The sequence below is a fragment of the Bradyrhizobium sp. USDA 4369 genome (assembly GCF_054056435.1).
This window is the reverse complement of sequence record NZ_JBSRYH010000001.1, coordinates 3514095-3742215: the sequence shown is the minus strand read 5'-3', so window position 1 is coordinate 3742215 and position 228121 is coordinate 3514095. Positions and strand designations below refer to the sequence as shown.

Sequence of the window (228121 nt, the reverse complement as noted above, 5' to 3'; positions counted from 1 at the left end):
GCGCCGTCGCCATGAACGCACAGACCCGCTCCGCCGCGACCGACGCCACAACCTGCGCCGTCAGTGCAAAGCCAGCACCCAGATCGTCCACCGACAGCGTCAGCGGATAGTTCGTCCGCTCCTCCGCGTGCAGGACCTCGATCCCCTCCCACTGAGCCTGCTCCGCTACGCCGCCCGCTGCACTGTGCCGGTAGTTCAGCAGCGACGAGAACAGCGGCGCCGGCGCCGCAACCCCGCTGCAGCGCTGCGCCAGCGCCAGCGGTGCATGCTCGTGACGCAGCAGCTCCGCAAGATGCCGCTGCACCTCGCGCACGCTCGCCGCCACGCCCTGCTCGCCGACCTCCACCCGCAGCGGCAGCGTGTTGATGAACAGGCCCAGCGCGCGCTCCGTCCCCTCGCTGCCCTGCAGCCGCCCGAACAGCACCGTCCCGAACACCACCTCGCTGCGCCCACAGCTGCGCGCAAGCAGCTGCGCAAACGCCACATGGAACAGGCTCGCCGCGCTCACGCCCAGCGCCCGCGCCTGCGACCGCAGCCGCTTCGCAAGCTCAGGCGCAAGCTCCAGATGCGCCTCCGCGATCTCGGACCCGTCGCCCTGCACGTCCAGCAGCCCGAACGGCGCCGTCGGCTCCGAGACCTTGCCCAGCATCCCGCGGAAGAACGCCTCGTGCTGCTCCCGGCTCATCCCCAGCCGCGCCTGCGCTACATAGGTCCGGAACGGCAGCGGCGCCGCAAGCCGCTCCGCCTCGCCCGCGAGATGCGACGCGATCTCCTCCAGCACGATCTCCAGCGTGGTATGGTCCATCACCAGATGATGGAACTGCAGCAGCAGCAGCCAGCCTCCGCTCCGCGGATCACGCGCGATCACGACCCGCAGCAGCGGCGCCCGCCGCACATCCAGCCGATCGTGCCGCGGATCGAACCGTGCACGCAGCTGCGCCGCCCCGTCGTCCCCACCGCCTGCCTCCAGCGCGACCTCTTCCACCGGCAGCGGTGCATGCCGCAACACCACCTGCACCGGCTCCGGCAGTTCCTCCCACAGCACCGCCGTCCGCAGGATGTCGTGACGGCCGATCACCGCATCGAACGCCGCCAGGAAGCCGTCCAGCCGCGCCCGGCTGTCAAATCCGAGCAAGCCGGACAACAGATAGACGTCCCCCTCTCCACCCATCAGATGATGGAACAGAATGCCCTCCTGCAGCGGCGCCAGCGGATAGATGTCCTGGATGTTGGCCCAGCCGCCCGGCACTACCGCAGCGATCTGATCGATCTCCTCCTGGCTCAACGCCACCAGCGGCAGCATCTCCGGCGTGATCCGCCCACATCCCGCAGGGATCAGGTTGGCCGGCACCGCAACCGTGGCCGCGCCACCACCGCCGGCCGCCGCCAGTGCGGCAAGGCTCGGCGTCGCGAACAGGGTGCGGATGTCAGCCGCCAGACCCTCCCGCCGCATCCGCTCCACCAAGGTCACCGCCAGCAGCGAGTGCCCGCCGAGTGCGAAGAAATTGTCGTGGCGCCCGACACGTTCAACGCCGAGCAGCTCCGACCAGATCCGGGCGATCGCCGCCTCGGTCTCGTCCTGCGGCGGCGCATAGGCCTGCACCGCAAACGCTGCGCCCTCCGGCACCGGCAGCGCCTTGCGGTCCAGCTTGCCGTTCGGCGTCAGCGGCAGCCGCTCCAGATGCACATAGGCCGCAGGCACCATGTAGTCCGGCAGCCGCGCCGCAAGATGGCTCCGCAGCTCGTCCGCCCCGATCGCCGCATCGCTCGCATAGTAAGCCACCAGACGCTTGTCGCCCGGAGCATCCTCACGCGCGATCACCGCGGCATCGCGTACACCCGCATGCTCCGACAGCCGCGCCTCGATCTCCCCGAGCTCGATCCGGAAGCCGCGGATCTTTACCTGGAAGTCGTTGCGACCGAGATACGCGATCGTTCCGTCTTCGCGCCAGCGCCCAAGATCCCCGGTCCGGTACAGCCGCGCTCCCGCCTCGCCCGAGAACCGGTCCTCCACGAACCGCTCCGCCGTCAGCTCGGGACGGTTCAGATAACCGCGCGCAACTCCCGCCCCGCCAATGTAGATCTCGCCCGCAACCCCGATCGGTGCGGGCTCGCCATGCTCATCCAGGATGTAGATCTGCGTGTTCGAGATCGGACGGCCGATATGCGCTGCAAACGGCTCGCCACGCGGCATAGAGACCCATGTCGAATAGGTCGTCGTCTCCGACGGCCCATAAAGATTGCATAACAGCTCTACCTGCGTCGTTCCGAACAACTGCTCTGCCAACGATCGTCTTAACGGTTCACCCGCAACATTGACGACTCGCACCGTCTCCGGAACACTCCCTCTCTTCAACAGCGCATCCAGTGCCGATGGAACGGTATTGATCAACGTCACGCGCGACTGTTTCGTCAGCTCAAGAACATTCTGCACCACGTCCACGGTCCCGCCGACTGTCAGCGGAACAAAACATTCGTAGATCGAGAGGTCGAAATTCAGCGAGGTCGACGACAAGGTCCGCGCCAGATCCTCACCGACAAAGGCCGATACGGCCCACGCGATGAAGTTGACCGCGTTGCCATGTTCAATGGCAACCCCCTTGGGCGTGCCGGTCGACCCGGAGGTGTAGATCACATAAGCGAGATGGCTCGCCGCGAGCCCGGCCTCGCTCCGCTCCGGATTGCGCGCAGGCGCCTCCGCCCATTGCGCCGCATCCGCGCCGATGTCCAGCACCGGTACGCCAACCTCGGCGAGCCCGGAAGCGGCGACGGCCAACGCCGCCAGCGCGCCGCCGCCCACCAGCAGCGCCACCGGCGCGCTGTCCTGAACCATGAACGCCAGCCGCTCCGGCGGATAGGCCGGATCCAGCGGCACATAGGCTCCGCCCGCCTTCAGGATCGCCAGCAGCCCAACGATCATCTCCGGGCTGCGCTCGAGGCAGATCGCAACACGGTCATCCGGCCTGACGCCGAGTCCGCGCAGATGATGCGCCAGCCGGTTCGCCTGCGCGTTCAGCTCCGCATAGCTGAGTTGCCGATCCTCATGCACCACCGCAACCGCAGCCGGCGTCCGCGCCGCCTGCGCCTCGAACAGCTCGTGCACGCAAACATCCTGCGGATAATCCGTAGCCGTGGCGTTCCACTCCACCACCACACGCCGCCGCTCCGCGTCCGGCAGCACGTCAATCAGCCGCAGCGGCCGCTCCGGTGTCCGCTCCAGCGCCGTGACCAGCCCTTCCAGCGCCGTCGCCATGAACGCACAGACCCGCTCCGCCGCGACCGACGCCACAACCTGCGCCGTCAGCGCAAAGCCAGCACCCAGATCGTCCACCGACAGCGTCAGCGGATAGTTCGTCCGCTCCTCCGCGTGCAGGACCTCGATCCCCTCCCACTGAGCCTGCTCCGCTACGCCGCCCGCTGCACTGTGCCGGTAGTTCAGCAGCGACGAGAACAGCGGCGCCGGCGCCGCAACCCCGCTGCAGCGCTGCGCCAGCGCCAGCGGTGCATGCTCGTGACGCAGCAGCTCCGCAAGATGCCGCTGCACCTCGCGCACGCTCGCCGCCACGCCCTGCTCGCCGACCTCCACCCGCAGCGGCAGCGTGTTGATGAACAGGCCCAGCGCGCGCTCCGTCCCCTCGCTGCCCTGCAGCCGCCCGAACAGCACCGTCCCGAACACCACCTCGCTGCGCCCACAGCTGCGCGCAAGCAGCTGCGCAAACGCCACATGGAACAGGCTCGCCGCGCTCACGCCCAGCGCCCGCGCCTGCGACCGCAGCCGCTTCGCAAGCTCAGGCGCAAGCTCCAGATGCGCCTCCGCGATCTCGGACCCGTCGCCCTGCACGTCCAGCAGCCCGAACGGCGCCGTCGGCTCCGAGACCTTGCCCAGCATCCCGCGGAAGAACGCCTCGTGCTGCTCCCGGCTCATCCCCAGCCGCGCCTGCGCTACATAGGTCCGGAACGGCAGCGGCGCCGCAAGCCGCTCCGCCTCGCCCGCGAGATGCGACGCGATCTCCTCCAGCACGATCTCCAGCGTGGTATGGTCCATCACCAGATGATGGAACTGCAGCAGCAGCAGCCAGCCTCCGCTCCGCGGATCACGCGCGATCACGACCCGCAGCAGCGGCGCCCGCCGCACATCCAGCCGATCGTGCCGCGGATCGAACCGTGCACGCAGCTGCGCCGCCCCGTCGTCCCCACCGCCTGCCTCCAGCGCGACCTCTTCCACCGGCAGCGGTGCATGCCGCAACACCACCTGCACCGGCTCCGGCAGGTCCTCCCACAGCACCGCCGTCCGCAGGATGTCGTGACGGCCGATCACCGCATCGAACGCCGCCAGGAAGCCGTCCAGCCGCGCCCGGCTGTCAAATCCGAGCAAGCCGGACAACAGATAGACGTCCCCCTCTCCACCCATCAGATGATGGAACAGAATGCCCTCCTGCAGCGGCGCCAGCGGATAGATGTCCTGGATGTTGGCCCAGCCGCCCGGCACTACCGCAGCGATCTGATCGATCTCCTCCTGGCTCAACGCCACCAGCGGCAGCATCTCCGGCGTGATCCGCCCACATCCCGCAGGGATCAGGTTGGCCGGCACCGCAACCGTGGCCGCGCCACCACCGCCGGCCGCCGCCAGCGCCGCAAGGCTCGGCGTCGCGAACAGGGTGCGGATGTCAGCCGCGATCCCCTCCCGCCGCATCCGCTCCACCAAGGTCACCGCCAGCAGCGAGTGCCCGCCGAGCGCGAAGAAGTTGTCGTGACGCCCGACACGTTCAACGCCGAGCAGCTCCGACCAGATCCGAGCCAGTCGCTCCTCGGTCTCGCCCTGCGGCGGCGCATAGGCCTGTACCGCAAACGCAGCGCCCTCCGGCGCCGGCAGTGCCTTGCGGTCCAGCTTGCCGTTCGGCGTCAGCGGCATCAGCTCCAGATGCACATAGGCCGACGGCACCATGTAGTCCGGCAGCCGCGCCGCAAGATGGCTCCGCAACTGCTCCGCCCCGATCGCCGCATCGGCCACGTAGTAGGCCACCAGACGCTTGTCGCCCGGAGCATCCTCCCGCGCGATCACCGCGGCATCGCGCACATCCGCATGCTCCGACAGCCGCGCCTCGATCTCCCCGAGCTCGATCCGGAAACCGCGGATCTTCACCTGGAAGTCATTGCGGCCGAGATACGCGATCGTTCCGTCGCCAAGCCAGCGCCCCAGATCCCCGGTCCGGTACAGCCGCGCTCCCGCCTCGCCCGAGAACCGGTCCTCCACGAACCGCTCCGCCGTCAGCTCGGGACGGTTCAGATAGCCCCGTCCCACCTGGACGCCACCGATATGGATCTCTCCGGCAACCCCGACCGGCACCGGCTCGCCATGCTCATCCAGAATATAGATCTGCGTGTTCGAGATCGGTCGGCCGATTGGAACGCTCGCATCCGACGCTTCCCTTTCACAGCGCCACGCCGTCACATCCACCGCAGCTTCGGTCGGACCGTAAAGGTTATGCAGCTCCGTTCCTTCAAACCGCTCCAGTAACCGCGCCGCCAAAACCGGGGGCAGCGCCTCGCCGCTGCACATCACCCGCTTCACGCTCGTGCAACTGCCGGCTTCTTCATGCTCCAGGAATATCTGCAGCATCGATGGCACGAAGTGCAGCGTCGTGATCCGCTCCCGCCGGATCACATCCACCAGATAGGCCGGATCCTTGTGGCCCCCCGGCCGCGCCATCACCAGGCGCGCTCCCGCGAGCAACGGCCAGAAGAACTCCCAGACCGACACGTCGAAGCTGAACGGCGTCTTCTGCAGCACCGCGTCGTCACCGTCGAGAGCGTAGGCGTCCTGCATCCACAGCAGACGGTTCACCACCGCGCGATGACCGTTCATCGCTCCCTTGGGCTGACCGGTCGACCCGGAGGTGTAGATCACGTAAGCGAGATGGTCCGCCGCGAGCCCGGCCTCGCTCCGCTCCGGATTGCGCGCGGGCGCCTCCGCCCATTGCGCCGCATCCGCGCCGATGTCGAGCACCGGCACGCCGCCCGCCGCAAGCTCGGCCTCCACCACCGCCAACGCCGCATGCGCCCCGCCGCCCACCAGCAGCGCCACCGGCGCGCTGTCCTGAAGCATGAACGCCAGCCGCTCCGGCGGATAGGCCGGATCCAGCGGCACATAGGCCCCGCCCGCCTTCAGGATCGCCAGCAGCCCAACGATCATCTCCGGGCTGCGCTCGAGGCAGATCGCAACACGGTCATCCGGCCTGACGCCGAGTCCGCGCAGATGATGCGCCAGCCGGTTCGCCTGCGCGTTCAGCTCCGCATAGCTCAGGTGCCGATCCTCATGCACCACCGCCACCGCATCCGGTGTCCGCTCGGCCTGCGCCTCGAACAGCTCGTGCACGCAAACATCCTGCGGATACTCCGCCGACGTCGCATTCCACTCTACCAACACACGATGACGCTCCGCGTCCGGCAGCACGTCGATCAGCCGCAGCGGCCGCTCCGGGGTCCGCTCCAGCGCCGTGACCAGCCCTTCCAGCGCCGTCGCCATGAACGCACAGACCCGCTCCGCCGCGACCGACGCCACAACCTGCGCCGTCAGTGCAAAGCCAGCACCCAGATCGTCCACCGACAGCGTCAGCGGATAGTTCGTCCGCTCCTCGCCATGCAGGACCTCGATGCCCTCCCACTGAGCCTGCTCCGCTACGCCGCCCGCTGCACTGTGCCGGTAGTTCAGCAGCGACGAGAACAGCGGCGCCGGCGCCGCAACCCCGCTGCAGCGCTGCGCCAGCGCCAGCGGTGCATGCTCGTGACGCAGCAGCTCCGCAAGATGCCGCTGCACCTCGCGCACGCTCGCCGCCACGCCCTGCTCGCCGACCTCCACCCGCAGCGGCAGCGTGTTGATGAACAGGCCCAGCGCGCGCTCCGTCCCCTCGCTGCCCTGCAGCCGCCCGAACAGCACCGTCCCGAACACCACCTCGCTGCGCCCACAGCTGCGCGCAAGCAGCTGCGCAAACGCCACATGGAACAGGCTCGCCGCGCTCACGCCCAGCGCCCGCGCCTGCGACCGCAGCCGCTTCGCAAGCTCAGGCGCAAGCTCCAGATGCGCCTCCGCGATCTCGGACCCGTCGCCCTGCACGTCCAGCAGCCCGAACGGCGCCGTCGGCTCCGAGACCTTGCCCAGCATCCCGCGGAAGAACGCCTCGTGCTGCTCCCGGCTCATCCCCAGCCGCGCCTGCGCTACATAGGTCCGGAACGGCAGCGGCGCCGCAAGCCGCTCCGCCTCGCCCGCGAGATGCGACGCGATCTCCTCCAGCACGATCTCCAGCGTGGTATGGTCCATCACCAGATGATGGAACTGCAGCAGCAGCAGCCAGCCTCCGCTCCGCGGATCACGCGCGATCACGACCCGCAGCAGCGGCGCCCGCCGCACATCCAGCCGATCGTGCCGCGGATCGAACCGTGCGCGCAGCTGCGCCGCCCCGTCGTCCCCACCGCCTGCCTCCAGCGCGACCTCTTCCACCGGCAGCGGTGCATGCCGCAACACCACCTGCACCGGCTCCGGCAGTTCCTCCCACAGCACCGCCGTCCGCAGGATGTCGTGACGGCCGATCACCGCATCGAACGCCGCCAGGAAGCGATCCAGCCGCGCCCGGCTGTCAAAGCCCAGCAACCCGGACAACAGATAGACGTCGCCCTCGCCACCCAGCAGATGGTGGAACAGGATGCCCTCCTGCAACGGCGCCAGCGGATAGATGTCCTGGATGTTGGCGCTGCCGCCCGGCACTACCGCCGCGATGCGATCGATCTCCGCCTGGCTCAGTGCGACCAGCGGCAGCATCTCCGGCGTGATCCGCCCGCAATCTGCAGGGATCAGGTTGGCTGGCACGGTCACCGTGGCTGCACCACCACCGCCGACTGCCGCCAGCGCCGCAAGGCTCGGCGTCGCGAACAAGGTGCGGATATCCGCCGCGATCCCCTCCCGCCGCATCCGCTCCACCAAGGTCACCGCCAGCAGCGAGTGCCCGCCGAGCGCGAAGAAGTTGTCGTGGCGCCCGACACGTTCAACGCCGAGCAGCTCCGACCAGATCCGAGCCAGTCGCTCCTCGGTCTCGCCCTGCGGCGGCGCATAGGCCTCCACCGCATAGGCTGCGCCGTCCGGCGCCGGCAGTGCCTTGCGGTCCAGCTTGCCGTTCGGCGTCAGCGGCAGCCGCTCCAGATGCACATAGGCCGACGGCACCATGTAGTCCGGCAGCCGCGCCGCAAGATGGCTCCGCAGCTCGTCCGCCCCGATCGCCGCATCGCTCGCATAGTAAGCCACCAGACGCTTGTCGCCCGGAGCATCCTCCCGCGCGATCACCGCGGCGTCGCGCACATCCGCATGCTCCGACAGCCGCGCCTCGATCTCTCCGAGCTCGATCCGGAAGCCGCGGATCTTCACCTGGAAGTCATTGCGGCCGAGATACGCGATCGTTCCGTCTTCAAGCCAGCGTCCGAGATCCCCGGTCCGGTACAGCCGCGCTCCCGCCTCGCCCGAGAACCGGTCCTCCACGAACCGCTCCGCCGTCAGCTCGGGACGGTTCAGATAGCCCCGCGCAACTCCGGCCCCGCCGATGTAGATCTCTCCGGCAACACCGATCGGTGCGGGCTCGCCATGCTCATCAAGAATGTAGATCTGCGTGTTCGAGATCGGTCGGCCGATGTGCAGCACCGCCTCGTCCGCCTCGAGCAAACCGGACGTGGCCACCACCGTCGTTTCCGTGGGACCGTAATTGTTGACCAGCGCGAATGGCAGCGCCTTGGGCAGCTTCCGCAAACGGTCGCCGCCCGTCAGCAGAACACGCAGGTGCCGGTTCACGAGCCCCTGCGACAGCACAAACTCCGCCATCGGGGTCGGCAGGAAGCTCACATCCAGCGGCTGGGTTTGCCACCAGGCCATCAGCGCTTCGGGATCCCGAGCCGTCTCAGGCCGCGGCACCACGAGCACGCCGCCGCAACACAGCGCCGGCCACACTTCCCAGCTGGAGGCGTCAAAGCTCAAACCTGCTACCAAGGAGCTGTGCGCTCCCGGATGCAGCGCGAAGGCCTCGCAATGCCAATGCACGAGGTTGGCGAGACCGCGATGCTCGACCATCACCCCTTTCGGCGTGCCGGTCGATCCGGAGGTGTAGATCACATAAGCGAGATGGTCCGCCGCGAGCCCGACCTCGCTCCGCTCCGGATCGTGCGCGGGCGCCTCGGCCCATTGCGACGCATCCGCGCCGATATCCAGCACGGGCACGCCGTTCTCGGCGAGCCCGGAAGCGGCGACGGCCAACGCCGCCTGCGCGCCGCCACCCACCAGCAGCGCCACCGGCGCGCTGTCCTGAAGCATGAACGCCAGCCGCTCCGGCGGATAGGCCGGATCCAGCGGCACATATGCCCCGCCCGCCTTCAGGATCGCCAGCAGCCCAACGATCATCTCCGGGCTGCGCTCGATGCAGATCGCAACACGATCATCCGGCTTCACGCCGAGCCCGCGCAGATGATGCGCCAGCCGGTTCGCCTGCGCATTCAGCTCCGCATAGCTGAGTTGCCGATCCTCATGCACCACCGCAACCGCAGCCGGCGTCCGCCCGGACTGCGCCTCGAACAGCTCGTGCACGCAAACATCCTGCGGATACTCCGCGGCCGTCGCGTTCCACTCCACCAAAACACGATGACGCTCCGCGTCCGACTGCAAGGGAAGCCGGACGATCTGACGTCGCCCGTCACTTACCATTTCCTGCAGAACATTCACCCAGTACTGCGACCATCGCTCGATCGTCGCCCGATCGAACATCTCTGATGCGTAATCAAAGAAGCAAGAGATCTCGTCATCGACCGGGACCGCCGTGACGAACAACTCGATCTTAGGCCCACGACCCGCCCCCATCGGCGTGCGCCCGAAACTACTCAGGCGCAATCCTCCCCACGGCACGGAAGCTGCGCCGCTTTCGCCGCCCATCACCTCTGCCAACCCATCCGCACCTCGCGAGTTGTGCATCACGAACAGGGTCTGACAGTAGGGCTGAAGCGAAGATGCTCTCGACGGATTGAGACGCTCGACCAATTCTGAGAACGGATAATCCTGATTGATCATCGACTGTCGGGCGGCCCGACGTACCTGCTGCAGGAGCGCCGCCACGTCCATATTTGCCGTGAGCACCGACCTTAATACGACCTGATTGACAAACGTGCCAACAACATCCGCCCACTTCCGACGCCCTCGGCCGGGCATGATGGTTCCGACTGCAACACGATCTTGGCCCGTGAGCCGGTGTAGGAAGGCGAAATATCCGGCCAACAGCACGACATACATCGATGAGCCGGTCACACGCGCAAGCTCATTCAGCCTAGAAGTCAGATCGCGGTCGATCGTGACTCGTACCATGCCTCTGTCGGACAAATCTACATTCGAAGCCGTTTCTTTCGGCAGATCGAGGGGGGGAAACTCTTCAGCGAGCGCCTCCCGCCAATAGTCGAGCTGGCGGCGCGATTCGCTGCTTTTTAACCAACGCTCCTGCCATTCGACATACTCAAAGTACGCCGGATTCTTGGCGATCAAGGCGCTTGATATCACCTCGATGCTCCCGGCATCCGCCTCGTACATCGGGCCGAGTTCAGCAATCAGACGCCACATCGACCACCCATCGAACACGAGGTGATCACAGATAATTTGAATGACGGCCTCTTCTTCGGCACAATCGTAGACGACGACCCGGACCAGCGGAGCCACTTCGAGATCGAAGGGCTTGCACCAATCGTCCCTCAGAATATCTTCAAGCGCGCTTGAATCGACTCCGCGCACGTTTCGCCGCGAAACCGCGATCTCAGCGCCCCAATCGATTGTCTGTTTCGGCTCACCGAACGCGTCGATGAACCGCGCGCATAGCATCGGATGCTTGAGCCGCAGGACGTTCAAAACCCGCTGCAAGCGCGCCAGATCCAGTTCGCCATAGATCCGCGCGCAGAAGCTTATATTGTGAGTTCCTCGTGCATGAGGATACAGCTCATACGAGAACCAGAGGGAACGCTGGATTCGAGACAGAGAACTCCATACCAGATCGCCGGAATTTCCTGCATGACGCCCCGGAACAAAGTTGCGATTCATCAACATCCCCTCAGCGTCAACGACCAGGGGGCGCCTCGGCAGTCGAACATGGTACGACAGCAACAGCCCACCCAAGTTGCGAAGAGCGCGCTCTCCTCCGCCATTCTAAGAAAAGCGACGGCTTCGACTTGGGATGATCCTAACTTAGTCTTCATATCCAGAAGCTGACAGAGCCAGGCCACGCGATACAACTTTAAATAGAAATCAATCAATTGATTGAGTGGAAATCTTGTCCTGCCAACAATGGCCGTAGCAACAGGGCTTCCGCAGACCGATAACGCCCAGCAGAAGCGCGATTGCCCGAAGCAAAATCACCTGAACGTGCGGCCGAAACTATTGTCCCGCGCCGGATGCTAAGCGGATCTTGTTAGCTACAAGAAGCACTGCGTCGACTTCATCCCATGAATTCACGCGCCCTAGACACACTCTCTCCAATCGCGGACGGCGGGCAACGTGGATGTGCGGCGCGCAGACCCCGTCACGACTGGCAGTCTGCTGAAGAACCGGCGCGTGGCGACGGATCTCGGTGATGTTGCGTTCCGGACGAGAGACCGCTGTCGGCGCGATGATCTCCGCCCCGGACGTGGCCTCATGCGCCAATCAGCTTGAGCATCCGGACGACGTTGGAGCCGATCAGCTTGAGGAGGACATCGCTAGGCACGGGGTCGCGACCCCTGTGCTTAGCGTGGTGCATGGTGCCGTGCTGCTTGATCATGGCCGGACATGTACGGGACATTCCGTGGCCAGCATGCCGAGTCGCTCACCCAGCTATGGCGCTATGCTGCCGTTTGGAATTACCGTTGTTGTATCGGGCGACATACGGTGTGACATTCATCTCGCAGCTTGGCGAGGTGCACGGCGGTGTCATGCGCCCTTGTGTTCTGCCACCGCCATGCGGCATCCAGACGTATTGGCGTTCGCCCTTAACGTGGCCTCCGGGTCGCGTGATGATTCCGATCAGATCGATCGTGCCGACCTCGTCAGCAGAAGCGCCGTCATCCGTCTCGGCTTGGAGATCATCGAGAAGGTTGCCGAGCTGCTGAACGTCGACCGGTCCAATTTCTTACGGCTTGATTTCTCACGGCTTGGAGTCGAGCGAACCGGAAGGAATGATGCGAGCCCTCACCAATTGAAAACCGGTTGAGCTTTGAGCCTCACACCGTCTCTGGCGCGGCCGGTGCCGGAAGCATCCACTTGCCGGAGTAACGGGCTATGGCCGCCAGGCCCAGCGGCCGAGCTGCCAACATCGATCTAAATCATTGATCTTATTGGTACAGTTGGGTGGGCTCGAACCACCGACCTCCTGTTCCACAGACAGATTTCCAGCTCCGCCGAGCCTACGAGAGGGTATCCAAAAATACGAAAACATCAACGATTTCAGAGATCATCTACGCCGCCTCCCACCTTTCCTACGCTCCAATTTCCGCTATGGTGGTTGCTAGGTGGTAGCTAGCAACCAAGGCCATCGATGGCGAATTTCGGCATTACGGTCCGAACGGTACAGTCGCTCGGTCCCGGTGAAACGATTTGGGATTCGGACCATAAGGAGGCCGTCCGGGGTTTTGGCGTGCGACGTCAGCGCGGTACGCCGGTCTATGTCCTCAAATTTCGCGCGAGCGGCCGACAGCGCTTCTTTACAATTGGCCCTCATGGATCCCCCTGGACGCCTGAGAGGGCCCGGAAGGAAGCAAAGCGCCTGCTCGGGCTGGTAGCGGAGGGAAAGGACCCGGCTGCCGAACGGGAACTTTTGACGTTACAGACGGCAGATACGTTCCGAAAGGTGGCCGGCGAGTATCTTAAGACCGCCGAGCAAAAGCAGCGCCCCCGCACTTACTCGGAGATCGAACGGTATCTGCTCTGCGTGTGGAAATCTCTTCATCCCCTCCCCGTATCGCAGATCAGCCGTCGCCATGTCGCGGCTCGCGTCAGCGAGATCGCGGCGAACAACGGAACGGTGACGGCAGCCCGAGCACGCTCGGCTTTGTCGGCCATGTTCAACTGGGCAATTCGAGAGGGCCTTGAGATCCCGTCGAACCCGGTGCTCGGAACCAACCGCCCGGCCGCTCCGAGATCGCGGGAGCGGGTCCTGACCGACGCGGAACTGGCGGAGATCTGGGCAGGCCTCGAGGACGACGACTACGGACGCATCGTCAAGCTGCTCATCTTGACTGGCCAGCGCAGAGACGAAGTCGGCGGAATGCGTTGGGCCGAAATCGACCGCTCAAGGTGTCTCTGGACCATCCCCGGCTCCCGAACGAAAAACCACCGCGAGCACCCGCTTCCGTTGGCGGAAGCGGCCATGACGCTGCTCCCCGCTCCCTCAGTCGACCGAGAGCATGTTTTCGGCGACGGGCCGCGACGGAAGGGCGATCAGCCGCGCGGCTTCTCCGGGTGGTCGAAATCCAAGGGCGCGCTCGATGAGCGGCTACTCGCCAGACGCAAAGAGAGGGCCGTAGCCGGAGAAACCGTCGCGCCCATACCCGAATGGTGGCTGCACGATCTTCGTCGCACCGCCGCTACGGTGATGGCCGATCGGCTAGGAGTGCTGCCCCATATCATCGAGGCAGTGCTCAACCACGTCAGTGGCCATCGGGCGGGAGTGGCCGGCGTTTACAACCTCGCCCGATACGAAGCCGAAATGCGCGCCGCTCTGACCGCATGGGCAAGCCATGTCGACCGAGTTGTTCGAGTTATTGAGGCAGTCGACGCGACAAGGAAGGATCTGGTGCGAGAGACCCCTCTTGGCTTCGACCTGTAAAGCCAAACTCGCGGAGGCGAGCGATTGAGCCGAAGTCAAGCAGGACTGACTCATCGGTGGTTGCGGGCGGCGCAACCACCGATACCGCCATCCGTTGCAGTAGCCATCTGAGCAACTGTGCTGTTGAGGTAGGCCGGCGATCGGCCGGCCTCAAGGCTGGCGCGAGACGCGCCTCCGCCTTCGGCGGCTGAAGGCCTTGACCCCGTCCGCTCGCCGTCCTGTTGGCTTGGCATGCGCTCGGTCGCGGACCGAGCGCGGCGTGGCGCTCGATCAGCTCACCGCAACGCGTGGCGGCTTGGGATTCCACTTCTCCCCGCGGGCGATCATCGTGTTGAGGATGATGATCAACTTGCGCATGCAGGCGATGAGCGCAACTTTCGGCTCCTTGCCCTTGGCGGTGAGGCGCTCATAGTAGGCCTTGAGCACCGGATTATGCTGGGTTGCTGCGCCGAGGCAGGGAAGAAACAGGCCGTTTCTCACCCAGCGCCGGCCACCCTTGATGTGGCGCTCGCCTCGGCGCTTGCCACTGTCATCGTCGTAAGGAGCGACCCCGATCAGGGCGGCGGCGATCTCGTCGCTCACCTTGCCGAGCTCCGGCGCTCCTGCAATGAGGATCGCGGAGGTCGTTCCGGCAAGCCCTGGAACACTTTCGATGATCTCGGCGCGCTCGGCAAACTCCGGTGTGGCCTTGACCTTGGCCGAGATCGCAGCCTCAAGCTTTGCAATCTGTGCCGCGAGCGTCTTCAACACCTGGGAATGGGCCTTCTGCGCCAATCCCGGCACGACATGTTCGTGCTGGTTCTGTAGACGGGTTTTCAGATCCATCAGGTTCTTGCGTGCTTTCACCAGTCCCGCCAGTTCCTCGCGGGCAGCGTCGTAGGTCTGGCTCGGTGCGTCGTTGAACGTCTCGGCGAACCAGGCGATCATCTCCGCATCGATCGTGTCGTTCTTCGCCAGTCGACCGGCCGATAGGGCAAAGTTGCGAACCCGCTTGGGATCGACGATCCGCACCTCCACGCCTGCCTGGCGCAACACCTTGGCCCATTCGCGCTCATAGCCGCCAGTGGCCTCCATGACGGCCTTGTTCACCTTGTGCTTGCGAAGCAAGGCCAACAGCTGGCGGTGCCCTTGCGGAGTGCTCGGGAACGTCTGCCGTAGTCCGAGACCGCGAATGCAGCCGTCCACCTTGTCCTTGGCCACATCGATGCCGGCGACACCGTTTGCGATCTGTGTCATCATCCACTCCCTTCCTTGCCTTGTATGGGCTCGAGGCCCTTGCAACTGTTCGGGTTGAGGAAGATCACCGGAGCTGTCCCTCGCTCTGAAACAGGCTCTGCCGCGTTTGGGGCGTTACGGGCTCAGATCCTGCGACGGGCGGTTTTGCGAGAACCGCCCGTTCGCACATTCTGACAGACTTTCTGAACACAAGGGGGCGCTCATGATGCCTATAGCGGCCGATCGGGAATGGCAGAGATCCTGGCGGAACATGCGTTAGTGACGGCTCCTGCGATCAGTTGCTCGATCCCCGGAGCGCAGCCGAGCACACCGCCGAACACGACATCGTCACGCGCCGACTCCGCGACTAGCTTTGGGGCGTCTCGCGCGCCATGCAGCCCTTCGCCGGAGAACAAGCCGATGACAACAACCGGACCGGACACTTGCTTCGCGACTTCGTCGAGATGCGGCCGCTCCTCCAGGAACGCGGAGAAAACCCCTGCGAATAGGGAGCTCCGTTCGACCTCCTTCGCTATCCGCTCGGTCGCGGCACGGGATTGAGATCTGCGTCGGGAGCCATGAGCCAGCAGGATGACGGCAGATTGCCTCGCACAAAAGCCGCTGCGCTCTGCTATGCGCAGCACGCATTGCGTGACGAACGCAGGCAGCCCCGGATCCAGGCCGAGCGGCGGCAGGCTAATGATCTCCCGCTGGCGATCGTCGTCGGCTTCGTCGAGCAGTTGGACCAGGCGGTCACGACTGAAATAGCCTGATGACATGAAGATCGGATAGACGGCAACCCGGCGGGCCCTCAGCTGGCGCAGCGCCGCATTGATGCCCGGCTTGCCCGAGATGAATCCGACACCAATCTCCGCGCAGAAACCCAGCGTGGACAGAGCCTGTGCGATCCGCCACACACCGAGATTGTCAGCTCCCTCCCGCCGCTCACCATGGGCAGCCAGCAGCAACGCGGTGTCTGCAAGCGGGAACTTAATGGCTCGTTCCATCGGAGAACGTGATCTTGTTCCAGACGTTGTACTTGCCGGAGGGACGCGACATCGGCAGTCGCTTCTGCTCCGTGAAAGTCCGCGCATCATACACCACGAGCGCGCCCTGATCCTCCCAGATCGACACCAGCGCATGCCGGCCGCTCTTGTCGAACTCGACATGGGCCGCCGTCTTGCCCGGCTCCGGCGTGATGCTGCGGACGACTTCGAGGCTGCGCTTGTCGATGATCGACAGCGTATCCTTCTTCGCGCCCATCATGCTGTCGGTCCAGGCATAGGGCGTGTTCTCGTGGCTGCGCATGAAGAAGCCGGGACCGGGCGTCTCGATCACCCTCACCTGCGACCAGTCCTGCATGTCGAGCACGCTGATCTTGCCCTCCTTCAACAGCGGCGTCGCCATCACCCGCCGGCCGTCCCAGGTCCAGGAGATGCCGGAGCCGAGATGCGGCAGGCCCGGCAGATCGAGCTGCTTGATGTCGCGGCCGACAGTGAGGTTGACGACGATCGCCCTGCCCTCGCGCGCCGAGCCGATCAGGTTGCGATAGGGCGGATCGAAGAAGAAGTCGTCGAGCGGTTCCGGCACCTCGATCCGGCGCAGCGCGAACAGGCCTTGCGAGGACGGCAGCGCCTCGATCATGCCCTTCTCATACGAATGGACCAGGCCGGGATAGACCGGCGGCGCGTTGGGATCGGTCGCGATCTCCCAGATCTCGCCGACATCCTTGAGCGCCGCAATGAAGCTGTCGCGCGGCGGAGCCTGGTAGACGGCCGAGACGCGCGAGGACTTGCCGTGCTTGTCCTTGACGTCGAAGATCTTCTCCACGGAGAGATCGTCGATCGACAGCATCACCAGCGTGTGCGGCAGATAGTTGGCGACCGCGATGTGCTTGCCGTCGCGCGAGATCGCGATGTTGCGCGCATTGATCCCGGCGCGCACCTCCGCCAACATGGTCAGCGTCCACAGATCGTATTTGCTGACCCAGCCATCGCGCGACATAAAGAACACGAAGCGGCCGTCGGGGGTGAATTTCGGCCCGCCATGCAGCGCGAAGCGGGTCTGGAACCGCGTCAACGGCTCGAAGCGGTCGCCATCGAGGATGGTGGCATGATGATCCCCGGCCTCGACCACGACGAACAGGTTCATCGGATCGGCATCGAAGCGCGGCTTGTCGAGCTTTTCCGCCTGTGCGTGCACGACGCGGCTCGCCTCGATCTCCTGCTGGCCCCAGACGGGAATCTCCGGCAGCGGCGTCGAGATATAGGCGGCGAGCGCGGCGATCTCGTCCTTGGCGAGCTTGCCGGCAAAACCCGGCATCTGCGTCGCGGTTCGGCCATCGGCGATGACGGAGCCGGCACGCGCCCCCATCATGCGGCCGAGATTTTCCGGCAGCAATGCCGGCCCGAGACGACCAAGCCGATCGGCGCCGTGACACTCCGCGCAATTGTCAGCGAACAACTTTGCCGCATCGGGTTCAGCGCGCGCCGCGCCCGTCAGCGCGACGACGACAATTAGCGCTTCAAGCAGACAGCGGCGCTTCATGATTCTTTCCACGATAGAGCGAGGTCCTGATGCGCTCGGCCGGCGCGGCGAGGCCAATCTCGGTATCGGTGAGATAGCAGCCGGGATCCTCGGCCCAGGCATCGCCGGTGATGCGTTGCGCGCGCACGCGCGTATTGCCGTTGCAGATGTCGAAATGGGCACAGGCACCGCAACGGCCGCCGACCACGCGCGGCTTGCGCTTCAAGCCCGCCATGATCGGGTCCGACAGATCGGTCCAGATCGCCGAGAACGGCCGCTGCTTGACGTTGCCGAGATCGTGGTGCCACCACATCGTGTCCGGATGCACGTTGCCGAGATTGTCGATGCTGGCGACGTTGACGCCGGAGGAATTGCCGCCCCAGCGCACCAGTTTGGCGCGCAACGAGTCGACGGCGGACGGCACGTTGCGCGCGACCCATTGCAGCAGATAGATCGCGTCGGCGTCGTTGTTGCCGGTGACGATCTCCATCTCGCTGCCGGCCTGCGCCCAGCGCCAGGCCCGCGCGATCACCATGTCCATGGCGTCGCGCGTCGTCTGCCACAGCGCATCGTCGCCGCGGTTCTTGTTGCCGCGCCCGGCATAGACCAGATGCGACAGGTAGAATTTCGGAAAGCCTTCGCGCTCGACCAGATCGAGCAGCAGCGGCAATTCCGCCGCGTTGTCCTCCGTCATCGTGAAGCGGACGCCGACCTTGATGCCGCGGTCGCGCAGGTGCCGCAGGCCGCCGAGCGCGTCCTCATAGGCGCCCTCCTTGCGACGGAAGCGGTCGTGGGTCGCGCCGATGCCGTCGAGCGAGATGCCGACATAGTCGTAGCCGATGTCACGGATGCGATCGGCCATCGCCGCGTCGACCAGCGTGCCGTTGCTGGACAGGCCGACATAGAAGCGCATTGCCTTGGCCCGCCCCGAAATCTCGAAGATGTCACGACGCATCAGGGGCTCGCCGCCGGACAGGATCAGCACGGGAACGCGGAACGCCTTGAGGTCGTCCATGACGTCGAAGACCTGGGCGGTCGACAGCTCACCAGGAAAATCGACATCGCCCGAGATCGAGTAGCAGTGCTTGCAGGCGAGATTGCAGCGGCGGATCAGGTTCCAGATCACCACCGGTCCCGGCGGCTGCCGCACCGGCCCGGTGGGCGGCGGCTCATGCAGGTCACGCAGATATTGGCTCAGGCGGAACATGACCCGCTCTCCTCAGGCAGCGATGCGAAGTCCGGTCTTCTTCAGGATCCGGGTCGAGAACAGCACCTCGTGCGCGCGCGCCGCAGGCCCGATCAGGCCAGCGATGCCGGCGACCTCAGCCCTCACCTCGCCGCGCGTGCGGCCGTGCACCATGGCAAACAGATTGTACGGCCACAGCGGCAGATGACGCGGGCGCTCGTAGCAATGGGTGACGGATTCGAGCGCGCCGACCATGGCGCCGATCTCGGCAACCTTGTCGTCGGCGACGTCCCAGACCGACATGCCATTCGCGGTGAAGCCGAGCGCATAGTGATTTGGGATCGCGCCGATCCGCCGGATCGCGCCGCGCGCCAGGAGACTCTGCAACCGTGCGATCACCTCCGCCTCATCGAGCCCGATCCGCTCCGCCAGCATGCGATAAGGCTCGCGCACCAGCGGCAGGCCGGCTTGCGTAGCGGCAATCAGCTTGCGATCGACGGCATCCAGCATGGCCTACACCTTCACCCGGAAGCCGACGAAGAATTCCCGCCGCTTCGGCATCGGGTGCACTTTCAAGCCGGTCTCACGTTCGATCTCGGCCAAGACGGCGTCGATCCGCGCCGGATGCTCGGAGGAGACGACGAACCACATGTTGAGCGCATGATCGCGCTGGTAGTTGTGCGCGACCTCAGGATGGGCGTTGACCTGCTCGGCAACCGCATCGAACCGGTCCGGCGGCACGGCGATCGCGGCGAGGCACACGGCGCCGCCGAGCTCCTCGGCGTTCCACAGCGGGCCGAACCGACTCAACCGCCCTGCCACGATCAGATCGCCGACGCCGGCGATCAATTCGTCCTCGGTGAGCCCGAGCGCGGCACCGGCGTCGCGGAATGGCCGCGACGTCAGCGGAAAGCCGCCCTGCAGGCCGTTGATGATGACGCGTCCGGTCGGGTCGACGACGCTCATCAGCTCGCCTCCTTCAGCTCGGCGAAAACAGCGCCGCGCTGCTTGAAGCAGCGGGTCGAGAACAGCACGTCGTGCGGCAGCAACCCGGTGTCGGCCTGCAGCGCGAGATCGTCGAGCACCGCATAGGCCTCATCGCGAGACTTCGCATGCACCATGCAGAACAGATTGTAGCGCCACAGCGGCAGCCGCCGCGGCCGCTGATAGCACAGGGTCACACGCGGATGACGCGCAAACACGTCGGCGACGGCATCGACCATGTCGTCCGGCACGTCCCACACCGCCATCGCATTGGCGCGGTAGCCGAGCTTGTCGTGACGCACGACGCAGCCGAACCGGGTGACGACGCCGGCCGCGATCAGATGCTCCAGCCGGCCGATCACACAGGCTTCGTCCAGGCCGAGTGCCTCGGCGACCGCCCGGTATGGCGTCTCGACCAGCGGCAAGCCGTCCTGGATCGCGGCGAGGATCCTGCTATCGACGGGAGCGGGAGCGTAACCGATCGCGCCGGACTTCGAACGCGATTGCGGCGCTTCGCGGCTCAGCGAAAAGCCGAGCCCGAGATGATAGGCGCGCAGCATCGGCAGGTCGAGCACGGCAATACCGGTCTGCTCGGCGATGCTGCGCATCGCAGAGCGAACCGCATCCGCATTGGCGCCGGCCAGCACGAACCACAGGTTCAGATCGTGCGTGCGCTCGTAATTGTGCGTAACCAGCGGCTGCCGGCTGACCAACGCGGCGACCTCCGCGAGCCGCTCCGCAGGCACCTGCATCGCCGCCAGCGTCGAGGCGCCGACCGTGTTCGGCCGCACCACGGCGCCGACCCGCGAGATCACCTCGCGCGCATGCATGGCGCGGAAGATGCCGATCGTCTCGGTCTGGTTCAACGCCGCAGAACGTCCGACGACTTCGAACGGCCGCTCGACCAGCGGAAAATTGTGCTGCCAGCGATCAATCAAGGCGAGCTCGGTCGGGTTCGGCATCATTGTCCAATCCTCGTTGCACGCACGGTGAAGAAGATTCCCGACGGCTTCCGCGCCGGGATCTCGGCCTTCTTGGCAAACGTCGTGGCGTCGTACACGTCGACCCGGTCGGCATCGCGCACGGAGACCCAGACCTCGTTGCCGCGTGGCGTGAATTCCATGTGCAGCACCGCCGGTCCCGGCGCGAAGCGATGCACGACCTGCAGCGACTGCGTGTCGACGATGTCGATGGTGTCATTGCGCGGATGAGCGAAGTTGACCCAGACGTAGCGGCCATCGGGCCGCGCCACTGCGAATACGGGCTGGCCATGCGTGGCGATGCGGCCAACTTCCTTGAAGTCGCGCAGATCCACCGCGATCAGATCGTGGTGGCCGACCGCCGGCAGCAGCAGCCGGTCGCCTACGGCCGCCCAGCCTTCGAGATGCGGCATCTTGTAGACCGGCAGCGGCTCCTCGCCTTTGCCATAGCCATTGAGGATGCGCTCAGCCTTAAGTGGCGTCTGCCAGGTATCGACGTGGACGACGCCGTCCTCGCCGAACAGGCCGGCGAGATAGTGCCGGCCATCCGGTGTGACGTTGCCGTCATAGGGCAGCTTGCCGATGCCGGTCAGCTTGGTGATCTGCGGCGCCTTGGCGTCGGTGAGATCGGCGATCCAGATCTCGCCGGCGTCGTACAGCGACCAAGCGAAGCGGCGCCCTGGCAGATCGACCAGACCGAGCGTCTTCGACGACTTGCCATCGGCGCCGGTGGCGGGAATGTCGATGACCGGATCGAGCGTCTTCGCGTCGAACACCCGTACGCCGCCCGGCTCGTAGTTCGAGACCGCGATCAGCACACCATCATCGGAGATGGCGCCGCCGATCGCATTTCCGGCCTGCACGATACGCCCCACGATCGAGACCGTCAGCAGGTCGACCTTCGTCAATCCACCGTCGCGGCCGAACACGAAGGCATAGCGCTGGTCCGGCGAGAATACGACCGAAGCATGCGAGAGATCGCCGAGTCCTTCGACACGGCCGATCGTCCCGCGCTGGCTGGTATCAACGACCAGCACCGAGCCGGTGGCGCGCTCGATGACGACGCCGAGATCGCCGGTGCCGCGCAACTCGGCCGCCAGCGCCAGCAGCGGCATCATGCAGAGCAGCGCAAGCCACAGCTTCATCCCGAACCTCATGGCAGATTGCCCTCCTGCAGCCGCGCGACGATCCAGCGTGCATCCGCCTCGCTGATCAGTGGGCGCCAAGGCGGCATCGGCGTGCCCGGCACGCCGTCGAGCACGATGCTGATGAGTTGCTCGCGGTTCCAGGCCCGCAGATGATCCGGTGTCAGCGGCTTGCCGAGCCCGCCCTTCAAGGTCAGCCCATGACAGGAGCCGCAGTCCTGCCGCACCAAATTGGCGAGCTTGGCAGGGTCGGGCGAAACCTCGCCCGCGCAAGCGACAGTCGTCGCCACGATCCACCCGCCGATGGCACTAGGCCACGACCGAGATGGCGCCGACATCGATCTCATGATTCTGCTCACTTCGCTGCAAGGCCATGCCGGCGACCCGGCCAATGATGAACAGCACGGGTCCGGTGAAGGCTGCCTCGCGCGTGACTGCCGCGAGCGCATCCAGGCGCGTGCACATTTGCCGCTCCTGCGCGGTCGTTCCTTGACACACCGCAAGAACCGGCAACGATCCCGGCAAACCGCGCGCCATCAGGTGCCGCGTGATCTCCTCGACATTGGCGAGACCCATGTAGACCACCAGCGTCGTCTCCGGATCGGCGAGGCTGTCCCAGTCGAGATCGAGAGGCTCATCGGCCTTGCGATGTCCCGTCACATAGCGGACGCCGGTGGCGAGCCCGCGATGGGTCAAGGGAATGCGCGCCGCGGCGGCGCAGCCCTGTGCCGCCGTGATGCCTGGAATCACTTCGTAGGGAATGCCGGCGGCCGCAAGTTCGGCGGCCTCTTCCGAACCGCGGCCGAAGATGAAGGGATCGCCGCCCTTCAGGCGGACCACGGTGCGCCCGGCACGGCCGAGCTTGACGAGAATGTCATTGATCTCGCCCTGCGGCACCGGATGCGAGCCGGCCTGCTTGCCGACATTGATGCGGGCGACGCCGTCGCCGATCGTGGCGAGAATGCCGTCGGGCACCAGACGGTCGTAGACCACGACATCGGCCGCGGCGATCGCGCGCACGGCCTTGACCGTCAGAAGCTCGGGATCACCAGGGCCCGCTCCGACCAGATAGACCTTTCCCATCGACATCGTGCGTGCTCCAACCATTTCCAAAGTCCTGCCGAGGTCGATGGCGCAGCGACGTCGTCGCCGCGCCATCGGGCTTCGCATCAACGATCAGTAGACGTCGTTTCGCGTGTTGAAGACGTTGAACTTTCCAGTTGGCGTGACCAGCCGCTTGTCACGGATCACCGTCTTCATCGTCAGCGTCTTGTCATCGACGACCACGATCGCCGATTCCTGCGCCTTGTTGTTCCACACCGAGAACCAGATCTCGCTGCCCTCCTTGTTGAACTCGCCCTGGACGACACGGCGCGCGCCTTCGGAGATGCCCGACCATTGACCGATCGGCAGCACCTTGTACTCGGGCTTCTCCTTGGAGAGGTCCTTGATCTTGAACACGGCGACCGAGGAGGAAATCTCGGCGTCGGTGTTCAGCGGCGTGTCGACGTAGATGTTCTCCGACTTCGGGTGCGTCTTGATGAACAGCGAGCCGCCGCCCTGACCGTCGACCGTCTGCACCACCTTCCAGGCGCTGTCCTTGTGCTTCTCGGGATCGGAGCCGATGAAGGAGATGGTCTCGTTGCCGAGATGGCTGGTTGCCCAGACCGGTCCGAACTTCGGATGCTCGAAATTCGCGCCCCGACCGGGATGCGGCGTCTGCCCGCCCGACTCCAGCACCTTGACCAGCTTATCCTCCTTGGTATCGATGATCGCGATCCGATGCCGCGCATTCGCCGCCACGAAGAAATAGCGCCCGGTCTTGTCGAAGCCGCCATCATGCAGGAAGCGCTCGGCCTCGATCGCGGTCACCTTCAGGTTCTTGATATCCTGGTAGTTGACCAGCAGGGTCTGCCCGGTCTCCTTGATGTTGACCACGAATTCCGGATTGTAGTGCGAGGCGACGATCGAGGCGACGCGCGGCTCCGGATGGAATTCCTGCGTGTCGTAGGTCATGCCGCGGGTCGAGACCACCTTGAGCGGCTCGAGCGTCGCGCCGTCCATCAGCACGTATTGCGGCGGCCAATAGGCCCCCGCGATGGCGTACTTGTCCTCATAGCCCTTGAACTTCGAGGTTTCGACCGAGCGAGCCTCGGTGCCGACCTTGAGCTCGGCGACGGTCTGCGGGGGATCCATCCACAGATCGACCAAATTGAGCTTGGAGTCGCGGCCGACCGTGTAGAGATAGCGGCCCGACGCCGACATGCGCGAGATGTGCACGGCATAGCCGGTCTGCAGGATCAACTCGATCTTCTTGGTCGTGCCATCGATCAGCGCGACCTCGCCGGCATCGCGCAGAGTCACCGCGAACAGGTTGTCGATGTCGAGCTTGTTCAGCTGCTTGGTCGGCCGCTGCGCGACCGGCACGATGACCTTCCAACTCTCCTTCATCTCCTTGAGGCCGAACTCGGGCGGCTGCGCCGGATCGTTGAGCAGATAGCGCGCCATCAGCGCCACATCGGTCTCCGAAAGCTGGCCCGACGAGCCCCAATTCGGCATGCCGCCCGGCGAGCCATAGGTGATGAAGTCGCGCAGATAGTCGAAGCCGAGCTTCTTGGTCAGGTCAGGCGTCAGCGCCTTGCCGGTCGCGCCCTTGCGCAGCACGCCATGGCAGCCGGCGCAGCGTTCGAAATAGATCCGGTTCGCCTGATCGAACTCCGCCTTGCTCAGCACCGGGTCGCCCGGCTTGGTGCCCGGCTGCTCGGTCGGCTTCGAGCCCAGCACGTCCAGGCTGGGCTGATACTGGCCGCCCGGCGACGTCTTGTGTTGTTGAGCATCCGCCGGCTTCGGCGGCGTCGGTTGAGCTTGCGCGTTGGCCGCGGTCACCCCCAGAAGTGCTCCACCAAGGACGGCTGCGCCGCCCGTCAGCATCGCAAGCAGAAAAGCGCGATAGCGCATTCGATCTTCTCCCAGCACATGGATCGGTCGTAGCCTTATGCCAGTTGCGCGATGCGGCGCCTTAACCGTCGTCAATCACATGCTTGACCTACCTCAATGCGCTCGCGCGCGATGCCGGCCTGATCCAGCGCATGACAAAACTCATCGGCGGTGCGGCCCGTTCTGCATTGCGGCATGTCCTGACCATCGTCGCCGTCGCGATCGGCGCAATGATGGGACCGGCTCGCGCTGCGGACCTTCAGATCGCGGCGCAGTTCTTCCCGGCGTCGCCGCCGGCGATCGTCGCCCCGGCACAGGGCACACCGCCGGCTGCAGACGTGAGAACATCGGACGGCCGCCTGCTGGGCTACGCGTTCTCGACTCTCGATGTCTCAGGCTCGGTCGGCTATGCCGGGCGGCCGCTCGACATCGTCGCGGCCGTGACCACCGACGGCATCGTGACGGGTGCACGGATCGTGGCGCATGAAGAGCCGATCCTGGTGATCGGAATTCCGAAGGATGCGCTGGCCGCCTATGTCGCCGGTTTTGCCGGCTTTGACGTGCGGCCGGGCGCCGCGCTGAAGCCGGCCGATGACCTCTCGCGCGGCCCGCATGCCGTCGCCGGCGCAACCATCACCTCGACGGTGATCCGCGACGCGATCCTGCGGTCGGCGCGCGCCGTGCTGCGCAGCCGTGCCGCAGCGCCCCACGATGCGCCGCGGCTCGACCGCGAGACGTTGCGGCGGCTGTCGTGGCAGGGCTTGCTCGCGGAAGGCGCCGTGCAGCGGCGGCTCGTGTCGCGCGGCGAGGCCGCGACGCTGCTCCACACCCAGGACGCCGAGCCAGACAAGCCGTTCATCGACCTGTGGCTCACGCTGGCGACGCCGCCGCCGATCGGCGAGAGCCTGCTCGGTCAGCGCGGCTATGAAAGCGAGATGGCCAGGATCGGCGCCGAAGATGACCTGATCCTGCTCGGTGCATCGGGCCTCTACTCCTTCAAGGGCACGGCATGGCGCCAGACTGGCACGTTCGAGCGGATCGAGCTGGTCCAGGGCAGCCGCACGTTCGCCCTAAAGGCCGCCGATCATTCCGCCGTGGAGTCGCTGCATGCGGCGGGTGCGCCCGAGCTGCGTGAGATTGCGGTGTTCCGGATCGCACACGGGAGCGGCTTCGATCCGATGCGGCCGTTCCGGCTCGATCTCGACCTCGGCGCGTCAGCATCGAGCGGCCCCGCCATCGTGTCGGTCGATTATCGCATCCCGGAGCGCTACCTGATCGCGCCGCCCGCTCCTCCTCCCGCTACGTCGGCGGCCCCGCCGGCGGCTCAGGCGTCGACAGCCGTGTGGCAGGACATCTGGTGGAGTCGCCGCTACGAGATCGGCGTCCTCAGCGGCATGTTGCTCGCGCTGGCCGCGCTGCTGGTCTTCCAGGATACGGTCACCGCTCACGGCCAATTCTACTATCGCCTGCGCGCCGGCTTTCTGCTGCTGACCTTCGTCTTCCTCGGCCTGATCGCCAACGCGCAGCTCTCGGTCGTGAACGTGCTCACCTTCCTTCACGCCCTGCTGTCCGGCTTCCGCTGGGAACTGTTCCTGCTCGATCCCCTGGTGTTCCTGCTGTGGAGCTTCGTCGCCATCAGCATGCTGTTCTGGGGACGCGGCGTGTTCTGCGGCTGGCTGTGCCCGTTCGGCTCGCTGCAGGAGCTGTCGAATCATCTCGCCCGCCGCATCGGCGTCAAGCAGATCGAGCTGCCGTTCGGACTGCACGAGCGGATGTGGATGATCAAATATATCGGCTTCGTCGCCATCCTCGCCATTTCCTTCCGGTCGATCCTGGCTGCGTTCACGGTCGCCGAGATCGAGCCGTTCAAGACCACGATCACGATGAAGCTGATGCGCGAATGGCCGTTCGTGGTCTATGCGCTCATCCTGCTCGGCGCCGGACTTTTCATCGAACGCTTCTACTGCCGCTATTTGTGCCCGCTCGGCGCGGCGCTGGCTATACCGGCGCGCATCCGGATGTTCGAATGGCTGAAGCGCTACCGCGAATGCGGCGGCGAATGCCATGTCTGCGCCAGGCGCTGCACCGTCCAGGCGATTCATCCGCTAGGGCAGATCAATCCCAACGAGTGCATCTACTGCCTCAAATGCCAGGCCAACTACTTCGATCAGGACATCTGCCTGCATCTGAAGAAGCGCGCGCAGCGCCGTCAGCCGCTGCCGACAAAGCCCGCGACAGCAGCGCAGCCGAATCACGGAGCGGCCTCGTGACCGAACCCCGACCCACGCGACGGCGCGCCATCAGGATCCTTGCAGGCGGGGCCTGCGCCGCGATCGCCGGCCCGGCCACGCGGCCCGCGCGGGCTAATTTCGCCTGGCACGGCATTGCCATGGGCGCCGACGCGACGATCCTGTTCAGCGACGTCGCCGAGAGCGAAGCGCGCAGCACTTGCCGTCTCGTCGAGTCCGAGATCGACCGGCTCGAAGGAGCCCTCAGCCTGTTTCGATCGGCTTCGGAGCTCAGCGTCCTCAACCGTGCCGGGGTTCTGGCTACGCCGAGCGGCGATCTGCGGCGCGCGATCGGACTGGCGCTGCAGGTCGCCGCGGCGACGCGCGGATTGTTCGATCCGACCGTGCAGCCGTTGTGGGAGGCCCATGTCGACTGGTTCACGCGTCATCCGGACGACGGTCTGCCTCCGGAGCCGATCATCGCTCAGGCCCGCAGCGCGGTGGACTGGAGGCGGGTTAGCCAGGACGACGGCACCATCCGGATTGGAGACGGTCAGCGCCTGACGTTGAACGGGCTCGGCCAGGGCTACGTCACCGACCGGATCGCCCAGCTGCTCATGGCGCGCGGCTTCGGCCATGTGCTCGTCGATCTCGGCGAGCAGCGCGCTTTGGGGCCGCAACGCGACGGATCGCCGTGGCTGGTGAGCCGCAGCCCGTCCGCACCGCTCGCGCTCGGCGGCGGCGCTCTGGCGACATCGGAGGGCATCGGCTGCGTGCTCGGCGCACACGGCGCCGCGCACCACCTGTTCGACCCGCGCACCGGCCGCAGCGCGGGGCATTGGCGACGCATGACCGTGCACCATCCCTCGGCCGCGATTGCCGACGCGCTCTCGACCGCGTTCTTCATCGCGGCGTCGCGTAAAGAGCTCGTGGCCGCCTCACAAGCGTTTCCAGACGCTTCGATTTGGGCGCTGGATGCCGCGGGCCAGGAACATCACTGGCCCCGTGCGACCGGCGGCGATACGGCGCCGCCGGTACGCATCTAGAAACACGGTATCCGGCAGGGCTGCGCTATTTCGTCTTGCCGTCCGCGTCGTACTGCTGGAGATAGGCCCACAGTGCCTTGGCCTCGACCTCGTTTTTGATGCCGGCGAAGGTCATCTTCGTGCCCGGGATCTTGGCCTTGGGGTCCTTGATGTAGTCGAGGAAGCTCTCCTCGTTCCAGGTCACACCGGACGCCTTGTTGGCGTCGGAATAATTATAGCCCGCCACGGTCCCCGATTTGCGGCCATCGAGGCCGTTGAGCACCGGACCGACCTTGTTCTTTCCGGTCGGCCCGACATCGTGGCAGGGCCCGCACTTCTTGAATGAGGTCGCGCCCGCCGCAAGATCCTGCGCATGCGCAGGGCCCGCGATGCTCGCGGCGCAGGCCAGGCCGATCATGATCACTCGCTTCATCATCTTTTCGTCTCCATGGTGAATGCAATCGAGAACGTCGTGTTCGGTGTCAATGCGGACCGAACGCGTGGTGAAGCCGCGCGTCGTGGGTCTCGAAATGGCGCGAGAACCAGGCATCGAGCCGCCTGGCCAGTTCGGCGGCGTCGAAGTGATTTTCGCCTTCGACATCGTCCATGATGTCCCTGATCTCGTCGAGCAGCCGCTCATGGTCGGCCTTGTGCTGCGCCAGATGATCGTAGTTGCGCTCGCGCATCAGCCGTTCCTCCAGCGCGAAATGGCTCGAGATCGCTTTGAACAAATCGCCGAAGAAGCCGACCATTGCCTGCCTGTCGCCCTGCGCGACTGCGGCCTCGTAGAGGCGATTGATCAGCGCGATCAGGTCCTGATGTTCATGGTCGACCGCGGCGATGCCGACGCTGTAGCGCGCTTCCCAGTGCAACAGGCTCATGGTCCCCTCCTCACCGGAACACGAAGCCGCCGGCCTCGGGCCGGTAGTCGACGACGAGCAGTTGTCCCGGGGCCATCGCGACGGTCTCGCGGCGCTCGTGATCGAAGCCCTCCGCCCGCGGCGTATCGCGCATGCGCACCGCGACGTCATGACTTCCCGCCGTCATGACGAAGCGCTGATAGACGCGAGAGGGACCGTCCCCGGCAATCCCGGTCGGGGCGAGCTCGGCCCGGTAGAGGGCGCGGCCGTCGACATCGAGTTCGACCTGAACCGGCCGGCGCCCGCGCGGGCAATCCTGCACCCGGCGCATGTTCGGCGGCAGCCTGGCGATCTCCTCCGCGGTCAGGCGCCGGCACTCGCCGCTTCGATCGGCGCCATGCACGAAGGTCAAGAGCAGCACGGCCGAACCGGCCGGCAGCGTTCGCCAGGCCGGCGCAGCGGACAGCCAGGCCGCCGCGGCCATCACGGCCAGCACCACCAGGAATTGGGCAACATGGCGCGCAGCCGAACTCATGTGCCGCTCCCGTGCACGACATCCTTCCGGGCCTCTGCGCGCGACGGCGCACTCACCGGCAACGGCGACCGTAGCGGCTTCGGCGGCAGCACCCGCAGCCGATCTGCGAAGGCCTCGAGGTCGGCCTCGACCTGCCCCGCCGAGGCCGACGAGGCCCAGATCGTCGCGATGCGCTCACGCGGAACGCGGGCGCGCAGATAGGGATCGCGCTGCGCGGCAAAGCGCTGCTCGGTCCATCTGACACCGAGACGGTTGTAACAGGCGCTCTCGGCGCAGCCCGCAACCAGCACGCCGTCGGCGAGATCCCGGCTCAGGATGAAATCGATCAGCGACGGAGGGGCCATCGCGACGCAGGGCAGGATGACGGCGCCATTACGATCGCCTGCACCGCCGTGCGCGCAGGCGAGAACCATGACGCGCGCGGGACCGTGAAGACTACGCGCGACATCGAGAACACGCTGGCGCAGCGCTTTCAGCGAATAGTCCGGCAGATCGATCCCGGTCACCAGCTCCTCGGAGCGGCGGAACGGCGTCGAGGATGGGCATGCGCCCATGCAGATCCCGCAGGCGACGCACAGCGAAGGATCGACCCGCGCCTCCGTCGGGAACGGCAGACCGTCGCTGCGGCCGACCATCCTGATCGCCTCATACGGGCAGTCTTCGGCACAGCGGGCGCAACCGTTGCAATGGGCGAGGTCGACCTGGGCCGCGCGCGCTCCCGGCGCAACGGCGGCAGCCAGGGCATCAGGGCGACCATGAGGGAGAACGCACCGAGCAGGGTCCAGACCGATCCGTAGCTCCAGACATTGCTAAATGGATAGAGCGGCAGGTACAGCCAGTCGATGCCGATTCCGTCCGGGACCCTGGCGAGATCGGCCTGCCCCTGCGACGTGGCCGGATTGGCGATGGCGACGATGAGGAGTGCCGCCAGCGACATCACGGCCAACGCTCGCGGCGGGTTCACCTTGGGTCGCGAGATGCGCAGGATGTGCACCCACATGATGAACAGCAGGAACAGCGGCACCGCCACGTGCATGAACACCATCAGCGAGAAGAAGCGGCTCGTCAGCGTCCCCGTCGACACGAAGTTGCGTGCGATCGGCTCGCCGAAGATCGGCAGCCAGTCCAGCAGCTCCGACGATACGATAGCGACATATTGCGCCAGCCGGTCCCACACCAGCCAGTAGCCGGTGATCCCCGACGCATACAGCAGCGCCAGATGATCGGCAGCCCGGTGAACCAGGAGAACCAGCGGACGCCGCGATAGCGGTCATAGGCAAACTCACGCAGCAGGTGCATGACCGCCGTCACCACCATGAGGTCGGACGCGTAGCGGTGAAAGCTGCGCATCACGCCAGCGTGCAGCCAATGCTCACGGGTGATGCTTTCGACCGACTGATAGGCGCGTTCGATGCCGGTGTCGAAGAAGATGAACAGATAGATGCCGCTGACCGCAACGATCCAGAAGAAGAAGTAGCCGAGCGCGCCGAGCTGCGCCAGCGGATTGAACGCTGCGCCGAACAGCCGCTCGAACGGCAATTCGATCGTCGCAAAGCATCGTTGAAGCATTCGACGGAGCAGACTGTTCACGACGCTCCTCGCGGTCCCTTTCCGGCGTCGCTCAGCCGCGCCGAGCGCAGCCATTCGCGCGCGATCAGTCCCGCCATTACAACGAGGGACAGCGCGCCCATCGTGCCGCCCAGCACGAGTCCGTAGTCAATGCGGTACCGCCGCAGACCGGGATCGTAGGCCGTGCAGATGAACCTGATCCGGTCGGCGATACCGGCAAACGAGAACGACGTCGCCGTGCCGAACACCACGTCCTTCATCGGCTCCATGAACATCTGCAGCGGAAACTCGTCGCCATAGACGTGGCGGTACACCCTGCCGTCCCGATCGACGATGGTGGTCTGCGCCGGATGATCGAAGCCGCCCGCGGCGGCGCGAAAGCTGAAGCCGAGATCGTCCAGCAATGCCGCAATCGTCGCGGCGCTGCCGGAGGCCAGCCGCCAGTTCGGCAGCTTGATACCCTGTGTCGCTGCGAATTGCGTCAGACGCGCCGGCGTGTCGTTGCGCGCATCGAAGCCGACCGTGAGGACGGCGAAGCGATCCGAACCGAACACCCGCCCTGCTTCGGTGACCGCATCGATCATGTGCTGCGTCGTCGCCGGACAGACCGAGCTGCAGGACGTATAGACGAGGCTGATCACCAGCGGCTTGCCGCGATAGTCGCGCAAGGCGAGCGGCTTGCCGGCGGCATCGATCAGAACATGGTCGCCGATCGTCCGGCCGATCGCCTGCCGGCCCTGCGCCATCACGCTGGCCGGGTCCAGCAGGTCACGCTCCGTCGCCGACGCTCGCACCACCATGAATGCCAGCGCGACCGCGAGCAGCGCTGACGTGCCGGACCATCGCCTCATGTCAGCATCCGGGCGGCGCTCGACAGCAGCGCTCCGCCGACGAGCAAGGACAGCTGGATCAGTGAAGCCAGGAAGTTCCGGATCGCGTTGGCCTTCGACGGCTCACGGTAGAGCCGGACGCTGCACCAGACGAAATAGCCGCCACCGGATGCGGCACCGGCGCTGTAGATGAGTCCAGCTCCGAACCACGCCGGAATCAGGGATGCCACCGCCAACAGGAGGGCGTAGCCCAGGATTGCCCGCGTCCACGCGCGGGCCGGAACCATGACCGGCAGCATCGGCACAGAGGCCCGTGCATAGTCGTCACCCTTGGCCGCAGCGAGGCTCCAGAAATGCGGCGGCGTCCACAGGAACAGCACCACCGCCAGCACCGTTGAGATCACCTGCGGCGCGGGATCAACGGCGGCAGCGCCCGCCAGCACCGCGAAGCTGCCGGCGAGTCCGCCGACGACAATGTTCCAGGTCGAGCGCCGCTTCAGCCACACCGTATAGACGATGCCGTAGGTGAACGCGCCGAGGAACAGGTAGCCGGCGGCGACATGGCCCGCCGACAAGGATGCCAGCGCAAGAGACACCGCGAGCAGCGCCAGGAATCCGGCCGGCCACCAGGGACTGGCCTTGAACAGGCCGCTTGCAAACGGCCGCCGGCAAGTCCGCTGCATCAGGCGGTCGAGATCGCGTTCATAGTAATGGTTGAACGCGCCGGCCGCGCCCGATGCGCCCAGGACGGCCACGATCAGGCCTGCGTTCTGCCACCCGCCAAGCGCAGGACCATGAGCAACGGCGGCGCCCGCGATCGCGCTCGCGGCGATCGCGACACCGATCCTCAACTTCAACAGCGAGATCGCCATGGTGACCGCGCGCATCGCGCTTCTCCTCCGCGTCGTGGCCGTCAGCGGAACAGCCAGAGCTCCGACAGATATTTCCAGTTGATGAAGTAGTAGAGGACAAACGAGACGAAGAAGATCGAGACCAGGATCACCGTGCCGGTCAGCTTCGGCGCGCGCTCGCTGCCGTAGTGCGAGGCCACCGCGCCGCCGCCGGCGAACAGCGGGAAGGTCAGCCGGTGGCCGCCGACGATCTTCTCCCCGAACAGCACCGTCCCGACGACGATGAGCACGAACAGGGCGCCGCCGAGCGCGGCGACGACCGCAAAGATGCCGTTGAGCCCCATCATCAGGAACGCGCCGGCGGAATAGGCGAACGACAGGTTGGCGTCGCTGAAGGTGATGTCCCAGTGCCGCCGCGCCACGCCGAGCGTGCCGGCGCCCATCATGAACAGCGAGATGCCGGCCGCACCGATGCCGAACAGATAGGGTTGCAGGCGGGCCAGCCTCGGCCAGATGATCTCGCGCTGGAAGACCAGCGGCAGCACCAGATAGGTCGCGGCCATGAAGGCGAGCGTGGTGCCGGCGACGACCGTGCCATGGAAATGGCCGGGAACGTAGATCGTATTGTGCATGAGCACGTTGAGCTGCTCGGTGCCGAGCACGACGCCGGATATGCCGCCGATGAAGCCGAAGAACACCAGCGACAGGAACATGCCGGAGAACCCCGGGTGGCCCCACGGCGCCTTGCGCAGCCACTCGAACGCGCCGTGATCATAGCCGTTGCGACGCTGCGCCGCCTCGATCGCGCCGGGCACGGTCAATCCGTGCACCATCGAGCCCATCACCGCCAGATACATCATGTAGCTGGTATTGACGATCTTCCAGCTCGCATCGAGGCCCGGCTCCGCCAGCAGATGGTGCGCCGAAGCAAGCTGCAGGAACAGGATGTACATCAGGAAGGCGGTGCGGCTGACCTTCTCACTCAGCGGCTTGGCGCCGACCAGCAGAGCCGCCGTCAGGTACCACAGCGAGACGTGGGCCGAGACGTTGATCTGCTGCGACGAGTGGCCCATCGCCCACCACACCACCTTGTACATCAGGGGATCGATGTCGGAGATCAGGCCGAGCGACCACAGCCAGGTCGGGATCAGGATGATCGCGCCGGAGGCGATGGTGAATACGGCGATGATCGCAGCCGTGAGTGCCCCGAAGGTCACCAGTGGGATGGAACCTTCGTAGGTGCGCTCCTCACGCGCGATCACGAGCGTCGCAAAGAAGATGCCGCAGCCGATCAGCGCGCCGATCGCGAACAGGATGATGCCGAGATAGAAGTGCGGCTTGGCCTGCATCGGCGGATAGGAGGTGAACATCACGCTTGAGTCGCCCTGCAGCACCGCGACGTTCGTCGCGAGCGCGCCGACCACCATCAGGACGAAGCCGAGCCAGGCGAGCTTCGGCGTCGCCAGCCGGCAATTCAGCAGGATCGCGGAAGCGAAATACAGGATGGCCATCTCGAAGAAGATGATCCAGAACAGCAGCACGTTGGCGCCGTGCCCGGTCAGGATCAGGTAGAACCAGTCGGCCGGCAGCAGGTGCACGGCTGGCCAGCGCGTCAGCGCCACCAGCAGGCCCATGATGCCCCCGATGGCCAGAAACACCACGGCCGCCACCGCGTTCGCCTTGATCAGCGCCTGTGCGGCGGTATCGACCTTCAACCCGGTATATTGGCAGGTGCGGAATTCGGCCCCGGCAGGCACCGCGCCGATGACGGTTTCAGCGGTCATGATTCATCTCTCCTGAGCCGGCCGCGATCCGACATCCTTGGATCCGGCTACCGCCTTCTTCTGATCGACGACGTAGATCTTGCCGGTCATGGTGTGGTGGCCGATGCCGCAGAATTCGTTACAGACGATGCCGAACTGGCCGCTGTCGGTCGGCGTCAGCGACAGTACGTGCTCGTAGCCGGGATGAACCTGGATGTTGATGTTGGTCGGCTGCAACGAGAAACCGTGCTGCCAGTCGAGCGACGACAGATGGATGCGATAGCTGACGCCGCGCTCCAGCTCGAGGACCGGCCACCATTGCCAGAGCCGCCCGAGCAGATAGACGTCGCCACCCGGCGGCGGCTTGACCACCGGAATGCCCTGCTCTTCGCGCACCTGGTACTTCCTGGCGAATGCCTCGACTTTCTCCTCGTAGGCCGACGGCGCGATGCGATAGGCCTCCTTGCTGAGGTTCTGCTGGCCGATGAAGTGCCAGGCGATCATGAATACGAACATGAACAGCCCCCACAGGAAGGCGACGACGATCCAGGCCAGCTCGACCTTTTCGATGGGCTCGTTCCACCAGATGCGTCGTTCGGGCGGTGTCACAGCCATGGCGGTTCTCCTTGCATGCGCGCGCCTGCCTCCGGCCGAGCCGGACGCATGTGGTTGCGTCATTTCGCGAGGGGGATCGAGGCGACTTCCATCACGCCCCAGATGACGTAGAGGACGACGGGCAGCGTCACGCCAAGGAACAACAACAAGAATGGATTGTCGAGAATGCGCTGCATCGCCGGCACGCGCTTGCCGTCATCGTCATGCTGCGCGCCGTCGCCGGTGCTTGTTGCCATTGGACGATTCCTTGTCGTGAACCTTTGGTAAAAATGCATCGTCGCTCAGCTCGCATCCTTGACCGCGGTTAAGGCAGTGCACCGCAACGAGCGAAATAATTGCGGGTATGACCACAGGCTCTTCAGGCGATGTGCCGGCGCGCGTGATGCAGCGCGCGGCGCTGCTGGTGTTGGCCGGCGCCGTGCTGTTCGGCTTAGTAACCATCTCACCGCGTCCGTCGACACCGCGGCAGCAGGTGATGCTGCTCTATGTCGGCGCCGACGACTGTGCCCCGTGCCGCGCCTGGCGCAGCGGCAAGGACGCCACCTCGATCAGCTCAGGGGCATTCAGGGGGCTCACATATCGGGAGGTGCGGTCTGCGCATCTCGCCGAGATTCTGAGCGACGACAACTGGTCAGCGGACCTGCGGCCCTATCGCGACCGGCTCAAGCGCAGCGACGGCGTGCCGCTGTGGCTCGTGATCGCCGATCGCCAGGTGCTCGCACAGGGCTTCGGCGACGCAGCGTGGCGCACCCGGATCATGCCGCTGCTGCGCGCCCTGCTCACACCCTGATCGACTTGCCGTTCGAACCGCCGACCGGTTTGGCTTCGAGGCTTTGCCGCAGCGTCGGTTCGTGCAATCGCGCCTCGCGGTCGCGCGGTCCGATGCGATCGCAGAGCACCAGCCGCCGCAGCCGTGCGATATCCTCGATCCGAACCTTCGACGCTTGCACGTCGACGCCGATACGGCGCAGTTTGGCGAACACCCGCGACAGCGACTCCGGCTTGAGCCCGAGATAGCCGGCGATCAGCGACTTGTCATAAGGCAGCGCGATGGTGCAGGCGCCGTTGACGCAGGGCGCAAGGGCGGCGAGGAAATCGGCGACACGCTGCGTCGCGCTGAACACCGTGAGCTGTTCGACGCGCTGCGAGAGGCTCTGCAGTTGCTGCGCCGACGCCGTCATCATCGCCACCGCCAATGCAGGCGTCTGGCGGACGCAGTGGACGACGTGGTCGGCCGGGATGAACAGGATGCGCGCCGCCGAAACCACACTGGCCGATGCCGCATGGATGCCGCCGGCGAAGGTCATGGCATCAGCCAAGCAGTCATCGTGTGTCAGCACGTTGAGCACCGCCTCGTCGCCGGTCGGCGTCACGCGGTACAGCTTCACCCAGCCGCTCAGGATCGCGAACACGGCGATGGCCGGCTCGCCCTGCCTGAACAGCGTCTTGCCGTGACGGAAATTCAGCACGCTCGCCTCCGCGAGCAGCGTCCGCAGCGTGCCCGGTGCGAGCGCGCGGAAGACCGGCATTTTCGCCACGATCTCCAGATCGGCCTGTGACGGCATAGTCATGCTACGTCCCCCCTCGCATCACGGCCGGCCCTTTTTGGCCTGCCGCATGTCTCGACGGCGATATTCACCTCGGAGCGTGGCCTTCACCGGCGGCATCCTTCAGCGCCGCCATGAACCGGCGGGGATCGACGCCGTGCTCGCGGCATGCATCCTCCACGCTGTGGAAACAGGCGATCGGACATCCCACGCAACGCATGTTGAAAGCCAGGAACACGCCGATCGTCTGCGGGTACGACCGCATCACCTCGTCCACCAAGTCCGCGAATTCGATCGCCATCGGAAGCCCGTCCTCAGTTGGGAACACGCTACCATCCCCTGACGTGCGCCTGTTTGTCGGAGCGCAACTTCGGCGCGCTTGTCGGACGATGAAGAACACCAGCCCGATCCTCGTCGAGGCCGCCGACCGCATGATCAAGCTGGTGGTCGCCGCTGGATTGCCGGAGCGCCGAGGAGCGCTGCCGCCCTGGCCCATCGCCGGCTTAAGCTCACATCGGGCGGCCGCCAATTGCGCGGCCCGGATACTGGCAGTCAAGCGGGGAGAGTTTCAGCGCTTGCTACGGGACGCGAGAGTCGACCGGATGAAGCGTTGGCGGAGCATCCGGTCTGCGTGATCGGCTGACGGCCAACGGCGATGATCCTCTGCGCAGACGTGACGGCTTATGGTTTCGGCCAGCGTGTTGACGACCTATTCTGGCATCCGGAGAAGGACGAGGTGCCCGACCACTTTAGTCGTTCTTGTCGTGTGTCGCAGACTCCGCCTCGAACGCTTGCTTCCCCTTTGCCACCCAAAGCGCTTGCGCCTGTTCGCGCTGATCGCCTTTGAGCTTGTCGGCGATCCAAAGCAATGCGCCGAAAATGGTGACGTGATCATCATTGGTCAGGTCCACAACACGAGCTTTGACGACAAGACCACCCAATTCGATGAGATGCCGCGTGCGCTTGCGGCGCTCGACTTGCCAAGAGCGCACGTCATGCCGGGCCCTTGCGGCCTGATCCCGGTTGAGCGCCGCTTGGTTGCGCCGGAGCGCCATCCATGTTGCGGTCAGTTGCTGGAGCATTTCGCCGCGACCGGCTTTGAAAAAACGCAGCCCCTCGCCAGCAGGATCAGCGCGCCGGCCAATTCATCGGCACTAAGAGCATCCGCTCCCGTAGCGATAACGAGCTCGCCGAGCTGCCGCACCTTGCGATTTTTCAGCCCGCGCGCCTTGTCTTCGAGTGCCTTCAGGTCCGCATCAAAGTCCCTTGGTTTGCGCATCGTCGTCTCCATGGGTGTTGATGGAGAAATGATAGCTGGGCACCCGGGACAATGCTGTAGGGTCATCAGGACGGGCTGAGACGGTGTAATCCCTCCCGAGATTTTTTCGAGGGAGGGCGCGCTTATACGTCGTTCCGACGTGCGCTTCGCTGTGCCAGTGATTGGGTCGCGATGGCGATCTATCATCTTCACGTCAAGGTCATTGGCCGGAAGGCCGGAAGCAGTGCGGTGGCTGCGGCGGCTTACCGTTCAGCCTCGCGGCTGCTCGACGAGCGGCTTGGCCGTGATCAGGATTTTTCCGGCAAGCGTGGAGTCGTTCATTCCGAGGTGATGCTACCGGAGAGTGCGCCGGAAGTCTGGAGCGACCGGGGGCGGCTTTGGAATGCTGTCGAAGCGGTCGAAGTCCGGAAAGATGCCCAGTTGGCTCGGGAGGTCGAGTTCGCGCTTCCGCGCGAAATGACTGAGGCGCAGGGCATCGAGCTCGCCCGGGACTTCGTTCGGAGTGAGTTTGTCGGTCTCGGCATGATCGCCGATCTCAACGTGCATTGGGACAGGGCCGAGGATGGCATGCCCAAGCCCCATGCCCATGTCATGCTGACCATGCGCTCGGTCGACGAGAACGGCTTTGGCCACAAGGTGCGAGACTGGAACCGCACCGAGATGGTCGAGCGCTGGCGCGAACGCTGGGCGGAGCTCGCCAATGAGCGGCTGGCCGCGCTCGATATCGACGCGCGGATCGACCATCGCAGTCTGGAAGCCCAGGGCATCCAGCTTGAGCCGCAAAGCCAGATTGGCGCGCCGGCGAAACGGATCGAAGTTCGGGGCGTCGCAGGCGAAGGGGTTGAGGCCGACCGGGCCGAGATGCACCGCGAGATCGCGCGGAACAATGGCGCGCGGATCATTGCCGATCCCTCCCTTGGACTGGAGGCAATCACCCAGCAGCAATCGACCTTCACGCGCCGCGACCTGGCGAAGTTCGCGCACCGTCACAGCGACGGGCTCGACCAGTTCAATCAGGTGCTGGGCGCAATGCAGGCATCGCCCGATCTGATCGAGCTGGGTAAGGATGCCCGCGGCGAGAACCGGTTCACCACCCGCGGAATGATCGAGGTGGAACAGCGTCTGCACCGGGCTGCTGAACGGATGGCGGACAGGGAGCACCATGAGGTCCGCGACGCGGCTCGCAGGGCCTCTTTGGCACGCGCGGAAGCGCGCGGCCTGGTGCTGTCGTCCGAGCAGGCCGAGGCGCTGGCGCATATCACTGACGGACACGGTCTCGGCGTCGTTGTCGGCCATGCCGGGACAGGAAAGAGCGCGATGCTGGGGGTGGCGCGGGAGGCCTGGGAAGCGGCCGGCTTCGAGGTCCGGGGCGTGGCGCTGTCCGGCATTGCCGCGGAAAATCTTCAAAGCGAATCGAGCATTGTGTCGCGCACGATCGCCAGCCTGGAGCATGGCTGGGAACAAGGTCGTGACCTGCTCAAATCGAGCGATGTGCTGGTGATCGACGAGGCCGGGATGGTCGGCACGCGTCAGCTTGAGCGCGTGCTGTCCCATGCGGCCGACGCGGGCGCAAAGGTGGTGCTGGTTGGCGATCCGCAACAGCTGCAGGCGATCGAAGCGGGTGCTGCCTTCCGATCGATCCATGAGCGTCACGGCGGGGCGGAAATCGGCGAGGTGCGCCGTCAGAGGCAGGACTGGCAGCGCGACGCCACGCGCGATCTGGCGGCCGGCAAAGTGGGTCACGCGCTCGGAGCTTACCGCGCCCGCGGCATGGTGCATGAGGCCGAGAGTCGCGATCAGGCTCGCGGCGATCTGATCGAGCGCTGGGACCGCGAGCGGCGGGCGTCGCGGGATCGCAGCCGGATCATCCTCACCCACACCAACGACGAGGTTCGGGCGCTGAACGAAACAGCGCGCGAGCGGATGCGGGCCGCCGGCGATCTCGGCGACGAGGTGCGTGTGACAGTCGAGCGCGGCGCGAGAAGCTTCGCGAGCGGAGACCGGGTCATGTTCCTGCAGAACGAGCGCGGCCTTGGCGTGAAGAACGGCACGCTCGGAACCATCGAGCAGGTCAGCGCGCAATCCATGGCCGTGCAGACCGACGATGGCCGGTCCGTGCGCTTCGACCTCAAGGATTACAACCGGATCGACCATGGCTATGCCGCGACGATCCACAAGGCGCAGGGCATGACGGTCGACCGCGTCCATGTATTCGCGACGCCCGGCTTGGACGCCCACAGCAGCTACGTCGCCCTATCGCGACATCGCGACGGCGTGGACCTGCACTATGGCCGGGACGATTTTGCCACTGCAGATCGTCTCACACACGCCCTGTCGCGCGATCGCGCCAAGGATATGGCCTCGGATTACGAGTTGGCCGATCCGGTCCAGAGCTACGCCGAGCGGCGCGGGATCACCTTCCGCGAGCGCGTGGCCGAGATCGTGCGTACGATCGTGCCGGAAAAGCTGCGGGACATAATCGACGGCCTTCGCGGCACTGTAGATGTGCCCGATCGGGATGGCGCACGAAGGCCTGAGTTGGCGCGTCCCGAAAGGGAAGGCAGCGGTACGGCAGCCGACCGCGGCGAAGCCGAATTGGCGGCGACGAACGTGGCGCAAGATCCGGAAGCCGAAGCGCGTCAGTTAAGGACCCGTGCTCTCGTGCGCCATGCCCGTGCGGTGGACGCGATCTTCAAGGCGCAGGAGACGGGCGACAGAGCGAGTCTCGAGCAGGTGAATGAGCTGCAGAAAGCCCGCCGAGCCTTCGAAGAGATGCGCCCCTTTGGCTCGCACGACGCCGAGGCCGCCTATAAGAAGACCCCGGAGCTCGCCCGCGAAGCGGCGGACGGCCGGGTCAATCGCGCAATCCGCGCGCTCCAGCTCGAGACCGCAGTCCGCAACGATCTGGGCCGTCGTGCCGACCACTTCGTTGAGCGATGGCGGAAGCTCGACCAGACCAGCCAGCGCCAGTATCAGGCCGGCGACATGTCCGGCTACAAGGCCACGCGCTCGGCGATGGGCGATATGGCGAAAAGCCTCGAGCGCGATCCGCAACTGGAATCCATCCTCGCCGGCCGCAAGAACGACCTCGGCATCGCGTTCGAATCAGGCCGCCGCCTCGGCCACGATCTGGCCTTTGTCCATGGCATCGATCTCGGCAGAGGCCGGGGCCTCGGAATTTAACCCATCCTATTTGCCGCCGGCTCTACGCCACACCCGGCAACGCACGAGGTCCTATTGTCCGCCCGCACCTGTTTGGCCTCTCTGGTCTCACAAGACGCCAGAAGCGACCAGCGAGGGGCATCACGGCCATGCGCGAGCCAGACCGTATCATCAGGTTGAAAACAGTCCTCGCCAGGACCGGGCTGTCCCGGTCCACCATCTACCGCAAGATCGCCGAGGGCACATTCCCTGCCCAGCTCAAGATCAGCAGCAACGGAACCGGCTGGCATGAATCTGAGGTCAGCCGCTGGATCGCAGATCCGGTCGGATGGCGACCAAGAGACCGATTCACCAACTCCGGCCAAGACCAGAGGCTCGAGTTTGTGGTGAACACGAAATAGCTGGGGCGATTGCAACCCGGAGACGTCACTGCCCGCCGTCGTGCCATCCCGCAATTGCGGTTTCGGAACTCATATGCCGCCGACCGCGCGGTGCTGCGAACCGCGGATCATGTCTCCGCAACTTTTTTCCGACAGACTTTGCAACGGCGACGCTTTGCTCGCCTGTGGTTGCTAGATGGTAGCTAGCCCGGACAATCAGTGAGCTGCCCTTGGCACAAGTCTCTGATTTCATTGGTACAGTTGGGTGGGCTCGAACCACCGACCTCCTGTTCCACAGACAGGCGCTCTAACCAACTGAGCTACAACTGCATCCGTCATGACGCCCCCCGCAAGGGGCGCCGAACGGGCCGGAAACTAGGTGCAACGCGCGAATTTGGCAAGGCCGAGAACGGATAAAGTCGCGCGCAATACCACCGTTTTGTTTCGCCCCATTGGACCAGCCCGAGACGGGTCCTCAAAAAATCGAGCTCGCAAACGGCAAATTTGCGAGCCCCAGAAGAGCAGAAATGGACGTTCCGGGAGCGCCCGGCCATGCCGCGCGCTCTGCGGACAAGGCGCCGACCTCAGGCTGCGGTCTTGAACAGCTTGGTGGCGCTTTCCTTGATCGGCTCCACGGTCTCGGTCGCGACCTTCTGGCCGAGCTCGGCGAGTTCCTTGGCCTGACCGGTGAACGTCTCGAACTGCTTGCGGACGAAACCGGTCCACAGCTCCAGCGCCTCGGACGGCGACTTCACGCCGAACAGCTCCTGAGCGAAGTCGAGCGAAGCGGTCGTATTCGCCTTGGTGAACTCCATGACCTTGGACGAATAGGTGCCAGCGCCCTTGCTTGCGTTGGCGAAAAACGCCTCGATGGCCGAATTGTGGGTCTCGGCCGCATCCTTGAATTTTGCATAGTTTTCGCGGGCCTGTGACACGCCTTTTTCGGCGAGCGCGCGAACCTGCTCGGGAACCTCGAACGGGATGATGGACGCTGAGAAAGGATCGGTGGCATTGGTCATGGCATGCATCCTTCGAACATTGACGTTGGACCGGCCCGGCAATCGGGCGTCACTTCGGATCACGCAGAGGAACCGCCCCTGGGAGGTAGCAACAACCTCGCGTAGAGCTATATCGTGTCGAATTTGTGCAACGCAATGAAAATTCCACAATCAGGAACTCCGCCGGATTCGGATTTTCAGTGTATGCTCGATCGATCGCCCTTTTCGGATGGCTTCAGCGCCTGCAACCCGCCGAACAGCGGGACGTGGCCACTGCCATCGGTCGGCCCATGCTCCACCCGCGTCGCCAATCTTGTAGCAGGGCAGCGGACGCCCCAGAGCAAACTGATGTCCCGACAATGGGCGCGGTGGGAACACATTAAGGTTATCCAAGCTTTAGCACGCCAGGATCTCGGCCCGGCCGTGGACCTCGAGCGGCAACATGCGCGATAGTAACGAATTCTTAACGCTGCCGTTGCGGCGCCGATCCACGTCATGAGAGCCCCCGCCGTCGTCGCGCCATGAACCACGCCGATTTCGAGTTGCAGGCCTTGAGCGACCCCCGGCTGGCCGTCCATGCCGCGGGCAGCCTGCCGGCATGGCTGTGGTCGGCGGACGGCAGTCGCGTATTGTGGGCCAATGCCATGGCTGCGCGGGCTCTCGGTGCAGCCAACAGCTGGGCCCTGGTCAACAAGAGGTTCGGACCAGCCGATCAGCACCGTCGTCAAGTGGCTCAGCTGGCGCGCCGGCTGCCGGAAAACGGCGCCCTCCGGCTCGAGCGCCTGCGCGGCTTCGGCGCGCCGCTCGGCGCGCTTGCGACGTGCGGTTGCGCGATGATCGACCTGCCGGACGGCAAGCGCGCCGTCCTGATCACCAGCACCGACAACAACGGACGCAGCTGGCCACTGACGGAACGCCTGAGGCGGCTTGTCGAGAACAGCAGTCTGGCGCTGATCGCCTTCACCGCTCAGGGCGAGTTCGCCGGCATCAGCACAGCCGGACGGAATCTGTTCGGCATCCGCGACCTCAGCGCGCCGCTGTTTGCGGATGTCCGCAACGAGGCGCTGACCGCCGGTTTCGCCGAGGTGCAGTTCGGCAACCAGCGCGCCGTGCTCCACCGGGTCGGCGCTGGCAGCCAAATCGGGGTGGTCGCAGTCCCCGCGCCCGCGCCCGCCGTCGAGCAACCGGCGCCGAACGCCGACGTGTCCGTTGACGCCGTCCCCGTTGCCGAGACGGCTGCAACACCTCCCCACCCCGCCAATCCTGCCCCCGAGGTCGCGGCCGAGTGTCCGCCTCCTCCCTCGATGGATGCAATGACTGAACGCCCGTTGGACGACGAGACATCAGCGCAATCGCGCGAAGCGGCTGCCGCATTCACTCCGCTCGACGAACCCGCCGTGCAGGCGCCGCCGGTCGTCGGCATCGACCGCCCGGAGCCAACGGCTTCCATCGCGGCCGAGACGGCTGACGCTGAGGCGACGGCTTTTGCGCAATGCGACCATGCGCCGGCCGCAGATGCGCCGCCACAGCAGGACAACATCACCGGGTCGACCCGTGACGCATCCATCGCGGCGAACGCGCCTCCCATCGACAACGGCGGGCTCGAAGCGGCCGGCAATGTCGTGCCTTTCCGCCCAGCCGGTGAAACCAGGCATCCGGCGCTGACGCCGGTGGAGAACAATGCCTTCCATGAGCTCGCGCGCCAGCTGTCGGCAAGGCTTGAAGGCGACAACCGCAATGCGCCGGCGGACGCGGCAGCGGCGACACATGAGCCGGCGGCGCAAGTGACCGGGCCATTCGACGCGCCGCATGTCCCCGCGTTATTGCTCGGCAGCGATGCGAGCGATCAGCCCACAGCCGGGCTGCAGACCGAGTGGCTCACGCCCGAGCAACCGCCCGCCCAAGGGGACAGCCAGCGTGACCGCATCCTGCTGGATCTGCTGCCGACGGGAATGCTGATCTATCGGCTCGACCGCCTGCTCTATGCCAATCCGGCGTTTTTCAAGCAGATGGGCTACACCGATCTCGCGGCTCTGGAGCAGGCCGGGGGCCTCGATGCGCTCTATGTCGAACCCGGCGCCCCCGCCGGGTCTGGCAAGTCCGAGGTCGGCACGCCGGTTACGATCTCGGCGGCCGACGGCTCCTCCAGCGAAGAGATCAAAGCCGAGGCGCGTCTGTTCACGATCACCTGGGACGGCGACAGCGCGCATGCGCTGATCTTCGCGCCCGCACCTGGCCCGGCGGCCACCGCCGTGCCCGCTCCGGCCGAGGCGGGACCGGCACCCGCTCCTGCACCGGCCGCACCGGCGCCGCTGGTCCTCGCGCCCCCGCCCGTCGCTGGTCATGCCGACGCGGAAGACCTCGCCGCCATCCTCGACGTCACCGCGGAGGGCATCCTGATGTTCGATGCCGGCGGCAATATCCACGCCTGCAATCGCAGTGCCGAGGCCCTGTTCGGCTATGACGGAACGGAGCTCGTCCGCCGCAACATCATCGAGTTGTTCGCGCCGGAAAGCGCAAGGCTGGTGCTGGATCATCTCGACTGTGTCCAGCAGGCGGGGACCGCCAATGTGCCGGAGCCGAGCCGCGAAGTCTTGGGCAAGGTCGCCCAGGGCGGCGCCATCCCGCTGTCGATGACGATCGGGCGGACCAGACAAGACGGTCCGAATTTCTTTGCCGTGTTCCGCGACCTGTCGCAGCTTCGTCGCGGTGAAAGCGAACTGCTGCAGGCGCGGCGCGTCGCCGATCGCGCCGCCAGCGCCAAGGCCGACATGCTCGCGCGGATCAGTCACGAGGTGCGGGCCCCGCTCAACGCCATCATCGGATTTGCCGAGGTGATGATCGGCGAGCGCTTTGGAACGCTCGGCAACACGCGCTACGCCGAGTACATGAAGGATATCCGCGCGTCCGGCGAGCGCGTGGTGTCGCTGATCGACGATCTGCTCGAACTGTCGCGCATCGAGACCGGCAGACTGGAGCTTGCCTTCACCAGCCAGAATCTGAATGAGCTCGTCGAGGGCTGTGTCGCGGTGATGCAGCCGCACGCCAACCGCGCCCGCATCATCATCCGCACCTCGCTGTCGCAGAGTCTTCCGCCGGTCATCGCCGATGCCAGGGCGCTGCGCCAGATCGCCATGAACCTGATCTCGACGTCGATCTCGCTCGCCAATGCCGGCGGCCAGGTCATCGTCTCCACGGCGACGTCGGATTTTGGTGAGGTGGTGCTGCGCGTGCGCGACACCGGCCACGGCCTCAACGATCAGGCGGTGGCCGCCGCGCTCGAACCGTTCCGCGCGACGGCGGAGCCCGAGCAAGGCAATGACGGCTCGGGTCTCAGCCTCTCTCTCACCAAGGCGCTGGTCGAGGCCAATCGCGCGCAGTTTCACATCAAGGCGGCGCCGAAATCCGGCACCTTGCTCGAGGTGGTGTTCTCGCGCGCGGTGGCGCGCAATCAGAGCACCGCCTGAGCCGCTCCCGATGCGCGGACGGCCAGTGCGCGCAGCTTGAGGCCGAGCAGCAGCGGTCCGAACGCCAGCGCATAGCCGGCAAAGGCCACGATCCAGGCGAACGCTGCCACGTGCAGCAGCCCCTCGGCATGGCTCGGCGCCAGGACCGCGCAGATCCGCGTCAAGGCGGCGATCAGGATGGCCAGATAGATCGCCTGCGTCGCGGCCGACGCCGTCAATGGCTGTCCGGTATGGCCAAGCGTGGCGCGAGTCATCACGGCGAGCGTCGTAACGCCGGCGGCGCCCGCCATCCAGGCATGCAGCCCGGCGCTCGGCAGCACCCATCCGAAGCTCGCCGCCGCACTCATCAGGAAGCCGAGTGGCACAAAGGCGTAGCCGATATGCAGGATCACCAGCAGCCGCTCGCGGAAGGTGCGATCACCGGCCCAGCGCCCGAGTCGCACCACATGCATCACGCCCGCCGCCGCCAGCACGTAGCCGGTTGCGACGCTCTCCGGCGCCACGACCCAGCCGGCCAGACTGAGCGCGCTGAACAGCACCACGGCCATATCGAAACGGCCGAACGGCACCGGCAGCCGCCCGGGATTGTGCTTCACCAGCCAGTTGCGCGTGAAGCTCGGCGTGATGCGACCACCGATCAAAGCCAGCAGCAGCACGACGACCGCGACGCCGATACGGATCGCATAGTCGGCCGAGCCGTGCAGATGGGCTTCGACGTGGAACGCGACGTTGCCGGCGCACAGCACGCCCACGATGGCCACGACCGGCAGATTGTGCCAATTCCGTCCCGCAGCGATCTCGCGCGCCGCAGCGAGCACGACCAGCAACAGAAAGCTCACATCGATCAGCAGCGCGGCCCACCAGGGGCCGAAGGCCGAGAGAGTGACGGCGATCCGCCCCGCCAGCCACAGGGTCACCAGCATCAGCAGAGGCATGCCGCGAATCGGCAGGCGTCCGGTCCAGTTCGGAATTGCAGTGAACAGAAATCCGGTCACGATGGCCGGCAGGTAGCCATAGAGCATTTCATGCACGTGCCAGTCGCGAGGGGCGAAGCCGGAGCTCAGCTTCAGCTCTCCGTAGAAGGCCGGAAGCCAGACCAGCATCGTCAGCGCGGCCTGAATTGCGCCGAGCAGGAAGAATGGCCGGAACCCGTTCGCGAGGAAAGTCCTGCCCTGATAGTTGCGTGGATTGGCCATTGGCGTGCTCGCTTGCTTGACGACGGGAACCGCGCCCCGATGGACGCCGCTTTCCAGAATATAATCGACGTTCGGCGATGAGGGGTTGTGCCAGCACAAACTTTCGATCGCGCGAGAAAACATGCTATGGGAGCGGCGCAATCTGGCGTGCATCGCCGCGGAGAACATCATGGCTGCCATCGACCGCTCGCTGGTCGCACATCTGCCGCTGTTTGCGGGCCTCTCTGCCGAGGACCTCACCGAGGTGCTGCGTGAGGCGCGCTCCATCCGGGTTCCCCGCAACGCCGCAGTGTTCGAACAGGGCGCGGATGCGACCTCGTTCCTTCTTCTGCTGCACGGCCATGTCCGCGCCAGCAAGACGACGCCGACCGGCGACCAGATCGTGGTGCGCTATGTCGTGCCCGGCGACACGTTCGGCGTCGCGCCGGCCATCGGCCTGCAGCATTATCCGGCGACGGCGACCGCCGTCGACGACAGCATCGTGCTGGCTTGGCCATCGGCCGCCTGGCCGCGGCTGGTCGCGCGGTTTCCGTCGTTGGCCGCGAATACGCTCCAGACCGTCGGCCAGCGGCTCCAGGAAACGCATGCCCGCGTGATCGAGATGTCGACACAGCAGGTCGAGCAACGCATCGCGCATGCGCTGCTGCGGCTCGCCAATCAGGCGGGCCGCAAGCTCGATCGCGGCGTGCAGATCGATTTTCCGATCAGCCGGCAGGACATCGCCCAGATGACCGGCACGACGTTGCACACGGTCAGCCGCATCCTGTCCGGCTGGGAGCAACTCGGGCTGGTCGAAAGCGGGCGTCAGAAGATCGTGCTGCGCGAACCGCACAAGATCGTGCTCCTCGCCGAGCAGAGCGCAGGCGACACGACGGCCTCCCGACCCTGATCACGTCGCGGCCGACAAGGCCGAGAGGAACAGGTCGGGATCGACGCCATGCTCGCGACAGGCATCGGCGACATTGTGAAAGCAGGCGATCGGGCAGCCGACGCAGCGCATCTGGAATGCGAGGAAGACGCGGATCGTTTCCGGCTTTCGCCGCATGACGTCGTCGACCAATTCGTTAAAGGAGATTGGCATGCGTGCCTCCATTCCGAGCAAATGGTAGCAGGCATGCCGATGGTGGTCTTTGTCGCGGCACAAGCACCGCGTCGTATCAAGATTAGACGGCGCGGCTGTGCAATTGCTTCGACGCGTCGAGATGAGCATCGAAGGCAGCGGCCACGCTTCGCACCAGGAACCGGGAATGTTCGGTCACCGCAAGCGAGCCGCCCCTGAGCTCGACCACGCCGTCGGAGATCAATGACTGCAGGCGCGGCGCCGATTCCAGCATCGCGTCGGCGGCCATGCCGTGGCGGGTGCAGATGACATCGAGGTCGACGCCATAATCGCACATGATGCGCTCGATGATGTCGGCTCGCAGCCGATCATCGTCGGTCAGGCCGTAGCCCTTGACCGTGGCGAGACTGCCGGAGGCGATCTTCTCCTCATAAGCACGCACCTGCGGCGCGTTCTGGATATAGCCTTGCGGCAGCTGGCCGATGGCCGATGCACCGAAACCGATCAGGAGGTCGTTGGCGTCGGTCGTGTAGCCCTGGAAATTCCGATGCAGCCTGCCCTCGCGGAAGGCGATGGTCATCGGATCGGCCGGCAGCGCGAAGTGATCAAGCCCGATCTGCACGTAGCCTGCATCCTTCAGCGTTTCGGCGATCACGCAGGCCTGATCATAGCGTTCCAGACTGTCGGGCAATGCGGCATCCTGGATCTTGCGCTGGTGCGTCTTGAATGACGGCACATGCGCATAGCCGAACACCGAGAGCCGGTCAGGACGCAGCTCGATGGAGCGCCGGACAGTGTCGAGACAAGACGCCACGTTCTGATGCGGCAACCCATAGATCAGGTCGAAATTGATCCCGGCGACGCCGGCCTCGCGCAAACCATGGGTGGCCGCCGCCGTCTGCTCGAAACTCTGTACCCGGTTGATGGCCTTCTGCACCAGCGGATCGAAGCTCTGCACGCCCAGGCTGGCGCGGTTGACTCCGCTGGCGCCGAGCGCGGCGATCATCGCCCGCGTCAGCGTGCGCGGATCGATCTCGATCGCGATCTCGGCGGACGGCAGCACGAAGAAGGAATGACGCAGCGAGCCGACCAGATCGACGAAGGACTCCGGCGCCATGATGGTGGGCGTGCCGCCGCCAAAATGGATATGCCCCACCTGGAGCCGCCGGCCGATCTGGCGCGACACCATGTCGATCTCGCAGCGCAGCGCGGATTCATAGACCGCGATCGGCTCGTCGCGCTTGGCGACCATGGTGTTGCAACCGCAATACCAGCACATCGATCGGCAGAACGGCACATGCAGGTACAACGATGCCGTGGCGGTCGTCGGGATCGCCCGAAGCCACTCCGCATAGGTTGACGGGCCGACCGCCGCCGAGAAATGGGGCGCCGTGGGATAGCTGGTGTAGCGCGGAAGGCGCTCCTGCCCGTAGCATGCCGCAAGATCTGGTCTCATGTCCTGCCTGTCCACCTGGTTGGGACGTCGTTGACTGTCATTGGCACGGGGCTGCCGCTGCCGCCTTGAGCCTGCTCAAAGCGGAGCCAGCCGGATCCCCTCAGACTTTCAGTAAATCGCCGGCTTTCATCCTCGACTTTGCGCTTCCTCAAAGTGACCCGGTTATTTCACGGCATCATCCGGTCGTTGCCGATTCGAGGGACCCGCAATGGATGCACTGGACTTGATGATCCGTATCTTCGCCGTCGTCTCCAACATCCGTGGTCATATCCCCCAATCCGACGGGTTCCATTCCTTCCGAGACGATCAGGCGCCGGTCGGGCTGCTCGGCAATCTCGCGATGTTTCTGACGACCGTCTTCTGCGTCGCGGCAGGACTGGCCTTCGTGACGCTGCTTGCGATCCGCTGGCTCGGCTAGTTCGACAGGACGACAGCGGCGAGACCTGAAAGCATCACGTGCGACTGACATGGCCGCGCAGACGGCCGCTTCGCTCTTCAGTCTGGCTTCGGATTTAGCAGCCGCGCTCCGGCTCTGGCCTGACACCGAACTCCTCAGGCTATCAGGCCGGACATCGCGCGGCGCCCCCTTCTTGTCATACTGCGAATGATATGCGGATGCGCGCAGATCCAACGGATCTCATCCGCATGACGCACGGCTCTTCTCGCGATTGCTAAGTTGCTTGTTGCAGCACAAACAAGTCCGGTTCCAACAGGCGCATGCTGATCGCGGCCCACAACAGATCCAACGAAGGAGCGATCCATGTTGACCCGCCGCACCGCCATGTTCAGTGCAGCCATCGCCGCGATGATGCTTGCGGCTCCCGCGATGGCCGAGGACCTCAAGCTGCCGCGCCAGAAGGTCGACCTGGTCGCCCCGCCGTTCGTGCATGCGCATGAACAGGCGACCAAGCAGGGCCCGAAGATCATGGAGTTCAAGCTCGTGGTCCAGGAAAAGAAGATGGTGATCGACGAGAAGGGCACCACCTTCCAAGCCATGACCTTCAACGGCTCGATGCCCGGACCGCTGATGGTCGTGCATGAGGGCGACTATGTCGAGCTGACCCTGGTCAACCCGGCCACCAACACGATGCCGCACAACATCGATTTCCATTCCGCAACGGGCGCGCTCGGTGGCGGTGCGCTGACGCTGATCAATCCGGGCGAGCAGGTCGTGTTGCGCTGGAAGGCGACGCGGACCGGCGTGTTCGTCTATCACTGCGCCCCGGGCGGACCGATGATCCCCTGGCATGTGGTCTCCGGCATGAATGGTGCCGTCATGGTGCTGCCGCGCGACGGCCTCAATGACGGCCGCGGCCACGCGCTGCGTTACGATCGCGTCTACTACATCGGCGAGCAGGATCTCTACGTTCCCCGCGACGAGAAGGGCAACTTCAAGTCCTACGATTCCCCCGGCGAAGCCTATACCGACACCGAGGAGGTCATGCGCAAGCTGACGCCGACCCATGTCGTGTTCAACGGCAAGGTCGGTGCGCTCACCGGCAAGAATGCGCTCACCGCCAATGTCGGCGAGAACGTGCTGATCGTGCATTCACAGGCGAACCGCGACAGCCGTCCGCATCTGATCGGCGGCCATGGCGACTATGTCTGGGAGACCGGCAAATTCTCCAATGCGCCGGAGACCGGGCTCGAAACCTGGTTCATCCGCGGCGGCTCCGCAGGCGCCGCGCTGTACAAATTCCTGCAGCCTGGCATCTACGCCTATGTGACCCACAATCTGATCGAGGCGGCCAATCTCGGCGCAACCGCGCATTTCAAGGTCGAAGGCAAGTGGAACGACGACCTGATGACGCAGGTGAAGGCTCCGGCGGACATCCCGGCCGGCTCAACCAACTGATCGGCTCAGGGGGCCGGCTTGGCTGGCCCCCTCTCGCTTCGATGTGCTGCCATGCTCCTCGCTTTCAAAATCAAGCTCACGCTCGCCTGCATCGTGGGCCTGGCCGGTCCGACGGCCATGGCGCCGATCATCACCGCGCTGCATAGCCCGGCCGCGAGCCTCGATGGTCCGGCCCTGACCGAGATCGCGCCCGGATCTTTCACCTATCGCGACGCGGGCGACCATGTTCGCAACGGCCGCCCGGCCGAGGCCCCCCTCTCCAGCGTCCGCTTCAAGCGCCCGCTGAGCATCATGACCAACCAGGTCAGCGCTAGCGACTATCAGAGCTGTGTGGACGCCCGCGCATGCCGCGCGCTGGATCGCGACGTTGCCATTGCCATCGATCGCCCGGCCGTCCAGGTCAGCTGGCATGACGCCGTCGCCTATGCCGAATGGCTGTCGCGCAAGACCGGTTACACCTATCGCCTGCCCACGGATGCGGAGTGGGCCTACGCCGCCGGCAGCCGCTTCAAGGACGATGGTGTGACGATCGATGCTGCCGATCCGTCGCGGCGCTGGCTCGCCCGTTACGAGCGCGAAGCTACGCTACCCGACGATCCCAAGACGCGGAGCTTCGGCGGCTTCGGCACCAACGAGCACGGCGTGGCCGACATGGCCGGCAATGTGTGGGAATGGACCTCGACCTGCTTCACGCGCAATGTGCAGGATCAGGCCGGACGCGTCGTCAAGACCGTCAGCAATTGTGGCGTCCGTCTGGCCGAAGGCGCGCACCGGGCCTACGTCACCGACTTCATCCGCGACGCCCGCGCCGGCGGCTGCGCGTCGGGCACGCCGCCGAGCAATCTCGGCTTCCGGCTCGTTCGCGAGCCACTGCCGTGGAGCCAGATGGTCAGACAACGCGCCAGATCGGCCCTCATGGTGTTGCGCTCCTGACGACGAGGCCTGCTGCTCTTTGTCCCGGTTTCGCGCTCGAGACTGGGACAAATGACAGTGGTTTTTATCAACTTTTGGTTGCGTGAATGGAGCTACAAACGTTACAAAATGTTTCGAGCAACGTCGCGTAAGGAGACCAGGAGGCGAGCGTGATTCCTCGACATCCCCCGGTCTTCTTCACGTCAGACCTGCACGGCTACGGGATCGGCAACACCAGCTGGTTCGATGATACGTCGCCTCGCGCACTCGCTGGTCGCTGCCTGCTGGATGCGCTGGAATATCTGCGCACGGCCCCCAAATTTGCCGCCAAGGATTGGCAGCTGATCAATGCCAACGCGGCGCGCATCGTCCACCAATGCCTGACCGATCACGCGCTCGCCCGCCACGACATTGTCGATCGTGTCGCGCCCGCCATTGAGGAGATCTGCGCGGGCATCGTGGCCAGCCGCCAATGTTGCATTCCATTCTACGGCGATGATTACTGGGATTGGGCCAGTGTCGTCGACGCACTGTGCGAGGTGCAGAGGGTCTCGCGAACGGCCGCCAAGGTTGCCCGGCGCGAGCTCGATCAGTTTCGCCGCACGATCCAGATCCGTGTACCGGGTGAGCTTTCGACCGGGGACACCGCACATGAGTGGTTTGGACCGGCCGTCGCCACGCGCGCCTATCGGTTGCTCGATAAGCGATCGCCGGGCTTCGACGCAGATCTGCGGCACGAGCTGCAGGCCCAGGCCCTGGAAAGGATCGAACGCGGCAGATATCGCGGGCGGCAGGTGACGCCCTGGCAGCTCGGCTGGCACTACGGCCAGGTCGTCGGTGAGTTCCAGCGCGCAGCCAGCGAACAAGCGGTCGAGCTGGCCGATTTTGCCTGGATGGCCATGCCGCTCGAGCCCGGCAAGCGGGCGCTGGTGCTCGCGCGCGTTCTGCAGGGCGCCTGCGCGGTCAAGGATCGCCGCACGGTGCTGCAGGCGCTGGAAGAGCTCTATCGTTGCGAGACCACCGCCCGTCCGTTTGGTCAGGGCATCATCGGCGCCAGCGTGGTGGCGTCGCTGGACGTGCTCGAAGCGCTGTGGCCGCAGCTCGACCAGCGCGAGAAAGCGAGCCTCAACGCAATGCTCGAGGCGCTGCGCTTTCTGCATGCGAAAGCCAACACGATCGGCTTCCTGGTCGAGCGGCCCGAGGACATCGAGGGCCTCATTCAGGCCATGGGCCAGGGCACCCTGATCGAGCAGCGCAATGCGGGACGCGCGATCATCCGGCATCCCTCCTTTCACGCGGTGATCTGCCTCGGACGCTCGATCACGGAGGCGGCGAGCGCGACAGCGCGGGCCGTCGAGGAGCATGGAGCGCGCTGGCTGATCATGCCGGGGCAAGCCCATGCGCTGGGCGAAGCCTTGCAGCATGTCAGCGGCGGCCCGCATTTCTCCGGGGCCGGTCCGGGCGCGCTCGTCATCGCGAGCTCGGTGGCGCCGTTCGGCATCAAATCCGAACTTCAGGATGCGTTGAGCGTCGCCGACGCGCCATTCAGCGATGGCCGCAGCGCGATCATACCGGCCGACCCGGCGCTTCATCGCCTCGCGCATGATGCGGCCGAAACCATGCTGGAGGAGATCGGCCAGTTCTTCGAGGGGCAGACGGTCACGCGCAAGGGGGACGGCAATGACGACGCCGTTCTGGCCGCGTTCCCCGGAGCGCTGGGTGCAGACGAATCCGCCTATGTAGCCGGACTGATCTGCCTCAGCCGTTCCGTGCCGTTTCTCTCGATCCGGATGCTCGCCGACCGCGCGGGCCACACACCAGCAGCGATGACGCGCAATGCCGCCTGCCGGCTCGCAGTGAAGATTGCGGAGACATTGGGCCGGCGCATGTAGCGCACGGAGCCCGTCGTGACGTGCAAGGCCAAACCAGCAAAAAGCGGAGAACGCGATCGCGTCTCCGCTTGGTGCCACGCATCAGCGCCAGCCTGCGTCAGGTATTTTTCAATGCGACGCGGAATTCGGCTTCGGTCTTGGCCTTGACCTCGTCGAGCGTCACGCCGTCGGCGAGCTCGATCAGGGCCATGCCCTCGTCGCCGTGCTTGTCGATAGTGAACACCGCAAGATCGGTGACGACCATGTCGACGACGCGCTCGCCGGTCAGCGGCAGCGTGCACGACTTCAGCAGCTTCGGACCGTCCTTGGCGCTGTGCTCCATCACCACGACGACGCGCTTGACGCCGGCGACGAGATCCATCGCGCCGCCCATCCCCTTGACCATCTTGCCAGGGATCATCCAGTTGGCCAGATCGCCGTTCTGCGCGACCTGCATCGCGCCGAGAATGGACAGATCGATATGGCCGCCACGGACCATCGCAAACGAATCGGCCGACGAGAAATAGCTGGTGATCGGCAGCTCGGTGACGGTCTGCTTGCCGGCGTTGATCAGGTCTGGGTCCTCTTCGCCCTCGTAAGGGAACGGACCCATGCCGAGCATGCCGTTCTCGCTCTGCAGCGCCACATCGACGCCGGGCGGGATGTAGTTGGACACCAGCGTCGGAATACCGATGCCGAGATTGACGTAGTAGCCGTCACGCAGTTCCTTGGCGGCGCGCGCCGCCATCTGCTCTCGCGTCCAGGCCATCAGACTTCCTCCCCGGCTGCAGCCGCGGCTTCACGCTTGCGCACGGTGCGCTGCTCGATGCGCTTGAGCGCGGTTCCCACGTGAACAATGCGCTTCACGAAGATCCCGGGCGTATGAATGTGGTCGGGATCGATCTGGCCGGCCGGCAGCAGATGTTCAACTTCGGCCACGGTCACCTTGGCCGCGGTGGCCATCATCGGATTGAAGTTCCGTGCGGTCTTCCGATAGACGAGATTACCGGCGGTATCGCCCTTCCATGCATGCACGATCGCGAGATCGGCAAACAGGCCGCGCTCCATCAGATATTTCTCGCCGTCGAATTCGCGCACCTCCTTGCCCTCCGCCACGAGCGTGCCCACGCCCGTCTTGGTGAAGAAGGCCGGGATTCCGGCACCGCCGGCGCGGATGCGCTCGGCCAACGTGCCCTGCGGGCAGAACTCGAGCTCCAGCTCGCCCGCCAGATATTGCTGTGCGAACAGCTTATTCTCGCCGACATAGGACGAGATCATCTTCCTGATCTGCCGCGTCTCCAGCAATCGGCTGAGGCCGATACCGTCGACGCCGGCATTGTTGGAGATGACGGTGAGATCCTTCACCCCGGAATCGCGGATGGCATCGGACAGGGTTTCGGCGATGCCACAGAGGCCAAACCCGCCGGACATGATCGTCATACCGTCCTTCAGGAGGCCCGAAAGGGCGGATTTGGCGTCCGGATAGACCTTGTTCATACGAGAATGACCTGATGGAATATGGAGGGCGCGCAGATATCGACCGGATTATTAGGCGAAATCTTCGCAATGCGTCAATGACGCCTTCCCAACGCATCCATCCTGCTCTAGCACTCGAATCGGTCGGCGGGTCCGCAGTGATACAGGATCCGGTTTGGGATGTCTGCGCCGCAATCCGGCCACATCAGCGGCGCGGCCTTGAAAGCGTCAAGAAAACGCATCAAGTTGTTGATGTTGGCAAGGGTTTTCGGCGCGCTTTGTCCGTCCACAGCAACCAGCGATCGGATGATCCCAGGACATGTCGGTGACTATGGCTCAAGGAATGAGGCGCCTCGGCACGCCGATTGCGGTGCTGCTCGGCGTCGCGTTTATCGGGCTTTTCGTCAGTTCATGGCTGGTCAACCGCGACGCGTTGCGGCGGGCGGTGGAGACGCAGATCCGCGCCGTGACCGGCCTCGAACTGGTCGTCAAGGGACACATCGATGTCTCGCTGTTTCCAGGCAGCTATGTGTCGTTTCATGACGTGGGCCTGAAGGGCGGCGGCACCGCAGATCCCGCATTGCGCGTCGATGTGCTCACGGCCAATCTCCAGCTGCTGCCGCTGCTGTTGCAGCGGTTCGAGATCGCCGATCTGATGCTGCTGCGGCCGCAGATCAATGTGATCCGCGAGGCCAATGGCAGCAGCAACTGGACGCCCTTCATCGCCACGATCGCACATACGATGCGGCCTGGGCCGGACAGTCAGATGTCGTTCTCGGAGATTCGGATCCAGGACGGCGTGCTGGTTTTCGACGACAACGGCACGCGCTCCCAGGAGCGGCTCGATGACATCGACCTGTCGCTGGCCTGGCCGTCGATTTCGCGCTCTTTCGCAGCCACCGGCCAGTTCGATTGGCGCGGCCAGCGCATCGAAGGCTCGATCAGCGTCAGCGACTTTCTCGCCGCGCTGTCGGGAGACCGCTCGGGATTGAAGATGCGGCTGGCCAGCCCGCCGCTGAAGGTCGCTTTCGACGGAACGGTCGCGAACCGCACCAGCGCGCTGATGGAGGGCACGCTGACGGTGGACAGCCCCTCGCTGCGCGAGGCGTTGCGCTGGACCGGACAGACGCCGCTCGGCAGCGGCGGCTTCGGCCGCTTCGCGCTGCGGGCGCGGGCCAATGTGGTCGGTGCCTCGATCGCGCTCACCAATGTGAATGTCGAGCTCGACGGCAACACCGCCGAGGGCGTGATGACCTACGCCAATAATGGGCGGCAGGCTCTGCAGGCGACGCTCGCCGCCGATGCGCTCGATTTCACACCCTATATTTCCACCGTGCGGCTGCTCGCCAACGGCGCCCGCGACTGGAACCGGCAGCTGTTCGACCTCAAGGCGTTGTCGACGACCGATCTCGACATGCGGCTATCCGCCGCAAAGGTCACCGTCGGCCCTTCGAAGCTCGGGCGGACCGCGTTCGGCGCCAATCTGCGCAACGGCGTGCTCGCGCTCTCGGTCGGTGAAGCGCAGATGTATGGCGGCATCGTGCGCGGCTCGGTCGGCATTGCCCGCGCCGACACCGTGGCCGACGTCAAGGCCGAGCTGCAATTCGCCGATGTCGACCTGCAGTCCTGCGCCAACGAGCTGTTCGGCGTCTCGTCGATCTCGGGACGCGGCAACCTGAATGTCTCGCTGACGGCGTCGGGATCGAGCCCGTTCGGACTGGCGCAATCGCTCGACGGCAGTGCGACATTGCAAGGCCGCGACGGTTCGATCTCCGGCTTCAATGTCGAGCAGCTGCTCAAGCGCCTGGAGCGCAGTCCGCTGTCGCGCGGCGGCAATTTCCGCTCCGGCTCGACGCCCTATGACTCGTTGACGGTCGCGGTGAGGTTTTCCGACGGCATCGCAACGGCCGAGGATATCCGGGTCGAGAGTCCGACCGCGCGGATCACCATGACCGGCACGGCCTCGGTTCCGACCCGCGAATATGACTTCAAGGGCGTCGCGAGCCTGTTGTCGTCGGGCAATGGCGGCAATGGCTTCGAGCTGCCCTTCGTCGTGCAGGGCCCCTGGGAGGATCCGCTCATCTTCCCCGATCCCGAGAGCCTGATCCGCCGCGCCCCCGCGGCCGCGCCGCTGCTCGACGCCGTCAAGGACCGCAAGACGCGAGATGCCATCAACTCGGTACTCAAGCGGTTCACCGGCGGCGGGCTGTCCCCTGGCCAGCAGGACGCCCCTCCGCCGCAGGCTGACGCGCCGGCAGGCAGTCCCGCCAAACAGAACTGATGATGCGTCGGCGCCTTTCACCAAGCTCTTAGGCCCGACCTATGTCTGATATATTACTTCTGGATCGCGTCCGTCCCGTGAGCTAGTCTCCACCGCAACCGATCAAGCAAGATCGGCGGATCAGGGAGAGACACGTGAAATCCAGGGGAATGGGTGCGCTTTCAATCGCAGTCGCAGCCGCCGGGCTTTTTTGCGCTGCAGCACCAGCCATCGCTCAGGACACTATCACCATCTGGTGGAGCAAGGGCTTCTACAAGTCCGAGGACGATGCGCTGCTCAACGTCGTCAAGAAATTCGAGGCCAAGACCGGCATCAAGGTCGAGCTGTCGCAATACGCGATCCAGGACATGATCCCGAAGACGGTCGCGGCGCTCGACTCGGGCACCGTGCCCGACGTGGCCTATGCCGACACCTACGACGTCCAGGCCCAGGGCAAATGGGCGTATGAAGGCAAGCTCGAGGACCTCACCGACATTCTGGAGCCGATGAAGTCGGCCTTCGCCCCGAACACGATCGAGACTGCCTATCTTTATAACAATGTCACCAAGAAGAAGGCCTATTACGGCTTTCCGCTGAAGCAGCAGAGCATGCATGTCCAGATCTGGGGTGACATGCTGGAGAAGGCCGGCTTCAAACAGAGCGACATTCCGACCAAGTGGGAGGATTACTGGACGTTCTGGTGCGACAAGGTGCAGCCGGGAATCCGCAAGGCCACCGGCCAGCGCATCTATGGTGTCGGCCAGCCGATGGGCGTGGAATCCACCGACTCGTTTCAGTCGTTCTACACCTTCATGGACGCCTACAACGTTAAGCTGGTCGATGACGACGGCAAGCTGCTGGTCGACGATCCCAAGGTCCGCGAGGGCCTCGTCAAGGCGCTGAAGGACTATACCGACACCTACATCAAGGGCTGCACGCCGCCCTCCTCCACGACCTGGAAGGATCCGGACAACAACGTCGCGTTCCACAACAAGACGATCGTGATGACCCACAATTTCACGATCTCGATCGCCGCCAAGTGGTTCGAGGACTCCACCAACCAGGCGCTGACGCCGGAGCAGCGCGCCGCCGGCAAGAAGGCCTATGAGGAGGACATCATCACCGCGTCCTTCCCCAACAAGCCGGATGGCACGCCGATCAAGTATCGCTCTGACGTCAAGACCGGCCTGATCTTCGCCAATGCGCCGCACAAGGCGCAGGCCAAGGAGTTCATCAAGTTCCTGATGCAGGAAGAGAATCTCGGCCCCTATGTCGAGGGCGCGCTGGGCCGCTGGTTCCCGGTGACGACCGCCGGCCAGAAGAGCCCGTTCTGGCAGGCTGACCGCCATCGCAAGGCCGTCTACACCCAGTTCACCGGCGGCACGACGCCATTCGACTTCACCAAGAACTACAAGTTCACGATTCTCAACAACGAGAACGTCTGGGCGAAGGCGATGAACCGCGTGGTCAGCGAGAAGGTGCCGGTCGAGAAGGCCGTCGACGAGCTGATCGCGCGTTTGAAGGAAGTCGCAGGCTAGTCTGTCGCGACGCGATGCACTAGCTTGAGATCCTGACAGCGACAATAGCGGCCGGCCGCAGCGTATGCGGCCGGTTTGGTGATAGGCGGGAACAGACGACCCGGGACAAAACGACCATGGCGATCACGCTCTCAGCTTCCGATTCCGCGCTCGCGGAGGCGCCGCGCCCGGTGCTGCTGACACCGTCACAGGTGTGGGGCATCGTGATGCTCGCGCCCTATTTGCTCATCTTCCTCGCCTTCGTCGTCTACCCCGTCGGCTACGGCCTGTGGCTGGCGCGCGATCCGGCCAGCTATGTCGCGCTGTTCAACGACCCGATCTTCGCGCGCGCCGCCATCAACACGCTGATCTTCCTCCTGGTCGGCATCAATCTGAAGATGGTGATCGCGCTGTTCCTGTCCGGCTTCTTCATTCAGCAGCGCGGCTGGATCAAATGGCTGTCGGTCATCTTCATCCTGCCCTGGGCGGTCCCCTCGATCCCGACCATCCTGTCGGTGCGCTTCATGCTCAATCCCGAATGGGGCATGGTCAACCATTTGATCTTCAACCTTACCGGCGATGACGGCCCGAACTGGCTGAACGACCCGACGATCGCGCTGTCGATGGCGATCGGCATGCACATCTGGAAGTCGCTGCCGTTCTGGACCCTGATCCTGATCACCGGGCGGCTGGCGATCTCGCAGGACCTGTTCGAGGCCGCCGAGGTCGACGGCGCCACCTGGTGGCAGAAGTTCCGCTACATCACCTGGCCGTCGATGCAGACGCTCTACATTACCTGCACGCTGCTCTCGATGATCTGGACGCTCGGCGACTTCAACAGTGTCTATCTCTTGACCGGCGGCGGCCCGGCCGATCTGACGCACGTGCTGTCGACGCTCGGCATCCGTTATCTCCGGCTCGATCAGCTCAGTCTCGCGATGGCCTCGATCGTCTGCGCGATGCCGCTGGTGCTACCCCTGGTCTATTTCATGATGAAGCGGTTGTCGCGATGAAGCTTCCCACCCTCCGCGAAGTCGGCACCGAGGCCCGGCTGCTGCTGATCGGCATTCCCGTCTTCATCTGGACGATGATCCCGATCTATCACATGTTCCTGTTCGCGATCTCGCCGAAGGAGGACGCGTTCTCGGGCAAGCTGTGGCCGGACCACCCGACCCTGCACAATTTCTCGATTGTGTTTCACCAGCAGCATTATTTCCTGCGCGACTTCTGGGTGCAGTTCGGCAACTCCGTCGTGATCGCCGTCGCGGTGGGCGCGCTGACCCTGATCATCGCCACCTGCGCAGCCTACGCCATCTCGCGCCTGCGCGTGCCCGGCAGCCGCGTGGTGATGAATCTCGCGCTATTCACCTATTTCATTCCGGCCGCATTCCTCGCCGTGCCGATGTATCGCACCATGGGTAAGTATGGCCTGCTCAACAATGACTGGTCGCTGATCCTGGCGATGGTCACGATTGCCTCGCCCTACGCGATCTGGGTGCTGAAGCAGGCCTCCGACAAGCTGCCGGTCGAGCTGGACGAGGCCGCCGTGATGGACGGCGCGAGCCCGCTGCAGATCTTCCGCCTGGTCTACGTGCCGCTGATGATGCCGTCGCTGGTGGCGATCGGCACCTATGCCGTTCTGCTGGCCTGGAACGAATATCTCTACGCCTTCCTGCTGCTCTCCAACGACAAGGCGATCACCCTGCCGGTGGCGCTCGGCAACTTCCTCGCCGCCGACGACTCGCCGTGGGAGCTGTTGATGACGACCGGCTTCATCTACGCGCTGCCGCCAGCTGCGGTCTATTATGCCTTCAAGCGCTACATGGTCGGCGGGCTGACCGCGGGCGCAGTGAAGTCGTGAGGGCGTGATGCGCGTCGGATTTCGCCAGGGCCGCATCGAGGATGTCTCGCGGCCGAACTGGGATGGCGACGGGCCGCGCCCGATCGACTGGTTCGCCTGGTATCCGGCCATGGACGAGGCGACCGAAGCAGCGCTTCCGGTCGCGCCATGGCCCGAGGGATGGTTCGAGGCGGGACCGGCGGCCATGGATGCGCCGCTCGCCGCAAGCGCAGGCCTCTGTCCGCTCGTCGTGTACTCGCATGGCACCGGCTGCAATGGTCTGCAGTTCGAATGGCTGGCGCGGGAGCTGGCGGCCCGCGGGTTCGTCGCGGTCGCGGTCAATCATCATGGCAACAGCAATGCCGCGCCGTACCGCGCGGAGGCCTTTCTCTGCTCATGGGAACGCCCGCGCGACATCTCGCGGCTGATCGACCACATCCTCGCACATCCCGCCTTCGCCGGCCGCATCGACGCAGATCAAGTTTTCGCGGTCGGCTATTCGCTCGGCGGCGTCACGGCGACCGCCCTGCTCGGCGCCATCATGATCCGCTCGCCGTTCGAGCCCGGCGCCAATCTCGGCCGCGGGCCGCGCGAATTTCCCGACCTCGTCGATCACCTGCCGCGCCTGATGGCGGAGAGCCAGATCTTCCGCGACTCCTGGGCGCGCATGTCGGCCTCCTGCCACGATCCGCGCATCAGGGCGGCGCTGCTGCTGGCGCCAGGACGCTCGGTGCAAGGCTTTTCCGAGGACAGCGTTGCCGCGATCGACGTGCCGACGCACATCATGGCCGGCGGTGCGGATGCGCTGCTGCCGGCCGCGCGCTGGCTGCATGACCGGCTGAAGACGAGCGTGCTGGACATCGTCGCCGACGGAGCCGGCCATTACGTGTTCCTGCCTGAAAGCACCGAACTCGGCCGCACCTCCGATCCCGCCTGCTGCGTCGATCCGCCGTCGGTCGATCGCGGTACGATCCACCGCACAGTCGTCGCCGCGGCGTTGAAGTTGTTCTCGGTGTGAACACTGGCGCAGCATTCTTGGTCATCGCGATCTGCGGTCGCGATGACCGAGCAAGGCGCCACAACCTCAGCTGTCATGCCCCGCGCAGGCGGACATCCAGTACGCCGCGGCCTCTCGGCGGACTCACGGGCTTCTCGGAGTACTGGATCGCCCTCGACCGGGCGATGACAGCTGTGATGGGGCAACCAGTTGAGCCACCTTCCTCAGTGCGATCGCTACAGCGGGGCCGCGCTCTCGCCGCGGTCGCTCGACAGTTTTGAAGCCAACGACGCCACAACGATCACCACCGCAATCACCCCGATCACCAGCGTGCAGATCGCGTTGATCTCCGGCTTCACGCCAAGCCGCACCTCGGAATAGATCCGGATCGGCAAGGTTGCCGAGCCGGGGCCGGTGGTGAAACTCGCGATCACGAGATCGTCGAGCGACAGCGTGAAGGCGAGCATCCAGCCCGCCACCACTGCCGGCGCGATCAGCGGCAGGGTCACCATCACGAACGCCCGCAGCGGATCGCAGCCGAGATCCATGGCGGCCTCTTCCAGGCTGCGGTCGAGCGAGACCAACCGAGACTGCACGACCACCGCGACGAAGCACATCGTCAAGGTGGTATGGGCGATGGTCACCGTCCAGAAGCCGCGCTCCGCCTCCAGCGCCACGAACAGCAACAGCAGTGACAGGCCGGTGATCACCTCCGGCATCACCAGCGGCGCATAGAGCATGCCGGAGAACAGCATGCGGCCGCGAAAGCCCTGGCCGCGCGACAGCGCGACAGCCGCGAGCGTGCCCAGCACTGTCGCCGCGGTCGCGGAGGTCGCGCCGACACGCAGGCTCATCCAAGCCGCATCGATCATCGCGCGGTCGTTGAAGAACTCGTGATACCAGCGCAACGACCAGCCGCCCCACACCGTGACCAGGCGCGAGGCGTTGAACGAATAGATCACCAGGATCAGGATCGGCAGATACAGGAAAGCGAGCCCGAGCGTCAGCGAGGCGACGTTGAAGCGCGACAGGCGGGACGGCCGTGCCGTGATCGCACTCATCTGCCCTCCTCCAGCTGCCGGCGCTGCAGCCGGTCGTAGAGCAGGAGCGGGATCAGCAGCACCGCCAGGAGCACGACGGCGATGCTCGACGCCACCGGCCAGTCCTTGTTGGTGAAGAACTCCAGCCACAGGGTCTGACCGATCAGCAGCGATCTGGATCCCGCGAGCAGGTCCGGAATGACGAACTCGCCGACGATCGGGATGAAGCATAGCAGGCTACCCGCGCCGACGCCTGGCAATGACATCGGAAACGTCACCAGCCAGAAGGTCTCGCGCGGCGAGGCGCCGAGGTCGGCGGCCGCCTCTTCCAGCGCCGGCTCCAGTTTGGTCAAGGTCGCAAACAGCGGCAGGATCATGAACGGCAGATAGGAATAGACGATGCCGACATACATCGCGCTGTCGGTCGACAGCCACACCACCGGCGCCGACACCAGCTGCAGCGCGAGCAGGATCTGGTTCAACAGTCCGTCATGCTGCAGGATGTTGACCCAGGCATAGATGCGGATCAGGAACGAGGTCCAGAACGGCACAATGACCAGCATCATCGCGATGCCCTGCCACCGCTTCGGCAGTCGCGCCATGCCATAGGCGATGGGATAGCCGATCAGGAGCAGGATCGCCGTCGAGGTCGCAGCGACAACGACGCTACGCAGATAGGACGCGAGATACAGATCGTCCGACAGCAGCAGGCGGAAATTGTCCAGCGACAGCCCTGCGAGAGCATCCGACAGCGCCGACAAGCCACCGGCCAGCGAGAACACCGGCGTATAAGGCGGCTGCGCGATGGCCGTCTGCGACAGGCTGATCTTCGCGACGAAGGCGAACGGCACCAGGAAGAACAGCACCATCCAGACATAGGGCACGATCGCGCCAAAGCGGGCCGGGCGGGAGAAGATGCGGCGCGCGCTCATCGCTCCAGCACCACGCAATCATCCGGCGTGAACCAGGCCACCACGCGCTGGTTCAACCCATAGCCGTCGGCGTCGAGCCGCGCGGTGTTGGCCTGCGCGGCGTGAAGCACGGCGCCACCGTCGAGCCTGATCTTGTACACGGTCTTGCCGCCGAGATAGCTCGCATCCGTAATGACGCCTTCGACCCGGTTGAGCGCGGCGGCCGCCGCCGCATCGGCGGCCGGTCCGCGGAGCGCCAGGCGGATCTTCTCCGGCCGGATGGCCACGGCGACCTTGGTCTCGGTGACCGGCGCGACCGGCTGCGCCACCACTAGTTCGCCCGCAGTTGAGGTCGCGACCCGGAGCCGGAGCGCCTCGCGCGCGGTCACCTCGCCCTCGAACAGATTGATGTCGCCGACGAACTCCGCGACCCAGCGCGAGGCGGGCTCCTCATAGAGGCGGCGTGGCACGGCGACCTGTTCGAGCTGGCCCGCCTTCATCACGCCGATCCGGCTCGCCACCGTCATCGCCTCCTCCTGATCGTGAGTGACGATGATGAAGGTCATTCCCAGCTTGCGCTGCAGCTCCATCAGCTCAAACTGCGTGCTCTCGCGCAGCTTCTTGTCCAGCGCCGCCATCGGCTCGTCGAGCAGCAGCACCTTCGGCCGGCGGGCCAATGAACGTGCCAGCGCGACGCGCTGCTTCTGACCGCCCGAGAGCTGGTCGGGCTTGCGCTTCTCGAGGCCCTCGAGCCGGACCAGCGCCACCATCTCCGCAACACGGCTGGCGATCTCGCCGCGCGGCATGCCGGCCCGCTTCAAGCCGAAGGCGATGTTATCGCGCACGTTGAGATGCGGAAACAACGCGTAGTTCTGGAACATCATGTTGACGGGACGCTGATGCGGCAGCACTGGCGCGATGTCCTCGCCCGACAGCAGGATGCGGCCCTCATCCGGCGCCTCGAAGCCGGCCAGCATGCGCAACAGCGTGGTCTTGCCGCAGCCGCTCGGACCGAGCAGCGCGAAGAACTCGCCCGCCCGGATGTCGAGCGAGACGCCGTCGACGGCCCGAAAGCTGCCGAAGGTCTTGACCACGTTCTCGATCCGCAGGATCGGCGGCTGGGGATCGGGGCGTGGTACCGGCGACGATGGTGGCGCCGGCTCGGCAGCAGGCTCGGAGGTCGCGATGTCGTCAGCCATGATCCGTTCAAATCACCCCTGCCGGCCTCGAACGGCACGGCGAGGGCAAGCTAGCCGCCGATTGCCTGCAGCTCAACCGCACGAGCCGGACTATCCCCGTCCACCTCACGCGGAGGGATCGTGTTCCGGTCTCCGGCTGCCGCGGCCATGAAGGCTGCAAGCGCCTCCCGTTCGGCGGCGCCGAGGGTCAGGCCGAGTTTGGTCCGCCGCCACAGCACGTCGTCGGGAAAGCGGGCCCATTCCTTGGTCATGAGATAGCGGACCTCGGCCTCCGTCAGCTGCGATCCGAACGCGCGGCCCAGGTCGGCCCTGCTGCTGGCGTCACCCAGGATGTCGGCGAGCCGCGTGCCGTAGGCACCTGCCAGGCGCCTTGCCTCGGCTTCGCTGAGGAACCGCCAGCGCTCGCGGACGTCGTCCACCACATCGTCGAACCGTTCCCAATCGAAATCACCGCCGGGCAAAGGCGCGCCAGCGGTCCAGCGCGGCGACATCGGATAGCAGGTCGCGAGCCGGTTGATCGCCTGCTCGGCGCGCCGCCGGGCGGTGGTGACATCGCCGCCGCACATCGTCAGCAGCGGCGCCTGGGTCCGGCTGGCCTCGAGGCTGACGACGGTCTCCAACCGCTCACCGCCGTCTGCGCGCAGCATCATGTTGGCTCCGGAGACGGTCCGCACCACGTCGACAGGCTGAATGTCGGAGCGGAAATAGCGGTTGGCGGCCCGGCAGAGATAGGTCACGTCAGGCGCCGGCATCGCCACTACCGCCGGATCGCCCTTGAACTCATGGGCGACCGTGCCGATCAGGGTGAAGTCCCGCTCATAGGGTTGGGCGAAGATCAGCCTGCCGTCATGGTTCTGGAAGACGTAGACCGCGCCGACATCGAACAGCCGGGGCACCACGATCTGACTGATCTGCCGCGCGGCGACCCGCGGCGGCGGCTGACGCAATACGGTCTCCGCCGTCGAGACACTCCACGCGCCGGTCGCGTTGGCAAGGGCCCGGGACGTGACGATCCGCCGATGGCCGCGGTCGATGATCGCCAGCCGCCAGATGCGATCGCGGTCGGCCCGCACGCAACGGGCACCGGTCCGGATCGCGGCGCCACGCTCGGCAGCATCCAGCGCCGTCAGCACCACCAATCGGGAATCGTCGACCACGCAATCGAAATAGGCGAACGCCGTTCCGATCGGGCGCTTCAGCGCGTCGCCGATCGGATGATGCGTCACGTCCAGCGTCGTCGCGGCGGGCAGCCACTTGCGGGCCGCGAGCCGGTCGTAGAGCCACAATCCGGTGCGCAGCTGCCAGGTCGGACGCCCCTCGGCATGGGCGGGGATGGCGAAGCGGATCGGGCGCACCAGATGCGGCGCGATCGTGAGCCAGACATCGCGTTCGGCAAGGGCGGCGCGCACGCGCAACACGCCGCGGCGCTCCAAGCTGGCGAGATCACCATGCACCAGCCGCGAGCTGGCGGAGGAGGCTGCGCAGCCGAGATCACCCTGCTCAACCAGAATGACGCGCAAGCCGCGGCCGGCCGCGTCGCGCGCCAGGCTGACGCCGTTCAGACCTCCGCCGATGATCGCAAGATCGTAGTCCGCCATACGCAACATCTTCGGGCGTGTCAGGACGTGCGATCTTAAGCCCGCAACGATGATTCTCGTAGCGGCGACGCGGAACACTCAGCGGATATATTCGTGCTGTTGCGCGATCGCCTCTGGCCGCAATCCTACGGTCATCCGGTCTTGCGAACCGCCGTGATGGCGTCGACATGCGCACGGCCGACGATGCCGTCATATTTGTCGATCGGCAATGGCTTGCCCAGCAGATAGCCTTGAACGGAATCGCAGCCCTGCTCGGCGAGGAAACCGAGTTGCTCCGGCGTCTCGACACCTTCGGCCACGATCGACATGTTCATGCCGTGACCAAGCCCGATGACCGCACGAATGATCGCCGCAGATTGCGGATTGCGGCCGAGATTCATGACAAACGCGCGATCGATCTTGATCTTGTCGAACGGGAAGGCCTGCAGGTAGCTCAGCGACGAGTAGCCGCTACCGAAATCGTCCATCGAGACGCGAACACCGAGCGCCTTCAACCGGCGCAGCAGCGCGACACCGCGATCGAAATCCTCGATCAGCACGCCCTCGGTGATCTCGAGCTCGAGACGGCCGGGCGACAGCCCCGTCTCCAGCAGGATGGAGTGGACCAGAGCGACAAGATCGCCATGGACGAACTGGGCGGGCGACAGGTTGACCGCGACCTGCAGCGGCTTTGGCCAGGACGCCGCCTCGCGGCAGGCCTCACGCAGGATCCACTCGCCCATCTCCACGATCATTCCGCTCTCTTCCGCAAGCGGGATGAAGTCGCTCGGCGGCACGAAGCCACGCACGGGGTGGTGCCAGCGGGCCAGCGCCTCGAAACCGATGATCTCGCTGCAATCCACGGTCCGGCCGGAGCTCGCCTGCGGCTGGAAGTACAGCGACAGCTCGCCGTTCTTGATCGCGACCGACAGCTCCTGATGCAGAACGCGGCGGTCGCGGATCTGCTGGTCCATCTCGGGTTCGTAGAAGGTGATGCTGCCACGCGACTTGGCCTTGGCGCGGAACAGGGCGGCACCGGCATTGGCGAGCAGCGATGCCGGATCCGGGCCGTTGTGCGGGAACACCGAGATGCCGGTCGTCAGCGCGGTGCGGATTGATTTGCCTTCGATCTGAAATTCGACGGCGATGGCTGCGGCCAATTGTTCAGCGAGCGCCCTGCCCGTCTCCGGCTGCTTGCCGTCGATGATCAAGCCGAACTCGTCGCCGGAGAGCCGTGCAACCACGCCGCCTCTTGCCACGGTATGCACGCGGCGAGCGACTTCGATCAGCAGCTTATCACCGATGGCGTGGCCGAACACGTCATTGACGTCCTTCAGCCCCTTGAGATCGACATTCAAGACGGCGAATTCCTCTCCGGTATCCGCGCAGGCTTCGATCATCTGGCTCAAGGCCTGGAGGAACGCCGCGCGGTTCGGCAGGTCGGTGAGGCCGTCATGATAGGCCATATGCGCCATCCGCGATTCGGTCTGGCGCCGGTCGGTCACGTCCTCGTAGGTCTTGATCAGATATTGCGGCTCGCCACCGTCGCCGAGCACGGTCGCCCGCCGGGTCAGGAACAGGCGCAGGCCGTCCTTGGTCGAGATCGGATGTTCTTCGGTCAAAACCCCGCGCTTCTTGATGGCGGCTTCGTCGCGCGCCATGATCAGCCTGGCCTCGCGCGGATTGAAGATGTCGGCCGTGGTCAGGCCGGTGGCATCCTCCCGCTTGCGGTTGAGGATGATCTCCGCGCTGCGGTTGGCGAGCAGATAGCGGCCATCGCCGGCGCTCTCGACGATCAGCGAGACCGGAATATTGTCGACGACGAGCTCCAGGAACTTCTTGGTGCTCTCCAGCTCCTGGCTGAGCGAGCGCCGCTCGGTCGCGTCGTCGAACAAGGCGATGAGGAACTGCGGTTCGTTCTTGTCATTGCGCGCGACGACCCGGTGGGATTCCAGGATTCGCTTCTCGTCGCCGCGCTGGACCACGAGCTCGCTGCGGTAGGTGGTGCCCGGCGCCAGCATCGCTGCGCGGTCGGCCAGGGTGATGTTGGCGGCGGTCTCCTCGCCGAACAGGTCGCTGGGGCGCTTTCCAATGATCCGGTCCCGCGACACCCGCGCGAACCGCTCGAAGGCGCGGTTGGCGAAAATATAGCGTCCGTCCTCGATGTTCTTGGCGACAACGCAGGCCGGGACCTGATCGACCACCGATTCGAGGAACTGCTTGGTCGAGGCGAGCTCGTCCTCCAGCCGGCGCTGCACCGTGCAGTCCTCGTGGATGCCGATCGATCCCCCGGTCGGCAGCCGGAAGATCTTCGCGCGGACCGCGCGTCCGTCGGGCAGGTCAGTCAGACACCCGTCCGGCTCGCGCGCCTTCCGGGCGTAGTCCTCGACCGATAGCGCGAGCAGGCCGCGCTGACGCCGAAGCTCGACAAGATCTCGCCCGGTACAGCCGGGCGGGATGTCCGCCCTGGACATGCCGTAGATCTCGAGAAACCGACGATTATAGAAGACGACGCGATTGGCGGAATCCGTCAGCATCAGACCCTGGCTGAGATTGTTCAGCGCGGAACTGACAAAGGCGTTACGGCGCAGCTGCGCACGCTTGGTTCGCCGCAAGCTCGAATGGATCCAGATCACCACCGAGGCGAGAAAGGCGCAGACCACGATTCCGGCGATCAGCACCTTCCAGAGCACGTCGGGTTCGACGACCCCCACAAAGCTGCTGGGTGAGAAATCGGCCGGAGCGGCCCAGGCACACGCCGGCGATGCAGCTTCCAACGCGGCCATAACGGCCGCAACGACACGCGCAGGAAACGCATTTCTGCTGCTCGCCTGCCAATTCTTGCCAGCCATCGATCACCCGCGGTATTCGGATGGCATAATCTGGCTTCACGTGTTGGGATCGGGTAAACGGCTTTGGCAAACTTCGAAAAAGGCGAAGCAAATTCGGTCAATGATCTCCCATGATGAACGGTTTGCTAACACGCGACATGCTTTGCAACGCGGCCCCACCTACTAAAAATTGTATGAGACCATAACTCCACGAATCGTTTCAGGAACGCGCATGGATAAAGTCGATTGCGTCGTCATCGGCGCTGGCGTCGTCGGGCTTGCCATCGCCCGCCACCTCGCCATTTCGGGACGTGAAGTGATCGTCCTCGAAGCCGCCGAGGACATCGGCACCATCACCTCATCCCGCAACAGCGAAGTGATCCATGCCGGCATCTACTACAAGGCCGGCAGCCTGATGGCCCGCTTCTGCGTGAGCGGCAAGCGGATGCTGTACCGGTATTGCGACGAGCACGGCGTTCCCTACCGCAATTGCGGCAAGCTGATCGTCGCAACCAATCCGACCGAGACCGAGAAGCTGCAAGGCATCCGCGCACACGCCGAGGCGAATGGCGTGGAGGGCATGCAGCTGCTGTCGGGCCCGCAGGCGCGCGCCATGGAACCCGCCCTTGCGTGCGAGGCGGCCCTGCTGTCGCCATCGACCGGCATTCTCGACAGCCACGCCTACATGCTGTCGCTGCGCGGCGAGATCGAGGACGCGGGTGGCGCGTTTGCCTTCAACACACCGCTGCTGCGAGCCAGGGCGACGGGCGATGTGATCGAGATCGATGCCGGCGGCGAGCAGCCGATGACGCTGGCCTCCCGGCTGCTGGTCAATGCCGCCGGCCTGAACGCGCCGGCCGTGGCGGGGCTGATCGAGGGCATGCCGCCAGCGCTGGTGCCCAAGGCCTATCTCGCCAAGGGCAATTACTTCAGCTGCAGCGCCAAGGCTCCGTTCTCGCGGCTGATTTATCCCGTGCCGGAGCCTGGCGGGCTCGGCGTCCACCTGACGCTCGACATGGCTGGCCAGGCGCGTTTCGGCCCGGACGTCGAATGGATCAATCACATCGACTACACGGTCGACCCGTCCCGCGCCGAACGCTTCTATCCAGCGATCCGCAAATACTGGCCGACACTGCCGGACGGTGCCTTGATGCCGAGCTATTCGGGCATCCGGCCGAAGATCGTACCGCCCGCGGTGGCCTCGCAGGACTTCGTCATTCAGGGTCCGCGCGATCACGGGGTGGCCGGGCTCATCAATCTGTTCGGAATCGAATCGCCCGGATTAACCTCGTCGCTTGCGATCGCCCAGCATGTTGGCGAGCTCGCCGCGAGTTGAGGAAGGGAGTTGGGCGCGGGGGAAATTTGCGCAATGTCGGATCAGGACGCCCAACATTTTTAGGCAGAGTTTCCAGTCCGGAAATCACCAGACGGAGACGTCCACATCGCAGACGTCCTCAGATAATAGGCTGGTAATAGGCTGGGAAAGGCACGAAGCGTGCCTTCCCAGCGCGAACGCGTCTTCGGCGTTAATCGTGATCCCGGCCGGGATCCGTGAGCTGTGATCTCAGGCGATCAAATCAGTGAATCGTCTCGCTCGTGACTTGTCTCAAGCGTTCGATCTCGTCCTTCACCATGAGTTTGCGGCGCTTCAACTCGGCAATACGCAAGTCGTCAGTCGATGGATGCAGGAGAGCTTCATGCAATTCGTTTTCAAGAACTTTATGCTTACGCTCGAGTTCAACGAGATGCGCCTGAAGGGCCATTCGAAACCTCCTCGATAGGTCAAGTTGAGATTCGACCAGGGTAAATAAGTGTACACAAGTGGTTTGACCTGTCGATGGGGCCAAAAGACCGCACATGCAAATTTGAAGGCCGTGTGTAATGAAGCGTGAGGAGATGTGGACGAATCTCGCGCTGACACCAACTTGAAATTCACGGGACAGAGGCGGTGATTCAGTCGTTCTCGACTTGCGCGAGAGGTTCGCAAGCGCAATATTTGCGACCTCCCGCCGCAAGCCTTTCCCCTTCTGTCCGCTTTTTTGCTATCATAGATCATGGCTGACCAAGACGAGCGCGAACTGCAGGCCGAACTCGCGCGCCTGCAGCAGGAGCACCGCGATCTCGACGCGGCGATTGACGCTTTGCATCAATCGCCAGCGCCGGATTTGTTGCGACTGCAACGACTGAAGAAGCGGAAGCTGTCGCTGCGCGACCGGATCGCCTTCATCGAAGACCAGATCACGCCCGACATCATCGCCTGACCACAAGCGTCAGCATTCCTGACGCATACCGTTCCTGACCAACAGGCTCAGCAGATCGCTGTGAGTTCACACTTATGCGGCAATTGACATTTTAGAACAAAACGAGAACAGTTGGATCAACTCTCACGCAGCTCGAGCAGACAGGATCGATCTGATGCCCGCCTCCTTCTCTCCGCAAGACCGACTCTACGAACAGGCCTGCGATCAGGCGATCGCGATGTGCGACGGAAATCTGCGCTCCACGATCAAGGCGCTGATCATCGCCAATGAATATCTTGAACTGGAGCTGCACGAGCTGCGGGCCGCGATTTCATGCGGCTGCATGCCGAACGCCCTTTCGGACGAAGCGAACAGTAGTGCCGCCTGAGCCGCCCTCTTCGATCCGCCCGCGGACGAGACCCGACGCCTGCCCGTACTCCCGACCGAGTTGGAGACGCGTGCGATGCCCGATGTCACCTACTACGTGGCCCTGCCGTTTCGACTCGACGAATCAGGCGCGCTGATCGCCGGAACGGCAGAGGAATGCCGGAGCGCGACGGCCGCGCTCCGCCGGGCAGAAGCAATGTCCCGCCTCGCGGACAATATCGGAGCCATCGCCTTCAGCCGCAGCGGCGATCCCTTGCTGGGCGAATTCAGCGACGCGCAGCTGCTGCACAAGTTCGGTGAGCTGCCGGACGATCTCGGCGAGCTGTGACGTCGTTATAGGACCACGCCCCTGGCGCCATGCACAGACGGAGGCCCCTATGACTTGCGGTCCTCACGCACGAACGTCGTGCCTGCGCTGGGCCTTTCGGACGTACATCGCACGGTCGGCTTCCTCCAACGCACGCACCGGATTGACGCGCTTGTCGAGAACGGCAACGCCTGCTGAGGCGCCGGCATGAACCGTCCGGCCGTCGAAGGTGAAGCTCAGACTGTCGATGGCGTGCTCCAGCTCTGCCGCCTTGGCGCGCGCATCGGCCTCGCTGAGGTGCCACAGGAGAACGCCGAACTCGTCACCGCCGAGCCGCCCGATCACGTCGGAGGACCGCACGACTTCGCTGAGCACACCGGCAACCGCCTTCAGGACCTCGTCGCCCGCGGCATGTCCAAACGTATCGTTGATCGGCTTGAGGTGATCGACGTCGAGCACGATCAGCGCGCCAGTTGCGTCATAGCGTTTGATGAAGGCGATGGAGCGGTGGAGCTCACGCGCAAATCCCCGCCGATTGAAGATGTCGAGCAGAACATCGCGCTCAGCCAGAGCCGTCAGTTCAGCGATCCGGGCTTGCGCCGCGGCGAGTTCCGCCTTGAGGCGGCGAACGACCTGGCGCACCCCCGGCGGGGCCGCCGCCGCACGCGTCCCGGCGCCGCGCGCGGGCTTCCGACGGTATTTTGTTCCGCGCGCTCCGGCATTCGCGGCCTTGATCATGCGCTTCTTTTTCATCGGAGACCTTGACGCGCGAGGTTTGGGCTTGCCGGGGTTTACCAAGACAGGATAGTCCATTCAGACCTCCATGCCATGGCTTGCCGCTGTCGGGACCGATCCTATACTCCGGCCCATGCTTCTGGATTCCCGAGAGAATTGAGTTCATGACCGCCGCGATCGCCATCATCATGGGAAGCCAGTCGGACTGGGATACCATGCGTCATGCCGCCGATACACTCGGCGCCCTCGGTGTGAGCTACGACGCCCGCATCGTCTCGGCGCATCGGACCCCGGATCGGCTCTACGCCTTTGCCAAAGGCGCCAAGGCGGCTGGCTACAAGGTCGTGATCGCCGGTGCAGGCGGCGCAGCGCATCTGCCGGGCATGACGGCGTCGCTGACAGAGCTGCCAGTATTCGGCGTCCCGGTCGAATCCAAGGCGCTATCGGGGCTCGATTCGCTCTATTCGATCGTTCAGATGCCGGCCGGCATTCCGGTCGGAACGCTGGCCATCGGCAAGTCCGGAGCCGTCAATGCGGCCCTGCTCGCGGCCAGCGTGCTGGCGCTCTCGGATGCCGCCCTTGCCGAGCGGCTTTCGGCCTGGCGGCAGCAGCAGACGAGTTCGATCGCCGAGCGTCCGGAGGGCGCGGCGTGAGCGGGTCCAATCGGGTGAAGCTGAAGCCCGGCGACACCATCGGCATTCTCGGCGGCGGCCAGCTCGGCCGCATGCTGGCGCTGGCGGCGGCGCGGCTCGGGTTGCGCTGCCAGGTGTTCTCGCCGGACCCGGATTCGCCGGCATTCGATGTCGTCCTGAACGCAACCTGCGCCGAATATGCCGACGTCGAAGCGCTCGAATTGTTCGCCAACGACGTCGATGTCGTGACCTATGAGTTCGAAAACGTGCCGTCGGCCGCTGCCATGGTGCTGGCTGCCAGACGTCCCGTGCTGCCGAGCCGCTCGGCGCTCGAAACCACGCAGGACCGGCTCACGGAAAAGGATTTCGTGACCTCGCTCGGCATCCGAACAGCCAATTACGCCGATGTCTCCTCGCCATCCACGCTGCGCGAAGCGATCCTGCGGATCGGCCTGCCGGCCGTGCTGAAAACAAGGCGCTTCGGCTATGACGGCAAGGGCCAGGTCAAGATCCGCCAGGGCGATGACCTGGAAAGGCTTTGGGCTGAGCTCGGCACCAAATCCGCAATTCTGGAAGCCTTCGTCCCGTTCGAGCGCGAGATCTCGGTGATCGCCGCGCGGGGGGCCGACGGACAGGTCGAGTGTTTCGACGTCACCGAAAATGAGCATCGCGATCACATTCTGAAAGTGTCGCAGGCGCCGGCCCGCATCCCGGACACGCTGGCCGACGAGGCCCGCGACATTGCCAGCCGGATCGCCACCGCGCTCGATTATATCGGCGTGCTGGCCGTCGAGATGTTCGTCGTGCCCGGCCCGTCCGGCCCCAGCGTGCTGGTCAACGAGATCGCCCCACGGGTGCATAATTCCGGCCACTGGACCTTGGATGGGGCGTCGATTTCGCAATTCGAGCAGCACATCCGGGCGATCGCGGGCTGGCCGCTCGGCAAGCCGCTGCGCCACGGGCAGGTCACAATGACCAATCTGATCGGCGACGAGATCAACAGCTACGAGCAATGGCTCACGGTTCCCGGCGCCACCGTGCACCTCTATGGTAAGGGGGCAGCCCGCCCGGGCCGCAAAATGGGGCATGTCACCCAGGTGTCCCCGCTGCCGCCAAGGGCGGGCCTGAAATAATACGCTTCTGGCGCGTTAAACTTTCCGTCCAGAGCCCGGCACCGGGTGGACAGGGATGGTGTTGTCTGATAAACGGGCGCCCTCAAGGTTAAGGGCGCGGCCTTTTGCCAGCCCTGGCTTTCACCAGATTTCAAACCGATAGACTGAGAAAGAGGATGCCGCGTGCAGGTTCTCGTTCGCGATAACAATGTCGATCAAGCTCTCAAGGCGCTCAAGAAGAAGATGCAGCGCGAGGGCATTTTCCGCGAGATGAAGCTCCGCGGCCATTACGAGAAGCCCTCTGAGAAGAAAGCACGCGAGAAGGCCGAAGCCGTGCGCCGCGCACGCAAGCTGGCCCGCAAGAAGCTGCAGCGCGAAGGCCTGCTGCCCATGAAGCCGAAGCCGGTGTTCGGCGCTGGCGCAGGTGGTGACCGCGGTGCTGGTCGCGGACCGGGCGCAGGCCCCCGTCCCGGCGCGCCGCGCTGATCTGTCCAAACAGATTTGACGACGTTCCAAGCGCGGGCCTGCAGCCCGCGCTTTTATTTTGCCCGCAATGAGCGGGGGCGCCGTCGCGCGGCAACGGCCGTGAGTGTCCCCGCGATCTTGGCATCGCGGACCGGCGATCTCGTCCCGACCATCGTTCGGAACGCCAGTCCCGCTCATCTCCCCATTCGTACCGACCAAAGCAAAAGCGGCGGACCCTCGGCCGCCGCTTTGAGATCACCGCAGGAACTGCGGCAAGTCCGCTATTTCGGCAGAACCGAATGGAACACGGACTTCGCAGCCGACATCATGTCCTGCGCAACGTTGGACATTTGATCCTTGATCGACGGATCGTTCTTATCCGCACGCAGATCAAGCGGGCTCAACTGGCGTGCCGGAATTTCGGCCGGCGGCGTCGGGCGCCCATCCGGCTGGAGCGACCCGGTATAGGGCGGGTTGGGGCCGGAGGCCGGGGCCATGCCGAAGCTTTGCTCCGCCGGCGGAGCCGAAACCGTGACGGGAGGCGGCAACGGCCGGACCGCAGAGACAGGGGGCGTCGCCGTGACGATACGCGGCGCTTCGCCGGCTCCACGGGCAGCATCTGCAGGCTTTTCGCCCGGCGCCTTGCCAGTGCTCTCGCTCGCACGCAGCCGTTCGATCGCCGCGCGCGCCAGATCGGCGGCATCGCGTCGCTCCTCCGGCTGAGCGGCCGGCGCCTCTGCGGGAGCGCCTCGGGCGATCAGCTTCTCGCGCGGCGAGGTCGCACGGCGCGGGGTCTCGGCCGGAAGGCTGGCCGTCTCGGTCGGCTTCACCTCGACAGCCTTCTCCGCAGCCTTTTCGGTCAGCGATTTCTCCGAGACGCCCTTCGCCTTGATGCCCGGCGCCGGCACGTTGGAGACCTCGGCCGAGGTCTCGGCGGGCTTGGCATCCACCTTGGCCGCGTCGGTGTGACTTGCAGACTTTGAAGCGTCGGTCTTGGACGCATCGCTCTTGGCGCCGGTGATCTTGGCGTAGGCCGCCGACGCAACGGACGCCACGGTCGAGGGCGGCGAGTCGGGCTTGGTATTGATGTAGTGGTTGACGATGTACGCGCCGATGATGGTCGCCACCACCGACGGGATGATCTCCATGGCGAACTTGGTGAGATATTTCAGCATGCTGACCACTCCCGCGGCGCGGTATTTGCGGGAACTTTGAGGCACAATTAAGGGACCATTCCCCACCTTCCGAAGCTCGCGCCTGCCAAACAGACCGTCGCGCCCTTCGCAAGATCGTTTCCTGAAAGCCGTTCAGACCGGAGCCATGCGGCCGCACTGGGCAGCGCCATAGCAAACCGGATCGCCAGCTCAAGATACCACAATCAGCGGCATGCCGGTAAACAATTGGTTACGGCTTCAATTCAACTTCCAGGAAAACGATCTCGGAACCCGTCTCGTTCAGCACATCGTGTTCAACACCCGCTTTGCGGAAGTAGGATTTCCCGACCGCGAGCTGCGCCTTCGAACGCTCCCCCGACGGCGCCACGATCGTCATCTCGCCGGCGGTGACGGGCACGATCACGTAGTCCATTTCATGGATATGGCGCCCTGTCGCACTCCCCGGCGCCAGCCGCCACTCCGTGACGCGCACCTCGGGCGTATCGACCTGGACGTCGGATTGAGCGCTGAGCATGCGGGTCTCTCTCAAAATCAGGGCACGAAGAGCAGGAAGAGAAATATCGCGAACACGACCATGTGCACCAGCCCGAACAGAATGTTCGTCCGTCCTGTGCCGAAGGTCAGCATGCTCAGCACGAAGGTCAGGACCAGCAGCACCATTCCCTGGGCGTCGAGCCCGAGCACGAGCTGCTTGTCGAGCGCATAGGCGGCGACCGCCACGGCCGGAATGGTCAGGCCGATGGTCGCGAGCGACGATCCCAGCGCCAGGTTGATGCTCTTTTGCAGATCGTTGGCGCGCGCCGCCGAGATCGCCGCCACGCTCTCCGGCAGCAGGATCAGCAGCGCCACCAGCACGCCCGCGACGGCGGGCGGCGCACCGGTCGCGGCCACGCCGGCATCGACAACCAGCGAGAACTTCTTGGCGAGCAGCACGACAGCGAGCAGCGCGACCAGCAGCAGCCCGACGCTGAGCATCAGCTTGCTGCGCGGCAGCCGGACATCATCATCGGCGAAGCCGGCCGAGCTGCCGACGAAATAGTCCCGGTGGCGGGTGGTCTGCGTATACAGAAACATCGCGTAGAGCAGGATCGTGACGATGCTGACGAAGGCGAGCTGCGCCGTCGAATAGACCGGACCGGGAGAGGTCAGCGTGTAGTTCGGCAGCACCAGCGTGATGGTCGCCATCGTGAACAGCACGCTGAGATAGAGATTGGCACCGGACACCAACACGTCCTGCTCGCGATAGCGCAGGCTGCCGATGAAGATGCAGATTCCGACCAGGCCATTGCATACGATCATGACGACGGCGAACACCGTGTCACGGGCCAGCGCCGGCGCGGCCTTGTCGCCGAGCATGATGGTGGCGATCAGTGCCACCTCGATGACCGTCACCGCCAGCGTCAACAGCAGCGTGCCGAACGGCTCGCCGATCTCATGCGCGATCACCTCGGCGTGATGCACGGCCGCGAACACCGTGCCGAACAGGACGACCAGCAGCACGGCCGCAAACACCAGTCCAACTGCTGACGGGGTGAAGTCGTAATGCAACGCCGTGACCCCCACGACCAGCGCGACGGCAAGGCCGGGGAAGATCACCGATGATGCCGGCGTGGCCCCCTTCACGCTCATGATTCGCGCTCCTCGATCGGTTCCCATCGACTATGCGCGATGGCGCGGCGATCGTCACGCGTCCGGACGGGACGCTTTTCGACCGGCACGGCCTCCGACGCCCGCATCGGATCAATGCGGATTGAGCAGCGGGTGGATCGGCAGCACCGTCAGCAGCACGAACAGCGGGATCAGGACGGCGGCCGCCCGGAGCATGTAGCCGAAGAAGCTAGGCATCCTGATGCCTCGCTCGTTGGCGATCGCTGCGACCATGAAGTTCGGCGCGTTGCCGATATAGGTCAGGGCGCCCATGTAGACCGCCCCCATCGAGATCGCGGCCAGCGTTCCCGACAGCTCGCCCATCAACACCTTGGGATCGCCGCCGGCGAGCTCGAAGAACAGCAGGTAGGTTGGCGCATTGTCGAGGAAGGCCGACATCAAGCCGGTGAACCAGAAATAGGCGACCTCGCGCGGCGCGCCGGACGGCGTCGTCACAGCGGTCAGGAGCCAGCCGAACGAGCCGCCATGGCCCGCATTCAGCATCGCGATGACCGGAACGATCGCGGTGAAGATCGCCGCGAACAGCTTGGCGACCTCCCGGATCGGCTCCCAATTGAACCCGTTGGCCTCGCGGTGCTCGTCCGGGGTGAGCCAGAGCGACAATCCGGCGATCACAACCAGGACGGCATCGCGAACCAGATTCTGCAGCTCGATATGCGTGCCGACGACGTCGAAGGAGATGCCCGGCTTCCAGGTCGCCGAGACCAGCATGTTGGCGACGATGGCGGCGATCAGGACGATGTTGACGAGCCCGCGGACTCGCACCGGCTCCGTCGGACCATCGACGGTCGCGGGCTTCTCGGCGCGGTACCGCCAGACATCGATCGCGGCGAAGACGACGAGCAGCAGGCCGGCGACGATCGCCGTCTGCAGCCAGATGTTGCGCGTGGTCCAGAAGAAGTCGACGCCACGCAGGAAGCCGACGAACAGCGGCGGGTCGCCCAGCGGACTCAACGCGCCGCCGACATTGGCAGCCAGGATGATGAAGAAGATCAGCACATGGACGTTGTGCGGCCGCGTCAGATTGGCGCGGATCAGCGGCCGCACCAGGATCATCGCCGCGCCCGTGGTGCCGACCACGCTCGCGATCAACGTGCCGAGCGCGAGGATCGATGTATTGGTCGCGGGCGTGCCGCGGATGTCGCCGGTCACCAGGACACCGCCGGCCACCGTGTAGAGCGCGAACAGGAGCAGGATGAAGCTGAGATATTCGGCGAGCAGCGCGTGAACGAACGATGCGAATGCAGCGCCGGGCCCGGCCTGCCAAGTGAGCGCCGCCAGTGTCAACAGCGCCCACGCCGCGGCGATCTTGCCATAGTGGTGATGCCAGAACTTGGCGAACAGCAGCGGCCCGAGCGCGATCGACAGCAGTAATCCGGCGAACGGCAGCGCGAACGGCCAAGTCATTGCGGCGCCGTCCAGCCCGGTGGCGGCATGCGCCGGCCCGGGCAGAGATGCGAAGACGAGGCCCCCGACGACCAACGCCGGCCACGTCTCGAGGCCACGGCTATGGGCCGTCGATGAAAGTCTTTGCAGTCTCGGTCGCACCAAACAAATCCAGATCATTATGTCCGCCGTCAGGAAACCGTACGAAGCGCTTGGGGTCATGCGCAAGCGCGAACAATCGTTCCCCGAAGCGGATCGGAATCCCCGGATCCCGGGCCCCATGCATGATCAGGAGCGGCACGTGGACCGCGGCGATGCGGCGGTCCGAATGGAAGCTGTCGCGCATCAACAGGCCGACCGGAACGACGCGGAGCATCTCGGAGGCGACATCGACAGTCGACGTGTAGGGCGCCTCGAGAATGAGCTTTGCAATCGGATGCTCTGCAGTGATTGCGGTCGCCACGCCGCTCCCGAGCGAAAAGCCCCAGACCACGATTCGGTCGGCCGCATAGCGCTCCCGCGTGAACGCATAGGCGGCTGCGGCATCCTGAAGCAGCCCCGACTCGCTGGGACTGCCGGTCGATCCGGCATAGCCGCGATAGGACAACGCCACGAGACCGGTGCCGTCGGAGGTCAGCGCCTTGAAGCGAGAAACGACGCCAGCAAGGAAATCGCCATTGCCGGGGAAGTAGAGCACGACCCTGTGCCCAGCCTTTGCCGGGACATGCCAGGCGATGACCTTCTCGCCGTCGGCGGAGGTCAGCACATGCTCTTCAGCTTGCGGAAAACCGGCGGCAGACGGCGCCGTGCGGCCGACCGGCGGGATCGGAAACAGCATCGCGCGCTGACGCACGAACAGCACCGCGAGCACAATGGCGTAGATCGCCACCAGGACGATCAGGAGCCATTTCAGGATCGTCATGGCTCCCGATGATCAGCTACATGCCCTTGACGATGTTCTCGGTCATCTTCTTGGCGTCGCCGAGCAGCATCATCGTGTTGTCGCGGTAAAACAGCGGATTGTCGATGCCGGCATAGCCCGAGGCGAGCGAGCGCTTGATGAACATCACGGTGCCGGCCTTCCAGACCTGCAGCACCGGCATGCCGTAGATCGGCGAGGTCTTGTCCTCCTCGGCCGCCGGGTTGGTGACGTCATTGGCGCCGATCACGAAGGCGACGTCAGCCTGCGCAAACTCCGAGTTGATGTCCTCGAGCTCGAACACCTCGTCATAGGGGACGTTGGCCTCGGCGAGCAGCACGTTCATGTGGCCGGGCATGCGGCCTGCGACCGGATGAATGGCGTACTTCACCTCGACGCCTTCCTTTTTCAGCGTGTCCGCCAGCTCGCGCAGCGCATGCTGGGCCTGGGCCACCGCCATGCCGTAGCCGGGAACGATGATGACCTTCGACGCGTTCTTCATGATGAAGGCGGCATCGTCGGCCGAACCGAGCTTGGCCGGCTTCTGCTCGCCAGTCGCACCGCCCGCAGCGGCTGTCTCGCCGCCGAAACCGCCGAGGATGACCGAGATGAAGGACCGGTTCATCGCATGACACATGATGTAGGACAGGATCGCGCCGGACGAGCCGACCAGCGCGCCGGTGATGATCAGCGCCGAATTGCCCAGCGTGAAGCCGATGCCCGCAGCGGCCCAGCCGGAATAGGAGTTCAGCATCGAGATCACGACCGGCATGTCGGCACCGCCAATCGGGATGATCATGAGCACGCCGAGCGCCAGCGCCAGGATCGTGACCATCAGGAAGTCGAAGCCGCCGCCGGTCAGCACGAGGCGCACGACGAAGAAGACGAGCGCGACGGCGAGCGCAATGTTGATCAGGTGGCGCGCCGGCAGGATGATCGGTGCGCCGCTCATCCGCGCCGACAGCTTGAGGAACGCGATCACCGAGCCGGTGAAGGTCAGCGCGCCGATGGCGACGCCGAGCGACATCTCGACCAGGCTCTGCGGATGGATGTTGCCGGGCGTGCCGATGTCGAAGGCTTCCGGCGCGAAGAAGGCACCTGCGGCGACCAGCACCGCGGCCATGCCGACCAGCGAGTGGAAGGCGGCAACGAGCTCGGGCATCGACGTCATCGGCACCCGGCGCGCAATCACCGCACCGATGCCGCCACCAATCGCGACTCCGAGGATGACCAGGATCCAGGCCACCGCATCCGCCGGCGGATGGCCGGCCAGTGTGGTGGCGACTGCGATCGCCATGCCGGCCATGCCGAAGAAATTACCCTGGCGGCTGGAGGCGGGGCTGGACAGCCCGCGGAGCGACAGGATGAACAGCACTCCTGCCACGAGATAAAGGAGTGCCGACAGATTGGCGTTCATTGCAGATGCCCCGTTATGCCTGTCATCCCGCGTCGTGCGGCGTTGTTGAGCGACGTTGTTATTTGGACTTCTTCTTGTACATCGCGAGCATGCGCTGGGTGACGAGGAAGCCTCCGAAGATGTTCACGCAGGCGAAGATCAGCGCGATGAAGCCGAACGCCCGCGCCAGACCGCTGCCGCTCGACAGCATGGGAACGCCGACCGCGAGCAGCGCGCCGACCACGATCACCGAGGAGATCGCGTTGGTCACCGACATCAGCGGCGTGTGCAGGGCTGGTGTCACCGACCACACGACGAAATAGCCAACGAAAACGGCGAGGACGAAAATCGACAGCCGGAAGACGAACGGATCGACGGCTTGGACGACATGCTCCATGGCTTTGCTCCTTGTGTCTTTCGACTATGCCTTGGGCTGAAAGTTCGGGTGGATGATGGCGCCGTCCTTTGTCAAAGCCGTGGCCTTGACCAGTTCGTCGTCCCAATTCACCGCCAGCGTCTTCTCCTTCTTGTCGATCATCGTGTCGATAAAGGAGAACAGGTTGCGGGCGTACAGGCCGGAGGCGGAGGCTGCGACCCGGCCAGCAAGATTGGGGTAGCCGATGATCTTGACGCCGTCGATCTCGACGGTCTCGCCGAGCTTGACGCCTTCGACATTGCCGCCGCGCTCGACCGCGAGGTCGACCAGCACCGAGCCCGGACGCATCGACTTCACCATCTCCATGGTGACGAGACGCGGCGCCGGACGGCCGGGGATCAGCGCCGTCGTGATGATGACGTCCTGCTTCTTGATGTGTTCCGCCGTCAGCGCCGCCTGCTTGGCCTGATACTCTTTCGACATTTCCTTGGCGTAGCCGCCGGCGGTCTGGGCGTTCTTGAACTCCTCATCCTCGACCGCGAGGAACTTGGCGCCGAGGCTTTCCACCTGCTCCTTGGTGGCTGGACGCACGTCGGTCGCCGACACCATGGCGCCGAGCCGCCGCGCGGTCGCAATCGCCTGCAGGCCGGCGACGCCAACGCCCATCACGAAGACCTTCGTCGCCGGCACGGTGCCGGCGGCGGTCATCATCATCGGGAAGGCGCGGCCGAAGGCCTCGGCGCCCTCGATCACGGCGCGGTAGCCGGCGAGGTTGGCCTGGCTCGACAGCACGTCCATCACCTGGGCGCGGGTGATGCGCGGCATCAGTTCCATCGCAAAGGACGCGATGCCGGCATCGGCCATCGCCTTCAGCGCAGCGTCATTGCCATAGGGGTCCATGATCGCGAACACCAGCGTGCCACGCCGGTAGTTGGCGAGCTCGGAGGCCTCCGGCCGCTTCACCTTGATGATGATGTCGGCGTCCTTCAGCGCGTCAGCGCTGACGGTTGCGCCCGCCGCCGTGAATTCCGAATCCGGCAGGCCAGACTTGATGCCGGCGCCGGGCTCGACAGCGATCTCGGCGCCCAACGCCTTGAACTTCTTCACCGTGTCGGGAGAGGCGGCGACCCGCGGCTCCAACGGGTCGATTTCCTTGGCGACGGCAATCTTCATGAGGCCTCCGGCGCGGATGCGCGCGCGAGCTTAAAAGGGCGGGACGGCGATGTGTCGTCAGCGGGCGCGGCATCCGCACTCAGCTGAAGGCCCGCCAGCGGGGTGCCGGCGGGCCGAAAGCGACATTAAGCGATGAAAATAGCCATCAAGATGACGATGAGGGCGACACCGATGGTGCCGTACTTCACCAGCGCGATGAATCCCTCATAGGTTGCTTCATGCGCCGCATAGTCGTTGCCGTCAGCCGTCGAGTAGGCGATCTCGCCATGGTTTGCCATCGGGGTCCCCCAGAGAAATATGCTTTGTTAAGGTCGCATACCTCAAAGCCGATGCAAGGGCAACGGCGGCCATGCCAGACAGTTTTATCGGCTTTCCCGATCGCCCGATTGGCTTGGCCAATTATCACGGATCCAGCGCGTCAGGCTGGCCTCGCTGACCTCGCCGGCGGCGAGGGCGAGGATCATCGCAGCGGCCTCCGCTTCCGGGACGTCGAAGTCGAAGCCATTGACGCCAAGGAATGTATAGAGCGCCAGCAGTGAGGTCCGCTTGTTGCCATCCACGAATGGATGATTGCGCGCGATGCCGTAGGCATAGGCCGCGGCCAGTTCCGGAAGCTCTGCGCCTTCGTAAGCCCATTTGTTTCTCGGGCGATCCAGCGCAGACTCGAGCATGCCCTCGTCGCGCAGGCCGCTCGCTCCACCATGAATTGCAAGCTGCTCATCATGGATCGCTACGATCATCTGACGTGTGAGCCAGAACGGCTCGTTCATTTCGCCAACTCGGAGAGCGCGTTGTGATACCGCTTCATGCCGCGCCGGGCGACTGTCATGGCCCGCTCGAAGTCCGGATCATGCGGCGTGAGCATGATGCCGCCACCCGGCTGCTCAACAGGGAACAGCTTGTCCCCCTCTTTCAGGTTCAGCCGGGACACCATCTCCTTAGGCAAGATAAGCCCGATAGAATTGCCGATCTTTCGGACCTGCAGCACGACGCTGCTGTCTGGCTTCAGTTCCTTGGGACTTTCATTCATGGCAGGCTCCTCTGTTGTACATTCGTATAACAGAGGAGCCTGCCTAGTTCAACAAATGTTGTACGCCTCTACCCCATCCGCTCCAGCTCGTCGATCATGCCGGCGATGACCGACAGGCCGCCGTCCCAGAATTTCGGGTCCTTGGCGTCCAGTCCGAACGGGGCGAGCAGCTCGGAATAATGCTTGGTGCCGCCGGCCGCGAGCATCGCCAGATAACGCTCGGCGAAGCCCTCGGCGGCATGCTCGTAGACCGCATAGAGCGAGTTCACGAGGCAGTCGCCGAACGCATAGGCGTAGACATAGAACGGCGAATGGATGAAGTGCGGGATGTACATCCAGAAGTTCTCATAGCCCGGCTTGATCTCGATCGCCTCGCCGAGGCTCTCGGTCTGCACCGAGAGCCAGATCTGGCCGAGCCGCTCGGCGGTGAGCTCGCCATTCTTGCGCTCGGTGTGGACGGCGCGCTCGAACGAATAGAACGCGATCTGCCGCACCACGGTGTTGATCATGTCCTCGACCTTGCCGGCGAGCAGCGCCTGGCGCTGCCTGGCGTCCTTGGTCTCCGAGAGCAGGCGCTTGAAGGTCAGCATCTCGCCGAACACGCTCGCGGTCTCGGCGAGCGTCAGCGGCGTCGGCGCCATCAGCGCGCCTTGCCTCGCCGCCAGCACCTGATGCACGCCATGGCCGAGTTCGTGCGCAAGCGTCATCACGTCGCGCGGCTTGCCCTGGTAGTTCATCAGCACATAGGGATGCGCCGATGGGGTGGTCGGATGCGAGAACGCGCCGGGCGCCTTGCCCGGCCGCACCGGCGCATCGATCCAGCTCTGGTCGAAGAAGCGCTGGGCGATGTCGGCCATGTCCGGCGAGAAGCCGCGATAGGCCGTCAGCACCATGTTCTTGGCGTCCGGCCAGGCGATCGTGGCGTTGGCGGCGAAGGGCAGCGGCGCGTTGCGGTCCCAATGCGCGAGCTTCTTCTTTTTGAACCAGCGCGCCTTCAATTGATAATAGCGATGCGACAGCTTCGGATAGGCCGCGCGCACCGAGGCCACCAGCGCATCGACCACTTCGCGCTCGACGCGGTTGTTGAGATGGCGGGAATCCGCGACATCCTGGAAGCCGCGCCAGCGGTCGGAGATGTCCTTGTCCTTGGCCAGCGTATTGGTGATCAGCGCGAAGGTGCGCTCATTGGCCTTGAAGGTCTTGGCCAGCGCCTCGGCGGCCGCCTTGCGCTTGGCACCGTCGCGATCTTGCAGAAAGTTGAGCGTCGGCTCGATCGCGAGCTCCTTGCCCCCGACCTGGAAGCGCAGACCGGCGATGGTCTGGTCGAACAGCCGGTTCCAGGCCGAATAGCCCGTCTGCGACTTCTCGTGGAACAGCTGCTCGACGCGATCCTCGAGCTGATACGGCTTGTCCTTGCGCAGATCCTCGATCCACGGCCGGTAATGGCCGAGCGCTGGCGTCTCCATCGCGCGCTCGATGACCGCGTCATCGATGCGGTTGAGCTCGAGCGGGAAGAACAGCAAATGCGTGGATGCGGCGGTCAGTCGCTCGGAGATGTCGCCATAGAATTTGGAGATCGCGGGATCGACACTGTCGCCGGCATGCGCGAGGCCCGCGAATGAACCAAGCCGGCCGGCAAGATCGTCGATCGCCTCGTAGCGCCGCACGGCCGCTGCGAGCCATTCGCCGCCATCGTCGCGCGCCACATGCTCGGCGAGCTTGCCCTTGTAATCCGTCTCAAACGCGACGCATTCGGCATCCATCTTCGCGAGATCGTGAGCGATCTCCGGTGCGTCGATGCCCATATAAAGGTCGCCGAGATTCCATTCGGGCAGCGTCCCGATTCCCGCCTTGGCCGCGACCACCTTCTTTGCGGGCTTGGCGGAAGATTTGGCCGCTGCACCACGCCCTGCTTTGACCGCCGGTTTCGACTTGGACGCCGGCTTATTGGACGTCGGCTTGGCGGCGGCCTTCTTGGCCTTGGCGGTTTTGGACGGAGGAGCGGACTTGGTCGGCTTGCGGAGGGCAGAAGAAGCGCGCGAGGTCATCGGATGGGTAACCTGTTGTTCGAACGTGTATCCCGATCAGCGAGGTTTAAGGTTGCGTTAATCGGCGTCGGCGAGAGTGCCCCGATTCGAGACAGATAGTCGTAGCGTGCAAGGAAAGCCATGGCTGCCAGCATTTTGATCGCCGATGATGATCCGGTCCAGCGCCGGCTGGTGGAGAACATGGTGCAGAAATGCGGCTACGAGGCGATTGTGGTCGACACCGGCGACGCCGTCATCGAGAAGCTGACCAATCCCGACGCCGGCCCGATCGACGCCATCGTGCTCGATCTGGTGATGCCCGGGCTCGACGGCATGGGCGTTCTGTCCAAGATGCGCGAAGCCGGGATTTCGATACCCGTGATCGTGCAGACGGCGCATGGCGGGATCGACAATGTCGTTTCGGCGATGCGCGCCGGCGCGCAGGACTTCGTGGTCAAGCCAGTCGGGATCGAGCGTCTGCAAGTCTCCTTGCGCAATGCTCTGAACACCTCCGCGCTGAAGGGAGAGCTGCAGCGCATCCGTCACAGCCGTGAGGGGCGGCTGACATTCGACGACATCATCACCCGCGCGGAGGCGATGGCGCCGATCCTACGCATCGCCGAGAAGGCTGCGGCATCCTCGATTCCGGTCTTGATCGAAGGCGAATCCGGCGTGGGCAAGGAGCTGTTCGCCCGCGCGATCCACGGCACCAGCGAGCGCAAGACAAAGCCGTTCGTGGCGGTCAATTGCGGCGCGATCCCCGACAACCTCGTGGAATCGATTCTTTTCGGCCACGAGAAGGGCGCATTCACCGGCGCGACCGAACGCCACATGGGCAAGTTCGTCGAAGCCCATGGCGGCACGCTGTTCCTCGACGAGGTCTCCGAGCTGCCGCTCACCGCCCAGGTCAAGCTGCTGCGCGCTTTGCAGGAAGGCGCGGTCGAGGCGGTCGGCGGCCGCAAGCCGGTCAAGGTCGATGTCCGCATCATCTCGGCGACCAATCGCAGGCTGCTCGAGCGCGTCAAGGAAGGCCATTTCCGCGAGGACCTGTTCTACCGGCTGCATGTGCTGCCGCTGACGATCCCGCCCCTGCGCGCGCGCCGCGAGGACATTCCGCATCTGCTGCGGCACTTCCTCGCGCGCTTCGCTGCCGAGGAGAATCGCGCCGTGACCGGCATCGCCGGCGACGCCGTCGCCTATCTGACCAAGCTCGACTGGCCCGGCAACATCCGCCAGCTTGAAAACGCGGTGTATCGCGCCGTCGTCATGAGCGAGAGCGATCTGCTCGGCGTGACGGATTTTCCGCTGATCCCGACCCATGCACCGCCGGTGGAGCCGGCGCCGGCGCTCACCGTCGAGCGGCCCATCCCGTCGCTGCCGGCGGTCGTGCCGGGTAGTGAAGTACCCATCGCCCCCCTGCCCTCGCACGGTGCTCTGCCGCTCTTGACCGCGAGCGGCGAGGTGCGCCCGCTCGAGGAGCTGGAGCACGAGATCATCCGCTTCGCCATCGCGCATTACCGTGGCCAGATGTCGGAGGTTGCGCGGCGTCTCAAAATCGGACGCTCGACGTTGTACCGCAAGCTCGACGAAGCCAATGGCGAGACGCCGGCGACGGAATCTCCGCCGCTGGGATGATCGGCTCATGTCCGAAAAACGCCGCAAGGCTCCGCAACAATGGAACATCTGAACCGTTGCCTTGCGGTGACAGACAAAGGAAAAAACGCATGGCACAAACGCACGATCGGTTTGGCCGGGGTTTCCCAAGAGTCAGTTTGTCGTGAGTTGTCCCGTGTGGCGCTGGCCGCAGAAATGGGGCTTGAGTATCGTTTGGTGAATCATTGCGTGCATGCGTGATCCATTCTCACAGGCGGGTGCTCGAGCCGGAGCCGGCGGGCAGAAGCGAGCGTGTGACCGACCCTGTTCCGGACGGAACGAATCATCCGAGGGATTGACGATGCGAGATTGTGTGACCACCCGTGGCGGATATGACCGCGTGCTGATGGCTGTCGCGGCAACCTTCCTCGCGGTGTCCGCGACCTCGGCTTTGGCCCAGGGTGACGCGCCTCGCAACAACGCTGCCGAGCTGGCCATCGATGCGGCGATCCCGCTGCCCGAGCCGGCCAATGTGCCGCCGCCGACCGCCAGCGATTTCAAGCTCGACACCACCGCGACGGTCTCGCCCGGGCCGGCCAAGACCCAGGATCTGGCCAAGCCCCCCGAGCAGGCCAAGGCGCCCGAGCCCACGAAGCCGCTCGACGCTGTCGCGGCCCCGGCCGCTGATCCGGCCAAGACAATGGCCAGCCCGCCAGCTGCACCTGCTGCCACAGCAACGGCGCCCGAATCGGCGAAGGATCCGGTGAAGGCGGCCAGCAACGTTCCTGCGGCCGATCAGCCGGTGGCCGATCGTTTGCGCGACCTGATCGCCACCAAGGGCGCGCGCTATTTCGATCGCAAGACCGAGCGCGCCGCGGTCGAGAAATTCTACACCGGCCGCGACTATGCGCCGATCTGGACGCAGTCCGGCAACCTGACCGCGACCGCCAAGGGCGTGATCGCTCGCCTGCGGGATGCCGCGGCGGACGGCCTCAATCCCGCCGATTATCCGATGCCCGATTTCAGCGCGGCGGCGGCCACGCCCGATGCGTTGGCGGAAGCCGATCTCAAGCTGACTGAAAGCATGCTCGACTATGCCCGGCAGGCGCAGAGCGGCCGCATGCACTGGTCGCAGGTGTCGGCGGACATTCAATATCCCGAACATCCGATCGACCCGAACGAGGTGCTGGCCAACGTCACCACCGCCAAGGACGCATCCGCGGCGCTTGAGAGCTACAACCCGCCGCACAAGCTCTACAAGCTGCTGAAGGCCAAGCTCGCCGAGCTGCGCGGCGGCAGCGATGGGGCGCCGATCATCATCGACGAAGGCCAGCCGCTGAAATACACCCCGGCCCGCGGCAAGAACGCGCCCGAGACCGAGGCGCAGATGTCCGATCCGCGCGTGCCGAAGCTGCGCGCCAAGCTCGGACTCACCGAGAATGCCGACGACATCCGCTATGATGCGAAGGTCGCCGCCGCCGTCCGCAAGTTCCAGGAGAGCGTCGATCTCAAGCCGACCGGCGTGCTCGACGATCGCACCGTGAAGGCGCTGAACACGCCCAAGCGCGACAAGCAGATCGATACCATCCTCGTCAACATGGAGCGCTGGCGCTGGTTGCCGCGCGACCTCGGCGCGCCCGCGCTCGGGGACGCCTATGTGATCCTCAACATTCCCGACTATACGCTGAAGGTCATGCAGCGCGGCGCCCAGGTCTGGACCACCCGCGTCGTGACCGGCAAGCCGGGCCAGCATGCGACCCCGCTGCTCAGCGAGACGATGAAGTTCATCACGGTCAATCCGACCTGGAACGTGCCGCCGTCGATCATCTACAACGAGTATCTGCCGGCGCTGCAGCAGGATCCGACGGTGCTCGATCGCATGGGGCTTCGCCTGGAGCGCGCCCGCGACGGCTCGATCCACATCTCGCAGCCGCCGGGCGAGGCCAACGCGCTCGGCCGCATCCGCTTCAACTTCCCGAACAAGTTCCTGGTCTATCAGCACGACACGCCGGATAAGCATCTGTTCGCGCGCGAGGACCGCGCCTTCAGTCACGGCTGCATGCGCGTGCAGTATCCCGACCAGTACGCATCCGTTCTGCTGAACATCGCCATGCCGGGCGAGCGCTACACGCCCGAGCGTATCCGCAGCATGTATGGTTCGAGCGAGATCGACCTGAAATTCCCGACGCCGATCCCGGTCAACATCACCTACCAGACCGCCTTCGTGGACGAAGCCGGCAAGCTGCAGTTCCGCAAGGACGTCTATGGCCGGGACGCGACCATGATCGCGATCCTGAAGAACGGCCGCGGCAAGGATCTCGAAAACGTCGTCGCCCACGCGCAGCCGAACTACGCGCGGCCGCGCGGACCGCTGCCGAGCGCGGTCAATGTCAGCGACAACAGCTTCTCGTCGGGGTCAGGCCCGAACTTCTTCGAGCGCCTGTTCGGCGGCGGTTCGCCGACCCCGCCGGCCCCGGTCGGGCGCCCGGTGCGGCGGGTGTTCACCCGCTGATCCGAGCAAGGTCCACGACTTGAAAATAACGACGTGATATCAAGAAGCCCGCTGAAGGTAACATCTTCGGCGGGCTTTTTTAATGTTGGTTAACCACAACGGTCAACCACGATTCGCTGGCCCTTTTTCGCCACACTCAAGAGTATATGTTAAGGGTAATTGGGGGGCGGGCCGGTGAGTATCCTTTAACCATCCCGCCTTAGGTAAGCGTTTCCTCTCTCTTCCGCCGGACGGGCCGCAAGAGGGTATCCGAGTAAACGCTCGTCGACGGGGTGGGCTGCATCTTGCTGTCTGTTTTCGCGCGCCAATCTGTTTCGCTCACGAGAGCGGGTTGGAAGGCTGGATGCCGATCTGGACTGGCGACGCTGCTGCTGCTGATCGGCGCAGGCTCGGTCCATGATGCGGCGGCCTTGAACGAAACACGTACGCTTGCCTTCCATCACACCCATTCCGGCGAGGACCTCACGGTCACCTTCAAGCGCGAGGGCCGCTATGACGAAGACGCGCTGAAGAAACTCAACCACTTCCTACGCGACTGGCGCACTCAGGACGAGACGGTCATGGACCGCCGCCTGTTCGACATCCTCTGGGAAGTCTATCGCGACGTCAACGCCAAGCAGCCGATCCAGATCATTTCGTCGTACCGCTCTCCAGCCACCAATTCGATGCTGCGCCGACGCTCGGCGCATTCCGGGGTGGCGCGGCACAGCCAGCACATGCTGGGCCATGCGATGGACTTCTACATTCCCAACGTGCCGCTGGAGCAGATCCGCTTCGCCGGCCTGCGCCTGCAGCGCGGCGGCGTCGGCTTCTATCCGACCTCCGGCTCGCCCTTCGTGCACTTGGACACCGGCAACATCCGGCACTGGCCGCGCATGACCGCCGATCAGCTGGCGCGCGTATTCCCTGACGGCAAGACCGTGCACGTCCCGAGCAATGGCGTGCCGCTGAAGGGCTATGAGCTGGCCAAGGCCGAGATCGAGAAGCGCGGCAATGGCGAGGACGCCTCGACCGTAAAGCCAGGCCTGCTCGCACGCCTGTTCCGGGGACGTCCGAGCGAGGATGACGAAGAGTCGTCGGAGGCCGATGTCAAGCCGGTCCAGACCGCGGCGGTCGCGGCCAAGCCGGCCGACAGCAAGTCCACGGCGCGCGGCAAGATCGCCAATGCGCTACAACTGGCGTCGGCCGACTCGCAGGGCGCTCAGCCGGTCGCCGCCAAGTCCGGCAACAAGCTCGAGTCCAGGCCCGAAAGCCAGCCGGAGGCGAAGCCCGAGACCACGAGCGCGATTGCCGCCAATGCGGCGCGGGACGGCGGCCCGCAGAGCGTCGCCGACATCATCAATTCACGCGGCTTCTGGGGTGACAATCCGGCGACACCGAAGCAGGCGACGCCCGAGCAGGTGGCCGCAATCACCGCGCGCCGGGCGCTGTCCACGATTGATCAGCCGCAGAACGCAAGCCTGATGCAAGCCATGGCCTTCGCTCCTCCGGCCTCCTCGCCGATCGATCGCGCCAATGGCAGCGGCACCGCGGCAGTGATCCCGGTGCGCAATTCCCGCCCCGCGACGCGCAGTGCGGCACCCGCTCCGGACGGCGCCGCGGCGGCCGGCAAGAACGCCCAGGGCCAGGATGCCGTGATCACGATGTCCACCCGGATTTCGGCCGCCAAGGGCACCGATTCGACCTGGATGCGGGCGATTCTGTTGACGCCGAGCGCCTCGTCCTCGATGTCCGTGACCAAAATGGGCGACCCTGATCTCACGGTCATGCGCAGCTATTTCGTCAAGCCGCAGATCGCGATCGCGATGAGCTTCGCCGCCGATCCGACACCGGGGCTGAGCTATGACCAGTTCTCCGGGCCTGCGATCATCAAGCTCGAAACCAAGAGCTTCACGATGCGTGCCGCAGCCTTGCGCTAAGATGCCCTGAGCCTGCTCTCGCCGTGTCTTCGGGCGTCATGGGGCCCCGTCGGACGGCCGACAAGCAAATGCCCGCGGATGCGAGCATCCGGGGCATTCGAACGTCGACGGATCAGGCGCTTTTGCCTCAGACCATTCCGAGCGCCTGCATGTAGGTCTCGAGGATGCTCTCCTCCTCCTGGCGCTCATTCGGGTCCTGCTTGCGCAGCCGGATGATGGTGCGCAGCGCCTTGACGTCGAAGCCGTTGCCTTTGCTTTCGGCATAGACGTCCTTGATGTCCTCGGAGATCGCCTTCTTCTCCTCCTCCAGCCGCTCGATGCGCTCGATGATCGACCTGAGCTGGTCTACGGCGAAGCGGGTCGCGGGCGAGTCGTCGTCCTTCGCGGCGGCGGAGGTGGCCATTTGATACTCCTGAATGGAACTGGTGTGTCCAATGAAGGCGCCCGTCAGGCGCATGTGCTCGCCGCGACCCTCAAATCTGGCGTGCCCTGCGTCAAGGCGACATCGTCCTCATCCACAGAGCGCCCACACTTTGTTGGTCCAGATGTCGGCAGGCGCGGGCCAGCGAACGACGCCGCTTGCGTTGCGCCCGCCATCCGGCGCAGCCCTCCGATTCGCTCACTCGCGCTATCCGCGCCTGCCCTCGCAAGGGCCGATAGCCAAGCCCGATATCAGTGGCCCGGGTGGACTTTCTTCATGGCGTCGAGCTGCTCGGCACTGGCCTCGCGCTGATACTTCGCCTTCCACTCGTCATATGGCATGCCGTAGACGGCCTCGCGGCTCTCATCCCTGGTCATCGCGGCGCCCTTGGCGTCGGCCGCGTCCTTCAGCCAGTTGGACAGGCAGTTGCGGCAGAACCCCGCCAGATTCATCAGGTCGATATTCTGAACGTCGGTTCTGGTCCGCAGATGCTCGACGAGCCTGCGGAAGGCGGCAGCTTCGAGCTCGGTCCGGGTGGTGCTGTCCATCGTCATCGCTTTCGTTCCCTGTTCCGCGTCGTGGCGGATGTCTGCTATAAGATGCGGCATCGTCGCAGGCTTGGCCATATCGCAGCACCTTAAGGGAGCAATGGGTTCGATCGAACCACCGTCGCCACGAATTGCCTTGCCGTTGACAGCCGCAGCCAAGTCACGCGACATCAATCAACGTTTGATATAGCGTCGCGCAATGATCCCCAAAACCTCCTCCATCCTGCATCGCATTCCCCGCCGCCCCGGTTTCGGACTGCTTTCGCTGCTTGGGCTGGCTACGCTCTGTCTCTCATCCACCCCGGCAGCAGCTGATTTCCGGCTCTGCAACAACACGTCGAGCCGGGTCGGCATCGCCCTTGGCTACAAGGACGCTGAGGGCTGGACCACCGAAGGCTGGTGGAACGTCTCATCTCGCAGCTGCGAGACGCTGCTGAAGGGCACCCTGGTGGCACGCTATTACTACATCTATGCGCTCGATTATGACCGCGGCGGCGAGTGGTCCGGCCAGGCCTTCATGTGTTCCCGCGACAAGGAATTCACGATCAAGGGAACCGAGAACTGCCTGGCCCGCGGCTTTGACCGCACCGGCTTCTTCGAGGTCGATACCGGGGACCAGCGCGCCTGGACGGTGCAGTTGACCGAAGCCAATGAGCAGCCCGCGCAGCAGCGCGTTCCCGGCATTCCCGGCACGTTGGGTCCTGGCGGCAATGTGCCGGGCCTCCCCAATGGACCGCAGGCCGCCCCGCCGGCTGCCACGCCTCCCGGGCAAGCGCCCAAGCCATGAGACGATTACGGCGCATCAAGATCCTCGCCACGCTCGGCCCCGCCTCCTCGGACAGCGCGATGATCCGCAAGCTGTTCGAGGCGGGCGCCGACATCTTCCGGATCAATATGAGCCACACCCCGCATGACAAGCTGCGGGAGCTGGTGGCGACCATCCGCAGTGTCGAAGCGAGCTATGGCCGTCCGATCGGCATTCTGGTCGATCTGCAGGGACCGAAGCTGCGGCTCGGTACCTTTGCCGACGGGCCGGTGCAGTTGAACAACGGTCAGAGCTTCGTGCTCGACGCCGACAAGACACCGGGCGATGCGACCCGGGTGCATCTTCCGCATCCGGAGATCCTGGCGGCGCTGCAGCCGGGCCATGCCCTGCTGCTCGATGACGGCAAGGTGCGGTTGATCGCCGAGGAGACCTCGCCGACCCGCGCGGTCACCCGCGTGGTGATCGGCGGCCGGATGTCCGACCGCAAGGGCGTGAGCCTGCCGGACACCGACCTGCCGGTGTCGGCGATGACGCCGAAGGACCGCGCCGATCTCGAGGCCGCCCTGAACATCGGCATCGATTGGATTGCACTGTCCTTCGTGCAGCGTGCCGACGACGTGCTCGAGGCCAAGAAGATCATTCGCGGCCGCGCTGCGGTCATGTCCAAGATCGAGAAGCCGCAGGCGATCGAACGTCTGAACGACATCATCGATGCATCGGACGCGCTGATGGTCGCCCGCGGCGATCTCGGCGTCGAGCTGCCGCTGGAGCGCGTTCCCGGTCTGCAGAAACTCATGACCCGGCTGGCCCGCCGCGCTGGCAAGCCGGTCGTCGTGGCGACGCAGATGCTGGAATCCATGATCCAGTCGCCGGTGCCGACCCGCGCCGAGGTCTCCGACGTCGCCACCGCGGTCTATGAAGGCGCCGACGCGATCATGCTGTCCGCGGAATCGGCCGCCGGGAAATACCCGGTCGAGGCGGTGTCGACGATGAACCGGATCGGCGAGGAGGTCGAGCGCGACGTGGTGTACCGCTCAGTGATCGCAGCACAGCGCCCGGAGCCGGAATCGACCGCCGGCGACGCGATCGCGGAAGCCGCTCGCCGCATCGCCGAGAATCTCGACCTGCCCACCATCATCTGCTGGACCTCGTCCGGCTCGACCGCGGTTCGCGTCGCCCGCGAACGCCCGAAGCCACCGGTCGTTGCGATCACGCCCAATCTCGCCACCGGCCGACGATTGTCGGTCGTCTGGGGCGTGCACTGCGTTGTCGCGGAGGATGCCCGCGACCAGGACGACATGGTCGAGCGCGCCGGCTCGATCGCATTCCGCGACGGCTTCGTGCGCGCCGGCCAGCGCGTGCTGGTCGTCGCTGGCGTTCCGCTGGGCACGCCCGGCACCACCAACATGGTGCGCATCGCCTATGTCGGGCCATCCAGCGAGGCCCTTCTCTGACACCGATCAGTCGGCGCTCGTGCTCGGCCGCAATCCTGCCGTCGGCGCCGCGCGCTTCGTAGCTGCGACGACCGGACAGGCCATGATGTCGGTGCCATCGGCGCCGGCGATGCGCTCGCAGCGCCGCGCCCCGTCGATCGTGAGATCGTAATCGCCGAGCGCGTCGAGCCGCGGCGGATTGTCGGCCGGGCTTTCCGAATAATACAGCGCCCAAACGCCGCCGGGCAGCGGATCGGCCAGGCCAGCGCGAACCCTGCGGTCCAGCACGCCGCCCGGCACGATCGGCACCACCAGCTCGGACAGCTGATAGACCCGCGAGCCGGCCGGCAGGAACGAGGTGACATAGCCGAGCGGCTTCTGCAGCAGCAGGAACGTCGCCGGCCGCTGCAGCGTCTCCGCAAGCTGCGGCCGGTACGGGTCCGCCCACGGCCGCCGCATCCAGTCGGTCGGCTGCGACGCCAGCGCGATGACGAGCGCGACGAAGACGATAACGGCCTGCGCAGCACGCGATGAGGCCGTTGGCGCCTCGCGCCAGGCCTCGATCAGCCGCAGCAACAGCAGCACGATCAGCGGCGCCGCGAGCAGCTCGAGCGGCATCAGATAGCGCTGGATCGAGAAGGCCAGCATCCACAGCACATAGCTGACCCAGAAGAAGGTGATCAGGCGCCGGTCGCGCAGCCGCAGCACCTCGCGCTTCTGCCACAGGCCGGTGATCACGAGCACGGCCAGCAGCACGATGACGACCGCGAAGCGCGGATCACGGAACGGCCATTCCGACGACGGATGTCTGCCGACCACCCAGTAGAATGGATAGGCCAGCGCATCGAGCAGACCCTCGGGCATGAAGCGCGTGTCGACGATCGACACCTGCGGCGCCTCGGGCGAACGAAAGATCGTGTTGTAGAACGGATAAAGCGGACTGCCGAAGTCACGCGCCATCTTCAGCGCCCACGGCCCTGCCGTCATGACGACACCGACAGCGCTCGCCAGGCCGAAGGCAAGGACGGCGCGCCATGGCCGGACCACGAGCAGCAGCGACACGCCCGCCGCGATCAGGAAGCTTGCATTGGTCAGCTTCAATCCGGTCGCGGCGCCGATCAGGGCGCCGGCGGCGAGCAGTTGCCGCATCGATGGCGCGTCGTCCTCGGCGCTGAACATCAGCGCGATGGCGGCGAGAATCGGCAAGGTCGTGAGAATATCCGCAAAGCTGGTGCCGACCTCGGACAGCGCCATTGGACTGAGCGCCGCAATGAGCAGCGCAGCCGCCAACGTCCAGATGTCGGCGGCGCGGCCCAGCAACACGCGTGTCACCCAATACACGACGGCAAGGTTGAGCCCATGCAGGGCACCGAGCGCGATGCCCCACCAGGGCGCGCCCAACCCGTGCCGGACCATGTAGGGCAGCAGATAGATCAGCGGATTGAGGAAGCTCTGAAAGCCGCCCGGCGCCACGTCGACATCGAACCGGCCATGCACCAGCGCGAAGCCGGCATAGTCGTGATAGTTCTGCCAGTCCCAGTTGATATCCTCGCCGGCCATAGAGGCATAGATGGCGCCAGCGGCGGCCGATCCGACGATCACGAGCAGCGTCACCGGATGTTTACGCGCGATGGACATCGATTGACGACAACGCCTGGGGTTTGCGAGCTGCGGCAGCCGTCGCGGCGCCGCGCCCGACCATGGCGGCGACCCATGAATCCTTGCTTAAACTAGGCGCCGACCAGGCTCTTGACCGGCAACACCGCCTGCACGACGAGGCCGCGGGCGCGCGCGTCCATCACGCCCACCGCACGCAATGCCAGCAGGGTGACGGCCTGAACCGTGTCGCGAAGCTTCGCCGGATCGTCGAGATGGTCGGGCGCGAGCGGCCCGACCAGCGCTTCGTGCAGCGCGCCGAGCAGCGCGGTGGCGGCGAGCTGGGTGTCCTGCGCCGGCAGATGTCCGGCGCGCACGGCAGCATCGATCCGCGAGGCGATCTCGCCGACGATGTCGCGGCGGCTCGCCAAGCGGGAGGCGGTGACGTCGACGTCGACCGGCTCGGCCAGGATGCCCCAGGCGAGCTTGCGCTGGGACAGCACATGGACGGCGACCGTGGACACCGCCGCCGCCAGCGCCGAGGACGGCCCGGGCGCGGCATCGGCCGCGCGGCGGACAGCCGCGAGCTCGTCGCGCGACACTTCGGCGATCAGCTCCGAGATCAGGTCGGCCTTGGAGGGGAAATAGCGGTAGACCGTCCCGGCCGCGACATTGGCGCGGACCGCGACGGGTGCGATCTGCACGGCGGACATGCCGCCCTCGGCGGCGGTTTCACGCGCGGCCGCCAGAATGGCGCTGCGGCGCGCGGCCAGCCGCTTCACGACCTGGTGGGTTCGCCGGTAAACCATGACGCTTCTCGTCCCCGACACGTGCCGTCCAGGCGATTCCTGGCGAACGCTGGTTCAGTGTTTTTGGAGGCTCAGCCTCGCAAATTTCAAGGAAGAACTGAACACCTGTTCAGAGCACAAGACAAGGGGCTTGTTGGCTCGATGATCGGCGGGAAGGACGTCAGGCTGCGGACAGCACCGCGCCGGAGGGAGCCGGCTGCCGGCGCCACCATGCGCCGGCGCGCGCCAGCGCCAGCCCACCGATAATCAGGTTGGCCGCCAGGCCGAGCGGGATGCCGGTCAGCATGAACGTGATCTGGAGCGCAGCGCTACAGCCGAGTGCCGGCAGCTCATAGCGCCGGAAACCATCATGCAGGCCCGTCCGCACCAGCCACGCCACGGCGATCGCCTGCACCATCATGTCGTACATGAACAGATAAGGGGTCGTGAGCAGTAGCCCGACCGCCAGGGCCGCGGCCTTGACCGCGTAGCGCACCGGGCTTCGCCACACCACGACCAGCACCATCGCGATCGCCGCGGTGAGCACCCATTGCAGGGCCCAGGCGAGCGCCTCGGAGCCGCCCAGATAGCGAACCAGCGAGAACAGGCTCTGCAGCTTCCACCAGGTCGCCTTGCCCTCGGTGAGGAAGGCCTGGGAAAAGGCCGGCATCCAGTGGATGAAGGCCTGCCAGCTTTCGAGGCCGAAAGCGAGGAAGGAGACCAGCGCCAGCACCATGGCGGTGGCGCAGGCCGAGACGAACGCGGTCCAACGCTGCGTGGCGATCAGCAGGATCGGAAACAGCAGGCCGTATTGCGGCTTGTAGGTCAGGAGGCCGAGGCAGATCCCGGCCAGCACCGGCCGCACCGGCAGCCAATACAGCGTGCCGCCGACGAGCGCGGCGGTGAGACATCCGTTCTGCCCGACCAGCGCGTTGGAGAACAGCGCTGGAAAGCCGGCCGCGAGCAACAGGCCGAAACCGCGGCCGACGATCGCCCGCATCGCCAGCGCATAGGGAATGAAGCTCGCATAGACCCAGCCGGCAAAGGCGAAGGTGTAAGGCATTTGCGCGAGCAAGGCCGCAACGAACAGGAAGGGCGGCGGATAGTGCCAGGCGAAATAACCGGGGAAGTCCTGCCGCAGCAGATCAAGCTCGATCTGACGCTGCACGTCCCAGTCCCAGGCCAGGGCCGGATGGCCCTGCAATGCAAGCTTGCCGGCAGCCCAGACGTTGACGAAATCGGTCGGGATGCCGAGCCCGTCCGCTCCCCAGATCCAGACACCGGAGAAGAGACCTGCGGGGAAGAACGCGGCATTGATGCAGGCAAGCGCGAAGCACGCTGCGAACAAGCTCACCGGAACGCCAGGACGCTGCGATGGGATCGCGGCGGCAACAGAATTGTCGGCCATCTGAACCTCACCCGCGCCAGCACGCGCGCACTCCTGATCAACGCATAGGCCGCGAGGCTTGAAGAAGGCTTAAGCGCGGGGGCGTCGGCTGAGCCGGCGTGGGACCGGCCGCACTGATTGTTTACGCGCGCTCTGTAGCACAGGGCTCCGATGCAACTGACCGGCGCCACGCAGGAGTCCCATGCCCATGATTCGAATGATCGTCGCCCTCGCGCTCTGCCTGATGTGGCCGGTGGCAGGCCACGCCCAGGACAAGGGCGTGGTGCACGTCACGTCCGACGTCTCCTACGAGTATCTGGCGCGCTGGGACACCGACCGGCTGAACAAGATCCTGACCGTCGACACGCCGAAATTCGCCGGCGTCACGGTCAGCTATACGCCGGCCGTCAACGCCGTCCGGCTTTATCGCATCACCTACGCGTCGGTCATCCCCGAGCGCGGCAACAAGCCGATCCGCGCCACGGGCCTGCTGGCCGTGCCCGAGATCACCGAGACCAGCCTGCCGATGGTGTCCTATCAGCACGGCACGGTGTACGGAAAACAGGAGGTGCCGTCATTCCCGGAGGAGTCCCCCGAGACGCAGCTGATGATCGCGCAGTTCGCCGGGCAAGGCCATCTGCTGATCGGCGCCGACTATTTCGGCATGGGGACCTCGACCGAGCCTGAAGGCTACATGGTCAAAGCGAGCCACCAGCAGGCCACCTACGACATGCTGATCGCCAGCCGGGCCGTGCTCAACGATATGCATGTCACGCCCACCAGACTGTCCATCGCCGGCTGGTCGCAGGGCGGCTTCGTCACCATGGCGTTCCTCGAAAAGCTCGAAAGCGCCGGCGTGCCTGTCGCAGCAGCTGCGACCGCAAGCGCCCCCGTCGACGTGTTCGTCGCGCTCAACGGCTTCCTGAATTTCCCCCGCAGCAACGACGCGTCCTGGGTCAACTCGCTGTTCATCCTGTCGGCGTTTGCGTTCGAGAACTATTATGCAGTGCCGGGCCTCGCCCGCTCGGTGATCGCCGACACCTATTACGATGTCGCCCGCAAGGCCTATGAGCGGCAGCCTTTCAACGTCGCCGACATACCGACCGATCTGCACAAGCTGCTGAAGCCGGGTTATTTCGACCCGCAATATTTCGCCGCCTCGAGCTATGGCCGCCTGGTCGCGCAGACCCAGGCCTATCGCTGGATCATCAAGTCGCCGGTGCGCAACTATTACGGCGAGAGCGACGAGGCGATCTCGGTCGGTCTCGGCCGGCTGGTCATGACCTATCAGCAGGCGATCGGCGCCGGCAACGGCAAGGTCGAGGCGGTGTCGACCGGACCGACCACGCATCGCGGCACGTTCGCCACCGCCGTTCCGCAATGGAAGTCCTGGTTCGACAAGCCGTGATCCGCGCGATGGCTGCGCGTTCGGTGCGGATGATCAGCAGTTGGGGACATGGCGACACCTCGGGCGCCATCATCGCCGGAGCAGCCGTCCGAGACTGACGACAAGCAGGCCCGAGCGCGATGCCGCTCGGGAGTCATCGGCTGACTCCACAAGCAGCGGTTGGACAGCAACAGGCCGCAAACAACGAAAAAGCCCGGCTGCAAAGCCGGGCTTGTCGTTTTTGTCTCGTTTAGGGGAAGCAATTCTGATCCCCCTTTGTCCGGATCAGGCCTGAGGCTGCGGCTCCAGGCCTGGATCGGGCCGCGGGCGGGGCTTGCCGGCCGGCGGCACGGCCGAGGCACGCGGCGTCGACGGCTCGATCGCGGATTCACGGTTCGGCTTCTTGCCCTTCAGCAAATCGAGGATCTCCTCGCCGGTCAGCGTCTCATATTCGAGCAGCGCCTGGGCAATCGCTTCCCAATCCTCACGCTTCTCGGTGATAATGCGGCGCGCCTCCTGCTCACCGGCCTCGATCAGGCCGCGAATCTCCGAGTCGATCAGGCGGGCGGTGTCGTCCGAGATGTTGGTCGAGCGCGCCACCGAATGACCCAGGAAGACCTCCTGCTCATTGCTCTGGTAGCGGACACGGCCGAGCTTGTCGGACATGCCCCATTCCATCACCATCGCGCGGGCGAGGTTGGTGGCCTGCTGGATGTCGCCGGTGGCGCCGTTGGTCACCTTCTCCGGACCGAACTTCTGCACCTCGGCCTCGCGGCCGCCGAACATCATCGCGAGCTTCGACACGCACCATTCGCGGGTGTGCGAGTGGCGGTCCGCCTCAGGCAGCGACTGCACCATGCCGAGCGCACGGCCGCGCGGGAATGATGGTGGCCTTGTGGATCGGGTCGTGGCTCGGAACGTTGAGACCAACGATCGCATGGCCCGCCTCGTGATAGGCGGTCAGCATCTTCTCTTCCTCGGTCATCACCATCGAGCGACGCTCGGCGCCCATCAGTACCTTGTCCTTCGCCTCTTCGAACTCGGCCTGCGTCACCATCCGCTTGTTGCGGCGGGCGGCGGTCAGCGCGGCCTCGTTGACGAGATTCATCAGGTCGGCGCCGGAGAAGCCGGGTGTGCCGCGGGCGATGGTCTTGAGGTTGACGTCCGGCGCCAGCGGCACCTTGCGGACATGGACCTTGAGGATCTGCTCGCGGCCGATGATGTCGGGGTTGGACACGACGACCTGACGGTCGAAGCGACCCGGACGCATCAGGGCCGGATCGAGCACGTCGGGACGGTTGGTGGCGGCGATCAGGATGACGCCCTCATTGGCCTCGAAGCCGTCCATCTCGACCAGCAGCTGGTTGAGGGTCTGCTCGCGCTCGTCATTGCCGCCGCCGAGGCCGGCGCCGCGATGGCGGCCGACGGCGTCGATTTCGTCGATGAAGATGATGCAGGGTGCGTTCTTCTTGGCCTGCTCGAACATGTCGCGGACGCGGCTCGCGCCGACGCCGACGAACATCTCGACGAAGTCCGAACCGGAGATGGTGAAGAACGGCACATTGGCTTCGCCGGCCACGGCGCGCGCGATCAGCGTCTTACCGGTGCCGGGAGGGCCGACCAGCAGCACGCCGCGCGGGATGCGGCCACCGAGCCGCTGGAACTTGCCGGGGTCGCGCAGAAACTCGACGATCTCCTGCAGGTCCTGCTTGGCCTCGTCGACGCCGGCGACGTCCTCGAAGGTGACGCGGCCATGCGCTTCCGTCAGCATCTTGGCCCGTGACTTGCCAAAGCCCATTGCCTTGCCGGCGCCGCCCTGCATCTGGCGCGACAGGAAAATCCAGACACCGATCAGCGCGATGAACGGCAGCCAGGACACCAGAAGCGACACGAACCACGGCACGTTGTCGCCCGGCGGCTTGGCCGTGATCGAGACCTTGGCGTCATATAGGCGCTTGACCAGGTTCGGATCGCTCGGCGCGTAGGTCTGGAACGAGGAGCCGTTCTTGAAGGTGCCGTGGATTTCCGGCCCCTGAATCACGACGTCACGCACATTGCCCTGGTCGACCTCGCTCAGCAGCTGCGAGAACGAGATGTCCTGGGACGACGCGCGTTGCCCTGGATTTTGGAAGAGTGTGAACAGCGCCAACAGCAACAGGACAATAATGACCCAAAGGGCGAAATTGCGCAGATTGGCGTTCATCGATTTTCCTTCGTGGTCGCGCGGATCGCGGCCGTTAGTCCTCGGACTCATCCCTGGGCAGCCACGAGGGAATCCCCCGGTCGACCGTCTCGTAATCTAGGTACCACTCGCAGCAATGCCAAGGGAACCAGACAGGACTATTTATCGCATCATAGCCTGATTCCCGCTCAAAAAATGGCGCCCGAAAGCGCCGCCGACGCAGGTGGTTAAGGGTCCGCGAAAGCGCCAGGCCGCATCATTCGCCGCGCCGTCGCCGAGGCGGCGCAGGCGAGATGCGGATGGCGTCCTTCGCCAGACTTACCAATGCACCGGCCAGGGTCTGTTTTAGCGTGCCGCGCTCGGCTGTACCACCATCTGTGATCCCCGCAAGAGTCCGGTCCAGCCGTTCCAGCAGCGCTTCGGCCTTGCCGAGTTCCACGGGGCCCTCGGTTCCAACCCGGTCAATGGCACGCATCAGCAGCCGCAGCCTGATTTCGGCTGGGAGTGCGGCAAAGGCGCGCGGGTCGAACATCTCCCCCTCACCGCCCCGGCGCTTTGACGACCGGCCGGCCGCCAGCAGCGCGAGGTACCGTTCCGCGCCGTCGGCCATCAGCTCGATGGCAGCATTGGCCCGCTGAGCCCGGTTGGCCAGCGTGGCGAGAGTGCGCGCGTCGCCCCCCTCCGCGGCCAGCGTCGGCATCAGCGCCCGCAGCCTTGGCCGGGTGAAGGCCGGGTCTCGATTGGTCGGATCATCCGCGAACGCAACGCCGGCGGAGCGCAGCGTGGCGATGAGCCTCGCCTTCGACACCGACAGCAGCGGACGCGCGAGCAGCAGGCCATCGCGCCGGCTGACGGGCGCCATCGCCGCCAGGCCGGCAATGCCGCTGCCGCGCAGCAGCCGCATCAGCACGGTCTCGGCCTGGTCGTCTCGGGTGTGGGCGGTCACGACATGACGCGCCCCGGCCTGCTCGGCCGCGCGCGCCAGAAGCCGGTACCTCGCGATGCGAGCCGCTTCGGGAATTCCGGCTGCCGGCTTCTCGCCGCTCCAGCGCAGGGTCCGGTGCGTCACGCCGAGCTGGCGCGCCAGCCGTTTGACCATCTGCGCTTCGCGCGGGGACTCCGGCCGCAAACCGTGATCGACGGTGACGGCGAGAAGACGCGGCCCCCCCGCGCGCGTTGCGCGCCAGCGCGCCGCCAGCCACATCAGCGCCATGGAATCCGGTCCGCCGGAAACGGCCAATGTGAGCGCGCCGCTGTCGGCAAACGGCGCGAACAGGCGCTCCGCTTCGGCCGCGGAGATCGGCAGATCGTCTTCGGACTGTCCAGTCGACATCGCGCGCGAGACTAGATCATGATGCGTTTCCACGGAAACGCATCATGATCGTTCCTCCTAGTCTGAGCATGATCTTTTGGGAAAGCCAGTTTCCACTTTTCAAGATCATGCTCTAACGGCCTCACCGATCCGGCGCGAGGCCCTGCACGCCCGGAACGATCAGCACTTCACCCGCTTCTGCTCACGATCGACTGTCGCCTTCACGCCGGCCGATGCGCGCGGATATTTGCGCGAGATCTCGCCGAAGGCGGCACAGGCAGCTTCCTTTTCCTTCAAGGCCGCCAGCGACTGGCCGAGGCGAAGCAGCGCGTCCGGCGCCTTCGACGATTTGTCGTGCTTCGTCGTCACCGCCAGAAAGACCTCGGCGGCATCGCGATATTGCTGCCGTTGGTAGAAGCTTTCGCCGAGCCAGTATTTGGCATCGCCGATCATCGGATCGTTCGGATATTTCTGCGTGAAGTTCCGCATCGTCTGCTCGGCGAGCGCATAATCGCGGCGCTGCATGTAGCCGATGCCGAGATCATATTCGTCACGCGGGGTCTGTGTCGGCGGGGCCGTATCGAGCCCACCCGGCGCGGCAGCCGCGGGTGGCGCCTGGTCGTAACGCCCAGTGCGGGGACTGGCGGCGTCGCCTCCGGCCCGGCCGGTCGGCTGACCGCCCGCCTGAACCGGCAATTGCCCGCCGCCAAGCGCTTGCGGGGCGCCCGGCGCACTGGGGTTTTGGCTCGGGTCGAACGCATCGCCGCGCCGCCGGACGCCGGCTCCCGGCGCCGGCTGGTCCTGCGCGATCGGCGCGGGCGCAGCTTGCGGCTGCGCATAATTGGGCTGCGGTTGCGGATAGGCCTGTTGCGGCGGCTGCGGCTGGCCATAAGCGGGCTGGGAGGGCTGGCCGTAAGCTGGCGCGATCTGGGTCGGAGCCGCCGCACTCGGCTGTACCGCCGGCGCCGTCGGCTGCGCGCCGCTCTGCAGCTGACGCACGCGCTCTTCCAGCTGGCGGTTGCGATATTGCAGTTCCTCGTTCTGACCGGTGAGCTGCCGGAGCTGATTTTCCAGCCGCTGAATCCGGATCTCCGGATCATCGTCGACCTGGGCGAAAGCTGGCGACGACAATGCCTGGAACGATACAATCACGAGCGCTGCGATGGCCGCAGCGGCGCTCCTTGGAAGAAACATGAACGACATGCTGTCCTGACGACGGAATCCGGGAGACGGTGGAAATAGCCCGAAGGGCGAGGCTGTACGTCAGAATTGAAATAGCGACAAATGACGATCAAGCGAAGACGAAAAGATGAAGCCGGCGTCGATGACCGACGCCGGCTTCATGAACGAGCTATCCGTTCAGCTTTATGAACTGGCGTTCAGCACCGTGACCGCACGGCGGTTCTGCGACCAGCAGGAAATGTCGTTACAAACCGCGACCGGCCGCTCCTTGCCATAGGAGATCGTGCGCATGCGACCCTGGTCGATGCCGCGTGAGGCCAGGAAGTTGCGAACTGATTGCGCACGCCGGGCGCCCAGCGCGATGTTGTACTCGCGCGTGCCACGCTCGTCGGCATGGCCCTCGATCGTGAAACTGTAACGCGGATAGGTCTGCAGCCACTGCGCCTGCTTCTCCAAGGTCGCGATCGCCTGGGGCGTCAGATCGGTCTGGTCGCTTTCGAAGAAGACGCGGTCGCCCACGTTCACGACGAAGTCCTGCTGGCTGCCCGGCGTTGCAGCGCTGGCCATCGCGCCATCGGCCCCGGTGAGATTCTTGTTGGCACACGCGCCCATCGACAGCGCGACCGCGAGCACGGCGGCCAACTTCAATCCCTGGAGGATACGCATCTGATATTTCATTCCCGGAGCCTCCACGCTCACGTTCTAGACTGCCATCCGGTCTACAGGGCGATGGTTAAGCGAACGTTCCGTCAACCTTGATGGGGTCTTGCCGAACCCGGTCAAATGCTAACGAAACCCGAAAAAGCGACCGCGATGGTTAATGGGTTGTAAATGTGGCGCCAGGGTGAAGGCAAGCGGGGACGCGCCCGCATCGGGGCGCTTTTTCGCTGATATCCGATAACATCTCCGAACAATCCGGTCCCGCCGGCAACCTCTGAGATCAGCGGGGTCGAGATCAACCGGCTTTGGCGACCGCCTGAATCCTGAACGAATCAGTGAATGCGTCGGGCGTCGCGCGATCGAACAGCATGCGCCGTTCGAACACGGTCGAGTGCAGGAACGGATAGCGCGCCAGAACCCTGTCACGCACGCTCGGCAGATGCGACGCCATCAGTCCGACCGGCTTCACGAGGCCCGGGAACAAGCGCGGCGGGCCCCACGTCTCATGCAGGAAGACGCGATGATAGAAGGCCTGGTGCTCGGGACGCACCATGGCGAGGCCGTAGTCGGCATCGAAATGCACGCCGGCCATCGACCCGAGGCGCACCGTCACGTAAGGCAGAGCCGTCCAGGACCTCGCTTTGTCGGGGTCCGCCACGAACCGCGTCGAGTCGACGAAGACCAGCCCCTCATCCAGCTTGGGATGGAGAACATCGCCGAACACGTCGACCGAGGGCGACTTGCGCCAGGCCGGCGTGGCGATGTGGATGCGGATCGAGCTGCACAATTGCCCGTCCACATAGACCCCGAAGATCCAGCAGTTCGGCAGATCGTCGTAATGATCGAAGACGCGCTCGTCTGGAGCGGGTGAGACGGCCCCTTCCCGCAGATAGGCCCTGTAACGCAGACGATAGATCTCGTCCTTCTCCTCCGCCGTCCGCGCCAGCCGATAATCGACACGGTCGAGCAGGTCCAAACCTCGCATGCTCGCTGCGCTATTCGCGTCCGCAGCCCCCATTACCAACCCCACTTCACACAACTTTTACGAGCTATCTCAACCTTAACAGCTCGTTAAAATCGGCGCAAAACATTCGCTGGTAGAGGGTTAACGCAACATCGAATCCGCTGTGCCGATCATGGTTTATTGGGAAAAGCGGCCCCGGACAGCGTTCGCTTTGAGCATCTGCCCAGCAAATCAGCGAGAAATCGCGCCTCATACGAAATACCGCCCCATGCCCCACCACCACGTGCAGTTGTGCCATCTTGGCACGGGTCCGCGTCAATGGGGGCGGCGGTCAGGCGATCGAACGGATTCCATTAAGGGGCGTCATCGCCTCGTCGGTCATTCGCCGGCCATGCGAGGCGTTCAGGAGCTGGCGGATGCGCACGGCAGGCACGGGGCGGCTGAACAGATAGCCTTGCGCCTCGGTCACGGTGCCATCGGCACTGACCAGCTCGAGCTGCTCGTTGGTCTCGATACCCTCGACCACGACCGACATGCCGAGGTCGGCAGACAGCCGGGCGACACCACGCAGCAAGGTCAACGGGCGGTCGGTATCGATGCCCTCGAGGAAGGAACGATCGATCTTCACCTTCTCGAGCGGAAAATTGTGCAGATAGCTGAGGCTCGAATAGCCGGTGCCGAAATCATCCAGCGAGATCCGGACGCCGAGCATGTGCAGTTGCGACAGCACATCATGGGTCAGTTGAGTGTTGCGCAACAGCGAGGATTCGGTGATCTCGATCTCGAGGCGATGCGGCGGGAGACCGGAGACTTCGAGGGCGTAGCGGACCTCGCTCAAGACGTCGCGCTGATGGAACTGCTGCGGGGAGAAGTTGACGGCGACGCTGACGGCGTCCGGCCACTTCATGCATTCGAGGCAGGCCTTGCGCAGGATCCACCGGCCGAGATCCACGATCAGGCCCATGTCTTCCGCGACGGGAATGATGTCGACCGGAGACACGGTGCCGCGCACCGGATGGTTCCAGCGCAGCAGCGCCTCGCAGGTCGAGATCTTGCCGGATTTCAGATTGACCAGCGGCTGATAGAACAGCTCGAATTCCTCGTTGGCCAGCGCCTTGCGCAGGTCGAGCTCGAGGATGCGGCGCGCCTCGACGGTCTGGGCAAGCTCGTCGCGAAAGAAGCAGAACGTGCCGCGTCCTTCGGCCTTGGCGCGATACAGCGCCATGTCGGCGTTCTTCAGCAGCGTATCGGCGCTGATCCCCGGCGCGGTCATGGCGATGCCGACGCTGGCGCCGATCTCGACCAGATGATTGTCGATCTTGTAGCGCTCGCTCAGCTGGTCGACGATGCGCCGCGCCAGCACCGCGGCGTCGTCATTGGAGCGGATGTTGCGCTGGAAGACGACGAACTCATCGCCGCCGAAGCGGGCGACAAAGTCCTCCGGCCGCAGCATGTCACGCAGCCGCTCGGACACGGCGCAGAGCAGCTGGTCGCCGCAGGGGTGGCCGAGCGTGTCGTTGACCTGTTTGAAGCGGTCGAGGTCGACGAACAGCAGCGCCGAGAGCTCACCCTGGCGTGGCGGGATTCTCAGAAGCCGCTCGATTTCGTCGCGGAAGCTGACGCGGTTGGGCAGCGTCGTGAGCTCGTCATAGCGGGCGAGATGCGAGATCCGCGCTTCCGCATGGCGGCGCTCCGTGATGTCTTCAAGCAGCACCACGGCGCCGCCATCCGCCATCGGCTGGAACGTCCAGGACAGCGACCGGTCACGCATGATGTCCGGATCGCTGGTGATGATATTGTGGGTTTTGGTGTTCTCGATCTCGGACAGGATCAGCCTGCCGCTGGCGGCCGAAATCGATCCGGAGAGCACGCAGGCATTGATGATGTCGGCCGCGGTGCCACCGGACTGCAGGATGTCCTCCGGCAGGCTCATCATCTCGCCGAACCGGTGATTCATGACAGCAAGACGCCCGTCCGGGCGGAACATGCAGAGGCCATGCGGCATGTTGTTCAGCGCAGTATCGAACTGGTTGGCCAGCGCCGCCTCGCGGTCGCGGGCGGTCAGCGCATCGACGAAGATCTTCTGCAGGTTCTTGGTGATCTCGCGCAGCGCAAACAGGAATCCGGCGGCGACGAACGACAGGCCGATATAATAGATCGTGCCGTGGAGGATCAGTGCGATCGACGTGATGCCGAAGGACAATGCGATCTGGAGATGGTAGATCCAGGGCCGTCCGAAGGTCCGGCCGACACCGCCCGCGATGTAGCCGACGGTGACGACGATCGAGATCATGTGGACGACAGTATCGGTCGTCGCGAGCAGGCCGACAGCGCACCACAGGCCGAGCGCAGCCGCGTAGAGAATGGCGCCGAACTGATAGCGCATCTCCCACTTCTGAGCCAAAGCGGGCGTTGAATGAAGCCGGCCGACGCGATAGCAGTACATGTCGAACGTGCGCCATCCGCCGCTGAGGACGAGCAGCCCGACGCAGCACCAGAGCGATGTCAGCCCTGTCTTGGTCGCGGTGAGCGCAGCGGCCATCGCGACGAGGGCCGCACCCGCGCCCAGCGACTGCGGATTCTGGAATAGCGAATCTACCAGGGCAGCATTGATTGACGACTGCAATCGCTGGTCGATTTCATCGCTCTGCTTGATGACCTGCATTCGTGGCACGCGTCCTGTTCGGTGCGTACTATTACCGTTTGCAGGTGAAGCCTTTCTGAGCGAACATCGTTAGCGAACCCTTGCCGCAGCCGCGAAGAGCCTGAATTCGCGTGGGAATTCAGCAAACTAGGCAAACCTTACCCGGGTCCTGCAACGATTGGTTCTATTTTCTCCCAGAACACGCGAAGCGCGACTCCTCGGATCCGATATACCAGGACGTGAGCAGGTCGCAATGACCAGCAGAATTTACGACAGAAGCGGCGACCATGCCGGGTCCGACGCGTAGCCGGGGCTCGGCACCTTCTGCTCGAAACGGCCTGAGACGTCGATCGTGTAGAGCGACGGGCCGGCAGTGCCGCCGGGATCGCGGAAGAACATCAGCACGCGGCCATTCGGCGAGAAGGTCGGCCCCTCATTGTGGAAGCCTGACGTGAGGATGCGCTCGCCCGAGCCGTCGGTCTTCATGATGCCGATCGCAAACTGGCCGCCGCCCTGCTTGGTGAAGGCGATATAGTCGCCGCGCGGCGACCACACCGGCGTCGAATAGCTGCCCTCGCCGAACGAGATGCGCTGCGCGCCGCCGCCATTGGCCGGCATCACATAGATCTGCGGCTTGCCGCCGCGATCGCTTTCGAAACAGATCTGATTGCCGTCCGGCGAGTAGCATGGCGAGGTGTCGATCGCTGGCGTGTCGGTGAGCCGCGTGGTCGTGCGCGAGCGCAGATCCATCACAAACAGATTGGAGTTGCCGCCCTGCTGCAGGCTCAGGATGATGCGCTGACCGTCGGGCGAGAAGCGCGGCGAGAACGACATGCCCGGGAAATTGCCGACGATCTCGCGCTGGCCGGTCTCGATATTCAACAGATAGACCTTCGGGTCACCCTGCCCGAACTCCATGTAGGTGATTTCCTGGCTCGACGGCGAGAAGCGCGGCGTCAGCACCAGATCGGCACCGCGGGTCAGATAGCGCACATTGGCGCCGTCCTGATCCATCAGCGCCAGCCGCTTGACGCGGCGATCCGACGGGCCGCTCTCGTCGACGAATACGACGCGGCTGTCGAAATAGCCCTTCTCGCCGGTCATCTGCGAATAGATCTGATCGGAGATGATGTGGGCGATGCGCCGCCAATATTCGGGGGCCGTCACATATTGCTGGCCGGTGAGCTGCTGGCCCGAATTCGGGTCCCACAGCCGGAACTCGGCCTTGAGTCGTCCATCTGGCTGTCGCGTCGCGCGGCCGGTCACGAGCCCCTGCAGAGAGAGCGGCCTCCAGCTGGCGAATTGCGGCGGGGCCTCGAAATTGGCGATGCGCTCGGGAAACGCAGCCGGATCGACGGGCGCAAACAATCCGCTGCGCTTGAGATTGTTGGTGATCACCTGCGCGATGCCGTTGCCGACATCGGCATCGCCGGCGCCGCCCGGCACGAAGGGCGGAATCGCGATCGGAATGGGCGCAAATTCGCCCGGCTGGATCGGTACCCGTTTTTGCGCCCAAGCAGAACGCATCGGACCCACCCCGGCCGCCCCCAACGCGACCGCCCCCGCGATCAGCTGGCGCCGGGTCGGCGAAACGAGTGCGCGGCGCAGTCCGGATGGATTATGCATATCGTGAATTTGCTTCATGAGGGCAACCATAGACCTCGTTATGTCCGCCGTGCGTCGTCGTTGAACACTGGCTGGAAATAGCTCCAATCGTCGTAGAGCTTGGGCGGCAGATTATAGGGCTGGCACGCAATGATCGCGCGCTGGGCACTGTCGCGATAGGCCCGCAGAAACGGCGTATCGGCGGCTCCGACAGGAACGGGCGGGCCGTCCAGAGTGCCGTCACGTCGCAGCCTGACATTGAAGGCGACGACGGGATTGGCATCGACCCCCGAATAAGGCGGCTTCCAGCATCGATTGACCTGCTGCTGGAACAACGCCACCCAGCTCGCCGAATTGTCCGCCGCGGCGCCGCGCACCGAGCCCAGCGCGGCATTCGCATTCAGCTCCGTCCCCGTCACCGCCTGCCTCGTCGGGTCCTTCTGATTGATCAGGCTCGCCATCTTCTCGGCGTCGAACTTGCGTTCGCTCTTGTGCTTCGGCGGTTCCGGCGTCGCCGCGGCCGCCTGCTGCGGCTTCGGCGGCTGCTTGGGCTTGTCCTTGTTCAGCACGCTCGCGATCTGATCCGGGTTGAACGGGTCCGGCTTCTTCTCCTCCGGCTTGGGTTTCTCGGCCGGCGCTGGTTTCGGCGGCTCGGGCTTCTTCTCAGCCACCGGCTTCGGCGTGTCCGGCTGCTTCTCGACCGGCTTCGGCGGATCGGGCTTCTTCTCGAGCGGCTTCTCGGGCTTGGGCTGCGGCGTCGGCGCGGCGTCGGTCTCGGTGACCGGCTTGGGATCGACCTTGCCGACGATGTCCTCGGTCGGCTTCTTCTCGCCGATCTTGTCGGCGAGGAGTTTTGCGGCCTCCTTCTTGCCGGTCAGCGCACCGGCCTTGGCCTTGGAGGTGTTGTCCTCCGAGATCACATCGACTGGAACCAGATCCTCCGGCGGCGCCACCATCGAGCGCGCGGAGAAGCTGAACAGACCCCAGCCCAGCACGAGCACATGCAAGGTCACGGACAGCACCGTGCCCTTGCGCGCGCGAACGAACCGGGTGAGGTCTGAGACCGTCATGAGCCCTGTTCCGGCAGCACGACGATGCTGGCCCGATAGCCGGCGTCGCGCGCCAGCCCCAGCACCTTCATCATATCGGAATAGCAGGCGTCGCGATCACCGCGGATCTTGACGACATTGTCGCCGCCACCGGCGCCGGCGTCCTTCATCGCCTTGATCTTCGGTCCGAGTTCGTTGATCCCGATCTGCGTCTCGCCGAGATAGACATCGACCTTGGAGGCGCAGCCGCCGCCGGTCTTCTTGACGGTCACCTCGAGCGGCGGCTTGGCGTCCGCGGTCGAAGCCGAGCCGCCTTGCGCCTGCGGCAGATCAACTTGAATATTCACGGTGAGCAGCGGGGCGGCGACCATGAAGATGATCAGCAGCACCAGCATGACGTCGACCATCGGCGTGACGTTGATCTCCGCCATCACCGGTGCCTTGCGCCGCCCGCGACGGCCACCGCCGCCGGACGCGCTTCCCATGCTCATGCCCATCGTCTGGTACTCACCATCCGGACGCCACTATACCTGCCCTCATCCCCGCTCGTCGATCTGACGGGACAGGATGGCGGAAAATTCATCTGCGAAGCCTTCCAGCCGCTGCGCCTGCCGGTTCACCTCAGAGGTGAACTTGTTGTAGAAAATCGTTGCCGGAATGGCCGCGATCAGGCCGATCGCCGTGGCAAACAGCGCTTCCGCGATGCCCGGCGCCACGACAGCGAGCGAGGTATTCTTCGACGCCGCGATCGACTGGAAGCTCGACATGATGCCCCAGACGGTGCCGAACAGGCCGACGAACGGGCCCGCGGAACCGACGGTGGCGAGCACCAGAAGCCGGCGTTCCAGCCGTTCCACCTCGCGCGCGATCGACACGTTCATCACCTTCTCGATGCGCATCTGCAGCCCGGCGAATGAGCGTGCATGACCTTCGAAGGAGCGCTTCCATTCGCGCATCGCCGCGACGAAGCACGCTGCCATCGATTGCGTCGGCTTGGCGGAGAGCGCCCGATACAGTTCCTCGATCGACTCGCCGGACCAGAAGGCCTGCTCGAACCGGTCCATCGAGCGGCGCGTGCGCGAATACAGAAACAGCTTGTCGATCGCGATCGCCCAGACCCAGACCGAGCATGTGATGAGACCGAGCATGACGCCCTTCACCACCCAATGCGCCTGCCAGAACAGCGCGATCAGGGAGACGTCGCCGGAAACGACCGGAAGGGCAGCCGGAGCCACGTCAGCCGGATTCATTGGCAATATCCTCTCAAACATCCCGGCGGTCCGGGACCCATGCAGCCGCCGTTGCACGGCGGACGCCGTCGCGGCGGAAGCGCCTGCGCGAGAAAGCCCGATCCTGATCGCTTTAAGAGGCCCGCCGAAGCCATCAGCGGCCTGCTTCCTCTGCCAACGTGTCAAAACAAGGGCTCTCGGCGCGCGTAAGCGCCCCTTAACCAAACCCCCATCGGGGTTAAGGCGGGGTTACCGCGGAGAATTGCGGAGGTCAAAGGCCCAGCCCAGCCAGCCAGATAGAGCCTTTGTGATCGGACCCCGGCCAATCGGGGCGCGGCCGGCCAGCGGCGACCTGCCGCAGGGAACGGTATCGGGAGACGCAAAAACGCCCGCCTGCGGGAACCGCGGCGGGCGTCTTGAGCCGATCTTGGGTCAGGGCTGGGGCTGAAGGCCCTGCGGATCAGCCGATCAGGTCTGCGGCGGCTGGTCGTTCGGCGGGGTCGGACGCGGCTTGTGCTGGGCCATGAAGGCGTCGAACTCCTCCTTGTCCTTGGCGTGGCGCAGCCGCGTCAGGAAGTCGCGGAACTCCTGCTGCTCCTCTTCCAGCCGGCGCAGCGTCTCCATGCGATATTCATCGAAGGCACGGTTGCCGCTCGAGGCCGGCTGCGAAAAGCCGAAGCCGAACCCGCGGCGCTCCATCTTGTCGCGCATGCGGTCCATCTTCCACTGCATCCGCTCCATTTTGTTCTGCCAGCGGTCACCGCCGTTCCAGCACGCCATCTTTCTGCTCCCGAGTGTAAAAAAGAGAAGGGCTAGTCCGATCGGCCACCAGATGATGAAGCCGAGCACGGTCACGGCGATCCAGCCGGGATGCCAGGGCGACTCCAGCATATGGGGCCGGTACCTCTGCTCCTCCTCCGAACCGCGCCATCGATTGACATCTGCGGTGTAGGCCATCTCCCTCTCCATTCGCGGCGCCATGCCGTGTGAATGTAAATAACATTTACATAGCTAGCTCAACCCGGGATTTTGTCAAGGCGGCCGCCTGACGCGGCGCTCGAATTAATTTCAGGCGGACCTTTGAACCTTATTTGGGCCGGCCCCACGGCCCGGCCGGCTTGTCGTCGTCCGGCAACGGCGGCGGCTCGGCCGCGGAGGCCGACCGGCGGTCGGTGGTGAAGCCGAGCCCACGCAGATAGATCAGCACCTCGGCTTCCAGCAGCTCTTCCGGCGACATCGGCAGCTTGCGGCGGGCCGCGTCACCGCGCGCAAACAGCGAGGCGATGCCATGCGACATCGACCAGATGTGCAGCGCCATCATCAGCGCCGGCGGCCGCGGCACATTTGGCGGCGCCAGCGCCGCAAGCCGCTCGGCGGCAGCGCGAATGACGCCGAATGCACGCTCGCCGGCCGCCAGCAGCCCGGCCGTCGAGTCCGCCGCGACGCCGGATTCGAACATCGCCGAGTAGAACGCGGGTTCGGTCCGGGCGAAGGCGAGATAGGCCTTGCCGACACGCTCGAACGCGGTGACCGTATCCGGCCGGCCATCGTCCCAGGCCGCCGCGAGCTGGGCTTCGAACTGCTCGAAGCCGCGCTGGGCGATGCTCGACAGCAGCTCGTCGCGGTCGCGGAAATGACGGTATGGCGCGGCCGGGCTGACGCCGGCCATGCGGGCGGCATCGGCGAAGGTGAAGCCGGCAGCGCCCTTTTGCGCAATCAGGTCAAGCGCCGCCTGCAGCAGCGCCTCCTTGAGGTTGCCGTGATGATAGCCGCGCTCGGCGCGGCGCTCTTCCTTGCGCCAGCTCATGTGAAGGGCTTTTACATGAACCGGGTCGGAGGAAGCCAGCAGCTTTTGGGCAAAGCCAACAGCGGACGGGCGGGACGCGAATGCGACCTTCCGTTAAGTCCCCCCGCAACAGGTGCCACCCTCCCCTGGAGGGGGAGGGTCGATCGACCGCGAAGCGGGCGAGCGGGGTGCGGTGAAGCCCAGCAATCGGTCAGCAAGGAACCCATCTCGGAAGCGCGACGCCCCCCTGCCACTGGGCGCCGCCGACGAGGACAGTCTGTCACTCCACCCCGGCTTCCATTCGCTGCGCTCATGGCAGCCGACCCTCCCCCTCCAGGGGAGGGTGAGCGCATATGATGATCCTAGCTTGAGTTCGGCTCCCTCCACACAGTCATGGCCGGGCTCCGTCCCGGCCATCCACGTCGTTCGGCATCCTGGGAAAGACGTGGATGCCCGGGACGGAGCCCGGGCATGACGATGTGGAGACAGCCTGACGAAAAACTCAGATGGGTGATATGCGATGGCCCTGCCCTTCAGAGAAGGGTGGCACCGGGGGCGCGGCGAGATCCGCGTGCTCCGGCACAAACGCAGGACAGCGCAGCAAGCACGATATTCAGCTCAGCCGAGAGGCTCTCAGCTCCCGCCCGGGATCGGCAGCACCGGCATGATCTCGACGCGCTCGCCGGGAAAGATCGTAAAGTGCGGATGGTTCACGAACATCTTCGCCGCATCCTCGTGCGAGGCAGCCCTCACCACCGTGAATGCGCCCATCTCGTTGGCGATGTCGTTGACGCCGCCCTTGTCGACCCGCTTGGTCTTGCCGAGCGGCCCGCCCATCGCGACAACAGCGTCTTTGTATTTGTCGGCCCAGGCGTGCCAGGCGGCCATGCCTTGCTGGCCCTTCGCATTGCGCTCCGACTCGGACATCGCCTCCCAGGCCTGCCAGGCAGGGCTGGTCCGGCTGCCGAGAAACACGGCGAGATAGGTGTTGCTGTTGTCGCTCATCGCACTTTCCTCCTGTTGTGAAAATGATGATCAAGCACGGCCAGCATGCGGCAACTCGGCAAAGCCGGCCGCCGCCTGCCGCACCTCGTCGGAGAAGTCCGTCATCTCCTGGACCTTGCGGATCTCGATGATCTCGTTGTCGGATGCCGGGCATTGTTTCGCCCAGGCGATCGCCTCCTCGCGCGAGGCGACCTCGATCATCCAGAACCCGCCGAGCACCTCCTTGGCCTCGGCAAACGGACCGTCGGTGACCATAGGCTGGCCACCTGCGAACGAGACCCGCGCGCCCATCGACGGCGGATGCAGGCCTTCCAGCGTGATCAGCACGCCGGCCTCCTTCAAAGCCTCATTGTAGCGCATCATCGCGGCGACCCGCTCGGGATCGAGCTGCACATCCGGCGGCGCGCTCTCCTAGCCGAGCGGAATCATCAGCATCATGAATCGCATCGCGTCCCTCCTCTCTTGGTCCAGTCTGCTTGGCTCAGCTGTTGGCGGCCTGCGCACGCAGGCGCTCGACCCGTTCGCGCAGCTCCGGCGTGAACGTCTCGCCGAAATCCTCGTCCGCATAGACCTGCCGAATCTCGATCTCGCCGCTCGGGAACGGCGCGCGCGTCATGTGCGCGATCATCTCGTCGAGCGAGCCGGCCTTGAGCATCCAGAAGCCGGCCGTGAGATCGCCGGTGAAATCGAACGGGCCGCGCGCGACGCGAGGCTTGCCATCCGAGAACGCGATGCGCGCGCCCCTGGCGGTCGGGTGCAGACCCTCGCCAGCCTCCATCAGGCCGGCCTTGACCAGTTCCTCGTTGAACCGGCCCATCGCGGCGAATTCCTCAGTGGTCGGCAGGACCCCGGCTTCCGTGTCCCTCGTCGCCTTCACGATCACCATGAACCGCATGGTCACTCTCCCTGAAGCTGCGGCAGGATTGTCCTGCCCTTCTCAGAAAGACGATCGGCTCCCGTGACCTCCGACACGGCTCTGCAATTAATTTCGCGCGGAGGTCGGCGCAGGCTCGCTCGGGAACATGTGGAAATAAGGCTCCGCCTCGGCGAGGACGCGCGCAACGGATCGCCGCGCCTTCAGCCGGTCGAGATAGGCAGGTACCGTCTTCAGCGCGTCACCGAAGGGTTCCACTTTCTCGGCGTAGAACAACGCCGGCAGGGCCGCGCAATCCGCCAGCGTGAAGCTCTCCCCCATCGCCCACCCCGCGGAGGGAAGCTCGGTTTCGAGCATCGCGTAGGATGTGCGCAGCCGTGCCCGCGCATCGGCGACGCCAAGCGGATCGCGCGCATCGCTCGGCCGCAGCCGGTCAAATACGATGGTCTGCGTCGGCATGTGCAGATAGAGATCGAGAAACCGATCGCGCAGCCTCGTTCGCAGCGCGAGGTCCGGGTCGCCGGGAATGAAGCGCGTCGCTCCGGCAAAGTGCCGATCGAGATATTCGATGATGATGCTCGACTCCGGGATCGTGCGCTGGCTTTGCTCGTCGCGCAGCACCGGGAATTTGCCGATCGGCCACAGCTTCAGAAACGCCGCGCGATCGTCGGCGTCGCCCAGATTGATCAGCCTTGGCGTGAACGAAATGTGGTTCTCATACAGCGCGATCAGAACCTTCCAGCAGAACGACGACAGCGGATGATAGTAGAGGGTGAGGGACATCGGTGCTCCTGACTGGTCAAGGAAGGCGACGTTTGGCTGAGCTCCCGCTCGCGCGACGCCGACAGCGCCTACGCCTCCCGCGCAGGCACATAGCGCACGATCACGACGCCGCTGGACAGCGGGCGGCTGTCGATCAACCGGAGCTTCATCGCCTGACCCGGCTTAAACAGCGGCGCTCCACCGCCGAGCACGCGCGGATTGATCGCGATGCGATACTCATCGATCACATCGTGCGCCATGAGCGTGGCGGCGAAATCCGCGCTGCCGAACAGGAACAGGTCCTTGGCGCTCGCCTTCTTGAGCCTGTCGACCTCGGCCGCGGGCTGATCGCCCAGCAGATGCGCATTCGACCATGCGAGAACGGACAGCTTGCGCGAGGCGACATATTTCGGAATGGCGTTCATGAAGTCGGCGATCACGCTGGTCTGCGACGGCCAATAGCCCGCCATCAGATCGTAGGTCACCCGCCCGAACAGCAATCCTCCGGCCTCGTTCAACTGCGCCTCGGAAAGCTGCTCGAGCTCCGGGCCCCAGACGTCCTCGTGCCAGGAAATGTCGCCCTCCGCGCCCGCGACCATGCCGTCGAGCGTCATCATGTTCCACATCACCAGCCTGGCCACGGACTCACCTCCCAAACTGCTTTCATTTTGCAAGCAGTTTGAGAATGCCGAGACCGATGCAATATTGCAAGCAGTTTTATTGGCGACCGCACCCAGAGATTTCCATGTCAGACCTTCAGCGCTCCGGCTGCCCGATCAACCTCACGCTCGAGGTCATCGGCGACAAATGGAGTCTCTTGATCATCCGTGACATGATGTTCGGAAATCGCCGCCACTATCGCGAGCTGCTCGGCGGATCCGAGGAGGGCATCTCCTCCAACATCCTGGCCGATCGGCTCAAGACCCTGCTCGCCGCCGGCATCATCAGCCGCGATGACGATCCGAGCCACAAGCAGAAGGGCATCTATTCCCTGACCGAGCAGGGCATCGAGCTGCTGCCGATCCTCGCGCAGATGGCAGGCTGGGGTTACAAATATCTGCCGGTGTCAGAGGAACTCGGCATCCGCGCCAAGCTGCTGATGGAGGGCGGCCCCAAAATGTGGGCCGAGTTCATGGACGAGTTGCGCGAGATCCATCTCGGCATCAAGCGACGCAAGAAGGCCGGTCCCAGCGTCGGTGAGCGACTGCAGGCAGCCTATCAAAGGGTGCTTGCCGAGCAGGCCGAGACGCGCCGCAGCTGAGGCTTCGATTGCAGACAGACCCGAGCCGCGCGCCCTGCCCGGCCGCGCGTCAGAACCGCGTATTGTCCGCCCTGTAGCGCGATGATTTGCGTGGCGCGCGTTCCGGCACCTGCTCCAGCTGCGCGATCGGACGACGATAGGTCTCGGCGCGGCGCAGCCAGCCCGCCTCCCAGATGCGGTTGGAGGGGAGATTGCGGACCCGCTGCTGCAGCACGATCTGGACGGCGTCGGAATATTCGGCGAGCACGGCTTTCGGCTCGGTGGTCGTGCCATTCATCTTGAGCAGCACCTGCTTGAGGCCCCAGCCCTGGCGCTGACCGGTTTCCTTGTCGACCGCGGTCTCCGACGGGTTGGTGCCCTCGCCCTTGAAGTTGATGTAGTCGATCAGCGGATAGAGATCCTCCGAGGCGCGCACGACACGGGAATATTGCGCGACGATGTGCTCGCGTTCGGCACTGTCGGGCGTATTCGCGAGGATCTTGTCCATCGCGCCTTGCGCACGCGCCACCAGAAACTGCGTCTGCTCCGCCATCGTATCCAGGAGGAACTGCCGCAATTGTCGCATCTGCGGCGAATTGAAATTCCGCTTGAAGTCGGCCCGGCTCGTCCACGGGCAGGCCGGAATCGGCGTCTTGTCGAGCCATGCCGGCAGCGGCGTCTTGCCCTTGCGGAGAAACGCGACCAGCCCGGGGAAACCTTCCTCATAGGGCGGCTTCGCGGTGACCGGGTACCAGATGAAATGTCCGATCCCGAGCGAGGCAAATTCTTCGCCCGCATTCCAGGACGTGATTGCATCGCGTCGGCCGCCGGCTTCGTTGAGCCAGATCTTGCGGCCGATCTTCTGCGCGACCTCGGCCGGCAGCACCCGCTGCGGGACGGAGAGGTTCTTGGTGTCCTTGGCATCGCGCGCCGCGCTGCGCGCATCGCTCTTCCGTTCGGCTGTTACCGGCTTCCCTACCTCGGTCGACGGCACCACGACCTTCGGACCTGTCGTCTGCACCTCCGCCGGCCGACCAACCGTCTCCGGCTCGGACTTTGATGTCGGGGATTGCGGCGGCACGGCCTGCTCGAGCGGAGCGGGCTTGGCCGCGACCGAATCGTCTGCCCGAGCTCCGCTGCTCGCAGCCAGACCAAGGACCACGCATGACCACAACAGCGCGCCACGCGCGCGCGCAAGACTGCCCGGCTCACGCAACAGCACCTGCTGCTCCGTGCTCCGGGTCACGATGGTGATTCGGTGGCTGAGGAATTGACGGTCCATGTCGATTCTACCGAGACTCTTATACTGTACGCTACCCGCTCAGGATTCGTCCAAACCGTGACCCGACGGCAGATCAGCCCGCGGTGTCGCGATCGCGGTGGCCGGGGAAACCCGGTCCGGGACGCTGCGGGTCGACCTCGCAGCGACTGCGCCACAGCGCTTTTTTCCTGAAGACTTTCAAGTCGCTCATCCGTGTCCAGTCCGCTCCGTAAATTTTTTCTTCTTTCGTCTTTTCAGAAACAATGCTCTTCTCGTCCCGTCCTGGTGCCGATCGAGAGCAACTGTGCTGTTGAGGTAGGCCGGCGATCGGCCGGCCTCAAGGCTGGCGCGAGACGCGCCTCCGCCTTCGGCGGCTGAAGGCCTTGACCCCGTCCGCTCGCCGTCCTGTTGGCTTGGCATGCGCTCGGTCGCGGACCGAGCGCGGCGTGGCGCTCGATCAGCTCACCGCAACGCGTGGCGGCTTGGGATTCCACTTCTCCCCGCGGGCGATCATCGTGTTGAGGATGATGATCAACTTGCGCATGCAGGCGATGAGCGCAACTTTCGGCTCCTTGCCCTTGGCGGTGAGGCGCTCATAGTAGGCCTTGAGCACCGGATTATGCTGGGTTGCTGCGCCGAGGCAGGGAAGAAACAGGCCGTTTCTCACCCAGCGCCGGCCACCCTTGATGTGGCGCTCGCCTCGGCGCTTGCCACTGTCATCGTCGTAAGGAGCGACCCCGATCAGGGCGGCGGCGATCTCGTCGCTCACCTTGCCGAGCTCCGGCGCTCCTGCAATGAGGATCGCGGAGGTCGTTCCGGCAAGCCCTGGAACACTTTCGATGATCTCGGCGCGCTCGGCAAACTCCGGTGTGGCCTTGACCTTGGCCGAGATCGCAGCCTCAAGCTTTGCAATCTGTGCCGCGAGCGTCTTCAACACCTGGGAATGGGCCTTCTGCGCCAATCCCGGCACGACATGTTCGTGCTGGTTCTGTAGACGGGTTTTCAGATCCATCAGGTTCTTGCGTGCTTTCACCAGTCCCGCCAGTTCCTCGCGGGCAGCGTCGTAGGTCTGGCTCGGTGCGTCGTTGAACGTCTCGGCGAACCAGGCGATCATCTCCGCATCGATCGTGTCGTTCTTCGCCAGTCGACCGGCCGATAGGGCAAAGTTGCGAACCCGCTTGGGATCGACGATCCGCACCTCCACGCCTGCCTGGCGCAACACCTTGGCCCATTCGCGCTCATAGCCGCCAGTGGCCTCCATGACGGCCTTGTTCACCTTGTGCTTGCGAAGCAAGGCCAACAGCTGGCGGTGCCCTTGCGGAGTGCTCGGGAACGTCTGCCGTAGTCCGAGACCGCGAATGCAGCCGTCCACCTTGTCCTTGGCCACATCGATGCCGGCGACACCGTTTGCGATCTGTGTCATCATCCACTCCCTTCCTTGCCTTGTATGGGCTCGAGGCCCTTGCAACTGTTCGGGTTGAGGAAGATCACCGGAGCTGTCCCTCGCTCTGAAACAGGCTCTGCCGCGTTTGGGGCGTTACGGGCTCAGATCCTGCGACGGGCGGTTTTGCGAGAACCGCCCGTTCGCACATTCTGACAGACTTTCTGAACACAAGGGACGTTTCGCGATCGTTACGAACGTTGGGAGCGGGACGCGGTGGACGCGTCGATGTTGCAGCGTGGAGCATGATTCGGAACCGGAGGTGATGACGCGCATTGCGCCATAGCTTTCCGACAAGATCATGCTCATATGAAGGACACGTGGACGAACAACGCGGCGCGTACGGCGAAATCGTGTGGTCCTGGCATCCCGATGCTGATGTCGTGTCCGATGCGCGTACGCATTGTGGCAAAAACGGGGGCAATCAAGCCGGTCCCCGGGGAGCGCGTATAAGCCGTAAGCCCATCGCGCGGGGAAGGCCGGGATGTCCCAGCCGAACCTGTGGTTCCTGCCCGTGCATTCTCTTACGCACGGGGCCATGCGGGCGGCGAGCTCCCGGCCTCCCCTGCTCCCTTTGATCAGCGAGAGACAATCGAGCAAGGCTCGGGCGCCTGCGCGCCGCGAGAACGCGAGCCGATGCCCCTCCTGCTACCCTTGGCTGTTTGACAAGGACAGCGAACTTGGCTGCCTTATGCAGCGATTCAAATTGAAAGCACACTCACAATTGTGACGGCCTTCACAGCCGGTCCGCGCCGCGCGTGTTAGCAATCACAACAGCCAAGAGCCGGGCCACCGGCCGAAGGAGCCGACGACCGTGACGGAAGCACCAATGGCGATACCGAACGACAAGGTCGCCTTGATCACCGGGGCGGCGCGCGGCATCGGGCTTGCGACTGCGAAGCGATTCCTGCACGAGGGCTGGCGCGTGGCCCTGCTCGACATCGAGCAACAACTGCTCGACCACGCCACATCCGCTCTCCGGTGCCCGGATCGAACCCTCGCGTTGCATTGCGATGTATCGGACGCGGCCATGGTGGCCGACGCGCTGGAGCGCATCACCCGGCGGTTCGGCCGGCTCGATGCGCTGGTCAACAATGCCGGCGTCGCACGCTTCGCCCCGATCATGGAGACGACCGAGACCGACTGGCAACGCATCCTCGACGTCAATCTGACCGGACCGTTTCTTTGCACGCGGGCCGCGGTGCCGCTGATGCGCGAGCATGGCGGGGCCATCGTCAACATCACCTCGATCTCGGCCGTGCGCGCATCCACGCTGCGCTCCGCCTACGGCACCAGCAAAGCGGCCCTGGCGCATCTGACCAAGCAGCTCGCGGTGGAACTCGCCTCCGCCGGCATCCGCGTCAATGCGGTCGCGCCGGGACCGGTGGAGACCGCGATGGCAAAGGCCGTCCATACGCCGGAGATTCGCGCCGACTATCACGACGCGATCCCGCTCAACCGCTACGGCCTTGAAGAGGAGCTGGCGGAGGCCATCTTCTTCCTCAGCTCGGAGCGATCGAGCTATATTACGGGCCAGGTGCTGGCGGTCGACGGCGGCTTCGACGCGGCCGGAATCGGGCTGCCGACCTTGCGCGGTGAACGCAGGAACGCATAGGACGCAGGAGCGCATGAGACCATGCCGAGCCGGATGCGCATCATCCTGACCTTGCTCCTCGCGGTGGTGCTGTGGGGGATCGCCACGATGCTGGCGCGCGCCGATATCCGCATCATCTCTTCGCCCGGCGGCGAGGTCGGGCCATTTCTCAGCCTGTTCGAGAAGGTCCGTGCCTCCGGCGAGCGCGTGGTGATCGACGGCCCATGCCTGTCGGCCTGTACGCTGGTGCTGTCCGTCTTGCCCGAAGACCGCATCTGCGCCGTGCTCGGTTTCCACGCGGCGCGCTCGGTCGATCGTCGGGGGCGGACTTATGCCGAGCCCGAGGCCTCGAAGCTGGTGCTGCAGACCTATCCAGCGCCGGTGCGCGGCTGGATCGCGCGCCGCGGCGGCCTGACGTCGCGGCTCCTGATGCTGCGCGGGCAAGAGCTGAAGGCGATGTACGCCTCCTGCCGCTGACGTCGGGATGCGGTCAAAAGCCCTCGGCTGGGCAGTTGATCATCCAGGGAATGCCGAAGCGATCGACACCCATGCCGAAGCCCTTGGACCAGAACGTCCTGCCGAATGGCATGGTGACGGTGCCACCGTCGATCAGCGCGTTGAACTTGCGCTCGGCGTCGGCGACATCGTCGATCTGCAGCGAGACGGAGATGCCCTGCGGCTTGCCCTGATAATATTCGGGCGGAGAATCGGACGCCATCAGGACATCGCCGCCGATCGAGAAGCGGACGTGCATGATCCTGTCCTTGTGCTCCGGCGCCGACGGCATCTCGGGCGGAGCCTCGCCATAGCGCATCATCATGTCGATCTTCGCGCCGAGCACAGTGCCATAGTGCTTCAGGGCCTGCTCGCAGTCGCCATTGAAGGTGAGATAGGGACAGATCATGTCATCCTCCTTGGTTGGAAAGCTGATGCGTCAGCGCAGCGGCAGCAGCGCGCGCAGGCGGCGGTCGCGCAGCCACAGGCCGCCCCACACCATCAGCCCGAGATAGAGGCCGAACAGCACGTGGCTGAACAGCGGACTGCCGATGCGGACATGCGCGGCGATGGCGCCGCCGAGATAGCCGGTGAGCAGGATCGCACCCAGCAGCGACATCGAGGGCAGTGCATAGAGCAATGTGCAGAGCAGCGTGATCAGCCCGAGCGCCCGGGCCATGGCGTCGCTGCCGCCATAGCCCATCTGATCCATGGTCTGGGTGACCACATCAAGCGGGATGAGCTTGATCGCGCCATCGAACGACAGGAACAGGATCACCAGCCCGCTCAGGATGCGGCCGCCCCACAGTTCAGCGCGCGAGACCGGCTGGTCCAGGGTGATCGTCGACATTTCAAGCTCCTTTCCGTGATGCTGCTCCCAGGACGATCGAGCCTTCGTGCCGCCGACAGATCCGACGAAATTGTTGCACGGATTCCCAAGCCGACGTCCCGCGATGTCCGATGCGGCTCATCGCCCCGGACGCGCCGTGGCGCTGTCACGCATCAGACGGTCGAGCTGCATGCGGATATGCGCGGCCTCGGCCGAGCTGTGTGCCAGCGCGATGGCGCGATCGAAGGCGGTGCGCGCCTCGTCATTGCGCCCGAGCTGCATCAGCAGCGCGCCACGCACACCGAAAAAGTAAAAATAGTTGGCGAGCCGGGTCTCGAGTGGCGCGATCAGATCGAGCGCCGCCTGGGCGCCGCGCACCTTCGACACCGCCACGGCGCGATTGAGCGTCACGACCGGCGACGGCTGCACCACTTCGAGCGCGCCATAGAGCAGGTCGATCTGCGTCCAGTCGGTGTCCTCCGGACTGATGGCACGTGCATGCAGCGCCGCGATCGCCGCCTGGATCTGGTAGGGGCCGCTGCGGCGATGCCGTATCGCCTTGTCGATCAGCGCCAGGCCTTCGGCGATCATCGGCTGATTCCACAGCGTGCGGTCCTGGTCCTCCAGAAGGATCGGCAAGCCCTCGGCATCGAAGCGGGCGGCGCTGCGTGCATGCTGCAACAGCAGCAGCGCCATGAGGCCCATGATCTCCGGCTCGCCCGGGAACAGCCGCAGCAGCAGCCGCGCCAGCCGGATCGCCTCCTCCGACAGCGGCTGGCGGAGCGCGGCGGCCTCGCCGCTGGCCGAATAGCCCTCGTTGAAAATGAGGTAGATCATGGCGGCGACCGCCACCAGCCGCTCCGCGCGCTCCACCGCGCCCGGCGTCTCGAACGGCACGTTCGCTTGCGCGACGCGCGCCTTGGCCCGGGTGATACGCTGCTCCATCGCGGCCTCGCTGACCAGGAAGGCACGGGCGATCTGCTTCACCGTCAGCCCGGACACGACGCGCAGCGCCAGGGCGATCTGCTGCGTTGCCGGCAGCTCCTTGTGGCAGCAGATGAACAGCAGCCGCAGGATGTCGTCGCGGTAGTGCGAGCCGTCGAGCCGGTCGGCGAGCGCGCTCTCGGCATCGTCGAGATCGGAGATCGCCTCATCATCCGGCAGCGGCTGCTCGCGGCGGACCCGCCGGACATCGTCGATCCCGGCATTGCGTCCGACCATGATCAGCCACGCCGCGGGATCGCGCGGCGGGCCGTTCTGCGGCCAGCTTTTCAGGGCGCGCAGGCAGGCGTTCTGGAACGCCTCCTCGGCGGCGTCGAGGTCACGGAAATAGCGCAGCAGCGCGCCGACGGCCTGGGGACGTGCTGATGTCAGCGTTGCATCGATCCAGGCCCCGTCGGTCATGTCAGCGCTCCGCCCGGCCTGAACGTCCCAACAGGACGGATTTCATACGACCCGCCGGGATTGGCCTCGCCGAGCTCGCGCGCAACTGCCAGCGCCTCGTCGAGATTGGCGCAGTCGACGATGTAGAAGCCGAGCAGCTGCTCCTTGGTCTCGGCATAGGGACCATCGAGCACGAGCGGCGGGTCCTCCTTGCGCAGGGTCGTCGCCGCCGTGGTCGGCAACAGCCGCGCCACCGGCCCGAGCCGTCCCTGCTTGGCGAGCTTCTCCTGGATGACCGCGAGCTTGGCCATGACCGCGGCATCCTGGTCCTTGCTCCAGGCGCAAACGACGTCCTCGTCGTGATAGCAAAGCAGCGCGTATAGCATCGGCAGGCATCTCCCTTCGTCTTCAAGACGGGGAAGTATGCCTGCAACCGACAACGCGACGAAGAATTTTCACGTGTTCCGCAGGCTGGAACAGCCAGTCTACCAGGATATGCCGTACTTGGCGGCAATGTTGCGCGCCCGCGTCTCCTGCGCGCTTTCGCGCGGCTGCTTGGCACGCCCCGCCTGCCGCTGCGACTGGCCCTGTCCCTGCCCTTGACCTGCGGCGCCCTGGCCCGCCTGGTTGCCGGCGCCCTGGGTCATGCCCGGCGCGGCCCCCTGCTGGCCGCCGCTGTTGCCGAGGGAGATGCCGTTGGCCGACAGAATCCCGCCGACGTCGATGGTCTGAGCCTGGACCGCGGCAGAGGCGAGAATGAAGGCGGTGGTGAGAAGCAATTTGCGCATGACGATGTCTCCGTGTTGACGTTCGGAGATTGGCCTGCCCGCGCGATCTGGTATGTGGGGCAGATCACTCAAGCTTCGAGGACCTTCCGATGAGCAAAGGCGCGTTGGCGCTCCTGATCCATGGCGGCACCGACAATTGGTCGCCGCAGCGCTGGAAGACACGTTTCGACGACGTCTGCGGCGACCGTCCGGTGGTGCTGCTGCCCAATGCCGGCCTCGACCTGGCCGAGGTGCACTACGCCGCGGTGTGGAAGCCGGTCCCCGGTGAGCTCGCCGGCTTTCCGAATCTGCGCGTGATCTTCAATCTCGGCGCCGGCGTCGATGCGCTGATGGCCGACAAGACCTTGCCGAGCGTGCCGCTGGTCCGCGTCGCGGTGGACGATCTCACGGCGCGCATGACCGAATATGTCGTTCTGCACGTGCTCATGCATCATCGTCAGGAGCTTTACCTGCGCGAGTCGCAGCGCGTGAAACGCTGGGCACCGAAATATCAATGGCCGGCAGCCGCGATCGGCGTCGGCATTCTCGGGCTGGGCACGCTCGGGATCGATGCGGCCGAGGTCCTCAGGCGCATCGGCTTCCAGGTCGCTGGCTGGAGCCGCAGCGAAAAGCAGGTTGCAGGCATCGAGACCTTCCATGGCGGGGCGCAGCTCGACGCGTTCCTGGAGCGGACCGACATTCTCGTGTCGCTGCTGCCGCTGACGGCAAATACCCTCGGCATTCTTGACCGCAAGATGTTCGCCAAGCTGCGGCGCTCGTCGCCGCTCGGTGCGCCGATCATGATCAATGCCGGCCGCGGCGGCCTGCAGAACGAGGCCGACATCCTCGCCTGCCTCGACGACGGCACACTCGGTGCCGTCTCGCTCGACGTGTTTGGACAGGAGCCGCTGCCCGCCGACAGTCCGTTCTGGACGCATCCGAAGGTCGTGCTGACGCCGCACAATGCGGCCGACACCGATGCCGACGCGATCTCGCGCTACGTCGCCGAGCAGATCGCGACCTTCGAGGCCGGCGGCGCGCTGCGCAACCTGGTCGATCGCGTCAGGGGCTACTGACGCGATCTGCCGCCCAGCATCAAGTCGATCGCGCCGGCGACGATCGCCTCCAGCTCCGGGCGCGGCACCCGCGCCCGGGCGCGGACCGCGATCGAATGGATCGTGGCCGAGGCGAGCTGCGCCAGTACCACCGGGTCGGCGCCCTCAGGCAGTTCGCCCTTCTCCTTGGCGCGGCGGAAGCAATGCGCGAACGCTCTGTCGAGCTCGGTCAGCGCGTTCTGCACCATGGCGCGGATATCGGGATCGGCCACGGCTTCCGACCCCGCCGTCATCACCGTGAAGCAGCCGCGCGGCCCCTCCTCGCCGGAGAGATAGATGTCCAGCGCAGCGGCGAAGATATGCTCCAGCTGTCGCCGCACCGGCCAGTCATGGCGGAAGATCTCGCCCATCGCGGCGCGGGCATTGTCGCGATAGCGCTGATAGCTCTTGATGTAGAGCTCGCGCTTGTCGCCGAACGCGCCATAGAGGCTCGGCCGATTCATGCCCGTTGCGGCACTGAGATCGTCGAGCGACGTCGCCGCGAAGCCCGTCGTCCGGAACAGATCGAGCGCCTTGCCCAGAGCGACATCCGGCTCATAGGCGCGCGGCCGCCCGCGCCGTTTCGGTTCGGGTCGCGCGGCCGCTTGCTCGGGGACGGAGCCTTCAGACGAAGGCCCCTTCTTTTTTTGTACCATTTCGCACTAAAATCCTTGACCGCCGATATATTATGCGAGACAGTATAAAAATCAATGAACGCTCCGGTCCGGAGCCCCAGGGAGACGTCCATGGACTTGTATTTCTCGCCGCTCGCCTGCTCGCTCGCCACCCGCGTCGCGCTCTATGAAGCGGGCGCACACGCAAACTACCTCGAGGTCGATCCAAAGACGAAAATCGTCCTCAACGACGGCTCGGATTTTCGTACTGTCAATCCGCTCGGCCTCGTGCCGACCCTCCGCACCGATGACGGCGACCTGCTGACCGAGAACGCGGCCATTCTGCAATATGTCGCCGACCGCTTTCCCGAGGCCAAACTCGGCACCAGTCCCGGCATGGATCGGAGCCGGCTGCATCAATGGCTCTGCTTCATCGGCACCGAGCTGCACAAGGGCCTGTTCATTCCGATTCTCGACAAGACCGCCCCCGACGACATGAAGATGCATGTTCTGAAGAAGAACCTGTCGCGCCTTGATCATCTCGAGACCCATCTGCGCAACCGAGATCATCTGCTCGACCATTTCAGCGTCGCGGACGCCTATCTTGTGACGGTGATCAACTGGACCATGGCAACGCCGCCGATCGAGCTCGCCAAATGGCCAGCGGTGAAGGCCTACTACGAGCGTCTGCGCCAGCGACCGGCGATCGCACGCGCCATCGCCGAGGAGTTCGAGCTCTACAAGACGGAACTGGCGCGCCACAGAGCGGCGGCATAGCCGGATGCGTGTCATCTTCGTCGCGCAGCGCTACAGCTGCGCAGCGGACCGAGTCGGCACGGTATCCAATACTTGACCGCAGAGACGTCGGGTTGCAATCCTCGAATCGCAGGAGGATTGCACGTGGCAGGAACATCCGTACGCGACAGATTGCTGGCGGACCGGCGCGCGCTGCTCGATTTGGGCACGCGCAATCGGCTCGTGCACATCCCGCTCAAGACCAAGAACATCCGGACCATCGAGATCGCCGACGCGCGCTCGGCGACGCTGTTCGAACTCCTCAAGGAAGGCAAGCGTTTCACCTTCCTGCCATCGAAGACGGAGACAGCACCGGAGGCCGAGGGCGCGGCGGCGACCGCAACGCCCGTCATCGCGACCACGGCGCCCGAGGCGGCGGCACGACAGAACGGGGAAGGTTCGGACGCGCAGGCCCGGCCGTCCGAAACGCGGCTGCAGACTCGGTTGTCATCCGAGGCGCTGCAGAAGCGGCTGCTGGATATCTGGTACGACGCCAGAACGCTGGAGGAGGAACAGGGCGTCAACATCCTCTACCTCGCCTTCGGACTGCTCAAATGGTTCGAGGATGAGAAATCCGAGGTCGAGCGGCTTGCTCCCCTGGTGCTGCTGCCGGTGCGCCTGGAACGCAGCAGCGCTGCCGAGCGCTTTCATCTCGTCTCCCGCGCCGAACCGCCCTCGCCCAACCTCTCGCTACAAGCCAAGCTCAACGAGGAGTTCGGGCTCAAGATCGAGGATTTTGGCGACGAGGACGACGTCGATATCGCGAGCTATCTGGCCGGGATCGCGGAGACGGTCGCGACCAAGAAGACGTGGGAGGTCAAGTCGGACGCGATCGTTCTCGGCTTCTTCTCATTCTCCAAGTTCCTGATGTATCGCGATCTCGATCCCGAGACCTGGCCCGCAGACGGCGCGCTGGATCGGCACCCGCTGATCACGGCGCTGCTCCAAAACGGCTTCGAAGCATCCGAGCCGATCGTGGCCGACGATGGCAAGATCGATCCGGTCATCCAGCCGATCGCGATGAACCATGTCGTCGACGCGGATTCATCGCAGGCTGTAGTGATCGAGGAGGTCGTGCGCGGGCGCGACCTCGTCGTCAAGGGGCCGCCGGGAACCGGCAAGTCGCAGACCATCACCAACATCATCGCCACGGCCGCCGCCGAGGGGAAGACGGTTCTGTTCGTCGCCGAAAAGATGGCGGCGTTGGACGTCGTGCACCGCCGGTTGAAGGCAGTTGGCCTCGGCTCCCTGGCCCTCGAGCTTCACTCCAACAAGGCGAACAAGCGCGCTCTGCTAGAGGAACTCAAGCGCTGCAAGACGGCCCGGGTGCCCGCACCACGCGGCGAGCCGACACTGGTGCAGCGTCTCACCGACAGTCGCGACAGTCTGAATCAGCACGCCGAGATGATGCACCGCCCGCACCAGCCGAGCAGGCTGACGCCGTTCCGGTTGCTCGGCCATCTCCTGCGCTGCGGAGAATCCTCCGCACAGCCGGCGCTGCCCTTGCAGGGCGCGCCCTCCTGGACTCCCTTGGAACTGGAACGGCGGCGCGAGCTGATCGCAGAGCTGGCCGAACGGATTGCATCCGATGGGCCACCTCATCTGCACCCCTGGCGCGGCGTCAACCGCGACGCGCTGGACCCCGCCGAGATGGCAGAGCTGCGAACGTCGCTGGGTGACATTGCGGAGGTTCTCGGCCGCGTCACCACGGCAGCGGGGCGCATCGGCTCACTGCTCGATCTGCCTGCGGCGGTCACATTGGCGGATGCCGCAGGCGTGCTGGCATGCGCAGAAGCCGTGGCAGCGATGCCGGAGTGCGACAAGGCTGCTTTCCGGGATCCGATATGGAGCCGGCCCCATGAGGTCGCCGACCTCGTCGACAAGGGTCTCCGCTATGCCAAATTGAAGACGGCGTTCGAATCCGCTTTCGTGGAGTCCGCCTGGGATGCATCGATGGCCGATTGCCGCAAGGTGATCGCGGAGAAAGGCAACTCCTGGCTTCGCCTCCTCAGCACGAACTATCGCGCGCAGATGGCGCTGCTGAGCTCGTATTTGAAAGTGCAGATGCCGAAAGCGCTCGATCAGCGCCTTCTGCTGATCGACGGCCTGATGGCGGCGCAGGCCGCGCGCCGGTCCTTCGAACAGGTCGAGAGCGCCGGCAGCGCTGCGTTTGGAACCGCGTGGCACAAGGAGCAGTCGGATTGGGATGCGCTTTCGAAACTCACAGCCTGGTGGAACGCATTCCCGAAATCACTCGCGAACGACGACGCGCGCCAATTGTTGACGCGGCTCACGCTGTCGGCCGACGAACGACAGGCGATCGATCAATTCAACAGCGATCTCGCCAGCCTGCGGTCGGGCCTGCAGCAGCTGATCGGTTTTCTGGATCTGGAGCCCGGCCGCATCCCGCTCGACGCCAGTGATCGCATCCGCTTTGACGAACTGTCCCAGACCCTGTCGGCGTGGCAGGGCTCCACCGAGCGCCTCACCCGCTGGATCGCTTTCATGGATCGCGTGCGCCGGGCGCGCACGGATGGGCTGGCGGCGCTCGTCGATGGGGCGCTCGATGGCTCCTTGCCGGGCGAGGAGCTGGAACGGGCTTTTGACAGATCCTATTACGATGCCATGCGCGGCGTGATCTTCGCTGAGCATCCCGAGCTGAAGCGCTTCGACGGCGAGTCGCACAGCCGGCTCGTCGACGGCTTTCGCAAGCTCGACCTCGAACGCATGCAACTGGCTCGCGATCAGATTGCCTCTGAGCACGCGGCGGCGCTGCCGCGCAATGCCGGCGGCATCGGTCCACTTGGCGTGCTGAATGGTGAGATTGCGAGACGGCGTAATCATCTTCCGATCCGGCAGTTGCTGGAGCGCGCCGGCCCTGTCATTCAGCAGATCAAGCCGATCTTCCTGATGAGTCCGCTGTCTGTCGCGCAATTCCTGAAGCCCGGCGCGATCGCCTTCGATCTGCTCGTGGTGGACGAGGCCTCGCAGATCGAGCCGGTCGATGCACTCGGCGCCGTCGCGCGCTGCCGGCAGATGGTCGTGGTCGGTGACGAGCGGCAGCTGCCGCCGACCCGCTTCTTCGCGAAGCTGACCGGCAATGATGACGACGACCGCGATGACGAGGACCAGCCGACCTTTCAGGTCAAGGACGCCGAAAGCATCCTCGACCTCTGTCTGGCCAAGGGTCTGTCGCATCGGATGCTGAACTGGCACTATCGCAGCAAGCATCAGTCGCTGATCGCGGTCTCCAACAAGCAGTTCTACGACAACCGGCTGTTCATCGTGCCCAGTCCCTACGACGCCGTCGCCGGCATGGGACTGAAGTTCAACTATGATCCCGATGCGCATTACGAGCGCGGCAGCAGCCGCACCAATCCCAAGGAGGCAAGGATTGTGGCCGAAGCCGTCATGCGCCACGCGCGGGAAACGCCGCAGAGAAGCCTCGGCGTCGCGACCTTCTCCGTGGCACAGCGCCAGGCCATTCAGGACCAGCTCGAGATGCTCCGCAAGGAGAGCCCGGAGACGGAAGACTTCTTCGCGTCCGGCACGAGCGAGCCGTTTTTCGTGAAGAACCTCGAGAACATCCAGGGCGATGAGCGCGACGTCATCTTCATCTCGATGGGCTACGGCAGGACGAAGGAAGGCTTCGTGTCGATGAGCTTCGGCCCGCTGAATTCGGATGGCGGCGAGCGGCGGCTGAACGTGCTGATCTCGCGCGCCAAGCTGCGCTGCGAGGTGTTCTCCTCGATCACCGGCGACGACATCGATCTGTCGCGCGCCAAAGGCCGCGGCATCGCCGCGCTGAAAACGTTCCTGACCTTCGCCCAGACCGGCCAGCTCGACATCGCGCAGGAGACCGGCCGTGATCCGGATTCGGTGTTCGAGGAGCAGGTCGCCGCCAGGCTGCGGGCGCTCGGGCATGACGTGAAGACACAGATCGGCACGGCCGGGTTCTTCATCGATCTCGCGATCGTCGATCCCGACAAGCCCGGCCGTTTCCTGCTCGGCATCGAGTGCGACGGGGCGCAATATCATGCGTCCCGCTCGGCGCGCGACCGCGATCGCCTGAGGCAGAACGTGCTGGAGGCGCATGGCTGGGTCCTGCACCGCATCTGGTCGACGGACTGGTTTCTCCGGCCCAAGGAGGAAACCGAGAAGGTCGTGCGTGCGATCGAGGCGGCCAAGGCGCATTGGCGGGAGGTCGACGAAGGCGCGGTCGCGGCGCAGCCGGTCCCTCCGTCACGCGTCGAGGCGCCTGCACCGGAACAGGCCGAGGATCGCGTTGCTCCGATGGTCGCACAGACGCCGGCTGTGGTCGCGTATGAGGAGGCGAAGCTTCGGGTGCGCCGGGAGGTCGAGCCGCACGAGACCTCGCTGAAGGATATGACGCGCCACGTCGCCGAGATTGTCGCCGTCGAAGGGCCGGTGCACGAATCGGAAATCATCGTACGGATCAGATCGGCCTGGGGCCTCGCCCGCGCGGGCAATCGCATCCGCGATGCGGTGAGAGCAGCCCTGAACGCGGCTGTCGCCAACGGGCAGATCGCCGGAGGTCCGTTCTACGCAGTACCGGGGCAGGCGGTCATCGTCCGAAACCGTGAGGATGTGCAATCGCAATCGATGCGCAAGCCCGAGATGCTGCCGCCGGACGAGATCAAGGCGGCGATCATCCAGGTCGTGCAGCAGAACTACGGCGCCGAGGACGACCAGTTGGTCCAGGCCGTTGCCCGGCTGTTCGGCTTCGGCTCGACCAGCGCCCAGTTGCGCGACGCGGTTCAGGGCAGCCTCCGCGAGCTGCTGGAGGCGGGACAGCTCCGCCGCGAGGGAGACATGGTGAGCAAGCCGCAGGACGCTTCGCCTGCTGCGCAGGGCTCTACCAGTTAGTAGGCGAGGTCCGCCTTCATCAGGTCGCGCAGCGCCCTTGGGATTGGCTGCGCCTTGCCTCCGCTGATGAAGGCGACGCGGACATCGGCCTTGACGAGCACGGCCTCTCCGCGCCGCACCTCCTGCGCCAGCGTGATCGAGGCGCCTTTGACCGCGATCGGCCAAGTGACGACGTCGAGCACGTCGTCCATGCGTGCCGGTCGCAGGAAGTCGAGCGTCATCGAGCGCACGACGAAGGCGAAGCCGGGCGCCTCGCTGGCCGCCTCGGCGAACAGCGCATGCTGCTCGGCCCCCATCAGCCGCAGATGATTGGTGCGGCCGCGCTCCATGAAGCGGAGATAGTTGGCGTGATAAACGATCCCCGAAAACACTGGTTTGACGATGTCGCAACAGAAGCCTAACGGGTTGCTTTCATTGGGTCGCTGGACGGCTAAGGCGCGAATGGCGAGCAGGTTTACCTATGGTCTTCCATAGCAAGCCGCAGCGCCTTCGGGATGCGCTGTGCTTTTCCGCCTGAGATAAAGGCTACGCGTACACGCGCCGTGACTAAGAGATCGTCTGCGCGCCTGCATTCCTGCAGCAAGGTAATGGACGCGCCTCTCACCTCTTGCGGTAGCGTGACGACGTCAAGCACGTCGTCCAAGACCGCCGGCTTTAGAAAATCGACTGTCATCGAACGGACAACAAAGGTAAAGCCGGGCGCACCGTTCCGCGCTTCTTGGAGCAGCGCGTGCTGATTGGTTCCAAGCAGGCGCAAGTAATTCGTTCTGCCGCGTTCCATGAAGCGCAAAAAATTCGCGTGATAAACAATTTGGCCGGAGTCTGTATCTTCAAAATAGACGCGGACCTGCATCTGATGGCGTCCGTCGCGAATTTCGCCGTCAAGAGAGGCTGTCACATTGCGATTCCCATTATTGCGGTTCCGAGAACCAATTGTCTTGCACAGAGGCGCTTTTCTGAGCAAGCGCCAAAACTCTTGGGCTTGGCTCCTGCAGTCGGAAGCTCCAGCGCCCTGCCGTGTGAATGCGGCATGCACTTTGCCGGGGATCAATAGCGGCCAGCCAGACAAAGTGTCGCGAAGCGTTGGTGCCCAGGGAGGGAATCATACGCAACCACCGACACGACGGCCCGCCGGAAAGCATGTCGCCGTTCAGGGCATTCGCCCGCATCGCCTGCGTGAATGCGGCGATCTTCTCTTCCGTGACCCTACAGATCGGTCACTCATATCAAAAGTATACATTGCCGGAACCTGACGAAGAGACACTCACGCCGAAAGAAGTACTTTTCCGGATCATTAACTAAGTGGCGGAGAGGCGTCATCCCTTCGGCTTCACCTTGAGGTTCATGTTCGTCCCGCTGCACGGACAGCGCAGCGATTCTGGAATTCCTTTGGGCGTCACATAGAGCCACGATTGGCAATCGTTGCACCGAAAGCAGTCAAGAAGTTCGCGGAACGCAGAGACCACCGGCTCGAAGTCCCTCTTTCCAAAATTAGCCCACTCATTGTAGTGGACCGCCTTGTTCACCGCCCATTGTTCGACATTCATCGCCCCAGACGAGCTGGAGAGCGTCGTCTTGCGGGTGCCTGCTATTTCCTTGGCCGCAGCATTGCTCCATGACTGAGCCGACTCGGCTGCTTTGCCATAAAGATCCTTCATGCGGGACAGAACGCTTGGCAGCAATTCTCCCAGCTCATAATTCCCGTCAGCGCGGAATGCCGGTCTCGCTCCGAGTTGGTCCGCCATGTGGCGCGATGCGTATTCAAGATGGTGACGAAGGCTCGCCGCTGCGGTGTCAACTTTACCTTTGGCCAGGGACCCGGCGATCTCGTCCCAGATTTCGGTGTTCGACTCGACAAGCGGACCGGTGTCGACCGTCCAGCTATGGAAAGCCAGGGAGGTCTTGGCAGTGACAAGGCCCGCCGATTTCATTTGCTCGGCCCAGAGCCGATCATGGGTCGTGATCACGAACTGCGTGTTGGGGAATTGAGATTTAAGGAGCTTGCAGAATTGATAGCGATGCGCTGAATCCACCGACATTACCACGTCGTCAAGCAGCGCGATGGTGAAGCGGTCCGCAAAGAGCCTCTTCATTAGCGCGAGGTAGAGGCAAACCCCCATCCCGTCCTGGTGGCCTTCGCTATGATAGGCTCCGGGCGGAAAAAGACCCCGCTCATAGAAGTTTACGTTGAAGTCGAGCTTGCCCTCACTCGGCGTCAGCTTCGCCGTGAACCTAACTTCATCGTCTTCGTTGATGGCCTTGTAAAACTCGCTGAAATCTTCCTGCACGGCTTCATACAGGGCATTCAATTCATCTTCCATCGCACGGCAATAAGCGTCATATGCCTCTTGTGCCGAGGCGCTCGCGATCTTCGCCGCTTCGTTTTTCCGCATCGCCTCGCGATAGTCATTAAGACGGAGCTGAGCCGTCGTCAAGAATGTCTGCGCTTCGACCGTGGCGCTTTGATCGGGTTTTGCCTCAATCTTGCCGGCGAGGGCTTTCAAAGCGGCGGGAAGGGCCTTCGGCGTGGCGGACCAGCCGCTGGCCAGACGGTCTTTCAGGCCCATGAGGCCGTCCATCGAGATGAGCTGAGCTTTCAGCTCTTCAAGGTTCGTAGTCCAGGCCGTGATCAGATTCGCGCAAGCAGCATCGCCTTCGCCGGATGCGACTTTCAGGGGTGGTCCGAGAAGGGCGAGCAGTCGGACAACGTACCGCGCAAGGTCGCTTCCGCTCTTTAGCAGTTCCCCCTGTAGCTTGCCCGCCTCCTCCGATTTCGCGAGTTTCGCGTTCAGGTGATCGCGAAGGTGCTCTTCATCGTCCCAAGGGCGGTCGCACAGGGGACAGTCGGGGCCGTCGATGAGGTCGAGACCCTTTTCGATCAGGGCGCGCCGCTGTAAGGCGTCGAGCAATGCCGGATCGCTTTCAAGGCGTGCCATGCTTGAAAGAATGGACGCCACTTCCTCCTTGCCAGCATTGGGCAATAAGCCGAGCGCCTCGGTCAGAGCCTTCAAATCGCGCAGTACCGAAGCCTTGTTAAACTCTGGCGCTTTGCCCGTCTCGGACAGGCCCGCATCGAGCTTAGTAACGGCAGTGAGTTTTTCGATTGGCGTAAGGCCGAGCGCGACGCGCCTTTCATTTACGGCAGCAAGGAGTTCAGCTGCTTGAAATGTCGCGATCCGAAGGTGACGCTGCAGCGTGTCGCGGCTCGCCTGCACCTGTCCTGCAGCAATTTTGTGAGCTGTCTGTAGCCTGCTCTGCGCCGTGTTCAGCGCCCCGCGCGTCTGGCCGATCTCCTCAAGCTTCAGGATCGTCTGAATTTCTTCGGACCGCTTGGCCGGTTCGACGAGGATGAAGCGGAGAATCTCGCGGCGGGAAAGCGTGATTTCAGGATGATCGGCGGTCTCATCAAGCACAGCTTTGATATCCGCGTCGGCGGGAACGATCTTGGGTTTCCGCGGCGCTGAGACCTTTCGCGTTATCTTCGCTGATTTCCCCAAGGACGGAATGAACACCTTGAGCTCGACGAACGCGGCGTCCGGAAACTTGGTCTTGTCGACGTGGGGACCGTGTTCGGCAACAGACAGGCCTTTTGTGCCTCGGCCCGTTAGGCGGCCTATCTGCCCGGTCAGCCCGAATTCGATGGCATCGATCACGCCGCTCTTGCCAGAGCCGTTCGGCCCGGAAATCGCGAATGTGCCCTTACCGAAATTGATATCTAGCTTTCGGATTCCCCGGACCTCTTCGATGTGAGCCGATTCGAGCTTGATCACTTCACGTCACCGTCTTCGGCAGCCGTAAAAATCTTCACCAAGTCCTCGGGTTTCACCTTTTTGCCGTCCGCAAGGAGCTTGCGCAGCTGCTCGATTCGGCTGGCATTCACGGCATCGCTGCCCGAAAGATTGTCGAGAAACTTCTTCGCAATTGTCTGCTGAAGCGTAGCCACACAAACCTCGATCGTCGTGAAGGGCGCTCACGCCAACTGGCCCAGCCGACGGAACGGCGGCCGGTGTGGCATCCGAATTCTATCCTATTCTGCACTCGCCAGGAACGGGAGACGGGCGCCCCGAAATGGCCTTGGACGCCGGAAATTGAGCCCGGATGTCGGTTGGTTACGGAGACGCAACCACCGATACCGACATTCGCTGATGGTGGCTATTTGACGGTCGAAGCCGACTGTTAGGCCTCAGGCTGGCGGAGAGGGAGGGATTGCCACGCTGTTCACAGAAACCCAATAAAATCAGGCATTTCTTTCAAGCCCGATGACGCTGTGTGTACCAGTCTTGTGTCCCGAAGTCGACGGATTCCGCTCCACCGACCGCAACAAAATGCCAGCGGTTTCAGTCGATGATCTAACACCTCCGCGCTAAATCAGTTAAGAGCAGCTTCCCCTCCGTCCGACCATCAGTCAATCGCTCTACCTACCCACCGACCCCCTCCCCACCGCCCTTAGAATTCACTTCCCCTACGGACGCGCCAGACCGCACCCTCCATGATCGCGTCGTAGAGGTCGGCCCGCCGGCGTGGGCCCCCTAACCGCGTCTACTTCTTCTTGCGTGCCGCGGCCCGCGCGTCCGCAATGGCCTGTTTGAAACCAGCCGCATCGAGCACGCCAGGAACACGGAACGTCCCCACGATGAAGGCCGGAGTCCCCTGAAAACCAAACGCTTCAGCCTGTTCATTGTTGCGGGCCAACAGCGCTTCGATGGCAGGTTGGTACGTCGCCATATCCTTGACGACTTGGTCGACGTCGATGCCGGCCTTCGAGAGTAGGTCCTGGACGATTTGCTCGCTCAGCTTCGTGGTGGCCCCGATGAGAGCGGCATGCGCTTCATGGTACTTGTTTTGATATTTGGCCGCGAGGACCATCTTCGCCGCATATTGCGAGGCTGGGCCGAAGATCGGCCAATCCTTCATCACAATACGCAGCTTTCCATCTTCTTTGGCGATCTTGACCAATTCCGGAGCGACTTTCTTGCAGTACGGGCATTGATAGTCGAAATACTCGACAATGGTGATGTCTCCCTGCGGATTGCCCATTGACGGAACGTCGGGGTCGCGCAAGACGCTTTCCCGGAAGGCATCGGCGCTCTCCCCCGAAGCAAAGGTTGAAAGGCCGACGAAGCTTCCGATGGTGACGCTAATTGCGATGGCGACAATTATTCTCTTCATGGTGTGACCTCTATTTGGAACGTGCCGCCGCGTCATTGAACGCAGCCGACACAGACGATGTGGAAAGGAATTCGGAAAGCACGATGCCGTCAGGAGCCGCAGGGCCGAAGACGATGTTGAAGGGAATTCCGTAGCGACCGTACTTGTTGAGAAACCGCGCGATCTCCGGATCCGGTTTGGTCCAGTCGGCGCGCAGGGGCACCACGTCCGAGGAGAGCCGCCCCGCGACCTCCTGCCCGTCGATCACAAGAGCCTTGTTGATCTTGCAGGTTATGCACCAGTCCGCGGTGACATCCACGAACACCGTGCGACCTGCAGCGACAAGCAACTGCACTTCGTGGGCCGAAAACGTGCGCCAAGGAATCTGCTGGGCGGGCGATCGATGCTCCGGTGTGAAAGCGGCAAGAGCTGCAATGACGACCGCGATCGCCGCACCCGCCCCCGCGACCATCCTGAGTGGCGCCCCTTTCGCCAGGCCGAGGACGGCGAGTGCCGAGGCTAACGATGCGCCGATCGAAATAGCCAGTGTCGTTCCGGCGACCTCGCCGAGAACCATCAGGAGCCACCCGGCCGTCGCCAGCAGCGCGATTCCGAAAACCCGTTTGACACCAGCCAGCCATGGCCCCGGTCTTGGGATGAACTTCGCTATCCCAGGAAACGCGGCAACGATCAGATATGGCGACGCCATGCCGATGCCGAGGGATGCGAAGATGATCAGAATCTCGCCAGTCCCCTGCGACAACGCGAAACCTACGGCCGTTCCGACAAGAGGAGCCGAGCACGGCGTTGCGAGGAGGGTCGCCACGAAACCGCTGAAAAAATGCGACGTCGTGGACGTCCCGCCCGCGATCCCGCTCACTTTCGTCAGCAGCGCGGATGGCGCAGCGAGATGAAGGAGTTCGAACTGGCTGGCGGCGAACAGCGACAGGACGATCGACATTCCCGCCAGGAACATCGGCTGTTGGAATTGAATGCCCCAGCCGACGCTTGCGCCTGCTGCCTTCATGCCCGCCAGCACGCCCGCAAGAGCTAGGAACGACAGGAGGATGCCGGCCGCCGTCGCTGTGAACCCCCTGCGCACCTGTCTCTTGTCGGCCGTGCTGCCGTGAACGAAGGATAGAAGCTTCAGCGAGAGCACCGGAAATACGCACGGCATCAGGTTCAGGATGAAACCGCCGGCGAGCGCGATGCCGATGAGTGCGAGCAAAGTTGACGGGGTGGACCCCGGCCGGGGATCAACGGACTCCGCCGAGCCTGCTTCCCCACCGGCCTGCAACGCGGGCGATACCGCCAGAACGGACCCGCCGTCGGATACCACCGTGGCGGTCACCGGCCGATTGCGGATGCTGTCAGCCGTCTCGCCTGGCAGATCGACGGTGAGCGTCGCGCGGTTGCCATGATCGAACGTCACGACCGGCTTGTCTCCGCTCAGCGGAGGATCGCTCTCGATAAAGGCGTCGGGTGCGAGAAGAGGCTTGCTTGAGGCGACCTCGATCCGCAACGACGCGGGCCCCGTAGAGGAACGTTCGATGGAGAGAACAGACAGCACGTCGGACGTGGCCCCCGGAACCTTCAAACGCCATGCGTCGATGGCGGCCTGGGATGGACCGCCCGCTCCCGGCTGGATCGTGGCGTCGAGTACTCGCTCGTCGCGGACGCAGATGGTGCTACAGGCGTAAACAGCCAGCTTGAGGCGGATGTGCGTCGCGACGTTTGGGTCGCGAACCTTGATCCTAACCGGAAAGAGTACCTCATGCGTGTACCCGACCGTTTCGAACCCGAGAATGGAGAGCCGGGACGGCGCAGGCCACTGCACCTCCGCCTCGACCAGGTTCGACGAACCGGACCAGTCGAACTCGGTCGGCAGGCCCGCGTCGCCCGGCGATTTCCAGTAAGTTTTCCAACCCGGCCCGAGATTGAGATGGACCCCCAACCATGTCTCGTCTGGGGCCGCCGCCGTCGAACCGCCCACCGTGAGGTCGGCCCTGATATCCGGCTTTTGCGCTGCCGGAGGCGTGAAGGTCTGGCCAAATGCGGCGGATGCGAAGAAGACGAAGACGGCGACGACGGTGAACAATCGGATGTTCGTCCTCATCAGCGCACCTCCGCTGTGATCGACGTCCCGGCTGCGACCGACGAGGTCGAACGCGATTCAGCCTCGGAGAGAACGACGACCTTGGATCCGACGGGCACGCGGTTGAAAAGATCGATCACATCCTGATTCAACAGCCGGATGCATCCGCTCGACACGTTCTTGCCGATGCTTTCCGGCTCGTTGGTGCCGTGGATACGGTAGAGCGTGTCCTTGCCGCCCTGGTAAAGATAGAGAGCCCGCGCTCCCAGCGGGTTCGCGATTCCCGCGGCCATGCCCTGACGGTATTGCTTGAGCTCGGGTTGCCGGGTGACCATGGCAGAAGGCGGGGTCCAGGTCGGCCACTGCGCCTTGCGGCGGATGTCAGCCGTTCCGGTCCATCCGAAGCCCTCGCGTCCCACGCCCACGCCGTAGCGGAGAGCGAAGCCGCCTTCCTGCACCAGATACAGAAATTTGGCATGGGGATCGACGACGACGGTGCCGGCAGGATACCTCGCGGCATAGCGCACGCGCTGCTTGACGAATTTCGGATCGATGGACTCAGCTTCGATCGCGGGGATGCGAACGGCGCCGTCGGTAAGGCCCGCATACTGCGGTTGAGGCGGTGTCGCAAAGGACGCCTGCTGCAACGTCGCCTGGTTGCAGGCAGCCAACAGAACGGTCAATCCGGCCGAGCAAAAGACGCGCATCAACGGATGCGCCGCCGCACGGAATGCGGCTAACGGCGATGTCATGAGATTTCTCCAGGGATTTATGGACGCAATAAGAGCGTCAGCGCGAAGCTGCCGACGTTACGCGCCGATCCGGGGAGGCCTGAACTGAGGAACGCCGATCCATTGCACATGGAGCGTCATGTCGGTGAAGGACGCTAATCCTGCATCGGTATGCAGGGGAGCAAATACTACCGAACTCATTGCTTCGAGTCCGACCATGGCGCCTGCGCTGCACGACGTGACGGCACCCGGGACCATCCGCTGGCAGGGTTTTCCGCCTTTGACGGCGTGATTCTTCAAGAACGCCGTCTGGACAGCGATCTCCGCCTTTGAGACGCCCCGTGCTGACGCGGGCTGCAGGAGGGATGCACACAGGCCCACCATGCAGAGCACGGCCAGCAGCAAACGAGACAAGCTCGTCCGCCGAGGCGCGGTTCCGATGGCATGGGCAGGATTCGGGTGCATTGTTGCTTTCTTCTCTAGCTGGAGCGCGACTGGCAAATCACCAGTCCGTGATGCCTTCGTGTTCCACGCTTGCCAATCACATAAGCATTACCTAATTTAGAAATTACTAATGAGGACAAAGACGATGGTTCCCGATGCCAAGAATCTCGCGGACTTCCAGAAGAACGCGACGGAGGTCGCGGGGATACTGAGCGCGCTCGCCAACGAGCGGCGCCTCATGATCCTCTGCAAGCTGGTAGAATACGGCGAAGCGACGGTGGGCTCTCTTGTCGACGCCGTCGACATAAGCCAGTCGGCATTGTCCCAACACCTTTCGAAGATGCGCGACGAGGGCATCGTCACGTTCCGCAAGGAAAGCCAGACGGTTTGGTACCGCATCGCCGACCCTCGCATCGAAAAGCTGTTCGCGACGCTTCACGACCTGTTCTGCCGCACCGCGCGCAAAGCCCGTAAGCCACGGGGAGCGCTCCGATGACCGAATTCACTCCAGGATCGGCCCTCGCGGGCGGATTGATGATTGGTGCTTCCGCGTCGCTCCTATTGATCCTCAACGGAAGAATCGCAGGCATCAGCGGAATCGTGGCGGGCCTGTTTCAGCGCGACCTCCGAGAGGTCTCATGGCGGGGGGCCTTCGTGGTCGGCGTATTGCTGACGCCCCTCCTCTATGGCGTCATCTTCGGTCCGCTGCCTCCTGTCACGTTCGATGCCTCCGCGGGCGTGATCGTGGTCGCAGGGTTACTCGTCGGCTTCGGCACGCGGCTGGGATCAGGGTGCACCAGCGGCCACGGCGTATGCGGCCTTTCACGCAGATCTCCGAGATCGTTGGTCGCGACCGGCGTCTTCATGATCACCGCCGTCGTTACGGTGCTCGTCACCCGTCACCTGATCGGACAATAGCGATGTTGGCCCTCTCCGCATTCGCCGCCGGACTCCTCTTCGGCCTCGGGCTCAACGTCGCGCAGATGGTGAATCCTGCGAAGGTGCTGGCATTTCTGGACGTCACCGGGTCATGGGATCCGAGCCTCGCTTTGGTGATGGTCGGCGCCATCGCCGCATCCGCTATCGGATACGCCGTGGCGAAACGCCGGGGTATTCCTGTCCTCGGCGACAAATTGGAGATACCGAGTCGCCGGGATTTCGACGCCCGTTTGATAGGAGGCGCCGCCATTTTCGGAGTCGGTTGGGGCCTGGTGGGCCTGTGCCCGGGCCCTGCGGTGGCCACGCTGCCGCTCGGTCTCTGGCAAGTATTGGCGTTCGTCGTCGCCATGCTCGCGGGCATCGGTCTTTGCGCCGCTCTTCCGTCCGGCAAGGCAGGATCTTCTTCGCGCGCGGTCGATGCGTGATGCCGGATGTCGTCACCAGCATGCTCACCCTCGTTTCGGGAGGTGTCGTCGGCATCGTGCTTGGCCTGGTGGGCGGCGGCGGCTCGATCCTCGCAGTGCCTCTGCTGGTCTACGTAGTCGGCGTTAGGTCCCCGCATGTGGCCATCGGCACCAGCGCGGTCGCCGTCGCGGCGAGTGCGGCGGGAAACCTGCTCTCGCACTGGAAAAACGGAAACGTCAAATGGGGTTGCGCCGCCGTCTTCGCGGCGGCGGGCGTCGTTGGCGCCTTCGGCGGTTCGACGGCGGCCAAGGCGGTCGACGGTCAAAGGCTTCTGGCATTGTTCGGACTGGTGATGGTCGTCGTCGGTCTGCTCATGCTGCGGCCCCGGTCCTCGGAAGGCGATCCCGACGTCAGATTGACGACGGAGTCCGCCGGCAAGCTCGCTCCGCTTCTCATCGGCGTAGGATTCACCGTCGGATTGTTCTCGGGGTTCTTCGGGATCGGCGGCGGCTTTCTGATCGTGCCGGGCCTGATGCTGGCGACCGGAATGCCGTTATCGAACGCCATCGGGACGTCGCTGTTCGCCGTGAGCGCTTTCGGCGCGGCAACGGCCGCGAGCTACTCGGTCTCGGGCCTCATCGATTGGCCCATGGCCGGCCTGTTCGTTCTCGGTGGTCTCGCCGGGGGCGTGGTCGGTGTCCGGATCGGGAAGATTCTAGGCGCCCGGAAGCGGGCGCTTACCCTTGTCTTCGCGAGCCTGGTCATCCTGGTTGGAGTCTACGTCGTGGCCAAAGGCTTCGGGCAACCATCGACTGTGGCATGAAAAGAGAAAATGAAATGACGAACGAGAAATCCACCTGCCGCCACGGCTGTCCCGTCGTGACCGGCTTCTTCGAGAAGCGCACGTCGAGCGTCCAGTACGTCGTTGCCGATCCGGAGACGCTGGAATGCGCGATCATCGATCCCGTCCTCGATTTCGATCCGAATTCCGGCGCGACGGCGACGACTTCGGCGGACGCCCTGCTGGCCCACATCGAACGTGAGGGTTACAGGTTGGTCTGGATCCTGGACACACATCCGCACGCCGATCACTTCTCCGCTGCGGGTTATCTCAGATCGAAAACCGGCGTGCCGACTGCGATCGGTGAAAAGGTCGTCGACGTGCAGAAGCTGTGGAAGCGTATCTACAATTATGCCGACACGTTCGCGACCGACGGTTCGCAATGGGACAAGCTCTTCGGCGACGGCGAACGCTTCAGGATCGGCAACCTGGACGTGGAGGTCCTGCTGACGCCGGGCCACACGTTAGCTTCTATCGCCTATCTCGTCGGCGACGCGGGGTTCATCCACGATACGATCTTCATGCCGGACGGCGGTACCGCCCGCGCGGACTTCCCGGGCGGCAGCGCGCGCGCGCTGTGGTCCAGCATTCAGAGGATCATGGCTCTTCCCGACGACACCCGGTTGTTCACGGGCCACGACTACTGTCCCGGCGGACGCAAGAAGCCCCTTTGGGAAAGCACCGTCAAACAGCAACGCGTTGAGAACACCCATTTAACGAAGGCGAAGACCGAGGAAGAGTTCGTCGCGCTGCGCGACGCCCGGGACCGCGAACTTCCGATGCCGAAGCTCATCCTTCACTCTCTTCAGGTAAACATCCAGGGCGGGCGATTGCCGGAACAGGAAGAAAACGGCAAGCGTTACCTGAAGATTCCGCTCGACGCGCTTGAGCCCGCCCCTTGGGACGATTGATCGCACCTCCAAACCTCACAGAATGAAAGGACTCCGTCATGAAAACCGCTAACCAACTTGTGGTTGACGCCAACGGACAGATCGAGACGCTTGCCGCCGAGGAGGCGATCAAGCTCAAGGACGACGGAAACGTCGTCTTCGTCGATCTGCGGGAGCCTGGTGAGGTGGAGAAAGGTTCGCTCACGGGAGCGGTGCACGTCCCACGCGGACTTCTAGAGTTCCAGATCGACCCGGAGAGCCCCTCGCATAATCCAAAGCTTGCCGGAAAAAAGAAGCTGGTGCTGTACTGCGGCTCGGGCGGCCGTTCGGCATTGGCTGCCAGAACTTTGAAGGATATGGGCGTAACGAACGTGGCTCACGTCGCCGGCGGTTTTCCTGCGCTACAGAAGGCTCTAGGCGGGAACAAGCCGTCCTGAAGCGAAGCGGCCCGAAGCTTGGTTACCTTCGCAGAAACCGGCTGAACTGAAAACGCTGCGTGTTGCCGCCGGGAGTCGTATGATCGTGCCGTCGGGAATCTGCCAGTTCGAAGGCTGGTCCAAGCGTCGAGGCAAGCTCATCCGGATCGTAGCGCACGATCGGCAATCCGCTGCACCTTTCGGGGCCGTCCGGAGCAAAAGTCGCGATGATTACGCGACCACCGGGACGTACTGCCTTCTTCAGGCTACTGACGTACGCATCGCGGTCGGTCGGCTCCGTCAAAAAGTGAAAAGCGGCACGATCGTGCCAGAGGTCATACGTACTCGAAGGCTTCCAACTGGTGACATCCGCGACGATCCAGTCGACTGCTTCTCCGGGCCGGTTTCGCTGCCTCAAGAGCTTTTGCGGAGAGGTCGAGTATCGTTACCCGGCGGAAACCCTGCTCGAGCAGGCTATCAACCAGCCGTGAAGCACCGCCCTTGACGTCAATGATGGCTGCGTCGGTCGAGATGCCGGTGGCGGCGATGAGATCGAGCGACGGGGCTGGATTCTCCTGAAACCAGCTCACTTCCTTCTCGGCCTTCGTCGCGTATACGTTCTGCCAATGAGCTTGGCGGTCGGCGTCGTTCACAACTGCTCCCCTTCCTTCTAATTACGGTGCAACGTAGATGGTCCTACCTGAACCCTTCAGCGCCTTCGGCCTTCGTGCCTGCGGCGCTGATGCGCGAGGCACGACGCCAGAAGAACATCAAGGAGGCTGACGTTCCCTCCGTTTGCCTGCTGGATCCGGACGGCGATCTGGTCCGCCATCTTCGCCGGACCGGGCGCGCCAAGCCGTTCGAAGGATGGCCATGCTATCACACCGAACTCGATGTTTTCTGCCTCGCCGGAAGGGATGTCGGCATCGTCGGACGGGCAGTCGGCGCGTCTTTCGCCGTTCTGGTGGCTGAAGAGCTTTTCGCCAGCGGTTGTCGCCTGCTGATCAGCTTAACGTCGTCCGGGCAGATCGTCGCCTCCGGCCCTCCTCCGTACTTCATCATCATCGACCGAGCGCTGCGCGACGAAGGCACAAGCTATCACTATGCTCCACCCTCGGAATATGCGAGCGCATGTCCGCAGTTGCTCGCCGCCGCGGTCGAGGCTGCAAAGCGAGACGGTCCCAGAACCATCAGCGGTTCGACCTGGACCACCGACGCTCCTTTCCGCGAAACCAGCGAAGCCATTCAGGCCGCAGCCGACAAGGGGATCCTCGCGGTCGAAATGGAAGCGGCCGCTCTATACGCCTTCGCCATGGCGACTGGCTGCAAGGTCCTCTGCCTGGCCCATGTGACTAACACGATGGCCCAAAGCGGCGCGGACTTCGAAAAAGGCGAGGACGACGGCACGGTGGATGCACTGGCGGTCCTGGGCAGCATCGTGGGTGCTTTGGCCGAAGGATAGGCGGACATGCCCGGGCGCGCGCCTGCGCGGCCGACGATCTGGGTACTTCCCCGCGGTGCAGCGCCATCGATGACCCATCCTTCGAAACCGGGCAGACGTCGGGAAGATCGCCGAGCCTTCATGGACCTGCCGAACGGCATCGACGATCCGGCTGCGGCTGGAAGCACCTGAACGCCCTGATATCTGGAAGCGCAGATCCGCCTCCGACCGCATCATCTGGCAACCGGGCACTCCAAAGGACGAAGGACTGGTTCCCTCAGATGACATTAGCTGGAGCCAAGGCTCACTCGTTACCTACGCCGACTCCGATCTGAAGCGTCGCGTGAGCAATCCGCTGCGCGGAGGCGACGGTACCATGCCTCTGTTCGTCTTACATGGCACGCGATCGGAGCAGGCGCAGGGAGCCGGTGGGCGCGGGCGACTGCCGACGCCCCGGAACGATGCTGCTCCCGTCGGCAGAGAGCTCGCCAGCGTATGGGAGGCGTCCCAAAGTGGGGGATTGCTGCCCCAGCCTCCATGCCTGCCTAGCCAGGCTGCTGGACGACCTCTGCCAGTATCGCCATTCTCCGCCGTGCAGATGCTCAGCCGCCGCGGTCCATGACCTCACCATCTGGCCCATCGGCTGCCGCAGTAGGCCGATAGCCGTGCACGCCGATGAGGCCTTCCCGTGCAAGTCCAGCGCGCTCCGAACGAGCAAAATCCCGAAAGGAAGCGCCTCCCGCCCGACGATGGGCTGCGCGGAGCGGGCGCCGCTCCGCGGGAGCTACTTACCTGCCCTTCGGGCCGCCCTGATAACGGCCGACATTGCCGCCGACCGATGATGTCGTCGGCAGAGGTGCGGCCGGCGCATAGGCGTCGGATGCGAAGGCCGCACTCGGGTTGGATTGCGCAGGGGCACCGGCTCGGGACATCCTCGCCTCATTCGGCCAATAGCTCTTATCGGTGATGGTCGAGCCGGCGTGCGCCGTCGCCGCTCCGGCAACAAGCGGCAGCACAAGCGAAGTCACAGCGATAAATTTCCTAAACATGGTCCGGCTCCATTCTTTGGAAACGCACCCGACGTGCGCTTCAAGAAGGAGTTCGGTTGATCCGCGCAACGGGTTACAGGATCACGCCGACGTGAAGACCCCTCTCCTCACCACCGCAACAGCCGCGGTCCCAACATTGCCCCCGCGAGGGTGCATAGCGCGATCGTGCCGCCGTACCATACAGCCACGAAAGGCAGCGAATCGTCGGTGCAGTGAAGGGCATAGGCCATCGCGCTGATGCTCCCCGCGACCAGGCCGGCGAACGCGCCTGCCCTGACGAGGTCGGTGGGCGCCGCTCTCCGCGCGGCCCAGATTACCGCGGCGAAGGGAGCGACGGCGATAATCGGTATCGAGACAAGGCATTCGAGCCACTGGTCTCCCATCACCATGCGGTCCCAGTGCGAAGTCGGCGCCATGATCATAACCGCGCCTGCAAGCCCAACGACCGCGACAAACGGCGCCGCCATCAGGGCGGGGGAAACTCTGTATTCGCCCCCCGGCCGCGCAAGCCGCAACAGATAGAGAGCCGACAACGCGAAGACAGTGGTGCTGAACGCAAGCTTTACGGCGACGAAGACCGCCGTCCGGGCCGTCGCCAGGTCGGGCCTCGTCCCGAGCAAGACGATTGCGGCGCAGAGAGCCAATGCTATGCCAACTACCAAAGCGATGCCGAAGCTGCGAACTACAATGCCGCGATCGACGGGGCGGTTGCTTCGGCCCAGCCCGGCTACAAGGTCCTCGGTTTTCATACGTTCGTCTCTCTGCCGATGAGGGTGGCCAATGCCTTCAAACCCCGGTGGATGCTGATCTTCACGTTGGATTCCGACATGCCGTAGCGTGCGGCGGTTTCGGAAACGCTCCGCTCCTCGAGTTTCACGGCTTCGATTGCCTGTCGCGTCCTTTCAGGCAACAAGCTCAGCAGCCGGCCGACGTCGTGCGCGCTCTCGACGGAAACCCGATCATCCGCCGCGATGAGGTCATAATGATCGTCGATCGGGACTTCAGCACGCGAAAAGCGGCTTCGCCGGAGATGGTCGATGAGCTTGTATCGCGCGATCGCATGCACCCAAGGCGTGAGCAGGGTCTCGACGTCATACGTATGACGCTTGAGGTGGATCGCGAGCACGGTTTCCTGCACCAGGTCTTCCGCCTCTTCGGCGCCGCCCCCGCTGCGGGCAAGATGCCGCTTGTAGTAGCCGCGCAGGTGTCGGCTCAGCCTGTCGAGCAAGGCACCGTGCGCGCCCCGGTCGCCGTCCAGGCTGGCCAGCATCAGCGTCTTTAACTCCAGTTCCAAGCTGCTCAAATCCCCTCCACCTTACTTAGTTCGGCTGCGGACGCGATCTGGTTACATTCCCCCGTCGGGCTCGTTGAAATCTTTCGGTACTGCAGGGGCTCTTCCTGCCTTTTCACTGAAGGCCGATAGTGGGCTCTTTTGAATGTGGCGGCTCGAACTCAGTCCAAATGTACCAGCCGATAGCGGCGGTACACAAAATCCAAATCGAGTCAATAGCAACGGCTGCCCCCTTGCTCACGGGACGATCCGCAGCAGCTCTGGCAATGCTGCGATACTCGGCCATCACCTCTGGAGGGATCAAGGACACGACGAGCCAAATTCCGATCGGAACAATAACTAAATCGTCCAGGTATCCGATGACCGGGATGAAGTCCGGAATCAAATCGATTGGAGAAAGCGTATAACTCGCAACAGCCAACGCCAGCGCTTTCGCATACCACGGCACTCGCGGATCACGGGCCGCAAGATAAATCGCATGAACGTCCCGTTTGAGGGACCGCGCCCAGGTTTTCAATCGATCTAACATCGTTGGCTCAAGCTGCCTTAGTTTCAAAAGCCTCTAGTACATCAACGATGGCGTTTCCCAAGCCGCTCGGTGACAGTGGCTGCCATCGCGGCGTTTACGCGAAGCGTCTTATGAACGCGAACGAAATATAGTACACCGCGAACAACGTAACCGTCGATCATCGGCACTGCGATGCGCCCGGCCAGGTCGCGCGCGACGCGGAGGCGCTAATGGACTGGTTGTAGGTCAGCGGACTCCATCTACCGCCACGGTAAATCCAGCCTCCGTGAGGTGTTGCGAAGATGTTGTGGGATGGTCGAAAAAGTTGCTCAAGCGACCAGGAAAGACGTGGTTGTGGGAAGCGGCATGATTGATCGTGTGCGGGATCGTGGCACCTCTATTTCAAGTACGCATGAACGACTTCGATGAGCTCGTCCGCCGCATCCGCATTGAGCGCGCCCGGATTCTTCTTTGGATCGACCAAATGGGTCCGAATGTGGTCCTCGACCACTTCAGCCATCAAGCCGGCGACGGAACCCCGTATGCCCGCGATCATATGCATGATGCGTTCGCATTCGGCTTCCTCTCCCAGCGCGCGCTCGATCGCCTCGACTTGGCCCTTGATCCGACGGACGCGGGCAAGCAGTTTTTTCTTTTCCCTTATGGTATGGCTCATTGCGACAACATAGCCTACCCCCCTATTCTACGCAATCGCCTTGTATTATCCCCCCCGGGGGGATACATGCTTGCCATGGCCAACGATCATGTTCACGTAACGCACGCCGGAATCCTCAAGCGTCTGAAGCGCGCAGAAGGTCACCTTCACAAGGTGATCGAGATGTTCTTGGACGGCCGCCCCTGCCTCGACCTGGCGCAGCAGCTTCATGCCGTCGAGAAAGCCATCAGCGAGGCGAAGAAGACGCTGATCCACGATCACGTCGATCATTGCCTGGACACCGCCGCCAACGGCGGGAAGGCAAAATCGACTGAACGCGTGCTCGCCGAGTTCAAGGCGATCTCGCGCTACCTATGACGGCGACGTAGCCGTTCCTCACCAGCAACCGTCAGTAGTCTCGCATGGCCATCCGACCGATCACCGTCACAGCCTTTGTCCTGGGTGCCGCACTGGCGCTCGGCGCTCCGGCGTTGCAGCGGGTATCCGGTTTCGGGGTTCCGGCGGCCGTCGCGCAGCGGGACGCCAAGCCCGCCGGATCGTCGAACAAGTCCACAGTCGTGGCGATGGACGATGAGCGCATACGCCTTGCTGAGATCGAGCAGCGCAGCGTCGGACCCGCTACGATCGCGAGGCGCCTGGCCGTGCCCGGCACCGTCGTCCCCGATGCCGGCCGCGTAGCACATGTCGCCGTCAAACTGTCGGGCACGGTCGCCGAACTAAGCAAGAATATCGGCGACGACGTCGTCAAGGACGAGATTCTGGCCGTCCTCGAGAGCCGCGAGATTGCCGATGCCAAGAGCGAATATCTGGCGGCCCGGCTGTCGAACGATTTGCAGCAAGATCTGACCGCTCGCGACAAATCGCTTTGGGAGGGACGCGCCGTTCCGGAACAGCAGTACATCCGCTCGCGCAATGCGGCGGCTCAAGTTTCGATGCGTCTCAACATTGCGCGCCAGAAGCTGCTGGCCCTGGGCGTGCGGGCGGATGAAATCGAAGCACTTCCGCAAGCCCCCGACGCCCTGCTGCGCAGCCAGAACGTCCGTGCTCCAATCTCCGGACGGGTCGCGGAACGCCGGGTCGAACTTGGCACGGCCGTCGGTCGCGATAGTCTCGAAACCGAACTCTTCGTCATCGTCGACCTCGGCCGCGTCTGGATCGACCTATCAGTCTCCTCGGCCGATCTGCCTGCGGTCAGGGAGGGACAAGCGGTCAACGTCGCGACGCGTGGTCAACCGGAGGCAGGCACCGCGAAGATCGTCTTCGTGAGCCCACTGCTCGACAAGGATACCCGTACCGCGCGCGTCGTTGCGGCCATCGATAACGCCGACGGCCGCTGGAGACCAGGGTCGTTCGTCACGGCCGCTATCGCCATCGAGGAGCACACCGCTCCCGTGGTCGCGCCGTTCGGCGCCGTCCAAAACGTCGGAGGCCGCAAGGCCGTCTTCGTCCGCACCAGGGAGGGGTTTGAGAAGCGCGACGTCGTCTTGGGCCAGCGCGATGGCCAATCCGTCGAGATCGTCTCGGGCCTTGCGGCCGGCGAGATCATCGCGGTGTCGAACACGTTCTCGCTGAAGGCGGAACTGTCGAAGCCCGGCGAAGAGGACTGAGCGATGATCGAGTGGATCGTTGATTTTTCGGTAAAGCGCCGGTGGCTGGTCCTGCTCGTCACGCTCGCCGCCGCCGCGTCCGGTCTCTGGTCGCTGACTAAGCTGCCGATCGACGCCGTTCCGGACGTGACCAACGTCCAGGTGCAGGTTAATGCCGTCGCGCCGTCGCTTACGCCGGTAGAGATCGAAAAGCAGGTCACCGTCGCGTTGGAGACCGCGCTCGCGGGAATACCGGGACTGGAGTCTACTCGGTCGTTCTCTCGCAACGGCTTTGCGCAGATCACGGCGGTGTTCGCCGACCGCACCAATATCTACTTCGCGCGGCAACTGGTGTCGGAGCGGATCAACGACGCCAAGCCCAGCCTACCGCCGGGCGTCGACGTCAGGATGGGCCCGGTTTCCACGGGGCTCGGCGAGATCTACTGGTGGGCCGTCGAATACGAAAAGCCCGGCACGACCGCCCCCGTCCACGACGGCCAGCCGGGATGGCAGACCGACGGAAGCTACCTGACGCCGGAAGGCGAGCGTCTCACAGGTGAGTTCCAACGGACGGTGTACCTGCGCACGGTGCAGGATTGGATAATACGTCCGCAGATGAAGTCGGTGCCGGGTGTCGCCGGCGCCGATGCCATCGGTGGCTTCGTAAAGCAGTTCCAGGTCCAGCCGGATCCGGCGAAGTTGGTCGGTTACGGCTTGACGTTCGGCCAGGTGATCGCCGCCATCGAGGCCAACAACGTCAGCCGCGGGGCGAACTACATCGAGCAGAACGGAGAAGGTTACGTCGTGCGCGCCGCCGGGCGGGTCGAGAACATGGACGACATCTCCAACATCGTAGTCACCACCCGCGGCGGCATTCCCGTGAGGGTGCGGGACGTTGCCGACGTCGCGATCGGGCGCGAACTGCGCACCGGCAGCGCCAGCGTCGACGGTCGCGAGGTCGTGTTGGGAACAGCGCTGATGCTGATCGGCGGCAACAGCCGGACGGTCGCCGCGGCGGCCGACGTCCGGATCAAGGAAGTCAGCCGTACCCTGCCGCCGGGCATCTATGCGCATACCGTCTTGAATCGGACGCAACTGGTCGACGCGACGATCCATACGGTGGCGAGCAATCTGGCCGAAGGCGCGCTCCTTGTCATAGCCGTCCTCTTTCTGCTGCTGGGCAACATGCGCGCGGCCCTCATCACCGCCTGCGTGATTCCCGTGACGATGCTCATCACCGCTACCGGCATGCTGCAAGGGCGGATCAGCGCCAACCTCATGAGCCTGGGCGCGCTGGACTTCGGCCTGATCGTCGACGGCGCCGTCATCATTGCCGAGAACAGCCTGCGCCATCTCGCCGAACGGCAGCGCGAACTGGGCCGAACCCTATCGCTCGAAGAGCGCCTGTCCACAGTGACGGCTTCGACCTCGGAGATGATCCGTCCGACGGTGTACGGCCAGATCATCATCATCCTGGTGTACGTTCCCCTGCTCGCCTTTACGGGCGTCGAGGGCAAGACGTTCGAGCCGATGGCGCTGACGGTCATGATCGCGCTCGCGACCGCGTTCGTCGTTTCGCTCACCTTCGTGCCGGCCGCCATTGCGATCGCGGTGTCGAAGCCGGTGCGCGAGGACGAGAATTATTTTATCCGCCGGCTGAAGTCCGGATACGCACCCTTGTTGAGCCGCACGATCGCTAGGCCGCTGCCGGTGATGGTGGCGGCCGCGCTGATGTTCGTCGGCGCCGTTCTGTTGTTCGGTCGCCTCGGGCAGGAATTCACGCCAACCCTCGACGAGAAGAACATCGTCATGGAGGTAAAGCGCGTGCCGAGCACTGCGCTGGCGCAATCGCAACGGATGCAGCTTCTGATCGAACGCCAGATCAGCAAATTTCCCGAGGTGGCCTTCGTCTTCTCCCGCACCGGAACGCCGGATCTAGCTGCCGATCCGATGCCTCCGAGTTCGTCCGATACCTACATCATCGTCAGGCCGCAGAACGAGTGGCCTGATCCCGACACCACGAAGGACGACCTGATCAAGCGCATGGAGGCCGAAGCCACCAAGCTTCCGGGCAACAAGGTCGGCTTTTCGCAGCCGATCGAGATGCGGTTCAACGAATTGATCGCAGGGGTGCGCGAGGACCTTGCCGTGAAGGTGTTCGGAGACGACTTCGCGGAGATGCAGCGCACGGCAGCCCGGATCGCCGACGTGCTGCGCAAGGTTGACGGCGCCGAGAGCGTCAAGGTAGAGGAGACGGCGGGCCTCCCCTTCCTTGAGATCAAGATAGACAAGTCCGAGATAGCCCGGCGCGGTCTCAGCCTCGCGTCGGTCCAGGACCTGATCGAGACGGCCGTGGGCGGCCGCGCCGCGGGCCTAGTCTTCGAGGGTGACCGCCGATTCCAGATCATCGTGCGCCTCAACGATGCGCTGCGCAACGATATCTCGGCGCTTGAGGATCTTCCGGTCCCGCTTCCGAACGCCAATCCGAACGTTCCTTCTTCCTCCGTCCCGCTACGAGCGGTGGCCGCGTTCGAGCAGACCGAGGGCGCCAACCAGATCAGCCGCGAAAACGGCAAGCGGCGTGTCGTCGCGACCGCCGAAGTGCGCGGACGCGACATCGGGTCCTTGGTCACGGAGGCGCAAGCCAAGGTCGACGAGCAGGTCAAGCTCCCACCGGGGAGCTTCCTGACCTGGGGCGGACAGTTCGAAAATTTCTCCGTCGCGCGTCAGCGTCTGATGATCGTCGTGCCGGGCTGTTTTCTGCTGATCTATCTTCTCCTGTTCGGTGCGTTGGGCTCGCCGCGTGACGCCCTCATCGTCTTCAGCGCCGTGCCGTTGGCGCTGACCGGCGGCATCGCCGCGCTCTGGCTTCGCGGCATGCCGTTTTCGATTTCCGCGGCGGTCGGATTCATCGCCCTGTCGGGTGTCGCCGTCCTCAACGGCTTGGTGATGCTCACCCAGATCCGGAAATTGATTTTGGAAGGTATCGATACGCGCCTGGCCATCAGCCAAGGCGCCCTCACCCGCTTTCGCCCGGTTATCATGACGGCGCTGGTCGCCTCGCTGGGTTTCGTGCCCATGGCCATCGCGACGGGTACGGGGGCCGAAGTGCAGAAGCCATTGGCGACCGTCGTCATCGGCGGCCTGCTGAGCGCGACGCTACTGACGCTGCTGGTCCTGCCGGCACTCTACTCCTACTTCGCACCTGCCCAAGCACAGACGAAGCCCGACAGTGCATTCATCCCCAGCCGCGCGGCCGAATAGAAACCGAAGGTATGACATGTTGAAGCAAATCCAGGGCTGGTTCGGGATGTCGCCCCAAGGGCAATCGCTGGGACTCGGCCACGGGCCGGGCGATGGCAAGGGTCATGGCCACACGCACGGGTCGATAGATCCCACCATCGCGGCGACGACACGCGGCATCTGGGCGATCAAATGGTCGTTCGTCGTGCTGGCGCTTACCTCGGCCCTGCAGCTGGTGGTCGTGGTGATCTCGGGCAGCGTCGCGCTCCTCGCCGATACTATCCACAACGTCGGGGATGCCGTTACCGCGATTCCACTCTGGATTGCGTTCGTGCTGGCGCGCCGCAAGCCGAGCAAAACCTTCACGTATGGTCTCGGACGCGCCGAAGACCTGGCCGGGGTGGCCATCGTGGCGATCATCCTGTTCAGTGCCGTCTTCGCGGGCTACGAAGCCGTGGACCGTCTTATCCATCCCCAAAGCATCGATTTTATTCCCTGGGTGGTGGCCGCTGGCGTAATCGGATTTCTCGGGAACGAAGCCGTCGCGGTCTTCCGGATCCGGGTCGGACGGGAGATCAACAGCGCGGCGCTCATCGCCGACGGTTATCACGCGCGCACTGATGGCTTCACAAGTCTCGCTGTTGTCGTGGGTGCGGTCGGCGTGTGGCTGGGATTTCCGCTGGCGGACCCGATCGTCGGACTTCTTATCACCATCGCCATCTTCGGCATCGTCTGGCAGTCGTCCAAGGCGGTGTTCGTCCGGATGCTCGACGGCGTCGACCCCGAGGTCACCGACGAAATCAGACACGCTGCCGAGCACGTCGAAGGCGTCCGCGAGGTCCTTGACGTCAAGGCACGCTGGCTGGGACATCGCTTGCACGCGGACATCGGTGTCCGCGTCCATGCCGAAATGCCCGTCGCGGACGCCGACCGTTTGGCGGAAAACCTCCGGCACGAGATGCTTAAGCATATCCCCGCTCTTTCCGTTGCGAATGTCCGAGTATCGTCGAAAACCGTAGGCGCAGCCGAGATGTCCGCTGACCGTAGAGCGCCGGAGACGTTCCAATTTCGCAGCGAACTGGCAGAGGGCGAACTCTCGATCGCGAACACGCCGGCAGGGGAGCGGATGCGACTGACCCTGAGTCGGTCCGCAGCCGGGTTGAACGCGGTGGTGGTGATCGAGCGGGACGGACGGTCCGAGACGCTTGCGCTCTCACCGTTGTCGGGAAATCCCTTGAACTTCGAAAGCGCTTCCGCCCCATCTGAGCCCCATGCGTTCGACGGACAGCTGATCCTGTCGGCGGACGGCAAAAAAGACATTCGGGAGTTTCACACGACGAAGCCGGCAGCCACGGGCATTGGCTCTACTGCGCGCCGCAAGCATGGCCTTCAAGGCCGGTAGAGGCGCGCGCGGCATCCCTCTCTCGCCATACTCGGCGTGCATGTCTGTAGTCCTCGAAGCAGTCGATGCTGCCGCCAAGGTACCCCTTTAGTCTGCCCTGTTGCGGCGCGGGAACAAAATGTCCCGGCGATCGGTCGGGATGCTGCCGGTTGGTGTACAATCTTTGATTGGGCCCGAAGAAGCTTTGAGCGAGAACGCGGCGCATGGTGCAAGCATTCCTTCCGCTCTCCTGAAGCCTGCAGACCAAGACCATGAAAGATGGGCAGAGATGATCATGCACGGGACCAGCCCAGGCACGATTTGATCGACATGCTCTCCCTCGGCGGCGACGGAAGCGTCTCGATCGAGGTCGAGCGTGGAGTCGACGACAATCCGGTGACTGCGGCTCACCCTAAGGCTGCAGCAGCATGGCGCGGAGGACGCCGGTCGAGTTGAGCTTAGATGCTTTGCCGCCGCCGGTGTCGCAGCGACGCAGCTGACGATCATGACGGCTGCAAGCAAACGGTTCGACGAGTACCACGCACGACGGGCAACACATGCCCGACCGCCGCAATCGCCTGTTCAAATGCAATGGATGATATCGGAATTCTCTCCCTCGCATCGGAGCGAATCTTGCCCTTAACGAAACCGCCTGCCATTCCATTGCATTCGGTGGCGGCAAACCGAACCTCTTTGACTGCAATCTATGTCGATCGACGGGATACCGGACTCATTAGACATGTCGATTTCCAAGACGTCCCCTCGCCAAACCTCGCGAAGATTGCCTCTTTTGGAAACAAAAATGCGATGAAGGCAGCCGTTCGGCGAACAAAGTGCATCTCGGTTGAAACACTCTACTTGGTCGAAGTGGATTGCGATAAACTCCACGCCTTCCTTTCCTTTCAGGTATCGCAGGAAGCCCGTTCGAACATTTATTGCGTCGCCTCTGCACAGTAGCTGCGCTGCTTTGAACGCCTTGTGGATAGCCGGTTGAAGTCGTTGCAGCCGCTCGTATGATAACGTGGAGAATTTGCCCTGCGCGATTCCCGACGCGCGCGCGATAGCACCAGTAGAGATCACACACATCATCAGTGCTATGAACAGGCGCAGCATGCAACATTCCTTTGGTCAGACAATTCGGCGGCGCGTGGTCCAGATGGTTTGAAGATGACGCCGAACTCCTTTTCGATGATCCTCGGAAAGCTCTCCGAAACTTGTCGTACGCCGCCGCCAACCCGCGCTGGGCGGCCACCCGGCCGCCGGAGCCGCTCCGAGCCTACCTGCGCAGGCAGGGGAATTGCATGTGGAAAAAGGCCAATCGGATTCGGTGCTTGTGCTGCGGTCGGTTCGAACGCTTGCACTCGCCATTCGCGCTTCGATTCCGGTTTGTTCTCCTTCCGATTCGGCTGCTCGTTGCGGTGTTGCTGGTGCAGACCCAAGCCAAACAACGCAAGAGACTCGCGAATTTCCACATGCGATAGCCCTGCCTGCGCAGGGAGCCCGGCAAACTTTCAACCGGCTCGCGCGGGGCAGGACGTTCGGACGAATCGCGGCCGATCTTGGACTGCAGTTCCATCAGATCGATGAAGACGTCGGCCTGGCGCCGCAACTCGTCGGCGATCATCGGCGGCTGGCTGGAGATCGTCGAGACGACGGTGACGCAAACGCCGCGGCCTTGCACCGCCTCAACCAGCGAGCGGAAATCCCCATCGCCGGAAAACAGCACCATTTGATCGACATGCTCGGCGATCTCCATCGCATCGACCGCTAATTCGATGTGCATATTGCTCTTGACCTTGCGGCGGCCGCTGGCGTCGATGAATTCCTTGGTTGCCTTGGTCACGACGGTATAGCCGTTGTAATCTAGCCAATCGATCAACGCGCGGACCGACGAATGTTCCTGATCTTCGATGATGGCAGTGTAGTAGAATGCGCGCAGCAACGCTGCGCAGCCCTGGAATTCCTTGAGAAGGCGTTTGTAGTCGACATCAAAGCCAAGTGTCTTGGCGGTGGCATAGAGGTTGGGTCCATCGATAAAGAGCGCGATCCTGTTTTCCAATGCTATTGCTCCTAGATCGTCCGGGCGGGCATTTCAATCGGCCACCCGATTGGTTTTGTCGTATGCGTCTTCCTCATTGAGTCGAGATCCGGAGAACGTAATGTGGGACCCAAGACCGTGCTTGCGTCTTTCCCGCTGGCGACGTTTCAACATGCAGAGATTCCTAAGGGCTCGTTGTTTCTGTATTCTGGACCGCGATGAGCGTCACACCCTAGTGAAGCGTCTGGCACATGTAGGGAGACCGTGGCTACTCCTCTATCGGATTGACAGCCACATCAGCCGCCATCGCGGTTAGCCTCCCGAAGACATCGACGGGCTCGACCCAATACGTGAGGCTGTCAATCCGAGCATTCTTACGCAGGTCGTCGAGCAATTTCGTCACCCACTGCCGCGGCAGCACTGCGACCAGCACGCTAAGCTTCACTCGCCCCCGCACCCGCTCGTTGACGCTTGCTTCCTTGAAGTCGAGGCCGTGGCCATCGCTGACCCATGTCGTGAACCCGCTAATGGGTGGTTCAGCCCTCAGCAAATACTCGACGACAATGTCCTCTCCGCTTGGAGGGAAGGCGAGTGTGAGCTTGCATAAGGACTTGTCCATTCGAGACTCCGGGTGTGCAGTGTGGTTTGGGCCGCCGGGACGCCGAAGCGTCGAAACAGGATAGGCAGGAGAACCAGCGTTAAGGCCGTTGAGGTGACGAGGCCGCCGATGACTACGATCGCGAGCGGCTTTTGGATTTCCGAGCCAGGTCCGTCTGCGAACAGCAGCGGCACCAGCCCGAAGGCGGCGATGCTGGCCGTCATGAGAACCGGCCGAAGCCGCCGGACCGAGCCTTCATAGATGGCCCGATCTAACGGAAGCCCGCTGTCCAGCAACTGATTGAAATAACTGACCAGAACCAGCCCGTTGAGCACGGCGATGCCGAGCAGCGCGATAAAGCCGACGGAAGCCGGCACCGACAGATATGCGCCGGAGACCCACAGGGCCAGCATGCCTCCCACTAATGCAAAGGGCACGTTGGCAAGAATGAGCAGTGACTGGCGCATGGAGCGCAGCGTTGCGAAAAGCACAACGAGGATGAGACCCAGCGCGATCGGGATGACGATCGCAAGCCGGGTTGCCGCGCGGCGCTGGTTCTCGAACTGGCCGCCCCAGACCAGCCGGTATCCTGACGGAAGCTGGACCTTCTCAGCAACCGCCTTCTGTGCATCCTGGACGAAACCGACAAGGTCGCGGCCCGACACGTAGCCCTGCACGATGGCAAAGCGGGACGCGTTTTCACGGTCGATCTTGACGGCGCCAGCCTTACGTCCGATGCGCGCAACATCCCCGATCCGCACCAGGCCGCCGTCGCCGGCCGCGAGTTGCATCCGGCTGAACAGCTCGGGCGTGTCGCGAACCGCCTCCGGCCCGCGGACCACGATGTTGGTCCGCCGCCGCGGTTCTGCGACAATCCCGGCAGTGCCACCTTCAAGCAGCGTGCGCAGTTCATCCTGAATGCCGGTGACCGACAAACCGACCCTGCCTGCCGCCATGCGGTCAACGTCGATCTGCAAATAATCGACCTTGTCGTTCGAGACCGTCGATACCTCGGTTGCGCCAGGGACGCTTCGAAGAGTCGATTGGATTTGACCTGCCAACTCGGACAACACCTTGAGATCAGGTCCGAAAATTTTGATCGCAAGATCGCCACGGGCGCCGGTCAGCATTTCCGATGTGCGCATCTCAATGGGCTGCGTAAACGCGAATTCCATCCCCGGCAGATCGGCCACCGCTTCCCGAATACGCGCGACCAGCCGGTCCTTGTCGGGCTCGCGCCACTGGGCTTTCGGCTTCAGGACGAGAAAGGCGTCGGTCTCATTAGGACCCATCGGGTCGAGGCCCAACTCGTCAGAGCCGACACGCGAGATCACGCGATCGATCTCAGGCACCTTTGCGAGCAGGGTGCGCTGGATCAGGAGATCGGCGTCGATGCTGGCCTTGAGATTGATCGACGGTAGCTTGATGGTTTGCACAATGACGGAGCCCTCGTCCATGCTGGGCATAAATGTCTTGCCGACGGCTCCATACGCCACCACGGCAAGGCCAATCCCGCCGAGAGCAATGAGGTAGACCGGCAGCGGATGAGCGAGGCAGCTTCTGAGCAGCGGACCATAGCCACGGGTCAGCAGCCGCATCAGCAACGGCTCGCCATGGTTGCCGCCGCGCAGCAGAAAGGACGAGAGCACCGGGATCAGCGTCAGCGACAGAACCAGGGAGCCGCTGAGGGCGAAGATGATCGTCAATGCGACCGGAGCGAACAGTTTGCCTTCCAGGCCCTGCAGCGACAGCAGCGGTAGAAACACGAGACAAATGATGAAGATGCCCGACGCGACCGGAATCGCGACTTCGCTGGCCGCCTGGTAAATCTGATGCAGCAACGGCACTTTTCCGTCGCCCGGATCATGATTGAGACGCTCGACCGCGTTTTCAACGACAACGACCGCGGCATCCACGATGAGGCCGAGCGCGATGGCGAGGCCGCCGAGGCTCATTAGGTTGGCGGACATCCCGAACGCCTGCATCATGATGAAGGTGACGAGCGCCGCAAACGGCAGCGTTACGGCGACAACGAGCGCCGCTCTGAGATTTCCCAGAAAGGCGAGCAGCAGCAGAACGACGAGGACGGTTGCCTCAATGAGAGCCTTCTTGACCGTTCCAACGGCGCTCTGGACAAGATCCGAACGGTCATAGAACGGTTCGAGCCGAACGCCTTCAGGCAAACTTGGCTTTAACTCGTCGAGCCGCTGGCGGACAGCCTTGACGAGCGCATTGGCGTCAGCCCCTCTGAGTGACAACACGAGTCCTTCGACCGCCTCGCCTGTCCCGTCTTTCGTAACCGCGCCATAGCGCGTGAGGCTGCCGATATGGACGCTGGCCACATCATGCACCCTGAGGATTTTCCCGCGTTCGGATTTGAGCACGATCTGCTCGAGGTCGTGCGGGGTCTGGATTGCGCCTTCAGCGCGCACCACCAGCGCTTTTTCACCCTCGCCTAGGCGGCCCGCGCCGTCATTGCGATTGTTGGCCTGAATCGTCGCGATCAGCTTTGAGACGTCGAGTCCGGCGGCGGCCAACGCCGCGCTATCCGGCGTCACCTCGAAGGTCTTTACCAGACCGCCCAACGCGTTGACGTCGGCGACGCCCGGAATTGTTCTCAGCGCCGGCCGTATGGTCCAATCCAGCAGGGTGCGGCGCTCTTCAAACGAAAGGCCGCCTCCTTCGATCGTGAACATGAACACGTCGGACAGCGGCGTCGAGATCGGCGCGAGGCCCCCGGAGACGTTGGCCGGCAAATCACCGCGCACGCCGGCCAGCCGTTCAGCGACCTGTTGGCGCGCCCAATAAATGTCGGTCCCGTCGACAAAATCGATAGTGATATCCGCGATGGCATATTTAGCGGACGCACGCAGAATGGTCTGGCGCGGAATGCCGAGCAGTTCCATTTCCAGCGGGGTGATGACCCGGGTCTCCACCTCTTCGGGCGTCATGCCCGGCGCCTTTAGGATGATCTTCGCTTGAACCGGCGCGATGTTGGGGAAGGCGTCGATCGGGATGTTTTGAAACGCGTAGCCGCCGGCGCCGGCGATGAGCACCGCGACCAACAGGACGAAAACGCGCTGGGTCAGGGCGAACTCGATTAAGCGGCGCAGCATGCTCACTCCCTGGGAATGAGGTTTTCAAGCAGCGAAAGGCCGCTTGCCGCAACCATCTGTCCCGGCGTCAGATCGCCTTCGACCGTGGCAGCCGACGTCGTTTTTCCCCTAAGCTTAACGGGCACCACGTTAAACCCGGTTTCATTGCGCACGAAGACGGCATTGCTCTCGCCTATCCAGACGACCGACGTCGCCGGCACGTCGAGACCGCCCGAAGCAGAGGGACGAATGATGCTCACCGCGATCATCTGTCCGGCAACGAGGCCGGATCGCGGCGGTACCTCGGCAAGCATTGTCGCCGACCGCGTCATGCGGTCGAGCGCCCGCCCGATCGAGATCACCTTGCCGATCGGTCCGTCCGCGACCTGCACGCGGTCACCCGGATGGATGCGGCCAATGAGGTCGGCCGGCACTTGCGCTTCAAGCCAGAGTTGCTCGCTGGTGTCGATCACGACCGCCGCCCCCATAGCATCGAGCTTTTCCCCTGGCAGCACCCGCGTTTCCACCACCCGGCCGTCGGCGGGGGCTGGCAATGTGTAGTTCCCGAAGGCTCCCTGCGAGATGCCTCCGATTGCGACGAGTCGTTTTTGGTCGTCGGTCAGCGCACGAATTTTGGCGGCTTGGGCCTCCGCCTCCTCGGCCTTAACCGGAGCCGCGACGTCCTTGTCGACCAGCCTGCGGAAGCGCGTCGCGACCGTTTCCGCCATTTGCAGCTCGGCCTCCGACTGATTGAGCCTGCTCATGGCTTCGAGGAATTCGCGGCTGGCAACGGTAACGAGTGGCTCTCCTTTCTTGACGGCCTGGCCCGGCAGAACGTGCATCTGCGTGACCGTTCCAGCGAAAGGCGCCGCGGCGACAAGGCGCGCGTTGGTTGCCGGAACGACCGTGGCCGGAAGCAGGGCGACCGCTTCGGTTTGGGCGGACTGAACTTTCTGAAGCTGAATTTCGAGGCGATCCACCTGCGCCTGGGTGACGGCAAGCTCTTTGGCGCCGGCGCGCGTCCCCAGAGGCATAAGCGACAGAAGGACCACCAGATATTTCAGCCGCGAGCAGCGCATGCAACCGTCTCCATCGTCGGAACCTGATCTATTGGCCCAGTCTCTGGCATGCGTATCTGAAAGGAAGCTGAAGGCGCTCCGGGCTGGCCGGCATGGCATGTTCAGGTTCATGTCAGCTTGTCTGTGATAGGATAGGGGCCGGAATTCAAGGAGGCACTCAATCCGTATTCTTCTGATCGAAGACGATGACGAGATCGCCCGGCGTCTGGTCGCCGGCTTGACGGCGGGCGGCTTCGTGGTTGAGCGCGCGGCCGATGGCCCTGACGGGCATGCATTGGGGGCAACCGAGCCCTACGACGCCGCCGTACTGGACCTCGGCCTCCCCGGAATGCAGGGCCTGGATGTCTTGCGACGATGGCGCGCGGCCAACCGCAAACTTCCCGTCCTCATTCTTACCGCGCGCGGGACGTGGGCTGAGAAGGTAGACGGCCTCAACGCCGGCGCCGACGACTACATCACCAAGCCGTTCCATATTCCCGAAGTGGCGGCGCGGCTTCGAGCACTCATCCGGCGCACGTCCGGGCTTGCGAACCCGTTGCTCGAGCATCGCGGCATTTCGCTCGACCCGGTCTCGAGTCGCGTCACGCGCGACGGCGAACCGGTCGAGCTGACCGCGAGCGAATTCCGCATGCTAAACTGTTTTCTGCACCGGATCGGCCGGGTGATCTCGCAGCAAGAGCTCATCGATCACCTCTACGCACTCGAAGATAGCCGCGAGTCCAATACCATTGAGGTGTACGTCAGCCGGCTGCGGCGCAAGCTCGGACCCAATCTCATCAAGACTGTCCGCGGTCTCGGATATCGAATGGAGTAATGGGAACGCATGACGAGCCTTAAAGGCCGCTTGATCGGCGTTGCTGTCGTCTGGATTCTCGTTGGGGTCCTCGTATCCGGGGTCGCACTGTCGACAGTCTTCAAGACGCATGTCACCCAACAGTTTTACGAGGAGCTCTATGTCCATTTGGACGAACTGCAGGGTCTTGTAACCGTCACGTCGTCGGGTCCGCACCTGCAGCGTCCGTTGAGCGATCCGCGCTATGACGTGCCTCTCTCCGGCTATTATTGGGAGGTCCAGAAGCCGGGACGCATTGTTGCCAGCTCCACTTCGTTGCAAGGCGGCGTGCTGCTGGGCATCCCCCCTGACGACCCGCCGGATGGTACCGTTCATACCCACATGATCGACGGCCCGACCGGGAAGGTTCTCGTCGCCGAGCGTGTGCACCGGTACAACCCTTCGGACCCGCCACTGCGCTTCATCATAGGGACCGACCGCCGCCATCTGGAAAGCGTTCTTCAAGGCTTCAACAGCACGCTGGCCTGGTCGATGGGCGCCTTCGCCGGTTCGATGATCATTGCCGCGAGCGGACTCATTCTGTTCGCATTGCGGCCCTTGAACTATCTTCGTACTGCCCTGAACAGGGTACGGTCCGGAAGCGAAAAGAAATTGCAAGGCAACTTCCCGCAGGAGGTGCAGCCCTTGGTCGACGAGTTGAATGCCATGCTGAGGTCGATGACCGAGCTAATGATCCGGGCGCGGGCGCAGGCGGGAAACTTGGCTCACGGTCTCAAGACGCCCCTCGCGATCCTCACTGACGAGGCCTACCGCATCGAGGACAAAGGCTTGCCGCAGTCCTCGGTGATCATCCTCGATCAGTGCAGGCGAATGCAGACACAGATCGACTACCAGATCGCCCGCGCCCGGGCAGTTGCGATGCACTCGGTTCCCGGAACGCTCACGTCTGTCGGCAAGGCCGGCGCGGAAGTGACCAGCGCCCTTTCGCGGCTCTACCAACCCAAAGGGATCGTGATCGAGAACGACATTCCGTCGACCGTGACGGCGGCATGCGACGCCCAAGACCTCAACGAGATGTTGGCAAACCTGGTCGACAATGCGTGCAAGCACGCAAAGGGACGCGTGCTGCTGTCTTGTGCCGAGGAATCGCCACAGCACACCGTTCGTGTTGTGGTCGAGGATGATGGACCCGGACTACCGCCGGAAGCCTTCGAGGTGGTCTTCAATGTCGGTGAGCGCTGGGACAGTGAGGCTCCTGGTTCTGGACTTGGCCTTTCGATCGTGCGCGATCTCGTGCGACTTTACGGCGGCGATATCGCTCTCGATACCTCGTCGCTCGGCGGGCTCAAAGTTGTTCTTGATCTCCCTCGCTTCCGAACTCTTGATGATCGAGTCAGCTGACCTTTCCGAAGCATACTATTGGCCAACCGGCTGATCCCGCTCAATGATCTTGTATCTTCAAGTCTCGGTCGATGCCTCGAACGACGTCGTTCAGTTTAGATCGGACCGATGGGTTTCTGATCCTGATCGGCAAGGAGCGAGGGGTCGATTCATGCCGGCGACGAACGAGCGCACGTCGACGATGCTACGGGACGCAACAACTCGTGCACAAAAGCGTCGTCTTCGGGAGTACAGATACTCGCTGCCGCTGCGTCCGAAAGCGATGTCCATCTTGGCGTCAGAACCATCGGATCGGTCCGAGCGGCCGTTGCCTACGAACAGCGCGTAGTCGCCGAAGCTCTTAAGAGTGGTGCCGCCTTTGCCGGTATCCCCTCCACGGTGACGGCCTGACTTATTCCTCCTGCGTATCTCCATTCAGTTGAGCGCCCCAGTGTAAGTCGACCCGAAGTCCGGACCGAACTTTTACTGGGTTGCAAACACCACCTCGCGAACGACGTTCCTGCGAATCGGAGTTGCTCCTTGTTTTTGTCGCGTTAGAGTGGCACCTAGCCTTCCAAATACAGCCCCCAACTACCGCGGCATGCGCCGCGACGCCGGCCCGCTGAGGAGCCTACGGATCGTAGCGGAATTGGTCGTTTTCTTCGGTCATTTTGGACAGTTGCCCGGCCCCAACAGCCGCAGCTGGGGTTCCTATGCACCAACATCGACCGGGAAGAAGAACCCGCGTTGAGCGCGAATGGCGATGCGGCCAGCCGACGACACCGCAAACTGCTCTTCACGTGTCGAGACGTTGGACACCAATTTGACACCGTGCCTTCTCCTCACCGGCGTTATACCAGCCGACATCCTTGATGCTCATCCTTGGCTCGTTACATCACCGTTATGTGGGAACGCTTTCATACTTCAGAATGGCTTACGGCTCAGCCCGAGCCTCTCCTTTCGGCAACTTGAGCCCCGAAGGTAGACCCTTGTCGACCTCCTTCGACCAAGCCCGATAGTAGGCGACCATCGTCATGATCCAAAGACCCGCGGCACCGACCAGGAGCTGGGCCACTACTCCCACTGACCCGAAATCCAGCACGAAGTGCGCGATGAAGGACAGGAACAGGCCAACGCAAAAGACAGGCAGCGACTGCTGACCGCATCTAATCATCGGCTTGAAGATTGGCCATTTCAGCCCCGGCCAATCGACCGGAATGAGCGAGACGACGATGAACATCAGGCTCACCAAATGGATCACCCGGTAAGGCGCGAGATTCGTCTTGTCGTTCGGAATAAATGTCTCTGCGATCGCGTCAGGAACGAACTGCCGCAATTCGGGAATCCGCTCAGCCAGCGTAATGGCGAGAGCAAACAGGACGAAGCCGATACTCAGGACGTAAAGGCTGCGAAACTGCAGAAGCCCTCGATTTGCCGCAGCTCCTCCGAGTGCCAGCCAGGCTCCGAAAACAAAGAGCAGCTGCCAGGTAATCGGATTGAAGTACCACACGCCCGCAGGATAGGAGGCAAAATTCCAGCCGTAATGGCGAGCAGCCAGATACAGGCCGATAGATCCGATCATCACCGCATTGCGCCATCGCAACATGAACCAAAGGAAGATCGGGAACGCGGCCATCAGCACGATGTAGAGCGGCAGAACATCGAGATTAAGCGGCTTGAACTTGAGCAGGAGACCTTGCAAGAGAGTCTCGACGGGCACGTTCATCAGGGGCGTGACGTTGAATTGATCCATCAGATGCGGATCGTCGAACTTATGCGAAAGATAGTGAACCGCAGTGAGGTAAAAAATGAAGATCAGCAAATGGGCAACGTAGAGTTGCCAGACCCGGCGCAACACTCTGGTAGCACCGATGACGAAGCCCCGCTCCATCATCATCTTGCCGAAAACAAGCGTCGCCGTGTAGCCGGAAATCAGCACGAAGAGATCGGCTCCATCGCTAAAGCCGTAGTTTCGCGTCGTGAACCATGCGAGTACGCTGTCAGGAATGTGCCCTAGGAAGATCAGCCAATTTGCCAGACCTCGAAATAGGTCCAGACGGACGTCGCGCTGGGACCTGGGCAGCACGGATCGGACGGCGATTACGTCTCGAATCCGGCGCCATACAGGCCTTAGGGCCCAACCGGCCGTACCGCCAAAGGTCTCGTCAGCCAACGTCTCTTTCTCCATTTCTTAATGATGAGTTTCCGCGCCTTCGAATGGAACGATTAGATTGCACTTATCCACTACGCCGGTCCGCTCAACGAGACCCTGTGGGCGATGAGGCAGCTGAGAGCCATGGTCAATACAGCGGTGAGGTTAGTGTGGGCCGACCCTTCGATCTAGCAACAATCGCTGACCTCCGGTACGGCGGACGATAAATTCCCGCTGCGGTGAGCATTAGCAGCTTGGATTCGAAGTCTTAGTGCTTGGCGATCTTGACGAAACAATCAAGGTCGAGGCTTCGCTGAACTAACGTCGCAAAGGCACCTTAAGGAATTGCGATACTGAGAAGAGGCGATCCCGCCGCGTGCAGAATCGCCTCAGTCCAGTCACTGTTACTTTGGACCGATGTGGTGGGGTTCACGCGGGCCGCCGCTGTAATGATGGCTCCCGCGCGGACCGGATTTCTTCGAGCCCGTCTTCTGCTTCTTGGAGCCAATGTGATGCGGAACCTCGGACTTGGGTCCACCAGAGTAGTGGTGGCTGCCGCCCTTTCCTTCTCCAGAACTCGTCTGCGCCATCGCAGGGAACGCAACGAAGGACATGGCACTCGCGGCAACTAACAGTTTACAGATATTCATTTCTCTTCCTCCTAATTGACCGAATAGGTCCAGAAAAATCAAACCACGCATGTGATCCGATAGCAATCAACCCGATGCTGGCATCCGGATTCATGCCCCTCTTCATGTCCGCGTTGATCTTTTCCATCGACTTCATCTAGGCCTGACTGGCATCGTCGGCGAAAGATGGCATCGACAGCGAAAACGCGATCAGGGCGTACGCCGTGGACGTCTTCGGAAGATTTCGCATCACACATTCTCCGTTGGTCGAAAGCACGCTGGTTGATTGAAAGCACGCTCACAAACGACCGTTGAAAACGATTGTTCCGCGACTTCGAAGACAACGGAACGCATGACTCAACTGGTGTTCATGCGCGCACCAGCACGCGCTGTCGACCGGACCTCGCCAGGTTTTCACGGTGTTTGGGTGCTCAAGACATCTGCGCTACGAAGGAACTCCTGCATTAACATTGAATGTAACCACCGCAGCGTCGCGGTAGCGAACGGCAATCCGGGCTGCCGCAGACGGGACGATCCTCGCGCCGCTCGCTTCTCCAATCTCGACCCGAACTCCAGCGCCATGCGAAGAGGCGGCGTCACGACGCCGGACGCTTCGGCCCCTATTTTCCTTTCTGCATCTTCGTGATCGTGATGCCGGCGGTGGCCCGCTCGGCTTCGAACTGGACCTTGTCGCCCACCTTCACGTGCTTGAGCATCGAAGGATCCTGGACGCGGAACACCATCGTCATTCCGTCCTCGTTCATATCGAGGTTCTTGATGGGACCATGCTTGAGGGTGATTTTCCCGGTGGCTTCGTCGATCTTCTTGACTTCGCCGTTAACCATCGCTGTTTGCGCTAATGCGCCAGCGGACGGCCACGCGAGCGACAGCGCGAGAGCGGTAATTACGAACTTATTTGCCTTCATCTTGAACTTCCTTTGTTCGGTTTGATCTGTGCTAACCCCATTGATGCCCCACCCTTCTTGTTTCGCACCTCGTTAGCGAGCGACCTCCGGTCACTTGGACTTTTGCATCTTAGTGATAGTCACTCCTTCCGAGGCGCGCTCGGCTTCGAATTTGACTTTGTCGCCTACCTTCAAGTTCTTGAGCATGTCTGGATCGTTGACACGCAGGACCATTGTCATTGCGTCCATCTCGAGGTTTTTGATCGGTCCGTGCTTGAGCGTGATTTTTGCGGCGGCAGCATCGATCTTTTTGACCTCGCCCTGGACCATGGCGTTCTGCGCGAATGCAGCCGCGGAGGTCAGCATCGAGGCAAGGACGACGGCAATCTTCAGATTTCTCATATGAATCCTTGTTCCTATGGAGGTTAGGTCACGTGGGCTACTTCACGGTCACAGTGCCGATCATGCCGGACTTCCGATGCCCCGGAATCAGACACGCATACTCGAACTGGCCGGTTTTGGAGAACTTCCAGACGATCTCATCCGCCTTCTTCGGCTCGAGCCGCTTTGCGTTCGGATCGTCGTGCTCCATGTCGGGATTCTTTTTCATGGCTTCGGCGTGCTTGAGATTCTCGCCGGTCGTGGCAAGGACGAATTCGTGCTCGAGTTCACCGTTGTTGCGCAGGACAAACTTGATCTGTTCGCCCTTCTTCACATCGATCTTCATAGGCATGAACATCATCTTTCCGTCGGTTTCGCCCATCGTGACCTGCACGATGCGCGCCGGCTCCTTCGGATCGCCGGGTTCGCCAGCCGAAAAAGATTCGTCGTGGCTGTGGCCCTTAGGACCCTCGCCTGCCCACGCGATGGCGGAGATGGACGTCACGGCAGCGAGCGTGATCAAAGAGATCGTGGCTTGTTTCATTGTCTTGTTCCTCTGTTGTTGGGTGAAGCGGCGTTAGCTCCGAAAAACTACATGCCTTTCATTCCCTTCATGCCTTTCATTGCCTTCATGTCGCCGTCCTTCGGCGTGCCCGCCGGTTTGTCCTTGCGCATGGGTTGCTCCCAAGGAGCGTCGACTTCAAAAGCGACGGTCCCGGCAGGATATTTGTAGGGACCAGGATCTTTGTAGTCGTCCCGCGCCAACCCTTCTCGGATCTTCATGACCGTGAACATGCCGCCCATCTCGATCGGGCCGAATTGGCCGGAGCCCGTCATCATGGGCAACGTGTTATCCGGTGCGGGCATTTCCATCTCGCCCATGGCCATCCCGGTCGATCCCATCACCATGGCGTCCGGAGCAAGCCTGCCGACGGCCCTGGCAAGGTCCTTCTTCGAAACTCCGATCAAGTTCCTGATGTTGTGGCCCATCGCATTCATGGTGTGATGCGACTTGTGGCAGTGAAACGCCCAGTCGCCTGGATTGTCCGCGAGAACATCGAATGCGCGGATGGCACCGACAGGAACATCGATCGTGGTTTCCGGCCATTGCGCGCTTTCTGGAACCCACCCGCCGTCGGTGCAGCTAACCGCGAAGTTGTGGCCGTGAAGATGAATCGGATGATTGGTCATGGTGAGATTGCCGATGCGCACGCGCACGCGATCGCCGAGCCGCACGGCCATGGGATCGATGCCGGGAAACACACGGCTGTTCCAGGTCCACATGTTGAAATTCGTCATTTCCGACACCTTCGGCAGATAGGTGCCGGGATCGATGTCGTAGGTGCTCATGATGAACACGAAGTCGCGGTCGACCGGCCGGAATGCCGGATCGCGCGGATGCACGACGATCATGCCCATCATACCCATCGCCATCTGGACCATTTCGTCCGAGTGCGGATGATACATAAACGTTCCGCTGTGCTTCATCTGGAATTCGTAGACGAAAGTCTTGCCCGGTGGAATGTGGGGTTGGTTGAGTCCACCGACGCCATCCATGCCGTTAGGCAAAAGCACACCGTGCCAATGGACCGTCGTCTGTTCGGGCAGTTTGTTCGTGACGAAAATGCGCAGCTTGTCGCCTTCGACAGCCTCGATCGTCGGGCCCGGCGATTGACCGTTATATCCCCATAGGTGCACCTTCATCCCTGGGGAAAATTCACGTACGACCGGCTCTGCGACGAGATGGAATTCCTTCCACTCGCCGTTCATCCGCCACGGCAGCGTCCAACCGTTCAACGTGACGACCGGACGATAGTCGGGTCCGCTCGACGGCCGCAGCGGCGGCTGCATCGTCGCCTTCTCCATGATCGGCGCTTCGGGAATATTGGCTGCCTGCACGCGACCGCTCACTGCGGTCGCGCTCACCAGCGCGGCAGTACCTAGAAAGCCTCTACGGGACAACATGGCTCTTCTCCTTAAGTTGTCAGCCGCCCGCCCTGGCGGTCTTCGAGGAACGGTTTTGCGGTTGAGTGTCGGGGCGACCACCACCGTTGACGACGGTCTGCAGTTCGGCTTGGGCCAGCCAGAAGTCACGCTTCGCTTCGATCGCCGCGCGCTGTGCGGCGATCCGCTGCCTTGCTTCCGTCAGCAGCGCAAACACGTCGTCCTGCATGCTCGAGAAACGAAGCTGCATCTCGTCCGAGATGATCTGTCGAAGCGGCAAGACTTCGCGCTGGTAGTGCCCGGCGATGTCGTAGGTGGAACGGTATACTTTGTAGGCATCGCGCGCCTCGGACCGAACGTTCACGGCTTTTTCGGTCAAAAGGTTGAAGGCCAGATTGTAGGTTTCGACCGCCTGCCGGACGCGGACCTCTCCGCCGTCGAATATTGGAATCTGAAACTGCAGATCGAGTCCGCGCTCGGTGACCGCACCGCCTGCATCGGTCGTTCTCTTGTGGATTCCCGCTAGATCGAGCAGCGTAACGAAGCGGCTCGCTTCGGTGAGTTGAAGAGATTTGGCGAGAGCGTCGAGTTCGAGGCGCGCGATCTGAAGATCGACACGGCGTTCAACCGCATCGACCTCGATGCGCGGCAGAGGTTGCGGGCGGCGGGGCATTGCCGGAAGCCGCGCCGGAACGCGGAAGCCGAGATCGCCGTCCCACAATCCCAGCAGGCGGATCAGGCGCTCTCGCGAACTGGCGGCCTCCTGACGCAGCAGTGCAAGCTCCGCGGTGACTTCGGCATAGAACACCTGTTCCCGCGCCTGGTCGAGTTTGTTTAGCGCGCCTGTCTGCCCCAACTTCAGCGCGAGCTGGGCGGTGGACTCCGCGGTCGATTTGGCATCGGTCAACAGCCCGACCAATTCGTTGGCGGCGACTGCGCGGAAGTAGGCAAGCCGTACTTCGGCCGCGAGTCGAAGCGTTTCCTCCGCCGCTCGGAGTTGCGCCTGGAGAAAACGTTGCCGGGCGATTTCCGAGCGGAACGGCAATGTCGCCAACGCAAGAATGTCACCGGCGATCCGACGCTCGATCTCGACCACGCCAGAACCGGCGATGCGCGAGATCGAGAAGACCGGATTGGGCGGCAGGCTCTCCTGGACGAGATCTGTCTCCGCCAGCGCGAGTTCGTTGTACGATGCTTGCAGGCCGCGGTTGTTAAGCAGTGCTATCTGAACCGCAGTGTCCACCGTCAGGCCGCGGCGGAGCAGGCCCTGAACGGCATTCTGCGCCCATGCCGCGTCGTCCGCCGTGCGGATGGAAACTACCTCCTTGTGAATGGTCTCGCCGGCGAGGTTGGCGACAACCGTCATGCCCCCGTCCGGGGAAAATGTCGCGCATCCTGAAAGAAGCAAGGCGGAAAGAAGCACGGCCGCTGCTGAACCGATCTTCGATCGGCTTGCCGCGTCGTTTGAAATCTCGGGATTCTTGTGCATCGGTCGCTCCTACCGGCCGGACTTCGGCGCCGGGGCGACGCGGTCGTTCTGTTCGCGCCACGACGACGGCGCAGTGGGACGAAGGCTGGTGTAGGGAGCGACGGTGGAGCGGTAACCCACGGCCGCGACCCTCGCGTTCGGATCCGTGGGATCGGCGCCCGCCAACGGCACCGCCGTCTGCACGCACCCGCCCAACGCGAGCGCCGTGGCGGCCGTTCCTGCTATCGTTCGAAATCTATTGCCAAATAACTTCTCCACCACCGACCGAACGGCGGCGAGAATCGCCCCAAGCTGCGCAAGCATGTTGTTTTCCTGAACTGACGATCGACCACAGGCGCGCGGCCCCTTGACGGGGTCGGCACCGCGTAGCTTCGATCAGGTCAGGTAATGGGGGGACGATAGAGCCGAGGGGGAGCGTTGTCGGCGACGTTCCGGTAGCCTTCGACCTCGCAAAGCGCGGTCGGAGCGGAAGGCTTGACGATGTCGGCGACCGTCGCCGGAATAGCGGTAACGCACATCAGCCCGCAGCACTGCCCGCCGGATGAATGCGGAGCTTTTCCGGGAGCAGACTCCGAATTCGATGCCACGGACATCGAATGGTCATGCCCCGTTGACTTACCATGCGCCGCGGCGTGATCATGGGCATGACCGTCGGCATGCACGTGCTGCGGCTCGGAATGAACATGAACCATTCCTGGACCGTGATTCGGGTCCGTCAGGCAGCGGGCCGGAGCGTGAACGCCGGGCACCGCGTAGGAGATCGTCGGCGCCAATACGCAAAGCAGATAGGCAAGGGCTATCAGCCACCCTGCCCTCAATCGCTTCGCTCTGGTCAACCGGACGAGCATGCAGACATCAATACCTTTTCGTACCAAGATTCGGGACCATAGCGGTGAAGCCTCGATCCGCCAAGATGGAACTTGTAGTACCGCTCATCGGTCCGCCCGGCCAATGACGGCCATCAATTCGGTGATCTTCTTTCGCTGGTCTACTTTATCGCCGCTTGCGATGGCGTGTTCGACGCAGTGGGAGACGTGGTCCTTCAGGACTTCCTCCTCGACACGCCGCAGCGCGGCACGGACCGCCGAAATCTGCGTGACGATGTCGATGCAGTAGCGCTCCTCCTCCACCATCCTGGAGAGACCGCGCACCTGGCCTTCGATCCGGCTTAGGCGTTTGTGACAGGAAGCCTTGATGTCCTTTCGCATGGCCCCTATATACCCCTACACGGTATAGGTTGCAAGTAGCCACGGAGCTCGAAATGGCCAAGGAACAGAAAGCTCTATCGCCAGGCGCATGCGGATGCTACTCCAAGGCCGCTGCCGGACCTGAACCCGCCGGATGCTGCGGCGGCGCCGGCGGCCACGATCACCATCAACATGACCACGCTGCGGCTGGAGCTGCTGTTGTCGACCCTGTCTGCGGCATGACGGTCGATCCCGAAACCAGCAAGCATCGCTCCGACTACCGGGGCGTCCCCTACCATTTCTGCTCGGCCGGCTGCCGGACCAAGTTCGCCGCCGCTCCGGAGCAATACCTCGACAAGGTGAACGCAAAGCCGCACCACGCCGACGTCCCAGAGGACACCGTCTACACCTGCCCCATGCATCCACAGATCCGCCAAATCGGCCCCGGAAGCTGCCCGATCTGCGGGATGGCGCTAGAACCGGACCTGGTCAGCCTGGACGACCCACCCAACCCCGAACTGGCCGACATGACCCGCCGCTTCTGGATGGGGCTCGCGCTGGCTCTGCCGGTCGTTGTCCTGGAGATGGGCGGCCATCTGGTCGGCAGCCACGGCTGGATCGATCAGAACCTCTCGAACTGGATCCAACTCGCTTTCGCCGCCCCGGTCGTGCTCTGGGCCGGATGGCCGTTCTTCGTGCGAGGCTGGCAGTCGCTGGTCACCCGCAATCTGAACATGTTCACCCTCATTGCGATGGGCGTCGGCGTCGCCTTCGCCTACAGCGTCGTCGCAACGGTTGCGCCGGGCATTTTCCCGCCCGCATTCCGGAGCCACGACGGCGCCGTGGCGGTCTACTTCGAGGCCGCGGCGGTCATTACCGTCCTGGTCCTGCTCGGTCAGGTACTGGAGCTTCGGGCCCGGGAGGCCACCTCCGGAGCGATCAAGGCCCTGCTCGATCTGGCGCCCAAGACCGCGCGCGTCGTCGACGAGAATGGCGCGGACCACGAGGTTCAGCTCGACAGCCTGAACGTGGGCGACAAGCTGCGGGTCCGGCCGGGCGAGAAGGTGCCGGTGGACGGCGTCATCATCGAAGGACGCTCGTCCCTCGACGAGTCGCTGGTGACCGGAGAGTCCATGCCGGTCACCAAGGAGCCCGGCGCCAAGGTGATCGCCGGCACGCTCAATCAGTCGGGTGGCTTCGTGATGCGGGCCGAGAAGGTCGGCCGCGACACCCTGCTTTCCCAAATCGTGCAGATGGTGGCGCAGGCGCAGCGGTCGCGCGCTCCCATCCAGCGTCTCGCCGACCAAGTGGCCGGTTGGTTCGTGCCGACCGTGATCGTCGTCGCCCTTGTCGCCTTCGGCGCATGGGCGCTCTTCGGTCCGGAGCCGCGGCTCGCGTTCGGCCTGGTTGCGGCCGTCAGCGTCCTGATCATCGCCTGCCCGTGCGCCCTCGGACTCGCGACACCGATGTCGATCATGGTCGGCGTCGGACGCGGTGCTCAGGCCGGCGTCCTGATCAAGAATGCCGAAGCTCTCGAACGCATGGAAAAGGTCGACACGCTGGTCGTCGACAAGACCGGAACGCTGACCGAAGGCAAGCCGAAGGTGGTCTCAATCGTACCCGGAGAGGGATTCGACGAAGCTGAAATTCTGAAGCTTGCAGCGAGTGTCGAACGGTCCAGCGAACACCCGCTCGCCGATGCGATCGTCCGGGCGGCGAAAGAACGGAATTTGGCGCTGGCCGATGTCGCGGATTTCGATTCTCCGACCGGCAAGGGGGTCACGGGTAAGGTCGACGGCAAATCGGTACTGCTCGGCAACGCCAATTATCTCAAATCCGCGAGCATCGAAACACATCCGTTGGAAACGCAGGCGGAAAAGCTGCGAGGCGACGGCGCGACGGTTATCAACGTCGCGGTCGATGGTAAACTTGCCGGCATTCTAGCCATCGCCGATCCGGTCAAGGCCTCGACGCCGGAAGCATTGAAAGCGCTGGCGGCCGAAGGCATCAGGGTAATCATGCTGACCGGCGACAACCGAACGACGGCAACCGCGGTCGCAAAGCGCCTCGGCATTTCCGAAGTCGAGGCCGAGGTGCTGCCGGATCAGAAGAGTGCCGTCGTCAGTAAGCTGCAGAAGCAGGGTCGTGTCGTCGCCATGGCGGGAGACGGCGTCAACGACGCGCCCGCCCTCGCAGCGGCCGATGTCGGAATCGCCATGGGAACGGGAACGGACGTGGCGATGGAAAGTGCAGGCGTGACGCTGCTGAAAGGCGATCTTGGCGGCATCGTCCGCGCCCGTCGTCTCTCTCAGGCGACGATGCGCAACATCCGACAAAACCTCTTCTTTGCGTTCATCTACAACGCGGCCGGAATTCCGATAGCCGCCGGCATTCTTTATCCGACGTTCGGACTGCTGCTTTCACCAGTAATCGCCGCCGCTGCCATGGCGCTGTCATCGGTAAGCGTCGTCGGCAATGCACTGCGACTTCGGGCGGTGAACATCTAGCGTTGCAGGAACAGCGTCCGCATGCGGCCTACCATCTATTCGTCGTCGGACCGATGCAAAGCGCAAGTCCGTGCTCATGCTCGGGGAAGCATCCGCTGCATGATCCGGTCGCGGAAGACGAAAGCATGAATGAAGGCTGCGGCAACGTGGATGCCGATGGCGATGAGCAGTCCAAATCCTGCTGCTTGATGCCAGCCGCCGACCAGGCGACCGGCGATGGAATCGGGTGCAGTCAGCATCGGCAGCGGCACTCCGACTAGGGGCGACAAGTGCCAGCCCCGGAACGACGCAAAGAACCAGCCCGTCATAGCCGTTGCAACGACCAGTCCATAGAGAAGCCAATGAACGCTCTCCGACAAGAGGCGCTGCCAACGAGGCAGCGTATTTGCAGGCGCGACGGGGTGGAAGAGCCGCCAAGCAAAGCGCAGGATGATCAACATCAGGATGATAAGCCCGATGGCGATATGCAATGTCATCGCGCTCCCTGGAGGTGCGCCCGGTTGAATGTCGGGCATCAGCCAGCCGATAGCGAACTGTGCTGCGAGCAGTACCACGATCATCCAATGAAGGACCTTGGCAGTGTTTCCGTAGGCGGGTTGTTGTGTCATGGGGGATACGATTCTCGGTGCAGAAGAAATTGGATCGCGGTCAGTTTGCTTTCTTCTCGGCCTTCTCCGCGGCCTCGACGATATCGCCATCGGTGAACAGAATGCCCCTGAGGATCTCCCGCCACTCCTTCTTGCGCCGAAGCAAGAACTCCAGATCCATGCCGAAATGCTTGAACTCCTCTTTTTGGGCGTTTTCCATGATCGCGCGGGCTTCCCCGTCCTTCTCAAGTGAATTGCGCTGCTGATACCAGCCGATCGCCTCGGCTTCTTCGACGAGGCCGATGATCATCCGCGCAAACGTACGCGTCTCCGAGGAGAGTTCTGCAGCAGGTTCATGGTACTGTTCAGTTGCCATATTCTGTTCCTAAGTCTGATTTGTGAAAGTGAATGTTGGCCTTCGCACGCTTCCGACGGCGCAAACGGTTCAGGCCGGATGCCGTCCTGCCCGCTGAGGCAGCAACGCGATGCATCCGACGATGAATACCGCGAGTACGGCGGACGCCGCGTATCGACTCAGTGCCATCCCTCCGTTGGAGAGCGGCTTGTCCAGGAAGTCGCCGACCGTTGCACCGAGCGGGCGCGCGAGGATGAAGGCGGCCCAGAACAAAAACGTGCGCGACATGTTCGTCCAAAAGTACGCCGCTGCGACCATCGCCAGCGCGGCTCCGAACACGACGGCGCCGCCGCTGTAGCCAAGTCCCGTAGAGTCCGCCATCCAATCGCCGAGAGCGGTTCCGAGGGTTTGGGAGAACATGATGGTCGCCCAATAAAACACTTCTGCCTTGGGCGTGGTGACGCTTTCGACCGATACGGTCCCCAGCGAGCGGTACCAGACCGCAAGCGACAGCAGCAAAAGAGCGAGGAGGATCGAGCTGCCACCGAGATATCCGATGCCAAGGGACCGGTCCACGAAGTCGGCAAGCGTCGTTCCCGCCGTCGTCGTTGCGACGATGACCGTCCAGTAGAGAAATGGATGGAATTTCTTGGCGCTTATCTGCGCGGCAACGGCGGCGACGAAGATGGCTGCAAAGATCGTCGTGCCGACCAGATAACCCAGATGCATCGACATCGTCACCGCGTCGCCGCCGGTTTCTCCGAGCGTCGTCGCGGCGATCTTTATGATCCAGAACCCGAGCGTGACTGCGGGCACCTTGCTCAGGCTTTCGCCAAGTTGGTCTTTCATGAGAAGTTGCTTTCGATTGAGGCGCGTTTGTTCTTGGCGGAGCCTTCGGCCTATGACCTGCCGACAAGGCGGTCCATCGTGGCGACGACTTCGTCGATCGCGGACTTGCAGGCTGCGAGATCCGGCGAAGCGGCCCGCACAGCGGTGAGCGCGCGGTCGATGGCCTTGTCGACGGTGTGCCAGTCCGCAGCCGCCCGCGGCTTCAATCCGGCTTCCGCCTCGTCCCAGGACGTTTCGAGATCCTTCAGGCGCGCCTTCGCCCCGGCCAGGTCGCCTTTGTCCAACAGCGCCTTGCTGTCGGCGACGACGTTCCGAAAGGAAGTGAGATCCCCCAAATTGGACGAAGCGGCATGCGTCTGGGTAATGCAGGCGACGATAAAAGGTGCCGACAGAATTGCGCTTGACAGCGGACCAGCGCCAAGCAGCGCCGACAGGACGATCCTATGAAGGGTATTTTGGGCAGACATGTTCGATCTCCATTTTTCGAAAGATTTATATTGAATGGCTCACGCCCGTTCGTCCGCGGCCGCCGGCCGGTCGTGCAGGGTGAGGAACGCGACAAGCGCAACGATGACGGTGAGGAAGCCGAGGCTGGTGTAGACGGAACCGAAACCGAGCCCGCCATATTCACGCGATTGCGAAAGCAGGTCGCCGAGCGAAGCTCCGAGAGGCCGCGTCAGGATGTAGCCTATCCAGAAGCAGAGCACCGCATTCGCGCCGAGATAGTACGCCGTCGTGACGGTGGCGATCATTGCGCCGAAGACGACGACGCCGAGCCTGAAGCCAAGCCCCACGGCCTCGGTTGCGAGATCGCCGGCCGCCGTGCCCAAAGCGAACGTCAGAAGGATGGCGGTCCAATAAAAGAGTTCGCGCCGTGCGGTGACGATCGTGTGAATCGAGAGCGTGCGCTCCACGGCATACCAGGCCGCGAAGGTCGCGGCTAAGGCTGCCGCGAATATCGGCGTACTGATGTAGAGGCTTACGCCCATGCCGTCGGTGAGCGCGTCGGTGATCTGGGTCCCGACGACGCTGACGAGCACGACGGTCAGCCAGTAGATCCAGGGAACGTAGCGCGACATCCGCATCTGAAGCGTCAGCGCCACCAATAACAAGATCAGCGTAATCCCGTTCGTGACCGTTTTGCCAAGACCGGCGTGCACGGCGAGGTAGTCGGCCCCGGTCTCGCCGACCGTCGTGGACATGATCTTGATCGCCCAGAAGGCGAGCGTCACTTGCGGAACCTTGTTGAGAGCTTCCGCCACGAGGTTTTTGCTGAAATCCATGTCGTTTCCCTTCGCAGGGCCGTCGGTATTCGTGCGCCCTCCCTCATCGTTAGAGTTGCCGACTTAGCGACGACTTAGAAGGTCCGCCGCTGGGCCGCCCGTGCCGCCGCCAGGCTGAATCGGCTAAGCTGCCGCTAAGTGGCCTGAGTCAGACGTGACGAGGGGCATTTCTGGAGAAGACAAAATGAACAAGCTGAAAACGATCGTTTGCGCCGTCGCTGTGATGACATCGGCGGTGGCTCTCGCGGACAATGCCAAGACGGCGTCCAACGATGCGGGTCCCATTGCGCAAGCCAAGATATCGATGGGAGCCGCCGTCGCCGCTGCCGAAAAACACACCAACGGCAAGGCGGTCCGTGCCGAGTACGAAAAGGGCAAGGACGGCCGGTGGGCCTACGACGTCGAAGTCGCCAGCGGCAGCGACGTGTTCGACGTCAAGGTCGATCCGGACGCCGGCACGATCATCGCATCGACCTAGGATGCGGCGGATGCCGATGACGAGGGTGACAAGGCCGATTGATCGCCGGTACGCTGTAAACGAGGCCGGCGGCGGCATCCGCCGCCGGCCTCCACGGGAACCGAACATGCGCATTCTTCTGATAGAGGACGACCGGATGATCGGAGCGGCCGTGACCCAGGCGCTCAAGGACGCCTCATACGCGGTCGACTGGGTCACGGACGGGGAAACCGCTATCGAGGCAGCCCGGGCCGAGGCCTACGATCTCGCCTTGTTGGACCTGGGCCTCCCTCCTCCGGACGGGACCGAGGTGCTGAGGCAGTTCCGCAAGACCGGACGTCAGTTGCCCGTGATCATTGTGACGGCGCGCGACGCCATCGACGACCGGATCCATGGACTCGACCTCGGGGCGGATGACTACATCGTCAAGCCGTTCGAGATCCGTGAACTTCTCGCGCGCATGCGCGCGATCCTGCGGCGGCAGGGAAGTGGCAGCTCTGCCGTCCTGAGCAACGGCGCAATCAGCCTGGATCCGGCGACCCACGAAGTGGCCCACGCCGGCGAGACGTCGCGTTTGACCGCACGCGAATTCGCACTGCTGCAAGCCCTTCTGCTGCGTCCCGGCACCATCCTGTCGCGCGTCGACCTCGAACGGCATATCTACGGCTGGAACGAGGAGGTCGAAAGCAATGCCGTCGAATTCCTGATCCACGCGATACGCAAGAAGCTCGGCGCCGCGGCCATCCGCAACGTAAGGGGCGTCGGATGGATGGTGGACCGCCCATGTTGATCTCCTCGCTGCGCGGGCGTCTCTTCGTGGGGCTTACCGTCTTCATCGTCGGGGCAGGGCTCGCGGCGGGTTACCTGGCCTTCAGATGGGCATTCGAGGAGGCGATCGAGCTGCAAGATGCCATTCTGCTGCAGGTCGGGTCCGCTGGCGGCAAAAAATCGTCTGACCGATCTTACCTCCGAGGGAAACATCGACGGTGAAGCGCGAGTCGCCATCGAGGAACTGACGCCGCCCCCCGGGGATCCCGCCCCCACAAGTTCCCTTCCCCGCCTACCCCAGGATCTTCGCGACGGCCTCCAGACCGTTAAGCGCGGCCAGGAGCAGTGGCGGATCCTGGTCCGTACGCGAAAGGACGGAAGCCGCGTCGCGGTCGGCCAACCGACGGCCCATCGCGACGAAATTGCCCGGGAGAGCGCGCTGCGGACCATCGTGCCGCTGGGCTTGCTCGTTCCGGGTCTCATGCTGCTGATCGGCATCGTCGTCGATCGAAGCCTGCGCCCTCTTTCCAAACTGGCGGCGCGCCTCGACGCGAAGCAATCGGACCATCTGGAAAAACTGCCGACGGACGGCATTCCGAAGGAGTTGCTTCCTTTCGTCGCCTCCATCAACCGTCTTCTCGACCGTATCGGGACGATGTTCGACAAACAGAGACGGTTCGTCGCCGATGCCGCGCACGAACTCCGCAGTCCTATCACCGCGCTTTCGGTCCAAGCCGAAAATCTGGAGCATGCCGGACTTTCGCAGGACGGACGGGTGCGGCTGGATTCCCTCAGAACCGGAATCCGGCGAACCGCTCATTTGCTTGAGCAGCTTCTTGCGCTGGCGAGATACGATTCGGACGCATCCAGAGAAATGCCGCTAAGCGCGTTCGACCGCATCGTCAAGGAAGTGGTCGCCGATCTGCTGCCGGCCGCCCAGGACCGATCGATCGACTTGGGTTTCGCACGGATCGAGACGGCCTCGGTACGTGGCGAACCCGCTGCCTTGGCGATACTCGTCCGAAACCTGATCGACAACGCACTTCGGCATACGCCGGCAGGCGGTCGGGTGGACCTGAGCCTGTTCCGTCAAAGCGATGCTGTCATCCTCCAGGTCGCCGATACCGGACCGGGCATCCTTGCTTCGGAAATCGACCGGATCTTCGAACCGTTCTTCCGTGGAAGTCGCTCGCGCGGCGATGGGACCGGCCTCGGTCTTTCGATCGTGCGACGCATCGCCGAACGGTGTCACGGTTCGATCCGACTCGAAAACGTCGGGCCACCGGGCGGACACGGGCTAATTGCCAGCGTCAGCTTTCCGGCAGCCCCAGAGACCACTTCCCAAGCCTGATTGGCAAACGTATCGTGTCTACAGGCGACCTGCCTTCGACCTTTTCATCGATAGACAATCCCGGCCGTCCCTATAGTAAGGCACCTTTCAATTGCGGTGACAGTCGACGAAGCAAGGTCGGTCGTATGTGCTTCAATCAGACCACCGTACCGAACAATTTGCCTATTACCGCGGTCGTCGCGAGGGCGAGCGCTCCCCAGAACGTCACGCGTATCGTTGCATGCAGCATGTTCGCGCCTCCTGCCTTCGCTCCGACCGCACCCAAGAGCGCGAGGAAACCTAAAGACGCGGCCGAAACGACCGGAACCAAGGCACTTGCGGGCGCAATAACCACCATGAGCAAGGGCATGGCTGCGCCGATCGAAAACATGGCCGCCGATGCAAGCGCAGCCTGAACCGGCCTGGCCGCCGTCAGCTCGGAAATTCCGAGCTCGTCGTGGGCATGCGCCTTCAATGCGTCCTTGGCCATAAGCTGCTGCGCGACCTGTCGTGCCAGCTCGCGTTCGAGACCCCGCTTGAAGTATATTTCGGTCAACTCCTCGAGTTCAGCTTCCGGGTTCTCACCAAGCTCCCGGCGTTCGCGCGCCAAATCGGCGAGTTCGGTGTCAGACTGGGAACTGACGGAAACATACTCTCCGGCCGCCATCGACATGGCGCCCGCAACAAGCCCCGCAATTCCTGCAAGGAGCACTTCGTTCCGGGTCGCGGCAGCCGCCGCCACACCGACAATGAGGCTGGCTGTCGAGATAATCCCATCGTTGGCTCCCAGAACTGCCGCCCTCAGCCACCCGATGCGCTCGATAAGATGGTACTCTGTATGTTGACGAAGACGGATCATTCAATTGTTTCCTTTCGGCTCCGAAGTCGAACACAGTCAAAAGAGATCCGAGATCCGCCGTAAAGCGACCACGGACAAGCAAACCGATTGCGGCTTGCAGACGGCGGCGCTCTTCCGGTCTTCCCGATCCGCGTCGGTTCTTGGCAGGGCCCGCATCGTCATCGCGCGCTCATCCTGGCGTGTTAGATCCCACTTAAGTCCTTTCGACCGAGGTGGTGTCAGCTCTCGCCGTCGTCAAATCTTACCCCTATACGCCGAACCTTCCGCCAAATGACGCTGCAAGGGCGCTTGACACGATCCGACTCGATCAACAGGGTGAACTTAAGTGGTATGCCGACTGGGCTTTCGACCTCCAATGCCGCGCCCATTTGAAATATTACGGTACGGTGCAGTCGACCACTGCGCCGTCGAAGAGTATCTTACCGGCTTTTGGAACGCGATGTCGCGATGCTATCCGCTTGTCGTTCATTTCGAATACCAAAGTGCTTTCATTAGAGTCCGCACGTCGCACGCCTTTACCGGGGTCGGCGCAGGTTGGTTGCAATCGACCAGCCAAACAGATCCTCGCCACAAATCGTTAGGCGCGTGCTGATTGTCCGCCCCATGGGCGACAAGACGGCCCACGATGACGCCGCAGCGACACCTGCGGCGCCGACAATGTCCAAAGGGAATGGGCGGCGAGGTAGACCCGGGCCCAGCCTACCGAGAGCCCGAGGGCGGCGGCTAGGGCCCCGGCACGACGTGCAGGCGTTGAGGCGGACGCCCAGAGGGCCAAACCCATCGCAAAGAGTACGGTGCTGTGATCGCTTGGGAAAGAACTATCCGGAGCGTGATTGAGGAAGTTTCGGTTCTGCAGGACGGCGAAAGGCCGGGGATGCATCCAGAACGATGAAATAGCCACGGCCAACGCCAGCGCCAGAAGAGTGGAGAGACCGCCATCTACGGCAGCCCGCCGTTCCGCATGCGCCCCGAAAATCCAGAGGAGGACGAGCATGAAAGGGCCGAGGTAGATGGCCGACTGAGCCAGCACCATCGCAACGGTGAGTGACGCACCTTTAAGCGTTGGCGCCGCCGCAATTGCTTCGAAAACGCGATGGTTGAGAGTTTCGAACATTAGGATCCGGATGGCGTGCATGGGCCATGGTTTGCGCCTCAGAACACGTTCAGACTTAGGACAGAATTAGGAGCTGCCGCACTTGAGATAATCGAACAAGTGCAGGCCCCCTCACGCATTTGACAAGATTAGAATCGCCTATTCATCAACTCGTTCATGCTGTTGATTTTTGGTGATTTGCACGCGAGTTGGTTCTTACGATGTCTGCCGGCGATATTTTGATTTCGAACTTAAGTTCGGCATTTTGCGGAACGATCGTAGCGATCTTCGCCGCAGGCGTTATTACGCCGCCAACGCTATGGACAGACAGTTCGTTCACATAACCCGACACGGGATAACGAATTTCAGTACGTGAAAGACGATCCTCGATCGCCAATTTGCGCTCGCTCAGTTCAGAACGCGCGCGTCCGCAGTCCGCAAGTCACGCTGCGCCTCGGTGCTGGCGTTCTGGTCGACAGCGATGATCTGTACCCTGATTTCGGTGGCGCGGACCTTGGCGCGGGCAATGCCGGCCGATATTTCGCCCCGCTCCCCCAGTATCCGCGCCCAATCACGGTGCGCGGAGTAGACGCGCGTATACTCCACAACTTTCTTTTCGAAGAGGAAATCCAGCTTGTCGCGCTCTGCTCCAACTAGTTTAATCTCCGTCACCAGCGCTTCCCGTCAACCTCCAAATCCCGTTGATACTTGCGCGGGTTTGCGGGCTGTTCGCTTCGCCAGGCCGTAAATGGCGCCGGAAGTCCGGCACCATTTGTATTTTACGAGGTCGCCTCGCGTAGCTTACATGCACCTGAGATTCCTTTCCAAAATTTAATTCACTCGCCTCCTCTTCGTTTCATTCCATACGCGTTTAACCGCTAAATTACGAATCCAATGCGATCGGATTGAAAAGATGAAGAGAGGAATTGCGGTCTTGGCTTGCCTCAGCGCCCTCACCTTGGTCGTGTATCTTGTTATAAGCGAATGGGGGATTCGGCACGAGACGCTCAATTTGTACGACGCAGCGCGACAACGGCCCATAGCGGTCGATCTGGCGGTGCGGCGAGACTACGAGATAGAGGCAAATGCCGGTTACTGGAAGCTGCCGCCGGCAATCATCAGCAACGGAAATACCGTCAAGAACACCGAATATTCATTTTTGGCTAACGTTCTTGCGGCGAGAGGCTACCTGGTCGCAAGCATTCAGCAGGATCTCCGTACCGATCCGCCATTGATGACCAAAGTCGGGCTGCCATATGTCGGTCGGCGGGAGGTTTATGAACGCGGAGAAGCAAACATCCTCTTTGTACTGAATCAATTGAAGAAGTTGCAGCCGAACGCCGAGTACCGGCATCTCACCTTGGTCGGACACTCCAACGGCGGAGATGTCTCCATGTTCTGCGCCAAGCATCATCCGGAGCTGGTATCGAAAGTTATCACGCTCGATAATTTGCGGGTTCCCTTCGTGCTCCGCACGAAACTGCAGATTCTTTCATTTCGTTCAAAAGACCCCAACTTCAAGACTGATCCAGACGTTTTGCCGACAGCCCAACAGGCGAAGGCGGACGGGATCGAGATTATCCGTACCAAATTTCAGCACACCGACATGAGCGATCGCGGGCCCGACCCCGTAAAGAAGCAAATTCAGGCGACGCTGGATCGCTTTCTTGGCGAAAGAGCCGCCAGCGCGCTCACGCCGGCGATACCGACAAGCTGATCGTTAGTCCCGAGCCGCCAAACGCATACTGCGGCCACGCCAGTACCATGACAAAAATTGTCGGATCATGACACACGGGTTGCTTCATGACCTCTGAATTAGAGAGAGCGCTCAACGCTCACCCCGGTCCGCCGAAACGCGCTGAGCGCCCGGTCAAGCGACGCCACGATCCGGCGGGTCTGCTGGCGTCGATGTCGGGGGCGCGCCCTGCCACGAACACTGCATCTTGATTGACGATTTGAGCCGCCAGATCCAAGTATGTGAAAAAATCTCGACATAGCGATTCAACGTCGGTCCAGTTCTGGCCAGCCAGCGCCGAAGCATCTCGAGCTGGCGTCCGAATGCGTCGTCGCCGGGCGGGTCAATAGCGGTCATCGCGTTGCGGCGTTACGGGGACGAATGACCTAGCGCGGTATCGACGGGGATAGTCAAAGAAATCAAGTTGCCTCCCCTATATCGAGGTTATCGCAACATTTCCCGAAGGGGCATCTTTTTAGATCGATGAAATACGTGGGGCCAATGGATCGGCATATCTTCGACGGCAGGTTAGCCAGCGCCCAGCGCGCGAGCGATGTTGTAGGCGAAGAAGCTCGCGGTATAAGCGAGCGCGAACATGTAAGCGAAAGTGATCGCCATCCACTTCCAACTGCCGGTTTCGCGGCGGATGACTGCCAGGGTCGAGGCACATTGCGGCGCGAAAATATACCAGAGCAGCAGCGACAACGCCGTCGCGAGACTCCATTTGGCGGCGAGCACCTGTCCGATCTGGTCGGCGGCTTCCTTGCCGCCCTCGATCGCATAGACGGTGCCGAGTGCTGCGACCGCGACTTCACGCGCTGCCATGCCCGGGATCAACGCGACGACGATCTGCCAGTTGAAGCCCAGGGGCGCGAACAATGGTTCCAGGGCTTTGCCGATCATGGCGGCGAAGCTGTAGTTGATAGCGGGATCCTGTGCGCCAACCGGAGCCAACGGAAACGACGCCAGAGCCCAGATCAGCACCATCATCGAAAAGATCGTGGTGCCGGCTCGCTGCAAAAACATCTTCGTCCGCATATAGAAGCCGATAGCAATGCTACGAGCGCGCGGCAGCTTGTAGTCCGGCAGTTCCAGCATGAAGGGCGCCGGCGCGTAGTCGCGCCACATAAAGAACTTGATCAGGAATGAAACGCCCAATGCGCTGGCGATGCCCGCCTTATAGAGACCGAACATCACCAGCCCGCGCAGATTGACCCAGCCCCAGACCAGCTGGTCGGGGATGAAAGCGGAAAAGATCAGCGTATAAACCGGAATGCGTGCCGAACAAGTCATCAGCGGCGCGATCAGGATGGTGGTTAGCCAGTCGCGCCGATTGTCGATCACCCGCGTTGCCATGATACCGCGGATCGCGCAGTCGAAACTTGAAAGCAGCGGAATGAAAGCGCGGCCGTGCAGGCCGGCGCCGCCCATGATGCGATCCATCAAGAACGCCGCGCGCGCCATGTAGCCGAAATCCTCGAGCAGCAAAATGAACAGGAAGATGATGATAATCTGCGGCAGGAATACGATGAGGCTGCCTACGCCGGAAATTGCTCCGTTCTGCAGGAAGCTTTGCAGCAAGCCTCCGGGCAACGTGTCGTGTACCATACGGCCCAACAGGGTAAAGGCGGACGACAAAAGCTCCATTAGCGGCTGCGCCCATGCGCACACCGCCTGGAACATCACGAACAGAATCGATGCGAGTATAGCAAGACCCGTCACCGGATCCAGCACCACGGCGTCGATCCGCGTGGTCCAGGTGTCGGGCTTTGTCGGCAGGCCGATGGTGGCCGCGATAATGCGGTCCGCCTCGCGTTGGGTGGCTCGCAGTTCGGCGACAGCGAGCGGCTGCCAGAAATTTTGCTGCGACGCCACTGGCGCCTGCGATTCGAATGAGTTCGTCGATACGACGCAAGAGATCGGTGGCGCCACCCTTGCGCACCGCGATCGAGGTCACAACTGGGATATCCAAGGCCTCGGACAAGCGCGCGACATCGACGGTGACGCCACGTCGGGTGGCGATGTCGAACATATTGAGCACCAGCATTAGTGGTCGCCCGGCGCGTTTGCGTTCGAGCGCCAGACGAATGGTCAGCCGCAGATTGGTGGAATCGGCCACGCAGAGAACCAGATCGGGCAGCGCTTCGCCTGCCGTACGACCAAGCACGATGTCGCGGGTGATTTCTTCATCAGGACTGCGACCGCGCAGAGAATAGGTGCCAGGCAGATCGACCATCGATACCGGACGTCCGAGCGGAGTGACGAAAGAGCCTTCCTTGCGCTCTACCGTAACGCCTGGATAGTTCGCGACTTTTTGGCGGCTTCCGGTCAGCGCATTGAACAGCGAAGTCTTGCCGCTGTTTGGCGTGCCGACCAAAGCGAGATGCATCAACGGGGCTTCCATGGCGGTATACCATTCTATCAGGCGACGATAATGGCCATCGCCTCGCGCCGCCGCACCGCGATCGTCACGTTCTCGACCTGGACAGCGATCGGGTCGCGCCCGACGATGCCCTCGTGCAGCAGCTCGACTTTGGCGCCTTCGACAAAGCCGTGTTCGATCAAGCGGCTTTCGAGTTCGTCGCCAGACAACGCGGAATCCACATTCTTGGCCTGGATTGCATGAATGAGACCCGAAAATCCGCGGGGTGCAGTTCCGAGCGGCAGCACGGGCCGACGTTGTTGATACTGACCGTTAGACATCATCCTTATTTGCAATCGCTGACGGTAAGGTCAAGCGAGCGACGGTCATCATGATGGCACCTTAGAAGGACTGTAATCGGGAGCGTGGAAACAGAACCGCAGCGAAAAATGGCGATACCCTGTGGCCAATGGAATAGCGCTGGTCTATCGGAAACCACGATGGAAAGCTGCCAGAAACGAGTCGCGCACGGATTCGCATCCCTTCACCCACCCAAATAATTTTCCAGCCTGCGGGCAGACTTAAGAAAGCTTTAATCGGGGAATGTATGATAGCCTGGTACGGCGATCCCCGTGCAATTCGTGGTCGCGACCTGGAGAGGCGTTATGGGCAAATTCGCTTTGGTTGTAGTGGCTGTTACATTGGCTGCGGGTCCACTTTTATTGCCGGCGCCTGCAACAGCGGAGAACGGTCAAATCGCCGCTGGCGTAGTGGGCGGACTCATCGGCGGGGCGCTGCTCGGCGGCGCCCTGGCGCGTCCTGCTCCTCCACCGCCGGTCTATTACGCGCCAGAGCCGGTCTACGTCGACGAACCAGTTTGCCGATTGGTTCGCGAGCGCTACTGGGATGGGTATGGCTGGCAAATTCGGCGAGTCGAGATCTGCAATTGATCGCGCATTCTCTGCGGACCTGCTTGGACGAACCAAAGTCAAGACAGCCGCAATGAGGCACGTGGCAACCTCGCGGCCAGCAGCCGCTTCGGAGTTCCACCCGCCGCCGGTTAAGACCGCCCTTATCGGACAATTCTACCCGCAAAACTATCCTATCATAGCGGGACCTTGTTCGGCCACAGGCTCCACGCCCGCCTCGGGTTGGGAAATATTCACTACCAGCAATGCCTTCGCTCATCGCGCGATAGCGGACGTCCCACACCGGCCTGCGATTCTGCGCAATGGAAGCGCAAGATAAACATTTTCCAATCCATGGCTGCGTCTTGTCGCGTGCTTGCTGCCCACCTCTCGGGTGGCAGGTCGACTTTTGCCGGTCGAGGAAGTCACCCGGACGTCGCTGGTGTTAGTTAGCGTCACTGCCACTTGTCGGAGCAATCCTGGCGATGCGATTTCGGCGTTTCGGCGGGCTAACAAGACAGACGTGATCCAACATCCGCCTGCCGGCTATCGCCGGATCACCCGCAACTCAAAGGCACAACCGACCGGTGATGCTCACTCGTTCGTTATCGACGACTTGCACCGTTGGCAATGAACGCATTCGTCGTCGTCGGTGAACCGCATTGGCAGCTACAGCGTCAGGATCTACATTGATAGACAAGTAACGTATGAACCTTCTTCCATGCTTGGTCCATTTTGCAATTCGTATTACTTGAGTATTTTTCCCATACGTCAAGCGGCCCGTGGCGGGAAAACTAAGATCAATACTCCCGATAAATCCGATACCGAGGCTGTGAATAATAGTAGTTGTACCGCGGGGCCGGTCGATACTCATGGGAGTATTCGTGCGAATCACGAAGTTCTTGATGATAGCCGCGATGGTCACGGCGGCTTTCGAAACCTTCCTCATGCGCCCGTTCGTGTCTGTCAGACAATCGGTCGTGAAGCTGTTCATGGCCAGCGCTATGACGACCATAGTCGTCGTACGCAAACGCGGGAAAGGCAGGAAGGCTAAACAGCAGAATGAGTGACGTTGTCAGAGCCTTATTTGGGATCACGGTTTGTCTCCATCATGAAAAGCGCAACGGGATCGAGGCAGAAGGTTGATCTAGCTGAGATTCTAATGTCGTAATTATGAACTTGCCCGGAACAGTCCATTTACGAGCCATTAATCTTCAGGCTGGGCCGAAAGAGCAAGCTGCTCGTTCGTATTGCGCAGGAACGATCACCAGGCGAGGTGAAAATCGCATGCGCGTCTCTCAGATGCGCATGCCGCGAATGTCATCGGAAAAATAGTTCCTTCCATTCAGGCACCTATCTCGCCTCGTCTGGATGCTTTCCTGCCCTTTGCGGCAATATCAGAATGCAGGCGACGATAAACGCCGCTAGAATGGCCGAAGCATAGAAGCGGCCGAATGCGAACCCGCCGGCGGAAAGCGGCTTGTCGAGGAGATCGCCTACCGTGGCGCCCAAAGGCCGCGTTAGGATGAATGCGGCCCAGAACAGCAAGGTGTGCGAGATATTCGTGTAGAAATAGGCCGCCACGATCACCGCAAGGCCGGCCGCGAAAATCAAGGCTCCGTATTCGTAGCCGAGGCCGAGCCCATACCGGTCGCTGCCAGCCATCCAATCGCCGAGCGCCGTTCCCAAGGTTTGGGAAAACAGGATCGTGGTCCAGTAGAACATCTCGACCTTGGGCGACGTGATGGTATCCGCCGATACAGACCCAACCGACCAGTACCATACGCCAAGGGAAGCCATGAGAAGCACGAACAGAAGCGAAGTCCCCCCTGGATAACCAATGCCAAGGGAGCGGTCGGCAAAATCGGCCATCGTCGTGCCCGCTGTCGTGGTCGCAACGATCACGGCCCAATAAAGGAAGGGATGGAATTTTTTCACAGATACCTGGGCGGCGATGGCTGCAACAAAGATGCCGATAAAGATCGCGCTGCCGATCGCGTAGCCAAGATGCATCGACATCGAGACGGCATCACCGGCGGTCTCGCCGAGCGTCGTTGCGGCGATCTTGATGACCCAAAAACCCAAAGTGACTGCTGGAACTTTGCTTGAACGAAGATCTATGACACCGGCTGTCTTGCGAAGAGCTTCCATATTGATCAACCTATTGGGGGGGTCGAGAATCGTCGGCCACATTTTGTTGTGCTTAGTCCGTTGCGTAATGTCACGAACTGAATCGCGGACGTCTGGATGGATCTGTCCGGCGGGTGGTTAGCCTGACAGACTTAGGCGCGAATTAGCCCGCTGATACGACAAAAAAAGGTCCGAAGTGACCATGGTCCGGGACACATTCGCTGCATGATCCAGCCGCGGGAGACGAAGATATGCACGACGGCCGCAACAACGTGGATGGCGGTGGCAATCCATCGGATGAAAACAACGACCTGGTTGCAAGATGTCTCTTTGTCTCTCAGAGATCAATTGCAGGGTCTTCCCCGCCCTGCAATTTTTCCTTCACGTGCAAGCGGCGTATCTTAGGATGCTGTGGATTATTTCAACTTCAAGCCAGCCTTCGTCATCCCTTCCGCGATCGCGCTGTGACAGGTCTTGTCATCGTCCTTTTTTAATGCCGTTACGGCTTTCGTCTTTGCGTCGTCTAACGCGGTTTTTGCGACAGGGGTGAGATTCGGGGCCTTGAAGGCTTGTTCCAGTTGGAGCAGATCGCTCTCGCAGTCCGCCCGTGCGGCGCCGGTCAATGCAACGCCGATCGTGGCTGAGAGCAATGCGATTTTTAGAGGATTGTGCTTCATCGGGGTATCCTTTTTAAAGTGAAGGTGGGCCAGATTGCAACAAGCGTTGCCGGTGCTTGAGGCCGAAGTGGCGCCGGACTTCGGCCGGTTTCGTCATCAGGCTTCTGCTGACGCCTGCTCGATGCGGTCGAATCGACTGATCGTCAGGAAGATGACCAGCGCGAGAATGGCGGCGAGGAAGATGAGACTCGTGGTGACCGTGCCCCAGCCCAATCCGCCTGCGATCACGGGCTTGGCGAGAAAGTCGCCGATCGAGGCGCCGAGCGGACGGGTCATGATGTAAGCAAGCCAAAACGAGAGGATCGCGTCCATCTTCACTGCCCGATAAAGTAGCACAATGATGCCGATCAACGCGGCGAAGACGATCGCAGTGGGCCCATATCCCAGATTGAGTTTCTCCGCGATCAGATCGCCTGCCGACGTGCCCATGGCGAACGTGAACAGGATCGCCGCCCAATAGAACAGCTCGCGCCGCGTCGTAAAGATCGTGTGAATCGACAGCGTCTTTTCACTGCGGTACCAGAGTGCGAACACGACTGCGAGGGTCGATCCGAACGCGATGGAAGTGGTAGTCAGGCTAATTCCCATGCCGTCAACCAGATTGTCCGAGATCAGCGTGCCAACGACGCTGATCAGAACGACCGTGACCCAATACAACGGCGGCATGTAACGTTTCGCCCGAACCTGAAAGATCAGCGCCAGGATGAAGACCGCGCTCATCACATAGGATGTGATCGTCAGGCCAAGATTGAGCCTGGTCGATAGAAGATCTGCGGCCGTTTCGCCAACTGTCGTCGCCAGCACTTTGATGATCCAGAAATAGATCGTGACTTCTGGCACTTTGTTCAGCAGCGCCGGCTCACTCGCTTCGGTTCGGTTCATACAATCACTCCGAGTTTTCTTTCAAGAGCCGGCGGGCACGCTGCGGTGCTGACGCATATATGCCAGTGCGTTATGTTGGAAAGTGTAAGGTGCAAGACTTAGTAGCGAATGAGGACGTCGACGATGGCCAGAACCCAATAAGGCATCCGTATGCGCGGAAACAGTCTGTCCAGATCACGCCGGCGTCGGCGCCACGGATAGCGGCGACAGCTCTAGTGCTGAATTCGATTTCCGGCGACCAAGAGCATCGATCCCGTGCTGGAGTGCGGGGTGCGGACAGACCCGTTCAATGTACCGTCGTTGGGGGCGACAGCGCGATACGCAAGCTCAGATCCGCCCGCAGTGAACGAGTACATCAGGAGAATTAGGAGCGAATGAGGGTGGACGCACAACAGCCCGGGGGGAGACACGAATTTAACGCAGGACATTGACAAAGAAGCGGTCGCGCCTTTTGATCACAATAGCACCACCGTTTAGAGTGCGACCGTCATGAGCGGCAAACGACCTGAAACACCAGAAAGTAAGAAAATGCGCGAACGGGCCAGAATGTGTCACCGTCTCGCCGTGGGCGCCGACGATCCGGCGTTTACCCTTAAGCTAAATGCGCTCGCAGAAGAATACGAGGCGATGGCAGTCCAAGCGGAGGCAACAGCGGCTTCTGACAAAAAGTGAGTTTTCAAGCTGGCCGTTACGCCGCGCAACACGAACGGTGTTCGTGCAGTAACATCGTGACCGTTCTTGCGCGACCTTTAAGTTAGCATCCACGCCCTGCTGCGGCAAACAACCAGGGCTTTGTTTACCCCAAACGGTCGCGGGACGAGAAGCTAACTACATCATTAGCGCTGATTGAGAGATCCTTCGTCCAGTAAAGCTGATACGCGTACCCGAAGACCAGCGCGGTCGGCCCGATTCTCGATCTGGATCGCGAAACCATGGCGCGTTGCCACAGCATCGGCGATCGACAACCCAAGTCCACTGCCTTCGACATCAAGCGGTGCCGCGCGGAAGAAACGGTCAAACAGGCGCGGAATATCGGCCTTCGCGACCCCGCAGCCGGTATCCAGAATCTCGACCGCGACCGAATTCCCGTTTTGTCGTACCGAAACGTCAACCGATCCACCGGCCGGCGTGTAGCGAATCGCATTGTCAACAAGGTTGCCAAACAACATTTTCAGATCGGCGGGCCAGCCCTGAACAACGACAGTGTCGCGCGCAGCGATGCCGAGATCGACCCCCTTTGCGTCGGCGAGGGGAACAAAGTCTGCGACGCATTGCGTGACGAGTTCAGAGAGGTCAACTGTCTCTCGTCGCGCTTCGCCGTTCGCGTTCTCCGAACGGGCCAAACGGAGTAATTGCTCCACCAGTGCGGTGGCTCGGCTGACGCCAGCGAGCAGTTCCGAGATCAACGAAGATTGATCGTTGCCCGCGTTCGCGCGCAGATTGTCGATCTGGATGTGTAGCGCCGCCAAAGGCGTCCGCAATTCATGAGCGGCATCCGAGACGAAACGTTTCTGCTGTTCGAGCGCATGTTGGAGGCGATTGGTCAGGACGTTCATGGCCTCGACCATCGGCCGAACCTCAGACGGCACGCCGGCGACCGGAATTTGTTCGCGGCTATCGACGCCACGCTCCGCGATCTCGGCGGCAACGTCCTTCAGCCGCCCGAGCACCTGGCCGAGCGCCCATCCGACGATCAGCCAGGCCAAAGGAATAAGAATGAGAATGGGCGCTCCTGCCTGAATCGCGGCAGCTTCGGCCATTTCCTGACGCACGCTCATGCGTTGGGCTACCTGAACCGAACGGCGGGCGTCGCCAGCCAGGTAGACGCGCCAGTCTTCGCCATTCGCTTGGATTGTGGCGTAGCCTGGTTTTGAAAGGCGCGGTAGGTCGATGCCGCTCGGCGAATTTCGCATCGCTTCGCCAGCTGGATTCCAGATCGCGATGACGAATTCATCCTCCGGATCGTGCTTCGCGCCAGGCGCTTCGGCATTGGCGAGGCCGATGCCTGCGTTGAGCGCGATCTGACGTAACTGACCGTCGAGAAAGTCGGCTGCTTCGCGCCGCGCCAGGTCGTAAGAAACGAAGAAGGCCAATACACCGACAACCGTGAGCAGTGCGGTCATCCATATCAGGGCGGTGCGCCGCAGCGACGTCATGACGCTCCCTTGAGAACTATCCAGCCCGCGCCGCGCACATTGCGAATGATATCCTTGTCGAACTTCTTGCGAATGGAGTGGATCAGAACGTCGATCGCATTGCTTTCCACCTCATCGCCCCAACCGTAAATCCGTTCCTCGATTTCGCTACGCGACAGGATGACGCCGGGACGTTCGACGAGTACGCGCATCAGCGCGAATTCGCGCGCCGGCAGAATAACTGCCGTATTTCGATAGATCAGTTCATGGGTTGCGAGGTCGAGTGCGATCTCCCCAGCCTGCAAAACGGATTGGGCTGCGCCCCCATGGCGTCGCAAGACGGCCCGCATGCGGGAGACCAATTCGCGCATCTCGAAGGGCTTGATGACATAGTCATCGGCGCCGAGGTCGAGACCCGCAACGCGGTCGTCGAGACCGTCGCGCGCCGTGACCACGAGAACAGGAACGCGATTACCGGCGCGCCGCGCCGCGCGCAAAAGATCGAGTCCGAATTGATCCGGTAGCCCGAGGTCCAGGAGGACAAGCGCATGGCCGCCCATGGCCAAAGCCTCCGCCCCGTCGGCGCCGTTGCGCACCCAATCAACCGCCATGCCCTCGCGGCTCAAAGCCACCGACAGGCTGCTGCCGATCATACGATCATCCTCGATCAGTAAGACGCGCATCAACATTCTTTCGTATCAGATGACAGGCGCTCCGGCGGAACCAAGCGAAGATTCATGAGCATTTTCAGCAGCTTGGGAGCCAAGATTTGAAACGCTTTGCCCATTCTCTGGGTCGCCGCACCAGCGCCCCGCCCAGCCTTCGTACGAGGAAGCGAGGACATTTCCAAGGCTTGTCAATCCGCACCTTTTTGTAAGCGCCTCGACTTAGCCCTGAATTAGCAATGAGCTCAAATGAACCCGGCATCATGTTATGGCCACACCGGACTTACGCTAACTAATCCGGCCTTCTGCTCGAACGCCATAGGCCTAAGATATCCGATTTTCGAGCATCGACGCTTTAGATTTGGAAGCGGTCAATGCAATCGAGCACGTTGGGTTTACCTAGTGTGTCATTCATTCGGTCTCGAAGACTCTCACCATTTCGACGCCACAAACTTTGCGGCGATCGGTCATCCGTCGCTCGAGCCGCTCAGTCGCAAATTGGCTACCCTGCCGGATTAATGCAGCTGCGCGGCAGACGAACGATGCAATTATCGCGAGCCCACCATCTTTTCCCGGTAACCCACTGAACCTAACCGATCGCGCCCACTTCTGTCGTCTGACTCCGATCTGAGGCTTTCGATCGGTTGATCGATCGCGCAGGCTTTTCGTCAACTTTTGGTGCACCAAGTCCATTTTAGTCGAATCGGTCATTCTCTGTGAGCTGCGGCTGCGATAAATTGGCCGCTCGTCCAAACGCCAAACTGCACCCTTGCCCGCTAATGACAAAGAGGGCAGTTAAATGAATTCTATCCGATTTCTCCGTGCTGGAGCCGTGATTTTCACAATCGCAAGTTTAGCTTGGTTGATCGAAACAGTAGCCGAGCATAATGGCACAACGGTAGAAATCTCTGTTGGCGCGCTGCTCGTGACGCTAGGAGCGGGATGGCTGCTTTGGGAATTTCTCGGCGCCCCCCTAACCGATGACGTGCGCTGGTATCGCCGCGACACGACGCAGTGGGGGAGGAAAAATTTGGGAGACCGAACTGGCTGGCCGATGCTCATGCCCGTCAGCGCACTAATTCTCCCCTAATTGTCTCCCGCTAGAATTTTTGCTGCACGGCGCTGGTCGCTGCATCAACCGTAGCCTGGGCTGTCTCCTCGTGAATTTGACTCTTTTCGCGGCGATGGCGGCACGTTCGGACGCCGCGCCGGCCAGATGGCGCCGGCCGTTTCTGGCATGGCTCGACGGGATCGAGAAGGGATGGGCGATCCCGCTCCTCATCGTTGGGTTCGCCGCGATCTGGCTGCTGTTTCTGGTGATCGCTTATCTCAGCGGCGATTTGCATCCGGACGTGTTGGAAACCTGGTCGGTCGGCCGAAGCTTCGCATGGGGTAATGCCAAGCATCCGCCATTGATGGGGTGGGTAGCCCGCGTCTGGACGCTGGTATTCCCGCTAACCGACTGGTCGTTCCAGTTAATGGCGATGACCAACGCCGCGGTCGCGCTATGGGCGGTCGATCTGATCGCACGCCGATTCGTGCGAGGCGACAAACGGGCGGTGGTGCTGCTGCTCCTGATGCTGCTGCCGGCCTATCAATTCCACGCCCAGCGATTTAACGCCAACGCCGTATTATTGGCGATCTGGCCGCTGGCGACCTATTGCTTTCTGCGCTCGTTCGAGACCCGTCAGATCAAATGGGCCGCTGCCGCCGGAGCACTGGCTGCGATTGCGATGCTGGGGAAATATTACTCGGTATTTCTGGTCGGCAGCTTCGTTTTTGCAGCCGTTTGTCATTCGCAACGGCGACTCTTTTTTGGATCATGGGCACCCTGGGTTTCGGCGCTTGTCGGCTTGGTCGTCCTTGCGCCTCATATCGATTGGCTGGCGACAACGGGAGCTACCCCGTTCGAATATGCCATGGCGGCCCACGGCGGGAGGGGGTTCTGGTTGTCGATTCAGGAGGCCTGCATGTTCCTCGTTGGGATAGCCGCAATTTGCAGCCTTCCCGCGCTGTCCTGGATACTAATCGCCGAGTCCAGGCTGAAGAGATTTCCCGCTGATTTCAGGGCGATGAATTCGGGCTTGTGGCTTCTGTTCCTCGTTTGCGCTGGGACAGTTGGCTTTCCCCCAATCGTAGCCGTCGCTTTCGGTACGGATATGGCTTCGCTCTGGGCAATGCAGGGGCTGTTCCTGATCGGGATTCTCGTCGTCTGCGGCGCCAGCTATCCGATCGAGCGATTTTACACGGTCAATCTGGCCGTGCTCGTGATCGGCATGGCTTTGGTGGCGGTGACCGTCGCGGCGCCAGTGCACGCCTTCTACCGGAATGCCCACGGCTACGAAGAGCGCCGCAACTTTTACCGGCTGGCTGCGCTGGAATTGACGCGACGATGGCACCAGGTGTCTTCCTCCCCGCTTCCGGCCGTCAGCGGCGATGATTCGCTGGCACTTGCGACAGCATTCTACAGTCCGGATCATCCGCGTTACCGGCGGCCGTTTGCTTTGCAATACCAATGGGGATGGGCTGCAATGTGCTTCAGCGATGAGGAGGTTTGCAGTGCGTGGATCCGGAATGTACGCGCAACCGCACCCAATTCCATCCGCTTTGATTTCGACGTGGCTGGGAGCCTGTGGGGTCGGCCCGGCGTGTCCGCGAAGATTGCTGCGGTGATGGTTCTGCCCGGCGATGGGAAAGCCCATTGACCGAACTATCCGCCAAGTGGGCAAGCCCGAGAGAGCTAATTCGCTGCTAATAGTGCGTCGCTACAGTCTTCCATGGCAACACTGGCACCCGAGGCTTGTTCTGCGTGGCGGCGCAATCCGGTAAGGTCAATCAATTCAATCGAAAAGAAGAACCAGCATCGACAAAACCGTTGACGCAAATCCAGTGTCAATTTTGCCGAATTTTCTTGCAGAAAGCTGGAATGCTAGAAACTTTGAACCATCGTATGTTCGACGCGCTTGCCGCACCGCACGGACTTGCCGGAGCGTCACTCCTCGCCATCCTTCTGCTCGCGCAAGGGGCGATCTATGCTGGTCCAAGCGTTCTGGTATTTCTCTGGATTTTCGGCGAAGCCGACGACCGCCGAGCCGCCGTCGGTGCCTGTCTTTCCTCGCTGCTCGCGCTGGCGATAGCTCACGTGATCTCTTCCGCCTACATGCACCCTCGCCCATTCATGGACGGTCCGGTTCGCAATTATCTCGGCCACAGTCCGGATAGCTCGTTTCCGTCCGATCATAGCACCCTGCTTTTTGCTCTTGGATTTGCATTGTGGATCTGTCCGCCTCGCCAAGGCCGCTGGTTTGGGGGTTTGCTTTTGGCCATTGGCATCGCCGTCGGTTGGGCGCGGATTTGTCTCGGAGCGCATTATCCGCTGGACATCGTAGGGGCGGCGCTCGTCGCGGCGGTCTCGGCCTGGACATTCGCGTTGCCGGCGGGGCGAGCTTTGAGCGCGCATATAGCAACATTTTGTGAATGGCTCTTCGGTTGGTCAATCGCCGGAAGGAAGAAGAATATCCGACGAAGCTAATGCTGACGGACCTTTGCTGTTTTGGATGGTGTTGCTCCCATGCGAAGACCCCCTAAAAAGCCAAACCAAAATTACCTGGATTTCCAATGAACGAGAAGCGAATAGCATCACGACATCGCGTCTTGAAAGCCGGTAAAATCTCGTTTGACGGTAGCACCATCGACTGCTCTGTCCGCAACATATCAAGAACCGGCGCGGCGTTAGAGGTCGCAAGCCCCATCGGAATCCCTCAAACCTTTATCCTGGTCATCGAAGCCGATCACGTCCGACAGCTCTGTCACGTCATTTGGCGCACGGAAAAGCGGATGGGCGTCGCATTCGATCAGAACTGACGCGAGGTCTCGCGTCGCGCCGGTTCCAATGCAAATCGCCCGTGCATACCGCGAGATTGGCCGCGAATAGCGCACACCTCATTCGCTGCTCACTTTGGAGGCCTATGGTCGTCGAACGGGCGACTTATAACTCCCAAGGAAAATACATGACGAAAGTTTCGATCTTTCTAGCCCGCGCGCTCCTCGGAGGAGCCCTCATCCTCACGACTGCAACTGCCTCTTATGCCCTTGAAGGCGGCAGGCTGTCGAAGGAAGCAACAATCACCCTCGATCAAGCCCGGGACGCCGCAATGAAGGCGCAGCCCGGCAAAATTCTTGACCAGGAACTGGAGCATCGGAAAGGCGGTTCCGGTTTGCGTTATTCCTTTGACATCAAGGTCGGGACGGTCACCCACGAAGTCGGCATCGACGCCAAGACGGGCTCCGTTCTGCAGAACTCCGCAGAGGGTAACAAGTGATGTCCCGTGGAAGGCAGCAAGAGTTGGCAGCCATGAAAACAACCTACTTTGCCAGATCGACCCCGCAAGCGCTCGCTCTCGTCGTCGCCTTGTTCGCCAGTATCGCGCCCGGACCGCTGTTCGCCGGGCCTACCGCCCCGCCGGAGGCGGCGATAGCCCCTGAAAAAAATCCGCCGGGCGACATTCCCGACGATCAGGTCTTCATCACCTTCAAGTCGCCGAACGGATTCTCTCTTAAAGTCCCGGAAGGATGGTCGCGCAAGGACGCGCCCGAAGGCGTTTCATTCGCCGACAAATACGGCACGATTGATGTCGCCGTAAAAGCGTCTCCGGCAACCCCGACAGTTGCAAGTGTTCGCGCAGGCGAGGCAGCGGAGCTGGAAAAGACGGGACACGCGGTGAAGATAGCCTCGGTCAAGGAAGTCAAGCTGGCGTCGGGTCCGGCGATCCAAATTATCTATAGTTCAAACTCAGATTCCAACCCGGTCACCAACAAGCGTGTCCGTCTCGAAAACGAACGATTCTTGATGGCGCATGCAGGAAAGCTCGCCGCTGTTACCTTTTCGGCTCCCATGGGAGCCGATAACGCCGACCAATGGAAGCTGATGAGCAACTCCTTTCGCTGGAACTGAAATGGCTCTCATCGAAGCCGACGATCTCTTCAAATTCTACCATCCTGGCGACGCAGAGGTGCGCGCGCTTCGGGGCGTCAGCCTGACCGTCGAGCCCGGCGAGGTCGTTGCGCTCATTGGGCCGTCAGGCAGCGGCAAATCCACGTTGCTTGCGTGTCTGGCGGGCCTGGACGAGCCGGACGGCGGCATTGTCACAATCGACGGTTGCCGGATGACGCGACGGCCGGAGGCTGAACGTGCGGCGCTGCGCGCCAGTTCGATCGGTTTCCTGGCTCAATCAGGTAATCTCTTCGACCATCTGTCGGTTGCTGAAAACATCAAGCTGCAGATGAACCTGAGCGGGAAGTTCGATTCTTGCCGTGTCATCGAACTCCTTAGCCTTCTCGGGCTCGCTGATCGGGGACATGCCATGCCCGCGACGCTCTCGGGTGGTGAGCTTGCACGGGCAGGATTGGCTGTCGCCCTCGCCTCCGATCCGCCGCTTCTTCTCGCAGACGAGCCGACGGCAGAAGTCGATGCGGAAACCGAAAGCCGCATTCTCGAACTTTTGGAGGCACGCCGCGCGAAAGGTGGCGCCGCGCTGATTGCGACCCATAGCAGCGCACTTGGCCTGAAGGCCTCGCGCGTCCTCGAAATCACCGATGGCCGCATCGCAGAGGTCAGGGAACGGCGGCCTCCGGCGTTAGCGGTGAGGCATCTCGAAAGGCCGTGGTCGCCGATCGTTGCTAGCCGTAAAAAAAGCGCCAGCGAGACCCCTCTGATTGAATTGCGCAAGGCGTCCATGGTATTCTCATCGGGCCACCAGACGATCGGTGCCGTCAAAAAAGCTTTCTGCCGCATTTTTCCGTCGGACCGCATTGCCATCATGGGGCCGTCCGGGAGTGGCAAGTCAACACTCCTCAGTCTTCTGGCCGGACTGGAGCAGCCGAGCGCCGGCACCGTGTCCTGGCCGGGACTACGCCAGGGCGAAGCATTGCGGCCACGGCAGATCGGCTTTGTATTCCAGGCGCCGTCGCTCCTTCCTGAGCTCACCGTGATCGAAAACGTCAGGCTGCCGATTCAAATCGCGGCGATCGATCCCGCGGAAGCAATGAACCCCGCGGACGCACTCGAACGCCTCTCGCTTGGTGAGCTTGCCGAGAAGCTTCCCGATCAACTCTCCGGCGGCCAGATGCAACGGGTTGCCCTCGCAAGAGCGCTGGTGATGCGGCCCGCGGTGATCCTGGCGGACGAGCCAACCGGTCAACTTGACGGGAAGACAGGGCAAGAATTGATCGACGCGTTGCTCGCAGCGCTTGACGGAACAACGACGGCGCTCGTCGTCGCCACGCACGATCCTTCCGTCGCTGAGCGCCTTAAGCGACGTTGGACAATGAATGCAGGCCGCTTGATGATTTATGCGTCGGAGGAAGCTGCGTGATTGTATCGTGGATCAAAGGCATCGTCGCGCATAGGTCGTGGCAGCTGTTTCTCAGTGCAGCCGGCATCGCCATCGCCACTGCGTTGATCGGCGTAATTGGGGTCTTCGCCACGTCAAGCTCGCAGACCATGACGCGCAGAGCGGTGGCGAGCGTACCGGTCGATTGGCAGATCGCGCTTGGCAATGCAGCCGATCCTGCGACTTTGAAACAGATACTTTCGAAGTCCGCGACAGTCACGGCCGTCGAGACAGTTGGTTATGCGGATGTCGCTGGATTCGAAGCCAGGACGGACGCAACGACCCAGACAACAGGGGCCGGCCAGGTTCTGGGAATTGGCGCTGACTATGTCAAAACCTTTCCTGGGCAAATTCGATTGCTCGCGGGAGCAGTCGACGGAGCATTGATCGCTCAGCAGACCGCCGCCAACCTGCATGTCTCGATCGGCGACACAGTTGCGATCCTGCGGGATGGCAAAAGCCCCGCAAGCGTAAAAATTGCCGGCGTCGTCGACCTTCCGAATGCGAACGCGATGTTTCAGACGATAGGCCCGCAAAAGGGTCCCACGCCCACGGCACCGCCGGACAATATTTTACTGCTGCCGATGGACACCTGGACTTCCCTGTTCTCGACGGCGATGCCGGGGGGCACCGCAAGATTGCAAATCCACGCTTCGCTTGACCATTCAAACCTGCCGGCGGCGCCAGAGGCCGCCTATTTGGACATAACGGGGCGCGCCAGAAATTTCGAGGTTCGAGCCGCAGGGGTCGCACAGGTCGGCGACAACCTTTCCGCCCGGCTCGGGGCCGTGCGCCAGGATGCCCTGTTCGCTCAGATTCTACTGCTATTTCTCGGACTTCCGGGTGTCGTGCTGGCCATGTTGTTGACCATCGCGATCGTGCGCGCGGACGCCGCTCGTCGGCGACGCGAACAGGCACTATTGAGTTTACGCGGTGCAAGCCTTGGACAAATCGCCCGGCTTGTTGTCGTGGATGGAGGCCTTGTCGCCATCGCCGGTGGCGTCAGCGGTACACTTTTAGCTGCGCTGCTTTCAACTACGGTTCTCTCGGTGGATCTACAATCGGCAGCTGTTGTCCAGTGGTTGGCGATAACGCTTGGAGTCGGCGTCGTGCTCGCCCTCACGTCGATCCTGATGCCCACCCTGATCGATCTTCGCGAGCACACGGTCGTGTCGCGCCGCGGTGCGTTGGCGCTTGTATCAAAGCCTCTCTGGCAGAGAACTTACCTTGACCTCTTCCTGCTCGCGCTAGCCGGGATTGTGTTCTGGCGCGTCGCCAATACGGGTTATCAGGTCGTTCTCGCGCCGGAGGGTGTCGCTGCGACGTCAGTTGATTATACCGCCTTCTTGGCACCGCTTTGCCTCTGGATCGGAGCGGGTCTGCTCGTCCTGCGAATCGGCGGCAGGGCGCTTTCGGTCGGCCGCAACGTCCTGACCAGGCTGCTTCGACCGATCAGCCGACATCTCGCAGATCCCGTGGCGGCTTCGCTCAGCCGCCAGAGTGGCCGGATTGCCGGCGGAATTGCGCTTGCTACCCTCGCCTTCTCTTTTGCGACGGCCGTCGCCGTTTTCGACACGACCTACAACGCACAGCTGCTCGTGGATGCTCAACTCACCAATGGCGCCGATGTCACGGTAACAGGGACGAGCGCGGCCCCCGCCGGAGATCGCCTGGAAGAAATACGAAAAGCGCCCGGCGTGGTAGCCGCCGAGGCGATGCAGCACCGCTTCGCCTACGTCGGCAATGATCTTCAAGATCTTTATGGCATCGATCCCGGCACGATTGGTCATGCCACCACCATCGCCGACGCATATTTCGGTAATCGCGACGCGCGCGCCACGCTGGATCGGCTGGCAAAGACGCCTGATGGCCTTCTTGTGTCGCAGGAAACCGTCAGCGATTTTCAGCTGACGGTCGGCGACCTCATCAAGCTCAGGCTTCAGAACGCTGCCGACAACCAGTATCGAACAATCGCGTTTCACTTTATCGGCGTCGTGACCGAATTTCCGACCGCGCCGCACGACAGTTTCCTCGTCGCCAATGCATCCTATGTTGCCGCACAGACAGGGAATTCCCATTCCGAGGTCGTTCTGGTTCGTAGCCGCGGCGATCCAGGCGCTGTCGCCCTGGCAATTGGAAAGGTCCTTGGTACGGAAAGCCCCCTGAAGGTGACCGAGCTTTCCCAGGCTGCGCGGCTCATCGGTTCAACTTTGACTGCCGTCGATCTGCGCAAGTTGACTGCAATCGAGCTTTCGTTTGCGGTTCTCCTCGTCGCCGGCGCAACTGGCCTCGTTCTGTCGCTTGGATTTGCTGAGCGAAGCCGGGCGGCCACGATCCTGTCGGCGCTCGGTGCAACGTCCGCAGATATTCGGAAATTTGCGCAGGCGGAGGCGGCAATCATTCTCATTGCAGGCGCGGCCTGCGGTTTCATTCTCGGAGAAGCCGTCGCCTTTCTACTCGTCAAGGTGCTGACCGGTGTATTCGACCCGCCGCCGGACACGCTCTTTCAGCCGTGGATCTATCTCGCACTAGTCGCTTCGGGAGCCGTGTTGACCACCATCATCGCCGTATGGCGCTCCAGCATCAGATTGACTGGTGCGAGGTTGTAAGGGATGGACCGCGGCCGGATATCTTAAGAGGAGGAACGACGCGTATGCGGTCGCGTCGGCGGCCTGTCGAAGGGCCCACTAACAACCGCCCATCGGGCCTGGAGGAATAGTCATGGAAAACAGGATCGCTCTTTTTATCGACGGCGCCAACCTTTATGCGACCGGCAAGGCACTCGGTTTCGACATCGATTACAAGCGCCTTCTCAAGGAATTTCAGGGCCGGGGGACGCTGTTACGGGCGTTCTACTACACGGCGATCATCGAGGATCAGGAATACTCCTCGATCCGTCCGCTGATCGACTGGCTCGACTACAACGGCTACACTGTCGTCACCAAGGCGACCAAGGAGTTCATCGACGCCAGCGGCCGCCGCAAGGTGAAGGGCAATATGGATATCGAACTCGCGGTCGATGCCATGGAGCTCGCCGAGCATGTCGCCCAGATCGTGCTGTTCTCGGGTGACGGCGATTTCCGCTCGCTGGTGGAAGCGGTGCAGCGGCACGGCGTTCGCGTCACCGTGGTCTCGACAATTTCGAGCCAGCCGCCCATGATCGCCGACGAGCTGCGGCGGCAGGCCGACGTCTTCACCGACCTCGTAGAGTTGCAGTCCAAGCTCGGCCGCGATCCAATCCAACGTCCAGGCCAGCACGAGGCCAGCTTTATTCGCAAGTAGCCACAATACTTGCCGTTTTCGCTCCAGTTTAAACAATTGGTTCTCACCAGTGCTGAGAGCACGTCGTGCAGTATGCTAGTGATAGTCCATGCGCAACCACAGCGAACGCCTTGGTCTGGGCTCAGAATCTCGGCAACGAACGAATTTGTGTCTCTGTTCGAAATGGCGGAGGCCAAAGGTGAAGATGGCAGGAGTGGCGCAGGTCCGACCTGCAGTGAGCCAAAAAATTGAGCCCGCCTATTTGGCGGTCCACCATGAGGACCATCGACGTGTTGTCATCAAGAACCATCGGCGAAGTGCGATTGTCAAATAAGGGGTTTGGCCAATCGGCGCGCCGATTCTTGCGATTGGTTGAGGGGCCTATTCCGAAACTGCATGCGTAGTGCCAACGCGGCATGCCGTCTGAGGATCGATAATTTCGTGTAACAGGTGTCGTATTAATTTGGCTTCGCAAATACGCAACAGGTGCTTCAACGAAGATATATCTTATTCCACGTCAATGGCTCCTGTTCTTGGGGCAACTTCCTGCCGCCCCCTCCAGCGGGCGCGGGGCGCTGTGGCGACGTCCTTGTGTGCCGCCGGAGCTGCCAGCGTGCTGAACGGGGTGTGGATTCTAATGGTCATGGACGAGCTAAACTGCTCTATACGCAGCTCGTCGAGATGGTTCACGCGCAAGGCGGCAGCGCCACGGTGTCTGCGACCGCTGCAACCAACGAGGATGACGAGCAAGCCATCATTGCCCGGCTTCGGGCAGGCCGAGCACGCGACTACGACGAGTTCGCCGAGCGCTCCGGTGAGTTTCTTGCCGAGATAAAAGGGAGACCCGGCGTCGGGAATTCACGTTTGCAGAATTTGAAGAGATCGAGAATGACCTCGACAAGCTTTCCGCCTGGCTCGCCAAGATCAAGGCGCGCGACTTCTTTCCTGGCGCCCGAATGCAGCAGGCGAACGAAACTCTCGATGGCGGATGCCGACAACCCGGCAGCGTCATTGCTGAGCAGTGCCGCCAGCGCCTCGGAGAAGTCGCCGGTCGAAATCCCCTTCAGGTAAGGGATCGGCAGCAGCGTTTCGATAGATTTCGAGCGGCGCATGTAGGGCGGCAGGATCGACGGCAAGAACCGGATGCGGTCGGGGTCGGTAGCGTCTGCCTCGCAATCGCGCACACGCGGCTGGCAGACGGCGACCGGACCGATACCGGTCATCACCCTGCGCTCCGGCAGGGGGACCGTGGCGCACGACCCGCTGGTGGCCGTCTGAGGTCTTCAAATCAGTATGCTAGCCGAGAAAGTTTGCGATCTTGGCCTCTACCGCCTGAGCGAGCAGGGAGCGCGCCCCGTTGCGCAAGATTTCAGCGAGTTGATCCTCGGCATTTCCTAGCTGAATCAGCTTGATGATGTTATCTTCGGACACGACATATCGCTCCTTCGGTGGAGAAGTGGAGGCGTCAAGCAACCCCACGATATGCCGCCTTCCCGATTCCCGCCGTCACCGACTTTGGGCGATAGCTCAGGACAATGACAACCCAGCGCTCGTGAACTTCCTCAAACTGTTGAGCGAACGCTATCCTTTGCCCGTGCAGGCTGACCCTTGCGACGCGCTTTCGCAAAGGCCCGATCGGTCGCCATGAACCGCGCCAACATCGGCGCAACCAGTTTTGCTGGATCCGAAATCGATTGTCCGGCTTCACGGGAAAGGACGGCGTAGGCTACTAGATCACGGTGAATCGCAGCCGGCAATTTGATCGTCATTGTGACCGGTCTATCATCTTCGATGGCACTTATCTTAAGTTTGCTCATGTCGATCACCCCGATACGGCTCGAGCACCAGATCACGATTAACGATCACGTTAACTGGGAAGCCTGGCCTGATCGTCAGTGTAGGTTGAATGTTGAGATTCCTTCGAACGACCTGTTGTCCAGTTTGGTTTAGTGAATTAGCCGCGCCCAAACGCAAAGCCTGAATAATATCCGTGTTGCTGCCAGTGTTTGTACCAGAGCCAAGCTCCGCTCCCACGCCAAGGATGGTCGAGAGGAGCGCAGCCTTGAACAACTCGGCCCAGTGATTGTCGACCCCATCCTCGAGACCGGAATATCCGCCTGCGTCCGCCCCCTGTTGCCGTTCCAGCACGATTGAGCGACCGTTCGGCATGATCAGCCGCGTCCACACCAACAATACCCGCGATTGTCCAAATGCGACTCGGCTATCATAAACGCCGATAAGTCTTGCTCCCTGCGGGATAAGTTTCGCACGGCCAGAAGGAGTATCGTAGACCGCCTCTGTCACTTGCGCAGTGATTTGGCCGGGGAGGTCAGAGCGAATACCGGTAATGAGCGCTGCCGGAATGATAGTCCCCGCCTGGATGACAAAGGGAGATGCTGGACGTGAAAGCCTGTCAGGCGCCGTCGTCCGCCGGTCGACCGGAGCATTGACGAACAGCAGCTTGCGATCCTGCCCGTTCTGCGCGAAGGTTTCGTCAGACGATAACGCGGTGTTGGTGACCGTTTCCTGGGATGGGGCACGTGCCGGCGTGACGGGCGCGGTGGTTGGCGCAAATACCTTGCTTGTCCGAGCCGCTTCGGTCTCCTGGTTGGCCCGCTGTTGTTCGGCATCAAGCCCGACCGGAGCTGATTGACTTTCGGCCGTAACGATCGGTCGCCCCAGATCTCCCGGCAATGGCGGCCCAAGCCGGGGAACGTCGTGAGGGACGCCGGCATAGTCTTTCGGCAACGTCGCGAGCCCATCTGCGACGTTGTGGTGATCCGTGCTGTAGAGTTCGTCCGGCGTCGGATTGCGCGGATGGTTGCCCCTCAGCGCCCACAGAACCGCGCCAGAAATGAGCAGCAAAGCTAGCGCGGTGCCGCCGGCAAGAGCCTTGCGGGAAAGCCGCGCGATCCTGCGGCGCTCTGCACGCAGACGCAAGGCCTGCGCGGGATCGTCAGGTGATAGCCCTGGTCCAGATGCAGGGCCGAGGTTCTCGCTTGGGCCATTGTGCGTCATGATCGCCTCCCGTCGGACCTGACAATTCGGACTTTCTGCTGCTTGTCTGCGCCAAGGCGAAGCTCGGCCGCGGCGAACAGACGATCGGCGATCAGGACATTCCTGTAGATGCGATAGTTGACGAGTTCGGGCTTGCCGTCCTGGCCGATCACGAACAGCGGCGGCATTTCGCCCTGGCCGATCCCGGGCGAGAATTCGATGTAGACTGTAGCGCGACGATCAGGATGAGAACTGGGCGTCAATCTGGATGAGAAGATTGGGGCCGGGATCCTGGGATCATTGTCGCGGACGTCCGGCTTGGCAAGTGCTGATTGACGCTGGGCGACAATCAGCGGTGCGGCAGCGTCAATCAGCGGAGCTTTGAACCTCCTTCGGCGTAGCATGGACTGGTGGCCGGCTGGCGCCGCGCTTGCGGCCGAGGGCGGCCTTGCGGCGGTAGCTCTCGACGTTCATCTCGATGATCGTGGCGTGGTGGACGAGGCGGTCGACGGCGGCGAGCGTCATGGCCTGATCGGGGAAGATGCGGCCCCACTCGCCGAACGGCTGGTTGGCGGTGATCAGGAGCGAGCGCCGCTCGTAGCGGGTGGCTATCAGCTCGAACAGCACGCTGGTCTCGGCCTGATCCTTGGAGACGTAGGTGATGTCGTCGAGGATCAGCAGGTCATAGCGATCAAGCTTGGCGATCGCGGATTCCAGAGCCAGTTCACGCCGCGCCACCACCTGCAGCTGCTGCACGAGGTCCGTCGTGCGCGTGAACAGGACGCGCCAGCCGTTCTCGACGAGGGCAAGCCCGATCGCCGCGCTGAGATGGCTCTTGCCGCCGCCGGGCGGACCGAACAGCAACAGATTGGCCCCGGTCTCGAGCCAGACGTCACCTGCGGCGAGTGCCATCACCTGCGCCTTGGACAGCGTCGGCACGCTCTCGAAGTCGAATGTCGCGAGCGTCTTGCCCGCAGGCAGGCGTGCCTCCGTCATGTGCCGCTCGATGCGGCGACGGCCACGATCGGCCACCTCGTGTTCGGCGAGCGTGGCGAGGAAGCGCGCCGCGGGCCAGCCTTCCTTGTCAGATTGCGCGGCGAGCTTTGGCCAGATCGCCTTGACGCTCGGCAAGCGCAACTCTGTGAGAAGGAGTTCGACACGCGCGGCATCGATGGATGTGGTCGTGCTGGTCATGCTGCATCTCCCGTATTCGAGGTTGCCGGCACGAAGCCGATGGACGCCAGTTCGTCGTAGGCGGCGAGCGGTGCGAGCTCGACGGCGACGTGCGGGATCGCGGCCTGCTCCGGGCGAAAGCGGATGCGCAACGCGGCAAGGTCAGGCAGCCGTCCCGCATCGAGATCTCTGGCGACGATCTCGGCAAGCTCTGCCTCGCAGGCCCGCTCGTGAGCGAGGGCGAGAAGCTCGACCGTCACCTTGCAGGCATGACGATCGTCATATCGTTCCTGCAGAGTCTCGAACGCGCGTCGATAGGCGGCCCGTGGGAACAGCTGATCGCGATAGACGAGATTGGCGAGCGCCATCGGCTTGCGCCGCAGGGCGTGGATGACGTGCCGATAGTCGACGACATGTCCGCCCTTTTTGTCCGACACCGGACGACCACGACGCAGCGTCGCGACCTGCGTGGTGCCTATGAAGCATTCGAGGCGATCATCGTAGATGCGCACGCGCAGACGATGACCGATCAGCTTCGACGGCACCGTGTAGAACACGCGGCGCAGGATGAAGCCGCCCGACGAGGTCACGTGGATCACCTTCTCCTCGAAGTCACTGCTGCGACCTCTCGGCAGTGGCGCCAGCGTCTCCTTCTCGATTGCGATCCGCTTGACGAGATGGGCGTTGCGCCGGCCGACGACCATGTCGACGAAGGCGCGATAGGCATCGAGGTCGGCGAAGTCGCGCGTCCCCCGCAAAAGCAGCGCGTCCTCCAGCGTCTTCTTGAGATGGCCATGTGGGCTCTCGATCGAACCGTTCTCATGCGCGATGCCGGCATTGTTGCGGGTCGCCACCATGCCGTAATGCCGCATCAGTTCGTCGTAGCGTTGCGTGATGTCCTCGCGCGCATCGATCGTGAGGTTGCGGAACGCTGCCGACAGGCTGTCGCTGCGATGCTCTCTGGGGACGCCGCCGAGCGCCCACAGCGCATTCTGCAGGCCTTCGGCCAATGCGACGAAGCTCTCGCCACCGAGCACGACATGGGCGTGCGCGAAGCCGGAGAACGCCAACCGGAAGTGATAGAGCCGGTGGTCGAGCGCCACGCCCGCGATGGTGATACCCAGCACGCCGGCATCGGTGAAGTCCGACAGGCCGAGCCGCCCGGGCTCATGCTCCTGGCGGAAGATGACGTCCTGCTCGGGCCCATTGAAGGCGCGCCAGGCCGTGATGCGCCGCTCCAGCGTGCGGCGGATGTTGGGATTGAGATCGGGATGGCGCCGGCGCAGCTCCTCCAGCACACCGACCGCCCGGATACCCGGTGCGGCCTTCAGGATCGGCTCGATCTCGGCGTCCCAATAGGGCGCCAGCGGATCAGGCCGCCGCCGGCCACGCGGCTCCTGCTTCTGCGACGGCAGCCGCGGATCGGCCTCGATCCGGTAGGCACTCGCCGTCGAAAACCCGGCTTTGGCCGCCGCGGCCTCGGCCGATAACGTCAATCGGTAACTCATGTATAGCCTCATCTGGTGGTCGGTGATGTGGAGGCCAGGCAAGCCGTCGATCCTCTCTTGTCGAGACGAATCAACAGCTTGCGCTAACCACACCCGGCCGCCAGACGGCCTGAAAGGGACGCGCCGCCGGCGGGAGCGGTCCTCCGGTCGGGCTACGCCCTCCCTTCGTCCCGCTCCCGCCGGCACTCTCTCATCCTGATTGTCGCTGGGTTCTCACCTTGATTGTCGTCGCGCAGTAGACCTTGCGACCGTCGTCATACGCGTTGACTGGCCGCCAGGGCGGATTGTCGCCTTCGATGACGTAGCGGTAGCGGCGCTGATCCATCTCCGGGATGACCGGCATTGGTGGGAAAGCCTTGGAGCGGCTGGATTGGTCTTCCGGGTAATACCAGGCGACCGACGGCATGTATGGCTTTTCGCGAGAGCGGAGTTCGATCAGATAGGTTCGCCGATCGGTGTTGACGACAAGATTCGTCTCGATGGCGGGCCGTGTTGGCTTGACCATGATGTGAACGCGCCTGGTATCACCGCTGCCGCTCTCAGTGTCGGCGACGATCCAACGCACGGTATCGCCGGCCGCGAGCGGCCCCGAACCGGTCAATTGTTCGCCCGGTTCGAGCGCGATATCCGTAATCTGCCCGGGCGAGACATAGATTTGATAGAGCGCGCCGGGGCTATAGGGAAAGACCTGGACGGCGTTGAAATACCCTGCTCGCCGCGGCTGGACACGCGCCACATCATTGGCGATCTCGACGCGACCGGTCGGGTCGTTTGCCTCTGCTTCACCCTTGTTGCCGCCACGAGCTGGAGTCCAGGCCGGAGGGACATGCAAGGGACGCGCGTGGTCATCCGCCGGCATCGGGAGATCGGGAGATGGCGGCACCTCATCATCATAGCTGATCTGTGGCGGCTTGAAGGTCGTGCAGCCGGAGAGCGCGACCGTGAGAAGAAAAGCGAGACGTAAGGGCGCTCGTTTCCATTCGGGGTGCGCGGATCGCGGGACGGGTTTTCTCACTAACCGAGCTCCTTTGACCAGTTGATGGCATTGACGTAGACGCCCAGCGGATTCTTGCGGAGACGATCGGCATCGCGAGGGGTTTCGATGACGACGGAAAGAATCGCGGTCCAGCGCTCGGTCGCGGCCAGCTGGCCGCTGTCGTAGCGGCGCTCGGCCCATGCGACCCGAAAGCTTCCGGGCGAGGCCCGAATGACACTGGATAACTCGATCGCCACTTGCGTGTTGCCGAGCTTTGCGAAGGGATCGTTGTTACGGGCGTAGTCATTCAGTGCCGCTGCGCCACGATCGGTCGTGAAGTCGTAAGCTCTTAGCCAATTTTGCCGCAGGACAATGGCGTCCGATGGAAGGCCTCGCACATCTTCGATGAAGCGGCCGAGATGAAACGCGATTTGCGGATCGGTCGGCTGATAGAAAGGACTCGCCGGCGCGACTGCCTGGGCCTGACCGAGATGATCGATCTCCACCACCCATGGCGTGACGGTGCCTTTGGTGGACTGCGAGAGGAGGCCGGCGGCGAGCCCTGCCGACAGCAACAGACATCCGAATGCCATCAACCGCCAGTTTCTGGCCTGAACGCGCGCTGACCCGATGCGCTCATCCCAGACCTGGGCTGCCTTCTGGTAAGGCGTCACCGGCTCTGGCGTGCGGCCGTAATGAACGGATGGTCGTTTGAACATCACTGCCCTCCCTCGGACAGGTCGACGGAGGATCCGCCACCAGAGCCATCACCGCTGCGGACCGCGTGGGTCGCAGCAGATGCACCCTGGCTCACCGCCTGCGCACGTTTCATCCGGCGCGCCCAGGCCGGAGGCGCGTCCGCCGTTGACGAGCCACCGCCTACCCCGGCTGCCATGCGGCGCAGCGGGCTGACGATCGCCGAGCCGCCTGCGCTGGCGACACCACTCAAGCCTCCGGCTCGGTAAGCACTCGCCGCTCCTGTCGCTACCGTGGCTGCGCCACGGGCGCCGCCTACGAGCGCACCACCTGCTAGTCCAGCGCCGCCTGCCGCGAGACCGGCGCCAGCGACGATGGCGCCCCCTGCGGCCAGGCCAGTGCCGACCGCGGCGCCGGCACCGAGCTGCGGTCCACCGGATACGATGCCATTGGCAATGCCGGGCCCAAAGATGCCGAGGCCGAGAAGGGAAAGTGCCCCAAGCACGAGCGCCATGGCGTTGTCGATGGTCGGCTGGTTGCCGGCAAATCCTGCCGTGAATTGCGCAAACAGCGTCGAGCCGATGCCGACGATGACGGCAAGCACCAGAATCTTGATCCCGGAAGAAATCACGTTGCCGAGCACGCGCTCGGCGGCAAAAGCGGTCTTGCCGAACAGGCCAAACGGGATCAGCACGAAGCCAGCGAGCGTCGTCAGCTTGAACTCAATCAGGGTGATGAAGAGCTGGATGGCCAGAATGAAGAAAGCCAGCAGCACCACGATCCAGGCGAACAGCAGCACCACGATCTGGATAAAGTTCTCGATGAAGCCGACATACCCCATCAGTCCCCAGGCCGACTCGAGGAGTGGTCGTCCGGCATCAAGGCCAACCTGGGCGATCTTTCCCGGCCTCAAAAAATCGGCTGAGGAAAGGCCGGTGCCCGAGGCTTTCAGACCCAAACCGGCAAAGCTTTCGAAGATGATGCGGGCCAGGCTATTCCAATTGCCGATCAGAAAGGCGAAGACGCCGACAAAGAGAGTCTTCCTGACAAGGCGCGCCAGGATGTCCTCGTCTGCGCCCCATGCCCAAAACAGGCCGGCCAGCGTGAGATCGATGGCCGCCAGCGTCGCGGCGAGATATCCGACTTCGCCTCCGAGCAGCCCGAAGCCGGAATCGATGTAGCGGGTAAAGGTTTCCAGAAACTGGTCGATAATGCCCGTGCCGCTCATCGCTTATTCCTTTCCAGACTGCGGACCTGAATCATGCGGCCCGAGCCTGGGCCCGCGGTCGTGCTCAGAGGGAATGAACAATGGCGATTTGCCGTGAGAAGTGGCGCCTTCCGAGGAAGTTGGAGATGTCTGCCTGAGGAATTGACGGCGTTTCTCAGCCCAAGCCTTGCGGCATTCCGACAGAGCCTGTTTCTGCTCTGAGGTCACGGAGCGGCACTCCGCAAGTTTTGCCGGCAACGGATCCGACGCTTGGTCAGGGGACGTGGCGGATGTGGTTTGGTTTTCGTCGTCACGCAGGCGAATTGCACAGGCCGCGACGGTAAGGACGACGAGCATCATTGCCGCCAGTGTTGGCAGCCTGTCGATTTTTGACTTCTTCATCAGTGAAACATCCGAACGGCTGTGGGTTGATATCCCTGGCCCGGGCTCAGGAAGCGGCGCAGCTGCTCCCTGCTCTGGTCCTGCGCGGCGGCACGCTGGGCAGACTCCAGGTTCTGTGCGCGCCCATGAGCCGCGACGACCGCCGTGAGGTCGGCTAGCTGCTGAGCTAGCAAGGCCAGGAGCTGATTGCCGGCCTGGCTCGCTTGTAGAGCCCCGGTCGCGCCCTGGCTCGACGTGACAAGGGCAGACATCTCGGTACGGTTGGTATCGAGGTTGCCGACGACCGTGGCCTGCGTCCGCATGGCATCCTGCAGGCCGACAAGCGCGTTCTGCCAGCGCGTTTGCGCGTTTACGATCAACGCCTGATCCGAGATACTGGATGTTGCCGGCGCGTAGGTCGTTGAAAACGCACGATCAATCTGCCCGACGTCGTAAGCGATGCGCTGGGCCTGAGCGAGAAGCTGCTGGGTCCGCTGGATCGATTGCTCCAGTTGCAACAACGACGAGAACGGCAGCGTTGCCAGGTTCTTCGCCTGGTTAACGAGCATCTGCGCCTGATTCTGCAGAGACACGATCTGGTTGTTGATCTGCTGCAGGCTGCGAGCGGCTGTCAGCACATTTTGTGCATAGTTGTTGGGATCAAAAACGACCAACTGCGCCGACGCGGGCCTCGAGCTGACTGCAACGATGATCGCGATCATGCTGGCAGTGGCGAGACGGTAGAGGCGGTTCATTTGGGAGCCTCCAATTCGTCGAGATGCGGGATGAGGTCGGTCGCCCAGGAGATGTCGCGCGCCCCGAGCCAGCCGCGCAGAAAGTCCTCACGGCCATGTTCGGCAAGGACCTGTTCGATAAGGGCTTGGTCGGCTTTGGAGGAGGCGGCCGTGAAGGCGAGCGCAACCTCGCCGAGACCGAGCTCGAACAGGCGGTTGCCTCGGCGCGACTGACAGTAGTAGTCGCGCTTCGGCGTTGCGCGCGCCAGGATCTCGATCTGTCGGTCGTTAAGCCCAAAGCGTCGATAGATTGCCGTGATTTGTGGCTCGATGGCACGGTCGTTCGGCAACAAAATGCGCGTCGGGCAGCTCTCGATGATAACAGGCGCGATCGCGGAGCCATCGATGTCAGCCAGCGACTGGGTAGCGAAAATGACGGAGGCGTTCTTCTTGCGAAGGGTTTTCAGCCACTCACGCAGTTGACCGGAAAACCCTTCATCATCGAGCGCGAGCCATCCTTCATCGATGATGAGCAGAGTTGGCCGGCCACCAAGCCGTGCTTCAATACGGTGGAACAGGTAGGAAAGGACAGCCGGCGCAACTGCGGTGCCGATCAGCCCGTCGGTCTCGAAGACCTGGACAGAGGCATCGCCAAGGCGTTCGAATTCCGCATCGAGAAGGCGGCCATACGGTCCCCCAAGGCAATATGGCTGGAGAGCCCGCTTCAAAGCATTGGACTGAAGAAGAACGCAAAAACCCGTCAGGGTGCGCTCCGGGATCGGTGCTGAAGCGAGCGAGGTCAGTGCCGACCACAGATGATCCTTGGTTTCCGGCGTGACTTCGACCCTTTCACGACCGAGGATCGCGGTGATCCACTCTAAAGCCCAAGCGCGCTCGGATGGTTCGTCAATTGCCGCCAGCGGCTGAAGCTCGACGAACTCCGCGGATTCGCCCGAGAGCACGCCGCCGATGTCATGCCAATCGCCCCCCATGGCCATGGTGGCGGCACGTACCGAACAGCCAAAATCGAACGCAAAGATCCGAGCTTCGCCGTAACGGCGGAACTGTAGCGCCATCAGCGCCAACAGCACCGATTTGCCGGCGCCGGTCGGTCCGACTACCAGCGTATGTCCGACGTCTCCCACGTGAAGGGAGAAGCGGAATGGAGTGGATCCCTCCGTCTTGGCCAGAAATAACGGCGGCGCCTTGAAATGGTGGTCCCTGGCCTCGCCCGCCCATACCGCGGACAGCGGGATCATGTGTGCCAAGTTCAGGGTCGAGATCGGCGGCTGCCGGACGTTGGCATAGACGTGTCCCGGCAAGCTGCCGAGCCAGGCCTCGACCGCATTGACCGTTTCAGCCATGCAGGTGAAATCCCGGCCCTGGATCACCTTTTCGACGAGGCGGAGCTTCTCGTCGGCGGTAGCAGGATCGGTGTCCCAGACCATGATTGTCGCCGTGACAAAGGTCTGCCCAATTTGATCCGAGCCCAGTTCCTGCAGTGCGGCGTCGGCATCCATAGCCTTGTTATGCGCATCGGTATCGAGGAGCGCAGACGCCTCGTTGGTCATCACCTCCTTCAGGATTGCGGCCACTGATTTGCGTTTGGCGAACCATTGCCGTCTGATCCTGGTCAGAAGTTTTGTCGCATCCGCCTTATCGAGCATGATCGCCCGGGTCGACCAGCGATAGGCGAATGCGAGGCGGTTCAGGTCGTCGAGAATCCCGGGCGTCGTCGCCGTCGGAAACCCGACGATGGTCAGGACGCGCAAATGCGCTGAACCCAGCATCGGCTCAAGCCCGCCGGTGAGCGGTCGATCGGCAAGCAGCGCGTCGAGATACATCGGGATCTCTGGCACCCTGACGCGATGCCGCTTGGTCGAGACCGTGGAGTGCAGGTAAGTCAGCGTCGCCTCGTCGTCGAGCCAGGCGCATTCCGGCATAAAACCTTCGACGAGTTGCAACACGCGGTTGGTACGGTCCATAAACCAGCGGAGGATCTCTCGTGCATCGGCGTCGACGGTGCGGTTGCTGCCTTCGTAAAGCAGCCGCTCTGCTCTCGCTGTGCCCTCGGCCGGCGGCAGATAAAGAAATGTCAGGAAGTAACTCGACTCGTAATGGGCGCCGGCTTCTTCGAACTGCGCTCTGCGCTCCGCGTCGACCAGGGCGGAAGCTACATCCGGAAAGGTGTTGGGCGGATAAGCTCCCGCGGAATGGCGCTGGGCTTCGACAAAGACTGCCCACCCGGATTCAAGCCGGCGCAGCGCGTTGTTGAGGCGACCCGCAACAGCGACGAGCTCCGACGGGACGGCGCTGTCGAGGTCGGGTCCCCGAAACTTTGCCGTGCGCTGGAACGATCCGTCCTTGTTCAGGATGATTCCTTCATCGACAAGAGCTGCCCACGGCAGAAAATCGGCAAGGCGGGTATTGGAACGGCGGTATTCGGCAAGATTCATCATGGGAGACCTCACGTGTTGAGATGACCGGGGATACGGAGGTGTCGGCGGGCGACCTCGACAAAGTCAGGGTCGCGCTTGGCGGCCCAGACGGCGACCATGTGGCCAACGAACCAAAGCAGGAGGCCGACGACCCAGAGGCGCAGGCCGATGCCGAGCGCAGCGGCGAGCGTGCCGTTAAGAATGGCGACGGACCGTGGCGCGCCGCCCATCAGGATCGGCTCGGTCAGCGCGCGATGTACCGGCGTCACGAAGCCTGGGATCTCGGGATCCATCAGATCACCACTCCACCGCCGAACGAGAAGAACGACAGAAAAAAGCTCGAGGCGGCAAAGGCGATCGACAAGCCAAACACGATCTGGATCAGCCGGCGGAAGCCACCCGACGTGTCGCCGAACGCGAGCGACAGCCCGGTGACGATGATGATGATGACGGCGATGATCTTGGCGACCGGCCCTTCGACCGATTGCAGGATCTGGTTGAGTGGCTGTTCCCACGGCATGTTGGAGCCGGCGGCCCGGGCCGTGCTGGCCGTGATGATGGCTGTTGCGAATATCGGAGCAGCGACGAAATCTCGCCCGCGAGGCAGAGTCATACTCATGATTGGTCCCCTACTGCTGTCAGGCTGTAGTCGCCTGAAGTTCCGAGCCCTGTGACATCAGTGAGTTCGGCCAGACGACGCTCGGCGCCGCGTCCGCAAAGGACGGCGATGACATTGATGGTTTCCGCGATCAGGGCACGCGGCACCGTGACGACCGCCTCCTGGATCAGCTGCTCGAGCCGGCGCAGCGCGCCAAGCGCCGTGCCGGCGTGGATGGTGCCGATGCCGCCGGGATGGCCGGTCCCCCAGGCTTTGAGCAGATCGAGCGCCTCGGCGCCCCGCACCTCCCCGATCGGGATGCGGTCAGGCCGCAGGCGAAGCGATGACCGCACGAGATCCGATAGCGAGACCACGCCGTCCTTGGTGCGCAGCGCGACAAGGTTTGGCGCCTTGCACTGAAGCTCCCGCGTGTCCTCGATCAGAACGATCCGATCCGAGGTCTTGGCAACTTCCGCCAGGAGTGCGTTGGTCAGCGTCGTCTTGCCGCTGGAGGTGCCGCCTGCCACAAGAATATTCTTGCGTGCTTCGACCGCGCCTTTCAAAGCGCTGGCCTGGTCCCAAGTCATGATTCCGGCGGCGACGTAGTCGTCCAGCGTGAACACAGCGACGGCTGGCTTGCGGATGGCAAAGGCCGGTGCCGCAACCACCGGCGGCAATAACCCCTCGAAGCGCTCCCCCGTCTCGGGTAACTCGGCCGAGATACGCGGGCTGGCTGCGTGGACTTCGGCACCCACATGGTGGGCGACCAATCGAATGATCCGCTCTCCGTCCGAGGCAGACACCGTTTCGCCGGTATCCGCCATGCCACTCGACAGTCGGTCGATCCACAACCGCCCATCAGGGTTGAGCATGACCTCAACGACAACAGGATCTTCGAGAAAGCGCGCGATCGCGGGACCGAACGCTGTGCGCAGCATACGCGCGCCGCGCGAAATTGCCTCCGATTGAATGGAATGGATTGCCACCGCCGTCCCCCAACGAATGAGGCCGTCCCGAGCGGCCTCAGATGGGGATGAATAGAAAGGTCAGGAAATGGCTCGGCGCAACAAGGCAGTTATCAGGTGAGTAGCTTGGCGTAGGAAAAGAGAAATAAAGGAGTGTCCGGAGTCTTCGCTTAGAAACGACGGCGGCGTGAACAACGGCTTTTAAGGTCAGCCGCTCGATCGTTATGACTGCCGTTTCGCTATGCGAACGAAGCCTTCGAAGAGGTGATCGGGATGAAGCTGCCGGAGTTTACCGGCCGAGACTGGTCGATACTCGCGTCGTTCGTCGACGAGAAGGATCAAAACAGCACACTTGCGAAGTCCATGCTCGGCGATAATGATGACTTCCGGGGAACGTTCAGGCGCAGCCAGCCAACACCATTGGTCGTCGAGGCGTTCTGCGGGGTGATCCAGCAGGAAGACGGATCCGAGGACTACCGAATTGCGGCACTGATTGATGTCACGAGCCGGCTTGCAGAGCGGGAGGAGTTCGAGCGCAGGACGAAGGAGCAGGATGTTCTCCTTCGCGAGCTGCAACACTGCGTCAAGAACAACCTGCAGCTCATCGTCGCTTTGATCCGGCTCGAAGCCAGAGCCGAGCGACGCGGGGAGAAGGTCAATTTGGCGTCGCTTGCTGGTCGGATTGAGTCCCTGTCCATCATGTATCAGGCTCTCTCACCGGACGGGCGTCAGAGCGAGATCGAATTGGGGCACTACCTGAGCCAGATCGCATCATCGCTCATGAATGCGTACGCGGCCGAAGGTATCCGGCTCGACATCAAGGTCGACCACACGCCGACTTCCATAAACGTTGCGTTGCCGGTTGGTTTGATCGTGAATAAGCTCATGACCAATGCATTCAAGTATGCCTTTGCGGACAAGCCGGGTGGAACGATAACACTGCATTGCCTGCGGCAGGAGGATCCTGAACGATATTGCGTAATGGTGGGGGACGACGGCATGGGCTTGCCGGAAGGCGGGCGGTGGCCCGTTCCCGGAAAGATCGGTGCGCTGATCGTGCAGGCTCTGCATGAAAATACGAAGGCTGACATAGTGGTCGAGACCGAGCGGAACGGTGGAGTTCGTGTGACGCTCAGGTTCGGCCACAAGGTGCCCATAGCCGTGGGACATCGCTCCGAAGCAGTGCGGGGCGATGCCGCGGGGATTAGTCCTTCCAGCGGAAGGTGATGCCGGTGCGGTCGCAGGCGTAGCGGTGCCAGGTAGGCCGCTAATCCCTGCGGGTCGTCGAGAGGCAGCGGCAACAGAAGACAACGCGCTTCTTCGGAATTTGGTTCGGGGTTGACCAGGCCCAGCAACCGGTCCCAGGAAAACAGCGCCAGAACGCCCATCACCCGGGCGAGATCACAGTATCCCCCCGGCGGCGGCCGCCTTGTGTAGTTTGATTGGCGGGCCGAGGATTTGACCTTAAGTCTAGCTTTAAGGTCACCTGGCGAATGCAGGTCAATGTGTTGGGCGCCGAGCGTCGGCGGCGATGGAGTTACGACGAGAAGGTTCGCCTTGTCGAAGAAACCTTGCAGGCTGGCGAGACGGTCTGCGGCGTCGCGCGCCGGCATGGGGTGGCTCACAGCCTGCTGTTCACTTGGCGTCGACAGGCGCGCCAGGGTCGACTGGGCGGAGATTCTGTGCCAGCTCTCGTTCCCGTCGAGATCACACCGATGGCGGCTCCGACTTCGAGCGACGCGCCACAACGAGTATCTTCACCGCCTGCGCAGCGTGCAAGGGCTGGAATCATCGAGATCGAGCTTGGCGGCGGCTGTCGCGTTCGCGTTGACCGTGACGTGGACGTTGAGGCGCTGCAGCGAATTCTTGAGCTGCTGCGGCGACGATGATCCCGATTCCGAGCGGCGTCAGGGTTTGGATCGCCACTGGCCACACCGACATGCGTCGCGGCATGCAAAGCCTGGCTCTTACGGTTCAGGAGACCTTGAAGCGCGATCCCCATGCCGGCGATCTCTACATCTTCCGGGGCCGCCGCGGTGACCTCGTCAAGATTCTTTGGCACGATGGGCTGGGCATGTCGCTCTACGCCAAGCGCCTCGACCGTGGGAAGTTCATCTGGCCCTCAGCGTCGGACGGCGCGGTATCGATCTCGGCGGCGCAAATGGCTTACATGCTCGAGGGCATCGACTGGAGGAATCCCCAACTAAGCTGGCGGCCGCAGAGCGCTGGCTGATTCAGGAAAATCTGCGGCTGCCGGCATTTTGAGGAGTCCCAACGCATTCAATCTATGATTCACTGCGTCGCATGAATGCTGATCGCGACGCTGTTCCGGATGACGTTGGCGCCCTGAAGGAGGCGCTGGCAGTCGAGCGCGCGAAGGGTTTGGAGATCGCCGCTGAACTCGCGGTCGCCCGCGCGAAAGCGTCGGAAGACGAAGCGCTGATCGCCCAGCAGCAGTTGCAGATCGCCAAGCTGAAACATCAGATCTATGGGCCACGGTCGGAACGTTCGGCGCGGCTGATCGAGCAGTTGGCGCTGACGTTCGAAGAGCTGGAAGCCGACGCCACCGAGGACGAGCTGGCGGCGGAACGGGCCGTGGCGAAGACGACGACAGTGCGTGGATTTACACGCAAGCGCCCCGAGCGTCAGACCTTCCCCGAGCATCTGCCACGGGAACGGGTGGTGATCGATCCGCCGGCAGCTTGTGAATGTTGCGGCAGCAATCGCCTTCGCAAGCTCGGCGAGGACGTGACGCGCACGCTGGAGGTAGTGCCGCGCCAGTGGAAGGTGATCGAGACGGTACGGGAGAAGTTCTCCTGCCGCGATTGCGAGAAGATCAGCCAGGCCCCGGCGCCGTTCCATGCCATCCCGCGGGGATGGGCCGGCCCGAGCCTCCTGGCCATGATCATGTTCGAGAAGTTCGGCCAGCATCAGCCCTTGAACCGCCAGGCCGAGCGGTATGCCCTGGAAGGGGTGCCGATCGCGCTATCAACCATGGCCGATGCCGTGGGGGCGGTCTGTACGTCGCTGGATCCCCTGCTGCGCCTGGTGGAAGCCCATGTTATGGCAGCCGAGCGCCTTCATGCCGACGATACGACGGTGCCGGTCCTGGCCAAGGGCAAGACCGACACGGGACGGTGCTGGATCTACGTTCGGGACGACCGGCCGTTTGGGGGCGCGGGTCCACCAGCAGCGATGTTCTACTACTCACGCGACCGCAAGGGCGAGCATCCGCAGGGGCATCTGGCCCGGTATGCCGGCATCCTGCAGGCCGACGCCTATGACGGCTACAACCAGCTCTATCTGGCCGGGCGCCAGCCCGGACCGATCCGGGAGGCTGCCTGCTGGTCACATGGAAGGCGCCCGTTCTTTGCCATGGCCGACATCGAAGAGAATGCGCGGCGCAAGGGCGCCGGAAAGAAGGAAATCCCGCTCTCTCCGATCGCGATCGAGGTCGTGCGGCGGATCGATGAGCTGTTCGAGATCGAACGTTCCATCAATGGCAGGAGCCCCGAAGGGCGTCTTCAGGTGCGACAGATGCTGAGCCGGCCTCTGGTGGAGGACCTTCAGGTCTACATGCGCGAACAGCTCGCCAAACTGTCCCGCGGTCACGACCTGGCCAAGGCGTTCAACTATATCCTGAAGCGATGGGCAAGCTTCACGCTGTTCCTGGACGATGGACGCGTGTGTCTCTCCAACAATGCCGCCGAACGAGGCTTGCGAGGCATTGCTCTTGGACGAAAATCCTGGCTGTTCTGCGGGTCTGATCGCGGAGGGCGACGTGCCGCAGCCATGTACAGCTTGATCGTCACGGCAAAAATGAACGGCATCGATCCGCAGGCGTGGCTTACGGATATCCTCGCTCGCATCGCCGCCCATCCGGCTCATCGGCTGGACGAGCTTCTGCCCTGGAATTGGACGCCAGCACCAACAATCTCTGCTCAAGCCGCATGACCATCCATGTTAACAAGGTCCATCACGTCACCACCATCACTCAGGTCGCGAAAGACCTCGGCGAAGATGAGGATTGGCTACGTGACGTCGCCAACGAAATGGAGATCGAGGACGGCGTCATCTGGGTCTATGGCGTCGGAGAAGACGGCGTCCAGGCGTTCACCAACTTCGGAATCGAAAACCTGATCGAACTCGTCCGGATGTACAAAGAAAGTCCGGGATTGCTTAAGCGCTGGCCGTCCGAATAATCCAACTCGCCTGCGGCCTACGCCGGACGCATACAGATCACATCGGAACGGTGGGTGAGATCAGATCGGAGTCCTTGGGCGAAAGGATCGAAATCCGGATACAATCTATGGCGCCCCCACTCGTCGCTGAAATACCTTACCCCCAGCCTTATGCCGCTCACCTCACCGCAACGGACGATCGGCTGCGCAACGCCGACCAGCTCCGCTATGCGCTTTGGGAGACAAAGTCCAATTCAGCGCAGTGCTTCGGCGACTGTGTATCCGGCAAACTACGGGAGACTAGCCCGCAGGATCAATCGGAATTCGGCAAATCCGCTCGCCACCCGGACCGACAAACTGCGGGAAAGTCGCAAATTAACGAGGCGTTTTGACAAACTTCCTTGGATAAGGGTTCATTAACCGTCAGCCGGAACAATACACACGTTTTATAGCTTACTCATTCGGTTCGTCATGCAACTCATTGTTTCACGAACATATGCCTTCCTCGACTCTCAGACACTCAGTGAACGGCTGGCTCGCGACGCTCTCTTCAAGATAAGCGAAAATGAGTTCTTGCTGCACATGGCATCAGAGGGCAGCGAGGACGACCGACTGCTTTGGTTCGATGGCAGGTCCGCATTGCTTTGGATCAATCAAGAAGAAGGCGACTATGGCCTGAACTGGGAGTGATAGTCATCCTCAGCGCTGACCGTTCGAACAGAAAAAGTTAAATTATTCTCGTCATACTACTCGCATTGTATCAACGTTGAGCTTGCTGCCATGGTCGAAACCAGAATTGCGCCGCGCTTTCGCGTCATCAAGTCAGCCAGAATTGAGTGCGGCGGGATCAAAACGCCCTGCATAATTCGTGATTTATCGACAACAGGAGCCGCGCTGGAAATCTCTGAGCCTGGCGGGAAAATCCCGGCATCTTTCAATCTGCTAGTGCCCGAAGATGGCTTGACGCTGCCATGTCGTGTGATTTGGCGCAGGGAGTTTCGGATCGGCGTCGCTTTCGACTAGGAATGCTCAGTTAGCACCTAAGACACGGTGAAGTCTAAAGATCGTCTGGCCCCCTAACGCCTACTCGTCTTAGATCACGCAAAAGCTTTCTTACTAAGTGCGCGTTGATTGTTTGAAGCTCGCGATTGTTGCCGAACTTAAACTGATTACTTTGACTCACAATAAGACCGTCGATTTTTTCGATAAGTACCTCTTGGTTTATCAAGCGGTCCACGCGGCGTCTGATCGTTTCCAGTGGAAGGCTGAGAAATCGTGCAATCGCTGCTCTTGAAATTCCTTGCTTGATTTCATCAGGTTCAACTGTGTCCATGCTTCCGAATTTATCGTCTAAGGTCGCGTCCTTCATGATCGCTATCACATTGGCATTTAGGATCGCGTGAATGATCAATAAGTCTAGCGGATCAAAATCGTAATGCCGGAAGAGTTCGCTAATTGAGCACAAGATATACGTCAGGGTATGCCGTGATACAGCCCGTCTTCGGTCGTCAGTATGATTTTGGCTGGCTTTTTCCATTCCCATTTGCTCCACGCGCTAAATTACAATCATCATATTACCTTTCAGTCTCTTCTGCTACCCGAAATGGGTAGGGCCCCCCTTGCCGAATCAGGAGGCGGTGACGTTACTCGTCGAAATTTGTTGGGATTAGCTCGCCCATGGCCACCGGACCAGAGAAACGAGGCGAACATCGTGTAGTATTTTCGCGAGGGATTCCCGTTCGTATCGTAGCCATCGACGGGACTTGGAGCAGAGACTGCGAAATGCTTGACGCATCGGACACCGGTGCAAAATTGACGATTACGCAATCCGTGCAAGGGCTGCGACTGAAAGAGTTCTTTCTACTTTTATCCACGACCGGCTCATCATTTCGGCGCTGCCAATTGGCTTGGCTCAATGGCGATGACATGGGCGTCCAGTTCATCGAAAAGTCAGCCCCCGTCAACGCAAAAGGAAAATGAACCAAGCTAGCTTTCACATCGTTCGGTTGGCTTTCACGTGTAGGGAGAAGCACCGATGGAGCATCGACAAGCCGACCCGCAGCCCAGATGCACAGCGTGTGATGCGGATCGCAAGTTGGTCTATGGGGAGCGCGTAACGACGAATTACGAAATGCACTCGTACCGCTGTCCAATCTGTCGAACGGTAGTGCGCGTGGTTAAACTTAGCGAGCGGCCATTCAAAAGCGGCAGCCGCTTTTATTGAAGGTGTGATCTACAGAAGCAATAGAAAGCGTTAAACCATGGCCGACCCCTCCCCCCGTTCTATGCCCCCCAACTGCATCAACTGTGATCTTGAAATGCACTATTCTTGTACGGAAATCGAAAAACCGGGATTCGTCCATGACGTTTACGAATGCTCAAAGTGTCGTAGCACCCAAAGTTACGTCACTGCCAACGAGGTGTTCGTGAAGGAAGGTGAGACCCGCCGGTCTGATAGATAGTTGCGTCGGTCGCACGAGCGAAATGTTGATGCACAGGGGTCCTAATCATCCTTAACTTTGAACAATACTGGCGGAATTTGTCATGACCGATAACGAAGCGAAATTTGATCTTCAGAAGAGAGTTGGCGTTGAAAGACGATCCCGAGTGGACACGCGACCGGAAGAGGAAAGGCAATTATTGGGTAAACGTCGATCGCAAATTGATCGTCGGATGAGTAGGTCACCTCAACAGCCGTCAAACGAGCAGCTTGCGCTGTTCGCGAAGCGCGTCAGACGCGCCATCAGAGATGAGGGAGCGCGCCACAATTCGGTACATCCTCGGCCGAGGGCGATTTCAGGGGCCATCCCGACGTACTTCGGTCATTGGAGTGGATTGAAAGCCTTGCGAATTCTTGACAAGCCGAATTCAATGGATGGCACGAAACTCCAAAAAATCCAAAATCGTTGTCGTCGGCTCGGCAATCTAGCCACGCGCAGTAATGCGCCTGAACGGGATGCGCGCTGTGAGATTAGTCGGCGACCTTGGATCTAATGGCTGGCGTCCGAGCTTGCGCTAGCCCGCTGTCTCAAGCGATAAAATTGAAGTGCGGCGCGCGCTGTTTTCGTTTTCAGACGAAAATAGCTTGCGAAGTATCGATTCATGATTTCGTTGCTGAGCTTCTCTTGACCCGGTTTCAACAACAGCACGGATTTGGTAGTGTCCCATGAGAGATCGATCGCCTTGCTGATCACGAGAATCTGTTCCCCGTCGTCATGGACGAGCGCACGCTCAACAAGGCCGATCGAAAGGTCGCCCATGATGGAAAGGGCGGCGGCTGTTCTGTCAAAGTCTGCGCGAT

209 protein-coding genes, 1 tRNA gene and 11 pseudogenes (2 of these 221 only partly in view) are annotated in these 228121 nt (G+C 63.1%); 76 read left to right on the top strand and 145 right to left on the bottom strand.

Annotated features, from left to right (window positions below):
* Both ACVIJ6_RS17005 and ACVIJ6_RS17000 read right to left on the bottom strand, forming a co-directional pair.
* Positions 1-9619, bottom strand: the 5' portion of a protein-coding gene (locus tag ACVIJ6_RS17005) for an amino acid adenylation domain-containing protein (protein WP_456777008.1). Its footprint begins 5141 nt before the window's first position; 9619 of the gene's 14760 nt are visible here — the first part of the coding sequence; it begins with the start codon at positions 9617-9619; the stop codon falls past the left edge of the window.
* Between the two features lie 66 nt (positions 9620-9685).
* Positions 9686-11107, bottom strand: a pseudogene (locus ACVIJ6_RS17000) (condensation domain-containing protein); the annotation flags it as partial.
* Positions 11108-11636: 529 nt separating this feature from the next.
* On the opposite strand from ACVIJ6_RS17000, the gene ACVIJ6_RS16995 reads away from it, so the two are divergent.
* Positions 11637-12251 (top strand): hypothetical protein, encoded by a 615-nt coding sequence (locus tag ACVIJ6_RS16995; protein WP_456773604.1) that lies wholly within the window; start codon positions 11637-11639, stop codon positions 12249-12251.
* Positions 12252-12575: 324 nt separating this feature from the next.
* Positions 12576-13865 (top strand): tyrosine-type recombinase/integrase, encoded by a 1290-nt coding sequence (locus tag ACVIJ6_RS16990; RefSeq protein WP_456773603.1) that lies wholly within the window; start codon positions 12576-12578, stop codon positions 13863-13865.
* Positions 13866-14135: 270 nt separating this feature from the next.
* Here the strand turns inward: ACVIJ6_RS16990 and ACVIJ6_RS16985 are convergent, their stop codons facing one another.
* The 11 genes from ACVIJ6_RS16985 to ACVIJ6_RS16935 form a co-directional block, all read right to left on the bottom strand.
* Complete coding sequence (locus tag ACVIJ6_RS16985) at positions 14136-15101, bottom strand: IS110 family RNA-guided transposase (RefSeq protein ID WP_456772807.1); 966 nt, start codon at positions 15099-15101, stop codon at positions 14136-14138.
* A 209-nt stretch (positions 15102-15310) separates the two neighbouring features.
* The gene (locus ACVIJ6_RS16980) at positions 15311-16087 is read right to left on the bottom strand and encodes a CbiX/SirB N-terminal domain-containing protein (RefSeq protein ID WP_456773602.1); all 777 of its coding nucleotides are present in this window, start codon (positions 16085-16087) and stop codon (positions 15311-15313) included.
* Positions 16071-17627, bottom strand: coding sequence for a cytochrome D1 domain-containing protein (locus tag ACVIJ6_RS16975; protein WP_456773601.1), 1557 nt, complete (start codon positions 17625-17627; stop codon positions 16071-16073). The genes ACVIJ6_RS16980 and ACVIJ6_RS16975 overlap by 17 nt, the downstream gene beginning before the upstream one ends.
* Positions 17605-18813, bottom strand: a complete 1209-nt coding sequence (gene nirJ, locus ACVIJ6_RS16970) for a heme d1 biosynthesis radical SAM protein NirJ (RefSeq protein WP_456773600.1) — start codon at positions 18811-18813, stop codon at positions 17605-17607. The genes ACVIJ6_RS16975 and nirJ overlap by 23 nt, the downstream gene beginning before the upstream one ends.
* Before the next feature lie 12 nt (positions 18814-18825).
* Positions 18826-19302: a siroheme decarboxylase subunit beta gene (ahbB, locus tag ACVIJ6_RS16965; protein ID WP_456773599.1), complete on the bottom strand. Its 477-nt coding sequence runs from the start codon at positions 19300-19302 to the stop codon at positions 18826-18828.
* A 3-nt stretch (positions 19303-19305) separates the two neighbouring features.
* On the bottom strand, positions 19306-19758 hold the full coding sequence (locus ACVIJ6_RS16960; protein WP_456773598.1) for an Lrp/AsnC family transcriptional regulator: 453 nt from the start codon (positions 19756-19758) through the stop codon (positions 19306-19308).
* Positions 19758-20738 carry a siroheme decarboxylase subunit beta gene (gene ahbB, locus ACVIJ6_RS16955; protein WP_456773597.1) on the bottom strand — a complete coding sequence of 327 codons (981 nt, stop codon included), beginning with the start codon at positions 20736-20738 and terminating at the stop codon, positions 19758-19760. The genes ACVIJ6_RS16960 and ahbB (ACVIJ6_RS16955) overlap by 1 nt, the downstream gene beginning before the upstream one ends.
* Positions 20738-21901, bottom strand: coding sequence for a cytochrome D1 domain-containing protein (locus tag ACVIJ6_RS16950; RefSeq protein WP_456773596.1), 1164 nt, complete (start codon positions 21899-21901; stop codon positions 20738-20740). The genes ahbB (ACVIJ6_RS16955) and ACVIJ6_RS16950 overlap by 1 nt, the downstream gene beginning before the upstream one ends.
* Positions 21902-21909: 8 nt before the next feature.
* On the bottom strand, positions 21910-22191 hold the full coding sequence (locus ACVIJ6_RS16945) for a c-type cytochrome (protein ID WP_456773595.1): 282 nt from the start codon (positions 22189-22191) through the stop codon (positions 21910-21912).
* A 19-nt stretch (positions 22192-22210) separates the two neighbouring features.
* Positions 22211-22990: a uroporphyrinogen-III C-methyltransferase gene (gene cobA / locus ACVIJ6_RS16940; protein WP_456773594.1), complete on the bottom strand. Its 780-nt coding sequence runs from the start codon at positions 22988-22990 to the stop codon at positions 22211-22213.
* Positions 22991-23077: 87 nt separating this feature from the next.
* A complete protein-coding gene (locus ACVIJ6_RS16935) occupies positions 23078-24859 on the bottom strand; it encodes a cytochrome D1 domain-containing protein (protein ID WP_456773593.1) in 1782 nt (593 codons plus the stop codon).
* A gap of 83 nt (positions 24860-24942) precedes the next feature.
* On the opposite strand from ACVIJ6_RS16935, the gene ACVIJ6_RS16930 reads away from it, so the two are divergent.
* Complete coding sequence (locus ACVIJ6_RS16930; RefSeq protein WP_456773592.1) at positions 24943-27108, top strand: 4Fe-4S binding protein; 2166 nt, start codon at positions 24943-24945, stop codon at positions 27106-27108.
* Positions 27109-27227: 119 nt separating this feature from the next.
* Positions 27228-28112 carry an FAD:protein FMN transferase gene (locus ACVIJ6_RS16925; protein ID WP_456773591.1) on the top strand — a complete coding sequence of 295 codons (885 nt, stop codon included), beginning with the start codon at positions 27228-27230 and terminating at the stop codon, positions 28110-28112.
* A 25-nt stretch (positions 28113-28137) separates the two neighbouring features.
* Here the strand turns inward: ACVIJ6_RS16925 and ACVIJ6_RS16920 are convergent, their stop codons facing one another.
* The 12 genes and pseudogenes from ACVIJ6_RS16920 to ACVIJ6_RS16865 form a co-directional block, all read right to left on the bottom strand.
* Positions 28138-28527, bottom strand: a complete 390-nt coding sequence (locus ACVIJ6_RS16920) for a c-type cytochrome (protein ID WP_456773590.1) — start codon at positions 28525-28527, stop codon at positions 28138-28140.
* Between the two features lie 46 nt (positions 28528-28573).
* Entirely contained in the window at positions 28574-28972 is a 399-nt protein-coding gene (locus tag ACVIJ6_RS16915; RefSeq protein WP_456773589.1) for a bacteriohemerythrin, read from the bottom strand.
* 10 nt (positions 28973-28982) lie between these two features.
* Positions 28983-29486 carry a hypothetical protein gene (locus tag ACVIJ6_RS16910; RefSeq protein WP_456773588.1) on the bottom strand — a complete coding sequence of 168 codons (504 nt, stop codon included), beginning with the start codon at positions 29484-29486 and terminating at the stop codon, positions 28983-28985.
* Entirely contained in the window at positions 29483-29992 is a 510-nt protein-coding gene (locus tag ACVIJ6_RS16905) for a hydrogenase iron-sulfur subunit (protein ID WP_456773587.1), read from the bottom strand. The genes ACVIJ6_RS16910 and ACVIJ6_RS16905 overlap by 4 nt, the downstream gene beginning before the upstream one ends.
* A gap of 57 nt (positions 29993-30049) precedes the next feature.
* Positions 30050-30226, bottom strand: a pseudogene (locus tag ACVIJ6_RS16900) (4Fe-4S binding protein); the annotation flags it as partial.
* Positions 30227-30495: 269 nt separating this feature from the next.
* A pseudogene (locus tag ACVIJ6_RS16895) lies at positions 30496-30663 on the bottom strand (cytochrome b N-terminal domain-containing protein); the annotation flags it as partial.
* Positions 30664-30767: 104 nt separating this feature from the next.
* Positions 30768-31055 (bottom strand): annotated as a pseudogene (locus ACVIJ6_RS16890) (cytochrome b N-terminal domain-containing protein); the annotation flags it as partial.
* Positions 31056-31072: 17 nt separating this feature from the next.
* Entirely contained in the window at positions 31073-31906 is an 834-nt protein-coding gene (locus ACVIJ6_RS16885) for an SCO family protein (RefSeq protein WP_456773586.1), read from the bottom strand.
* The gene (gene cyoE, locus ACVIJ6_RS16880; protein ID WP_456773585.1) at positions 31903-32772 is read right to left on the bottom strand and encodes a heme o synthase; all 870 of its coding nucleotides are present in this window, start codon (positions 32770-32772) and stop codon (positions 31903-31905) included. The genes ACVIJ6_RS16885 and cyoE overlap by 4 nt, the downstream gene beginning before the upstream one ends.
* 26 nt (positions 32773-32798) lie before the next feature.
* Positions 32799-34520, bottom strand: a complete 1722-nt coding sequence (locus ACVIJ6_RS16875; protein WP_456773584.1) for a cbb3-type cytochrome c oxidase subunit I — start codon at positions 34518-34520, stop codon at positions 32799-32801.
* A gap of 3 nt (positions 34521-34523) precedes the next feature.
* On the bottom strand, positions 34524-35114 hold the full coding sequence (locus ACVIJ6_RS16870; RefSeq protein WP_456773583.1) for a hypothetical protein: 591 nt from the start codon (positions 35112-35114) through the stop codon (positions 34524-34526).
* A gap of 59 nt (positions 35115-35173) precedes the next feature.
* Positions 35174-35350 (bottom strand): hypothetical protein, encoded by a 177-nt coding sequence (locus ACVIJ6_RS16865; RefSeq protein WP_456773582.1) that lies wholly within the window; start codon positions 35348-35350, stop codon positions 35174-35176.
* A gap of 107 nt (positions 35351-35457) precedes the next feature.
* Between ACVIJ6_RS16865 and ACVIJ6_RS16860 the strand changes: the two genes are divergently transcribed.
* On the top strand, positions 35458-35904 hold the full coding sequence (locus ACVIJ6_RS16860; RefSeq protein WP_456773581.1) for a hypothetical protein: 447 nt from the start codon (positions 35458-35460) through the stop codon (positions 35902-35904).
* Here the strand turns inward: ACVIJ6_RS16860 and ACVIJ6_RS16855 are convergent.
* Positions 35894-36685, bottom strand: a complete 792-nt coding sequence (locus tag ACVIJ6_RS16855) for a Crp/Fnr family transcriptional regulator (RefSeq protein ID WP_456773580.1) — start codon at positions 36683-36685, stop codon at positions 35894-35896. The two genes, ACVIJ6_RS16860 and ACVIJ6_RS16855, sit on opposite strands and share 11 nt — an antisense overlap.
* Positions 36686-36749: 64 nt before the next feature.
* Complete coding sequence (locus ACVIJ6_RS16850; protein ID WP_456773579.1) at positions 36750-36962, bottom strand: DUF1858 domain-containing protein; 213 nt, start codon at positions 36960-36962, stop codon at positions 36750-36752.
* 88 nt (positions 36963-37050) lie between these two features.
* Between ACVIJ6_RS16850 and ACVIJ6_RS16845 the strand changes: the two genes are divergently transcribed.
* A complete protein-coding gene (locus tag ACVIJ6_RS16845; RefSeq protein ID WP_456773578.1) occupies positions 37051-37296 on the top strand; it encodes a hypothetical protein in 246 nt (81 codons plus the stop codon).
* Positions 37297-37410: 114 nt separating this feature from the next.
* Here the strand turns inward: ACVIJ6_RS16845 and ACVIJ6_RS16840 are convergent, their stop codons facing one another.
* Both ACVIJ6_RS16840 and ACVIJ6_RS16835 read right to left on the bottom strand, forming a co-directional pair.
* The gene (locus ACVIJ6_RS16840) at positions 37411-37653 is read right to left on the bottom strand and encodes a conjugal transfer protein TraD (RefSeq protein ID WP_456777007.1); all 243 of its coding nucleotides are present in this window, start codon (positions 37651-37653) and stop codon (positions 37411-37413) included.
* 1 nt (position 37654) lies between these two features.
* A pseudogene (locus ACVIJ6_RS16835) lies at positions 37655-37940 on the bottom strand (conjugal transfer protein TraD).
* A 171-nt stretch (positions 37941-38111) separates the two neighbouring features.
* Between ACVIJ6_RS16835 and traA the strand changes: the two are divergent.
* Both traA and ACVIJ6_RS16825 read left to right on the top strand, forming a co-directional pair.
* Positions 38112-41123: a Ti-type conjugative transfer relaxase TraA gene (gene traA / locus ACVIJ6_RS16830; RefSeq protein ID WP_456773577.1), complete on the top strand. Its 3012-nt coding sequence runs from the start codon at positions 38112-38114 to the stop codon at positions 41121-41123.
* 128 nt (positions 41124-41251) lie between these two features.
* Positions 41252-41503 (top strand): helix-turn-helix transcriptional regulator, encoded by a 252-nt coding sequence (locus ACVIJ6_RS16825; RefSeq protein ID WP_456773576.1) that lies wholly within the window; start codon positions 41252-41254, stop codon positions 41501-41503.
* A 232-nt stretch (positions 41504-41735) separates the two neighbouring features.
* Here ACVIJ6_RS16825 and ACVIJ6_RS16820 read toward each other — a convergent pair.
* Both ACVIJ6_RS16820 and ACVIJ6_RS16815 read right to left on the bottom strand, forming a co-directional pair.
* Positions 41736-41812, bottom strand: a tRNA-His gene (locus ACVIJ6_RS16820).
* 254 nt (positions 41813-42066) lie between these two features.
* Positions 42067-42501 (bottom strand): phasin, encoded by a 435-nt coding sequence (locus tag ACVIJ6_RS16815; protein WP_456773575.1) that lies wholly within the window; start codon positions 42499-42501, stop codon positions 42067-42069.
* A gap of 500 nt (positions 42502-43001) precedes the next feature.
* On the opposite strand from ACVIJ6_RS16815, the gene ACVIJ6_RS16810 reads away from it, so the two are divergent.
* Positions 43002-45947: a PAS domain-containing protein gene (locus ACVIJ6_RS16810; RefSeq protein WP_456773574.1), complete on the top strand. Its 2946-nt coding sequence runs from the start codon at positions 43002-43004 to the stop codon at positions 45945-45947.
* On the opposite strand, the gene ACVIJ6_RS16805 is transcribed toward ACVIJ6_RS16810, so the two are convergent.
* Positions 45932-47143, bottom strand: coding sequence for an NnrS family protein (locus ACVIJ6_RS16805; protein ID WP_456773573.1), 1212 nt, complete (start codon positions 47141-47143; stop codon positions 45932-45934). The genes ACVIJ6_RS16810 and ACVIJ6_RS16805 overlap by 16 nt on opposite strands.
* A gap of 169 nt (positions 47144-47312) precedes the next feature.
* Here ACVIJ6_RS16805 and ACVIJ6_RS16800 point away from each other — a divergent pair, with 169 nt between their 5' ends.
* A complete protein-coding gene (locus ACVIJ6_RS16800) occupies positions 47313-48032 on the top strand; it encodes a Crp/Fnr family transcriptional regulator (protein WP_456773572.1) in 720 nt (239 codons plus the stop codon).
* Here the strand turns inward: ACVIJ6_RS16800 and ACVIJ6_RS16795 are convergent, their stop codons facing one another.
* Positions 48033-48224, bottom strand: a complete 192-nt coding sequence (locus ACVIJ6_RS16795) for a DUF1858 domain-containing protein (protein WP_041751716.1) — start codon at positions 48222-48224, stop codon at positions 48033-48035.
* Between the two features lie 82 nt (positions 48225-48306).
* A complete protein-coding gene (hemN, locus tag ACVIJ6_RS16790; protein ID WP_456773571.1) occupies positions 48307-49659 on the bottom strand; it encodes an oxygen-independent coproporphyrinogen III oxidase in 1353 nt (450 codons plus the stop codon).
* A gap of 208 nt (positions 49660-49867) precedes the next feature.
* Here hemN and ACVIJ6_RS16785 point away from each other — a divergent pair, with 208 nt between their 5' ends.
* From ACVIJ6_RS16785 to ACVIJ6_RS16770, 4 genes are all read left to right on the top strand, one after another.
* A complete protein-coding gene (locus ACVIJ6_RS16785; RefSeq protein WP_456773570.1) occupies positions 49868-50077 on the top strand; it encodes a hypothetical protein in 210 nt (69 codons plus the stop codon).
* A gap of 342 nt (positions 50078-50419) precedes the next feature.
* Complete coding sequence (nirK, locus tag ACVIJ6_RS16780) at positions 50420-51514, top strand: copper-containing nitrite reductase (protein WP_456773569.1); 1095 nt, start codon at positions 50420-50422, stop codon at positions 51512-51514.
* A gap of 51 nt (positions 51515-51565) precedes the next feature.
* Positions 51566-52447: an SUMF1/EgtB/PvdO family nonheme iron enzyme gene (locus ACVIJ6_RS16775; RefSeq protein ID WP_456773568.1), complete on the top strand. Its 882-nt coding sequence runs from the start codon at positions 51566-51568 to the stop codon at positions 52445-52447.
* Between the two features lie 149 nt (positions 52448-52596).
* Complete coding sequence (locus tag ACVIJ6_RS16770) at positions 52597-54318, top strand: hypothetical protein (RefSeq protein WP_456773567.1); 1722 nt, start codon at positions 52597-52599, stop codon at positions 54316-54318.
* Positions 54319-54415: 97 nt separating this feature from the next.
* Here ACVIJ6_RS16770 and ACVIJ6_RS16765 read toward each other — a convergent pair whose 3' ends face one another.
* Together ACVIJ6_RS16765 and ACVIJ6_RS16760 are read right to left on the bottom strand one after the other, a co-directional pair.
* Complete coding sequence (locus ACVIJ6_RS16765) at positions 54416-55066, bottom strand: CoA transferase subunit B (RefSeq protein ID WP_041751029.1); 651 nt, start codon at positions 55064-55066, stop codon at positions 54416-54418.
* Positions 55066-55794, bottom strand: coding sequence for a CoA transferase subunit A (locus tag ACVIJ6_RS16760; RefSeq protein WP_456773566.1), 729 nt, complete (start codon positions 55792-55794; stop codon positions 55066-55068). The genes ACVIJ6_RS16765 and ACVIJ6_RS16760 overlap by 1 nt, the downstream gene beginning before the upstream one ends.
* 310 nt (positions 55795-56104) lie before the next feature.
* On the opposite strand from ACVIJ6_RS16760, the gene ACVIJ6_RS16755 reads away from it, so the two are divergent.
* The 5 genes from ACVIJ6_RS16755 to ACVIJ6_RS16735 all read left to right on the top strand — a co-directional run bounded on the left by ACVIJ6_RS16755 (position 56105) and on the right by ACVIJ6_RS16735 (position 62408).
* Entirely contained in the window at positions 56105-58054 is a 1950-nt protein-coding gene (locus ACVIJ6_RS16755) for an AsmA family protein (RefSeq protein ID WP_456777006.1), read from the top strand.
* 134 nt (positions 58055-58188) lie between these two features.
* The gene (locus tag ACVIJ6_RS16750) at positions 58189-59571 is read left to right on the top strand and encodes an ABC transporter substrate-binding protein (protein WP_456773565.1); all 1383 of its coding nucleotides are present in this window, start codon (positions 58189-58191) and stop codon (positions 59569-59571) included.
* 116 nt (positions 59572-59687) lie between these two features.
* Complete coding sequence (locus ACVIJ6_RS16745) at positions 59688-60563, top strand: carbohydrate ABC transporter permease (RefSeq protein WP_456773564.1); 876 nt, start codon at positions 59688-59690, stop codon at positions 60561-60563.
* Positions 60560-61411: a carbohydrate ABC transporter permease gene (locus ACVIJ6_RS16740; RefSeq protein WP_012046657.1), complete on the top strand. Its 852-nt coding sequence runs from the start codon at positions 60560-60562 to the stop codon at positions 61409-61411. Before ACVIJ6_RS16745 ends, ACVIJ6_RS16740 begins: the two co-directional genes overlap by 4 nt.
* Before the next feature lie 7 nt (positions 61412-61418).
* Positions 61419-62408, top strand: a complete 990-nt coding sequence (locus tag ACVIJ6_RS16735; RefSeq protein ID WP_456773563.1) for an alpha/beta hydrolase family protein — start codon at positions 61419-61421, stop codon at positions 62406-62408.
* 215 nt (positions 62409-62623) lie between these two features.
* On the opposite strand, the gene ACVIJ6_RS16730 is transcribed toward ACVIJ6_RS16735, so the two are convergent.
* From ACVIJ6_RS16730 to ACVIJ6_RS16710, 5 genes are all read right to left on the bottom strand, one after another.
* A complete protein-coding gene (locus ACVIJ6_RS16730; protein WP_456773562.1) occupies positions 62624-63448 on the bottom strand; it encodes an ABC transporter permease in 825 nt (274 codons plus the stop codon).
* On the bottom strand, positions 63445-64359 hold the full coding sequence (locus ACVIJ6_RS16725; protein WP_456773561.1) for an ABC transporter permease: 915 nt from the start codon (positions 64357-64359) through the stop codon (positions 63445-63447). Before ACVIJ6_RS16725 ends, ACVIJ6_RS16730 begins: the two co-directional genes overlap by 4 nt.
* A complete protein-coding gene (locus tag ACVIJ6_RS16720; RefSeq protein ID WP_456773560.1) occupies positions 64356-65537 on the bottom strand; it encodes an ABC transporter ATP-binding protein in 1182 nt (393 codons plus the stop codon). The genes ACVIJ6_RS16725 and ACVIJ6_RS16720 overlap by 4 nt, the downstream gene beginning before the upstream one ends.
* A gap of 50 nt (positions 65538-65587) precedes the next feature.
* The gene (locus ACVIJ6_RS16715; protein ID WP_456773559.1) at positions 65588-67135 is read right to left on the bottom strand and encodes a glycerol-3-phosphate dehydrogenase; all 1548 of its coding nucleotides are present in this window, start codon (positions 67133-67135) and stop codon (positions 65588-65590) included.
* 131 nt (positions 67136-67266) lie between these two features.
* On the bottom strand, positions 67267-69966 hold the full coding sequence (locus ACVIJ6_RS16710) for a sensor domain-containing protein (RefSeq protein ID WP_456773558.1): 2700 nt from the start codon (positions 69964-69966) through the stop codon (positions 67267-67269).
* 211 nt (positions 69967-70177) lie between these two features.
* On the opposite strand from ACVIJ6_RS16710, the gene ACVIJ6_RS16705 reads away from it, so the two are divergent.
* Positions 70178-71281, top strand: coding sequence for an NAD(P)/FAD-dependent oxidoreductase (locus ACVIJ6_RS16705; protein WP_456773557.1), 1104 nt, complete (start codon positions 70178-70180; stop codon positions 71279-71281).
* 241 nt (positions 71282-71522) lie between these two features.
* Here ACVIJ6_RS16705 and ACVIJ6_RS16700 read toward each other — a convergent pair whose 3' ends face one another.
* A complete protein-coding gene (locus ACVIJ6_RS16700; RefSeq protein ID WP_083780728.1) occupies positions 71523-71708 on the bottom strand; it encodes a YdcH family protein in 186 nt (61 codons plus the stop codon).
* A gap of 291 nt (positions 71709-71999) precedes the next feature.
* Between ACVIJ6_RS16700 and ACVIJ6_RS16695 the strand changes: the two genes are divergently transcribed.
* From ACVIJ6_RS16695 to ACVIJ6_RS16685, 3 genes are all read left to right on the top strand, one after another.
* Positions 72000-72206, top strand: coding sequence for a YdcH family protein (locus ACVIJ6_RS16695; protein WP_041751032.1), 207 nt, complete (start codon positions 72000-72002; stop codon positions 72204-72206).
* Positions 72207-72360: 154 nt separating this feature from the next.
* A complete protein-coding gene (locus tag ACVIJ6_RS16690) occupies positions 72361-72573 on the top strand; it encodes a hypothetical protein (RefSeq protein WP_456773556.1) in 213 nt (70 codons plus the stop codon).
* Between the two features lie 75 nt (positions 72574-72648).
* A complete protein-coding gene (locus ACVIJ6_RS16685) occupies positions 72649-72900 on the top strand; it encodes a hypothetical protein (protein ID WP_456773555.1) in 252 nt (83 codons plus the stop codon).
* Between the two features lie 63 nt (positions 72901-72963).
* Here ACVIJ6_RS16685 and ACVIJ6_RS16680 read toward each other — a convergent pair whose 3' ends face one another.
* Entirely contained in the window at positions 72964-73632 is a 669-nt protein-coding gene (locus ACVIJ6_RS16680; protein ID WP_456773554.1) for a GGDEF domain-containing protein, read from the bottom strand.
* Positions 73633-73778: 146 nt separating this feature from the next.
* On the opposite strand from ACVIJ6_RS16680, the gene purE reads away from it, so the two are divergent.
* The 3 genes from purE (at position 73779) to rpsU (ending at position 75844) form a co-directional block, all read left to right on the top strand.
* Entirely contained in the window at positions 73779-74267 is a 489-nt protein-coding gene (gene purE, locus ACVIJ6_RS16675) for a 5-(carboxyamino)imidazole ribonucleotide mutase (RefSeq protein WP_456773553.1), read from the top strand.
* Positions 74264-75379: a 5-(carboxyamino)imidazole ribonucleotide synthase gene (locus tag ACVIJ6_RS16670; RefSeq protein WP_456773552.1), complete on the top strand. Its 1116-nt coding sequence runs from the start codon at positions 74264-74266 to the stop codon at positions 75377-75379. The genes purE and ACVIJ6_RS16670 overlap by 4 nt, the downstream gene beginning before the upstream one ends.
* A 162-nt stretch (positions 75380-75541) precedes the next feature.
* Complete coding sequence (gene rpsU / locus ACVIJ6_RS16665) at positions 75542-75844, top strand: 30S ribosomal protein S21 (protein ID WP_009028248.1); 303 nt, start codon at positions 75542-75544, stop codon at positions 75842-75844.
* A gap of 260 nt (positions 75845-76104) precedes the next feature.
* On the opposite strand, the gene ACVIJ6_RS16660 is transcribed toward rpsU, so the two are convergent.
* From ACVIJ6_RS16660 to ACVIJ6_RS16605, 12 genes are all read right to left on the bottom strand, one after another.
* Positions 76105-76998 (bottom strand): hypothetical protein, encoded by an 894-nt coding sequence (locus ACVIJ6_RS16660; protein ID WP_456773551.1) that lies wholly within the window; start codon positions 76996-76998, stop codon positions 76105-76107.
* Between the two features lie 229 nt (positions 76999-77227).
* Complete coding sequence (locus ACVIJ6_RS16655) at positions 77228-77512, bottom strand: cupin domain-containing protein (protein ID WP_015664455.1); 285 nt, start codon at positions 77510-77512, stop codon at positions 77228-77230.
* A 17-nt stretch (positions 77513-77529) separates the two neighbouring features.
* Positions 77530-78627, bottom strand: a complete 1098-nt coding sequence (locus tag ACVIJ6_RS16650) for a calcium:proton antiporter (protein WP_456773550.1) — start codon at positions 78625-78627, stop codon at positions 77530-77532.
* A gap of 111 nt (positions 78628-78738) precedes the next feature.
* Positions 78739-80073: a sodium:proton antiporter gene (locus ACVIJ6_RS16645; protein ID WP_456773549.1), complete on the bottom strand. Its 1335-nt coding sequence runs from the start codon at positions 80071-80073 to the stop codon at positions 78739-78741.
* 100 nt (positions 80074-80173) lie between these two features.
* Positions 80174-80974 carry an alpha/beta hydrolase gene (locus ACVIJ6_RS16640; protein WP_456773548.1) on the bottom strand — a complete coding sequence of 267 codons (801 nt, stop codon included), beginning with the start codon at positions 80972-80974 and terminating at the stop codon, positions 80174-80176.
* Between the two features lie 16 nt (positions 80975-80990).
* Complete coding sequence (locus ACVIJ6_RS16635; RefSeq protein WP_456773547.1) at positions 80991-82388, bottom strand: NAD(P)(+) transhydrogenase (Re/Si-specific) subunit beta; 1398 nt, start codon at positions 82386-82388, stop codon at positions 80991-80993.
* A gap of 58 nt (positions 82389-82446) precedes the next feature.
* Entirely contained in the window at positions 82447-82764 is a 318-nt protein-coding gene (locus ACVIJ6_RS16630) for a proton-translocating transhydrogenase family protein (protein WP_284420324.1), read from the bottom strand.
* 24 nt (positions 82765-82788) lie between these two features.
* Complete coding sequence (locus ACVIJ6_RS16625; RefSeq protein WP_456773546.1) at positions 82789-83916, bottom strand: Re/Si-specific NAD(P)(+) transhydrogenase subunit alpha; 1128 nt, start codon at positions 83914-83916, stop codon at positions 82789-82791.
* A gap of 125 nt (positions 83917-84041) precedes the next feature.
* Positions 84042-84194, bottom strand: coding sequence for an aa3-type cytochrome c oxidase subunit IV (locus tag ACVIJ6_RS16620; RefSeq protein ID WP_456773545.1), 153 nt, complete (start codon positions 84192-84194; stop codon positions 84042-84044).
* A gap of 84 nt (positions 84195-84278) precedes the next feature.
* Entirely contained in the window at positions 84279-84686 is a 408-nt protein-coding gene (locus ACVIJ6_RS16615; protein ID WP_456773544.1) for a type II toxin-antitoxin system death-on-curing family toxin, read from the bottom strand.
* On the bottom strand, positions 84683-84946 hold the full coding sequence (locus ACVIJ6_RS16610; RefSeq protein WP_456773543.1) for an AbrB/MazE/SpoVT family DNA-binding domain-containing protein: 264 nt from the start codon (positions 84944-84946) through the stop codon (positions 84683-84685). Before ACVIJ6_RS16610 ends, ACVIJ6_RS16615 begins: the two co-directional genes overlap by 4 nt.
* Before the next feature lie 68 nt (positions 84947-85014).
* Positions 85015-86994, bottom strand: a complete 1980-nt coding sequence (locus tag ACVIJ6_RS16605) for a M3 family oligoendopeptidase (protein WP_456773542.1) — start codon at positions 86992-86994, stop codon at positions 85015-85017.
* 120 nt (positions 86995-87114) lie between these two features.
* On the opposite strand from ACVIJ6_RS16605, the gene ACVIJ6_RS16600 reads away from it, so the two are divergent.
* The 4 genes from ACVIJ6_RS16600 (at position 87115) to ACVIJ6_RS16585 (ending at position 92997) form a co-directional block, all read left to right on the top strand.
* The gene (locus ACVIJ6_RS16600) at positions 87115-88608 is read left to right on the top strand and encodes a sigma-54-dependent transcriptional regulator (protein ID WP_456773541.1); all 1494 of its coding nucleotides are present in this window, start codon (positions 87115-87117) and stop codon (positions 88606-88608) included.
* 39 nt (positions 88609-88647) lie between these two features.
* On the top strand, positions 88648-88827 hold the full coding sequence (locus ACVIJ6_RS16595) for a hypothetical protein (RefSeq protein ID WP_148221548.1): 180 nt from the start codon (positions 88648-88650) through the stop codon (positions 88825-88827).
* A gap of 100 nt (positions 88828-88927) precedes the next feature.
* On the top strand, positions 88928-91078 hold the full coding sequence (locus ACVIJ6_RS16590) for a L,D-transpeptidase family protein (protein WP_456773540.1): 2151 nt from the start codon (positions 88928-88930) through the stop codon (positions 91076-91078).
* Positions 91079-91362: 284 nt separating this feature from the next.
* On the top strand, positions 91363-92997 hold the full coding sequence (locus tag ACVIJ6_RS16585) for a DUF882 domain-containing protein (RefSeq protein ID WP_456773539.1): 1635 nt from the start codon (positions 91363-91365) through the stop codon (positions 92995-92997).
* 127 nt (positions 92998-93124) lie between these two features.
* On the opposite strand, the gene ACVIJ6_RS16580 is transcribed toward ACVIJ6_RS16585, so the two are convergent.
* Together ACVIJ6_RS16580 and ACVIJ6_RS16575 are read right to left on the bottom strand one after the other, a co-directional pair.
* Positions 93125-93400: a DUF2312 domain-containing protein gene (locus tag ACVIJ6_RS16580; RefSeq protein ID WP_012046687.1), complete on the bottom strand. Its 276-nt coding sequence runs from the start codon at positions 93398-93400 to the stop codon at positions 93125-93127.
* 269 nt (positions 93401-93669) lie between these two features.
* Positions 93670-93972: a DUF1244 domain-containing protein gene (locus ACVIJ6_RS16575; RefSeq protein ID WP_456773538.1), complete on the bottom strand. Its 303-nt coding sequence runs from the start codon at positions 93970-93972 to the stop codon at positions 93670-93672.
* A 193-nt stretch (positions 93973-94165) separates the two neighbouring features.
* Between ACVIJ6_RS16575 and ACVIJ6_RS16570 the strand changes: the two genes are divergently transcribed.
* The gene (locus tag ACVIJ6_RS16570; protein ID WP_456773537.1) at positions 94166-94753 is read left to right on the top strand and encodes a DUF1036 domain-containing protein; all 588 of its coding nucleotides are present in this window, start codon (positions 94166-94168) and stop codon (positions 94751-94753) included.
* Positions 94750-96186, top strand: coding sequence for a pyruvate kinase (gene pyk, locus ACVIJ6_RS16565; RefSeq protein ID WP_456773536.1), 1437 nt, complete (start codon positions 94750-94752; stop codon positions 96184-96186). Before ACVIJ6_RS16570 ends, pyk begins: the two co-directional genes overlap by 4 nt.
* A 6-nt stretch (positions 96187-96192) precedes the next feature.
* On the opposite strand, the gene ACVIJ6_RS16560 is transcribed toward pyk, so the two are convergent.
* The 3 genes from ACVIJ6_RS16560 to ACVIJ6_RS16550 all read right to left on the bottom strand — a co-directional run bounded on the left by ACVIJ6_RS16560 (position 96193) and on the right by ACVIJ6_RS16550 (position 99957).
* A complete protein-coding gene (locus ACVIJ6_RS16560; protein WP_456773535.1) occupies positions 96193-97803 on the bottom strand; it encodes a glycosyltransferase 87 family protein in 1611 nt (536 codons plus the stop codon).
* A 92-nt stretch (positions 97804-97895) separates the two neighbouring features.
* Entirely contained in the window at positions 97896-98570 is a 675-nt protein-coding gene (locus ACVIJ6_RS16555) for a TetR/AcrR family transcriptional regulator (RefSeq protein ID WP_012046692.1), read from the bottom strand.
* A gap of 160 nt (positions 98571-98730) precedes the next feature.
* Positions 98731-99957 (bottom strand): glycosyltransferase family 87 protein, encoded by a 1227-nt coding sequence (locus ACVIJ6_RS16550; RefSeq protein ID WP_456773534.1) that lies wholly within the window; start codon positions 99955-99957, stop codon positions 98731-98733.
* 181 nt (positions 99958-100138) lie between these two features.
* Between ACVIJ6_RS16550 and ACVIJ6_RS16545 the strand changes: the two genes are divergently transcribed.
* The gene (locus tag ACVIJ6_RS16545) at positions 100139-101344 is read left to right on the top strand and encodes an acetylxylan esterase (RefSeq protein WP_456773533.1); all 1206 of its coding nucleotides are present in this window, start codon (positions 100139-100141) and stop codon (positions 101342-101344) included.
* A gap of 264 nt (positions 101345-101608) precedes the next feature.
* Here ACVIJ6_RS16545 and ftsH read toward each other — a convergent pair.
* The 17 genes and pseudogenes from ftsH to ACVIJ6_RS16460 all read right to left on the bottom strand — a co-directional run bounded on the left by ftsH (position 101609) and on the right by ACVIJ6_RS16460 (position 119206).
* Positions 101609-103526, bottom strand: a pseudogene (ftsH, locus tag ACVIJ6_RS16540) (ATP-dependent zinc metalloprotease FtsH).
* 235 nt (positions 103527-103761) lie between these two features.
* Complete coding sequence (gene tilS / locus ACVIJ6_RS16535; RefSeq protein WP_456777005.1) at positions 103762-104838, bottom strand: tRNA lysidine(34) synthetase TilS; 1077 nt, start codon at positions 104836-104838, stop codon at positions 103762-103764.
* Between the two features lie 159 nt (positions 104839-104997).
* Positions 104998-106011: a tol-pal system protein YbgF gene (gene ybgF, locus ACVIJ6_RS16530; RefSeq protein WP_456773532.1), complete on the bottom strand. Its 1014-nt coding sequence runs from the start codon at positions 106009-106011 to the stop codon at positions 104998-105000.
* A 171-nt stretch (positions 106012-106182) separates the two neighbouring features.
* Positions 106183-106677: a peptidoglycan-associated lipoprotein Pal gene (pal, locus tag ACVIJ6_RS16525; protein WP_456773531.1), complete on the bottom strand. Its 495-nt coding sequence runs from the start codon at positions 106675-106677 to the stop codon at positions 106183-106185.
* Between the two features lie 277 nt (positions 106678-106954).
* Positions 106955-107644 (bottom strand): N-acyl amino acid synthase FeeM domain-containing protein, encoded by a 690-nt coding sequence (locus ACVIJ6_RS16520; RefSeq protein WP_456773530.1) that lies wholly within the window; start codon positions 107642-107644, stop codon positions 106955-106957.
* 310 nt (positions 107645-107954) lie between these two features.
* The gene (locus tag ACVIJ6_RS16515; protein ID WP_456773529.1) at positions 107955-110288 is read right to left on the bottom strand and encodes a putative bifunctional diguanylate cyclase/phosphodiesterase; all 2334 of its coding nucleotides are present in this window, start codon (positions 110286-110288) and stop codon (positions 107955-107957) included.
* Between the two features lie 246 nt (positions 110289-110534).
* Positions 110535-111893 carry a Tol-Pal system beta propeller repeat protein TolB gene (tolB, locus tag ACVIJ6_RS16510; protein WP_456777004.1) on the bottom strand — a complete coding sequence of 453 codons (1359 nt, stop codon included), beginning with the start codon at positions 111891-111893 and terminating at the stop codon, positions 110535-110537.
* Between the two features lie 38 nt (positions 111894-111931).
* Positions 111932-112942 carry a protein TolA gene (locus tag ACVIJ6_RS16505; protein ID WP_456773528.1) on the bottom strand — a complete coding sequence of 337 codons (1011 nt, stop codon included), beginning with the start codon at positions 112940-112942 and terminating at the stop codon, positions 111932-111934.
* On the bottom strand, positions 112939-113418 hold the full coding sequence (locus ACVIJ6_RS16500) for a biopolymer transporter ExbD (RefSeq protein WP_456773527.1): 480 nt from the start codon (positions 113416-113418) through the stop codon (positions 112939-112941). The genes ACVIJ6_RS16505 and ACVIJ6_RS16500 overlap by 4 nt, the downstream gene beginning before the upstream one ends.
* 39 nt (positions 113419-113457) lie before the next feature.
* A complete protein-coding gene (gene tolQ, locus ACVIJ6_RS16495) occupies positions 113458-114171 on the bottom strand; it encodes a protein TolQ (RefSeq protein WP_012046705.1) in 714 nt (237 codons plus the stop codon).
* A gap of 447 nt (positions 114172-114618) precedes the next feature.
* Positions 114619-115107, bottom strand: a complete 489-nt coding sequence (locus ACVIJ6_RS16490; RefSeq protein ID WP_456773526.1) for a DUF2852 domain-containing protein — start codon at positions 115105-115107, stop codon at positions 114619-114621.
* Positions 115108-115237: 130 nt separating this feature from the next.
* Positions 115238-115957: a TetR/AcrR family transcriptional regulator gene (locus ACVIJ6_RS16485; protein ID WP_456773525.1), complete on the bottom strand. Its 720-nt coding sequence runs from the start codon at positions 115955-115957 to the stop codon at positions 115238-115240.
* A 612-nt stretch (positions 115958-116569) separates the two neighbouring features.
* Entirely contained in the window at positions 116570-116941 is a 372-nt protein-coding gene (locus ACVIJ6_RS16480; protein ID WP_456773524.1) for a hypothetical protein, read from the bottom strand.
* Between the two features lie 30 nt (positions 116942-116971).
* A complete protein-coding gene (locus tag ACVIJ6_RS16475) occupies positions 116972-117334 on the bottom strand; it encodes a YciI family protein (protein ID WP_456773523.1) in 363 nt (120 codons plus the stop codon).
* Between the two features lie 88 nt (positions 117335-117422).
* Entirely contained in the window at positions 117423-117836 is a 414-nt protein-coding gene (locus ACVIJ6_RS16470; protein WP_456773522.1) for a YciI family protein, read from the bottom strand.
* Between the two features lie 87 nt (positions 117837-117923).
* Entirely contained in the window at positions 117924-118598 is a 675-nt protein-coding gene (locus tag ACVIJ6_RS16465) for a glutathione S-transferase family protein (RefSeq protein WP_456773521.1), read from the bottom strand.
* A 68-nt stretch (positions 118599-118666) separates the two neighbouring features.
* Entirely contained in the window at positions 118667-119206 is a 540-nt protein-coding gene (locus ACVIJ6_RS16460; protein ID WP_456777003.1) for a dihydrofolate reductase family protein, read from the bottom strand.
* A 116-nt stretch (positions 119207-119322) separates the two neighbouring features.
* On the opposite strand from ACVIJ6_RS16460, the gene ACVIJ6_RS16455 reads away from it, so the two are divergent.
* Entirely contained in the window at positions 119323-119838 is a 516-nt protein-coding gene (locus ACVIJ6_RS16455; protein WP_456773520.1) for a winged helix-turn-helix transcriptional regulator, read from the top strand.
* Between the two features lie 49 nt (positions 119839-119887).
* On the opposite strand, the gene ACVIJ6_RS16450 is transcribed toward ACVIJ6_RS16455, so the two are convergent.
* A complete protein-coding gene (locus ACVIJ6_RS16450) occupies positions 119888-121099 on the bottom strand; it encodes a hypothetical protein (RefSeq protein ID WP_456773519.1) in 1212 nt (403 codons plus the stop codon).
* Between the two features lie 436 nt (positions 121100-121535).
* Positions 121536-122501, bottom strand: coding sequence for an IS110 family RNA-guided transposase (locus tag ACVIJ6_RS16445; RefSeq protein WP_456772807.1), 966 nt, complete (start codon positions 122499-122501; stop codon positions 121536-121538).
* Between the two features lie 847 nt (positions 122502-123348).
* Between ACVIJ6_RS16445 and ACVIJ6_RS16440 the strand changes: the two genes are divergently transcribed.
* Together ACVIJ6_RS16440 and ACVIJ6_RS16435 are read left to right on the top strand one after the other, a co-directional pair.
* The gene (locus ACVIJ6_RS16440) at positions 123349-124134 is read left to right on the top strand and encodes an SDR family NAD(P)-dependent oxidoreductase (RefSeq protein WP_456777002.1); all 786 of its coding nucleotides are present in this window, start codon (positions 123349-123351) and stop codon (positions 124132-124134) included.
* A gap of 21 nt (positions 124135-124155) precedes the next feature.
* Positions 124156-124590 (top strand): hypothetical protein, encoded by a 435-nt coding sequence (locus tag ACVIJ6_RS16435; protein WP_456773518.1) that lies wholly within the window; start codon positions 124156-124158, stop codon positions 124588-124590.
* Positions 124591-124603: 13 nt separating this feature from the next.
* Here the strand turns inward: ACVIJ6_RS16435 and ACVIJ6_RS16430 are convergent, their stop codons facing one another.
* The 5 genes from ACVIJ6_RS16430 to ACVIJ6_RS16410 form a co-directional block, all read right to left on the bottom strand.
* Positions 124604-125017: a VOC family protein gene (locus tag ACVIJ6_RS16430; protein ID WP_456773517.1), complete on the bottom strand. Its 414-nt coding sequence runs from the start codon at positions 125015-125017 to the stop codon at positions 124604-124606.
* 30 nt (positions 125018-125047) lie between these two features.
* Positions 125048-125416: a DoxX family protein gene (locus ACVIJ6_RS16425; protein ID WP_456777001.1), complete on the bottom strand. Its 369-nt coding sequence runs from the start codon at positions 125414-125416 to the stop codon at positions 125048-125050.
* 159 nt (positions 125417-125575) lie between these two features.
* Positions 125576-126841, bottom strand: a complete 1266-nt coding sequence (locus ACVIJ6_RS16420) for an RNA polymerase sigma factor (protein ID WP_456773516.1) — start codon at positions 126839-126841, stop codon at positions 125576-125578.
* Entirely contained in the window at positions 126838-127206 is a 369-nt protein-coding gene (locus ACVIJ6_RS16415) for a YciI family protein (protein WP_012046719.1), read from the bottom strand. Before ACVIJ6_RS16415 ends, ACVIJ6_RS16420 begins: the two co-directional genes overlap by 4 nt.
* A 99-nt stretch (positions 127207-127305) precedes the next feature.
* Entirely contained in the window at positions 127306-127608 is a 303-nt protein-coding gene (locus ACVIJ6_RS16410) for a hypothetical protein (protein WP_456773515.1), read from the bottom strand.
* An 89-nt stretch (positions 127609-127697) separates the two neighbouring features.
* Here ACVIJ6_RS16410 and ACVIJ6_RS16405 point away from each other — a divergent pair, with 89 nt between their 5' ends.
* Positions 127698-128663, top strand: coding sequence for a 2-hydroxyacid dehydrogenase (locus ACVIJ6_RS16405; protein WP_456773514.1), 966 nt, complete (start codon positions 127698-127700; stop codon positions 128661-128663).
* Here ACVIJ6_RS16405 and ACVIJ6_RS16400 read toward each other — a convergent pair.
* The gene (locus ACVIJ6_RS16400) at positions 128657-129337 is read right to left on the bottom strand and encodes a TetR/AcrR family transcriptional regulator (RefSeq protein WP_456773513.1); all 681 of its coding nucleotides are present in this window, start codon (positions 129335-129337) and stop codon (positions 128657-128659) included. The two genes, ACVIJ6_RS16405 and ACVIJ6_RS16400, sit on opposite strands and share 7 nt — an antisense overlap.
* Before the next feature lie 90 nt (positions 129338-129427).
* On the opposite strand from ACVIJ6_RS16400, the gene ACVIJ6_RS16395 reads away from it, so the two are divergent.
* Both ACVIJ6_RS16395 and ACVIJ6_RS16390 read left to right on the top strand, forming a co-directional pair.
* On the top strand, positions 129428-130072 hold the full coding sequence (locus ACVIJ6_RS16395; protein ID WP_456773512.1) for a glutathione binding-like protein: 645 nt from the start codon (positions 129428-129430) through the stop codon (positions 130070-130072).
* Positions 130073-130195: 123 nt separating this feature from the next.
* Complete coding sequence (locus tag ACVIJ6_RS16390; protein ID WP_456773511.1) at positions 130196-134977, top strand: DUF3320 domain-containing protein; 4782 nt, start codon at positions 130196-130198, stop codon at positions 134975-134977.
* Here the strand turns inward: ACVIJ6_RS16390 and ACVIJ6_RS16385 are convergent.
* The 7 genes from ACVIJ6_RS16385 to ACVIJ6_RS16355 form a co-directional block, all read right to left on the bottom strand.
* Positions 134974-135348, bottom strand: a complete 375-nt coding sequence (locus tag ACVIJ6_RS16385) for a YbgC/FadM family acyl-CoA thioesterase (protein WP_456773510.1) — start codon at positions 135346-135348, stop codon at positions 134974-134976. The genes ACVIJ6_RS16390 and ACVIJ6_RS16385 overlap by 4 nt on opposite strands.
* 83 nt (positions 135349-135431) lie before the next feature.
* The gene (gene ybgC, locus ACVIJ6_RS16380) at positions 135432-135875 is read right to left on the bottom strand and encodes a tol-pal system-associated acyl-CoA thioesterase (protein ID WP_425988291.1); all 444 of its coding nucleotides are present in this window, start codon (positions 135873-135875) and stop codon (positions 135432-135434) included.
* 418 nt (positions 135876-136293) lie between these two features.
* Positions 136294-138747, bottom strand: a complete 2454-nt coding sequence (locus ACVIJ6_RS16375; RefSeq protein ID WP_456773509.1) for an AAA family ATPase — start codon at positions 138745-138747, stop codon at positions 136294-136296.
* Positions 138744-138920 (bottom strand): hypothetical protein, encoded by a 177-nt coding sequence (locus tag ACVIJ6_RS16370; protein ID WP_425988295.1) that lies wholly within the window; start codon positions 138918-138920, stop codon positions 138744-138746. Before ACVIJ6_RS16370 ends, ACVIJ6_RS16375 begins: the two co-directional genes overlap by 4 nt.
* Positions 138921-139516: 596 nt before the next feature.
* Positions 139517-140146: a DsbA family protein gene (locus tag ACVIJ6_RS16365; RefSeq protein WP_425988297.1), complete on the bottom strand. Its 630-nt coding sequence runs from the start codon at positions 140144-140146 to the stop codon at positions 139517-139519.
* Between the two features lie 10 nt (positions 140147-140156).
* Entirely contained in the window at positions 140157-142241 is a 2085-nt protein-coding gene (locus ACVIJ6_RS16360) for a protein-disulfide reductase DsbD family protein (protein WP_425988300.1), read from the bottom strand.
* Complete coding sequence (locus tag ACVIJ6_RS16355; protein WP_425988303.1) at positions 142241-142972, bottom strand: L,D-transpeptidase; 732 nt, start codon at positions 142970-142972, stop codon at positions 142241-142243. The genes ACVIJ6_RS16360 and ACVIJ6_RS16355 overlap by 1 nt, the downstream gene beginning before the upstream one ends.
* Positions 142973-143540: 568 nt before the next feature.
* Between ACVIJ6_RS16355 and ACVIJ6_RS16350 the strand changes: the two genes are divergently transcribed.
* Genes ACVIJ6_RS16350 through ACVIJ6_RS16325 form a run of 6 tightly spaced genes read left to right on the top strand, consistent with a single transcriptional unit; the run spans position 143541 to position 146907 of the window.
* On the top strand, positions 143541-143891 hold the full coding sequence (locus ACVIJ6_RS16350; protein ID WP_425988306.1) for an ArsR/SmtB family transcription factor: 351 nt from the start codon (positions 143541-143543) through the stop codon (positions 143889-143891).
* Positions 143888-144313, top strand: a complete 426-nt coding sequence (locus tag ACVIJ6_RS16345) for a YeeE/YedE family protein (RefSeq protein ID WP_425988309.1) — start codon at positions 143888-143890, stop codon at positions 144311-144313. The genes ACVIJ6_RS16350 and ACVIJ6_RS16345 overlap by 4 nt, the downstream gene beginning before the upstream one ends.
* Positions 144314-144315: 2 nt before the next feature.
* On the top strand, positions 144316-144759 hold the full coding sequence (locus ACVIJ6_RS16340; protein WP_456773508.1) for a DUF6691 family protein: 444 nt from the start codon (positions 144316-144318) through the stop codon (positions 144757-144759).
* Entirely contained in the window at positions 144759-145562 is an 804-nt protein-coding gene (locus ACVIJ6_RS16335; RefSeq protein WP_425988315.1) for a sulfite exporter TauE/SafE family protein, read from the top strand. The genes ACVIJ6_RS16340 and ACVIJ6_RS16335 overlap by 1 nt, the downstream gene beginning before the upstream one ends.
* Positions 145563-145576: 14 nt before the next feature.
* Positions 145577-146491: an MBL fold metallo-hydrolase gene (locus ACVIJ6_RS16330; RefSeq protein WP_456773507.1), complete on the top strand. Its 915-nt coding sequence runs from the start codon at positions 145577-145579 to the stop codon at positions 146489-146491.
* 38 nt (positions 146492-146529) lie between these two features.
* Positions 146530-146907 (top strand): rhodanese-like domain-containing protein, encoded by a 378-nt coding sequence (locus tag ACVIJ6_RS16325; RefSeq protein WP_425988319.1) that lies wholly within the window; start codon positions 146530-146532, stop codon positions 146905-146907.
* A gap of 22 nt (positions 146908-146929) precedes the next feature.
* Here the strand turns inward: ACVIJ6_RS16325 and ACVIJ6_RS16320 are convergent.
* Positions 146930-147539 (bottom strand): annotated as a pseudogene (locus ACVIJ6_RS16320) (class I SAM-dependent methyltransferase).
* 89 nt (positions 147540-147628) lie between these two features.
* Here ACVIJ6_RS16320 and ACVIJ6_RS16315 point away from each other — a divergent pair.
* Positions 147629-148348 carry a nucleoside phosphorylase gene (locus ACVIJ6_RS16315; protein WP_425988321.1) on the top strand — a complete coding sequence of 240 codons (720 nt, stop codon included), beginning with the start codon at positions 147629-147631 and terminating at the stop codon, positions 148346-148348.
* Positions 148349-149115: 767 nt separating this feature from the next.
* On the opposite strand, the gene ACVIJ6_RS16310 is transcribed toward ACVIJ6_RS16315, so the two are convergent.
* The 5 genes from ACVIJ6_RS16310 to ACVIJ6_RS16290 form a co-directional block, all read right to left on the bottom strand.
* Positions 149116-149376, bottom strand: coding sequence for a hypothetical protein (locus ACVIJ6_RS16310; RefSeq protein ID WP_425988323.1), 261 nt, complete (start codon positions 149374-149376; stop codon positions 149116-149118).
* Positions 149377-149483: 107 nt separating this feature from the next.
* Positions 149484-150125, bottom strand: a complete 642-nt coding sequence (locus tag ACVIJ6_RS16305; protein ID WP_425988325.1) for an NrsF family protein — start codon at positions 150123-150125, stop codon at positions 149484-149486.
* The gene (locus ACVIJ6_RS16300; RefSeq protein WP_425988327.1) at positions 150122-150679 is read right to left on the bottom strand and encodes a sigma-70 family RNA polymerase sigma factor; all 558 of its coding nucleotides are present in this window, start codon (positions 150677-150679) and stop codon (positions 150122-150124) included. The genes ACVIJ6_RS16305 and ACVIJ6_RS16300 overlap by 4 nt, the downstream gene beginning before the upstream one ends.
* A 103-nt stretch (positions 150680-150782) precedes the next feature.
* Complete coding sequence (locus ACVIJ6_RS16295; protein WP_456773506.1) at positions 150783-151196, bottom strand: YkvA family protein; 414 nt, start codon at positions 151194-151196, stop codon at positions 150783-150785.
* 376 nt (positions 151197-151572) lie between these two features.
* Complete coding sequence (locus tag ACVIJ6_RS16290) at positions 151573-151851, bottom strand: metal/formaldehyde-sensitive transcriptional repressor (protein WP_425988329.1); 279 nt, start codon at positions 151849-151851, stop codon at positions 151573-151575.
* Positions 151852-151926: 75 nt separating this feature from the next.
* Here ACVIJ6_RS16290 and ACVIJ6_RS16285 point away from each other — a divergent pair, with 75 nt between their 5' ends.
* From ACVIJ6_RS16285 to ACVIJ6_RS16270, 4 genes are read left to right on the top strand one after another with little or no spacing between them, the layout of a single operon-like run.
* Complete coding sequence (locus tag ACVIJ6_RS16285) at positions 151927-152208, top strand: metal-sensing transcriptional repressor (RefSeq protein WP_456773505.1); 282 nt, start codon at positions 151927-151929, stop codon at positions 152206-152208.
* Positions 152209-152252: 44 nt separating this feature from the next.
* The gene (locus tag ACVIJ6_RS16280) at positions 152253-153458 is read left to right on the top strand and encodes an efflux RND transporter periplasmic adaptor subunit (RefSeq protein ID WP_425988334.1); all 1206 of its coding nucleotides are present in this window, start codon (positions 152253-152255) and stop codon (positions 153456-153458) included.
* Positions 153459-153461: 3 nt separating this feature from the next.
* Complete coding sequence (locus tag ACVIJ6_RS16275; protein WP_456773504.1) at positions 153462-156701, top strand: efflux RND transporter permease subunit; 3240 nt, start codon at positions 153462-153464, stop codon at positions 156699-156701.
* A gap of 16 nt (positions 156702-156717) precedes the next feature.
* Positions 156718-158082 (top strand): cation diffusion facilitator family transporter, encoded by a 1365-nt coding sequence (locus tag ACVIJ6_RS16270; RefSeq protein ID WP_425988340.1) that lies wholly within the window; start codon positions 156718-156720, stop codon positions 158080-158082.
* A 618-nt stretch (positions 158083-158700) separates the two neighbouring features.
* Here the strand turns inward: ACVIJ6_RS16270 and ACVIJ6_RS16265 are convergent.
* The 5 genes and pseudogenes from ACVIJ6_RS16265 to ACVIJ6_RS16245 all read right to left on the bottom strand — a co-directional run bounded on the left by ACVIJ6_RS16265 (position 158701) and on the right by ACVIJ6_RS16245 (position 164982).
* Positions 158701-159174, bottom strand: coding sequence for a hypothetical protein (locus ACVIJ6_RS16265; RefSeq protein WP_425988343.1), 474 nt, complete (start codon positions 159172-159174; stop codon positions 158701-158703).
* 373 nt (positions 159175-159547) lie between these two features.
* A pseudogene (locus ACVIJ6_RS16260) lies at positions 159548-160126 on the bottom strand (LabA-like NYN domain-containing protein); the annotation flags it as partial.
* A 241-nt stretch (positions 160127-160367) separates the two neighbouring features.
* Positions 160368-160718, bottom strand: coding sequence for a DUF3240 family protein (locus ACVIJ6_RS16255; protein ID WP_425988349.1), 351 nt, complete (start codon positions 160716-160718; stop codon positions 160368-160370).
* Positions 160643-163813: an efflux RND transporter permease subunit gene (locus ACVIJ6_RS16250; RefSeq protein ID WP_425988352.1), complete on the bottom strand. Its 3171-nt coding sequence runs from the start codon at positions 163811-163813 to the stop codon at positions 160643-160645. The genes ACVIJ6_RS16255 and ACVIJ6_RS16250 overlap by 76 nt, the downstream gene beginning before the upstream one ends.
* A gap of 2 nt (positions 163814-163815) precedes the next feature.
* On the bottom strand, positions 163816-164982 hold the full coding sequence (locus tag ACVIJ6_RS16245) for an efflux RND transporter periplasmic adaptor subunit (protein WP_456773503.1): 1167 nt from the start codon (positions 164980-164982) through the stop codon (positions 163816-163818).
* Positions 164983-165031: 49 nt separating this feature from the next.
* Between ACVIJ6_RS16245 and ACVIJ6_RS16240 the strand changes: the two genes are divergently transcribed.
* Both ACVIJ6_RS16240 and ACVIJ6_RS16235 read left to right on the top strand, forming a co-directional pair.
* Positions 165032-165685: a response regulator transcription factor gene (locus ACVIJ6_RS16240; protein ID WP_425989995.1), complete on the top strand. Its 654-nt coding sequence runs from the start codon at positions 165032-165034 to the stop codon at positions 165683-165685.
* A gap of 9 nt (positions 165686-165694) precedes the next feature.
* Positions 165695-167065: an ATP-binding protein gene (locus ACVIJ6_RS16235; protein ID WP_456773502.1), complete on the top strand. Its 1371-nt coding sequence runs from the start codon at positions 165695-165697 to the stop codon at positions 167063-167065.
* Positions 167066-167978: 913 nt separating this feature from the next.
* Here the strand turns inward: ACVIJ6_RS16235 and ACVIJ6_RS16230 are convergent.
* From ACVIJ6_RS16230 to ACVIJ6_RS16190, 9 genes are all read right to left on the bottom strand, one after another.
* Positions 167979-169217 carry an OpgC domain-containing protein gene (locus tag ACVIJ6_RS16230; protein WP_425988361.1) on the bottom strand — a complete coding sequence of 413 codons (1239 nt, stop codon included), beginning with the start codon at positions 169215-169217 and terminating at the stop codon, positions 167979-167981.
* A gap of 1228 nt (positions 169218-170445) precedes the next feature.
* Positions 170446-170751, bottom strand: a complete 306-nt coding sequence (locus tag ACVIJ6_RS16225) for a copper-binding protein (protein ID WP_425988364.1) — start codon at positions 170749-170751, stop codon at positions 170446-170448.
* A gap of 90 nt (positions 170752-170841) precedes the next feature.
* Positions 170842-171132 (bottom strand): copper-binding protein, encoded by a 291-nt coding sequence (locus ACVIJ6_RS16220; protein WP_024919799.1) that lies wholly within the window; start codon positions 171130-171132, stop codon positions 170842-170844.
* 37 nt (positions 171133-171169) lie between these two features.
* On the bottom strand, positions 171170-171655 hold the full coding sequence (locus tag ACVIJ6_RS16215; protein ID WP_425988370.1) for a cupredoxin domain-containing protein: 486 nt from the start codon (positions 171653-171655) through the stop codon (positions 171170-171172).
* Between the two features lie 47 nt (positions 171656-171702).
* Positions 171703-173076 carry a multicopper oxidase family protein gene (locus ACVIJ6_RS16210; RefSeq protein WP_425988373.1) on the bottom strand — a complete coding sequence of 458 codons (1374 nt, stop codon included), beginning with the start codon at positions 173074-173076 and terminating at the stop codon, positions 171703-171705.
* Between the two features lie 19 nt (positions 173077-173095).
* Positions 173096-174544: a TolC family protein gene (locus ACVIJ6_RS16205; protein ID WP_456773501.1), complete on the bottom strand. Its 1449-nt coding sequence runs from the start codon at positions 174542-174544 to the stop codon at positions 173096-173098.
* Positions 174545-174553: 9 nt separating this feature from the next.
* Entirely contained in the window at positions 174554-174847 is a 294-nt protein-coding gene (locus ACVIJ6_RS16200; RefSeq protein ID WP_425988379.1) for a hypothetical protein, read from the bottom strand.
* 77 nt (positions 174848-174924) lie between these two features.
* Positions 174925-175392, bottom strand: coding sequence for a hypothetical protein (locus tag ACVIJ6_RS16195; RefSeq protein WP_456773500.1), 468 nt, complete (start codon positions 175390-175392; stop codon positions 174925-174927).
* A gap of 84 nt (positions 175393-175476) precedes the next feature.
* Positions 175477-175752 carry a metal-sensitive transcriptional regulator gene (locus ACVIJ6_RS16190; RefSeq protein ID WP_425988382.1) on the bottom strand — a complete coding sequence of 92 codons (276 nt, stop codon included), beginning with the start codon at positions 175750-175752 and terminating at the stop codon, positions 175477-175479.
* Positions 175753-175805: 53 nt separating this feature from the next.
* On the opposite strand from ACVIJ6_RS16190, the gene ACVIJ6_RS16185 reads away from it, so the two are divergent.
* Positions 175806-178238, top strand: a complete 2433-nt coding sequence (locus ACVIJ6_RS16185; protein ID WP_456773499.1) for a heavy metal translocating P-type ATPase — start codon at positions 175806-175808, stop codon at positions 178236-178238.
* Positions 178239-178312: 74 nt separating this feature from the next.
* Here the strand turns inward: ACVIJ6_RS16185 and ACVIJ6_RS16180 are convergent, their stop codons facing one another.
* The 5 genes from ACVIJ6_RS16180 to ACVIJ6_RS16160 all read right to left on the bottom strand — a co-directional run bounded on the left by ACVIJ6_RS16180 (position 178313) and on the right by ACVIJ6_RS16160 (position 181312).
* Positions 178313-178846 (bottom strand): cytochrome b, encoded by a 534-nt coding sequence (locus ACVIJ6_RS16180; RefSeq protein ID WP_024919792.1) that lies wholly within the window; start codon positions 178844-178846, stop codon positions 178313-178315.
* 40 nt (positions 178847-178886) lie between these two features.
* A complete protein-coding gene (locus ACVIJ6_RS16175) occupies positions 178887-179201 on the bottom strand; it encodes a ferritin family protein (protein ID WP_425988391.1) in 315 nt (104 codons plus the stop codon).
* Positions 179202-179270: 69 nt separating this feature from the next.
* Positions 179271-180029 (bottom strand): COG4705 family protein, encoded by a 759-nt coding sequence (locus ACVIJ6_RS16170; RefSeq protein ID WP_456773498.1) that lies wholly within the window; start codon positions 180027-180029, stop codon positions 179271-179273.
* A 50-nt stretch (positions 180030-180079) separates the two neighbouring features.
* Positions 180080-180496, bottom strand: a complete 417-nt coding sequence (locus ACVIJ6_RS16165) for a histidine kinase (RefSeq protein ID WP_425988397.1) — start codon at positions 180494-180496, stop codon at positions 180080-180082.
* 39 nt (positions 180497-180535) lie between these two features.
* Entirely contained in the window at positions 180536-181312 is a 777-nt protein-coding gene (locus ACVIJ6_RS16160) for a COG4705 family protein (protein WP_425988400.1), read from the bottom strand.
* Between the two features lie 184 nt (positions 181313-181496).
* On the opposite strand from ACVIJ6_RS16160, the gene ACVIJ6_RS16155 reads away from it, so the two are divergent.
* The 3 genes from ACVIJ6_RS16155 (at position 181497) to ACVIJ6_RS16145 (ending at position 183888) form a co-directional block, all read left to right on the top strand.
* Positions 181497-181790: a PepSY domain-containing protein gene (locus tag ACVIJ6_RS16155; protein WP_456773497.1), complete on the top strand. Its 294-nt coding sequence runs from the start codon at positions 181497-181499 to the stop codon at positions 181788-181790.
* Positions 181791-181896: 106 nt separating this feature from the next.
* On the top strand, positions 181897-182559 hold the full coding sequence (locus tag ACVIJ6_RS16150) for a response regulator transcription factor (RefSeq protein WP_425988406.1): 663 nt from the start codon (positions 181897-181899) through the stop codon (positions 182557-182559).
* Between the two features lie 117 nt (positions 182560-182676).
* Positions 182677-183888: an ATP-binding protein gene (locus ACVIJ6_RS16145; RefSeq protein ID WP_456773496.1), complete on the top strand. Its 1212-nt coding sequence runs from the start codon at positions 182677-182679 to the stop codon at positions 183886-183888.
* 136 nt (positions 183889-184024) lie between these two features.
* On the opposite strand, the gene ACVIJ6_RS16140 is transcribed toward ACVIJ6_RS16145, so the two are convergent.
* The 4 genes from ACVIJ6_RS16140 to ACVIJ6_RS16125 all read right to left on the bottom strand — a co-directional run bounded on the left by ACVIJ6_RS16140 (position 184025) and on the right by ACVIJ6_RS16125 (position 186491).
* A complete protein-coding gene (locus tag ACVIJ6_RS16140) occupies positions 184025-184726 on the bottom strand; it encodes a VIT1/CCC1 transporter family protein (protein WP_425988412.1) in 702 nt (233 codons plus the stop codon).
* Positions 184727-185303: 577 nt separating this feature from the next.
* On the bottom strand, positions 185304-185720 hold the full coding sequence (locus ACVIJ6_RS16135) for a phosphatase PAP2 family protein (protein WP_456777000.1): 417 nt from the start codon (positions 185718-185720) through the stop codon (positions 185304-185306).
* Positions 185721-185994: 274 nt separating this feature from the next.
* Positions 185995-186216, bottom strand: a complete 222-nt coding sequence (locus ACVIJ6_RS16130) for an HlyD family efflux transporter periplasmic adaptor subunit (protein WP_425988417.1) — start codon at positions 186214-186216, stop codon at positions 185995-185997.
* Positions 186217-186227: 11 nt separating this feature from the next.
* Positions 186228-186491, bottom strand: coding sequence for a hypothetical protein (locus tag ACVIJ6_RS16125; protein ID WP_425988420.1), 264 nt, complete (start codon positions 186489-186491; stop codon positions 186228-186230).
* 241 nt (positions 186492-186732) lie between these two features.
* On the opposite strand from ACVIJ6_RS16125, the gene ACVIJ6_RS16120 reads away from it, so the two are divergent.
* Positions 186733-187536: an alpha/beta hydrolase gene (locus ACVIJ6_RS16120; protein WP_425988423.1), complete on the top strand. Its 804-nt coding sequence runs from the start codon at positions 186733-186735 to the stop codon at positions 187534-187536.
* Between the two features lie 546 nt (positions 187537-188082).
* On the opposite strand, the pseudogene feoB reads toward ACVIJ6_RS16120, so the two are convergent.
* Positions 188083-189958, bottom strand: a pseudogene (gene feoB / locus ACVIJ6_RS16115) (ferrous iron transporter B).
* Between the two features lie 17 nt (positions 189959-189975).
* On the bottom strand, positions 189976-190260 hold the full coding sequence (locus ACVIJ6_RS16110) for a FeoA family protein (protein WP_425988426.1): 285 nt from the start codon (positions 190258-190260) through the stop codon (positions 189976-189978).
* 321 nt (positions 190261-190581) lie between these two features.
* On the opposite strand from ACVIJ6_RS16110, the gene ACVIJ6_RS16105 reads away from it, so the two are divergent.
* Entirely contained in the window at positions 190582-190866 is a 285-nt protein-coding gene (locus tag ACVIJ6_RS16105; protein ID WP_425988429.1) for a hypothetical protein, read from the top strand.
* Positions 190867-192177: 1311 nt separating this feature from the next.
* Here ACVIJ6_RS16105 and ACVIJ6_RS16100 read toward each other — a convergent pair.
* From ACVIJ6_RS16100 to ACVIJ6_RS16090, 3 genes are all read right to left on the bottom strand, one after another.
* A complete protein-coding gene (locus ACVIJ6_RS16100) occupies positions 192178-192975 on the bottom strand; it encodes a COG4705 family protein (protein WP_456776999.1) in 798 nt (265 codons plus the stop codon).
* A 395-nt stretch (positions 192976-193370) separates the two neighbouring features.
* The gene (locus ACVIJ6_RS16095) at positions 193371-193631 is read right to left on the bottom strand and encodes a hypothetical protein (RefSeq protein WP_456773495.1); all 261 of its coding nucleotides are present in this window, start codon (positions 193629-193631) and stop codon (positions 193371-193373) included.
* 96 nt (positions 193632-193727) lie between these two features.
* The gene (locus ACVIJ6_RS16090; protein WP_425988438.1) at positions 193728-194513 is read right to left on the bottom strand and encodes a COG4705 family protein; all 786 of its coding nucleotides are present in this window, start codon (positions 194511-194513) and stop codon (positions 193728-193730) included.
* A gap of 489 nt (positions 194514-195002) precedes the next feature.
* Between ACVIJ6_RS16090 and ACVIJ6_RS16085 the strand changes: the two genes are divergently transcribed.
* Positions 195003-195185 carry a hypothetical protein gene (locus ACVIJ6_RS16085; RefSeq protein WP_425988440.1) on the top strand — a complete coding sequence of 61 codons (183 nt, stop codon included), beginning with the start codon at positions 195003-195005 and terminating at the stop codon, positions 195183-195185.
* Positions 195186-195349: 164 nt separating this feature from the next.
* On the opposite strand, the gene ACVIJ6_RS16080 is transcribed toward ACVIJ6_RS16085, so the two are convergent.
* Entirely contained in the window at positions 195350-196669 is a 1320-nt protein-coding gene (locus ACVIJ6_RS16080; protein ID WP_456773494.1) for an ATP-binding protein, read from the bottom strand.
* Positions 196666-197331, bottom strand: a complete 666-nt coding sequence (locus ACVIJ6_RS16075; RefSeq protein ID WP_425988446.1) for a response regulator — start codon at positions 197329-197331, stop codon at positions 196666-196668. Before ACVIJ6_RS16075 ends, ACVIJ6_RS16080 begins: the two co-directional genes overlap by 4 nt.
* Positions 197332-198473: 1142 nt before the next feature.
* Between ACVIJ6_RS16075 and ACVIJ6_RS16070 the strand changes: the two genes are divergently transcribed.
* The 9 genes and pseudogenes from ACVIJ6_RS16070 to ACVIJ6_RS16030 form a co-directional block, all read left to right on the top strand.
* On the top strand, positions 198474-200018 hold the full coding sequence (locus ACVIJ6_RS16070; protein ID WP_456773493.1) for a glycosyltransferase family 39 protein: 1545 nt from the start codon (positions 198474-198476) through the stop codon (positions 200016-200018).
* A 104-nt stretch (positions 200019-200122) separates the two neighbouring features.
* Positions 200123-200845: an undecaprenyl-diphosphatase gene (locus tag ACVIJ6_RS16065; protein ID WP_456773492.1), complete on the top strand. Its 723-nt coding sequence runs from the start codon at positions 200123-200125 to the stop codon at positions 200843-200845.
* Between the two features lie 86 nt (positions 200846-200931).
* Positions 200932-201177: a PilZ domain-containing protein gene (locus ACVIJ6_RS16060; RefSeq protein ID WP_456773491.1), complete on the top strand. Its 246-nt coding sequence runs from the start codon at positions 200932-200934 to the stop codon at positions 201175-201177.
* A 146-nt stretch (positions 201178-201323) separates the two neighbouring features.
* Positions 201324-201635, top strand: a complete 312-nt coding sequence (locus tag ACVIJ6_RS16055) for a PepSY domain-containing protein (RefSeq protein ID WP_456773490.1) — start codon at positions 201324-201326, stop codon at positions 201633-201635.
* Between the two features lie 32 nt (positions 201636-201667).
* A complete protein-coding gene (locus ACVIJ6_RS16050; RefSeq protein ID WP_456773489.1) occupies positions 201668-202267 on the top strand; it encodes a hypothetical protein in 600 nt (199 codons plus the stop codon).
* A gap of 1 nt (position 202268) precedes the next feature.
* Complete coding sequence (locus ACVIJ6_RS16045; protein ID WP_456773488.1) at positions 202269-203687, top strand: ABC transporter ATP-binding protein; 1419 nt, start codon at positions 202269-202271, stop codon at positions 203685-203687.
* Positions 203684-206314, top strand: a complete 2631-nt coding sequence (locus ACVIJ6_RS16040; RefSeq protein WP_456773487.1) for an FtsX-like permease family protein — start codon at positions 203684-203686, stop codon at positions 206312-206314. The genes ACVIJ6_RS16045 and ACVIJ6_RS16040 overlap by 4 nt, the downstream gene beginning before the upstream one ends.
* A gap of 112 nt (positions 206315-206426) precedes the next feature.
* Complete coding sequence (locus ACVIJ6_RS16035) at positions 206427-206987, top strand: LabA-like NYN domain-containing protein (protein ID WP_456773486.1); 561 nt, start codon at positions 206427-206429, stop codon at positions 206985-206987.
* 860 nt (positions 206988-207847) lie between these two features.
* Positions 207848-207892, top strand: a pseudogene (locus ACVIJ6_RS16030) (hypothetical protein); the annotation flags it as partial.
* 54 nt (positions 207893-207946) lie between these two features.
* Here ACVIJ6_RS16030 and ACVIJ6_RS16025 read toward each other — a convergent pair.
* From ACVIJ6_RS16025 to trbB, 15 genes and pseudogenes are all read right to left on the bottom strand, one after another.
* A pseudogene (locus ACVIJ6_RS16025) lies at positions 207947-208397 on the bottom strand (transposase); the annotation flags it as partial.
* Positions 208398-208528: 131 nt separating this feature from the next.
* On the bottom strand, positions 208529-208783 hold the full coding sequence (locus ACVIJ6_RS16020; RefSeq protein ID WP_456773485.1) for a DUF2274 domain-containing protein: 255 nt from the start codon (positions 208781-208783) through the stop codon (positions 208529-208531).
* Complete coding sequence (locus tag ACVIJ6_RS16015) at positions 208770-209984, bottom strand: TrbI/VirB10 family protein (RefSeq protein ID WP_456773484.1); 1215 nt, start codon at positions 209982-209984, stop codon at positions 208770-208772. The genes ACVIJ6_RS16020 and ACVIJ6_RS16015 overlap by 14 nt, the downstream gene beginning before the upstream one ends.
* Positions 209981-210367, bottom strand: coding sequence for a TrbG/VirB9 family P-type conjugative transfer protein (locus tag ACVIJ6_RS16010; RefSeq protein WP_456773483.1), 387 nt, complete (start codon positions 210365-210367; stop codon positions 209981-209983). The genes ACVIJ6_RS16015 and ACVIJ6_RS16010 overlap by 4 nt, the downstream gene beginning before the upstream one ends.
* On the bottom strand, positions 210330-211157 hold the full coding sequence (gene istB, locus ACVIJ6_RS16005) for an IS21-like element helper ATPase IstB (RefSeq protein WP_456773482.1): 828 nt from the start codon (positions 211155-211157) through the stop codon (positions 210330-210332). The genes ACVIJ6_RS16010 and istB overlap by 38 nt, the downstream gene beginning before the upstream one ends.
* Positions 211154-212686: an IS21 family transposase gene (istA, locus tag ACVIJ6_RS16000; protein ID WP_456771791.1), complete on the bottom strand. Its 1533-nt coding sequence runs from the start codon at positions 212684-212686 to the stop codon at positions 211154-211156. The genes istB and istA overlap by 4 nt, the downstream gene beginning before the upstream one ends.
* Before the next feature lie 148 nt (positions 212687-212834).
* Positions 212835-213659, bottom strand: coding sequence for a P-type conjugative transfer protein TrbG (trbG, locus tag ACVIJ6_RS15995; protein WP_456773481.1), 825 nt, complete (start codon positions 213657-213659; stop codon positions 212835-212837).
* Complete coding sequence (trbF, locus tag ACVIJ6_RS15990) at positions 213659-214339, bottom strand: conjugal transfer protein TrbF (protein WP_456773480.1); 681 nt, start codon at positions 214337-214339, stop codon at positions 213659-213661. Before trbF ends, trbG begins: the two co-directional genes overlap by 1 nt.
* Complete coding sequence (gene trbL / locus ACVIJ6_RS15985) at positions 214339-215544, bottom strand: P-type conjugative transfer protein TrbL (RefSeq protein WP_456773479.1); 1206 nt, start codon at positions 215542-215544, stop codon at positions 214339-214341. The genes trbF and trbL overlap by 1 nt, the downstream gene beginning before the upstream one ends.
* Positions 215545-215547: 3 nt before the next feature.
* Entirely contained in the window at positions 215548-215925 is a 378-nt protein-coding gene (gene trbK-alt / locus ACVIJ6_RS15980) for a putative entry exclusion protein TrbK-alt (protein WP_456773478.1), read from the bottom strand.
* Entirely contained in the window at positions 215925-216659 is a 735-nt protein-coding gene (trbJ, locus tag ACVIJ6_RS15975; protein ID WP_456773477.1) for a P-type conjugative transfer protein TrbJ, read from the bottom strand. The genes trbK-alt and trbJ overlap by 1 nt, the downstream gene beginning before the upstream one ends.
* Positions 216656-219097, bottom strand: a complete 2442-nt coding sequence (gene trbE / locus ACVIJ6_RS15970; protein WP_456773476.1) for a conjugal transfer protein TrbE — start codon at positions 219095-219097, stop codon at positions 216656-216658. The genes trbJ and trbE overlap by 4 nt, the downstream gene beginning before the upstream one ends.
* Before the next feature lie 8 nt (positions 219098-219105).
* Positions 219106-219369: a VirB3 family type IV secretion system protein gene (locus ACVIJ6_RS15965; RefSeq protein ID WP_456773475.1), complete on the bottom strand. Its 264-nt coding sequence runs from the start codon at positions 219367-219369 to the stop codon at positions 219106-219108.
* The gene (locus ACVIJ6_RS15960) at positions 219369-219695 is read right to left on the bottom strand and encodes a TrbC/VirB2 family protein (RefSeq protein WP_456773474.1); all 327 of its coding nucleotides are present in this window, start codon (positions 219693-219695) and stop codon (positions 219369-219371) included. Before ACVIJ6_RS15960 ends, ACVIJ6_RS15965 begins: the two co-directional genes overlap by 1 nt.
* Positions 219692-220660: a P-type conjugative transfer ATPase TrbB gene (gene trbB, locus ACVIJ6_RS15955; RefSeq protein ID WP_456773473.1), complete on the bottom strand. Its 969-nt coding sequence runs from the start codon at positions 220658-220660 to the stop codon at positions 219692-219694. The genes ACVIJ6_RS15960 and trbB overlap by 4 nt, the downstream gene beginning before the upstream one ends.
* 207 nt (positions 220661-220867) lie before the next feature.
* Here trbB and ACVIJ6_RS15950 point away from each other — a divergent pair, with 207 nt between their 5' ends.
* The 7 genes from ACVIJ6_RS15950 to ACVIJ6_RS15920 all read left to right on the top strand — a co-directional run bounded on the left by ACVIJ6_RS15950 (position 220868) and on the right by ACVIJ6_RS15920 (position 225843).
* The gene (locus tag ACVIJ6_RS15950; protein ID WP_456776998.1) at positions 220868-221866 is read left to right on the top strand and encodes a sensor histidine kinase; all 999 of its coding nucleotides are present in this window, start codon (positions 220868-220870) and stop codon (positions 221864-221866) included.
* A gap of 266 nt (positions 221867-222132) precedes the next feature.
* Positions 222133-222528 carry an IS66-like element accessory protein TnpA gene (tnpA, locus tag ACVIJ6_RS15945; protein ID WP_083780697.1) on the top strand — a complete coding sequence of 132 codons (396 nt, stop codon included), beginning with the start codon at positions 222133-222135 and terminating at the stop codon, positions 222526-222528.
* Positions 222525-222872 (top strand): IS66 family insertion sequence element accessory protein TnpB, encoded by a 348-nt coding sequence (tnpB, locus tag ACVIJ6_RS15940; protein WP_041750840.1) that lies wholly within the window; start codon positions 222525-222527, stop codon positions 222870-222872. Before tnpA ends, tnpB begins: the two co-directional genes overlap by 4 nt.
* A 71-nt stretch (positions 222873-222943) precedes the next feature.
* Positions 222944-224593: an IS66 family transposase gene (gene tnpC, locus ACVIJ6_RS15935; RefSeq protein ID WP_012044968.1), complete on the top strand. Its 1650-nt coding sequence runs from the start codon at positions 222944-222946 to the stop codon at positions 224591-224593.
* Entirely contained in the window at positions 224590-224841 is a 252-nt protein-coding gene (locus tag ACVIJ6_RS15930; protein WP_012044969.1) for a hypothetical protein, read from the top strand. The genes tnpC and ACVIJ6_RS15930 overlap by 4 nt, the downstream gene beginning before the upstream one ends.
* A gap of 450 nt (positions 224842-225291) precedes the next feature.
* Entirely contained in the window at positions 225292-225510 is a 219-nt protein-coding gene (locus ACVIJ6_RS15925; RefSeq protein ID WP_456773472.1) for a hypothetical protein, read from the top strand.
* A gap of 90 nt (positions 225511-225600) precedes the next feature.
* Positions 225601-225843 carry a PilZ domain-containing protein gene (locus ACVIJ6_RS15920; RefSeq protein WP_456773471.1) on the top strand — a complete coding sequence of 81 codons (243 nt, stop codon included), beginning with the start codon at positions 225601-225603 and terminating at the stop codon, positions 225841-225843.
* Positions 225844-225877: 34 nt separating this feature from the next.
* On the opposite strand, the gene ACVIJ6_RS15915 is transcribed toward ACVIJ6_RS15920, so the two are convergent.
* On the bottom strand, positions 225878-226357 hold the full coding sequence (locus ACVIJ6_RS15915) for a hypothetical protein (protein WP_456773470.1): 480 nt from the start codon (positions 226355-226357) through the stop codon (positions 225878-225880).
* A 140-nt stretch (positions 226358-226497) separates the two neighbouring features.
* Between ACVIJ6_RS15915 and ACVIJ6_RS15910 the strand changes: the two genes are divergently transcribed.
* Entirely contained in the window at positions 226498-226800 is a 303-nt protein-coding gene (locus ACVIJ6_RS15910; RefSeq protein WP_456773469.1) for a PilZ domain-containing protein, read from the top strand.
* Between the two features lie 1010 nt (positions 226801-227810).
* Here the strand turns inward: ACVIJ6_RS15910 and ACVIJ6_RS15905 are convergent.
* Positions 227811-228121, bottom strand: the 3' end of a protein-coding gene (locus ACVIJ6_RS15905; RefSeq protein WP_456773468.1) for a DUF2336 domain-containing protein. Its footprint extends 778 nt past the window's final position; only the last 311 of its 1089 coding nucleotides appear in the window; its start codon lies off the right edge, out of view; its stop codon occupies positions 227811-227813.

Excerpts from the sequence above, each read along its gene's own strand:
- ACVIJ6_RS16915 (WP_456773589.1), bottom strand. The coding sequence starts at position 28,972 with ATGAGCCTGTTGCACTGGGAAGCGCGCTACAGCGTCGGCATCGCCGCG.
- ACVIJ6_RS16275 (WP_456773504.1), top strand. The coding sequence starts at position 153,462 with ATGATCGAGTGGATCGTTGATTTTTCGGTAAAGCGCCGGTGGCTGGTC.
- ACVIJ6_RS16365 (WP_425988297.1), bottom strand. The coding sequence starts at position 140,146 with ATGAAGAGAATAATTGTCGCCATCGCAATTAGCGTCACCATCGGAAGC.
- ACVIJ6_RS16800 (WP_456773572.1), top strand. The coding sequence starts at position 47,313 with ATGGCTGCCATCGACCGCTCGCTGGTCGCACATCTGCCGCTGTTTGCG.
- ACVIJ6_RS15925 (WP_456773472.1), top strand. The coding sequence starts at position 225,292 with ATGCAACTCATTGTTTCACGAACATATGCCTTCCTCGACTCTCAGACA.
- ACVIJ6_RS16055 (WP_456773490.1), top strand. The coding sequence starts at position 201,324 with ATGACGAAAGTTTCGATCTTTCTAGCCCGCGCGCTCCTCGGAGGAGCC.
- ahbB (WP_456773597.1), bottom strand. The coding sequence starts at position 20,738 with ATGCCGAACCCGACCGAGCTCGCCTTGATTGATCGCTGGCAGCACAAT.
- ACVIJ6_RS16020 (WP_456773485.1), bottom strand. The coding sequence starts at position 208,783 with ATGAGCAAACTTAAGATAAGTGCCATCGAAGATGATAGACCGGTCACA.
- ACVIJ6_RS16570 (WP_456773537.1), top strand. The coding sequence starts at position 94,166 with ATGATCCCCAAAACCTCCTCCATCCTGCATCGCATTCCCCGCCGCCCC.
- ACVIJ6_RS16755 (WP_456777006.1), top strand. The coding sequence starts at position 56,105 with ATGGCTCAAGGAATGAGGCGCCTCGGCACGCCGATTGCGGTGCTGCTC.
- ACVIJ6_RS16290 (WP_425988329.1), bottom strand. The coding sequence starts at position 151,851 with ATGAGCCATACCATAAGGGAAAAGAAAAAACTGCTTGCCCGCGTCCGT.
- ACVIJ6_RS16080 (WP_456773494.1), bottom strand. The coding sequence starts at position 196,669 with ATGACGTCGCTGCGGCGCACCGCCCTGATATGGATGACCGCACTGCTC.
- ACVIJ6_RS16995 (WP_456773604.1), top strand. The coding sequence starts at position 11,637 with ATGTTGCGTTCCGGACGAGAGACCGCTGTCGGCGCGATGATCTCCGCC.
- ACVIJ6_RS16480 (WP_456773524.1), bottom strand. The coding sequence starts at position 116,941 with ATGAGCGACAACAGCAACACCTATCTCGCCGTGTTTCTCGGCAGCCGG.
- ACVIJ6_RS16740 (WP_012046657.1), top strand. The coding sequence starts at position 60,560 with ATGAAGCTTCCCACCCTCCGCGAAGTCGGCACCGAGGCCCGGCTGCTG.
- ACVIJ6_RS16315 (WP_425988321.1), top strand. The coding sequence starts at position 147,629 with ATGCGCGAGGCACGACGCCAGAAGAACATCAAGGAGGCTGACGTTCCC.
- ACVIJ6_RS16280 (WP_425988334.1), top strand. The coding sequence starts at position 152,253 with ATGGCCATCCGACCGATCACCGTCACAGCCTTTGTCCTGGGTGCCGCA.
- ACVIJ6_RS16195 (WP_456773500.1), bottom strand. The coding sequence starts at position 175,392 with ATGCTCGTCCGGTTGACCAGAGCGAAGCGATTGAGGGCAGGGTGGCTG.
- tolB (WP_456777004.1), bottom strand. The coding sequence starts at position 111,893 with ATGCATAATCCATCCGGACTGCGCCGCGCACTCGTTTCGCCGACCCGG.
- ACVIJ6_RS16150 (WP_425988406.1), top strand. The coding sequence starts at position 181,897 with ATGCGCATTCTTCTGATAGAGGACGACCGGATGATCGGAGCGGCCGTG.
- ACVIJ6_RS16655 (WP_015664455.1), bottom strand. The coding sequence starts at position 77,512 with ATGCTCAGCGCTCAATCCGACGTCCAGGTCGATACGCCCGAGGTGCGC.
- ACVIJ6_RS16415 (WP_012046719.1), bottom strand. The coding sequence starts at position 127,206 with ATGCTATACGCGCTGCTTTGCTATCACGACGAGGACGTCGTTTGCGCC.
- ACVIJ6_RS16245 (WP_456773503.1), bottom strand. The coding sequence starts at position 164,982 with ATGAACCTGAACATGCCATGCCGGCCAGCCCGGAGCGCCTTCAGCTTC.
- ACVIJ6_RS16615 (WP_456773544.1), bottom strand. The coding sequence starts at position 84,686 with ATGAACGAGCCGTTCTGGCTCACACGTCAGATGATCGTAGCGATCCAT.
- ACVIJ6_RS16190 (WP_425988382.1), bottom strand. The coding sequence starts at position 175,752 with ATGCGAAAGGACATCAAGGCTTCCTGTCACAAACGCCTAAGCCGGATC.
- ACVIJ6_RS16745 (WP_456773564.1), top strand. The coding sequence starts at position 59,688 with ATGGCGATCACGCTCTCAGCTTCCGATTCCGCGCTCGCGGAGGCGCCG.
- ACVIJ6_RS16920 (WP_456773590.1), bottom strand. The coding sequence starts at position 28,527 with ATGATGAAGCGAGTGATCATGATCGGCCTGGCCTGCGCCGCGAGCATC.
- ACVIJ6_RS16060 (WP_456773491.1), top strand. The coding sequence starts at position 200,932 with ATGAACGAGAAGCGAATAGCATCACGACATCGCGTCTTGAAAGCCGGT.
- ACVIJ6_RS16650 (WP_456773550.1), bottom strand. The coding sequence starts at position 78,627 with ATGAGCGTGAAGGGGGCCACGCCGGCATCATCGGTGATCTTCCCCGGC.
- ACVIJ6_RS16990 (WP_456773603.1), top strand. The coding sequence starts at position 12,576 with ATGGCGAATTTCGGCATTACGGTCCGAACGGTACAGTCGCTCGGTCCC.
- ACVIJ6_RS16550 (WP_456773534.1), bottom strand. The coding sequence starts at position 99,957 with ATGGCCGACAATTCTGTTGCCGCCGCGATCCCATCGCAGCGTCCTGGC.
- ACVIJ6_RS16165 (WP_425988397.1), bottom strand. The coding sequence starts at position 180,496 with ATGTCTGCCCAAAATACCCTTCATAGGATCGTCCTGTCGGCGCTGCTT.
- ACVIJ6_RS16935 (WP_456773593.1), bottom strand. The coding sequence starts at position 24,859 with ATGCGCTATCGCGCTTTTCTGCTTGCGATGCTGACGGGCGGCGCAGCC.
- trbK-alt (WP_456773478.1), bottom strand. The coding sequence starts at position 215,925 with ATGAAGAAGTCAAAAATCGACAGGCTGCCAACACTGGCGGCAATGATG.
- nirK (WP_456773569.1), top strand. The coding sequence starts at position 50,420 with ATGTTGACCCGCCGCACCGCCATGTTCAGTGCAGCCATCGCCGCGATG.
- ACVIJ6_RS16680 (WP_456773554.1), bottom strand. The coding sequence starts at position 73,632 with ATGAAAAAGAAGCGCATGATCAAGGCCGCGAATGCCGGAGCGCGCGGA.
- ACVIJ6_RS16760 (WP_456773566.1), bottom strand. The coding sequence starts at position 55,794 with ATGAACAAGGTCTATCCGGACGCCAAATCCGCCCTTTCGGGCCTCCTG.
- tnpA (WP_083780697.1), top strand. The coding sequence starts at position 222,133 with ATGCAGGTCAATGTGTTGGGCGCCGAGCGTCGGCGGCGATGGAGTTAC.
- ACVIJ6_RS16350 (WP_425988306.1), top strand. The coding sequence starts at position 143,541 with ATGGTTCCCGATGCCAAGAATCTCGCGGACTTCCAGAAGAACGCGACG.
- ACVIJ6_RS16825 (WP_456773576.1), top strand. The coding sequence starts at position 41,252 with ATGCGCGAGCCAGACCGTATCATCAGGTTGAAAACAGTCCTCGCCAGG.
- ACVIJ6_RS16985 (WP_456772807.1), bottom strand. The coding sequence starts at position 15,101 with ATGACACAGATCGCAAACGGTGTCGCCGGCATCGATGTGGCCAAGGAC.
- tnpB (WP_041750840.1), top strand. The coding sequence starts at position 222,525 with ATGATCCCGATTCCGAGCGGCGTCAGGGTTTGGATCGCCACTGGCCAC.
- ACVIJ6_RS16015 (WP_456773484.1), bottom strand. The coding sequence starts at position 209,984 with ATGACGCACAATGGCCCAAGCGAGAACCTCGGCCCTGCATCTGGACCA.
- ACVIJ6_RS16660 (WP_456773551.1), bottom strand. The coding sequence starts at position 76,998 with ATGCTGAAATATCTCACCAAGTTCGCCATGGAGATCATCCCGTCGGTG.
- ACVIJ6_RS16705 (WP_456773557.1), top strand. The coding sequence starts at position 70,178 with ATGGATAAAGTCGATTGCGTCGTCATCGGCGCTGGCGTCGTCGGGCTT.
- ACVIJ6_RS16445 (WP_456772807.1), bottom strand. The coding sequence starts at position 122,501 with ATGACACAGATCGCAAACGGTGTCGCCGGCATCGATGTGGCCAAGGAC.
- traA (WP_456773577.1), top strand. The coding sequence starts at position 38,112 with ATGGCGATCTATCATCTTCACGTCAAGGTCATTGGCCGGAAGGCCGGA.
- ACVIJ6_RS16555 (WP_012046692.1), bottom strand. The coding sequence starts at position 98,570 with ATGGTTTACCGGCGAACCCACCAGGTCGTGAAGCGGCTGGCCGCGCGC.
- ACVIJ6_RS16860 (WP_456773581.1), top strand. The coding sequence starts at position 35,458 with ATGACCACAGGCTCTTCAGGCGATGTGCCGGCGCGCGTGATGCAGCGC.
- ACVIJ6_RS16910 (WP_456773588.1), bottom strand. The coding sequence starts at position 29,486 with ATGAGTTCGGCTGCGCGCCATGTTGCCCAATTCCTGGTGGTGCTGGCC.
- ACVIJ6_RS16815 (WP_456773575.1), bottom strand. The coding sequence starts at position 42,501 with ATGACCAATGCCACCGATCCTTTCTCAGCGTCCATCATCCCGTTCGAG.
- ACVIJ6_RS16305 (WP_425988325.1), bottom strand. The coding sequence starts at position 150,125 with ATGAAAACCGAGGACCTTGTAGCCGGGCTGGGCCGAAGCAACCGCCCC.
- trbJ (WP_456773477.1), bottom strand. The coding sequence starts at position 216,659 with ATGAACCGCCTCTACCGTCTCGCCACTGCCAGCATGATCGCGATCATC.
- ACVIJ6_RS16345 (WP_425988309.1), top strand. The coding sequence starts at position 143,888 with ATGACCGAATTCACTCCAGGATCGGCCCTCGCGGGCGGATTGATGATT.
- ACVIJ6_RS16405 (WP_456773514.1), top strand. The coding sequence starts at position 127,698 with ATGAGCAAAGGCGCGTTGGCGCTCCTGATCCATGGCGGCACCGACAAT.
- ACVIJ6_RS16455 (WP_456773520.1), top strand. The coding sequence starts at position 119,323 with ATGTCAGACCTTCAGCGCTCCGGCTGCCCGATCAACCTCACGCTCGAG.
- trbE (WP_456773476.1), bottom strand. The coding sequence starts at position 219,097 with ATGATGAATCTTGCCGAATACCGCCGTTCCAATACCCGCCTTGCCGAT.
- ACVIJ6_RS16255 (WP_425988349.1), bottom strand. The coding sequence starts at position 160,718 with ATGGACAAGTCCTTATGCAAGCTCACACTCGCCTTCCCTCCAAGCGGA.
- ACVIJ6_RS16035 (WP_456773486.1), top strand. The coding sequence starts at position 206,427 with ATGGAAAACAGGATCGCTCTTTTTATCGACGGCGCCAACCTTTATGCG.
- ACVIJ6_RS15910 (WP_456773469.1), top strand. The coding sequence starts at position 226,498 with ATGGCCACCGGACCAGAGAAACGAGGCGAACATCGTGTAGTATTTTCG.
- ACVIJ6_RS16560 (WP_456773535.1), bottom strand. The coding sequence starts at position 97,803 with ATGTCCATCGCGCGTAAACATCCGGTGACGCTGCTCGTGATCGTCGGA.
- ACVIJ6_RS16520 (WP_456773530.1), bottom strand. The coding sequence starts at position 107,644 with ATGCGAGGTTTGGACCTGCTCGACCGTGTCGATTATCGGCTGGCGCGG.
- ACVIJ6_RS16870 (WP_456773583.1), bottom strand. The coding sequence starts at position 35,114 with ATGGCTGTGACACCGCCCGAACGACGCATCTGGTGGAACGAGCCCATC.
- ACVIJ6_RS16610 (WP_456773543.1), bottom strand. The coding sequence starts at position 84,946 with ATGAATGAAAGTCCCAAGGAACTGAAGCCAGACAGCAGCGTCGTGCTG.
- ACVIJ6_RS16725 (WP_456773561.1), bottom strand. The coding sequence starts at position 64,359 with ATGAGCGCGCGCCGCATCTTCTCCCGCCCGGCCCGCTTTGGCGCGATC.
- ACVIJ6_RS16635 (WP_456773547.1), bottom strand. The coding sequence starts at position 82,388 with ATGAACGCCAATCTGTCGGCACTCCTTTATCTCGTGGCAGGAGTGCTG.
- ACVIJ6_RS16330 (WP_456773507.1), top strand. The coding sequence starts at position 145,577 with ATGACGAACGAGAAATCCACCTGCCGCCACGGCTGTCCCGTCGTGACC.
- ACVIJ6_RS16120 (WP_425988423.1), top strand. The coding sequence starts at position 186,733 with ATGAAGAGAGGAATTGCGGTCTTGGCTTGCCTCAGCGCCCTCACCTTG.
- ACVIJ6_RS16505 (WP_456773528.1), bottom strand. The coding sequence starts at position 112,942 with ATGACGGTCTCAGACCTCACCCGGTTCGTTCGCGCGCGCAAGGGCACG.
- ACVIJ6_RS16765 (WP_041751029.1), bottom strand. The coding sequence starts at position 55,066 with ATGGCCTGGACGCGAGAGCAGATGGCGGCGCGCGCCGCCAAGGAACTG.
- istB (WP_456773482.1), bottom strand. The coding sequence starts at position 211,157 with ATGACCAGCACGACCACATCCATCGATGCCGCGCGTGTCGAACTCCTT.
- pal (WP_456773531.1), bottom strand. The coding sequence starts at position 106,677 with ATGAAATATCAGATGCGTATCCTCCAGGGATTGAAGTTGGCCGCCGTG.
- ACVIJ6_RS16145 (WP_456773496.1), top strand. The coding sequence starts at position 182,677 with ATGCCATTCTGCTGCAGGTCGGGTCCGCTGGCGGCAAAAAATCGTCTG.
- ACVIJ6_RS16695 (WP_041751032.1), top strand. The coding sequence starts at position 72,000 with ATGGCTGACCAAGACGAGCGCGAACTGCAGGCCGAACTCGCGCGCCTG.
- ACVIJ6_RS16630 (WP_284420324.1), bottom strand. The coding sequence starts at position 82,764 with ATGGAGCATGTCGTCCAAGCCGTCGATCCGTTCGTCTTCCGGCTGTCG.
- ACVIJ6_RS16470 (WP_456773522.1), bottom strand. The coding sequence starts at position 117,836 with ATGCGGTTCATGGTGATCGTGAAGGCGACGAGGGACACGGAAGCCGGG.
- ACVIJ6_RS16580 (WP_012046687.1), bottom strand. The coding sequence starts at position 93,400 with ATGGCCACCTCCGCCGCCGCGAAGGACGACGACTCGCCCGCGACCCGC.
- ACVIJ6_RS16980 (WP_456773602.1), bottom strand. The coding sequence starts at position 16,087 with ATGGAACGAGCCATTAAGTTCCCGCTTGCAGACACCGCGTTGCTGCTG.
- ACVIJ6_RS16950 (WP_456773596.1), bottom strand. The coding sequence starts at position 21,901 with ATGAAGCTGTGGCTTGCGCTGCTCTGCATGATGCCGCTGCTGGCGCTG.
- hemN (WP_456773571.1), bottom strand. The coding sequence starts at position 49,659 with ATGAGACCAGATCTTGCGGCATGCTACGGGCAGGAGCGCCTTCCGCGC.
- ACVIJ6_RS16215 (WP_425988370.1), bottom strand. The coding sequence starts at position 171,655 with ATGAAACAAGCCACGATCTCTTTGATCACGCTCGCTGCCGTGACGTCC.
- ACVIJ6_RS16220 (WP_024919799.1), bottom strand. The coding sequence starts at position 171,132 with ATGAGAAATCTGAAGATTGCCGTCGTCCTTGCCTCGATGCTGACCTCC.
- tolQ (WP_012046705.1), bottom strand. The coding sequence starts at position 114,171 with ATGAATCCGGCTGACGTGGCTCCGGCTGCCCTTCCGGTCGTTTCCGGC.
- ACVIJ6_RS16735 (WP_456773563.1), top strand. The coding sequence starts at position 61,419 with ATGCGCGTCGGATTTCGCCAGGGCCGCATCGAGGATGTCTCGCGGCCG.
- ACVIJ6_RS16595 (WP_148221548.1), top strand. The coding sequence starts at position 88,648 with ATGGAACATCTGAACCGTTGCCTTGCGGTGACAGACAAAGGAAAAAAC.
- ACVIJ6_RS16640 (WP_456773548.1), bottom strand. The coding sequence starts at position 80,974 with ATGACGATCCTGAAATGGCTCCTGATCGTCCTGGTGGCGATCTACGCC.
- trbL (WP_456773479.1), bottom strand. The coding sequence starts at position 215,544 with ATGAGCGGCACGGGCATTATCGACCAGTTTCTGGAAACCTTTACCCGC.
- ACVIJ6_RS16325 (WP_425988319.1), top strand. The coding sequence starts at position 146,530 with ATGAAAACCGCTAACCAACTTGTGGTTGACGCCAACGGACAGATCGAG.
- cobA (WP_456773594.1), bottom strand. The coding sequence starts at position 22,990 with ATGTCGATGGGAAAGGTCTATCTGGTCGGAGCGGGCCCTGGTGATCCC.
- ACVIJ6_RS16975 (WP_456773601.1), bottom strand. The coding sequence starts at position 17,627 with ATGAAGCGCCGCTGTCTGCTTGAAGCGCTAATTGTCGTCGTCGCGCTG.
- ACVIJ6_RS16810 (WP_456773574.1), top strand. The coding sequence starts at position 43,002 with ATGAACCACGCCGATTTCGAGTTGCAGGCCTTGAGCGACCCCCGGCTG.
- ACVIJ6_RS16250 (WP_425988352.1), bottom strand. The coding sequence starts at position 163,813 with ATGCTGCGCCGCTTAATCGAGTTCGCCCTGACCCAGCGCGTTTTCGTC.
- ACVIJ6_RS16105 (WP_425988429.1), top strand. The coding sequence starts at position 190,582 with ATGGGCAAATTCGCTTTGGTTGTAGTGGCTGTTACATTGGCTGCGGGT.
- ACVIJ6_RS16100 (WP_456776999.1), bottom strand. The coding sequence starts at position 192,975 with ATGGAAGCTCTTCGCAAGACAGCCGGTGTCATAGATCTTCGTTCAAGC.
- ACVIJ6_RS16490 (WP_456773526.1), bottom strand. The coding sequence starts at position 115,107 with ATGGCCTACACCGCAGATGTCAATCGATGGCGCGGTTCGGAGGAGGAG.
- ACVIJ6_RS15920 (WP_456773471.1), top strand. The coding sequence starts at position 225,601 with ATGGTCGAAACCAGAATTGCGCCGCGCTTTCGCGTCATCAAGTCAGCC.
- ACVIJ6_RS16010 (WP_456773483.1), bottom strand. The coding sequence starts at position 210,367 with ATGCTACGCCGAAGGAGGTTCAAAGCTCCGCTGATTGACGCTGCCGCA.
- ACVIJ6_RS15930 (WP_012044969.1), top strand. The coding sequence starts at position 224,590 with ATGACCATCCATGTTAACAAGGTCCATCACGTCACCACCATCACTCAG.
- ACVIJ6_RS16785 (WP_456773570.1), top strand. The coding sequence starts at position 49,868 with ATGGATGCACTGGACTTGATGATCCGTATCTTCGCCGTCGTCTCCAAC.
- ACVIJ6_RS16620 (WP_456773545.1), bottom strand. The coding sequence starts at position 84,194 with ATGGCAAACCATGGCGAGATCGCCTACTCGACGGCTGACGGCAACGAC.
- ACVIJ6_RS15960 (WP_456773474.1), bottom strand. The coding sequence starts at position 219,695 with ATGAGTATGACTCTGCCTCGCGGGCGAGATTTCGTCGCTGCTCCGATA.
- ACVIJ6_RS16340 (WP_456773508.1), top strand. The coding sequence starts at position 144,316 with ATGTTGGCCCTCTCCGCATTCGCCGCCGGACTCCTCTTCGGCCTCGGG.
- ACVIJ6_RS16140 (WP_425988412.1), bottom strand. The coding sequence starts at position 184,726 with ATGATCCGTCTTCGTCAACATACAGAGTACCATCTTATCGAGCGCATC.
- ACVIJ6_RS16855 (WP_456773580.1), bottom strand. The coding sequence starts at position 36,685 with ATGACTATGCCGTCACAGGCCGATCTGGAGATCGTGGCGAAAATGCCG.
- ACVIJ6_RS16465 (WP_456773521.1), bottom strand. The coding sequence starts at position 118,598 with ATGTCCCTCACCCTCTACTATCATCCGCTGTCGTCGTTCTGCTGGAAG.
- ACVIJ6_RS16395 (WP_456773512.1), top strand. The coding sequence starts at position 129,428 with ATGGACTTGTATTTCTCGCCGCTCGCCTGCTCGCTCGCCACCCGCGTC.
- ACVIJ6_RS16170 (WP_456773498.1), bottom strand. The coding sequence starts at position 180,029 with ATGAAAGACCAACTTGGCGAAAGCCTGAGCAAGGTGCCCGCAGTCACG.
- ACVIJ6_RS16865 (WP_456773582.1), bottom strand. The coding sequence starts at position 35,350 with ATGGCAACAAGCACCGGCGACGGCGCGCAGCATGACGATGACGGCAAG.
- ACVIJ6_RS16805 (WP_456773573.1), bottom strand. The coding sequence starts at position 47,143 with ATGGCCAATCCACGCAACTATCAGGGCAGGACTTTCCTCGCGAACGGG.
- ACVIJ6_RS16850 (WP_456773579.1), bottom strand. The coding sequence starts at position 36,962 with ATGGCGATCGAATTCGCGGACTTGGTGGACGAGGTGATGCGGTCGTAC.
- ACVIJ6_RS16420 (WP_456773516.1), bottom strand. The coding sequence starts at position 126,841 with ATGACCGACGGGGCCTGGATCGATGCAACGCTGACATCAGCACGTCCC.
- ACVIJ6_RS16155 (WP_456773497.1), top strand. The coding sequence starts at position 181,497 with ATGAACAAGCTGAAAACGATCGTTTGCGCCGTCGCTGTGATGACATCG.
- trbF (WP_456773480.1), bottom strand. The coding sequence starts at position 214,339 with ATGTTCAAACGACCATCCGTTCATTACGGCCGCACGCCAGAGCCGGTG.
- ACVIJ6_RS16720 (WP_456773560.1), bottom strand. The coding sequence starts at position 65,537 with ATGGCTGACGACATCGCGACCTCCGAGCCTGCTGCCGAGCCGGCGCCA.
- ACVIJ6_RS16960 (WP_456773598.1), bottom strand. The coding sequence starts at position 19,758 with ATGAGCGTCGTCGACCCGACCGGACGCGTCATCATCAACGGCCTGCAG.
- ACVIJ6_RS16645 (WP_456773549.1), bottom strand. The coding sequence starts at position 80,073 with ATGACTTGGCCGTTCGCGCTGCCGTTCGCCGGATTACTGCTGTCGATC.
- ACVIJ6_RS16500 (WP_456773527.1), bottom strand. The coding sequence starts at position 113,418 with ATGGGCATGAGCATGGGAAGCGCGTCCGGCGGCGGTGGCCGTCGCGGG.
- ACVIJ6_RS16225 (WP_425988364.1), bottom strand. The coding sequence starts at position 170,751 with ATGAAGGCAAATAAGTTCGTAATTACCGCTCTCGCGCTGTCGCTCGCG.
- ahbB (WP_456773599.1), bottom strand. The coding sequence starts at position 19,302 with ATGCTGGATGCCGTCGATCGCAAGCTGATTGCCGCTACGCAAGCCGGC.
- ACVIJ6_RS16360 (WP_425988300.1), bottom strand. The coding sequence starts at position 142,241 with ATGAGGACGAACATCCGATTGTTCACCGTCGTCGCCGTCTTCGTCTTC.
- ACVIJ6_RS16450 (WP_456773519.1), bottom strand. The coding sequence starts at position 121,099 with ATGGACCGTCAATTCCTCAGCCACCGAATCACCATCGTGACCCGGAGC.
- nirJ (WP_456773600.1), bottom strand. The coding sequence starts at position 18,813 with ATGTTCCGCCTGAGCCAATATCTGCGTGACCTGCATGAGCCGCCGCCC.
- ACVIJ6_RS16175 (WP_425988391.1), bottom strand. The coding sequence starts at position 179,201 with ATGGCAACTGAACAGTACCATGAACCTGCTGCAGAACTCTCCTCGGAG.
- ACVIJ6_RS16335 (WP_425988315.1), top strand. The coding sequence starts at position 144,759 with ATGCCGGATGTCGTCACCAGCATGCTCACCCTCGTTTCGGGAGGTGTC.
- cyoE (WP_456773585.1), bottom strand. The coding sequence starts at position 32,772 with ATGCGCGCGGTCACCATGGCGATCTCGCTGTTGAAGTTGAGGATCGGT.
- ACVIJ6_RS16400 (WP_456773513.1), bottom strand. The coding sequence starts at position 129,337 with ATGGTACAAAAAAAGAAGGGGCCTTCGTCTGAAGGCTCCGTCCCCGAG.
- tilS (WP_456777005.1), bottom strand. The coding sequence starts at position 104,838 with ATGTCGACTGGACAGTCCGAAGACGATCTGCCGATCTCCGCGGCCGAA.
- ACVIJ6_RS16285 (WP_456773505.1), top strand. The coding sequence starts at position 151,927 with ATGGCCAACGATCATGTTCACGTAACGCACGCCGGAATCCTCAAGCGT.
- ACVIJ6_RS16265 (WP_425988343.1), bottom strand. The coding sequence starts at position 159,174 with ATGCTGCGCCTGTTCATAGCACTGATGATGTGTGTGATCTCTACTGGT.
- pyk (WP_456773536.1), top strand. The coding sequence starts at position 94,750 with ATGAGACGATTACGGCGCATCAAGATCCTCGCCACGCTCGGCCCCGCC.
- ACVIJ6_RS16700 (WP_083780728.1), bottom strand. The coding sequence starts at position 71,708 with ATGGCCCTTCAGGCGCATCTCGTTGAACTCGAGCGTAAGCATAAAGTT.
- ACVIJ6_RS16410 (WP_456773515.1), bottom strand. The coding sequence starts at position 127,608 with ATGCGCAAATTGCTTCTCACCACCGCCTTCATTCTCGCCTCTGCCGCG.
- ACVIJ6_RS16200 (WP_425988379.1), bottom strand. The coding sequence starts at position 174,847 with ATGCTTGCGCAGCTTGGGGCGATTCTCGCCGCCGTTCGGTCGGTGGTG.
- purE (WP_456773553.1), top strand. The coding sequence starts at position 73,779 with ATGACCGCCGCGATCGCCATCATCATGGGAAGCCAGTCGGACTGGGAT.
- ACVIJ6_RS16775 (WP_456773568.1), top strand. The coding sequence starts at position 51,566 with ATGCTCCTCGCTTTCAAAATCAAGCTCACGCTCGCCTGCATCGTGGGC.
- ACVIJ6_RS16075 (WP_425988446.1), bottom strand. The coding sequence starts at position 197,331 with ATGCGCGTCTTACTGATCGAGGATGATCGTATGATCGGCAGCAGCCTG.
- ACVIJ6_RS16050 (WP_456773489.1), top strand. The coding sequence starts at position 201,668 with ATGAAAACAACCTACTTTGCCAGATCGACCCCGCAAGCGCTCGCTCTC.
- ACVIJ6_RS16730 (WP_456773562.1), bottom strand. The coding sequence starts at position 63,448 with ATGAGTGCGATCACGGCACGGCCGTCCCGCCTGTCGCGCTTCAACGTC.
- ACVIJ6_RS16545 (WP_456773533.1), top strand. The coding sequence starts at position 100,139 with ATGCCCATGATTCGAATGATCGTCGCCCTCGCGCTCTGCCTGATGTGG.
- ACVIJ6_RS16090 (WP_425988438.1), bottom strand. The coding sequence starts at position 194,513 with ATGAACCGAACCGAAGCGAGTGAGCCGGCGCTGCTGAACAAAGTGCCA.
- ACVIJ6_RS16160 (WP_425988400.1), bottom strand. The coding sequence starts at position 181,312 with ATGGATTTCAGCAAAAACCTCGTGGCGGAAGCTCTCAACAAGGTTCCG.
- ACVIJ6_RS16430 (WP_456773517.1), bottom strand. The coding sequence starts at position 125,017 with ATGATCTGTCCCTATCTCACCTTCAATGGCGACTGCGAGCAGGCCCTG.
- ACVIJ6_RS16085 (WP_425988440.1), top strand. The coding sequence starts at position 195,003 with ATGAGCGGCAAACGACCTGAAACACCAGAAAGTAAGAAAATGCGCGAA.
- ACVIJ6_RS16715 (WP_456773559.1), bottom strand. The coding sequence starts at position 67,135 with ATGGCGGACTACGATCTTGCGATCATCGGCGGAGGTCTGAACGGCGTC.
- ACVIJ6_RS16690 (WP_456773556.1), top strand. The coding sequence starts at position 72,361 with ATGCCCGCCTCCTTCTCTCCGCAAGACCGACTCTACGAACAGGCCTGC.
- ACVIJ6_RS16295 (WP_456773506.1), bottom strand. The coding sequence starts at position 151,196 with ATGTTAGATCGATTGAAAACCTGGGCGCGGTCCCTCAAACGGGACGTT.
- ACVIJ6_RS16435 (WP_456773518.1), top strand. The coding sequence starts at position 124,156 with ATGCCGAGCCGGATGCGCATCATCCTGACCTTGCTCCTCGCGGTGGTG.
- ACVIJ6_RS16180 (WP_024919792.1), bottom strand. The coding sequence starts at position 178,846 with ATGACACAACAACCCGCCTACGGAAACACTGCCAAGGTCCTTCATTGG.
- ACVIJ6_RS16885 (WP_456773586.1), bottom strand. The coding sequence starts at position 31,906 with ATGAGGCGATGGTCCGGCACGTCAGCGCTGCTCGCGGTCGCGCTGGCA.
- ACVIJ6_RS16110 (WP_425988426.1), bottom strand. The coding sequence starts at position 190,260 with ATGATGTCTAACGGTCAGTATCAACAACGTCGGCCCGTGCTGCCGCTC.
- ACVIJ6_RS16185 (WP_456773499.1), top strand. The coding sequence starts at position 175,806 with ATGGCCAAGGAACAGAAAGCTCTATCGCCAGGCGCATGCGGATGCTAC.
- ACVIJ6_RS16795 (WP_041751716.1), bottom strand. The coding sequence starts at position 48,224 with ATGCCAATCTCCTTTAACGAATTGGTCGACGACGTCATGCGGCGAAAG.
- ACVIJ6_RS16310 (WP_425988323.1), bottom strand. The coding sequence starts at position 149,376 with ATGTTTAGGAAATTTATCGCTGTGACTTCGCTTGTGCTGCCGCTTGTT.
- ACVIJ6_RS16685 (WP_456773555.1), top strand. The coding sequence starts at position 72,649 with ATGCCCGATGTCACCTACTACGTGGCCCTGCCGTTTCGACTCGACGAA.
- ACVIJ6_RS16590 (WP_456773540.1), top strand. The coding sequence starts at position 88,928 with ATGCGAGATTGTGTGACCACCCGTGGCGGATATGACCGCGTGCTGATG.
- ACVIJ6_RS16875 (WP_456773584.1), bottom strand. The coding sequence starts at position 34,520 with ATGACCGCTGAAACCGTCATCGGCGCGGTGCCTGCCGGGGCCGAATTC.
- ACVIJ6_RS16515 (WP_456773529.1), bottom strand. The coding sequence starts at position 110,288 with ATGCAGGTCATCAAGCAGAGCGATGAAATCGACCAGCGATTGCAGTCG.
- ACVIJ6_RS16270 (WP_425988340.1), top strand. The coding sequence starts at position 156,718 with ATGTTGAAGCAAATCCAGGGCTGGTTCGGGATGTCGCCCCAAGGGCAA.
- ACVIJ6_RS16235 (WP_456773502.1), top strand. The coding sequence starts at position 165,695 with ATGACGAGCCTTAAAGGCCGCTTGATCGGCGTTGCTGTCGTCTGGATT.
- ACVIJ6_RS16710 (WP_456773558.1), bottom strand. The coding sequence starts at position 69,966 with ATGGCTGGCAAGAATTGGCAGGCGAGCAGCAGAAATGCGTTTCCTGCG.
- tnpC (WP_012044968.1), top strand. The coding sequence starts at position 222,944 with ATGAATGCTGATCGCGACGCTGTTCCGGATGACGTTGGCGCCCTGAAG.
- ACVIJ6_RS16210 (WP_425988373.1), bottom strand. The coding sequence starts at position 173,076 with ATGTTGTCCCGTAGAGGCTTTCTAGGTACTGCCGCGCTGGTGAGCGCG.
- ACVIJ6_RS16205 (WP_456773501.1), bottom strand. The coding sequence starts at position 174,544 with ATGCACAAGAATCCCGAGATTTCAAACGACGCGGCAAGCCGATCGAAG.
- ACVIJ6_RS16440 (WP_456777002.1), top strand. The coding sequence starts at position 123,349 with ATGGCGATACCGAACGACAAGGTCGCCTTGATCACCGGGGCGGCGCGC.
- ACVIJ6_RS16925 (WP_456773591.1), top strand. The coding sequence starts at position 27,228 with ATGGGCGCCGACGCGACGATCCTGTTCAGCGACGTCGCCGAGAGCGAA.
- ACVIJ6_RS16605 (WP_456773542.1), bottom strand. The coding sequence starts at position 86,994 with ATGACCTCGCGCGCTTCTTCTGCCCTCCGCAAGCCGACCAAGTCCGCT.
- ACVIJ6_RS16135 (WP_456777000.1), bottom strand. The coding sequence starts at position 185,720 with ATGCTCGTCCTCCTCTGGATTTTCGGGGCGCATGCGGAACGGCGGGCT.
- ACVIJ6_RS16575 (WP_456773538.1), bottom strand. The coding sequence starts at position 93,972 with ATGACGATGGACAGCACCACCCGGACCGAGCTCGAAGCTGCCGCCTTC.
- ACVIJ6_RS15915 (WP_456773470.1), bottom strand. The coding sequence starts at position 226,357 with ATGGAAAAAGCCAGCCAAAATCATACTGACGACCGAAGACGGGCTGTA.
- ACVIJ6_RS16355 (WP_425988303.1), bottom strand. The coding sequence starts at position 142,972 with ATGACATCGCCGTTAGCCGCATTCCGTGCGGCGGCGCATCCGTTGATG.
- ACVIJ6_RS15965 (WP_456773475.1), bottom strand. The coding sequence starts at position 219,369 with ATGGATCCCGAGATCCCAGGCTTCGTGACGCCGGTACATCGCGCGCTG.
- ybgF (WP_456773532.1), bottom strand. The coding sequence starts at position 106,011 with ATGTTTCTTCCAAGGAGCGCCGCTGCGGCCATCGCAGCGCTCGTGATT.
- ACVIJ6_RS16045 (WP_456773488.1), top strand. The coding sequence starts at position 202,269 with ATGGCTCTCATCGAAGCCGACGATCTCTTCAAATTCTACCATCCTGGC.
- ACVIJ6_RS16600 (WP_456773541.1), top strand. The coding sequence starts at position 87,115 with ATGGCTGCCAGCATTTTGATCGCCGATGATGATCCGGTCCAGCGCCGG.
- ACVIJ6_RS16095 (WP_456773495.1), bottom strand. The coding sequence starts at position 193,631 with ATGAAGCACAATCCTCTAAAAATCGCATTGCTCTCAGCCACGATCGGC.
- ACVIJ6_RS16625 (WP_456773546.1), bottom strand. The coding sequence starts at position 83,916 with ATGAAGATTGCCGTCGCCAAGGAAATCGACCCGTTGGAGCCGCGGGTC.
- ACVIJ6_RS16485 (WP_456773525.1), bottom strand. The coding sequence starts at position 115,957 with ATGAGCTGGCGCAAGGAAGAGCGCCGCGCCGAGCGCGGCTATCATCAC.
- ACVIJ6_RS16845 (WP_456773578.1), top strand. The coding sequence starts at position 37,051 with ATGAAGAACACCAGCCCGATCCTCGTCGAGGCCGCCGACCGCATGATC.